Origin of the sequence: Lysobacter helvus (genome assembly GCF_018406645.1) — a bacterium.
Taxonomy (GTDB): Bacteria; Pseudomonadota; Gammaproteobacteria; order Xanthomonadales; family Xanthomonadaceae; genus Noviluteimonas; species Noviluteimonas caseinilytica.
This window is the reverse complement of the sequence record NZ_AP024546.1, coordinates 2685961-2904907: the sequence shown is the minus strand read 5'-3', so window position 1 is coordinate 2904907 and position 218947 is coordinate 2685961. Positions and strand designations below refer to the sequence as shown.

The window sequence follows — 218947 nt, the reverse complement described above, 5'->3', positions numbered from 1 at the left end:
GCGGCGAGGCGTTCGCCCACCTGCTTCTGCTGCCACCACTGCCAGCCGCCGATGGCGGCAAGGCCGAGGGCGATGCCCATCACCAGGCCGCCGCCGTTGTTGCGCAGCCAGCCGCGGACGCGTTCGCTTTGTTCGTGTTCGTCGAGCAGGTCGTCGATCGCCATGCTGCCTCTGGGCTTTTTCTATGAGTCGTTCAGGGGGATGCGGATTGCGCACGCGCGCACGTCGCACCACCGTGTCGACCTGCCTGCGTGGCCCTGCGTCAGTCGCGGACCGGCGCCAGAGAGCCGTCGGAGGATACCTGAAAGCGTGCGACGTTCGCACGGCGGAAGGGCGTGAGGTCCTGCGCGCGGTCGCCTTGCTGGACCGCCACGGCCGACGCATTGCCCAGGGTCACACGGCCGACTTCACCGGCCACGTAGCTGCGCGTGGAGCCCGCGGGCACCAGGCTTTTCTCGAGCGTGCGGCCATCCGGCGCCTGCACCTGGATCCAGCTGTCGCCCGAAAAACGCAGGATCAATGCGGGCTGCGCGGACGGGCGCGGCGCGAGCGACGGCGTCATCGACGCCACCACCGGCGCTTCGGAGGCGGGGTGCTGCACCGAGGTGGCCTGGCCGAGCGACGGTGCGCCCGCGGCCGGTGCATCGAGCGATTGCACGGTGGCCGGATCGCGCGTGCTGTTCAGATGCGGTTTGGTCGCCAGCCACACGGGCACGACGATCGCCGCGGTGATCACGATGTAGACCATCCGCCGCGTGCCCTGCTCGATGAGCCGGTGCATGCGCGGGGTGTAGCTGCGCGGCACGAGCGCCGGCGGTTCGATCGGTGCGACGCCGGAGGCGGCGATGGTGGTCGAGGTGACCAGCCCGAGCAGGCGCGAGTAGCTGCGCAGTTGCCCGCGCACGAACACCGGTGCGCCCAGGCGGGCCCAGTCTTCTTCTTCCAGCGACTGCACGACGCGCGACGGCATGTGCAACTGCGCGGCGACGTCTTCCAGCGACAAGCCGGCGGCCTCGCGCGCCTTCCGCAGGCGCAGGCCCACCCCCGACTCGGAAACGTAGTGATCGGCGTCCATCATGGTGCTTTCGATCCCCCCGCGTTCCCCTGCGCAACGCCGGGGAACTCTTCCCTCAGGCGGCGAACGTAGCGCGCGGATGCGGCACTGTCGCCGAGTTTGTCTTCGATCTGTGACGCAAGTTGGAGCGCTTCGGGCGTGACCGCCGCCGCGGCGAGCCTGCGCTCGGAAAACGCGCGCGCTTCCATGTAACGCCCGGCGCGGAACGCGATGCTGGCCATCGTGCCCAGGGCCACCGGATCGTTGGGGTCCATCTGCAACGTGGCGCGCAGCATCTGCTCGGCGTCGAGCGGGCGGCCGGCATCCAGCGTGCACTTGCCCGCGTTGGCCATCGCGCTGGTGCGCGAGCGGTACGAGGGATCCTGCAGGGCCTTGTCGAACCACGGCAGCGATTCCGCCGCGCGGCCGTTGGTGCACAGCCAGGTGCCGTAGTTGTTGAGCGTGGCGCCGGAAGGGTCGAGTTCCGCGGCGCGCATGTACTGCGTGCCCGCCAGCGCGCTGTTGCCGCGGCGGTCGGCGATGACGGCGAGCAGCGTGTAGGCGTCGGCGAGCTTCGGGTCCGCCTTCAGCGCCTTGTTGGCCTGCGCTTCGGCGGCGTCGAGGTCGCCTTCGAGGAGTTTCTGCTGCGAGCGGTCGGCGGCCAGGCGTGCGGTGTCGCGCTCGCGGCTGGCGGCGGTGTCGTGCACTTCGACGGGTTCGGCGACGCGATCGAAGTCCTTGCGGGACGGATCGGTCTTGAACAGGGCAACGCGCGAACAGCCGGCCCCGGCAAGGGCCAAGAGCAGGAGCAGTGCGAGGGCCTTACGCGGCCGCATCGCCGATCCCCTGTTCTGCCAGGTGCTTGCGGAATTCCGCCTGTCGCCGGGTCCGATCAAGTACCTGCCCCTTCAGCTGGCCGCATGCGGCATCGATGTCGTCGCCACGCGTCCTGCGGACCGTGGCCAGCACGCGCGCTTCCTGCAAGGTTTTCTGGAAGGCGCGGATGTCTTCGTCGGCCGAGCGCTCGAAGCGCGTGCCGGGGAAGGGATTGAACGGAATCAGGTTGACCTTCGCCGCGTCCTTCATCTGCACGGCGTTGTCGAACTTGTGCATCAGGCGCGCGAGTTGCTTCGCATGCTGCGGCTGGTCGTTGACGCCCTTCATCAGCGTGTATTCGAAGGTGATCGAACTGCCGCGCTTGCGCGCAACGTAACGCTCGCACGAGGCCATGAGCTCGGCGATCGGGTACTTCTTGTTGAGCGGCACCAGCTCGCTGCGCAGCTCGTCGTTCGGCGCATGCAGCGACACGGCGAGCGACACGTCGCTCACCTCGCCCAGCTTGTCGATCATCGGCACCATGCCGGCGGTGGACAGCGTGACGCGCTTGTTGGCCAGGCCGAAGCCCAGGTCGTCGCGCATCACGCTCATCGCGCGCACGACGTTGTCGAAATTCATCAGCGGCTCGCCCATGCCCATCATCACCACGTTGGTGAGCTTGCGCTGGCGATGCGGCACGTTGCCCAGGTGCTTCGCGGCCACCCACACCTGGCCGATGATCTCGGCGGTGGAGAGGTTGCGGTTGAAGCCCTGCGTGGCGGTGGAACAGAACTGGCAGTTGAGCGCACAGCCCACCTGCGACGACACGCACAGCGTGCCGCGGCCCTTGTCGGGGATGAAGACGGTTTCGATGGCGTTGCCGCCATCCATGCCGAGCAGCCACTTGTGCGTGCCGTCCAGCGAAGGCTTTTCGAACTGCACCTTCGGCACGAGCACGTGCGCGCTGTCCTCGAGCTTGGCGCGCAGCGCCTTGCCGAGGTCGGTCATTTCATTGAAGTCGGTGACGTGGCGATGGTGGATCCACTTCATCACCTGGTGGGCGCGGAAACGCTTCTCGCCGAGCGTGTCGGCGAAGAAGCGCTCCAGTCCCTCGCGATCGAGGTCGAGCAGGTTCTGCTTGGCGGCGATCGCGGTCATGTCGCTCAACGCGTGTAGACGTCCGTGGCCGGGAAGAAGTACGCGATTTCGATCGCGGCATTTTCCAGCGAGTCGGAACCGTGCACGGCATTGGCGTCGATCGAATCGGCGAAGTCGGCGCGGATCGTGCCCGGCGCGGCATCCTTCGGATTGGTGGCGCCCATCAGGTCGCGGTTCTTCAGCACGGCGCCTTCGCCTTCCAGTGCCTGGATCATCACCGGACCGGAGCTCATGAAGTTGACCAGCGCGCTGAAGAACGGGCGCTCGCGGTGCACGGCGTAGAAACCTTCCGCTTCCTGCTTCGACAGGTGCTTCATCTTGGCGGCCACGACCTTCAGGCCGGCCTTCTCGAAACGGGAATAGATTTCGCCGACGACGTTCTTGGCAACGGCATCGGGCTTGATGATCGAAAGGGTGCGCTCCAGCGCCATGGGGAAACTCTCCGGGCTAATGTCGGACCCGTCTTTGCGCGGGGCCGAAGATAACAGAAAAACCCGCGGCGGGACGCGGGTTTAGCCGATATGGCTGGCGGCGATTCTAACCACTGAACACGTTCGATGCACGCGTGGAACCCTGTCGCGTTCACCGGGGCGTGGGGTGCGCGGCGTTGACGATACGTCGGCGTACGGACTAGCATCAAACAAGCGTTTGATTCGAACGGCCGCTTGCCGGCCCCGCAGCGAGACCCCGCCATGACCGCCACCGCCCATTTCTCCACCAAGGACCGGATCCTCGGTGCCGCCGAAGAACTGTTCGCCCAGTACGGGTTTTCCGGCACGTCGCTGCGCCAGGTGACCAGCCGTGCCGACGTCAACATCGCCGCGGTCAACTACCACTTCGGCAGCAAGGAAAACCTGGTCAACGAGGTCTTCCGCCGCCGCATGGACGACATGAGCGCCGCGCGCCTGGCCGCGTTGAAAGTTGCCCAGAAGGACCACCCGGGCGACCTCGAACCCATCCTCGCCGCCTTCGTCGAACCGGCGCTGGCGATGGCGCAGGACCGCCACGGCGGCGGCGCCTTCATCCGCGTGATCGCCCGCGCCTACGCGGAAAAGAACGACGGCCTGCGCAAGTTCCTCTCCGACCAGTACGGCCACGTGCTGCGCGATTTCGCGAAGGCGATCGCCGGCTGCATGCCGGGGCTGACGAAGGAAGCGCTGTACTGGCGGCTGGATTTCCTGTCCGGCGCACTCACCTATGCCATGGCGGATTTCGGCCTGATCAAGCGGCCGTCCGGCGTCTCCGAATCCGCACATCGCGAGCACGCGGCGAAGGAGTTGATCCGCTTCGCGGCGGCCGGCTTCAAGAGTTGAAGTGGTTTCTCAAGAACACGATCTTTCACATTTCGTTTCAAGGACTTAAGAAACATGTCTAAGAACTTGCTTGTGCGCCGCGCCGCGGTGCTCGGGGCTGGTGTCATGGGGGCGCAGATCGCCGCGCACCTCACCAATGCGGGCGTCGACACGGTGTTGTTCGACCTCCCGGCGAAGGAAGGCGATCCGAACGGGATCGCTGCGAAGGCGATCGCGAACCTCGCGAAGCTCTCGCCTGCCCCGCTCGCCACCGCATCGCTCGCCGAACGCATCGTGCCGGCCAACTACGACACGGGCCTGGAACTGCTGCGCGGCTGCGACCTGGTGATCGAAGCGATCGCCGAACGCATGGACTGGAAGCAGGACCTGTACAAGCGCATCGCGCCGTTCGTGCCGGACCACGCGGTGCTCGCCAGCAACACCTCGGGCCTCGGTATCGATGCGCTCGCCGGCGTACTGCCCGAAGCCCTGCGCCACCGCTTCTGCGGCGTGCACTTCTTCAACCCGCCGCGCTACATGCACCTGGCGGAACTCATCCCGGCGAAGACCACCGAGCCCGCCATCCTCGCCGCGCTCGAGTCCTTCCTCGTCACCACGCTCGGCAAGGGCGTGGTGATCGCCAAGGACACGCCGAACTTCATCGGCAACCGCATCGGCGTGTTCTCGATGCTGGCCGCGATGCACCACACCGAACAGGGCAAGCTCGGCTTCGACACCGTCGATGCGCTGACGGGCCCGGCGATCGGCCGCCCGAAGTCGGCGACGTATCGCACGGCCGACGTCGTCGGCCTCGACACGATGGCGCACGTCATCAAGACGATGGCCGACACGCTGCCGGATGATCCGTGGCACGCGTACTTCCAGGCGCCGGCTTGGCTGCAGGCCCTCGTGTCGAAGGGCGCGCTCGGGCAGAAGGCCGGTGCGGGCTTCTACACCAAGCGCGGCAAGGACATCCTCGTCCTCGACCTCGCGGCGCAGGACTACCGCGCGTCGAACAGCGACATCGATCCGGACGTCGCCGCGCTGCTCAAGGAACGCGACCCCGCGAAGAAGTTCGCCGCCCTGCGCGCGAGTACGCATCCGCAGGCGCAGTTCCTGTGGAACTGCTTCCGCGACACCTTCCACTACAGCGCCTACCACCTGGCCGACATCGCCGACACCGCGCGCGACGTCGACCTCGCGCTGCGCTGGGGCTACGGCTGGTCGCTCGGTCCGTTCGAAACCTGGCAGGCCGCGGGCTGGAAGCAGGTCGCCGACTGGATCGCCGAAGACATCGTGGGCGGCAAGGCGATGAGCACGGCGCCGCTGCCGGACTGGGTGTTCGATGGCCGCGATGGCGTGCATGCGCCGACGGGCAGCTTCAGCCCCGCGCGCAACGCGATGGTGCCGCGCTCCGACAACCCGGTGTACGCGCGCCAGCGCTTCCCCGATCCGCTGCTGGGCGAGAAGGCCTCGCAGGGCCGCACCGTGTTCGAGAACGACGGCGTGCGCATGTGGGTGGACGAAGGCGACGACATCGCCGTCGTCGGCTTCAAGACCAAGCTGCACACGGTGAACGACCAGGTGCTGTCCGGCCTGCAGGAAGCCGTGGCGATCGCCGAACGCGACTTCCGCGGCCTGGTGATCTGGCAACCGAAGGAACCCTTCTCCGCCGGCGCGGACCTCGCCGGTGCGCTGGGCCTGTTGCAGGCCGGCGACGTCAAGGGGTTCGAAGCGATGGTCGCGCAGTTCCAGGCGACCAGCCAGCGCATCAAGTACGCGCTGGTGCCCGTCGTCGCCGCGGTGCGCGGGCTCGCGCTCGGCGGCGGCTGCGAATTCCAGATGCACGCGGCGCGCACGGTGTTCGGGCTCGAAAGCTATGTCGGCCTCGTCGAAGCGGGCGTCGGCTTGCTGCCTGCGGGTGGCGGCCTGAAGGAACTCGCGGTGCGTGCGTCCGACGCGGCCGGCCCCGGCGGCGATGTGTTCGCGCAGCTCAAGACCGCGTTCGAAAGCGTCGCGATGGGCAAGGTGTCGACCTCCGCGTTCGAAGCGAAGGCGCTCAAGCTCGCGCGCGACGGCGACCCGGTCGTGTTCAACGCCTACGAGCTGCTGCACGTCGCCCGCGCGCATGCCCGCGCGCTGGCCGAAGGCGGCTATCGCCCGCCCCTGCCCGCGCGCCGCGTGCAAGTCGCCGGCGACGTCGGCATCGCCACGTTCAAGATGATGCTCGTCAACATGCTGGAAGGCCGCTTCATCTCGCCGCACGACTACGAAATCGCTACGCGCATCGCCACCGTGCTGTGCGGCGGCGAGATCGATCGCGGTTCGCTGGTCGACGAAGACTGGCTGCTGCGCCTGGAACGCGAACACTTCGTCGCGCTGGCGCAGATGCCGAAGACCCAGGAACGCATCGCGCACATGCTGAAGACCGGCAAGCCGCTCAGGAACTGAGAACGCACATGACCACCAAGCAAATGCAGGACGCCTACATCGTCGCCGCCACCCGTACGCCGGTCGGCAAGGCGCCGCGCGGCGTGTTCCGCAACACCCGTCCCGACGACATGCTCGCGCACGTGCTGCACAGCGTGGTCGCGCAGGCGCCGGGCATCGACGTTTCGCGCATCGACGACGCCATCATCGGCTGCGCGATGCCCGAGGCCGAGCAAGGCATGAACGTGGCGCGCATCGGCCTGCTGCTCGCCGGTTTGCCGCACACCATCGCGGCGCAGACGATCAACCGCTTCTGTTCGTCGGGCTTGCAGGCCGTCGCGCTGGCCGCCGACCAGATCCGCATGGGCCACGCCGACCTGATGCTCGCCGGCGGCACCGAATCGATGTCGATGGTGCCGATGATGGGCAACAAGGTCGCCTTGAGCCCGCAGGTGTTCGCGAACAACGACAACGTCGCGATCGCCTACGGCATGGGCATCACCGCCGAGAAAGTGGCCGAACAGTGGAAGGTGTCGCGCGAAGACCAGGATGCGTTCGCGCTCGCCTCGCACCAGAAGGCGATCGCGGCGATCCAGGCCGGTGAGTTCACCTCCGAGATCTCGCCGTATGAAGTGATCTCGCACCTGCCCGACGGCAACGTGATCCAGGAAGTCCGCCGCAAGGTCGCCATCGACGAAGGTCCGCGCCTGGACAGCACGCTCGAAGGGCTCGCCAAGCTCAAGCCCGTGTTCCGCAACGGTCAGTTCGGCGGCACGGTCACGGCGGGCAACAGTTCGCAGATGAGCGATGGTGCGGCGGCGGTGCTGCTGGCTTCGGAACAGGCGATCAAGGACTACGGCCTCACGCCGCTCGCGAAGTTCTCGAGCTTCGCGGTCGCAGGCGTCAAACCCGACATCATGGGCATCGGCCCGATCGCCGCGATTCCGAAGGCGTTGCAGCGCGCCGGCCTCACGCTCGACCAGATCGACTGGATCGAACTCAACGAAGCCTTCGCTGCGCAGGCGCTGGCGGTGATCCGCGACAGCAAGCTGGATCCGTCGAAGGTCAATCCGCTGGGCGGCGCGATCGCGCTCGGCCATCCGCTCGGTGCGACCGGCGCGGTGCGCACCGCGACGATCGTGCACGGCCTCCAGCGCCGCCAGCAGAAGTACGGCCTGGTGACGATGTGCATCGGCACCGGCATGGGCGCCGCGGGCATCTTCGAACGCGTGTGACCTAGGTGGCGCGCGCCTTCCAGGCGTCGCGCCACTGCGCGGACCAGTAACTCGCCTGCGCGGCGAGGAAGCCCACCGGCTTGTACGCCGGGTCCAGGCCGTAACGCGAGAGTTCCTTCCAACCTTCGTCGCCGTGCGCAATGCCGGCGGCGACGGTTTCGCCGCCGAACGTCGTCGGCGCCACGCCGTGGCCCCCGAACGCCTGCGCCAGCCACAGACCGTCATCGATGCGCCCGACCTGCGGCATCTCATGCCGCGCGTAACTCATCAGGCCCGACCACGCGAAGTCCACGCCCACGCCATCGAGCTGCGGGAACACGCGGTGCAGGTCGCGCCGCAACACGCGTTCGACCGCGCGCGCGTCGCGGTTGAGGATCGAGATGCGACCGCCCCACAGCAGGCGCGTATCGGGCAGCGGGCGGTAGTAATCGAATGCGAAGCGCGTGTCGTACACCGCGGCGCGCGTGCGCATCGCATCGTGCAGGCGATCGCCGAGCGGTTCGGTGACCATCACGTAGGTGGCGATCGGCAACACGCTGGCGTCCACGTCGCGGCGCAATCCTGCGAGGTAACCGCCGCAGGCCAGCACGACGTGCTCGGCATCGATCTCCGCCGAGGCGGTGCGCACCTTCCAGCCGGCGCCCTGGCGTTCCAGCGCGACGACCGGCGCGTGCTCGTGGATGCGCACGCCCTGCCCTTCGGCCGCCGCCGCGATGCCGCGCGCGTATTTCAGCGGATGGAAGTGGAAGGCCTGCGGTTCGAACAAGGCGTCGGTGTAGCGATCGGTGCGCAGCACGTCGCGGACCTGTTCGCGCGGCATCCATTGCCAGTCGACGCCGAAAGATTCCTGCAGCAGGCGCTGGCGCGCGCGCAGCACGTCCGGATCGCGGAACCAGTTCGCCCAGATCACGCCGGCATCGGTGCGCTCGCAGTCGATCGCGTAACGATCGGTGCGCGCGCGGATCAATTCCACTGCGTCGAGCGTGCCGCGATACAGCGCACGGGCGCGATCGGGTCCGAGGTCGTGCAGCAACGCGCCCTCGCCGCGCGAGAACCCGCCGAACACGAAGCCGCCGTTGCGACCCGACGCGCCGTGGCCCACGGTCTCCGCTTCGAGCAACACGACGTCGCGCACGCCGCGTTCGGCCAGGCCGAGCGCCGTGTTCAATCCCGCGAAGCCGCCCCCCACGATGCAGACGCGCGTCGCACTTCTGCCCGACGGCGCGGGCCTCGGGGCCGACGCGGGGACGGTTGCGCGGTAATAGCTGACGGGCGGGCTGGACATCGTGGCGGCGAGCACGTGTGATGGCGCCATGGACATCCATCGCGCCGACAAAGCCTACCGCAACCGCAGCCTCGCCCTGCTCGCGCTCGTCGCGGCGCTGTGCGGCGTGTTGCTGTGGCAACTCAACACGTGGCTCGCGCACATGGGCGCCGTGCTGCATTCCAGCGATCCCGGCAGCACGTACACGTGGTTGCGCCGCCTCTTCGCCGCGCTCGGCCTGGGCCTGGCCTTGCCCGCCGGCGCACTGGGCATTGCGATGCGTCGCTTCGCCCTGGCCAGTCGCCTCGAAGGCCGCTTCCCGCCGCGCGACTGGAAAACCTGGCGCGACGTGCGCGTGCTGCGCGACCGCGACGCGTTCGCCTGGGCGCGCCGCGTCGAAGTGTTCGGCACCGCCCTGCTCGCCCTCGCCGCGATCCTGCTGGCGTGGACGGCGTATGCGTGGTGGCGTTACGGCTGACGCGCGACGCGTTACTTCAGTTCGACCACGCCCAGTTCGTCCAGCGCCGTCTGCATCGTCTTCGCAGCGGCCTCGCTCAGCGTCTCGTGGTCCAGCGCGTAGCGGATCGTCGCTTCGATCAGGCCGATGTGCGTGCCGCAGTCGAAGCGCGTGCCCTTGAAGCGATAGGCATCGACGGGCGCTTCCTTCAACAGCGCGGCGATCGCATCGGTCAGCTGGATCTCGCCGCCGGCGCCGGGCTTCACCTGTTCCAGCAGGTCGAAGATGCGCGGGCTGAGCACGTAGCGGCCGACGACGGCGAGCGTGCTCGGCGCGTCCTTCGGATCGGGCTTCTCGACGATCGCGTTGATGCGGCCCTGGCGGCCGGTGAATTCGTCGGTGTCGACGATGCCGTAGCTGCCGGTCTTGTCGGCGGGCACGTTCTGCACCGCGAGCACGCTGGCGCCCGTGGCCTGCGCGTGGTCGGACATCTGTTTCAGTGCGCCGGGGCCGCGGTTCCAGATCAGGTCGTCGGGCAGCAGCACGGCGAAGGGTTCGTCCCCCACGACAGGCTTGGCGCACAACACGGCGTGTCCCAGGCCCAGGGCTTCGGCCTGCGTCACGAACACCGCGCGCACGTGCGGCGGCAGCACGTTGCGCACCAGTTCCAGCTGCTCGTGCTTGCCGGCGCGTTCGAGTTTCTGTTCGAGCTCGTAGGCCTTGTCGAAGTAATCGGCGACCGCGTGCTTGTAGCGGTTGGTCACGAAGACGAGCGTTTCGCAGCCGGCTTCGATGGCTTCGTCCACCGCGTACTGGATCAGCGGCTTGTCGATGATCGGCAGCATTTCCTTCGGCACCGTCTTGGTGGCCGGCAGGAAGCGCGTGCCGAGCCCGGCGACGGGGAAGACGGCGGTGCGGATGCGTTTGTTGGTGGGGGTCATCAGGTTTTGCGTGCGTTGCGTGCGGGGAAGGCCACCACGGTGGCTGGCGCGACGTGCACAACAGGTGCAGGCGAGAATTCCGGCACGGCGGACCGCAGTTGCTTGAACAGGGCGTCGACGTCGTAGCGCGCGGTGGCTTCGCGCAGGACGCGCAGCGCTTCGAACGTGGCTTCGCCCGGCACGGCCCGCGCTTCGGCCTGCAGGATCTTCGGGTGCGACGTGGGGCGATAGCGCTCGTCGGCGTGGAAGAGCGTCTCGTGCAGCTTCTCGCCGGGGCGCAGGCCCGAGTACACGATCGCGATGTCGCGGCCCGGTTGCTTGCCCGCCAGGCGGATCATCTGCTCGGCGAGCAGGCGGATCGCGACGGGTTCGCCCATGTCGAGCGTGTACACCGCTTCGTGCGAACCGATCGCCGAGGCCTGCAGGATCAGCTGGCAGGCTTCCGGGATCGTCATGAAGAAGCGCGTGACTTCCGGATCGGTGACCGTCACCGGCCCGCCCTTGCGGATCTGTTCGCGGAACAGCGGCACCACGCTGCCGGCCGAATCGAGCACGTTGCCGAACCGCACGGTGACGAAGCGCGTGGAGCGCCGGTCCGCCATCGCCTGGCACGCCATTTCCGCCAGGCGCTTGGTGGCGCCGAGCACGTTGACCGGATCGACCGCCTTGTCGGTGGAGATCAGCACGAAGGTGCCGACGCCCGCTTCGCGGCATGCGACGGCCACGGTTTCGGTGGCGAGCACGTTGTTGCGCACGGCTTCGCGCAGTTGCGCTTCGAGCAACGGCACCTGCTTGTAGGCGGCGGCATGGAAGACGGCGTCCGGTTCGGCGAGGCGCAAGGCATGCGCGACGACGGCGGGATCGCCGCAGTCGCCGAGGACCGGCACGCAGTCCAGGTCCGGGAAATCGCGGTGCAGGTCGGTGACGATCGTGGTCAGCGCGAGTTCGTCGATCTCGACGACCGCCACGCGGCGCGCACCGTGCTTTGCGCACTGGCGGCACAGCTCCGCGCCGATCGAACCACCGCCGCCGGTGACCAGCACCGAGCGCCCGCCGAGCCAGCCGCGGATCGACTTCCAGTCCGGCATCACCGGGCTGCGGCCGAGCAAGTCTTCGATCGCGACTTCCTTCAGTTCGCCCGGCAACGAACGCCCTTCGAGCATGTCGTCCAGGCGCGGCACCATGCGGAACGGCAGGCCCGTGCGTTCGCATGCGGCGACCACGCGCTGCAGCAGCGAGGCGTGCACGGACGGCATCGCGATGACCAGCAGGCGCGCCGCGGTTTCGCGTGCGATCTCTTCGATCGAAGCGATCTGCCCGAGCACGGGCACGCCCTGCACCTTGCTGCCGCGCAACTGCGCCGCGTCGTCGAGGAAGCCGACGGGTTCGTAGGCACCGGTGCGGCGCAGGTCGCGCACGAGCGCTTCGCCCGCGCGGCCGGCGCCGAGGATCAGCACGCGCACCGCGGCGGTGCGGTTGCGCGCGAGGGTGTGTTCCTTCCACGCGCGGTACACCAAGCGCGGCGCGCCCAGCAGGCCGACCAGCGCGAAGGGATACAGCAGCAGCACCGTGCGCGGGACTTCGTCGAGCCGGTTGTAGAGGAACAGGCCCAGGCCGATCGCGATCGTGCCGAAGATCGCGGCCTTGGCCAGGTTGAACAGGTCGGGCACGCTGGCAAAGCGCCACAGGCCGCGGTACAGGCCCACGCGCCACAGCACCAGGCCCTGCGCGAGCAGGACGATCGCGTCCTCGGTGGACCACAGCGGTTGCCGGGTGGCGATTTCGGCCAGCGAATAGCGCAACAGGCGCAATCCATGCCAGCACAGCCACACCATGGCCAGGTCGTGCAGCACGACGGCCGATCGCGGCAGTGCAGAGGCCCATTGCATGCGCCAGGTCTTCATTGTCCGGTGGTCTCCTTCACCGCGGGGGGTTCCGTTCCTTGCCTCGTCGGTCCTTGCAGCCACCGCCAGAGCCCGGCGCCGGCGGTATACCACGCGAGGCAGGACAAGAACACGACAACGGGGGTCGCGCAGGACAGCGCGTGCATGAGTGCGATCGCCACCAGGGTCCATCCGGCATAGGCCAGCGTGACGGGCATGTGAGTCCCGCGCCTGCGGGCCCACGCCTGGTAGGCGTGCTGGGCGTGCGGTTCCCACCAGCGTTCGCCGCGCAGCACGCGGCGCGCCAGGGTCAGCGTCGCGTCGATCACGAAGGCGGAAATGGGCAGGCACCAAGCCAGGGCAGCGACCGGCGATGCGTTGCCGATGCGCCCGACGATGAGCGCGGCGATGGCGAACCCGAGCGCCCCGCTGCCGACGTCGCCGAGGAAGATGCGCGCCTTCGGCACGTTGAAGGGCAGGAAGCCGAGCGTCGCGGCGGCGAGCACGAGCGCCCACGTCGTCCACGTGTCGCGGCCCGCGATGGCGACCGCGCCGGCGACGAGGACCGCCTGCGTCGCAGCGATGCCGTCGATGCCATCCATGAAGTTCCAGATGTTCGTCAGCACGAGCGCCAGCCCGAAGGCGACGACGGCATGCCAGCCACTTCCGGTGGCCCACCACGTGGCCCATGCGAGCAACGCGGCGGCGACGCCATGCACCAGCAGGCGCAACCACGGGGACATCGACGCGTGGTCATCCAGCAGGCCGACGAGTGCGACGAGCGCGAGGCCCGGCAGTGTGCCTTGCAGGAGGCGGACGTCGACCGAGCCGGCACGCACGGCCAGCAGCAGCACGCCCGCGAGCAGCAGGGCCACGACGATCCCGATGCCACCGCCGCGCGGCGTGGGCACCGTATGCGCGCGACGTTCGCCGGGCGAATCGAGCAACGCATGGCGCAACGCATAACGCCGCGCGAGCCAGGTTCCGCCTGCCCCGATCGCGAAGCACGCCAGCAGCAGCGCAGACAGGGTCATCAAACGACCGCGTAGTTCAGCAGCGGCTTCACCGAACCCCATTCCTTGCAGCTGGGGCATTGCCAATGGTGCGCGCGTGCGCCGAAGCCGCAGCGGTTGCAGCGGTAGCTCGGGTTGCGCACCAGCAACTGGTCCGTGATGTGCTTGAGGTCGTGCAGCGTCGCGGTGGGATCGGCGCCGTCGGCGAGCGTGAGGTCGATGAGTGCCGCTTCGCCGCGCACGGACGGACGATCCTTCAACTGCAGCGCGAGCCATTCGCGCGCGGCGGGCACGCCCTGCTCCGCTTCCACCATCTGCGTCAGCGCCAGCACGGGGGCGACGCCGCGGTAGTGTTCGATCATCTCGCCGAGGAAGTTGCGCGCGCCCGGCGCATCGCCGACGCGGTCGTAGCACGGCAAGAGTTGCGGGAGGATTTCCGGCAAGTAGTCCGGATCGATGCGCGCCACGCGTTCGAACGCGCGGATGGCGGCGCCGTCGTTGCCGGCTTCCAGTTCGATGCGGCCTTCGAGGATGCCGGCGCGCACGGAGTTGGCGTCGGCTTCGTACGCGCGTGCGACGGCGGCGCGTGCGGCTTCGTTCTCGCCCGCGGCGCGATGGCGGTCGGCGAGTTCGCATTCGAACTGCGCGACCAGCTTGCCCATCGGCTCGCCGGTGGCTTCCTCGAAGCGCGTGGCGTTCTCGATCGCCTTGCCCCAGTCGCGCTCGGCCTGGTAGATGCCGATCAAATGCTTGAGCGCCTGCGGGGCGCGCATGTCCAGGCGCACGAGATCGGTGAACACCGTTTCGGCGCGATCGAGCAGGCCCGATCGCATGTAGTCCTCGCCCAGTGCGAGCAGTGCCTGGACCTTCTGCTGGTCCGACAGGTCGGGGCGTTGCACGAGCGCCTGGTGCAGCCGGATCGCGCGGTCCACTTCGCCGCGACGCCGGAACAGATGCCCCAGCGCCACCTGCGTCTCGAACGTGTCCTTGTCGAGCTCGGCGATGCGCAGGAAGACTTCGATCGCCTTGTCGGGCTGTTCGTTGAGCAGGTAGTTCAGGCCGCGGAAGTACGTGGTGGACAGGCGGCTGACCTGCGTGTCGCTATGGCGTTCGCCGCCGCGCCGGCCGATCAGCCAGCCGCTCGCCGCCGCGATGGGCAGCAGCAGGAAGAACCAGAACCACTCGTTGATGAAGGCCACCGATCAGGATCCTTGCGGGAACGTGGGCGGCGGCGGCGCCGCGGACTGCGCGCGACGCAGGCGCTGGCGCATGGGCCACACGACACTCGCCGCGAGCGCGAGGCCGCCGGCGAGGAAACCGACCAGCACGGCGATCAGCACCACCACGCCCAGCGAAGCGGACGCGTTGGCGAACCCGAGATCGAGCACGGCAGGTTGGGGATTGAGGACGCCGACGACGAGGCCCGCCACGAGGCAGGCAACGGCGAACAGGAAGCGGAACACTCGGATCATCGTTGCCGCGGCTCCATCGCGTGGTCCGGTTGCGAGGGCCACCAGCTTAGCCGAGGCCTCGAGGGATCAGGCATCGGGCTCGACGGGCAACACGTCGCTGACGCGTTCGCGCAGCTCCTTGCCCGGCTTGAAATGCGGAACATGCTTGCCCGGGAGGGCGACGGAATCGCCGGTCTTCGGGTTGCGCCCCAGGCGCGGCGGACGGTAGTGCAGCGAGAAGCTGCCGAATCCGCGGATTTCGATGCGCTCGCCGCCGGACAGCGACGCGCCCATCATTTCGAGCAGCGACTTCACCGCGAGATCGACGTCGTCCGCCTTCAGGTGGCCCTGGCGCGCGGAGAGGATCTCGATCAGTTCGGACTTGGTCATGCAGTGCGGCTCGTCGGTCGCAGGAATGGGCAGCTTTACGAAGAGCGGGGTGTACGAACGGCGGCCCGAATGACCGGGCCGCCGTCGTGCTTTGTTGCCTTACTCGGACTTGTTGCTGTTGAGCTGCTCGCGCAACAGGGCACCCAACTTGGTGGTCCCGCTGGCGGCGTCCGACACCTTGTTGTACTCGGCCATGGCTTCGGCGGTATCCGCTTCGTCCTTGGCCTTGATCGACAGCTGCAGCGTGCGGCCCTTGCGGTCCATGCCGATGAACTTCGCTTCGACCTGGTCGCCCACCTTGAGGTGCTGGCTGGCATCGTCCACGCGGTCGTACGAGATGTCGCGCGCCGAGACGTAGCCTTCCACGCCGTCGCCGAGGTCGATCGTCGCACCCTTGGCGTCGACTTCCTTGACGGTGCCCTTGACCTTCGTGCCCTTCGGATTGGTCGCCATGTACTGGCCGAACGGATCCTGCTCGAGCTGCTTGACGCCGAGCGAGATGCGCTCGCGTTCCGGGTCGACGGCCAGGACCACGGCTTCCAGCGTGTCGCCCTTCTTGTAGTTGCGCGCCACGTCTTCGCCGGTGGAGTTCCAGCTGATGTCCGACAGGTGGATCAGGCCATCGATACCGCCGTCCAGGCCGATGAAGATGCCGAAGTCGGTGATCGACTTGATCTGGCCCGACACCTTGTCGTTCTTCTTGTGGATGGCCGCGAAGGTCTCCCACGGATTGCTGGTGACCTGCTTCATGCCGAGCGAGATGCGGCGACGCTCTTCATCGACGTCGAGCACCATGACCTGCACTTCGTCACCGACCTGCACGACCTTGGACGGGTTGACGTTCTTGTTGGTCCAGTCCATTTCGGACACGTGGACCAGGCCTTCCACGCCCGGCTCGATCTCGACGAACGCGCCGTAATCGGTGACGTTGCTGACCTTGCCGAACACGCGGGTGTTGGCCGGGTAGCGACGCGCGATGTTGTCCCACGGATCCTCGCCCAGCTGCTTCAGGCCGAGGCTGACGCGGTTGCGCTCGCGGTCGTACTTGAGCACGCGGACGTCCAGCTCCTGGCCGACTTCCACGACTTCGGACGGATGGCGCACGCGCTTCCAGGCCATGTCGGTGATGTGCAGCAGGCCGTCGATGCCACCGAGGTCCACGAACGCGCCGTAGTCGGTGAGGTTCTTGACGACGCCCTTGAGCACGGCGCCTTCGACCAGCTTCTCGAGCAGCTGCTCGCGCTCTTCCGAATGTTCGCTCTCGACCACCGCACGGCGGGAGACGACGACATTGTTGCGCTTGCGGTCGAGCTTGATGAGCTTGAACTCGAGTTCCTTGCCTTCCAGGTACACCGGGTCGCGCACGGGGCGCACATCGACCAGCGAGCCCGGCAGGAACGCGCGGACGTCCTTGATGTCGACGGTGAAACCGCCCTTGACCTTGCCGCTGATGCGGCCGGTGATCGTTTCGTTCTTCTCGAGCGCCTGCTCGAGTTCGTCCCACACCATCGCGCGCTTGGCCTTCTCGCGGGACAGCACGGTTTCGCCGAAGCCGTTCTCGAGCGAGTCGAGCGCGACCTTCACTTCGTCGCCCACGCCCACGTCGATCTCGCCGGCGTCGTTGCGGAACTGTTCGATGGGCACGATGCCTTCGGACTTGAGGCCGGCGTTGATCACGACGACGTCGGTACGCACCTCGACCACGATGCCGGTGACGATGGAACCCGGCTTGAGCTTGGCGAGTCCGGCCTGGCTCTCTTCAAACAGTTCGGCAAAAGATTCGGTCATTGCAGCTGACATTAGGGAATTCTCAGGTGGCGCTTCGGGATGAAGGGCCAGGGGGTTGGAGGAATGGAACCCGCCGCGCGGGATGCGCGGAGAGCGGTTGCCTGCAGTGCGGGGCTTCGGCGAAGCGTGGCGTCAGCGCGCCGGCAGCAAGGCCAGCACGCGTTCGACGACGGCGTCGATCGAAAGCCCGGTGGTGTCGATGCGGACGGCGTCATCGGCCGGCCGCAAGGGCGCCACCGCCCGGTTCGCATCGCGTGCGTCACGGGCGAGGATCTCGCGCAGCAGGCCGGGCAATGTAACGGAAACTCCTTTTTCCTTCAACTGCTTATAGCGCCTTTCGGCCCTTTCGTCGGCGCTGGCGGTGAGGAACACCTTGATGCCGGCGTCGGGGAAGATCACGGTCCCCATGTCGCGGCCGTCGGCCACCAGGCCCGGGGCGCGGCGGAAGGCGCGCTGGCGATCCTTGAGGGCGGCCCGCACTTCGGGGATGGCGGCGATGGCCGAGGCCGCGGCACCGGCCGTTTCCGTCCGAAGCTCATCGGTGGCGTCCAGGCCGTTGACGATCACGCGGGGCTCGTCGCCCACTTCGTCCCCGAACTCGATCTCGGTATCGAAGGTGCAGCGGACCAGGGCCGAGGCGTCGGACAGGTCGATGTCGGCCCAGCTGGCCGCGATGCCCACCGCCCGGTACAGCGCGCCGGAGTCCAGGTAATGCCAGCCCAGGGCGCGGGCCACGTGGCGGCTGATGGTCCCCTTGCCGGAGCCGGAGGGGCCGTCGATGGTGAGGACGGGGGCGCGGGACGGGTCGATCGGGGCGTCGGTCATGGGGCGGGATTGTAACTGCGTGCCGCAACCACTTGAGCGGGCGAAGAAAAGCCGGCAGAATGCGCGGCTTCGCGTTACCGCCCTGCCCGTCGCACCCTGCGGCGCGCATTCCATCCATCCGATTCGTTGCCGAGGTTCGTCATGAAGGTCCTGTCCTCCCTGAAGTCCGCGAAGGCCCGTCACCGCGACTGCAAGGTGGTCCGCCGTCGTGGCAAGGTCTTCGTGATCTGCAAGTCCAACCCGCGTTTCAAGGCGCGCCAGCGCTGATACGCAGTTCCTTGCGATCAAACGAAAGCCGCCGCAAGGCGGCTTTCTCGTTTCCGCGGCCAGTGATGCCCGGAACCGTGACGGGGGCGTAATCCCGTCCCCTGCATCCTTGTGCTTACAATCCGCCCCATTCACAAGGGGAGTGCTCGCGATGAACATGCGTACCGTGGTGCCGATGTTGTTCGCCCTCGCCTTCGCCGGCGCCGCCTTCGCGCAGGAAGCGACCCCGCAGGCCGTCGTGACCGAGGGCGACACGCTCCTCGTCGAGCGCGTGCAGCAGGAAAACAGCGCGGCCATGCCGGCGCGCGGCATGACGATGCAGCAGGTCGAAGCGAAGTACGGCAAGCCGGCCGACCAGCTCGACCCGCGCGGCGGCCAGAAGCGCCAGTGGCCGACCATCAACCGCTGGACCTACCCCACCTTCACCGTCTACTTCGAAAAGAGCCGCGTCATCGATGCGGTGGCCAACAAGGCCGACGCCAACGAAGTAGGCCCGAAACCCGCGATCCGCTGATGCCCGAAGCCCTCCTCCGCTCCGACCAGGAGCGGTTCCCCGCGGAATGGGAACCCCAGTCCGCGGTCCTCATCGCCTGGCCGCACGCCGACACCGACTGGGCCGCGCGCCTGGGCGACGTCGAAGAAACCTACATCGCGCTCGTCGCCGCGCTCGTGCCCCGCACGAACGTGGTGGTCTGCGTGGCCGACGCCGACCTGCAGACGTATGCCGAAGCGCGCCTGCGTTCCTCGCGCGTCGACCTGTCGCGCGTGCGTTTCGTCGAAGTCGACTACGACGACACGTGGCTGCGCGATTCCGGCCCGATCACCCTGCGCACGCCGAACGGCTTCAAGCTGCTCGATTTCCGATTCACCGGCTGGGGCGGCAAATTCGAAGCGAGTCGCGACGACCAACTGATCGAACACCTCGTCGACGCCGGCGTGTTCACCGATGCCACGCGCGAATCGATCGACTTCGCGCTGGAAGGCGGCGCGATCGAAACCGACGGCGCCGGCACGCTGCTCACCACGTGGACGTGCCTGCACGAACGCCATCCGGACCTGTCGCGCACGCAGCTCGACAAGCGACTGCGCGACTGGCTCGTGCAGGATCGCGTGCTGTGGCTCGACCACGGGTATCTCGAAGGCGACGACACCGACGCTCATATCGACACGCTGGCGCGCTTCGCGCCGGACGACGCGATCGTGTTCCAGGCCTGCGACGACGAATCCGATTCACACTTCATCGAGCTCCGCGCGATGGCCGAAGACATCGCCGCATTGCGCACGCGCGACGAAGAACCGTATCGCCTGTATCCGCTGCCGTGGGCCAAGCCCATCGTCGACGAAGGCCGTCGCCTCGCCGCCTCGTATGCGAACTTCCTGATCGTGGATGGCGCGGTGCTCATGCCGGCGTACGGCGATACCGCCGACGATGCCGCGGCCGCCGTCATGGCGCAGGCCTTCCCGGGCCGCGAGATCGTGCAGGTGCCGTGCCGTTCGCTGATCTGGCAGAACGGCAGCCTGCACTGCATCACCATGCAATTGCCGCAAGGATTGATCCGATGACCGCGAAGAAGACCCTGCCCGTCGCGCTGATCCAGGAACGCAACCACGGCGGCGCGGAAGAGAACCTCGCGGTCATCGAAGCGCGCGTCGCGGAAGCCGCCAGGCGCGGCGCGAAGCTCGTGCTGTTGCAGGAACTGCACAACGGCCCGTACTTCTGCCAGCACGAAGACGTCAGCGAATTCGACCTCGCCGAAAAAATCCCGGGCCCCAGCACCGAACGCCTGGCCGCGCTCGCGAAACAACACCGCGTCGTGCTGGTGAGCTCGCTGTTCGAAAAGCGCGCGGCGGGCCTGTACCACAACACCGCGGTCGTCTTCGACGCCGACGGCAGCACCGCCGGCAAGTACCGCAAGATGCACATCCCGGACGATCCGGGCTTCTACGAAAAGTTCTACTTCACGCCCGGCGACCTCGGCTTCGAACCGATCGACACGTCGGTCGGCCGCCTCGGCCTGATGGTGTGCTGGGACCAGTGGTATCCCGAAGGCGCGCGCCTGATGGCGCTCGCCGGCGCGGAACTGCTGCTGTATCCCACCGCGATCGGCTGGGATCCGGACGACGACCAGGCCGAGAAGGATCGCCAGCGCAACGCGTGGATCCTCAGCCACCGCGGCCACGCCGTCGCCAACGGGCTGCCGGTGCTGAGCTGCAATCGCGTCGGTCATGAAGCCTCGCCGCTCGGCACGTCGGGCATCCAGTTCTGGGGCTCGAGCCACGTGCTGGGGCCGCAGGGTGAATTCCTGGCCGAGGCCAAGGGCGAGCCCGAAATCCTGATGGCCGAAGTCGACATGGCCCGCAGCGAACACGTCCGCCGCATCTGGCCGTTCCTGCGGGATCGCCGGATCGACGCTTACGGCGACCTGCTGAAGCGGTATCGCGACTAGTTTTTTCGGCGGGGCCGACAAACGGTCTTCCAGATACGAACGGTCGTGCTATTGTCCGCCGCCATGACCACCCTGACCGCCACGTCGAAAGGCGCCGCCACCCGCGAATCCATCGTGGCCCGCGCCTACGACATCGCCCGCGCCTCCGGCGTGGAAGGCCTGTCGATCGGCCCGCTGGCCACCGCGGTCGGCATGTCGAAGAGCGGCGTGTTCGCGCACTTCGGTTCGCGCGAAGACCTGCAGCTCGCCGTCCTGGAAGAAGCCGCGCTGCGCTTCGGCAACGCCGTGCTCATCCCCGCGCTGGCGCAACCGCGTGGCCTGCCGCGCGTGCGCGCCATCATGCGCAACTGGTTCGAATGGGTGCGCGGCACGCAGCGCGGTGGCTGCGTGCTGGTCGGCTCCGTCATGGAATACGACGACCGGCCCGGCGTGTTGCGCGACCAGGTGCTGCACAACGAAACGCGCTGGCGCGCCGAACTTCATCGCGCCGTGCAGCAGGCGATCGATTGCGGCCACCTCGCCGCCGACGACGTCGAACAATGCGTCTTCGAGCTCTACGCCATTCCCCTCGCCGCCCACCACGAAGCCGGCCTGTTCGGCTACGACGTGGCGCGACACCACGGCGACCGCGCGATCGAGCGCTGGATCGCCCACCACGCCCCACGCTGATCCTTCGCGGAGTTCCCCCATGACCATCGCCGCCTCCAGAATTAGCACGACCGTTCGATCCGCCCTTCCCCTGCTGTGGATGCGCGCCGTCATGCGTGTCGGGAGCGCGTTCGATCCGGCCGCGACGTTGCGCCGCGCTGGCGCGTTGTTCTCCACGCCGTTCGAAAGCAGCCGCGCGCGGGCGTTGCAGGCGCCGGTGGGCGATGCGACCTGCGACAGCTTCGACCTCGATGGCCACCGCATCGCGACGTATGCGTGGGGCGATCCGGCATCGCAGCCCTACGTGTTGTTCGCGCACGGCTGGTCGAGCCATGGCACGCGTTTCCTGGCGTGGGTGCCGGCGTTGCGCGCGGCGGGTTACGCCGTCGTCGCGTTCGACCAGCCCGCGCACGGGCGCAGCACCGGCGAACGCACCACGCTGCCGGATTTCGCCAGCACGCTGCTCGCCGTCGCACGCCGCTTCGGGCCGGCGGCGGCGTTGGTCGCGCATTCGCTCGGGGGGGCCGCCGCCAGCGTTGCGCTCGCGCAGGGCCTGCAGGCCGAACGCATCGTGCTGATCGCCCCCGCCGCCGATCCCGAAGACGCCGCTTACCGCTTCGCGCGTCTGGTGCGCCTGCCGCAGCGGCTGTGGCGTGGACTCATCGCCGGTTTCGAAGCGAGCGTGGGCGTCACCTTCGACAGCCTGCAGGCGCACCACACGGTGCCGCGCATCGGCCGCCCCGCGCTGATCGTCCACGACGTGGAAGACCAGGAAGTGCCGTGGGCCGAAGGCGAGCGTTACGCGCGCTACTGGGCGGACTCGCGCCTGCTCAGCACGCAGGGCCTGGGCCACAACCGCATCGCGGGCGACGCCGGCGTCATCGCCGCGGCGCTGCGCTTCCTGCGCGGCGAAGCGGTGGGCGAACGCGTGGTGTCTTCGCCGAATCTGCCCTTCGGCCTCGCTTGAACGGGTGCGCCCGGCGCGGGCGAACGTCTATGCTGCGCGGCCGCCGGTGCCCCGGCGGTCGCCTTCCCCAGACGCAGTCCCGATGACCGACCCGATCGTTTCGCCCGCTGATCCTTCCCTCGCCGACCAGCCGCACGCCATCGTCGAACGCGACGGCGTCCGCTACGCCCTCCTCGGCACCGCGCATGTCTCGAAGGCGAGCGTCGACGCCGTGCACGCGGCGATCGCCGGCGGCACGTACGACACGATCGCGGTGGAACTGGATCCGCAGCGCCTCGCCGCGTTGTCCGATCCCGAAGCGCTCGCGAAGCTCGACCTGGTGAAGGTGCTGCGCGAAGGCAAGACCGCGCTGTTCGCCGCCAACCTCGGCCTCGCTGCGTACCAGCGGCGCCTCGCCGAACAACTCGGCATCGAACCGGGCGCCGAACTCAAGGCCGCGGTGAACGATGCGAAGGCGCGCGACCTCACCGTGCACCTCATCGACCGCGACGTCGGCCTGACCTTCAAGCGCGCCTCGCAGCGCCTGGGCTGGTGGGGCCGCGCGAAGATCTTCGGTGGCCTGATCACCTCGCTGTTCGGCGACGAGGAAGTCGGCCACGACGAGATCGAAAAGCTCAAGCAAGGCGACATGCTCGAATCGAGCTTCGGTGAATTCGCGAAGGACAGCCCCGCGCTGTACGACACCGTGATCGCCGAACGCGACCGCTACATGGCCGCGCGCCTGCGCGAAAGCGCGACCGCCGCCTCCGGCGCGCGCAACGTGCTGGCGGTGGTCGGCGCCGGACACCTGCAAGGCCTGGCGCGCCACCTGCGCGACGACCAGGTGGCACCGCAATCGATCCGCCACGAACTGGAATCGGTGAAGGAGAAGTCCAGCTTCCCGTGGTTCACCGTGTTCCTGTCGGTGTTCGTGCTCGGCGGGTTCGCGTGGGGCTTCTACCGCGGCGGCTTCGAAGTCGGCGCGGAACTGATGCTCTATTGGGTGCTGATGACCGGCACGCTCGGTGCGATCGGTTGTGCGGCGGCCGGCGGCCATCCGCTCAGCATCCTCGCCGCGTTCATCGCCTCGCCGGTGACGCCGCTGCATCCCGCCTTGGCGTCCGGCACGATCAGCGCGATCGTCGAGGCGTGGGTGCGCAAGCCCACCTACGCCGACTTCATGGCGCTGCGCGACGACGTCGGCAGCGTGCGCGGGTGGTATCGCAACCGCGTGGCACGCGTGCTGCTCAACTTCTTCCTCACCAGCCTGGGCACCGCCATCGGTGTGTGGATGGGCGGTGCCAAGCTGCTGGCGAAACTGCTCGCCTGATCAGTCGACGTGGATGGCGGTGACCGATGCCGCCGGCACCCCGCCCTTGTCGCCACGTGCGCGCTGGATCATGCGCACGGTGCCGTGCCGCAGGTCGTCGAGCATCGCGTAGATGGTGGGCAGGAACATCAGGCTGACCACCGTGGAGAACGCGAGGCCACCGGCGATCGCGCGCGCCATCGGGTAGTACGCCGGGCCATCGCCCGCCATCTGCGTGTTGCCCACCGCGATCGGCACCATCGCCAGGATCGCCGTGCCCATCGTCATCAGGATCGGGCGCAGGCGTTCCTTGCTGCCTTCCACCAATGCGTCCGTGCGTGAGAGCCCTCGCCTGCGCAGGTTGTTGATGTGCTCGACCATCACGATGCCGTTGTTCACCACCACGCCCATCAGTACCAGGATGCCGATGAAGGCCATGATGTTGAACTGGGTGCCGGTGAGCCAGAACAGCCAGAACACGCCGAAGATCGAGAACAGCACGCCGCTCATGATCGCCGAGGGGAACAGCAGCGACTCGAACACCGCGGCCATCACGATGTAGATCATCACCAGCGCGATGCCGAGGTTGAACATCATCTGCTTCACCGCGGCGTCGTCGCTCATGAACTCCGGGCGGTCGAACGAGAAGTTGTAGCCGGCCGGGAAGTTCACCGTCTTCAGCGTGGTCTCGATCGCCTTGCGCGCATCCGGCTGCGTCACCTTGTCGGGCAGGCCCGCGGTGATCGTGAGCGTGGTCTGGCGGTTGGTGCGCTCGATGGTGGACGCGGCCGCGCGCACCTGCACGTTCACCATCGACAGCAGCGGGACGCTGCGGCCGTCGGCGGTGCGCACGGTGAAGCTGGCGAGGTCCTCGGTGCCGTAGTTGTCGGCGCCGGCGAAGCGCACCCACACCGGCACTTCGGTGTCGCCGCGACGGAACTCGCGCAGCGGCGCGCCACGCAAGGCCAGGCCCACGAAGGTCGCCACGTCGTTCGCGCTGAAGCCGAACGCCGCCGCGCGATCGCGGTCCACCGTTACGGTGAGCTCGCTGTTGCGGTCGCCGTTGTCCACGCGCACGTCGCGCAACTGCTTGTTGCGCGCGAGCAGCGGCACGACTTCCTCGGCGATGTCGTTCAGGGTCTGCGTGGAATCGCCGACCAGCATCACCTGGATTTCCTTGCCCTGCTTGTCGCCGCCCGGGCCGCCCTGGTCGCCGATGCCGAGGTTGGCGCGCGCCGACTTCGGCAGGTCCTTGCGCAGCGCTTCGGTGACGCGCGTGATTTCCTTCGCGTCCTTGGTGGACAGCTTGATGTTGGTGCCCGCCCAGCCCTGTTCGCGATAGCGCGAGAACACCTGTTCGATGTGGTAATCCTGGCGATGCGCGTCGAGGAACTTCTCGACCTTCAGGATCTCGTCCGACATCTGCTCCTTCGTGTAGGCGCCCTTCCACTGGTAGTAGATGTCGATCTCGCCGATGTCGTCGCCGCCGAACATGTTCGTCTTGGTCCAGACCATCGGGCCGAGGCTCATCACCACGATCAGCAGGATGCCCAGCACGCTCCAGCCGCGATGCTCGAGCGTCCAGCGCAGCATGCGGGCATAGCGGCGCTGCAGGCGCGAGATCAGGCCCTTCTCGTTGCGCACGGCCGGCGGCGTCTTCATGCGCGCCGACAGCATCGGGATCAGGCTCACGGCCACCAGCCACGAGGCCAGCAGCGAGACGCAGATCGTGATCGCGATCTGGCCCATGTAGATGCTGATCATGTTCTTTTCGCCGAACAGGTTCGGCACGAACACGATGCAGTGGCACAAGGTGCCGGCCGACAGCGCGATGGCGACGTGGCGCGTGCCGATGATCGAGGCGAGCTTGGGATCGCCGCCCAGGCGTTCGCGTTCCTGGTAGATGCTTTCCACCACCACGACCGCGTTGTCCACCAGCATGCCGATCGCCAGCAGCAGGCCCATCATCGTCAGCACGTTGAGCGTGATGCCGACGAAGTACATGAAGCCCAGCGTCATGATGAAGCAGATCGGGATCGCCAGCGTCACCATCATCGTCGACGGCCAGTGGCGCAGGAAGAAGTACAGCACCGCGATCGACAGCAGCAGGCCGATCGCGCCAGCTTCGGCCAGGCTCAACAACGAACCGACGACGCTTTCGCCCGCATCCCACTGGACCAGCAGGTCGACGTCGGGCACGCCGCCGTCCTTCGCGATCTCCGCCAGTTCCGCCTTGACCCCGCGCGAGACGTCGACGAGGTTCGCGTCGCGCTCCTTGTAGACGTCGATGCCCACCGCCGGGCGCCCGTCGAGGCGACGGCCGTACGGCATCTTCTCGGGCTTCAGGCGCACGTCGGCCACGTCGGACAGGCGCACGCCCTTCGCCAGCACGAGGTCGCGCAACTGTTGCAGGTCGGTGAGTTCGCCGATCGGCTGCACGCGCAGGCGCTGCGTGCCGTTGTCGATCTGGCCCGCCGAGACGGAGAAGTTGACCGCGCGCAGGCGCGTGTCGAGGTCGTTAAGCGCCAGGCCGTGCGCGTTGAGGCGGTCCTGGTCGATCGCGATCTCGACTTCGTTCTGCGGCGCGCCTTCCAGTTCCACCTTCGCCACGCCGGGAATGCGTTCGAGCCGGCGCTTGTACACGCGGTCGATGCGGTCGTATTCCTTCGTGAGGTCGAGCGACTTGCTGGTCAGGCGCAGTTCGATCGCCGGCTCGTCGCTCGTCGACCACTTCCACACGAAGTAGCGCTGCAGGTCGTCGGGGAGGTCGGCGCGGATCGCATCGATGCGTTCGCGGGCTTCGGCCGCGGCGATCTCGATGTCGCGATCCCAGTCGGAGAACATCAGGAACACGCTGCCCTGCTCGGACGTCGCGTTGCCCTGCATGCTCTTGACGTCGGTCATCGTCGAAAGCGTTTCTTCCACGGGGCGCAGGATCGTGCGCTCCACTTCCTCCGGCGTGGAGCCCGCGTACGGCAGCTGCACGAACAGGAACGGCGCCGAGACATCGGGCATCGCTTCCAGCGGCAGCCGCACGGCCGCGATCAGGCCCACCACCACCATCGACACGAACAGCATGATCGTGGTGACGGGCCGCTTGATGCTGAGCTCGGCGATGCTCACGTGCCGGCCTCCGGGGTCATCCCGTTCCCGTTGAGCGGATCCTGGTCGTGCTCGATCAGCGTCTTGGCCGCCTTCGCATCGGCGGCCTGGCGGCGCAGCTTCTCGGCGTAGTACTCGTCCGAGCGACGATCCAGCAGGTCGTACACGACCGGGATCACCACCAGCGTCAGCAGCGTCGACACCAGCAGGCCGCCGATCACGGTGATCGCCATCGGCGAGCGCACTTCCGAACCTTCACCGAAGGCGAGCGCCAGCGGCAGGAAGCCGAACAGCGTGCACAGCGTGGTCATCGCGATCGGGCGCAGGCGCGAACGCGCACCGGCCACCAGGGCCTCGCGCTTCGGCACGCCCTCTTCGCGCAACTGGTTGACCTTGTCGATCAGGATGATCGCGTTCTTCACCACCAGGCCCACCAGCAGGATCAGGCCGATGAACACCACCACCGACACCGCCGAACGCGTGACCAGCAGCGCGAGCACCGCACCCACCAGCGCGAGCGGGATGGTGAACAGGATGACGAAGGGATGCAGCAGCGATTCGAACTGCGAGGCCATCACGAGGTAGACGAGGAACACCGCCAGGCCGAAGGCGAACAGCAGCGACTTCACGGAGCTTGCGAGTTCTTCGCCCTGCCCGCCGATGTGCATGCCCACGTCCGCGCCGAGCGGGTGGTCGCGCACCAGCTGGCGCACTTCCTGCACCGCGGCGCCGAGGTCGATGTCGCGCAGGTTGGCCGAGACGATCGCCACGCGCACCTGGTCGGCGCGGTGGATTTCGCTGGGGCCCACGCCCGCCACGACATCGGCGACCGACGACAGGCGCACGGGCGTGGCGCTGTTCGGGTTGACGATGAGGTTGCGGATGTCTTCCACCGAAGCACGGTCCGATGCACGCGCGCGCACCAGCACGTCGATCTTGCGATCGCGGAACGAATAGCGCGTGGCGACTTCGCCGCGCACCTTCTTCACCACGATGTCGGCGATCTGGCGCGTGGTCAGGCCGAGCGCCGCGGCGCGGTCCTGGTCGAAGTGGATCTGGATCTCGGGGAAGCCCTGCTCCACCGTCGACTTCACGTCGGCGTAGTGGTCGTTGGCGCGCAGCATCGCGGCGAGCTTGCGGCCGGCGGCTTCGATCTGCGGCAGGTCGGCGCCCTGCAGTTCGATTTCCAGCGGCGTGGACAGGCTGAAGAGTTCCGGGCGGCTGAAGTCGAGCTGCGCATCCGTGCGGCCCTGCATGCTGCCGCGCAGTTTTTCGGTGAGCTGCGCTTCGAGCTTCTCGCTGCCGCCGTCCTTCATCACCGCGGTGAGCTTGGCGATGTTCTCGCCGCTCTCGGTGGGGCTGGCATCCAGGCGCGTGCCGGTGCCGCTCACGCCGTACAGCGCGGTGAGACCATCGTCCTTGCCGCGTTCGCGCTGGATTTCCTGCACCACCTGGTCGGTGTCGCGCAGCGGCGTTCCGGGCGGCAGCTTCACGGTCATTTCGAAACGATCCTGCGCCAGCTGCGGGATCAGGTCGAAGCCGAGCAGCGGAACGACCGCGGCGGTGGCCAGGAACGCGAGCACCGCGACCGCGAGCACCTTGCGCGGATGCAGCAGCGCTTCGGGCAGCGTGCGCAGGTAGAGCGCTTCGAGGCGATCGTAGATCCCCATCGCGACGCGGCTGAAGGCGCGCATCACCGGACCGACGATGGCCACCAGCAAGCGCCAGCCGCGCACGAAGATCCAGAAGAACGCGAACGACAGCAGGCGGAACAGCAGGCCGAACAGATGGCCGACGAACGCGATGGGACGCTGCCACTTCGACGTGGGCTCCCAGCGCGGATGCGGCGCTTCTTCCTTGAACGCCAGCGGCGCGCGGCCCTTGAGCGAGGACAGCATCGGGATCAGCGTCATCGACACGACGAGCGAGATCGCGATCGCCAGCGCCACGGTCAACGCCTGGTCGCGGAACAGCTGCCCCGCGATGCCTTCGACGAACACCAGCGGCAGGAACACCGCGATCGTCGTCAGCGTGGACGCCACGACCGCCATGCTCACTTCGCGCGTGCCGGCGATGGCCGCCTCGACGATGCCGAGGCCCCGTTCGCGCGCCTTGGCGATGGATTCGAGCACCACGATGGAGTCGTCGACCACCAGGCCCGTCGCCAATGCGAGGCCGCCGAGCGACATCACGTTGAGGCTCAGGTTGAACTGGTCCATGAAGAAGAACGTGGTGACGATCGACACCGGCAGCGACAGGCCGACGACGAACGTGCTCCAGCCATCGCGCAGGAACAGGAAGATGATCAGGATCGCGAGCAGGCCGCCGATGATGGCGTCCTTCTTCACTTCGTGGATCGATTTGCGGATGAACTGCGACTGGTCGTCGACCACCGTCAGTTCGATGTCCGCCGGCATCGTCTTCCTGATGTTCTCGATCTGCGTGGCGATGGCATCGGCGGTGGAGACGGTGTTGGCGTCGCCTTCCTTGTAGATCGCAAGCTCCACGGCTTCATGGCCGCCGAGGCGGATGATCGCTTCGCGCTCCTTGTAGCCCTGGCGCACGTCGGCGATGTCCTTCAGGCGGATCGGACGACCGCCGGCCACCGCGGACCCACCGGACGATGCGCTCTGCACGCCCGACGCCGCGGCCATCGCGGCCGCGTTGCCCGTTGCCGCTGCGACGCGCGCCATTTCCTCGGCCGCGCTCTGCGCGCTGCCGCCGCCGGCGGATTGCGTGGTGACGAGCATTTCGCGGATTTCGTCGACGGTCGCGAACTGGTTGACCGTGCGGACGAGGAACCGCTGCGAGCCTTCTTCCAGGCGACCGCCGGAGATGTTGATGTTCTCCTGCTGCAGGCGCTGGATGACGGTGTCGATCGGCAGGTTCAGCTGCGCGAGCTTCTGCTGGTCGATGTCCACCTGCACTTCGTCTTCCAGGCCGCCGCCCACTTTCACCGCGGCCACGCCTTCGACGGGCTCGAGTTTCTTCTTCAGGTCATCGTCGGCGTAACGGCGCAACGCCGTCAGCGCGGCCTGCGAATCCTGGCCCTTGTTGGCCAGCACCAGGCGCATGATCGGCGCGGTCGAGGGATTGAAGCGCAACAGCACCGGCGGCTTGGCTTCCAGCGGCAGCGCGAGCGACTCCATCTTGTCGCGCACTTCCAGCGAGGCCTTGTCCATGTCGGTGCCCCACGCGAACTCGAGCACGACATCGCTCTGCCCGGTGCGCGAGACGGACTTCAGCTTCCGCACGCCCTTCACCACGCCGACGGCTTCTTCGACCGGCTCGGAGATCAGCGTTTCGATTTCGGTCGGCGCCGCACCGGTGTATTCGGTGCGCACGGTGAGCGTGGGATAGCTGAGGTCGGGGAGCAGGTTGACCTTCAGGTGCATCAGCGCGATGACGCCGAAGATCAGGAACGTCAGCGTCGCCATCATCACCGTGACGCGGCGACGCGTGGAGAATTCGACGACGTTGAGGGAACCGCCTTCAGCGGAATGGCTTGCGGCGGATTTGTCGTTTGCGTGCGTCACGCGCGTCTCCGGTGGCGGCGCGGTTGTCGGGGGAAACTCGTCGGTGCGTCAGCGCGGATCAGCGCGCGGTGGAAGCGGCGGCACTGCCGCCCTCGCCCGCCGCGAGCTTCTTCTGCGGCTGGCCCGCGCCACCGATGATCTGCACGGCGCTGCCTTCGCGCAGCGCGACCTTGCCCGCGGTGACGACCTGGTCGCCCACCTTCAGGCCCTGGCGCACTTCGGCCCACTGGCCGTCGAGGTAACCCAGCTTCACCGGCACGCGCACCGCCTTGCCGGCCTTGACCGCGTACACCGCCGGATCGCCTTCGTCGTCGAGCAGCGCCACGCGCGGCACGACGAGGGCGTCGGTGCGCTGGTCGTAATCGATGCGGATGCGGCCGAACATGCCCGGCTGCAGCGTGCCGCCGCCGGCGAAGGTGCAGATCACGCGGAACGTGCCGCTGCCCGAATCAACAACGGGCGCGATGCGGTCGATCGTGCCTTCGAACTTGTGGCCCGGCAGCGCGTCGACGGCGAGGTCCACCTTCAGGCCGCTGGTCAGCGTGGCGACTTCGCGCTCGGGCACGTTGAGCGTGGCTTCCAGGCGCGAGGTGTCGACGATGCGGAAGATCGGCGTGTTGATCTGCACGAAGTTGCCGTCCTTGATCTTGCGCTCGGCGATCACGCCGGAGATCGGCGCGACGACGTTGGCGTAGGACAGCTCGAGGTTGGCCAGGCGGTTCGCGGCGCGCGCGTTTTCCAGGTCGAAGCGGATCGTGTCGATGTCGTTGGCGCTGATGAGCTTCTGCTGCGCCAGCGTGACCGAACGGGCGTAGTTGGCTTCCAGCTTGCGCATCTGCGCGGCGGTCTGCGCGGCCTGCAACGCGGCGCGCGAGGAATCCAGGCGCACGAGCACCTGGCCGGCATGCACCTGCTGGCCTTCCTCGACCAGCACCTGCAGGGCCACGCCCGAGGTCTTGGCGATCACCTGCGACTCGCCGCGGGCTTCCAGCGGCGCCGTGCCGGTGTAGCTGGCGGCGATCGGGCGCTTGGCGGCGGCCATCACTTCGACCGGAATGGCCTCCGGCCCCTTGTCCTCCTTGCCCTTGGCCATGGCGTCCCCGTCGCCCTTCTTGCAGGCGGCGAGCGCGAGGGCGCAGGCGATCAGGAGGGCACCGGCGCGCAACGGGCGGCCGTGGACGAAGGTATTGACAGGCATGTGGGCAGACCCCTTGGGTGTTGTAGGCAAGTAAATCACTTGGCCGCCGGGTCCACCATGCGCCATAGGTCATGGTGACTTCACGGCGCTTTGCTGATCCACGTCGGACTCATCCGTGGATCGGCGCGAATCGCGAACGGGACGCGCAAGGGATGCAGCGTCCACGCGACCGGTTGCACGCGGGTGACCGCCGGCGACGGCCATGGCATTGTCGCCTGCATTCACGTGCAAGCTATACTTCGCCGCTCGCTCGGTGTGTCGCATCGCGTCCGCCGCGCGCGAAAAAACAATTCCGCTTCGGACAACTTCCAGATGATGCGACCGCTGACGATCGCTGCCAGCCTGTGGCTGGTGCCCATGCTCCTCGCCGCCGCGCAGACCCCTGCCGCGTCGCAGACCACCGCCGCCGCGCCGGCCGCTGCTTCGACGACCGCCGCGCCCGCGGCTGCATCGACCGCCGCCGCCGCACCCGCCGCCGCTGCCGCGCCCACCGGCGACGCCGCGAAGGGTCGCCTGCTCACGTACACGTGCCAGGGCTGCCACGGCGTCACCGGCTACAAGAACGCATACCCGAACTACCACGTGCCGCGCATCGGCGGACAGACCGCGCAGTACCTGTCCAACGCGCTGCACGAATACCGCCAGGGCAAGCGCAAGCACCCGACGATGCAGGCCCAGGCCGAGAGCTTCTCGGAACAGGACATCGCCGACATCGCCGCCTACCTGTCCAGCGTGAAGTGAGCCCCGCCATGACGACCCTCCGCACCACCGCCGCCATCGCGCTGCTCGCCGTTTCGCTCGCCGCGTGCTCCAAGTCCGAAGCGCCCGAAGGCGGCCACGAAGCCGCCGAAGCGAACGAAACCCCGCATTCGTCCTCCGCCGGCCTGCCCGCCGGCCACATCGACGCCGGCAAGACGCTCGCCGCGACGAAGAACAAGGAAACGGGCCAGGCGTGCGTGGATTGCCACGGCGCCGAAGGCAATGCGCCGATCGATCCCACCTACCCGAAGCTCGGCGGCCAGTACGCCGATTACCTCACGCACGCGCTGCTCGCCTATCGCAAGGGCGATCGCGAACACGCGTTGATGAGCAGCCAGGCGAAGGGGCTCACGGACCAGCAGATCGCCGACCTGGGCGCGTACTTCCAGTCCGCCCCGAGCCACCTGAAGGATCTGCACGGCCTGGAGTAATCCGCGCCCACGCATCGCGAAACACGAACGGCCCGCGCAAGCGGGCCGTTTTCGTTGGCGACGATGCGCTTCAGCCCGCAGCGGGCGGACGCACCGTCGTCGCCGGCGGCGCGGGCGCCGGACGCACGCTGCCGTTGTTTTCCTGCAACTGCGGCTTGAACGGAATGTCCGGCGGCGGACGCGCGGTGGCAGGTTGCTCGTTGTGGTTGGGATCGGTGAGCCCGCACGCGCCGCCCACCGCGAGCAACGACACGACGCAGCTGATGCGCTTGCCCGTGCCGGGAATCGGGATCTCGAGCTTCTTGATGCCCTTGCGCACCCATTCCTGCAGCAGCGTTTCGCTCGGGCGCCAGTACTTGTCGAACGCGGTCGGCGTGTAGTCGTACGGCGGGCGCTTGAGCCAGCGGCCGGCCTTGTCGAGATCGATCGCCTGCGCTTCCGGCGTGCCCGGCGCATTGCGTTGCGGCGATGGCGCTTCGCCAAGGTTCGGCGTGCCGTCGGCCTTGAACAGGCCCGGCTTGCCGCCTGCTTGCGCGCCGGGCGTGCCGGGCGCGGCGCCCGGTCGATTGCGCGTGCCGACGCCGAAATCGTCGCCGCGTTGCGGCGTGGGCCATGCGCCAGGTTTCGCGGAAGGCGTGGTGCCGGTGCCCGTTTGCGCCGCAGGACGCGTGCCGCTGCCGGGCGACGGCGGACCGCCACCGGGCGTCGCCGCCGTCGACGTCCCCGTCGGCGAAGCGCTCGCCGCAGGCGCCGTGCCCGATTGCGCGGACGGTTGCGTGCCGCGCGACGGCATCGGCAACGCCTGCACCTGAGCGCGCACGGTGGGCACCTGCAATTCGGGCGTGGTCGTCGGCGCGTTCAAGGCGCGTGCCTGCGACAGGCGCGCTTCTTCTTCCGCGCGCAACGTCGGCGCAACGCGCACCGGTGTCGGTGCGACTTGCTCCACCTGCAACACCTGCTGCTGCGGCACCGCCACGCGCGCGACGCCGGGTGCGGGTTGTTTCAATTCGGGCACGACGATCTGCGGTTCCGGCAACTGCACGTCGCGCGGACGCGTCGGTGCGAGGACGAACGTGGTGTCGGGCACCGTGACTTCGGTGACCTGCAACGGTTGTGCTGCAGGTTGCGGCTCGACCGGCGTGGGTTCCACTTCCGGTTGCGCGGCGACCGGGGCCGGTTCCGTCGGCGGTTCCGTCGTGGGTTGCGCTTCGCTCGGCGGCGGCGTTTGCGTGGTTTCGGCGGGCTTTTCCGCCGCGCTCTGCGCCGCGGGCGCAGCGGGTGCGGGCGACGGTTCGGGCGCGGGGCCTTCCGGTGCACCGCCGCCCGTTTCCTCCGGCGTGCCCTTGCCGATGAATTCGACCTGCACCACCGTCTCGCCCGCGCTGCCTGCCGGCGGCGGCGGAATACGCACCCACGCCAGGATCATCAGCAACACGAGGAACACCGCGTGCAACGCGCCGCTGACGAATGCCGCGAAGAGGCGCTGCCCGCGTTCCTCGCGATGCGGCGGATTCCATTGCTGGCGCAGCAACGTGCGGAATGCCTGCCAGCGCGTGAGCGTCGGCATGCGTTTCGGCGGCGACGCCAGCGGGCGTTGCGCGAATTCCGCGATCACGTCCTGCGGCGGCGCGCCCTTGATCGCGCGCGGGCTCGTCGACATGCCGTCGAGCCACGTCTGCCAGCCCGGCGGCAAGGTGCCCGGCGCCTCCGGGCGGATGGATTTCAGCCGGCGTCGTTGCGCCAGCGCTTCGATGACATCCGCGGCGTTGAACACGCGGGTCGCGACCTGCTTACGCCGCGTCGCGCGGGATGTAGGGCGCGTCGCCGGTCGCGTGGTCGGTGGCGTCGCGCACCGCGGTCACGCCCGGCACCTTCGTCAGGAGCGTCGTTTCGATCCCCTGCTTCAGCGTGACATCGGCCATGCCGCACCCGTGGCAGCCGCCGCCGAAGCGCAGCAGCACGACGCCGTCGCTCGAGACTTCCTGCACCGACACGTGCCCGCGATGCTGCGCGAGCTGCGGATTGATTTCCTGCTCGACGACCCAGCGCACGCGTTCCACCAGCGAGGCATCCTCGGCCGGCACCTCGCCCTTGATCCTCGGCGCGCGGATCTGCAGCTGGCCGCCCGTGGCCTGCTGCGCGTAGTCGATCTCTGCAGCATCGAGGAACGGTGCGCTCGCCGGATCGATCCACAAGGTGAAGCCTTCGCAATCGATGGCCCACTCGTCGCCGGTGAGGTCCGCCGGCTCGGCGAACTCCAGGCGCACGTCGGCGCGGGGCGTGCCGGCATGCACGGCGGAGAGTCGGACGCCCAGGCCCGGCAGGGCTTCGCGTTCGATGAGGCGGCGGAAGTGCGCCTGCGCGGATTCGGAGAGTTGGATCATGCGGGCTATTCTAGACGCGTCCGGACGACCCGCCTTGCCCGCGGGTCCACTCCATGCCCACGCCCGATATGTTCTGGTTCATGCGCTTGCGCATGGGAGCCCTGCCATGACCGACCTGATCGCCCTCGCCGACGCCCATTGCATCGCCCGCAAGGGCAGCGAGCACAAGCTCACCGAAGCGCGGGTGCGCGAACTGCTGCCGCAGGTCCCGGGCTGGGAACTGGCCGAGGACGGCCATGCGCTGGTCAAGACATTCAAGTTCAAGGACTACTACCGCACGATGGCGTTCGTGAACGCGCTGGCCTTCATCGCCAACCGCGAAGACCACCATCCCGACCTCGGCGTGCATTACGACCGCTGCGTCGTGCGCTTCTCCACCCACGACGTGGGCGGCCTGAGCGAGAACGACTTCATCCTGGCCGCCAAGACCGAACGCCTCTCCGGCTGAGCGCGCCTCAGGCCAGCTTGTCGAGCACGTCGATGAGTTCCGGCGCCAGCGGCGCGTTGAGCAGGTAAGGCGCCTTGCCGCCGTCGAGCACGAATTCCAGCGTCGAGGCATGCAGGAACATCCGCTTCAGCCCCACCTGTTCGCGCAGTCGCTTGTTCACCGCTTCGTCGCCGTACTTGTCGTCGCCCGCCACCGGATGGCCGATGTGCTGCGCATGCACGCGGATCTGGTGCGTGCGCCCTGTTTCGATGCGCACCTCGCAGTACGAATGCCCGCCGCGGCGTTCCAGCGCCTTGAAGTGGCTCAGCGAGGCCTTGCCCGCAGGATTGACCTGCACGTGGCGTTCGCCGCCCTGGCGCAGGCCGATGTGCAGCGGCGCATCGACGCTCATCGTTCCGTTGGGCAAGCGGCCGACCAGCAACGCGAGGTAGCGCTTGGCGATGCCGCCTTCCTCGCGCATCAGCGCCTGCAGTTCGGTGAGGGCCGAGCGCTTCTTCGCGATGACCAGCAGGCCGGAGGTGTCGCGGTCGAGGCGATGGACGAGTTCGAGCGACTGGTTGGGCCGCAGGGCGCGCAGGGTTTCGATCGCGCCGAAGCTGATCCCGCTGCCGCCATGGCTGGCCACGCCCGAGGGCTTGTTGATGGCCAGCAGGCGCGCGTCCTCGAACACGATGCTGCCCTCCATCGCCTCGAGCAGGCCCTTGGCGGGCGTGCCCTTCTCGGCCGGTTCGTCCAGGCGCACCGGCGGGATGCGGACCTCGTCGCCGCCTTCGAGGCGCCGGTCGGCCTTCACGCGCCCGCCGTTCACGCGCACCTGGCCCGATCTCACGAGCTTGTAGACCAGCGAACGCGGCGCGCCCTTGAGATAGCCGAGCAGGAAGTTGTCCAGCCGCTGGCCGTCCCGGTCCTCTGCAATCCGGACGGTCCTGGCCTGGGCCGGGGCTCGCCCGGGGGGTTGATCGATGGGGTCCATGCTCGCCTTGATCTGCTACACTCGCCGCGCGAAGTAAGGGTTTGATTTCGCTGGGAGATTGCGCCAATGGATGCCACAACCGGCATCCGCAACGCGCAGGGCCGAAAGCCCGCCTCCCGCGATCCCCGTTCGAAGTGCGCGACCACCGCCCCCGGGGCGGCCATGTTAGCGGCTCGTCGGCAGGCCCGCGCATCGCCCGATGCGTCAGACGTCGGCGCTGAACAACGACCCGTGCGACGCGAAGGCATTCCTGCCGAGCGGCCGCCGGCCCCGCAAATTTTCGGACAGCAACAAGCGCTCCCGCGGCCTGCCGTGGTGTTGAAGCGCTGGAATACGAGAAGCGACACCATGCGCCACACGGGCGCGGGTGGCGCCGCGGTATCCAGAGGCGAACGCCCCGGCGTTCCGCGTGCGACAGCGCGCGAGGAACGCACAATGAAGCGAATGCTCATCAACGCGACGCAGGCGGAAGAACTGCGCGTCGCCACCGTCGACGGCCAGACCCTGTACGACATCGACATCGAACAACCGTCGAAGGAACAGAAGAAATCCAACATCTACAAGGGCCGCATCACGCGCCTTGAGCCCTCCCTGGAAGCCGCCTTCGTCGAATACGGCGGCGAGCGCCACGGGTTCCTGCCCCTGAAGGAAATCTCCCGCGACTATTTCGCGGCCGGCGTCGACCCCAACAAGGCGTCGCTGAAGGAACTCCTGCGCGAAGGCCAGGAGATCGTCGTCCAGGTCGACAAGGAAGAACGCGGCAACAAGGGCGCGGCCCTCACCACGTTCATCTCGCTGGCGGGCCGCTACATGGTCCTGATGCCCAACTCGCCGACCGCCGGCGGCGTCTCGCGCCGCATCGAAGGCGACGACCGCGCCGCCCTCAAGGAGGCGATGGACAAGCTGCAGATCCCCGACGACATGGGCGTGATCATCCGCACCGCCGGCGTGGGCCGCGACGCGGAAGAACTGCAGTGGGACCTGGATTACCTGCTGCAGGTGTGGAAGGCCATCGCCGAAGCCGCCCTCAGCAAGCCCTCGCCGTTCCTGATCTACCAGGAATCGCGCCTGATCATCCGCGCCCTGCGCGACTACATGCGCGCCGACATCGGCGAGATCCTCGTCGATACCGACGAGATGTACGCCGAGGCCCGCGAGTTCGTGCAGCAGGTCATGCCGCACAACCTGCGCAAGCTCAAGCATTACACGGACGACACCCCGCTCTTCAACCGCTTCCAGATCGAATCGCAGATCGAGAACGCGTACGAGCGCACCGTGCGCCTGCCCTCCGGCGGCGCCCTGGTGATCGACCAGACCGAAGCCCTGACCGCGGTGGACGTCAACTCCGCCCGCGCCACCAAGGGCGGCGACATCGAAGAAACCGCGTTCCACACCAACCTGGAAGCCGCGGAAGAAGTCGCGCGCCAGCTGCGCCTGCGCGACCTCGGCGGCCTGGTGGTGATCGACTTCATCGACATGTCGTCGAACAAGCACCAGCGCGAAGTCGAGAACAAGCTGCAGAACGCGCTCAAGTACGACCGCGCCCGCGTGCAGCTGGGCCGCATCTCGCGCTTCGGCCTGCTGGAGATGTCGCGCCAGCGCCTGCGTCCGAGCCTGGGCGAATCCAGCCAGCTGGTGTGCCCGCGTTGCGACGGCCACGGCCGCATGCGCAGCGTCGAATCGCTGTCGCTGTCCATCCTGCGCGTGGCCGAAGAGCACGCGATGAAGGAAAACACCGGGCAGGTCCTGGTGCAGGCGCCGACCGAGATCGCCAACTACCTGCTCAACGAAAAGCGCCGTGCGCTCGGTGAAATCGAGCAGCGCCACGATTCGCCGATCGTCATCGTCGCCGACGACCAGCTAGAAACCCCGCATTACGAAGTCACGCGCATCCGCGAGAACGAGCTCGGCGAAGAAACCAGCAAGCCGAGCTACCAGCGCGGCACGCCGCGCAAGCTCGCCACGCACGCGCTGACCAAGGCCCACCTCAACATCCCGAACCTGCCCGCGGTCACCGCGGTGAAGCCGGCGCAGCCGGCACCGGTGCGCGACGAAGTCCGCGACGAACCCAAGCCCGCCCCGATGCCGGTGGCGGTGGCCGCCCCCGTCGCCGCGCCCGCGGTCGGTGGCGTGGTCGGGTTCTTCAAGCGCCTGTTCGGTGCGCCCGCGCCGGTCGCCACGCCGGCGCCCGCGCCGCGTGCGACGGAAGAACAGCGTCGTCGCGAACGCGATGGTCGCCGCGACGGTCGTGGTCGTCCGCAGCAGGGCCGTGACGGCCAGGGCCGTCGCGACGAGCAGCGCCGCGATCGCAAGGACCAGCCGCAGCAGCAGAAGGGCCCGCGCAACGAAGGCCAGCAACAGAAGCAGCAGCAGGGCCAGCAGCAGGGTCAGCAACAAAAACAGGCCCAGCCGCAGCAACAGCATCAGAAGAAGCCGCGCGACCAGCAGCAGCCGCGTGGCGAACAGCAGCCGCGCGAACAGCAGGCCCAGCAGGCGCGCGAGCAGCAGCCTCGCGACCAGCAGCGCCAGGAACAGAAGCAGCGCCAGCCGCGCCAGGAACCGGTCGTCGATCCCGCGCTCGCCAATGCGCAGGTCGTGCAGCCCGGCGTCGTCGCCGCCAACGCGATGACGGATGCCACGCTCGCATCGGCCACGCTCGCCGCCGACCAGGCCGCCGATGCCACGCTCGCGACCTCCGTCGTCACCAACGATGCCGCACCGTCCACGGACGTCGCCGAAGGCGGCGAAGGCGGCGCACGCCGTCGTCGCGGCCGTCGCGGTGGCCGTCGTCGTCGTCGCGGCCAGGGCGGCGCGGAAGGCGAAGCCACGCAGGATGGCATGGCGCACGAGCACGACCAGGACCACGATGACGTCGAAAGCGGCGACGTCGCGGCCAACACGCGCGCGCAGCCGGAATTCGATTTCGACGACGAAGCGCCGGCCGCACCGATCGCATCGGCACCGGTCGCGTCGGCACGGGCCGCAACGCCCGCACCGATCGCCACGCCGGCACCGATCGCCGCCTCCGCGCCGACCGCGCCTCCGGTCGCAACGCCTGCGCCGGTCGCCACGCCTGCCCCGTACGTCGCACCGGCCTCGCCCGCCGACCCCGCCGCGGCGCCCGCACGCGATGCCGTCGCCACGCCGGACGCCTTCGCGTCCGCGCCGATCGAAGTCGAACCCGCGCGCACCGATACGGACACCAGCCGCCACACGCTGGCGACCGAATCGCTCGCGAGCGCGATCGAGAACGCACCGGGCGACTGGAACGACGCGCCCTACGCCGACGTCGCCACGCCCGCGCAGGCCATCGACGAAGTGAATTCGCCGGAGCCGATCGAACCGGCATCGACGTCGCGCGACATCGCCGCCACGCAGCCGCCGGCGTTCCAGGAGCCCGCATTCGAAGAACCGGCCGCCACGCCGTCGAATGCCGCCGCGTATGCACCGTCGTTCTCGCAGGCAGACCCGCAGCCCGCGCAGGCCGAAGACGTCGCGTCGTTGTTCGGCGCCGCGTCGCCGTCGCAGCCCTCGCCCGGCCTGTTCGATGCCATGCCGAGCGAAGACCCCGCCCAGGCCGCGGCGGATGCGATCGCCGACGAACCCGCGGTCGACGACACGCACGCGCGCGTCGCCGAGGCCTTCGAACCCGAAGCCACGCCGCCGCACCCGCAGCCGCCGCACGAAGACGCGCCGCGCAACGTGTGATGCAGGTGTAACGTCCCACCCTCCCGCGCCCGCCTACCAGGCGTGCGCGGGATCGGTCATGCCATACCGGCTCGCCATCCGCGCGAGCGCAATCGAATCGCTGATCCCCAGCTTGTCGAACAAGCGCGTCTTGTGCGTGTTGATCGTCTTCGCACTCAGGTGCAGGCGCCGCGCGATGTCTTCCTGCCGCATCCCGCGCACCAGCAGCAACGCCACTTCCAGTTCGCGCGGCGACAACGCGTCGAATGGCGACGCATTGCCGTCGATCCCCGACAACGCGATCTGCTGCGCGATCCCGTTGGCCAGGTAACGCTTGCCGCGCGCCGTCTCGCGGATGGCGCGCATCAACTCCTCGGCGTCGTGCCCCTTGCCGACATACGCCGACGCACCCGCCGCAATCGCACGCCGTGGAATCGGACCATCCTGCAACGCCGACAGCACGATCACGCGTGTGCCGAATTCGCCGCGCACCACGCGCTCGGTGACTTCCAGCCCGCTGATGCCGGGCAGGTGCACGTCGCACACCAGCACGTCCGGACGCAGCCGCCGCAGCACGGGCAATGCGTCCTCGCCCGAGTCGGCCTGCCCCACCACGGCGAAGCCACCCTGCGCTGCCAGCAAACTGCACAGCGCGTCGCGCACCAGCACGTGGTCGTCGACCACGAACACGCGGATCGTCATTCCCTGACCTCCTTGCCGGCGCCCAGCCTACGTTCGCCGCGCCGCGAGCCGCTGCGAAGCGCGTCAGGTTTTGCCCTGCGGATGTTTCGCTTCGTGAAGCGGCTGTTGCCCGCTGCGCGCACGCGGCCTTGATCGTCGATGCGTTATTCGTGCGCTCCCACGCATCGATCCGGAGCCACCCGCATGCACCACGAACACGATCCGAGCGAACTCGCCGCGAAGTTCTGGAAGGCCCTCAAGTCCGACCGCACGCTGATGCTCGGCCTGGATGGCGTCGAAGACGGGCATTCGCGCCCGATGACCGCGCAGATCGAAGGCGACGCGGGCGGCCCGATCTGGTTCTTCACCGGCAAGCCCAACGCCGTGGCCGATCACCTCGAAGGCAACGGCAGCCGCAAGAATGGGCGCGCCATCGCCGCATTCACCTCGAAGGGCCACGACCTGTTCGCCAGCGTGCAGGGCACGTTGACGATCGACAACGACCGCGCCGTCATCGATCGCCTGTGGAATCCCTTCATCGCCGCGTGGTTCGAAGGCAAGGACGATCCGAAACTCGTGCTGCTGCGCTTCGATCCCGACCACGCCGAAATCTGGCTCAACGAATCCAACCTGCTCGCGGGCGTCAAGATGCTGCTCGGCATCGACCCGAAGGTGGACTACAAGGACAACAGCGCCGAGGTCGACCTGCGCAACCAGCGCGTGCAGTAACCGAACCCCGCCGCGCCGGCGACCTGCCGGCGCGACGGCGGCGAATCACGGCGCCGAGGCCGCCGTCGCCGGCGCCGTGTTGCGCGCGAAGAACGCCAGCAGCTTCGTGTAGAAATCCGCTTCGTCCGCGTCGATGTTCAAGCCGTGGCCTTCGTTGGGATATTCGATCGACTCCACCGCCAGGCCGGCCTTCTTCATCGCCTTGACCATCGCGCGCGAATGCGCCACGTCGACGCGGCCGTCCAGCCGCCCGTGCCCGATCAACACCGGCACCTTGATGGACGCGACCTGCTTCGCCGGCGAACGCGCCGCCAGGTCCGTTTCATCCTTGCCCAGCACGCGCGCCAGGTATTCCATGCCGTAGTCCGAGCGACGGATGCCGCCCCACTTGTACATCTTCGCCAGGTCCAGCGGCCCGGCGTAGCTCGCCGCGCAGCGATACAACGCCGGCTCGCGCACCGCGCCCATCAGCGCGGAATACCCGCCGTAGCTCGCGCCGTACACGCACACGCGGCCCGCATCCGCGATGCCCTGCGCGATCGCCCACTTCGTCGCATCGGTCACGTCGTCCTGCATCGCGCGGCCCCACTGCTTGTAGCCGGCGGTTTCGAACGACTTTCCGTAACCGCCCGAACCACGGAAGTTCACGCGCAGCACCGCGTAGCCCTGGCTCGCGATCAACGCGCTTTCCTGGTCGAAGGTGGCATCGTCGAACGGACCATGCGGCCCGCCGTGCACGAGCACGATCATCGGCAGGTTGCGTTCCTTGCCCGGCGGCAACGTCAGCACGCCGTGCAGCGGCATGCCGTCGCGCGCCACCAGCGACACGTCGCGGCTCGGCGGCAGCGTGTTTTCCGGCAGCCACGCACGGCTGCGCGCGATCAGCGTCGCCTTCTTCGCCGCGCGGTCGAAGAGGTAATACGTCCCGGGATCGCGGTCGCCGAAGGTTTTCACGATCGCCTTGTTGCGATCGCGCGTGGCGCTGGTGATCGCCACCACGCGGCCGGGGAACGCCGCCAGGATCTGCTTGATCGCCGCCGCATCCGGATGCGTCGAATCCCAGACCACCGCCACCGGATGCGTCGGGCGGAAATACGCGCCGATCGGCGTCACCCCGTCGAACGCGTAGATGGTGCGCGTCGCGTCGGATTCCGGATCCTGGTGCACCTGCGTGCGCGCGCCGGTCGCGAAATCGTAGCGCTCGATCGCCGAGGCGCCCGTGGCACGCTCGGCTTCCAGGTAGGCGTGCTCGCCGTCGGCAGTGATGCCCAGCGGATACACGTGCAGGCCGCTCTTTTCGCTGTCGTTGATGAGCGTCCAGCCCTCCTGGCCCGGGGTGTGCACCTGCAGGCGCGTCATCGCCTTGTCGTCTTCGGAAATCGAGAAGCGCACGTTGCCATGGCGATCGGCGAACAACTCCGATTCGCGGTCGGGCGCCACGATCACTTTCTCGCCGGTGCGCGCCAGGTGGCCGATCTCGGCCTTGCGCACTTCGTCGAAGCACTTGCCGTCCTTCCAGTCCGAGCATTCGTGGACGAGCAGGTGGTTGGGATCGCCTTCGATGGTCGCCAGGAAATTCGAGGGCAACAGGTACTTGTCCCGGCCGTCGCGCGAGACGATCCACATCGCCGGCCGCACGAACGCCACCTTGTACTTGCTGTCGGTGCGGTTGGCCGACAGCAGCACGCGGTCGTCGTCGATCCAGCGCAACTTGCCCACTTCGCCCTGCGTGCCCGGATCGAAGCGCACTTCCGCCGCCATCGTCGCCAGGTTGCGGATCGTGATCTGCGTGCTTTCGCCGATGCGCTCGGCCACGGCCACGCGCGTGCCGTCGGGCGAGACCTGGATCTGCTCGATCGATGCGCGCTTGAGGAACACCTTCCAGTCCGGCGCCTGCGCCCCCGCCTGCCCCGCCCACGCACACGCCAGCACCAGCGCGGCCATGCGTGCCCGCGCGCCCCATTCATGCATTGCCATTGGAATCCCCTGTCGAACCGATCCTTTCCCCGCGTCAGTGCACCCGAAAACCCCGGGCGGTTCAAGCAGGGGTGAGCGAAAGCGCACACCGGCACGGGCGCTTCACCCGTCGCGCCGGAGGATCGGCGGATGCCCGCCCAAGGAAGAAAGAAGGTGGTCGTCGCCGCCCTGCTCGGCAACGGCGCCATCGCGGCCACGAAGTTCGTCGCGGCGTTCATCACCGGCAGCTCGGCGATGCTCAGCGAAGGCGTGCATTCGCTGGTGGACACCTGCAACGAACTCTTGCTGCTGCACGGGATGCGGCGCGCCGCACGCCCCGCCGATCCCGCGCATCCCTTCGGCCACGGCCGCGAGATCTACTTCTGGAGTTTCATCGTCGCGCTGCTGGTGTTCGCGCTCGGCGCGGTGGCGTCCGCGGCGCAGGGCATCATGCACCTGCGTCATCCCGAGCCCATCGAACGCCCGCTCGTGAACTACCTGGTGCTCGGCGCATCGCTCGCGTTCGAAGGCGCATCGTGGTGGGTGGCGATGCGCGCGTTCCACAAGGCGAAGGGTGACGACGTCGGCTGGTTCGACGCATTCCGCGCCAGCAAGGACGCCAGCACGTTCACCGTGCTGTTCGAAGACACCGCAGCGATCCTCGGTCTGCTGATCGCCTTCGCCGGCGTGGGCGCCTCGCACCTCACCGGCGATCCGCGCTTCGATGCGATGGCCTCGCTCGGCATCGCGGTGGTGCTGGCGGCGGCCTCGTTCCTGCTCGCGCGCGAAACCAAGGCGTTGCTGCTCGGCGAGACCGCACCGCAATTGCTGAGCGATGCGTTGCTGCGCATCGCCGCCGACGATCCCGCGGTGCGGTGCGCCAACGGCGTGCTCGCGATCCAGATCGGGCCGGACTCGGTGGTGGCGGCCTTGAGCGCGGAATTCGAGGACACGCTGACCACGGACGACATCGAAGCCTGCGTGCGCCGCATCGAACGCGCGGTGCAGCGGGAACATCGCGATGTCGTCGCGCTGTTCATCAAGCCGCAGACGGCCGCGACGTGGGCCGAACGCGCGAAGCGACTGGCCGACCACGACGACGCACCGCCGCTGCTGCCCTGATGAATGCGCGTGCGCGCTGCGCGCTTCGCACGCCCTGCACTCCGCCGGCGCCAACCTCCAGCGCTTGAATCCGGGAGATCTTCGCTTGTCGCGCGACACCCCCGTCAACCTGTTCTGGACCGGCGGCTGGGATTCCACGTTCCGCCTGCTGCAGCTGCTGCTCGAACACCGCCTGCCGGTCGCGCCGGTGTACCTGATCGACGACACGCGCGCATCCACGCAGTTCGAGTTCGACACCATGGACGCGATCCGCGACGCGTTGTTCGATGCGTATCCGCGCGCGCATGCGCTGCTGCGACCGACGCAGGTCTCGCGCGTCTCCGACATCGCACCCGACGCCGAACTGGACGCCGGCTACGCGCGCCTGGCGGCCAGGTACGGCATGGGCAACCAGTACGCGTGGCTCTCGCGTTACTGCCGGCAACAGCGGTTGCGCGGCATCGAACTGAGTTGCGAATGCGCCTTGCACGGCGCGGGCGTGATGCTGCAGGCGAACATCGCGCCGATGGAAACGCCGCAGGGCTACGCCTCGTTCCACATTCCGCCCGGCGCGCCCGATCCGGATGCCTCCCTGCTCTTCGGCGCCTTCGGCCTGCCCTTGGTGCGCACCACGCGACAACAGATGGTCGCGCAGGCGCAACGCGAAGGCTGGATGCGCCTGATGGGGATGACCTGGTTCTGCCACCACCCCACGCGCGCCGGCACGCCGTGCGGCTTGTGCAACCCGTGCCTGGCCTCGATCAAGCAAGGCTTCGGCTGGCGCGTGTCGCGCCCGCGGCGCGCGCTGGGCACCGTCTATCGCATGACGCTGCTGCCGTTGCGCAACGCCGCGCGGCGCATCGTGCTGAAACACCGGGAGGCGCGGGCTTCACGCCCGATGGCGCGAACAGTGTCCTAATCCGTCCATGGCGTTCATGGCGGACCCGCGTCCGATCCTGGTGTTCCTGGCGGAGGCGCTGGGACTGGCGCTGATCGTGCTCGGATTGTTCCGCCTGCGATGGCGGTTCGGGCTCACGCCGCTGTACGTCGTGCTGGGCGTGTTCCAGCCGATCCAGGCAGTGCTGGCGTCCACCGTGTACGTCGCGCTCTGGCACGGCATGGTAGTCAGCCCGTCCACGCTGCCCTTCGGCGCCAGCCTGCTCGCGTTGTTCCTGGTGTACGTGCGCGAGGATGCGCTGGAAGCGCGCAAGCTGATCTACGGCGTGCTGTTCGCCAACCTGACGATGACTATCCTGCTCTGGGTCGTGAGCCGGCATTTGCACAGCGCGGGCACGTTGAACCTGTTGTCCGTCGACGGGGCACTCTTCAGCCAGGGCGCGCGCGTCACCGCGGTCGGCACCGTGGCGCTCGTGCTGGATGTGTTGCTGCTGGTCGTGCTGTACACCGCGGCCGGGCGCCTGCTGCCGCGCATGCCGGTGCTGCGCACCTGGATCGCGCTGACCGGCGCCCTGGTGTTCGACGCCTTCGCCTTCGTCACCGGCGCGTTCTTCGAGCGCCCCGACTACGCGGACCTGCTGGCGGCCAGCGTCACCGGCAAGGCGATCGTGGGCACGTTGTATTCGCTGCTGGCGGTGGGCTACCTGCGCTACGTCGAACACACCGCCGCGCCGACGACGCTGATGGACTATCCGTTGCGCGACGTCTTCTACTCGCTCACGTACCGCGACAAGTTCGAAGCCGAGCGCGCGCACCGCGAGTCCGAACTGCGCCAGGTCTTCGAACGCATCACCGATGCGTACATCGCCATCGATCCGGCGGGCACGGTCACGTACGCGAATGCGAAGGCGGCCGACATCATCGGCGTGCCGGCGGCCGCGCTGGTCGGGCGCACCGTGGAGCAACTGGTGCCACGCGAAGGGATCCCGCTGCGCATGGCGATCCGGAAAGCCATGGACACGCAGCGGGCGGTGGAAATCGAGGAACACTATTCGTCGCTCGGGCGCTGGTTCGAAAGCCGCGTGTTTCCGTCGGCCAACGGCGTCACGGTGTATTTCCAGGATGTCACCGATCGCGTCGCGCAACGCCAGGGCCTCGAGCGCCTCGCCACCATCGACGAACTCACCGGCCTCCCCAACCGCGCCGCCATGCGCGGCCGCATCGACCGCATGCTCGCCGAGCGCGGCGACGGTACGGGCGGCATCGCGCTGCTCAACCTGGATCGCCTGCACCAGGTCAACGACACGCTCGGCTACGGCGCGGGCGATGCGGTGCTCACGCAGGCGGCGGCGCGCTTGTCCGGCATCGCCGAGGCGCACCATTGCGTCGTGGGCCGCGTGGGCGGCGACGATTTCGCGCTCGTGTGCCCCGGCTGCAACCTCGAGGAGGTGCATCGCCTCGCTACGCTGGCCACGCAGGCGCTCGGCGAACCCTTCCAGTTCGACGGCGAACCGATCTACATGACGTGCAGCGCCGGCCTCACGCTCGCCACGCAGGACAGCGACGCGCTGCGCCTGCTGGGCGAAAGCGATCTCGCGCTCAACCTCGCCAAGCAGCAGGGCCGCAATCGCGTGGCGGCCTATTCGACCGAACAGGCGCGCGCGATCGCACACCGCGTCGCGATCACCGCGCGCATGCGCGATGCGCTCGACCACGGGCACTTCCATTTCCACCTGCAGCCGCTCGTCGCGGCCGCCACCGGCCACATCACCGGGGCCGAAGCGTTGCTGCGCTGGACGAGCCCGGACATGGGCGTGGTGTCGCCCGCCGATTTCATTTCCGTCGCCGAGGAAACCGGCTTCATCGTGCCGCTGGGCGACTGGGTGCTGCATGCGGTGCTCGCGTTGCAGGCGCAATGGATGCGCGAATTCGGTGGCGCGCGCCCGATTTCGGTGAACGTTTCGGCCGTGCAATTGCGACGCCCCACGTTCGAAGACGACATCCGCAAGGCCTTGCGCCTCGCCGGCGTCCCCGCCGAGCAACTGAAGCTGGAGATCACCGAGAGCGCGATCATGGAAGACACGCCGAACCTCGTCGCGATGCTGCGGCGCGTGCGCGATTCGGGCGTGCGCATTTCGCTCGACGACTTCGGCACCGGCTATTCGAGCCTGGCCCTGCTGCGCCACCTGCCGATCGACGAGATCAAGATCGATCGCGTGTTCGTCGCCGGCGCGATGGAGGATGCGTACGCCGCCACCTTGTGCCGCGCGATCATCACCATGAGCCGCGAATTGCGCTTCGCGGTGGTGGCCGAAGGCGTGGAGACCGCCGAACAGGCCGCGTTCCTGCGCGATGCCGGCTGCGACACGCTGCAAGGCTTCTTCTACAGCCGCGCGGTGGCCCCGCCGGACTTCCGCCAGTTCCTGCTCGCAGGCGCGCCGCTGCGATGAATGGCCGCAATCCATTGTCCGATTGCGTTGCACGAAAAGGGATTCCCGCGAACGAGACGGTGCGCCGATGATCCACCTGGCCGAAGCCACCGCGCTCGCGGTCCTGCTGTTGTTCCTGGGGATGCTGGTGTGTTCGGAAATCGGGCGCCGCATCGCGCGCGTGCGCCTGGCGCGCGATCCCGATGGTGCGAAGTCCGGGGCCGGCGCGGTGGACACTGCGGTGTTCGGCCTGCTCGGGCTGATGATCGCCTTCACCTTCTCCGGCGCAGCCTCGCGATTCGAAGCGCGCCGGCACCTCGTCTCCGACGAAGCCAACACGATCGGCACCGCGTACCTGCGCCTCGACCTGCTGCCGTCCGATGCGCAGCCCGCGTTGCGCGCGCTGTTCCGCCGTTACGTGGATGCGCGCGTGGCCACGTACCGCGATGTCGACGACATCGACCACGCGCGGGCGCGCCTGGACGCCGGCGTCGCCTTGCAGTCGGCGATCTGGACGCAATCGGTTGCCGCCTGCAGCCGCACCGGCGTGGAATCCCGCGCGTGCCTGCTGCTGTTGCCCGCGTTGAACGACATGATCGACATCACCACCACGCGCGCGACGGCCACGCAGAACCACCCGCCGGTCGTCATCTTCGTGCTGCTCGGCGCCCTGTGCCTGCTCGGCGCACTGCTGGTGGGGTACGGCACCGCCATCGGCCGCGAGCGCAGCTGGCTCCACACCACCACCTTCGCCGCCACGCTGGCGCTGAGCGTGTTCGTGATCGTGGACCTGGAATTCCCGCGCCTGGGTCTGATCCGCATCGACCAGGCCGACCAGGTGCTCATCGAACTCGGGAAGACCATGCGGTGAATTCAGCCACCTGAAAGCAGGGACCGGCGCACAGGCGTAGTCTCGTCACGCACCTTCCACGAACGTGACCGATCCCATGCGGCTCAACGTCTTCTCCTGTCGGGATGGCTTCGTCCTTTCGGCCGATTGCATGCTCGCCCCGCGCGCCGCGGAGATGGATTGCGGGCCGGTCTCGGCGCTGCTCGGGACCATCAATTGCACCGAGCTCCCCGAAGACGTCTGCGCCGACATCAACAATCAGGTCGATGCGCGCCAGTACGCCTTCGTGACCATGGAGGTCGCGGTCTCCAGCAACTTGCGTGCCCTCATCGAAGACAGCGCCCGCATCGCCTGATCCACACGTTGTCACATGGCCGTCCGTGCAACGCGGCGCGTTGTACCCGGTATGGACATCGTGCGCGCGGAGGCGTCGATGGGCTTCGAGGTGTACCAGCACCACGACCTGGCCGAATGGCGATGGCGCCTGTTCGCCGTCGACGGCCTGCTCGCGACGGGCGGTCCCTACCCCTCGCTGGACGACTGCCTGGAAGCGATCCGCCTCGTGCAGGGCACCAACACCTCCACGCCCGTGTTCGACGCGAAGACCGGATCGCTGGTCCCGCAGGGCTGATGCGTCACGCGTGATCGGCCGGTGCCTCGCGCCCCGGCCCGGTCACGCCTTGCGCGCGGGTATCGCCAGCACCAGCACGCCCATCGCCACCAGCGCGATGCCCGTCCATTCGCGCAGCGTCGGTCGCTCGCCGAGGAAGGCGTACGCGAACACCGCGACCAGCACGAGGCTGAACTTGTCGACGGGCGCGACCTGCGAAGCGTGCCCGAGTTGCAGCGCGCGGAAATAGCAAACCCACGACGCACCGGTCGCCAGCGCCGACAGCGCGAGGAACAGCAGCGTGCGCGGCGGCAGCAAGCGCGGATCGCTCCACTTGCCCGCCACGCCGACGAACGCGGCGAGCACGAACACAATCACCACCGTGCGGATGAGCGTGGCGAAATCCGAATCGACGCCCTGGATGCCGATCTTCGCGAAGATCGCGGTGAGCGCGGCGAAGCAGGCCGACAGGGCGGCCCAGAAGAACCAGGTGTAAGGCTGCGTCATGGCCGTCAGCGTCGCAGCCAGCGCGCGAGGCGCTGGTAAACGGCCTCGCTGCCGAGCAGGCCGAGATGGTGCGTGTCCGTCGACAGCCAGCGGCGCGAAGCCGGGATGCGCAGGTTGCGTGCCGGATCGTCGTGTTCGCCGAAAGCGCTGGCCACCGGGACGAGCCCGTCGGTGCGCGCGGCGATCGCGTACAGGCGCACATGCTTCGGCACCTTCGGCGCATCGCCCGGCGTGCCGTGCCGCAAATCGGTGATGCCTGCGCTGCGCACCTTCCCGAGTTTCACGAACGGCGCGCTGTACGGGCTGATCGCGATCAACTGGTCGGCCCACGCACCCGCGCGTTCGAGCGGCGCGCCGTGGTGCGGCGTGCCGAGGAACACGATGCGGACCGGACGTTGCGTCCACGCAAGCTGTTCGCGCAGCCCGGCCTCGAGCGCACGGCGCGCGACCAGGCCGCCCATGCTGTGGCAGAGCAGCACGATCTCTTCGACCGGCACGGGCCATGCATGCACGAGTTGATCCAGCAACGTCGCGAACGCGAGCCCGTTCGCCGCGACGGGGCGCCCGGTGTTGTAGTGCAGGTCGACGCGGGTGTAATCGTGTTCACGGGCAAGCGCTTCGCCATGATCGTGTCCGGCGTAACGCCACTGCAGGTCGTTCATGCACAGGCCGTGCAGCGTGACGAGCAATTTGCCGCGGGTGTTCGCGGGCAGCGCGTCGCGTTCGAGCGGCGCGCCCGCGACGCGGAACTGCATCCGGATCGCCAGCGGATTGCCGCTGGTCTCCAGGTGATCGCCGAGCACCCCGTTGATCGCCGCCACCAACGCCTCGCGTTGCGGCGACACGCCACCGCCGCCGAGCACCGGCGCGAGCGCGGCCAGCGAGCGATCCACGCCCGCACCGACGAGGCGCGTCACGCCCCGCACGCTGCGATACACGAATCCCGTCAATCCCGTCGTGGTGGCAGGCGCCGGGCGCCCGAGGATCGCGGGCAGGTGCCCGATCGCCGCATGCATCGCTTCAACGATGTCGGTCGCGCCGGTGACGCCGTCGATCGCGAGGCGGCCCACGCCGCGCAGGTCGGCTGCGAGGCGGGAGGTCGGGTCGATCGCGTGTTCGTCGGAAGGCGGCACCCGGCGAGTCTAGTGCATGGGATGTCGCCGACCGCGCAACGCTTCAGCCCACCATGTCCCGGGGCTGGCCGTAGAAGAACTGTGTCGGCGTGAGCCGGGCACAGGGATGTTCGGTCAGCTGCAACGCGATCTTCGTGCAGATCTCGGCACCCAGGCTCGTGCCTGCCACGACGCCCAGGTACAGCCCCGCGTCGCTGCCGGAATACTTCTTCGGATGTGGGACCAGGATGTAGTCCCCTCCTCGCCCGCGATAGACGTTCATCAGCCACATGGCACTTCCCCCTGCTTGCCGGATCTCCGATCGATCCGCCCTGTCATTGAAGCCAACGCCGTCGGTGGCCGTGGGCGGTCACTCGCACCACCGATACACGACCGGGCGCATGCTTCCCGCGATGGCAAGGCACCTCCTGATCGGCGTAGCGTTGGCCTGCACGAGCGGTGGCGCGCTCGCGGCGAACTTCTGTTCGGTCACGCCCACCACGATGGACTGCCGCTACACCACGCTCGCGGCCTGCGAACGCACGCTGCTCGAAACCCGCGGCCAGTGCCTCGCGAACCCGGAAGTGCTGCCCACGCCGCCGCCGCGCGACACCGACGTCACCCCGCCAGCAAAAGTCACCACCCTGCCCCCGCCGCCGGCGCCGTTCGGCACGCCGCTGGATCCGGATTCATGGCGCAAGGGCGTGGACGTCGGCAAGACGATCCTGGAAGAACAAAGCAAGCGCCCCGGGGAGCCGGGTTACCTCGTGCTCTACCAATGCCCGATGCCCGGCGGCGGCGTCGTGTTTTCCGCCGCGATGCAATCGGCGGGCTGCACGATCATCCACCTGCAGCAGTACTAGCGTTCGTCGAACAACGCCCGCACGTCGGCCGGCCAGTCCGCCGACCGCTGCGTCGCCTTGTCGACGTAGGCCACCACCATGCGGCACTTCGACGCGATCGCCCCGCGCGCATCCGTCATCGTGCAATCGATCAGCGCATCGGCGCCGACGAACGCGCGGACGAACGACGCGATGGTGACGACCTGGTCGCCGACGACGGGACGGATGAAATCGACCTCGATGCGCTTCACGAACGTCATGAAGGGCAGCCCTTCGAGCGTGCGCAGGTCCCACCCTGCCTGTTCGCGCAGCGCCTCCATGCGGTGGTCGACGTAGTACGCCGGATACATCGCGGTGCGCATGTGCCTGTACGGGTCCAGGTCGGAGAACCGGATGCGGTGCGTGGTGGTGTGGGTCGCCGGCGTCGCCATGCCGTTTTCCACGGGGGAACCGTGAAAACCCGGACGCCGGCGCGGTGCTAGATTCGGCGCCTGTGCGGCGCTGCGAGCATCGGCCATGAGCATGGATTCGATCCCCATCTGGGGGTTCTTCTTCGGCACGATCCTGGTCGTGATGGCCTCGGCTGAAGCCGGCGTGCGCCTGGGCCTGTGGTCATTGCAACGCGCCGACCACGAGAAGGAATCCTCGGCCTCCGGCGTGTCGGGCGCGATCCTCGGGCTCACCGCCTTCATGCTGGCCTTCACCTTCGGGATCGTTGCGCAGCGCTTCGATGCCCGCAAGGAACTCGTGCGCGACGACGCGAGCGCGATCCGCGGCGCCTACCTGCGCGCCGATTTCCTGCCGGAGCCCGAACGCACCGAAGCGCGCCGCCTCACCGCCCGCTACCTCGATGTGCGCCTGTCGTTCGTGCAGGGCGCCAGCATGGACCCGGCACACCTGCGCGATGCGCGCGCGGAAACCCAACGAATCCAGCGCCGCCTGTGGGAACTCGCCCGCGCCAACGCCGCGCGCGACATGAACTCCGACATCGGCGCGTTGTACGTCGAAGCCCTCAACACGCTGTACGACGTCGACGCGCAGCGCATGGCGATCGGCCTGCAGGCGCGCGTGCCGTTCGGCGTGTGGGCCCTGCTGCTCGCGCTGATGGTGCTCGGCATGGTGAGCATCGGCTACTTCACCGGCATCGCGGGATCGCGACGCTCCAAGGCCATGCCGATCCTGGCGATCGCGTTCGCCGCGGTGGTGCTGGTGATCGCGAAACTGGATCGACCGAGCGAAGCCACGGTGACGCAGCAGCCGTTGATCGACCTGCAGACGTTCATCCGCGGGAGTGCGCGCTGAGCGCGCGGCTCACCCCATCGGCGCCGCCACCGGGAATTTCCAGCTGCCGTCCAGGATCTCGCGCATGGCGCGTCAGATCCGCGTGCTGCACAACATCGGGAGCCAGGCGTACAGCGACGGCATCGCGTGCTCCATCCACGGCGCGGCGCACGTGAGGATCGCCGCCAGCAGGAGCATGGCACCGGCGATGTAACGCGCGTGCGGGAGTGCGGCGAACCGCGCGAGCCGATGCGCACCGAACGCGGCGATCAACATCGCCGGCACGGTGCCGAGGCCGAACACCAGCATCGTCGCGGCGCCACTCGCGGCGTCCTGCTGCACCGTGGCGAGCAGCAGGACGGTGTAGACGAGGCCGCACGGCATCCAGCCCCACACCATGCCGAAGGCGATGGCGCGCGGGAGCGAGCTGACCGGCAACAGTTTCCGGCCAACGGGCGCGAGATGGCGCCAGACATTCCCGCCGATCACGCGGCCCGGTTCGCGCAAGCCCCCGAAGGCGACCAACGCCGTCAGCAACAACACGAGCGCCGTGAGCACGCGGAGCGTGCGGCGCACGGCTTCGATGTCGAGCAGGCCCACCAGCGCTCCCAATGCGCTGGCGACCAGCACGCCGGCCAGCATGTAGGAACTGATGCGGCCCACCTGGTACCCCACGAGCAGCACCGGGCGCGTGCGACCGCGTGCGTCCTTCGCCGTCGCCATGCCCAGCGCCGCCGTGATGCCGCCGCACATCGCCAGGCAATGCCCGCTCGCAGCCAGCCCTAGCAGCAACGCCGCGCTCAACGTCAGCAGGCCGGTCACGGCGGCCGCTCCTCTCCCGGCGGATCGTCGAGCGGCAGCAGCGCCGGCGTGTCCATGTCGTCGAACTGATCGTGGTCGACGGCCCAGAAGAACACCGCCACCGCCGCGCCCACGAACAACAGCGACAACGGGATCATCAGCAGCAGGATGATCATGCCCACCGCCTCCGCAACGCCGCGCGTGCGTCATGGGCAGGCGGGTTGATCGCATCGATGCGCCACGTGTTCAGCACCACGCCGAACGAACTCAACGCCATGCCGAACGCCGCCAGCCACGGCGGCACGAAGCCGAGCGCCGCCAACGGCATCGCGGCGAAGTTGTAGAACAGCGCCCATCGCTGGTTCTGGCGGACGATCGCGAGGGTCTGTCGCGCCATGTCGCGCGCCGGTGCGATCACATCCAGGCGTCCGCGCGCGAGCACGATGTCGCTGCTGGCCTGTGCCAGCTCGGCGCCTTCGGCGAGCGCGATGCCGACGTCCGCGCCTGCCAGCACCGGCGCATCGTTGACGCCGTCGCCGACCGCCACCACACGCGCACCCGTGGCACGCAACGCCGCCATCCAGGCCACCTTGTCGGCCGGCGATTGGCGCGCGCGCCATTCGGACACCCCGAGGCGCTGCGCGATCTCCGCGACGCGCTCCGGGGCATCGCCGCTCGCGATCGAGACCGTCATGCCCTGCTGCTGCAAGGCCGCGATCGCGGCACGTGCATCGGCGCGCACGGATTCCGACAACCGGAAGGCCGCGATCGCACCCGCGTCGTCGGCGAGCACCACTGCATCGTCGCAAGCCATGGGCACGGGCAGCCCACCGAGCGCGAAGTCACTGCGCCCGAGCCGCACAGTCCGGCCATCCAACGTGGCGCTGATGCCCAGGCCCGCGTGCGACACCACATCGCCGAGGGCATCGTCGACCTGATCGGCATGCGCCGCCGCGATGGCCCGCGCAATCGGATGACGGCTGCGACGCGCGAGCGCTGCGGCCATGCGCAGCGCGTCATCGCGCGCGATGCCGTTCAACGGCACGACATCGGAGAGCGACAACGTCGTGTCCGTCAGCGTGCCCGTCTTGTCGAACAACACATGCGTGCACCCTGCCAGGTCCTGGATCGCGTCCGGTTTCACCACCAGCACGCCGTGCTGCGCCAACGCCGCGACCGCGCGCGTGATGGCCACCGGCACCGCCAGCGCGAAGGCGCACGGACACGAAATCACCAGCACGGCGACCGATGCCGTCAACGCACGCGAAGGATCGACGACGCTCCACGCGATGGCGACCACCGTCGTCAACGCGAGCACGCAGGCGACGAAGCGCCCCGCCGCACGTTCGCCGACACGCGCCAGTCGTGGCCGTTCCGCTTGCGCGCGGCCCACCAACGCGGTGACGCAGGCGAGTGCCGTGTCGGCGCCCACGCGCGCCACGCGCATGCGCACCGGTCCGCGTTCGAGGATGGACCCGGCGATGAGCACGTCGCCGCGCTGCTTGCGCACCGGCGCGGATTCGCCGCTGAGCAAGGCCTCGTTGGCGCTGCACTGCGCATCGAGCAGCGTCCCGTCGGCGGGCACGATGCCGCCTTCCGCCACGTGCACGCAGTCGCCGATCCGCAGCGTGTGCACCGCGACGCGACGCAATGTCCCGTCCGCCTCCTGCCGCTCGGCGAACGGCGGCGCCAGGCGCGCCAACGCATCGGTGAGATCACCGGCGCGGTGCCGCGCACGCATCTCGAGATAGCGGCCTGCCAGCAGGAAGAACACGAACATCGAAATCGAATCGAAGTACACCTCGCCGCTGCCGCGGAGCGCTTCGAGCAGGCTGGCCGCGTACACGGTGATGATTGCGAACGCGACCGGCACGTCCATGCCCAACTGCCCTGCCCTGAGCGAACGCAAGGCACCCGCAAGGAACGGCTTGGCCGAATAGAACACGACGGGCGTGGCGACCAGGAAGCCGAACCAGCGCAGCAGGTCGCGCGTGGGCGCATCGGCGGCGGCGCCGAGGTAAAGCGTCGGCGCATACATCATCGCCTGCATCGCGCCGAAGGCCGCGACCAGCAAGCGCTTGAGCGCGGTGCGCGATTCGTCGCGGCGCGCATCGTCGAGCCCCTTCGCATCCAGCGGACGCGCACGGAATCCGATCCGGGGCAACGCTGCCACGATCCGCGCGAGCGTCGTCTCCGGTTCGCGCCACACCACGCGCGCGCGGCGCGAAGCGGCGTTGACCTGGATGGCCACGATGCCCGGCATGGCGCCGAGCGCGCGCTCGATCAGCCAGACGCACGCCGTGCAATGGATCCCTTCGACAAGCAGCAGGCTTTCGCGCAGGCCGGCGCCGAGGTCGCGCACGACATGGCGCGCGTTCTCGCCTTCGAGCCACGCCGTGTCGACGGCGTCGGTGGCGGCATCGGACAACGCGATGCCGGGCGCCGTGCGCAACGTGTAGTACTTCTCCAGCCCGAGGTGTTCGATCCATTCCGCGGCGGCCCGGCACCCCATGCAGCACATCGCGCGCATCTGCCCCGCGATCCGCACCTGGAGGTCGATCCCCGGTGGCAACGCTTCGCCGCAATGCCAGCAGCGTCGCTCTGGCAGGTTCATGGCGGCGGCGGCGTTTCCCGCGCGACCGGTACGCGCAGCACGGTGTCTTCGGCGACAGGCCCCGGGTCGGCGGGAAGCCGGGAGGCGAACACGATCAATCCGATGCAGCCGGTGACCGAGGCCAGCAGGATCGACAACGCGAGCCAGAGCACGGGCTGCTGGTACCAGCGCTCGCCCGGGGCGGCCATGCCTACTTTCCTGCCGGGCGTCCGTGCGCCGCTTGCGCCACCACCCAGGCCGCGACGAGGCGCGATTGATCCACGCCCAGTCGCGTGCGCCAGGCCGGCATGACGCCGGTGCGACCGTCACGGATGCTCGTCGTGATGTCCGACCAATCGTTGCCGTACAACCAGGTCTGGTCCGCGAGGCTCGGCGCGATCGTCGCGCGGCCCACGCCGCCCGGCCCGTGGCACGACACGCAGAACATGTCGTAACGCTCGTGCCCGGCCTTGACCTGCCAGTCGCGACTCGCGTTGCCGCTCAGGCTCTGCAGGTACGACGCCACTTCTTCGACACCGTCCTTCTGCAGCGCCTGGCCCCACGGCGGCATCACCGCGCTGCGGCCATCGAGGATGCTTGCCAGGATCGCGTCCTCGCTGCCGCCGAATTGCCACACGGCGTCGGTGAGATCGGGTGCGCCCACGTGCGGATTCCCGCGCGCGCCCTTGCCATGGCAGGCCGCGCAGTTGTCCTGGAACAGGCGCCCGCCGACGTCGATCGCGTTGCGATCCTTCGCCAGCTGCGCGATGGTCATCGCGCGCCACGGGTTGTTCTGCGAGGCGCGCTTCGCCGTATTGGCCGCGGTGTCCCGCTGGTGTTGTTCGGGCGAACTCCACCCCAGCACGCCCGCGAAGTTGCCGAGCCCGGGATACAGCACGAGGTAGCCGATCGCCCACGCGAAGGCCCCGATCGACACCGCCACCCACCACCACGGCAGCTTGTGCAGGCCTTCGCGGATGCCATCCCAGTTGTGCCCGGTGGTGCCGTCGTCCTGCACGGGGATGTGCACGCGCAGCCCCCACGCGAACAGGAACAGGCTCACGCCGATCGTCACCACGGCCAGCACGACCACCCAACCCGACCAGAATCCGCTCATCGGTCGTCCTCGTCCGTGTCGTGCATCGGCAGCCGCGCCATCGCGTCGAATTTGCGCTTGTGGCGCGGGCGCCACGCCCAGTACCAGATGGCCACGAACACCACCGTCATCAGCACGATGCCGGCGCCGATCAAATTGCCCCAGATCGGATTCATGGCGCTTTCGCCGCGATGCCGCTGCCGGACGCCGGATGCACGCCCAGGCCCTGCAGGTACGCCACGACGGCGTCCAGTTCGGTCTTGTGCAGGACCATGTCCGGCGCACCCGCGATCTGCGCGTCGGTGTAGGGATCCCCGAGCGTGCGCAGTACGCGCATCCTGGCCTGCACCTCCTCGCCGTTGATGTACGTGTGCGAGAGCCACGGGTAGTCCGGCATGTTCGATTGCGGCACGACGCTGCGCGGCGCTTCCAGGTGCACGCGATGCCACGCATCCGAATACTTGCCGCCGATGCGTGCGAGGTCCGGCCCAGTGCGCTTGGAGCCCCACTGGAACGGGCGGTCGTACACCGAGTCGCCGAGCGTCGAATACTCGCCGTAGCGTTGCGTCTCGAAGCGCAACGTCCGGATCATCTGCGAATGGCAGGTGTAGCAGCCTTCGCGCACGTAGATGTCGCGCCCGACCAGGCGCAATGCATCGTAGGGCTTGACGCCCGGTGACGGCTTGATCGAATTGGCCTTGATGAAGAGCGGCGTGATTTCCGCCAGGCCGCCGAACGACACCATGATCGCGATCAGCACGCCCAGCAGGCCCGCGTGCTTCTCGACCGTTTCGATGTGGCGGTATTTCAGGCCCATGGTCGGTCACCCCTTCGCCGGCAACGGTGGGGGCACCTGCAACGGCGTGGGCTCGTGGATGTCCTGCGGGATCGGCACCAGCACGGCCTTGATGGTGCGTTTGCGCGCCTGCGCGGCGGTGCACCACAGGTTCCACACCATGATCACCATGCCGCTGAGCACCAGCACGCCGCCGAACAACCGCGCGATGTAGAACGGGCGGATCGCGACGAGGCTGTCGAGGAAGCTGTGGACGAGCTGGCCGTCGGCGTTGGTTTCGCGCCACATCAGGCCCGCGGTGAGCCCGGAGGACCACATCGACACGATGTAGATGAGCAGCCCGACGGTGTGCAGCCAGAAGTGCACGTTCATCGCGCGGACCGAATGCATCTGGGGCCGGCCCAGGGCCTTCGGCGCCATCGCGTACAGCGAGCCGATCGCGATCATCGCCACCCACCCGATCGCGCCGAAATGCACGTGCGCCACCGTCCAGTCCGTGTCGTGCGTGAGCGAGTTGACCGACTTGATGGCCATCATCGAGCCTTCGAACGTCGTGCCCGCGTAGCAGACCAGCGCCAGCACCATGAACTTGGCCGCGGGGTCCACGCGCACCTGGTGCCACGACCCGTTGAACGTCATCAGGCCGTTGGCGGCCGAGCCCAGGCTGGGCATCAGCAGCAGCAGCGAGAACGCCATGCCGACCGACTGCACCCAGTCCGGCAGCGAGGTGTACAGCAGGTGGTGGGAACCGGCCCACATGTACACCGAGATCAGCGCCCAGAAATTGATGATCGAGAAGCGGTAGCTCCACAGCGGCTGCTGGGCCTGGCGCGGCACGAAGTAATACATCATCGCCAGGAACCCGGCGGTCAGGAAGAACGCCACGGCGTTGTGGCCGTACCACCACTGCACCATCGCGTCGACGCCGCCCGAATAGATCGGATACGACTTGCCGATCGACACCGGGATCACCAGGTTGTTGACGATGTGCAGCAACGCCACGGCGATGATGAACGCGCCGTAGTACCAGTTGGCCACGTAGATGTGGCGGATGCGCCGCTTCGCCAGCGTCGCGAAGAACACCACCGCGAAGCTCACCCACACCACGGCGATGAGCAGGTCGATGGTCCATTCGGGTTCGGCATATTCCTTGCTCTGCGTGTACCCGAGCGGGATGGTCACCAGCGCCAGCACCATCGCGGTTTGCCAACCCCAGAACACGAACGTCGCCAGCCGACCGAGCGCGAGGCGCACGTGCCCGGTGCGCTGCACGACGTAGAAGCACGTGCCCATCAGCGCCGAACCGCCGAAGGCGAAGATGATGGCGAAGGTGTGGTCGGGGCGCAGCCGCCCGAACGACAGCCACGGCGTGTCGAAATTCAGCGCCGGCCAGACGAGCTCCGAAGCGACGTACACCCCGAGCGACATGCCCACGACGCCCCACAGTGCCGCGGCGAGCAGGAACAGCCGGATGACCTGGTCATCGTAGGTTTCAGCGTTCGGCACGGCATCGGTCCACCGGCGCGCGGGAATGCACGGGGGGACACTAGGTCCGCGGGAGGCGGGGGTTCAATTGGGCATTGGCCCAACGAGGCGGACCGAAACGTGTGGGAGATGGCGGAGGGAGTGGGATTCGAACCCACGGTTGTCTCTCGACAACGCCGGTTTTCAAGACCGGTGCCTTAAACCACTCGGCCATCCCTCCGGATCGCGCGCACTTTACGGGCTCCCCTGCCCAGCGACAAATCCGGAGGGACGCGCAGCCTCAGTGGATCAACGGCACGCCGAAGCCCGCGCGGAACTCGGCTTCGTCCAGGTTGCCGTCCTTGTTGGTGTCCAGCCACTGGAAGCGGGTCTCGCCGCCGCGGCGCAGTTCTTCGTCGCTCAGCACGCCGTCGCCGTTGCGATCGGCGTTGCGGATGCGGTCGGCGGCGGACGGCTGGCCATCCTGCTGCGGGCCGAGGATCGCCTGCACTTCGGCGGCGGAGATGCTGTTGTCGTGGTTGGTGTCGATGGCATCGAACGTCTTCTCGTTGCCGTACTCGTCTTCGCTCACCTTGCCATCGCGATTGGTGTCGAAGGCGGCGAAGCGGCTCTTGGCGTCGTGGCTGGCGGCCGGATGCGCCACCTGCGCCACGCCGGCACCCGCCAGCAGCAGCCCCACGGTGAGCGATACGGCAGAGACGGTGCGCGAAACGGTCATGGCGGACTCCTTGGGTGGCGTCGAATCGAAACGCTAGCAGCGGGCGCGAACGGCCGTCGTCACGCGCCGATCACGTGCATTTTTCGCGGATGCGCGCAGCATTCCCGGCACGTGCACGCGCACTGCACGTTATTGAATGCGCGATCGAAAAACACACGGGAATTCGTGCGTTTTTTGTCCGCGCGACACTCACGCGCACGTTGCAATGATCGAGGAGAGAAAGCTTCGTCGGCAGCGAAGCTACAGGGTGGCTCGGCAATGAACGCACGTCTCATGCTGTTGTTCGCAGGTGGCCTGGCCGCCGGCGGGGTGATTGCCGCCGCAGGCGAAGTCATCACCACGCCCGCCGAGTCGACGACCGTTCCCGCCGATTTCCGCTTCCGTCCCGAAGTGCCCTTCCAGTCGTTGAAGGAAGTGCCGACGTGGAGCGAACTCGAACGCATGCTCGACAACCCTTACGCGACGACGACGTGCCCCAACGATGCGTCGGGCCAGGCCGCGCTCGGCAACGCACAGGGATTCGCGGCGCGCTGCACCACGATCGTGCGCCGGCGCGCGTACCTGCCACCGGGCTGCACCTACGATCCGTCGACCGGCCTGCCGCCGTGCAACGACGCGCTGCTGCCGCGCTTCACCGTGCAGCCGTTGAACTACAACGCGCTCACCGGCGAACAGTTCCGCCTGCTCAATCCCGCGTTCGCGGGCGTCGCGAATTTCGCAGGGCGCGGTGCGATCTCCGCCGGCAGCACGCGCATCCGCCCGGGCGATGCACCCGCGATCGACTACAACAGCCCGCTCGTGTCCGACGGCAGCGATCCGGGCGAGCCCGCCAACTACTCCGGCGCAGCGGTGTGCGGCAACGACACCTTGAGCGGCTGGGTGGAAACGCGACCGCAATGCGTCGGCAACACCGGGCGCCTGTTCGATCCGACGCCGCTCGCCAACGCGCAGCCGCGCGGCATCGTGCTGGCGCTACGCAAGCCGAGCATCGGCCAGAACTACCTGGTGAATTCCGACGCCGCCCTCGCCGGCCGCGCGCAGGCGCTGCGCCCGTCGAACCCGAATGACTACATCCAGGACCGCGACATGGCCACGGCGCTGGGCAAGGCGCTGTTCTGGGACATGCAGCTGGGCAGCGATGGCGTGCAGTCGTGCGGCTCGTGCCATTTCTCCGCCGGCGCCGACACACGCATCCGCAACCAGCTCAACCCGAACGTGCTCGGCGGCGACACCGACCTCGAACTGTTCCGCAACCGCCACCTCACCACGCCGGAGAACGCAACCGACCAGGACGTCAACCGCGACATCGCCGCGAGCGACTTCCCCACGCATCGCCTCGCCAACGAAGGCATCCCCGGCGAACCGCTGCTCAATCCCACCAACGTCACGCGCGACACCAACGACGTGCTCGCCTCGATGGGCGTGCGCCTGCGCCGCTTCGACAACATCCGTACGCCCGGTACGGCCGCGTTCGGCACCGCCGACAACGGCGTGCGACCGCTCCTGCCCGACCTCGGCACGGTGATCACCGATCCGATCGCGCTGTACGCGGGCAAGCGCCGCGTCGAACCGCGCAACACACCGACGATGATCAACGCGGCGTTCTACTACGACAATTTCTGGGACGGCCGCGGCCGCCACGATTTCAACGGCGGCAGCGTGTTCGGTGCGTCCGATCCGCAGGGCCACGTGTACGTCAACAACGGCGGCACGCTGGTGCGCACGCGGCAGTTGATCCGCTTCTCGAGCATCGCCTCGCAGATCGTCGGGCCCGCGCTGTCGAATTTCGAAATGTCGTTCCAGGGCCGCAGCTGGCCCAAGATCGGCAAGAAGCTGCTGCAGGGCACCGGCACCGCGACCAATCCGAACGTCACGCCGCTCGCCGGGCAACTGGTCGCGACGACCGACAGCGTGCTCGGCCCGTTCTCCAACCAGGGCGGCTCGCGTTGCATCGCGCTCGGGCGGCCCACGGCGGCCAATCGTCCGGGCCTGTGCCTGACGTACAAGGAAATGATCCAGCAAGCGTTCTTCCCGACGCTGTGGCAGAACACCACCAACCATCTCGACGGCGTCGCCGCGGTGTGCACCAGCGCGACCAACGGCGTGGTGACGCCCGCCGGCTGCGATCCGTTCGATGGATTCGTGCTGAACATCGGCGCGGGCCCGCCGACGACGAGCCGCTCCAGCTTCAACCAGATGGAAGCGAACCTGTCGTTGTTCGCGGGCCTGGGCATGCAGGCGTACGTGGAGATCCTGATCTCCGACGACACGCCGTTCGACCGCTTCCTCGACCGCAATCCGCAAGCGATGCGCGGCTTCAACGGCACGCTGCCGTTGTGCACGGCGACCACGCCGGTCAATCGCCAGCCCTGCCTCACCGAAACGCAGGGCTTCACGCGCGCGATCGTCGCCGGGCAACCGGATCGGCTGTTCGGCATGGATCTGTTCTATGGCACCAACCTCACGGGTCGCAATCCGAACTTCCGTGCCGCACGTTGCGGCAGTTGCCACGCCGGTGGGCTGATGTCCGCCAATGCGGTGGATCTCGTCGGGCGCCTGACGCAAGAGGACTTCAACCGCGAGTTCAGCACGCCGGGCACCAAGCTCCCGGTCAAGCCGATCGGCAAGCCGCGCCTGGCGTCGGGCTTCGCGCTCGAAGCGCTGGTCAACGACAACTCGGTGGGCGCGATCCGGCGCGACCTGTTCGATGCGGCGCGCGCGGATGCGCAGGGCAACTCGCGGCCGGAAGGCGCGTCGTTCTTCGACGCGGGCATGTACAACATCGGCGTGCGTCCGATCGCGGAGGATTCGATCCGCGGCGGCAACGACGGATGGGGCTGGCCGCTCGCGCTGGCGAGCCTGATGCTGAAGAACGTCGGCGGCACCGCGATGATCCCGGGCGGCACGCTGGCCGCGTTCGATCCCGATGGCGATCCGTCGTGCGCACCCAATTGCACCACCGGCAACCTGTTCCCGCGCACCGCCCAGGATCCGCGCATCAACCCGGGCTTCCGCGCCGTGCCGATCACGCCGCGCCTGCCGCCGACGCTGGCGCCGTGGGCGAGCAACGTCAACGTGGGCACCACGCACCCACAGGTCGGCGAAATCGCCGGCGGCTTGAACACGCGCACCAGCGTGCCGATCCAGGACGGCTATCTCGATGTGCTCGGTCCGTTCAATCCTAGCGCCCGCCTCAACCAGCAATTCAACAACGGCGATGGGCCGCTGATGGGCACCGCGCCGCAGATCAACCGCGTCGCGCGCACGGGCGGTGCGAAGGTACCGGGCCTGCGCAACGTCGAACTCACCGGGCCCTACTTCCACAACGGCGGCAAGCTCACGCTGCGCCAGGTCGTGAACTTCTATGCGCACGGCGGCGACTTCCCCGTCACCAACGCCGCGCACAAGGACTTCAACGTGGTGGACCTGGACCACGACAACCAGCTCGTCATGACGTCCGCGGATCGCATCGCGGTGACGGCGTTCCTGCTCACGCTCACCGACGAACGCGTCGCGCGCGAACAGGCGCCGTTCGATCGCCCCGAGCTGATCATCCCGGTCGACGGGCGCGCGCCGGACAACACGGTCGGCCGGCAGAACATGCTCTCGCAGACCACGGCCGTCAGCGCGTGCGGCACTGCGATCTGCTTCCGTCGGCTCACCGCGGTGGGTGCGGCGGGCCATGCGACGCGATTGCCGGCGTTCCTCAACGTCGCCAACGTCGTCACCGCGGGCGACAACAACGATCACTTCGACCAGTGAACACCCGCACGACGGCGCTGCTGGTCGGCATCGCGGTGATTGCAGCGCTCGGATTGACGACGGTGCAGCGCGAGCGCGCGCATGCAGCGACGGCGAGTGCGCGGGCGGTGATGGCGGGGACGGCTGCCGCGGGCAGCGACGCCGACGTCCAGACTGAAGCGCAACGCACGACGCCAGGCGTGATCGCCGGCGTGCCGAAGTCGCGCATGGTCGTGGCCTATCGCCTGGACCCGAGCGTCACCAGCGGGCTGTTCATGGGCGATCGCTGGGTGACACCCGAGCGTTATGCGTTCGCGCAGGAAGGGACCAAGTTCGTCGTGCAGGCGAAGATGCAGGCGATCGACGATGAAGGCAGTGATCCGCTGGACCTCAGCGGCAACTGGGCGTCGCGCGATCCGGAGATGGTGGCGCTGACGCGCGAGGCCGATGGGGTGGTGACGATCGAGGTCCGCAAGCCGGGGCGCACGGAACTGGTGGCGAGCGCGGGCGGACAGACGCGGACGCTGCAGGTGACGGCGAAGCAGACGCCGGATTCGATGCAGGTAGCGATCGTGCAGCCGGCGCGCTAAGTTTCGCGCGATTCCCCTACGAGTCTTCCGTCATGATCGTTCGCATGTGGCATGGGCGTGTGCTTGCTTCGCAGGCGGATGCGTACCTGGCGTTCCTGGAGGCGCGGGCGATTGCCGACTATCGCAGCGTGCCGGGCAACGTTGGGGTGCAGTTGTTGCGGCGCGAGGATGGGGATGTGACGCACTTCATTACGTTGACGCATTGGGCGTCGATGGAGGCGATCGCGGCGTTTGCGGGGGAGGATGTGGAGCGGGCGAAGTATTACGAGGAGGATGCGGCGTTCTTGCTCGAGTACGAGACGAAGGTCGTGCATTACGAGGTGGCTGCGTCGGGTTGACGCTCGTCATTCCCGCGAAGGCGGGGATCCGGCTCTTCGCTCAGCATCACTGCAAAAGCCCGCTAGAGGTGAAGTCCGCGTCGCCCGAACCCGCGGCGTGGTAAGAATTTCTCGCCGACGTGGCGGCGAAAATTCTCACCCCACCACGGGCTGGGGCATCACCATTCGAGCCTTTTCGATCAAGGGGCCGACCTTGATTCGAGGTCGCTGGCGTGCGTGTGACGCACGCGCAACCCAATCATTGCTTTCGCGGCAAGCAAGAGCAGCGCGTCGTTAGCGTGCGGGGGCGACGATGGGGGGCGCGGGTTTGCGGCGTTCTTTTCCGTTGCCGTTGGCCTTGTCTGCGGGGGCGCAGTTGCGGCAGTGGAGGCTGGATTCTTCGATCAACGCGGGCATGCGTTCGGCGAGGTAGTCGATCATGGCGCGCACGGCGGGGAGCAGGCCGCGGCGCGAGGCGAAGACGAGGTGGGCGATGCCTTGCGGGAGGCGCCATGCGGGGAGGACGACTTCGAGTTCGCCGGCGCGGATGGCTTCGGCGCACAGGGTTTCCGGCAGCATGGTGATGCCCATGCCCTGGCGTGCGAGGGCCATGAGCATCGGGAAGTCGAAGCCGGAGAGGCGCGGCTTCAACTCGATGCGGCGCGATTCGCCGCTGGCGTCCTGCAGTTCCCAGCGCTGACGCGCCTCGTCTTCGTTCATGCTGAGCGTGACGTGGTCTTTCAGTTCTTCGGGGGCGGTCGGGCGGCCGGCGCGATCGAGGTACGCGGGGCTGGCGACCAGCAGTTCCTGGATCTGGCCGAAGGTGCGCAGCACCAGGCTGCCGTCGTCGTCGAGTTTGTTGCGCACGCGGATGGCGAGGTCGAAGCCTTCGTTGATCACGTCCACGCGGCGGTTGCTCACGTGCAGTTGCACGCGCACCTGCGGGTACTTGGCCAGGAACTCGGGCATCAGCTGCGGCACCATTTGCTGCGCGATGCTCACGGGCAGGCTCAGGCGGATCACGCCGCGCGGTTCGGAGCTCAGGCGATCCACGACTTCGCGCGCGGCCTTCGCTTCTTCCAGCATCGATTGCGCATGCCGGTGCACGGCGTTGCCGACGTCGGTGACGGCGAAGCGGCGCGTCGAACGCTGCAGCAGGCGCACGCCGAGTTCGTTCTCCAGCGCGCTGATGCGGCGCGAGAGGCGCGACTTCGGGATGCCGAGCGCGCGTTCGGCCGCGGCGAAACCGCCGTTGTCGACGACGGCGGAGAAGTAATAGAGATCGTTGAGGTCCTGCATGGCGCTCCCTTTAACCGTGAAAGGCGGTCCGTATGGCTGAGCTTGGACAGCCATCATCCTACAATTGCAACAATACGTGATGCTAGGCCGCCTTTATTCCATGGATGCAACGGCCTACCTTACGTCCCAACGCAGCAACCCCGCTGCCTTGCATCGAGGCACCGCCATGAAGCTCCTCCATCTCGACTCCAGCGCCCTGGGCGCGAACTCCGTCACCCGCGAGCTGAGCGCGGCGATTGTCGCGCGTTGGCAGGATGCTGTCCCGGGTCTGACGGTCGATTATCGCGATCTCGACAACAATCCCCTCCCCCACCTCACCGGCGAGGTCCTCACCGGCGCCGACGTGGCCGCCAAGGCCGACGGCGACGCGACGATGGACCAGTTCCTCGCCAGCGACGTCATCGTGATCGGGGCGCCCATGTACAACTTCGGTATCCCGTCGACGCTGAAGGCCTGGATCGACCGCGTGGCGGTGGCCGGCAAGACGTTCCGCTACACCGAGAACGGGCCCGAAGGCCTGGCCGGTGGCAAGACGCTGGTGATCGCCAGCGGTCGCGGCGGCATGTACGGCGACACGAGCCCGGCGGATTTCCAGGAAGCCTACCTGCGTCAGGTGTTCGGATTCCTGGGCGTCACCGACATCACCTTCGTGCGTGCCGAAGGCGTGGCGTATTCGCCGCAGCATCGCGAGGATGCGTTGAAGGCAGCACATGCGGCCATTCCGGTGCCGTTGCGCGAAGCTGCGTAAAGGCCGGGACCGGGGACCAGGGACGAGGGACCAGGAACGTCAAACGCAAAAAGCCGCGCAGCGATGCGCGGCTTTCTGTTTTTCCCCGGTCCCTGGTCCCTGGTCCCCGGTCCCTGGTCCCCGGTCCCCGGTCCCGATTCACGAAATCTGTTCAACCCCCCCCATGTACGGCCGCAACACGTCCGGCACCGTGATGCTGCCGTCCGCGTTCTGGTTGTTCTCCATCACCGCGATCAACGCGCGGCCCACGGCGACGCCCGAACCATTCAACGTATGCACCGGCTCCGGCTTGCCGGTCGACGGATTGCGCCAGCGGGCCTGCATGCGGCGGGCCTGGAAGGCTTCGCAGTTGGAGCAGCTGGAGATCTCGCGATACGTGTCCTGCGACGGCAGCCAGACTTCGAGGTCGTAGGTCTTCGTGGCGCCGAAGCCCATGTCGCCGGTGCACAGCAGCACGCGGCGGTACGGCAGGCCGAGTTTTTCGAGCACGACTTCAGCGCAGCGCGTCATGCGGTCGTGTTCGGCGTACGACTCGTCGGGGCGCGCGATCGACACCAGTTCCACCTTCTCGAACTGGTGCTGGCGGATCATGCCGCGCGTGTCGCGGCCATGGCTGCCGGCTTCGGCGCGGAAGCACATCGAATGCGCGGTCATGCGCATCGGCAGCTGGTTGTCGTCCACGATCACGTCGCGGACGATGTTGGTCAGCGGCACTTCGGACGTCGGGATGAGGTAACGCCGGCCGCCTTCGTCGCCGTGCACTTGCGTCGCGAACAGATCGTCTTCGAACTTCGGCAGCTGGCCGGTGCCGCGCATGCTTTCGGCATTGACCATCAGCGGCACGTTGGTTTCTTCGTAGCCGTGGTCGTTGGTGTGCAGGTCGAGCATGAACTGCGCGAGCGCGCGATGCAGGCGCGCCAGGCCGCCGCGCAGGATCGTGAAACGCGCGCCGCTGAGCTTGGCGGCGGTATCGCCGTCCAGCCAGCCATGGCGCGCGCCGAGCTCCACGTGATCCTTCACCGCGAAATCGAACACGCGCGGCTTGCCCCAGCGGTGGATCTCGACGTTGTGCGCTTCGTCGGCGCCCAGCGGGACGTCGGCGTGCGGCAGGTTGGGGATACCGAGCGCGAGGATTTCGAGCTCGCCGCGGAGGCGTTCGAGTTCGATCTCCGAGGCCTTGAGCTCGTCGCCGAAGCTGGCGACTTCGGCCATCAGCGGCGCGACGTCCTCGCCCTTCGCCTTCGCCATGCCGATCGCCTTGCTGCGCGTGTTGCGCAGGTTCTGCAATTCCTGGGTGCGGACCTGCAGGCGCTTGCGCTCGGCCTCCAGCTGTTCGATGTGCGCGACCGGCAGGTCGAAGCCGCGGGTGGCCTTGAGGCGGTCGGCGACGTCGGCGGGATGGCTGCGCAGGAGGGCGGGGTCGAGCATGGGGAGGTCGGGGGCGTTTCGGTATGGGGGCTGAATTATGGCCTGTGGATCGCGCGCGCGCTGACGGGACGCCAATCCCGTGCGTGACAGAATCCAGCGGTCCCGCGACATCCCCCGGCGAGGTCCCCATGTCCCCTGCTGTAAAATCCGTGCTTCCTTCGATGCGCGGCACGCTCCTGATCCTCGGCGCGCTGGCCCTGGGCCTGGTGGTGTTCCTCGTCGTGTGGATGAACGCGCGCGGCGAACACGTGGCCACCGCGCCCGTGGCGCCGACGAGCCAGGAGCCGGGATTCGCACCGTTGCCCGCGCCGATGCAGGGCGATGCGGCGGGCGCGAGCGGGATGGAAGAACCGGATGAAAACGCGTCGGCAGACCGGCCGCGCGTGATCGAAGCGCCACGCCCGGTCGCCCCGGTGGCGCCGCGGCCCGTGCCGCCGCCGACGATGGCCTCCGCTGCACCGGCGACGATGCCGGTGCCGGTGTCCTCGCCCTCGCCGCGCTATCCGCAGCGCGCGATGCGGCGGAATGAAACGGGCACGGTGCGGCTCGCGGTGGACGTCGGGCCGGATGGCGTGCCGTCGGATGTGCGCGTGGAGAGCAGCAGCCTGTCGCGCGACCTGGACAAGGCCGCGGTGGATGCGGTGCGCCGGTGGCGGTTCAAGCCGGCGATGCGGGGTGGGCAGGCGGTGGCGGAGACGATTGTCGTGCCGGTGGAGTTCAAGCTTTAAGGATCGACGCGATCTGGGCGTCCCCTCCCGGCCTCCCCGCGGAGCGGGGAGGAGACAAGCGGTTATGCGGCGCGGAGGTTGAAACCGGACTTGCGCGCCAGCGAATCGAACGCCGGGAACGACGTCGCCACATTCGCCACATCCGCGATCCGCACTTCGTCCTCCGCCAACTGGCCCGCGATCGCGAACGCCATGGCCACGCGATGATCGCCCTGCGAGGCCAGGCTGCCGCCGCGCAGCGTGCCGCCATGGATCGTCGCGCCATCGGCGGCTTCTTCGATTTCGATGCCCAGTGCGCGCAAGCCTGCGGCCATCGTGGCGATGCGATCGGATTCCTTGACGCGCAACTCGGCGGCGCCACGCACCACCGTCGCGCCTTTCGCGCATGCGGCCGCGACGAACAACGCGGGGAACTCGTCGATCATGTCCGGCACTGCGTCGCGCGGAATTTCGATGCCATGCAACGGGGCGTGGCGCACGCGCAGGTCGGCGAGCGCTTCACCGCCCTCCTCGCCTGCATCGGTTTCCTCGATCTGCGCGCCCATCTCGCGCAACACGCGCAGCAACCCGGTGCGCCGCGGGTTCATGCCGACGCGACGCAAGGTGACGTCCGATTCCGGGATCAGGCTCGCAGCCACGAGGAAGAACGCCGCCGACGAGAAATCCGCCGGCACCGACACATGCGCCGCCGTCAACCGATGCCCTCCCGGCAGGCGCACCAGGCCCGGCGAGAATTCCACCGGCCAGCCGAACGCCTGCAGCATCCGCTCGGTGTAGTCGCGCGTGGGATGCGGCTCCTGCACGCGCGTTTCGCCCTTCGCGTACAGGCCCGCCAGCAGCACCGCAGACTTCACCTGCGCGCTCGCGATCTCCGAGCTGTATACGATGCCCTGCAGTTCCTGGCCGCCGGTGATGCGCAGCGGCGGGAAACCATCGTGCGCGGCGATCTTCGCGCCCATGCGCGACAGCGGATCCAGCACGCGCCGCATCGGCCGCCGCGTCAGCGACGAATCGCCGATCAGCACGCTGTCGAACGCCTGCGCGGCGAACAAGCCCGCCAGCAAGCGCATGCCCGTCCCCGCGTTGCCGCAATCCAGCGGCGAATGCGGTGCGCTCAAACCATCCAGGCCCACGCCATGCACGATGCGCGTGCGCGAGGCCGGCACTTCGATCTTCACGCCGAGCCGTTCGAAGATCGCCGCGGTCGCGCGCGTGTCTTCGCCTTCGAGGAACCCATCGATCTGCGACGTGCCATCGGCCAGCGCCGCCAGCATGATCGCGCGGTGCGAGACGGACTTGTCGCCCGGCACGTCCAGCACGCCGTGCAACGGCGTCCCGCGTGCGGCGATCCAGTCCTGTTGCAGCGGGTCCTTCGCGTTCATCGCATCTCATCCAGGGCGGCGAGGAGCCGCCGGTTTTCGTCGCGATCGCCCACCGTGATGCGCAGGCACTGCGGCAGACCATACCCGCCCATGGGGCGCAGCACGAGGCCACGTTCGAGCAGGCCGGCTTCGAACATCGGCGTGTCGGCGCCGAATTCGACCAGCAGGAAATTGGTCATCGACGGATGCACGAACCACCCGCGCGACGACAACGCCTCGCTGAGCTTCGCACGCTCCTCGGCGTTGCGCGCGAGTGCCCAGCGCATGTGCGCGTCGTCGGCCAGCGCGGCTTCCGCCGCCGCCAGGCCCACCAGGTTCACGTTGAAGCTTTCACGCACGCGCTCCATCACCGCGACCCAGCCGGGATGCGCGACCGCATACCCCACGCGCAAGCCCGCCAGCGCATGCGCCTTGCTGAAGGTGCGCGTGACCACGAGGTTGGGATGCGAAGGAAGCAGCGACAACGCGGTCGCGCCATCGTCGACGAATTCCGCGTACGCCTCGTCGACCACGACGATCACCGTGTCGGGCACGCGCGCCAGGAACGCGGCGAGCGCGTCGATGGCGAACCATGTGCCCGTCGGATTGTTGGGATTGGCGAGATACACCACGCGCGTGCGCGGCGTGATCGCGTCGGCCAATGCGTCGAGGTCATGTCCGCGCGGCATCGCATGCGATCGCGGCAATGCCGGCGCGCGCACGAGCGTCGCACCCGCGGCTTGCGCCGCCAACGCATACACCGCGAAGCCGAACTCCGACGCCACGATCTCATCGCCCGCACCCGCGAACACCTGCCCCACCTGCATCAGCAATTCATGCGAGCCGTTGCCAAGCAGGAGTTGCGGGACTTCGACGCCGAGTTTCGCGGCCAGGGCGCGTTTCAAGTCGCCGCCCAGCGGATCGGGATACCGATGCAGCGAGTGCAAACAATCCAGCACCGCATCGCGGGCGGCCGCCGATGGGCCCCAGGGATTTTCATTCGACCCGAGTTCGATCAACCCCGGCCCCACGCGCCGCCGCCACGCCACGAGATCGTGGCCGGGATCGTAGGCGCGCAATCCACGAATGCCGGGCTGCGCCAGCGCTTCGAAACCCACACCGTCTGAAGTCATGGCACGGCCACCGGATACGACCCCAGCACGGTGACGTTCTCGGCAAAGTCTTCCAGGTCCGCCAGCGCATCGCGCAACGGCGACTCTTCCACGTGCCCGCCCGCATCGATGAAGAACGCGTACTGCCACAGCCCGGTATGCGCGGGCCGCGACTCGATGCGGTTCATGCTGATGCCGCGACGCGCCAGCGGTTCCAGCACCTTGAACAGCGCGCCCGGCTGGTCGCGCACGAACACCATGATCGACGTGCGGTCATGTCCGGACGGCGGGAACAGCGCCCGCCCGATCACCAGGAACCGCGTCGTGTTGTCCGGGCGATCCTCGATCGGCCCCGCCACCACTTTCAATCCGTACACGTGCCCCGCGTTCTCGCCGGCGATCGCCGCCGAGTCATCCGCGTTGCGCGCACGCCGCGCCGCTTCCGCATTGCTGGCCACCGCATGCTTCTCCGCCTGCGGCAGGTGCTGCCGCAACCACCCGCGGCACTGCGCGAGCGACAACCCGTGCGAATACACGCGTTCGATGTCTTCGATATGCCCCGTGCGCGACAGCAAGTATTGATGGACGCGCAATTCCACTTCGCCGCAAATCTTCAGCGGCGAGGTGATGAACATGTCGAGCGTCGACTGGATGGTGCCCTGCCCCGAGTTCTCCACCGGCACCACGCCGAAATCGGCGTGCCCCGCGGCGACCTCGTCGAACACTTCCTCCACGCTCGCCAGCGGCAGCCCTTTCGCCGAATGGCCGAAGTGCTTGTGCACCGCCTGCTGCGAGAACGTGCCTTCCGGCCCGAGGTAACCGACTTTCAGCGGTTCCTGCTGCGCCAGGCACGCGGACATGATTTCGCGGAACAGCCGCACCAGCACGTCGTCGGCCAGCGGGCCTTCGTTGCGGTCCACCACGCGGCGCAGTACCTGCGCTTCGCGTTCGGGCCGGTAGTAATCCACCGCGGCGGCGAGCTTGCCCTTCGCCTTGCCGACCTGCCGCGCCCACAGGGCGCGTTCGGCGATCAGGGATTGGATCTCGCGATCGATGCCATCGATCTGCGCGCGCACCGCCGCAAGATCCGGTTGCGCGCCCAGCGACTCCGGCACCGCCGCAGCCACGCGTTTGGTGCGCGGCGCGGGTTTCGCCTTCGACGGCGGTTTCGCCTTAGCCATGGCGCCGCATGAAGTCCCGCATGAAATCGGCCAGCGCCTGCACGCCCGCCTCGGGCATCGCGTTGTAGATCGACGCGCGCATGCCGCCGATCACGCGGTGGCCCTTGAGCGCGATCAAGCCGGCGTCCTTGGCTTCGGACAGGAAGGGTTTGTCGAGCGCTTCATCCTTGAGGAAGAACGGCACGTTCATGCGCGACCGGACGGCCGGGTCGACTTCGTTGCGATAGAAGCCGCCGCTCTCGTCGATCGCCGAATACAGCAGCGCCGACTTGCGCGCGTTGCGCTGCGCGAACTCGGCCACGCCGCCTTCGTCCAGCATCCACTGCACGGTGAGGCCGAGCATGTACCAGTTCCAGGTGGGCGGCGTGTTGAGCATCGACTCGCCCTTGAGCTGCGAGCGGTAGTCGAAGATGTCGGCGCGCGGCTGGCCGGCGCGTTCCAGCAGGTCGCGGCGGACGATGGTGACGCTGATGCCGACCGGCCCCAGGTTCTTCTGCGCGCCGGCGTAGATCACGCCGAACTTGCCGATGTCCAACGGTTCGCTGGCGATCGAGGAGCTGAAGTCCGCGACCAGCGGCACGTCGCCGACGTCCGGGATCTCGCGGAACTCGACGCCGTGGATGGTTTCGTTGGCGGTGATGTGCACGTACGCCGCATCGGCGGCGAACTGCCAGGTGCTGCGCGCGGGAATGTTGCGATAGCCGTCGGCCTCGCTGCTGGCCGCGACATGCGTGGCCACGTACGGCCCGGCCTGCTTCAGCGCCGTCTTGCCCCAGTGCCCGGTCACGACGTAATCGGCCGGCTGGCCCGGCTGCGCGAAGTTGAGCGGGATCAGCGCCTGCTGCGTGGTGGCGCCGCCCTGGGTGAACAGGACCGCGTAGTCGTCGGGGATGGAGAGCAGCGCGCGCAACGCGCGCTCGGCGCTGGTGGCGACTTCGAGGAACTCCGGCCCGCGATGGCTGATCTCGACGATCGACGCACCCGCGTCGCGCCACTCCAGCATTTCCGACTGCGCCTGGCGCAACACCGGTTCGGGAAGGGTCGCCGGACCGGCGCTGAAGTTGTAGGCGCGGGACATGTCGGCGAAAGCTCCTGAATGGTGGCGGGCCAGTATGCAACAGGAGAATTGGAGTGGAAGCACTCTTCGCATCCGCTGGATGCTTTCGCACGTAACCTTCCGGTGCCCTCGGGCGAATTGCTCTACCAAAGGAGCCCGACATGAGCCTGCGCGACGCCCTCAACATCCCCGCTTCGCAGATCACCGACGAGGCGGTCTACGCCGATCGCCGACGGCTGCTGGCTGCCTTCGCCGCGATGCCCACCCTGGCGCTGTCGGGCTGCAGCGATGCCGCGCCCCCGCCGCCGCCGTCGAAGACCATCGTGACCCCGGCACAGGCGAGTTCCGGCTTCCGCACCACGGAAGAGCTGACGCGTTTCGAAGACGCCACCAGCTACAACAACTTCTACGAGTTCGGCAGCGGCAAGGCCGACCCGTCGCAGGCGAAGAAAACCCTGCGCACCAAACCCTGGACCGTCCTGGTCGGCGGCGAATGCGCCAAGCCCGGCCGCCTGTCGCTCGACGACCTGCTGAAGGGCTTCAAGCCCGAGGAACGCATCTACCGGCTGCGCTGCGTGGAAGGCTGGTCGATGGTGATCCCGTGGCTCGGCGTGCCGCTGGGCCCGGTGCTCAAGCGATTCGAGCCCACCTCGAAGGCGAAGTACGTGGCCTTCGTGACGCTGGGCGATCCGGTGCAGATGCCGGGCATCCGCTATCCGATCCTCGACTGGCCGTACCGCGAAGGCCTGCGCATCGACGAGGCCATGCATCCGCTCGCGTTCCTGGCCACCGGGCTCTACGGCAAGGCGTTGCCGCAGCAGAACGGTGCGCCGCTGCGACTGCTCGTGCCGTGGAAGTACGGGTTCAAGGGGATCAAGTCGATCGTGCGCATCGAGTTCGTCGAGAAGATGCCGGAGACCGCGTGGCACGCCTCGCAGCCGAGCGAGTACGGCTTCTTCTCCAACGTCAATCCGAACGTCGACCATCCGCGCTGGAGCCAGAAGACCGAGCGCCGCATCGCCGGCACCGCGAGCAAGCTGTTTGCAGAACGCATCCCGACGAAGCTGTTCAACGGCTACCCGCAGGTCGCATCGCTGTACGCGGGCATGGACCTGAGGAAGTGGTTCTGAGCGCGAAGCGCCGCACGCCGGCGGGGATCATCGCGGCGAAGACCGTCGTGCATGCGCTCGCGCTGACGCCGGCCGCGTGGCTGGGCTGGCAGGTGTGGACGGTTTCGCAGACCGGCAGCGACGCACTGGGCGCCGATCCCGTCGCCGAAATCGAACATCGCCTCGGCCTGTGGGCGCTGCGCTTCCTGATGCTCGCGCTCGCGGTCACGCCGTTGCGGCAACTCACGGGCCAGGCCGTGCTGGTGCGCTTCCGCCGCATGCTCGGCCTGTACGCATTCTTCTACGCGACCCTGCATTTCAGCGCGTACCTCGGCCTGGACCTGCGCGGTTACTGGACGCAGATCTTCGCGGAGATCGTGAAGCGGCCCTACATCACCGTCGGCTTCACCGCGTGGTTGTTGCTGCTGCCGCTCGCGATCACCTCCACCACCGGGTGGATCAAGCGCCTCGGCCGCAACTGGGCGCGCCTGCACAAGCTCGTCTACGCGATCGGCGTGCTCGCGGTGCTGCATTTCTGGTGGCTGGTGAAATCGGACATCCGCGAGCCCGCGTTGTATGCGGGGATCCTGGCGGTGTTGCTGGGGTGGCGGGTGTGGAAGAAGTGGGGGGCGGCGCGGGTTGGGCGGGTGACGACGCCGTCGGTTTCGCGGGCGGGGGTGATGCCCTTGAAGAGCGGGAACGGGGAATAGGGAACAGGGAAAGGGCCGGAATCGGGTGGGTGGACCACCTTCAGGCGCGGAGGTGGCTTGCCTTTCGGTACGCCGCCACTGACCAGTACGACACGCCTGACAACATCATTGCCCCGGCTAACAGGTAGCGCCACCAAGGCCAGGACGTGTTCTGCTGAGTGACGAGCAAGAAGATCGGAAAGGACACCAGGTACACGGCAAACAAGCGCAAGAACCAAGGCGGCAGCAATCCGCCGTAGCTGCGACGGTTGAAAACAAGTCGCACGCCCAACGTGACCACCCACAGGCTCGTCGCGCCAAGGATCAGACCGCCGATCAAGCCGCGGCCGTTGTCACGATCAAAGAGCACCTTCAGCAGCGACACCGCGAAGCAAAAGAGCGCGACGAAGGCCACGAACAACCCCGCACACACACGCAGAAGCGCCGCGCCAGCGCGCAACGGCCCAGGCAGCCTACGACGCGGAAGGGTATCGAGCTTGTCTGGTTCGCCGGGCGGCGGAAGTTCGGTCATCCCGCTCTTGCCTCACCCCGGCGACCCGAACCACAGAATCGCACTGATCGCCCCCGCCAGCAGCAACGCCGCCAGCAACAACCACGGCAAGCGCCGCGCGGTATTCCGGTTGCGCGTCGCACTCGTCTGCGCGAAGTCGATGTCGTCCGGTAACTCCGGCGCCATCGCGTCGTGCGGAATGTTGGGCCGGCCCGGTGCTTCGACGACGAACCGCTGGTGCGCATCGAACACGATCTGGTCGCCGGTGCGCAGCACGGCGTCGCGCACCGATTCGCCGTTGACGACGCTCGGCTCCGCGCCCGGCAGGCTGCGCAGCAGCACGTTGCCGCCCTGCACTTCGATGCGGGCGTGGCGTTCGGCGAAGGCGGGGTCGTCGATGCGGATGTCGGCTTCGACGCCGCGGCCGATGATGCGCGGGCGTTCGAGGGTGAAGCTGCGGCCGTGGTACTGGCCGCCCACGCCGCGCAACAGGATGCGCGGATCGCCTGCGTCACCGACGCCGTTGGCGGCCGGCGGCAGCGCGCGATCGCCCTTCGGGCCGAGCAGCAGCAATTCGTTGCCGTCGACGTAGATCGCATCGCCGACGCGCAGCATCGCCATGCGCCGCACCGGGCGGCCATTGACGTGCACGGTGCGCGCGCCCTCGCCCAGCGTCAGCCAGACGCCGCGGCGATCGATGCACAACTGCGCCATCGCTGCGCCCTTGTCGGGCACGGGCGCGAGCGTGCCGTCCGCGGCGCGCCCGATGCCATGCAGGCCCGGGCCGACCGCGAGGTCGGGCTGGTTCGAGTTCGTGAAGCGCAATCGCAAGGTATCCACCGCGCGGGAATCTAGCATGCGTGCACAATGCGTCCACTCTAGTTGCCAACAATTTCCCCGGAGCCCGCCATGTCCCAGATCGATATCCGCCATCCCCACGCACTGCCGACGGCCCAGGCACGCAAGGCCGTGCAGGAAGTCGCGGACAAGCTGGACGCGCGGTTCGGGATGGAAAGCCGCTGGGAAGGCGACACGCTGCATTTCTCGCGCTCGGGCGTGGATGGCCACATCGCACTGATGCCGAAGGAATTGCACGTCACCGCGAAGCTGGGGTTCCTGCTGTCGGCGATGAAGGGCCCGATCGAACAGGAAATCCGCCGCGTGCTGGGCGAACGCTTCGCCTGAGTCAGACCGCGAACGGGTCGGCCACGCCCTCGAATAGACGGGCCGCCAGCGCCCGTTCGCGCAGCGCGATGTCGTCCAGGAACGCATCGGCGTCCCCGAGTTCGCGGAACGCCGCCACGCCCCGTTCGAGGAACGCCTGCAGCTCGCCGAAGCCGGCCGCATGCGCCGGCCCGCGCGAGATCCGCAACAGCATCCCCACGCCCGGCAAGCGCAGCGCCGCGGCCAGGCCGTGGCCGACCTGTTCGATCAGGGCGATCTGCTTGTCGCGCAGGCGCGGCAATCCGACGCGCCGATACGCCTGCGCGTAGCGCTTGTCGTCCAGGCGGCGCCCGTCGGGGAACAGCGAATGCAGCGCTTCGGCCATGCGCAGGTCGAAGGCATGCGTCAGCGCCCCGAGCGCGATGCCGTCGCTCACCGTCGCCAGCAGGGAGGCCGGCAGCACGCGCTGCATGGTCGGGATGACGCGGGCGATGTCGGCGTCGCGGCGGCTGAAGTCGTGGTCGCCGTAGACATCGGTGAGGAAGAAGTGCGCGGCCGGGGCGACTTCGGGATCGGCCAGGTAACCGGCGAAGCTGCGTTCGAGCCGCGCGGCCTGCCAGCGGCGCAGTTCCGGCAGCCAGCGCAGGCGGTTGCGGGGTTCGCGGGCCGGGTCGTGCAGGGCCTGGTGGCAGGCCAGCCGGCGCAGCAGCGGGGTTTGCGGGGCGGACATGGGGCGTGATTCTGCGGGACCGGTGAGCGCAGCGGTGACATTCGACGCCGTATAGTCCGCCGACTCCACCGCAACGCCCTTCACTCGATGCTTTCCCTGCACCCTGCCCGTTCAAGGCCGACCCCCGCTTCCACGACGCCGAAGATCGGCCTGGCCGTCGCCGGCGGCGGCCCCATCGGCGGCATGTACGAACTCGGCGCGCTGCGCGCGATGGACGAAGCCATCGAAGGCCTCGACCTCACTCGCCTGGATTGCTACGTGGGCGTGAGCTCCGGCGCGTTCCTCGCCGCGGGCCTGGCCAACCGCATGGGCACGGCGGAGATGTGCCGCATCTTCATCACCGGCGACAGCGACGACGTGCAGTTCCGGCCGGAGACGTTCCTGCGCCCGGCGTTCTTCGAATACATGCGCCGCGCGTCCAACGCGCCGCGCCTGGCGATGGAATGGTGGCGCGACATGCTGTTCCGCCGCGGCGATTCGCGCTGGTCCGACGCGATCGCGCGCTTCGGCGGGCTGGTGCCGACGGGCTTGTTCGACAGCACGGAAATCGAACGCTTCCTGCGCGAAGTGTTCACCCGCCGCGGGCGCAGCAACGATTTCCGCGAACTGGCCGCGCCGCTGTACGTGATTGCGGTGGAGCTGGACAGCGGCAAGGCCGTGCGCTTCGGCGACGAAGGCTGGGACGACGTGCCGATCTCGCGCGCGGTGCAGGCCAGTGCGGCGTTGCCGGGTCTCTATGCGCCAGTGGAAGTACGCGGCAAGCATTTCGTCGATGGCGCGTTGCGCCGCACGATGCATGCGTCGTTGCTGCTCGAGCGCGGCGTGGATTTGCTGATCGGCATCAATCCGCTGGTGCCGTTCGATTCCGGCAACGCGGTGCGCACGCCGGGCGGCATCGACCAGCGTTTGTCGGAAGGCGGCCTGCCGGTGGTGCTGTCGCAGACGTTCCGCACGCTGTTGCAATCGCGCATGCAGGTGGGCCTGGCGCGTTACGCGCAGACGTACCCGGACATCGACCAGCTGGTGTTCGAGCCCAACAGCGACGACGGCGAGTTGTTCTTCACGAATGTCTTCAGCTTCGCGGCGCGCCGGCGCGTGTGCGAGCTGGCGTACCGCAACACGATGGACGACCTGCGCAAGCGTGCGGCGGAACTGAAGCCGGTGCTGGCGGCGCACGGGTTGGCGTTGCGCGAGGAGATCATCAACGACGAAACGCGGTCGATCCTCGATGGTTTGCCGAAGCCGCCGAGGGCGACGGAAACCACCGCGCGGTTGCGCCGGGCGCTGGATGATGTCGAGCACTTGATCGGGCAGCGTTGAGGTCAAAAGCGGGTTCAACCGCCTCCGGCCCGGCGCTCCGCCGCGATGAGGGCCTATAGGTCCTCCCCCGTCGTTTTGCGATGCGTCCAGCCGCAAGACGCCGGCCGTGCGCCATCCATGGCGCACTGTACGGACCTATAGGCCCTCATCACGTCGAAGCGCTTCGCGACCGGGTCGTTGCGACGCTGCGTAGGGGTAGACCCTGGCACCGCATCTCTGGGTCGCTGGCGAACAGCTGCACTCGGACCGACGGCGCACTGCACGCCCAGCCAATCCCGCTCCGCTGCCTCGCCATCCCTGGCTGCGAGCATCGGCGCCGTCCATCCATGGACGGCTGCGCGGGATTGGCTCGGCGTGCGGTGCGCCTCACCGAAACTTTGCTTGCTGCAATTCCTTCTTTCGAAAGCAGCAGCAAAAGCGCGGTGTCTCGGCCCTCCTTCCTAATGTGTGCGAGGCACAGACTTGGACTGGCGCATCGCCTGCCAGAGAGCAGTGAGGCATTTCAGATGCGAGGGCTCGAGGTGGGCGAGCGCCTCCCTCCGGAGAAGGTGTGTTCGCCAGCGGCCATCCGACGCGGTGCGAGGCACTACTACGACGTGTTGGCGAAAACAAAACCGCGACGAGGTCCGACGCGTCACGTCGCGTGTCTCTTTTCTGCTGTGACAGCGGAAAAGAGACATGCGGCGGGACGTGGCGGAACGCCCTCACTGGGTGTCCCCGCCTTCGCGGGGACAACGTACTCACCCGGGCGCGAGTACACAGGGTCGTGTGATTGCTCTAGACGTCGCGCCGATTCTCCATCCCCTACTCCACCGATCCCCGCCCGCGGAGGGCACATGGCCAAGCTCAAGAAGACCGCACGCAAGACGTCGTCGCGCACGAAGGCCAGTGACGCCAGCGCCCAGGCGCAGGCCGAGCGCCTGTCCAAGTCCCTCAGCGAATCGGCCCAGCAGATCTGGCTCGCGGGCGTGGGCGCCTTCGGTCGCGCGCAGGCGGAGGGCACCAAGCTCTTCGAAGGCCTGGTCAAGGAAGGCCTCAACCTGGAACAGACCGCGCGCAAGCTCGCCGGCAACCGCGCCGACGTCGTGCGCGACGCCGTCGAGAGCCGCGTGGGCCAGGCGCGCGAACGCGCCGTGGATACGTGGGATCGCCTCGAGAAGGTGTTCGAGGATCGCGTGCAGCGCGCCCTCGTGAAGCTGGGCGTGCCCGGCCGCGACGACCTGGCCTCGCTCGCCGATCGCGTCGATAGGCTGACGGCTGAGCTGCGTCGCGTCGGTGGTTCGCCGGCGCCGAAGGCCCGTCGCAGCACCGCGTCCGCCGCGCCGGCGAAGAAGCCCGCCGCCAGGCGCGCCACGAAGAAAGCGACGAAGAAGCCGCCCGTCGCGTAACGCTCCAGGCCCGCCGGTCCACTCCGACCGTAGTTCCCCTCCCCTTATGGTTCCGGGCCGGCGGGCCCCTTACGTTTCCTAGCAGCAGCGCACGCAGGCGTGCGCGGGCCGTGGCGTATGATTCGCGCCTCCCGCCCCATGCCTGAGCCGAATGTTCGAAGCGCCCACGCTCCTGCTCGCCCTGGTCGTCGCCATCGCGCTGGGCACCCTCGGCACCCTCTATTTCTGGACCATCCGCCGTCGCCAGGACGAAGCGGAGACCGGCGTGCGCGCGTTGTCGGCGATGCGCTGGCGCGAGTTCTCGCACTTCGTGCTCGACGCGATGCGCCACCGCGGCTACGACGTGCTCACCTTCGAAGATGAAGCCGACCGCGGCCAGCAGACCGAATTCCTGCTGATGCGCGACAACGAACGCACGCTGCTCAGCGCCAAGCACGGCTCGGCGTATCGCCTCACGCAGCAGACGGTGGCGGAGTTCGTAGCCGCCATGAAATTCCAGGGCGCGCGCCACGGCCTGCTGGTCACCGGCGGCAACGTCGACCCGGACGCGCGCAAGCCTGCGCAGCAGAACTCCATCGAACTGATCGACGGCGGCAAGCTGTGGCCGGAAATCCGCCCGCTGCTGCCCGCCTCGCTGACCGACGAAGTGCGTGGCGAAGCCGCGCATCGCGCGCGCCGGCAGGTCACGCTGGCGTGGATGGGCGCGCTGGTCGCGGGTTTGGCGGTCGCCGTGTTCTACGGCAACTCGCGCACGCATGAATCCGTGGCGGAAGCGACGCCGCTCGCCGCAACGCCCGCGTCGGTGATGGAAGCCCCAGCAGTGTCCGCGGCAGCCGTCGCCACGGCCTCCCCGATCGGCGTGACGCTGCCGGAAGACAACGTCGCATCCACGCCCGCGGAAGAAGAGCGCCAGCGCGTGGAAGTCGCGCGCATCGTCTCGACGCTGCCCGGCATCGAGCGCGCGGAATGGACGACCAAGTCCACGCTGATGGTGCACGTGGACGAGACGAGCACGGAGCGCTTCGACGAGGTGTGCACGGTGCTGACGCGGTTCGCGAATTTGCGGACGTCGCGCGTGCATTTGCAGCCGCCGGAAGGTAGTACGCAGCAGGTCAGGTTCAAGCAATGCGCGACGTTCTGACGCGCATCGCCGTCATTCCCGCGTAGGCGGGAATCCAGCTTTTGCCGTCGCTCTGGATTCCCGCCTTCGCGGGAATGACGAGCGGGTCGGCTACCAATGCACCCCCCGCATCAACGAAGCAAACGCAATCTGCTCGTTGCTCGGCGCCGTCTCCCCCCGTAGCGCCTTCTTGTCCCCCTTGGCCGCCGCCGAATCCGGGAACAACTCGAACGCGGTGTTCATCACCACTTCGTAGGCCTTCGGGGCCAGCGCGTTGATCACCGAGGCGAAGATGCCCAGGCGCGTGGCGATGCGGCTCGGGCGTTCGATGATCGCCTTCACCAGCAAGTCCGCGGCTTCTTCCGGCGTCAGCGTGGGCACGCTGTCGTACATCTTGGTCGGCGCGATCATCGGCGTCTTGACCAGCGGCATGTTGATCGTGGTGAACGCGATGCCGCGGCCCGACAACTCACCCTGCGCGCACCGCGACCACGCATCCAGCGCCGCCTTCGACGCAACGTAGGCGGAGAAGCGCGGCGAATTGGCCAGCACGCCGATCGAGCTGATGTTGATGATGTGGCCCTTGCGACGATGCGTCATCGTCGGCAGGAAGCCCATGATCAGGCGCAGGCTGCCGAAGTAGTTCAGCTGCATCGTGCGCTCGAAATCATGGAAGCGGTCGTAGCTGAGTTCGATCGACCGGCGGATCGACCGCCCGGCGTTGTTGATCAGCACATCGACGTGCCCATGCTCCTCCAGCACCGTCTTGACCAGGCGGTCGCAGTCGGCCATGTCGGCCAGGTCCGCCGTGTAGGCGAACACCTTGCCGCCGCGGGACTTCATGTCGTCGCGCGCCTTGTGCAGTTCGGTTTCGCCGCGCGCCACGATGATGGTGATCGCGCCGGCTTCGGCCACGCGTTGCGCCGTCGACAAACCGATGCCCGACGACCCGCCGGTGATCAGCACGACCTTGCCGCGCACCTTGCCCTTCAGCGAGCGATCGATGAAGAGATCGGGATCCAGGTGCCGTTCCCAGTAATCCCACAGGCGCCACGCGTACGTGTCGAGCGCCGGCACCGAGATGCCGCTGCCCTTCAACGCGCGCTCGGTCTCGCGGTTGTCGAAGCGCGTGGGATAGGTGATGAACTTGAGCGTGGACTTCGGGATCTTGAAGTCGCGCAGCAGCATGCCGATGAAGCGCCGCACCGGCGGCAGGTTGCCCACGGCGCTGCGGATGCCGCTGGGCACGAAGGCGAACATGCGCGCGTCGATGCGCAGCGTCATTTCCGGCGCGTGGCCGGCGCGCGCGAAGGTGTTGAGCACCTCGCCGACGCGCATCGGTTCCGGATCCGTCAAATGGAACGTATGGCCGTCGAGCTTCGGCTTGTGCGCGATGTGGTCCATCGCATCCACCACGAAGTCCACGGGCACGATGTTGATGCGCCCGCCTTCGATGCCGAGCGTGGGCATCCACTGCGGCAGCATCTCGCGCAGCTTCTTGATGAAGGAGAAGAAGTAGTACGGGCCGTCGATCTTGTCCATCTCGCCGGTCTTCGAATGACCGACCACCATGCCCGGGCGATAGATGCGCCACTTGATGCGCTTCTCTTCGCGCACCAGGCCTTCCGAGTCGTGCTTGGTGCGCAGGTACGGATCGTCCAGGCCTTCGGCCTCGGCGAACATGTCTTCGCGGAACACGCCCGGGTACATGCCGGCCGCCGCGATCGACGAGGTGTGGTGGAAGATGCCCGCGCCGATGGCGGCCGCGAAGTCCAACGCATGTTGCGTGCCATCCACGTTGGCGGCGCGCTGCGACGCGGCGTCGGCCGTGAGGTCGTAGATGGCGGCCAGGTGGAAGAAGTGTTTGATCTTGCCGTTGAGCGCTTTCACCTGCGCGGCCGACACGCCGCACCTGGGCGCGGTCATGTCGCCTTCGACGACGAAGATGCGCTTCATGTCCCAGCCCATCTTGGTGGCGATGGCATCGAGCTTCTTGCGCGAATCCTTGCGCACCAGCACGTGGATGGGGCCCTTGCGCTTGAGCAGCGCACTGACCAGGTAGCGACCGAGGAAGCCGGTGGCGCCGGTGACGAAGTAGCTCATTGCATGCTCCCCGGGCGACGGTGCCGCCGTGTTCACGCGCTACGTTGCCAGACACCCGCCGCCTCGACAATTCCCCTGCGTATTGACCGGCTTCCGGACGCGTGCTGTGATGCCGCCTCGCCGCGCACACGGAGCGCGGCCCCCGACCGACGGTGGCCCCATGTCCGATCTGAAAGCCCGCTTCGACCAGGCCGCGAAAGACATCCAGTCCCTGGCCGAGCGCCCGGACAACGACACCCTGCTGCGCCTGTACGCGCTCTACAAGCAGGGCTCGGAAGGCGACGTCAGCGGCCCCAAGCCCGGCTTCTTCGACTTCGTGGGCACGGCCAAGTACGAGGCCTGGGCCAAGTTGAGCGGCACCTCGCAGGACGACGCGATGCAGAAGTACGTCGACCTGGTGAAGAATCTCACCGCCTGACCCAAGGCGAGACCCCATGGCGCGGCAGACCCGACAGCGCATCCTCGATGCGTCGCTCGCGATGTTCAACGCGCAGGGCGAACCCAACGTCACCACCAACCACATCGCCGACGAGCTGGAGATCAGCCCCGGCAATTTGTATTACCACTTCCGTAACAAGGACGACATCATCGAGCACCTCTTCGGCCGTTACGAAGAGCGCATCGATGCCGCCCTGAGCGCCCCCGAAGGCCGCCTGCCCGGCCTGGAAGACATCTGGCTGCAGCTGCACCTGGTGTTCGAGTGCATCTGGGATTACCGGTTCCTGTACCGCGACCTCGCGAACATCCTGAGCCGCAACCGCCGCTTGCGGATCCGCTTCGCACGGATCCTGCGCCGCGCGGACGAACAGGCGCATGCAGTGATGCGGGGGTTGTCGCAGGCCGGCGTGATGCGCGCCTCGGCGGACGAACTGGATGCGGCCGCGACGAACGTGCTGGTGATCGCCACGTTCTGGCTCAACTACGCGTCCGCGCGCGGCGACAAGGACGAACAGCAGTCCATCCGCGCCGGCATCGTGCAAGTGATGATGCTGCTGGCCCCGTTCCTGCGAGACGCAGAGCGCGTGCACCTCAACGGCCTGATCCAGGCCTACCGCGACTAAGCTTTTGCCTGTCTCCTCCCCGCTCGCGGGGAGGCCGGGAGGGGACGCCCCGACGCTGCGCTAATCACCGCCCACGCCCAGCAATCCTTCGCTGCGACTCCGTCTCACCCGCCTTCCGCGACCCCGAAGAAGCCACCTTCCGCACCGCCCGTTTAGCCACCTTCTGCGTAGTCACGAATTCCGCAGGCGGTTCCTTCGTCGGGTTCGCCGAAATCGACTCAATCTTGCGCCGCACCCGCGCCATGAGCCCAAGGCCCGCAAGCCAGAGATGACGCAGGTTGGTTTCGCGATGTGACATGGGGGAAGGCTCCTGATCCGGCGCGTAGCGTGCAAGCGCACCAATAGAGTAGTCACACCATGTAGAACCACGTGAAAAATGCATGGGCCTGCCGCGGCCTCTTGCCTCGGGCCGCACGCAGCGCAATGCTGCCGCTTCTTTCGACGGATCGAGGCATGCATGGCCAAGTCCAAGTGGGCGCCCTTCCCGCACGATGCCAAGGCGTTCGCCTACGCCGGCGACGCATTGAAGAAAGCCTGGCCGCAGCTGCACGCCGGCGACGCCGAACCCTTCCCCGACAGCAAGCGCGCCGCCGCGTTGCTGAAAGCGGCCGGCAAGGCTGCCCCGAAGCTGGACGCCGACGCATTGGCGGACGCGCTGCAGGACGCCTGGCGCGCCTTCCATCGCGGCGACTTCCAGGCCGCGTTCGAGGCCGGCGACGCCCTCGGCCCGGTCGGCGCCTCGGTGGCCACCAAGGCCCTCGGCATCCATGCCACGTACTTGGTGGACGACGACGACGAAAAGCTGAAGCGCTTCGAGCAGGCCGCCAAGCTGGCCGAGGCCGCCATCAAGGCCCTGCCCGACGACGCCAACAGCCACTACCGCCACGCCTTCGCGCTGGGCCGCTACAGCCAGGGCCTGTCGATCGCCAAGGCGCTCAAGCAGGGCATCGCCGGCAAGGTGCGCGCCTCGCTCGACAACGCCCTGGAACGGGCGCCCAAGCACGCCGAAGCCCACACCGCCCTGGCCCTGTACCACGCCGAGATCATCGGCAAGATCGGCGCCATGATCGGCGGCCTCACGTATGGCGCGAAGGCCAGCGAGGCCGAGACGCACATCAAGACGGCGCTGAAACTGACGCCCGACTCCCCCATCGCGCACATCGAGCACGGCAACGTGCTGCTGTTGCTGCATGGGGAGAAGAAGGAGGATGCCGCCGCCGGCGCATTCGAGAAGGCCGCGAAGACCAAGCCGAAGGACGCGATGGAAGCGCTGGACGCCGCCTGGGCGCGGGACCAGATCGAGTAGGCGCAAAAAAGGCGTTGCCCGATCCGGAGCGCTTCCGTAGAATGCCGCGCCTGCATCGGGCGGTTAGCTCAGCGGTAGAGCATTGCCTTCACACGGCAAGGGTCGCAGGTTCGAACCCTGCACCGCCCACCAGGTTTAGACGCTACGGCCACCCTGAGGGTGGCCGTTTTCGTTTGTTGCGGTCCACGCGCTTGATCTTGACGCGACATCAGCCCCTACGAGGATCCCGCTCCGCTACCACCTCATTCTGGATGCCAATCTTTGTAGGTTGATGAGGTAAAGCTTCAGCTTGCGCCTGCTGCCGGAAGCGAAACCCGAAGACACAAGTTCTAATTCGCGCGGCTCCGATTCAAACTCGCGAATGAGCTTTAGACAGTTCTGACTGTGCCATCCAGAGCGGCCGACAGGCATCCACGCCAAGTGTTCCTGGCCTTTTACCGCCTCCTCCAAACTCTCCTCACTATTCCGCTCAAAGTGCGCGAGCGACGCTAGGCTTTCGAACCGTTCGTAGAGGAGTTCAAAATCGGGCACCGTGCCCACAAAACTTGACTTCCACGAGTTCATTACCTGTAGGAGGTGATCGCTCAAGGGAGTCTTGTGATTCTCTAGACCTTCAAGCTTTTGCCACAAGACCTTGTCTTGACCCAAATCCCACGCCCACAAGAAGAGCTCTGACACGATGCTTTTCGCGTCGTCTCGATCCGACGCCAGCGTCGTCGTCATGAACGTGTGCAACGCACGCCAGCGCTCGGCCCTTGTTAGTCCGATACCGTAGGCCGTCATAAGCAGAACTGCCGGATACGCGCGAAGCTGTGCCCATACGACCACTCCATTCCTTTGTTGGTACGCGCTGTGGTGCAAAGCTCGAACAGCCTCTTGCATCATCGGAAGTTCACTTCCATCTCCCCACCTGCCCAAGACTCCAGCCACCCGAGCGAAGGGCTCGACCAGCCCTTCATAGCGTCCAACGGTTAAGCGAAACGACGCCTCGTCCCAAGGTCGCTCAAGTGCAAACTCAGGCGCGTCCGATGATGAAAGCAGACTTTCTGTCTCACCTGTAACCAGGTCATCAAGTGAAATGCGAAACTCAGGTTTCGCAAGGTACTTCTTTGCGCTTGCGACTAGGAGCTCCAGACTTTCCGGGCGTTTGCGTCTAGTTTGCTCAAGCGTGTCTACTGACCTTTGCAAGCTGACAAAGAACTCATCTGCGCCGATGATCTGAAACGTCCTCGCCCTACGTTGTTCCACCAATTGCGTAGCGCTCTCGCTGATGGACCCCCTGGTTGCCCAGAAAACACTGTACCGCCTACTCGGCGCACGAAGCATCGCGGAACGAAGTGCGTGGTCCCAATCGCCAGACCAGCCACAGACAATGAGCCCATGCTCGTCAAAGACGCGGTCCAAGAGCAAGTCATATTCCCTTGGGTAGGCCTCAAGCTCCTGATCAGTATTGAGTATGCGTGAGTCCTTGTAGTCTCCGTGCAGCTTCACTAGATAGCACTGACTGTGCGTGAGCGGCTCTGCGCCGCTCATCGAGTCCACCGACGAAACAATCGTTGGTTCTACGCCTGCCTCGCGAAGCGCGTTCTCCATCAACCGATCGAAATTTGTGGTGAGAATGACTCGCACGTAGCCGGCCGCGACCAGCTTTGCGATTGCCTGATGCGCTACCGTCGGCAACTTCCTGCCCTGCTCTCGATCGTCGGCAGTTGGCTCGATGTAACTGTGAAGGATTGACCGCCGCTCCTCTGGTGACGTGGCGAGCGCTTCAAGCAGCCTCGAATAGTTCGGCTCTTCGCCCACTTCGTCGCGATACCACTGAGCCCAATCCGGCTGCGGCGGAACATCCCGGGCAGCAGCCACGCGGCGTATCAAATCAATGGTGATCTCCCAACCCGTTGGAATGTCAGCCGAACGGGACATCCCGGACCCTAAAAGCACGGCATAGACGCCCTTGTTCTCAAAGACCGAAAAGGCAATCTGGGTCAGCGCATCATCTTTTAGGAAAGTCATCCGCCCCTCTCAGGTTTGAATCTGTCTCAAGTTCCCCGGCGATCCACTTCGCACAGGGTGCCAAGGCTCGAATACGGGCGGCTCTTATGACAAAGCTCAACTGTCCATTGGGCGAACCGGAGGGCCCGGTGCTCGTCCTGCAACTCGACGCTGCGCCCATCGATTCCAAATGAAATGTAGTCCCGATCCCAGTCTCTGCGAGCATCAGCCCCCATCAAGATCGGCCCGCTTTCCGACAGTGTTAGCGTAACTGTGCGGTCCGCGTCCAAGGCCGGCTTCGCATCTCGCAAAACCATTGGGAACCAAGAGAATGGGGCGATGATGCCCAGCGCGGGCGCCATGCTCGCGCGCACCTCAACCACCCAACCGGCCCGTTCGCCTTCCAGGATCAGAGCTCCTTCAAAGCCGGAGCCACCAGAGACGCGCAACGACCAGCAGTCGCGAGTCTTGAACAAGCTGCCTGCCGGCATCTCACTCGGATGCAATTGCCCAAATGCCTGCGCTGGAAACTTCATATTCATCTCCCTCGTGATTACCAGCCGCGATCCATGTCTTTCCAGCGGCGTCGCAGCAACACCACCAAGTCTTCAACGATCCGCACTGCGTCCATCGACAGCGCAGCGCGCACGCGATGCTGCGGCGAAAGCATGACGGGGGCTTCCCGTTCTCGCTCGCGCCCGAATGCACCGAACGATCCAGAATTCGGACTGGCGGCATGCTCATCACGCGTTCGCCAGCCCATCGCGCCCTCACCCACCAGCGCCGCTGCAAGCGTTACATGCGTGATCCGGTCAGTTGGATCGATATGGCCGAGCAACCATGCGGCGTAGCCGATTGCATTAGCAAGTTTCGATGCAACTTCCTCTTCGATTACGAAGGAGAACCCAGAGCTGCTGCCCTCTCCCCTCGCCGGCAGAATGAGGCGGATATCTCCCGTGCCCCACACGCGCACTTCTGCGAGCGACTCATGGCTCCGTTGCTGGTAAATCGACAGCGCCGTCGACTGAACTCGACTATCCGTTCCGATACGGCGATCGAACACCGCTGCGCTGCCGAACAGCGCTCGTTCCTGCATTGCTTCCGCTAGTGCCGCCGATTCAAGTTCAGCGGGTCTAAGGATCGTTGTCTCCGGCCCCGCGGCAATGCTCAACTGCAGTGCAACTCCAGACTGTCGCCCATGTTCGCTGCCAGGTAGCAACTCTTGCGCGCGACGCGCCATTGCGTTTGGATCGAGTGGCCCCGTTGCGTGCGAGAGCGTGTATTCGTGGAGCGCGCGCGTGACGAGGTCACGAAGTTGTTCGGGGGATGAGAAGGATTCTCGAAACAATCCGCTCTCCCACGACCCCGCCTCGGAGATAAGCGCCACTTGATCGGGCTCTGCCTCGCCTTGCTTGATGAAGGTGAGAATCGGCTTCCGACCACGAGCCTCGCGATACTCCTCATGAGTAGCCGACAGGCCAGAGCCCTGCTTGGCGCCGTATCGCGTGTCGAGAATGAGCACAACCAAATCGGCTTGGCGCAACCCCGTCAGGCAAGCAATCTGTGGTGATTTTGCCTGGGAACCGAAATTCTCAGCCATAACCGCTTCGTGGCGAAGCAACTCAACGGCTTGTTTGACTGCGGCGCGCTCGGCTTCCAAACCGGTAATCAGGGAACTGATAAAAACCTTCATATCACCACCTGTATTTTATTTCCGGAGTCTACGGCTGCCACTACCCACCCCGTGCTGGTATGGATTCTCGACAGATTTCTGAGCCCAATTCGTTACCCCGTTGCCGAGGATCCGTGTCCAACTTGCCAGACTGTGGCGGCATAGTCTGGTTGACCTTCGGTAACTTTGGCGCCAGACGTGCCCCGACGGTAGCCGATGGCACATGTGCACTGCACCAATTGGCCTACCTCAGTCGAACACCACGTAGGCCTCTTTTACACATGCATTGAGGCGGGGACGATGACCGACAGGGACAGTTCAATCCAGATTGGCAATGCGCATAAGTTGCTGCGGGATGCAGATCCTGCATGGGTGACATCTCAGTTGCAGGGGCAAGGCACAGGCGCGTGCATCATCATCAAGATAGAGACGGACGCTGCCTCTCTCACCTTGGCGACTGCCGGATGTGGACTTTCCGGGCGCAAGGGCCAACCTCGCGAGTACAAGCCGGCGGAGAGGGAGCTTATCGACTTATGGACCAAGAAGGGCCTCGCTTCCAACGACGTCAAAGTCGGTGACGTTGTGTCGTTCGTCAATGCCGCGAAGAAGGATTTGTAATGAAGGAGTGCCTCAGCCGAAGGAGACCCCAATGAGGGAAGTAGATGGTTTCCAAGTGTCCGCCACCGCGGTGGCTATTGGGGATGGCGTGTATCGACCTGGCATTGAAATTTTCAGTCCGAAAGGAGTCAAGACTGCGATATTTGAAGTCGGGTACGCCGGTGATCTTCCAATGGGAGAGGCCGACGCGCTCGACGCTGCGCGTGCGGTACTGGATGACGTCATACGCGTATCCGATGCAGGTCACGCGGTATTTCTGGCTGATGGAACGATTCGCGTCCGTTTGATCTTTAAAGCCAAAGACTAACGGCACGTGGTCCACCCGGCACAAAGTTCATCAACGTTCGCAGGCGACTTGGCGCCCGCTCTTATACGAACCAATAGGCGTGCATTGCCGACAAAAACGCAGCATCGATCGGATAGCCGGAAGCGGACCCGATGACGGAATCAATGCCGCACCTTGGGCAGAGCGCACTGTTGCCAGTGCTCAACTCGAAGTCATCGGGCGTCCCGTCCGGCCACCCAACCCAGAACTCGATCTCGCGCGGATCGAATACCGACTCGCAGTAGAAGCAACCACACAACGCACTCGCTTCCACCTCGCTCCGGTGGTTGGCGGAATGCTTGTGGGCGGCGATGACGTCGGGCGAGGCAGCGGGCATCGGGGAATCTTACCGGGCGCCCCAGTAAACGGGGCGCCGGTCGATACGTATCGGCGCGCGGGCGCCGTCATCCCACGCACGCCTCCTTGGACCACCGCACCGCCTCCGCCACTTCCTCCAGCTCATCGACCAGGCAGGACATGCAGGCGGCCAGAACCTCCTGCCGAATCGTGATCTCTTCCAGCGGCTCGCCGATCGCGTCGACAAGACTCGACACGAATCGCACGTTGTCGCGCATCCGCACGACCAGTTCGTGCGCGGCAACCAGGTTGATGTAGACACTCGGCGGCACGTCGTGTGCTTCGCAGGCTTCATTGAACATCGTGGGCCCTCCCCTCTCATTGCGTGAGGTGCTCGCGTCGTTGCGACGCGAGATGTCGGGAGGCTAGAAGCCGCACACAGCCGGCGGGCGTATTCCCCTTTCGGGTCTTGTATTAGCCGCCCTCCCGACGCAGAGGCCTTGCGTCGGCGCGTTCAAGGAACGCGTTTGCCACCGATGACGGGGTGGCGACCACTGTGTGCGAGCTTCTAGGCTCCGCACACGTAATGTCCATTTCGACGCATCACCGGGTCAACGCACAACCCATTCGATTCGTCTCGCACCTTCAATGCACATCTTCTTCCGCGCCCGCGCGCACATTCTTCCCGTCGATCAACAGCCACGCCATGTACGCAAACGGCGCAACACACACCACGAGCACGAACACCCTCGGCCAAGGAAGCAACAACGCAACCGCTATGCTCCAGAACCGGAGACGTCGCACCAGCGCCAGCACCGACACCGCGTACGTGATCATTCCCGGGATAGCTGCGAACAAGAAGGCCACCTTGGCCCATGCATTCGCGCTCAAGCCCTTCCAGGCCAACGCGCCAACCACCATGAGCGCCAATGCGCTCCCGATGCCGAACCACAAGAACCCCACCCGCCCATGCCTTGGCTCCCCAGCCGGAACGTGGTGCCCTCGCCTCACATATTGCCCTCTGGCGCAAATGCCCCACGGAACAATTTTTTCTGGCCATCCCGCGGAGGGAAATTTCGCTCCCCTACCACCGCAAGAGCGACACCGAAATGGCACAGAACCTCATCCAGACCATCATCACCGACGAGCAGATCGCCGAAGCCTCCGCCGCGCTGGACGTGCTCGAACGCATCTTCCCGGACTTCATCGTGCTGGACGTCAACGACCGGCGCAGCATCCGGCGCATGGGGACGCGGTCGGAGCAGTTCACCCGGCAGACCCTCATCGTGGGTCAGGAAAATCCGAAGCTGGTGCCCGAGACCGTCGGCCTGCGCGACGCCATCGCCGACATGGCCGCGTACGACCGGCTCTTCCCGCTGTTCTCCCGCCTCACGCGCATCCACCAGTGCTGGGAAGATTCGCTCCTGGCCATGGGCAGCGACGCCTACGACGCCGCCCTGGGCATCTACCTGCTGCTGAAGGCCTTCGGCAAGAGCATGGGCCTGGACGAACTCCGCAAGGGCGTGGGCTCGCTGTTCGCCAAGTCGCGCCGCAAGGCGAAGGCGCTGCTGCAGGGCGAATGAGGCGGCGCACGGCGCGATAGCGATTGGAAGTTGGACGTTTGCAGGTCGCGGGTCATACAGAGCGGCTTGGACCTGCTGACGAGGGGTCGGCAATGGGTGCCGAGCAGGTTCGGATTCCTACAGAGCAGCGATTGGCTGGTGTGGAGGGGTTCGGACCTGCAATGGAGGGGGTGGCGACGCATGTATTCGAGGTCGCAGCTCCAATGCAGCAGGTCGAAGGTGCTATGCATCAGGTGGGCGCTGGTGTGGAGCGGCTCGGAGGTGGTGTGGAGCAGGTCCAAGCTGCTATCGCACGATCAGCGTGGCGAATTGGTTGAACCGCTATCGGCCAGAGGCGGCATGCTCGCGCACCGGCACCGAGGTTGAACCGGTCGGCATTTGATGGACGACGGACAGAGTTCGGCTTGGCGCGTCGCGCACGCTATTTCCGCCCCACGCACTGCATGAAATCGTCCAGATAGAAATACGTCCCCGGATCGGACAGCGGAAACGAATCAATCGTCCTCCTGGTAGCGATATCCCGCGCCGTCGAACTTACCGATACCAGCTTCATGTGGGGGCAGCCCAAAGCCACTGATTGCGGATAGTTCGCTCTGATCGCAATCCTTCGATGCAAGGGAGAGGACACGCCTTCAAGCACAAACGTGCGCATGCTTTCGACAGGCACGAATGTCGCATCACTCGGACAAGCATTGCTCTTGTTGGCTTTCTCGATCACGAAAAGCACCGGAGAACCAACCGCAAACCTCTCCCCTGTACATATCCGAAGGTTGCTCCCCTGACGGGACGCGATGCGGTACACGAAAACTGCCGGAAGCCCAGCGCGTGACACTTCATCCGCCTCGACAACCCTTCCGACACCAGCACGAGATGCACTGACATAGGAGCTCTTGACGCTCGGAACGCCGGCGCTAGCCGAGGTCGCCAGCAAGAGTCCCGCGAACAGAAATCGAACGTTCATTACTTGCCGCTCCCTGGGATAGACCCACCCTACCGTATGTCCGCTTTGGGTCGAAAGCAGTCACTAGGTGACCGGCTGTCACCGGGCGGCGGAGTTGGTTTTCTTGAATGTCCGCTTTCGGCCAAAAGCGGACACTTGGTGTTACTCACCAGGCCGCGGCTGTCCTAGGCACCTCAATGGTGACCGTTGGTTCCGCGTCTGCAACATCGAGAAGAACCACCGTCGACTGGCCAATGAAGTAATACCGGTCGATTCGCTTGTAGAGCATTTGGCCGTACTCCCCGTATTGGTCGCGTACGGCGCTGGAGCGTTCCACCCACGCCGAGCAGGGATCGGAATGCGACGGATCGAACGATTCATGCGGCAACCTACCGGGTGGGAAGTCTATCGGGCTTTCATCCCACAGCATCAGGCTCGCCAAGCATTGCTCAAATGCGATTCGCATTCTGAAAATGCATTGCCCGTTCCGCCCTTCCTCCCAAACGATTGTCACGCTTCGATCCTCGACGCGCACGTCGAGGCCGGGATTGTTCCCTAAGGATTCTTCCAGCGGCTTCCAAGGCTTGAACATGGTGTGTGACGCCCGACGAATAGGTTGATCCCGGCGATTATCACCGGGCCCGCAAGTCAACACGAACGGGAGCGCCGAATGTCCGCTTTGGGTCGAAAGCGGCCACCCATGGCCCTGCAATCACGGAGGCGCGCTTCACGGAATGCTTGGCCGATTTGCGTCGCCTGCGCCGTCCCCTCGGCTAAGACAGTCGCCGACAACCTTCAAACCATGAAACGCGAACACACACGCTCCAGCGCAGTCCCCGCAAAGGCGGTCGGTGCGCAGTCCACGGGCGCCCTGGCGCTGGGCGGGATGACGCTGGGCGCGATCGCCGTTGGCGCGGCGGCCATCGGTGCCCTGGTCATCGGTCGCCTGGTCATCGGACGGGCACGCATCAAGCGACTGGAAATCGACCATCTCGTCGTCCGTCAGCTCCAGGTCACGGAGCTGCTCACGACGCCCTCCAGCACAGCGCCTGAGGTGGCAAGCGCTGCGTCGGATGTCCTGTCGGCCGGAAGCGGTCAGTCCTCGGCGCGATAGTCCAGCGACGTGCACAGCACCCAACCCGTTTGTCCGCCCGGCGTCCGCACGCGGCAAGCCCAATAGTCCTTTCCATACGTGTCGTCGAGGACACCGACGGTTTCGCCCTGGTCCAGCGCAGCAATCGGGCGCGGCTCGGGCCGGTTGATCGCACCCGCGTACGCGGCCTCCTCCTCCGTCTCGTAAACCCATGTCGCGCTCGTGACCTTCGACTCCGTCGCTGCCGTGCAAGCAGCAAGCGCGGCCATCGTGATCAGGGCAATGCAGCGATAACTCATTTCAGGCTTCTTGGTGGGCGTCGTCGACCGGTCCCGGGAGATTTGGCTTTGAGGAATTTCCACATCGGTCTCGGTGATCCTGTCGCGTGAACCACGTACGCACCCAGGTGTCCGCTATCGGCCAGGAGCGGACGTTGGCGTTGGGTCCGACTCGATCTTACAGCCGACCTGTTTCGAACGATTGTTCCCAGCCCACGGCGCTAACCACGCGAACGTGGCCCGTTTCGAACGTGAACTTCACGCGGGACACGTGCTTGCCTTGGCTGTCGATGAACTCGACCTCGACTTCGACCTCGGGCTTTGAGCAGGCACCTGGCGACCTGTCCATGTAGTCCCAACCCAGGAAGCGGTACGTGTCGGCCTTCATGGTTCGCGCAAGCTCGCGAGCGCCATCGATGCCCGTGCCCAACGGGCGGCCCACGTCACCAGCGCCGAGGTTGAACGTTGCCGTTGGGGAGACCAGCGTCGCGAGCCCGCCATCCGGATTTGCTGCCCGCTTGACGACTTCAACGGCGCGAAGGCTCAGGTACTGATGCAATTCACGTGAGCTCGTGAATTCGTGCAGATCGCATCGGGTCGGGCCTGCGAATGCAGGGCCGGCGGCCAGGAGCGAACCGACGCAAAAGATCAATCGATGCAGTTTCATCGGCTCAGTATCCCCAACGTCAGGCGGCGGCGGAACGTGAGCTGCGTCGGGCGCGACGCTGGGAGGCGTCCCCTGCCCGCCGCAGCCAGCCAGCGTGGCCAGCATCAATGCAAGGGCAATCCGCGCAGCCCCTACTTTCCACTCGACCGCTTATCCGGCTGGTCGAGCACCTTCAGCTCGACGACATGGCGCCCCGTCGCAACCCACCGATTCCCGCGCCACGCCCAGGTGTCATGCGCAACAAACGTCTCCCGCACGGAATTGCCGTTCGAGAGCGTCGCGTTCCAGTCCGAAACCACGGTTGCCACGACGGTGTCGGGACCGATCAGGCGCAAGGCGGTCATGCTCGGGTTGTAGCCATGCATCTTCATTGTCATGAAGTTGCGCATCCAACTCGCCAGGTCGACGCGCTTGCTGCTGTTCTCGAAGGTCAGTCGATACTCCGGCGCCATCACCTGGGCAAGCATGGCCGGATCCTGCCTGCGGATCCCGTCGGCCCAGAATGCGTTTGCAGTCGTGATCCCGGCGGCGATCTGCGCTGCGGTCGCGGATTCATTGGCCTGCCCGCTCGTCTCCACCAGGTGCTGCCGGAAGAACGCGATGCGCGCCTCGTCGGCTTGCGGTTCTTCCCACATCGCGTGGGTCGCGCCGTCCAATGCCACGAACGTATGCGGCTTGCCGGCGCGTTCGAGTGCGGAGACCAGTTGCCTGGATTCTTCGATCAGCACGTCGTCGTCGGCGGTGCCGTGGAGGATCAGGAGCGGTGCCTGCAGTCGCTCCACCAACGCCAGGTTCGATCCGGCGGCATACGCGTCCGCGCAATCGTCCGGCGCGCAGCCCATGTACGGTTCGGCGGCGACGCGCATCGTCGACAGTTCGAACGCACCGGCAGCGAACACGCCCGCCTTGTACTGCTCCGGTGCCAGCAGCATGGTGCGCAATCCGAAGTAGCCGCCCCAACTTCCGCCCATGACGCCAACGCGCGACAGATCCATGTACGGGCGGTCCCTGGCCAGGTTGCGCAGGCCAGCCACCTGGTCCGCCGGCTCGACTTGCCCAAAACGCCCATATCCGAAATTCTGGAATGCGCGCCCGCGCCCGGGCGTGCCGCGGCCATCCAGCATCACCACCACGAAGCCCTGCTGTGCGATCCGGCGCATCTGGGCGAGGTTCTGGTTGGTCGGGCTGGGCGGCACGACGCTGGCGTTCGGGCCGCCGTAGATGTCCTGGATGACCGGGTAGCGTTTGCCGGGTTCGAGCGGATGCGGGGCCACCACGATGGCGCGAAGCAGCGTCTTGCCGTCCGCCGCGGGCACCAGCGCGGTTTCGGGGGCCGCGTATCCATTCGCGACGGCCTCCCGCCAGTCGGCTTCCCACACCGTCCTGACCGCGGTGCCCGTGCTGGTGATCTCCTCGATGCGACGCGTTTGCGGAAATCCCGCCCGGATCAGCCAGAGCCTGCTCTTGTCCGCTGAAAACTTGATGGCCGGGATGTGGTCGGCTTCGGCGATCGTGGTGATCTTGCCGGTGTCGAGCTCGATGCGGACCAGTCGATCGAAATAGGGATTGCGGGCGTGGCCATTGGCCTTCGCGTAGACGATCCGGTTCGGCACGTCCACTTCGATGACGCGGTCGACCCAACCTGCCATGTGTTGTTCGGTCAATGCACGGCGCAGCGTGCCATCTGCGTTGTAGTGATACAGATGCCGGAACCCCGTGCGGTCGCTGGTCCAGACGAACGAGTCGTCGGGCAGAAAAGTGACGATCTTCTGCGCGAGCAATTGTTGGGTGTAGCCATCGAGCATGTTCAAACCGAGCAGCGAGATCGGCTTGGGTTCCGCCAGCAGCACGCGAATTTGTCCGTTGCGGGGATCGGCGACCAGCAAGTCCAGGTGGGTCTGGTAACGATCCGCGCGCAACAGCCGCAACTGGCGCGAATCGTGGCGCCACTCCAGCAATTGGACATAAGGTTGGGCAGGATCGTGCAGGATGGGCGTCGCCCGGCCCGTACTTGCGTCGACGACGTACAGTTGCGTCTTCGGCAACGGCTGGCCCACGCGCGAATAGCGCACCTTCCGCATTTTCGTCGGGCCGAATTGTTCGCCCGTCAGCGTGGTCAGCGGCACCTGGGCGTCGTCGATCTTCTTGACGGCCAGCGATGCGCCATCGGGCGACCAGAGCGCACCTTCGATGTCCCAGTGCCCGGCGTCGTCGGCCGTTGCCAACACGCGAACGGAATCGCTCGTTGCCGGACGGACGTAGAGGTTGCCGTCCTGCGTGCCCGCCACTTGCCGGTGATCGGGTGACGCGACTTCCGTGACGGGCGGCATGTAGGAAAACTGACCGGGGCGCACGACCTTCAGTGGCGTCGATGGAGGCACCGACCCGCTCGGCAACGCGTCCCAGACTGCGCGGGATTGCGCCACGATCGGCGTGGTCGGGTTTTCGCTCTGCAAGTACGTTGGCCTGGCCTGGGGCTCGGCGGCGCGCGAAATCATTGACACGGCTAGCCACATTGCCACCAGGGCGACAGTTCCAGCTCTCATTAGCGAGTCTCCCGCTGTCGACCTTCTGGATGTGCAAGTGACGCGAACGGTTGCGGCCGGCATCCGTAGGTTCTACGTCAAGCGCAGGCGATGGCGGTCATCGTTGGTCTCGTGATCGCCGGCCGGAAGGCGGCCGAACCGATCGAATGTCTGCAATGGGTCGAAGCCGGGTGGGCGAATGTCCGCTTTCGGCCAGAAGCGGACATTCGCCAACAATCAAGCCGAGCCGCGAGTCGTCTTGGGGCGAATTGCCTGCCACGCGCCAAATGCAGCCAGCACGTTGGCAGCCATGACAATCCAGAACCCTCCTTTCACGCCTTGCCAGAGACCGACGCTGGCCAAGTAGAGGCACGCGCTCGCCAACAGGGATGACAAGAAGCCAGCCAGGGGAGCGCGGTACAGGAGGATGGCGGTTGCCGCTCCCAGAATGACAAAGGCGATCCACAGGCACTTAACCAGCGGTCCAACTGCCCACAAGGCTTGAGCCTCCGGTGTATCCGGAATGAAGTGCAGCACTAGATCAAAGGCCACCAGCGAGTGGATGACTGCAGCAAGAACCATCAGCATCGCTGCGTAACGGCTGGACACCGGCGACTTGAACTTCATGGCAACCCTCTCAATAGGTCCAATGAGCTTATGCAAGCTGGGGCGGACCAACAAGCTCATGACTGGGCCAAGGGCGACGGAGTTATGACACTTCGAATGTCCGCTTTGGGTCGGAAGCGGACGCTCAGGTTGGATGCCCGCTATCGGCCAGGAGCGGACATCACTGGGGCGGTGGTTTCGCGGTCCCGTCGGGCTCCCGGAGCCCCGCAACGATTTCTTCGGCGACCTTCGCGGCTGACTGTGGCCAACCGTCTTCCATGGGGTCCAACGCAACCCCAGCAGTCGCCGCCGCAATCAGTGGAAAGCGGGTCGTCGTCGTTGTTGAGTCGACGGGCACAGATCTTGCGTCGCGAGTTCACTTCAATCCTCCGGAAAACGAATGTCCGCTATCGGCCAGAAGCGGACATCCGCAAGAGTCTTAGGTGCTACTGCTGTGCGACTGCTAAAAGCAGAGCAAGCGCTCCACGCGCTTGGCGTCGGCCTCCGACTGCACCGAGAGAACGAGGTACCCGTCTTCCTCGCCGAGCGCCTGCACGCGCTCTTTGCTCGGAAAAACGATCAAAGTTGTAGGGCCGCGCTTTGCAGCCTTGAAGACCGCATCGGCTTCGGGGTCCTTGGCAGGTGTGAACGACACGATGAGCTCCAGCCCGCCCTTGCCATGCCGTAATTCCGGCGTCTGTCTTGGTGCGCCCTCGGAAACGAACGTGTTGCAGGCATTGCGAATTTCCACAGGCTCCTGGGTGCCGCCTGCGCATCCGGCTAATGGCAGCGCCAAAAGCACGATCAAGAAAGGCCCAAGTTTCATTTCCTGTTTGTCCCCCGTTCCTTGCCTGCGGCGACACTGTAGCGTTGATCCGGAACTAATCCGAATGTCCGCTTTGGGTCGAAAGCGGACATCTAAAAGCCACTGACGAGGAGAGGAACCAAGGGCAGCATCTAGTCGTCTTCCCCAGTCTCGATTGCATGAATCTTCATGGCAAAGAAACTGAGGGCAACCAACGCGGGGAGAACAATCAGCATGATGCCGCGGCCGGAGACTGATCCATCTGGCAACCGAAATATCCAGTGAGAAGAAATCCCAGCAATTGCCGCGCCTCCAAGACAGCCCAGGAATGTCTTTCGTGAGCGCCATTCGCTGAGCATGTCCCAGGTGATCAGCCCGGTCACTGCCGAACATGCCAGCCAGGGGTACCACCCGATTGCTGTAAATCCCAGAACGCCACCGACTGTGGGCATTAGCATCCAAACAGCCGCAGCTCCAGCCTTGTTCTCGTCATTCATCGCCATACTCTTCGCGCTTTCCTTGACGAATTTAGACACCGACGCTAGCTGCTGAAAGGATTGGCTTCAATGTCCGCTTGGTGGCGCGGCCTGAGTTTTCGAAACGCATGGATCGACATCGTGCCGGTCCACTATTGGCGAGAAGCGGACATCAGTTGCACCACTGCCGTTCGCATGGAACGCCATCGTTGTTGCCGTCCATCCTGGTGTTGGGACAGTGCTGGACAAAGTACGTCGCTTCAGCGCATGACGTCATTTGGGAGCACATGGTGCGCCCGTCGCACTTGAACAATGAGGCGACGGCTTCATCGTCGCGAGCCGGCGGAATCGAGGCGGACGAAACGCTTGCGAGGCGCTGCCCAGCGGAGCCGCTGGCAGGTTTCGGGCTGTACTTTGCGTACCCGAGCCAGGCGATGCCGGCGACGAGGAGAAGGATCAGGACGTTTTTCACCAGCTTGACCCCCTGTTGCCAGAGAACCAGATAGCGTGTTCCTGGTGCGCCCGCCGTAGGAATATTTCTTGGGTCGAATGACGTAACCAGGGCCAGGCTACCAGGGTCGGCTTGCCCCGGCGGACCCTGCGACTGTCGGCGTTTTTCCCTGTCTTGTTCGTTCGTCCGATTGTCGGGTTGGCAATTGGATACGGCGCGTGCCGCTGGTTTGAGCGCGGGCGCCGCAGCTAGAGCGTGGTGTCACGCTTCGGGTCGAAAGCAGACGTCTACGGCAAATGACCGCTATCGGCCAGAAGCGGGCACTCGCCCCTGTCAATGAACTTGTGAGTTGATCAGCAGCTTGATCGGCTTTCCGCGCTCATCAGTAACGAGGCGGCCTTCAAAGACGCCGTAGATCGAAGCGTAAGGGTTCCCGGCATTCGCCCGGCCGAGATCTTCCAAGAGCTCCGACGCGCCACCCGAAACTTCTGCGCTTAGCACATCGGTTCCGTCGGGCGTGTCGACCAGATATTCGCCATGTCGCGTCGAAATCAGGTACGCCGTCATTCGAATTTCCCGCCTGACACACCCCTCGGGATGCGCCTTGACAGAGCTCACGGACGCGCAGGTTTTTGCCGGCGGTTGAGCAGCACTGCAGCCCAGCGACAGGAGGGCCGTGGCCAACAAGATTCCAAGTTTCATTTGCAGTCCCCTGGGGCTTTTCTCGTACTGGGACTCAGGCTACCCGGACCGAGTGGCCCGGCACGATTAGAGGACCCAGTGTCCGCTTTGGGTCGAAAGCGGCCACTCGGCCGAGGGGCCCGACCAGTGTCCGCTATCGGCCAGGAGCGGACATTCCCGAACGCCTGAATTAGGCCGGGCCGCGAACGGGCTCAATGCCCTGTTAGACGTGCGGCGGCACAACAGCAGCCGGCACGCCTAGGCGACAAACCCAATTTGCGGTGTTTCAACAACGCCTCCCCAGCGCAGTGCCAGTGAGTATCTGGAACCTCGTGACAAGCGATAGGTGGCTCGCGGAAAGATGAGCGCAAGAACTTCCGGCAGCATCTCTTCAAGCTTGCCCTTTAGCTCAAATTGCACAGATTCGCCTGGGGAAAGCAGGTGGTTAGGCGCAGCATGCGCGGGGTTCACGAGCTTGTACTCTATTGGCTGAAGTCGGGCGTCATCTTTGTCGCGCAACTCCAGAGCCGTAAGCTCCGCGTCAGCGATGAGGCGCTCTATAGGCAATGACTGCACGCTTTCCTCGTCGTTGGCCAATGTGACGTGAAGAGAAAAGGTCCCTGCCTTGAGGTCTTTTTCGGACAAGCTAATAGTTGTTTTCATCGCTCATGCTTTGGGTCGGAAGCGGTCGTCCCGAACTGCGCGACCGAGTGGGATGCTGGGCGTCCGCTATCGGCCAGAAGCGGACATTCGTCAAGGTGCCAGAGGGCAACTTCAACGAACGCCCGCTTACTTGCATGCGTTGCTAACCAACGCGCCTGGCTTGCCCCTGCGGAATTGGATTTCGCAAGAGGAAACGACGTCGAGTTTCTTCGCGAGCGAGAATCCCGTCTTCGATCGGGGATCGGTATAGACGCACGTCACCCAGTCGCCCTTGCGGACGCTGACAACTTCGACCGAGGCCCCCTTGTGATCGATCACCCTGTCTGGTGCCAGCACCATCATGTCCCGGGGATGCCCGCGGGAAAACGAGAGTCCCGTGAGGGACAGCACACTGGCCTTGTCGGGTGGAGAGACGACCTCCCAGCCAGAACCTTCGACGGGTTGAATCCTGCCGTGAAACTCGCGCGGGCAAACCTCCCCCGCCAAGACCGGCGACGCGATTCCAGCCAAGAAACCAAGCAGAACGATGCGACGCAACATGACGCCTCCATGGCAGCGCCGCATTGGCGAGCGGCAACCAAGGCTACCAATGTCCGCTATCGGCCAGAAGCGGTCATTCGCGGATACCGGACGGCCAGACTGCCCAGACGAAACTGATAAGAGCTGGCACCAGTAGCAAGGTGAGAACTCCTCCGAACCAGAAGAGGAACCAATACAGCACCTCAGGAAGCGCTTCTCGCGGCAGCCAAGCGCAGGCCCAAAGCACGATCACTGCGCTGGATGCAATTTGGACAATCCGACGAATCATTCTGTGCACCGACTAACGGCTAGACGCTCGCAATTCTGCCCGAAATGAAGTGTCAGCTTTTGGTCGGAAGCGGACACCCGGCGACCCATGGCGGCTATTGGACAGGAGCGGACACTCGCCACGTCGGACGAGGGCCAAGCTTCTTCTAATCGCCAGCAACAAAGTAGGTCATTCGCCAGCCACTCTTGCCCTTCTCAAAGCCGGCGCGGGGATCCATGCCGGCGTCGGGAGGGCACTGAACGATGCCGGGGTCGACGTAGGAGCAGGCGAGCGAAGTGACTCGCGCGAGTTCCTTCAGTTGGGCTGGTGACTCTTGCCATGCTTGGATGGCCTGGTCCGCGCTGCCGTACCCGCCGAAGCTCCAGACAAAGTCCGTTTTCATCAACTTTCGCAGAGCGCGAACGTCCTTGCTTTCTGCCGCAGCATGGACAGCAGCGATAGTTCGCTTGGCATCCTTCGGCAAGGGCAGACCGGAGGCATGTGCCTGCCCGATTGGGAGCACCAGCCATGCGGTCAAAAACAATAGACGGGTCATCATTGCTATTGCCATCGTCTGGTGGGACAGGGGCCTAGTGTCCGCTTTCGGCCAGAAGCGGACATCAGCGAAAGCGACTCCGTTAGTAGTCGGAAGTCATGCCGGCACGATCGATTGCATCCTGGAAAGCAATGCTCGTTGCGACCGTGTAGCACATGGGGCTTGAATCGACAGCGTGATGCGCCCCTTCGACGACACGGACGCGGGTCTGATCGCATGTGAGACCGGAACGCTCAAGCAACCCATTGATACCCGCAAGGGCGGCATCTGCATAGGCTGGCGGAACAAGATCGGGCGCGACTTCCCAACAAAACTCAAACCCGGACAAAATGGGTTCGACGTCGAGGCTGATGATCGCAAAGCGACCTGCGCCCATTTGACGAATGAACCGGCCTTCCGCGCGGACTCGTTCCCGAAACCGCAAGATGGGCATGTCTTTACCCCGACCATCCATGAGTCAAAGCCTATGCAAGCAGACTCGGCCTAAAAAGTCGACGACGGGGACTAGTCCGTTGAAATCGGCGCCTATCCTCGTTGGTGACATGAGTTCCGCTCCCCTCGTGAGGCTCTCGCAGTGCCTGCTATCGGCCAGAAGCCGACATTTTCTCAGTCGGCAGCGAAAACACTTTTGCTTGAAACGCTACCCGCTTTGAATTCAAGGATGCAGGCATAGCGCCACATGGGCGCTCTGTGACTGAACACCCAAACGGATTTCTCGTCGGTGTCGACCGGGTTGACGAAAAGGCCGCGCGCGTTGGCCCGCGCAACAATCGTGTTTCGCGTTTCGGTCGAAGTAACGGATCCGCAGAACGACTCGGCCTTATGGCGGTTGTAGAGGCCTGGGGCGCATAGCGCCACGACCAGGATGCTCGCCGCGGCCATCCCCTTCCCGAGAGTGCTCATTCTTGACCTGCATGCCTTCGACCAAGTCGCAACTCTGCCAGACCAGTAGGCGCAATGTCCGCTTCGGGTCGAAAGCGGTCACTCGATATGTCCGCTGTCGGCCAGGCGCGGACATTACCTCGAGCAGTTATTTGCCCACGTACGCGGGAGCGATCGCGATCTTGATCGGAACGCCCATGGGCGAAGGACCGTTCCGGATCCTCGCGACGACCTCGTATCGACCAGGGGTCAATTCCAGTCGCGTCAACTCCGCCTCAAGTTCGTGCTCGCTCCACGACGTCAGCCGCGGGCATTTGAACGTGGCGTCCACGGCCGTGCCGCCCACCGGCGTCTTCAACGTGACCGCGACATCGAAGGACGCGCCGCCGCGGAGACTGCTTGCGACTTCCCAGGCCGCCTGGCGCGCTTCCGGCGTGGCGAACTCATAGCGAAGGGAGATCGCATACAAGCCTTGCTCGGGAACGTCGGCGAGCCCCTCGATGCTCCCGGCCGGGTGCAAGGCAAACGCTGCGATTGCGTTCGAATCCGCCTCGTGCCTCGCGCATCCGAATAGAGGCAACAACGCAACCAGCATGACCGCCGACTTCATTGCCTTCCCTTCAGATCGTTGATCAACCCGCCTCCAAGGCTTGCGATCGCTCCAGCCGCGATTGCGCCACAGCCCAGGAGGACACCCAGCACGGCAAATGGCTTGGCTTGCGGGTATCCCGCAAAAAGCAGTGCGGTGGAAATCGCGGCCATCATCCATCCGGTGATGGCCGCCTTGAACATCAAGGAAGCTCGCAGGTAGATGCCCGAGGGAGCGTTGGCCACTTCTTCATACGCACCACCCGTTGCCTCGCCATTCGCGAGGCTGACCCGGAATGGATGCCAGGTGTCGTCGTAGTGCCTGGCCTCGCCGAGGACGTCGTCGCCCGTGACTTGCAGGACGCGGACGCCATCCCACGCAAGCCGACGGCTCCGCCAGACCAGGCCCGAACCGTTCACCAGCTCGATGTCCGTCAAGTCCGAAAGCACGAAGCCACGGGCGTCCGGCGTGGGCGTGCAGGATTCGACCTGCCCTCCCAGCGACGCGATGATGGATTTCGTCGCAGGGTGCACGAGGTAGGCCGAGCCACCCGCGATGACGAGCACATGCTGCCCGTCGGGAAACGCGACCACCTGGTCGAAGGAACACAAGCCGCGCTGGAAGTTGCCGACCCACGCTTCGCGCGTGCCCGCCAGGAAGCGGATCACGTAGCCCTCCCGGTAAACGGTCGAGCCCGTGTCGCTGATCAGCGTGGGCAGGTCTCCGTAAGGGGGAAGGCCTGGCAGCACTTCAAACACGCGCAGGTGCTCCTTCCTTCCCGCGCCACGCACGCCACGGCAGCAACCCAAGCCCGAGCACAAACGCGCAAGCACTCGCCATCCGCGTCAAACCGGACAGCAGGACCGCCGTCGTCGGATCCCCTGCCCGTTCCAGGGACAGCATGGCGCCGCCCCGTGGCGCGACGGCATTCCCGAGCCCCGTCAGCCGGATGACGTAGTCCCCTCGCGGCAATGTCACGACCGGTCGCGCCACATACGAGTCCACCTTGCCGAAGACGTACCGACCCATGTGTCCCATCTCCACGATGGGCATGTCGACCTTGGTGATCTCGCCTTGCTCGATGACAAGCCGCAAGTTCGTAGGGATCGGGGGCGGCGATGGCGGCGTGCCCACCTCGCGGTCCGCAACCATCACCGGGACGCTGGCCCGCAATTCGAACTTGCCGCCCGTCGCGAGGTGGAACGGTTCCGCCACCGAGTAACCAGGCCCCGGGAGGGGTAGATCGGCGGGCGCCTGGTTCCAGTCACTGAAGACATAGGTCGTCAGCGCAAAGCCGACCGCGGACAGGGCAAAGCACACGATCGAAAGCCAACGTGTCATGGAAGGATTCACTCCTGGACGAATTCGCCGGGCGCCAGCGCCATGCCGAAGAGATGCATGTTGCTTGGCTCGTCGGATGACTGCACGTAGATCTCGATGTCTCCGACGCCGCCAGCACCCGCGTAGTCGCTCGAGAGGTGGAAATGTTGATCCGGGTCGTCGCGGAGTTCGGTGAGCAGTGCAATGAGTCGTTCGATGTCATGGACGGACAGGCCGAGGCCGATACCGAACCAACCGTTCTTCCAGTCTTCGATTTCAGCGCGCATCCATCCTTTCCTCGTGCTTGGCCAGATGACTTCCGGTGTCCGCTTTCGGCCAAAAGCGGACATGGCTAGCTGCCGTCGCCGGAAAGCACCGTGCGACGAAAGTGGCTCAAATACTTCTCGCCGAAGATGGGCTCCCATTGGTCGAGCGCATCGAGAGCCGCATGCACATCAATCCTCTCGCCGGAAAGAACCGCCAAGGCCTGGTTGTGAAATGTGTATGCAAATCGAGCGGCGGCGCCAGCTGGCGTGTCGTCTTCCCCGAGATGTCCAGAAAGCTGGACGCGCAACTCGTAGAGGGCCGCAGCAAGCAGCCGCTTTTCCAAATCCTGTTCTGCCTCTGGCATTGGGCGAATCTCGAAAGCGTCTGCCCCATACGATAAACGAGAGACCGCGAATGTCCGCTTTGGGTCGATAGCGGACGCCCAGGCTTGATGTCCGCTTCCGGCCAGAAGCGGACATTCGATATTCGCGAACCGTTAGTCCTCAACCCCGTCGCTATCCTCGTATGGCTCGCACTGCCAACTCTTGTCCATTGAAGCCCTGTAAGCCATCCAGCCGATTGGCATGGCAGCAAGACCTGCAAGGGCAGCATCCCGCTCAAATGCGCAACCGAGGCAAATGATCTTGCACTCCTCGCGATCCTCGCCAGTCAGGAACTGCCATTCCCCGTCGTGATCATGGAACACGAGCAGTATCGGGCGGCCGTTGAGGACCTGACTGGATGCATAGGCGAGCGTATTGATCGGATCCGCGAAGGGCCAGGACTCCGACGAAAACGAATGCGGATGTACCTCGACTGTTTCCATAACGAGTCTCTGCGGCGCGCACGCCTACCCGCCCGTTTTACCGGATCGTGCGATTGCAGGCGAATGTCCGCTTTGGGTCGAAAGCGGTCACTCGGCCAATGTCCGCCCGGACTAGCGTTGCGATGCTGCGTGCTAACCTTCCCTACGGGATGTGATCACATGGGGAATTATGATTCGAATTACTTCGACGGTCGCGCTCGCGATAGTGCTGACCGGCTGTGGTGTGCCTGACTACACGGTCAAAGAGGGACTACCGAAAGCATCGGTATTCCTCCAGGACGGTCCGAGTCTTAAGTCCTGGATGTACATTTCGAGGGACAGCGCGAAGTGCACTAATCTTGTATCGCTCGAGACTCAAATCACGCAGCGGGCGCCTTACTCGCTAGTGGGGCCGTATTCAATCGAATCAAATGTCCCTCTAGCGAGCCACATTCGCGGCATTCACTCGCAGGGGCTCACGGAAACGACCACCTGCGATGTCATTTTTACGAATACCTTTGAGTCCAGCCATTACTACCTGATTAAGTTGGTGGAGAGCAGTCGCACGTGCGGCGTTCTCGTGTACGAAGCGAACGATTCGGGGCTGCCGCTTTCGACTCAACCCATGAACGTCAACTACCGGAAGTACACTCAACCTATGTTCATGGGTTCAACGGCGTGCACGGACTAGTGTCCGCTTAGGTCGAAAGCGGACGCCCTGCTTGAGCTATCGGCTAGAAGTGGACATTGGACTAGTCGTTATGCGGACGCCGCCCACACCTTGGCGTGGCGAATCTTGCCGAGCAAGTCAGGGAACTGCGGAGAGTTCTGTGCCAGGGTTTCGATGAGCGCGATGGATTCCTGCTCTACGCGGCTGCCCGGGCGCAAAAAGGCAGCATCTCTGTCGGGTTCGGTCGCGGAGCCAAAGCAAAGGCGTCCCAAAAAACGATCAAAGAAGAATGGAAAGCGGTTGCCTTCGCTATCTACCAAATCCGCGTAGTACGTACCGCCTTGCGGTCCACCGTCTCGATACCAGCCGCAGTCTGCAATCTGTATCGGCCGGACCGGCTCATGCGGCCAGTCGGTCAGCTCTGGATAGTACGGGAGGGAGGTATCGAGGCTCATGGTTGGCAACTGTAGCGAATCAGCGATTTCCACTATCGGCCAGAAGCGGACATCGGCGGCTAGGCGCGGCGGCTGGTCGTCATCGCTAACGCGAGAAATTCGCCGATGATTTCGTCGAGTCGCTCGTCACTCAAACCCACTGCCGCATTCTCTGGTTTCGTTCCCCGGTTCCAGCTCATCACGGCCGGCATGACCGATTCAGAAAGATCGTCGAATTCGGTGTAAAGCAGGTGCACCAGCTCCGCTGCGGATCGAACATGCCCTTGGTCGAAAAGCATGCGGAACGCCTCGCTGGGAGCGCATCCGGATGGCAGCAGTGTTTTGATATTCATCGGGGAGCCGGTTCGAGTAATCGTGTTTGGGCGCTGATCCGATTATGTCGCTCCAATGTCCGCTTTGGGTCGAAACGGTCACTCACGGGCGCCACGAGGAATAGTGTTTCCGCATGAAGTTTTGCAAAAATACCTCCGTCTCCTGCTTATTTCCGGAGCAGTACGCGGAATAGAGAGCCAAGTATTCCTGCATTTTTATGGGGTCATCCCGCAGGTCATACACCATGCTCACTTGACCTGTCCGAGACACGGCTGTGGCGAAATCGCCGGGACGAGCAGCAAAGAATATCCAGCAGTGCTCTGCCTCCAGGTACTCGCCGCATAATGAGTCGCAGCTTGCAAGCGCAAGGCGCCGCGCCGCCTCAAAGGTAATCCCTGAGCCGTCCGAAACGTCAGTCACAGCACCCCCAGCTTCGCTAACGCCAATTGTGCCCGCGCAATGTCCGCTTTGGGTCGAAAGCGGTCACTCAGGCCCGATGTCCGCTTTCGGCCAGAAGCGGACATTCTCTCGGTCGCCTAATTCCGCTCGTTTGCGAACACGTTTCGACCGTTATTGCGGCGCCTGAAGCCTCTTGAGCGCCTCCGAAGATCGCTTCTTCACAAACGCCATCTCGTTCGAATCCCCTACGGCCTTTGCGTACTCATAGCGAAGCTTGATGCTCTGGAGCGCCTCCCGCGCGGCCATGTCCTCGCGGCTTTCGTATGCTTCAAACAAAATCTCAAGTGACTCGGTACCCGTCGCATACGCCAGCGCTCGAAGGGCGGACGTCCGATAGGCCCCGCCTTCTTTGCGAACATGGGCAACAATGAAGCGGTAGTAGTCTTCACGCCGATCCAGGTCGTGCCTCATCATTTCGGACGCGATGAACATTCGGTCGTCGGAAATGTCCTCCGGCTGGTACGCGCTCCACACCTCACGATACTTCTGCACAGCAGCCCCGGGATCGGCACTGAAGTCTTGGTACACACGCATGTCTGCGCCTCCGCCCAAACATCCTGCCAACGCCAGGGACGCCAGCAGGATCAGCCTTTGAGATCTATGCATTTGCCTGTCCCCGGGGGCAGATGGCCACAATCATCGCCGAAACAACTGGCCCGCGCGCAGGCGTCCGATTGTCCGTTTTGGGTCGTTAGCGGTCACCCGGTGACCAATGTCCGCTATCGGCCAGAAGCGGACATTTCCGCCGGGCTTACCGACTACTGAAAGTCCGTTGCTTGGCAGGAACCCCGTGGGCCTGCTCGCGGATGTCTTCCAGCATCACAAGGCGCTTAAAGAACGCCTTGCGGCCCTGCGACGATCCGCCTGTCTGGTAGCCGAGGAGGCAGCGTGAGATTTCCGCGTTGAGTCGTTCAAGCGGAAGTTCTGCCAGCACGTCGCGGTCGGTTTCCTGATAGTCGCGAGTTGCCATTTCATCAGCGTCCTTGTCTGAATTGTCCGGTTGTCTCCGGCGTCCGCTTTCGGCCAGAAGCGGACATTCCCCAAACTTCAATCAGGCCGGCTCGCGAAGTCTAGTAGGCACCGCCGGCATGGATATTCCCGTCGGCATCGGGCACCTTCCCCTGAGCGAGTCGATGATCGTAGTCGGTCGGAAATGGCCAGACATCGATCGCATCTCCTGGCCTTGCGCGTTCGCACAGATACCCATGAAACGTGTCGAAATCGCTGAACGCGAGAGGCGTGGGGTGGCTGGCACCACCCAAATGCCAATGGAGTACCGAGATGAAGCCGACCGAATCCAAGTGCCGCCGGACAGCTTCGAGGCTGTCAGTGGAGAGGATCGAGCTTGTGCCAGCCGATGAAGTCATGTGTGCGGCGAATCGTATGCAACCTGCGGCAGGCTAACAAGCTGGCTGATAGCACGGAACAAGCGGTCCGGCGGAGCGTCCGCGTTAGGTCGTAAGCGGTCACCGCGGCCCGCATGTCGGCTTTCGACCAGAAGCAGACAAACGCTAAAGCTCGGCGTCAGTCCGCTGACGCCGCCCAGGGTTTATGTGGAGAAGCCATAGCCGCCACCCAACGATGGCGAATGCGATGACGCAGCACAGGCTGAAGACAAAGATCAGAGGCGTCAGCAAGGTGGAAAAGCCAATCGCAAGTGAGCGACCGTCGAGTTCAATGTCGATCTCGGGCGCGATATAGAAAGCAAATAGCCCGGCGGCCACTCCAGCGCACACCTGGAGCAGAAGAGTTCACAGCCCCGTGAAATGCCAACGACGAGTGTGAGTTGTCTTGCATGTTGCCTATCGCCTAACTACGCCTAGCCGACACATTACCGAACTGAGCGGCTCCGAACGAGCGGCCCGAATGTCTGCTTTGGGTCGAAAGCGGTCACTCTGCCAAGGGGCCGATCAAATATCTGCTTTCGGCCAGAATCGGAAATTCGTATCACGCAGCGTCGCTGATCTGCTCCAAGGTGATGTGCGTGTCATTTCCCCGAGCCGTTACTACCAGCTCCACGAGGATGGCCTTGCCGTTATTGGTCGGCGCCATCGCCTGGACGACGGCAAGCAGTCCGGCCTCGTTTGGGTTGCAGTAGCGGACCGTGGGGATGTGTGCAGCGCCTCCCTGCCCTAGTGACGTTGCTCCCACGGAGGCAAGCGAGGACGTCAGGTCCGCTTGAATGGCAATCGCCGGGTCGGCGCCATACGCCAGCGCGTAGCCAAAGCGCTGTGCCAAGGCGTCAACGTTGCCGCTGCCCAGAAGCGCAAGCGCTTCGGCTCCCAGGGCAGCCAGAGAGGCCACATCCAATTGACTGTCAGTGATCTGCATGTGCGCCTTCCAGTCTGGTGTCGCTATCGGCCATTAGCGTTTCGTTCGCCAAACCCGAATCGAGGCAGCGCCGAGGAGCAATGCTACGACGATGCACCCTGCCCCGATTGCAAGCGCGTGCGAGCTCTCTTGCGGGACGATCTGGTAATAGCGATCAGCGGATGTCCACAAGCGAATGGGATGCACACCGAAAATGGCGACGTTGAAGGACAAAGCTCCCGTCAGCGCAAGGTAGATGCCGATCGCCAGGAGCAAACCCGACCAGAACTTTCGAGGCATCATAATTCCATGTCCACGCGACGAGCGTGGAATTTAGCCGATGTCCGCTTTGGGTCGAAAGCGGTCACTCCGCCGATGGGCCGACCAAATGTCCGCTTTCGGCCAGAAGACCTTTGGCAGTCCTGCTAGCCAGGCAACCTCACCGTGATGCAGAAGTGCAAAGCATCGGTGCCGCCACCATGTTTTTCTTGCCAGTCCAATGCGCCAGCTTGGATCGTCTTGCGCGCGTCGGTGGCAGCCTCAGCCACCGAGAGATGCTCGGTGAATGTACTCAGGTAGCCAGCGCTGCCATGCCCAACGCGACCATCAGCCGCCTTTACCCAGCCCTCCCAGCCCAGGATAAGGGCCGATCGGGACTCCAAGTAGTCGATTGCTTCCAGTGCGTCGGCGAGCGGAAGCACGATTTCCCTCGGGGAAATTGATCGCATCCGAAGGTGTGGCGGAATGTTGTCGAGTTGGCTCACGGCGTGAGCTTATGCAGGCGGAGTCCGACTCACAAGCCGGCCAGACGCTCAGCGTGAGGGCTCGTCGAACGTCCGCTTTGGGTCGAAAGCGGTCACTCAGCCAAGGGGCCGATCAAATGCCTGCTTTCGGCGATAAGCGGACATTCGTATTGCGTGCTTGTCGGCATGGTGCCGTCATCGCCCCCGGGCACTGCGAAACCTTTGGAACACGAGAGCGGCGAGCACCCCGGCGAGGGCCCACTGGATGAAGAAGGCACACAGATACATCCAGGTCGGCGGTGCGTGGATGTTTCCACCCATGGCGCCCGCGGCAAGGAAAGGCAGCAGGTTGATCGTCGCCCAGGCATTCGGCAGCGCGACGTGATAAAGGAGATAGCCGCGGGCCGGCGATGACTCCGCCGTGATGCACCACTGCACGACGCTCGCGACGAGCATGGCCGTGCCGGCGAACGCGAGCCCGCGCGGAATCTTGATCATCGTCTGCCCACCCCTGGTGCCCGACCCCGAGCATAGTCAACGCGGGCGCGGTCGCCAACATCGCGTTGCACGCTGATTGCCCGCACGATAACTGGGCTCGATGTCCGCTATCGGCCAGAAGCGGACATGCTGGCGCCGACGTCTTCAGTTCCGTCACGTCGACGAAGGGGTTGCAGTCTGAGAGTGCTCGGCGAGTGCAGCAAGAACGTCGCGGCTGATTTCCTGCACGGAACCAAAGGTGCCGTGGACAGCCAGCTCCAACTCATCGTCGAGCAGCATCAGTTGAATTCCAAGCGGACATCACTGGGGCGGTGGTTTCGCCCTCCCGTCCGGCTCCCGGAGCCCCGCAGCGATTTCTTCGGCGACCTTCGCGGCTGACTGTGGCCAACCGTCTTCCATGGGTCCAACGCAACCCCAACAATCCCCAATCAGTGGAAAGCGGATCGTCGGCGTTGTTGAGTCGACGGCTACAGATGTAGCATCGCGAGTTCACTTCAATCCTCCGTAGAACGAATGTCCGCTGTCGGCCAGCAGCGGAAATGCACAAAGCCGCAATAGAGCCGAACTAGGAAATCTTTAGGCCGTCGGCCAACTTGGACGCGATGAGATACGCCTCCTTGAGCACACGCGACAACTCTTCATCCGATTCTTCAAGCTCCCGCACCGCATAGTGCCCGATGGTGAAAGTACGAAGCTTGGGGCGGTCAACCGGAATACTTCCATCCAAGGTGGACAGCAGGTACTCCAACTGAGCCACGCAGGATTCGTATATCGGGTACTGCGGCGACTCGCCTAGGCGGCTGCGCGCCAGACTTAGCGCATTCTGCACAACGTCTCTCGCCTTCATTTTCGCCCCTGCGGTCCTGGCATCGAAGTGTAATTCGGCGCTGGCGAGCGTGGCGCTTGGGGCGCACCGAATGTCCGCTTTGGGTCGAAAGCGGTCACTCGGCGGGCATGTCCGCTTTCGGCCAGAAGCGGACATTTGTCTGCACGTAGGCCTACCAGCCGGATATTGGCGGTTCTCCCTTCGTAATCGTCGTAAACGGAACGGACCTTGGGACGGGACTATCTATCGGTGTCCGAGTCAAGCTGTAGCCCCATCGGGCAAGCAAGTCGTATTGGCCGTTGAAGTCAGTATCAACCCGCGCCCAATTTCGATCGCAGCACACGAAATCGTGGAACTCGAAATCAATAGCGCCATCCTGATTCCGGTCGTAGTAAGTCACTACGCCCTCGTCATCTACGCGAGCAGACGAGGAGTGTGTCGACACTGGTGTCTGTGTCGCGCATCCAATGAGAGTCGTCGCAACGGTAAGAGTGATCAGCTTGCGCAAAGGGGGTACCGCCTAATCGACTGACCCAAGGTCCAGTGGTGCCTTATAACCGCCCCAAGGTGGGAAGGCACGCGCTGGCCGAATGTCCGCTTTGGATCGAAAGCAGACACTGTTGTCGCGTGGTGGGCAGGTACCGACGGGTGTCTGCTATCGGCCATGAGCGCACATTCCGCTAGATTTCGGTATCCGGGAGTGCGTCTGTGTAGTGCCCGACGAGCGATGCGATCGCCTCGATGTTGTGGCCGTGGAACTCGTCCTCCAGGGCGCCGAGATAACAACTGAACAGCGGTGCGGATGGGTCAAGGGCGCTGACGCACGCTCGCGCTATGCAGACGGGGCCTGAGAAGAACTCGACGACGGCTGCGCCAACCGTGGAGAAATCGGGCCGGCCTTCTATGTGCGGCCATGCGGCCGCGACTTTGGCGGCCAACGCCTGGAGCAATGGCACCTCGATGTCGGGCTCCCAAGGCTCCCCCCAATTTGGTACGGACCAATCCGTCATTTGCCTCTCCTCCACAAGGACACGCACGCCATCTTGGCCGCTTGGATCACGTCGAGCCGCGCAGCGACTTCGGTTTCGCCGCCCAAAGGAAATGCGCCGCACACAGGGGCGGCCCCAGGAGGAGCCACGACCGGACGAGCGCTGCCGTGGGCGAGCCACGCATGCCCGATGCCAAGTCTGCGAGGTCCCCGTATCCAACGCTCACCGAGAAAGGGAGCATTGCGGCAAGCCCGGCACTCAGCAGGATTGCGATGCACCAGTAGGTGGCCCTGCGGACCGGGAACACATCCATCGATGCAAGGAGCAATCCGCAAGCACCCGCAAGCGCGCCGAGGAGCAGTGGCCCGCGCATCGCCGAAGCCACCAGGGCGCCGCAACATGCCGGAACCAACCCAGCGACCAGGTAAATCACGCGGCGTACGAGTTGTGTCATGCGCACCTGCTGCGTCCGAAGATTCCAACGCTTTCGCGAACACGTTTCGACGTTATTGCGGCGCATGCAGCCTCTTGATCGCCTCGGAAGATCGCTTCTTCACAAACGCCATCTCGTTCGAATCCCCTACGGCCTTTGCGTACTCATAGCGAAGCTTGATGCTCTGGAGCGCCTCCCGCGCGGCCATGTCCTCGCGGCTTTCGTATGCTTCAAACAAAATCTCAAGTGACTCGGTACCCGTCGCATACGCCAGCGCTCGAAGCGCGGACGTCCGATAGGCCCCGCCTTCTTTGCGAACATGGGCAACAATGAAGCGGTAGTAGTCTTCACGCCGATCCAGGTCGTGCCTCATCATTTCGGACGCGATGAACATTCGGTCGTCGGAAATGTCCTCCGGCTGGTACGCGCTCCACACTTCACGATACTTCTGCACAGCAGCCCCGGAATCGGCACTGAAGTCCTGGTGCACACGCATGTCTGCGCCTTCGCCCAAACATCCTGCCAACGCCAGGGACGCCAGCAGGATCAGCCTTTGAGATCTACGCATTTGCCTGTCCCCGGGGGCAGATGGCCACAATCATCGCCGAAACAACTGGCCCGCGCAGGCGTCCGATTGTCCGTTTTGGGTCGTTAGCGGTCACCCGGTGACCAATGTCCGCTATCGGCCAGAAGCGGACACTCACCAAGCCAACTAGAGAGATGCGGAAGCAGGTCCTCGGCTGTGGCAAATGCCCTCCAGAGATCTACCTCCTCCAAGGACTTTCGATCAGCGCCACCGATGATGAACTGACCTCGGTCACGGGTGAGCGTGAACTCGTGTCGTGGGCTACGAAAAGTGATCAGGAAACTGCCAAAGGCCTTCTCGGAGTACACCCACGTGACGGGCGAAACGCGCGCCGTAGCCAGCGCTGGCGTCAGCGGAGCAAGTGCGTTCTGAATTTCTGTCGGCAGATCGGACAGGACCATGACGGCTTAACCCATGCGCTAGAAGGATGGTCCGCTTTCGGCCAAAAGCGGGCATTCAACAACTGAGCAATTTGGTCGTGACAGCGTCAGCGCGTGGACTGCCTAACGCTTAGGGGCGAAGTGCGTCGGCCGCTCTGGCCACGCGCACGACTCGCTGAACTCAAACTCAAGATCAGGCGGCGCGTGGCGTGGTGTAAGCGCGTTGCGGAATCCTAGCCACATCAACGCAGTGTCGAGCGGCTGCTCGGTCTCGAACTCTGCGCGCACGAAACATTGGCGGTTGGGGTTGCCCGCAGGCACGATGCGCAACTGCGTGGGACATCCCGGCGCAGCCGCCGCGGGCATCTGGCGATCGATCTGCGATTGCATGTCGTCGAGCATTTCGCCGAGGCGGAGCAAGTACCAACCCTTGGTGTCGATCCGGACGCGATGCACCGTTGCGAATTGGCACTGCAGCGCAGCGCGCAAAGCAGGATCGGTCTGTGCTTGGACCTTGTTCCACATCGCCTCGATGATGACGACCGAACACCCTTCGGGATCATCGGTGCCACAAGACTTGCGCAGGGCGTCGTTGTCGCCCCATAAGCCGAACTCGTTGCGGACGCCCGTGCCGTATCCCATGTAGAGGTGGCCGACGACATCTTCTTTGGGGTTTCGCCGCATCCAATCCACGTCGTCTGCAGGCATGTCACCCAGTAGTCGGTCGACAGCTTCGTCAACCGTACTTGGCCAGGCTTTGTTTGGCATCGGGTCGGTCGCGACTGAGGCGCGCGCGACGAAGGCCAGCGACATTAGCGCGATCGTCAATGTCAGAGCCTTGCGCATCCGTTACACCCCCTGCGTGCCCACGGGATGTTCAAGCGCTTGAGGCGCAGCGTCAAGTCAGGTCCGGATGTCCGCTGTGGGTCGAAAGCGGTCACTCAGGGTCGAGGAACCTATTGGAGGACCGAATGTCCGCTTTCGGCCAGAAGCGGACATTCGATACTCGCGAACCGTTAGTCCTCAACCCCGTCGCTATCCTCGTATGGCTCGCACTGCCAACTCTTGTCTATTGAAGCCCTGTAAGCCATCCAGCCGATTGGCATGGCAGCAAGACCTGCAAGGGCAGCATCCCGCTCAAATGCGCAACCGAGGCAAATGATCTTGCACTCCTCGCGATCCTCGCCAGTCAGGAACTGCCATTCCCCGTCGTGATCATGGAACACGAGCAGTATCGGGCTCCCGTTGAGGACCTGACCGGAGGCATAGGCGAGCGTATTGATCGGATCCGCGAAGGGCCAGGACTCCGACGAAAACGAAAGCGGATGTACCTCGACTGTTTCCATAACGACTCTCTGCGGCGCGCACGCCTACCCGACCGTTTTACCGGATCGTGCAATTGCAGGCGAATGTCCGCTTTGGGTCGAAAGCAGACATGGCGACCCGATGCATCACGGCTGCCCCGCACCAACATGAACTATTCAGGCGTGCGTGACTTTCGGACGACAGGAGAATCCTGGTCAACGCTGACCTGCGTGGCGGAGGGAGCGCGTTGGCGAGGATTACCCCCAACGCTGGAGCATGCGAGATGCGAAATCCCACTGCTTTCCTCTTCAGTGCGCTGCTGGCCGGTGGCGCGCTGGTCCATGCGCCGCAGGCGCGCGCGGCCAACATCCCCGTCACCAACTGCAACAACACCGGCGCAGGCAGCCTGCGCAACGCGGCGACCATCGCGATCAGCGGCGACACGATCGACCTGCGCGCGCTCGGCTGCAATCCCATCAATGTCACCTCCGGCCAGATCGTGCTGCCCCAGTCGTCGATCACCCTCCTGGGCCGCGACCGCCTCCAGAACACGATCCGCGGCAATTCGACCGCGCGCGTGCTCAACCACACGGGCGGCGGGACGCTGCGGCTGACGCGCGTATCCCTCTCCTACGGCCGCTTCACCTCGGGCGGTGCGCTCGGTGGATGCGTGTCGTCGCAGGGCAACGTGGAACTGCGCCAGTCGCGCGTGCATCACTGCGATGCGGTGCCCCAGGGCGGGCTGGAGCCGTCCGGCATGGGCGGCGGCGTCTTCGCCGTCGGGAACGTCCTGCTGTCGGAGTCGAGCGTGTTCGCCAATCGCCTGCTGGGCGAAGGCGCAGGCGGCGGCATCGGCGCGTTCGGAAGCGTGACACTGGATCGCAGCCAGGTGTACGACAACATGTCCGCGGATGCCGGTGGCGGCCTGGATGGCGAGGATGTCTCGCTGTCGTATTCGATGGTGTTGCGCAATACCTCCACGCACGACGGCGGCGGCGTGACGGCACACGGCAACGTGGTGGTGAACAAGTCGACGATGGCCGGCAACGACGCCGGATGGAACTGTGGTGCGTTGTGCGCGTATGGCGACGGCACCAGGTCCATCCACGACAGCACGATCTCCGGCAACACGGCGACGAGCGACAGTGGCGCGTCCGTCTCGGGCGACATGGACGTGCGCAACAGCACGATCGCGTTCAACCGCGAAACCGGCTCGCAATGCTGGGGCGCGGTGAGTGCGCTCAACCTGCGGCTGGAGAGCACGATCGTCTCGCGCAACACGTGCGACGGCGGGCCGGACGTCGACGTCGGCGGGTTCGACTTCCCCGGCTGGACGCTCACGGGGTCGCACAACCTGATCGGCACGTCGGTGCTGCCCGTGCCGCCGGATACGATCGGCGGCGATCCGTTGTTGGCGCCGTTGGCGAACAATGGCGGCCCGACGCGCACGCATGCGATCGGCGCGGCCAGCCCCGCGATCAACGGGGGCAACAACACGCTCGGACGGGCCTTCGACCAACGCGGCGCGGGATTCCCGCGCGTGGTGGGCGGTGCCCCCGACATTGGCGCCTACGAGCGCTGAGGCGTCCTGGTGCAACGCCGTGGGTGGCGTTGCACCAACGATCAGGGGGATCGAGCCTTCGCCACCGGCCGGCATGCCTGCCATCGCCCAGAAGCGGACGTTGAGGTCGGTCTACGCGCCAACGTGGAGATCGGAACGAAGTACCTGGACGACAACCCCATCCGCGACAAGCCGTGACCCTTCGCGCAAGGTGAAGGTAAAACCTTCGCGCAGTCGCCCGGCCTGCAATTCCGGTGTCAGCAACCACAATTCTGCACGGCCAGTTCCACCCGGCTGCACGCTTCCATCGGCGAACTCGATGTGGGCGTCACAGTCGTGCAGCAACCCGAAGTCGTTGTTCGGCCGCCATCCACTCCGCCGACCACGTTCAAGCGTCGGATCGAGGGTGATGTCGGCGACTAGATCCGGGGAACGGGGTGGGCGCATTACGGCAGCATAAGCCGAATGCGGCAGAGATCGGATGTCCGCTATGGGTCGAAAGCGGACCTGTGAGACCGCACTAATAGCCCATGCAACTCAGATGGGTCTGCTTGTCAAACAGCGCTCTGGAAGCGAACTGGGCGTTGTAGCGACTTGCGGGCGGGAGCGGCACGCGACTGTATTGCCAGGCTCTCCGGGCCTTGCCGGAAATCATGGGCTTTTCATTGGTCCAGCACCAGTCAAGCAGCGTCTTGCTGCTACGGATCATCAAATCGGTGCCGGTCCTCGGGATCAGCAGATCCACGTACTGATCCGACATGCCGAAGCAGGTCATGCTGCATCCGGCGATCTCGCCCTTGGGAATACGGAGCGGCCTCATGAAGGGCATGTCGAATTCCAGGTCGATGGCGTCAGCGGTGGGACGAATGGTGACGAGGTCTCGATAGGACGAGGCGCCTCGTCGCGTCTGGCTGGTGATCGTGATGGACCTTGTCACCAGCGGTGGGGCTGAAGCGGTCTTGTCTACTGCGAAAGCGGACTCGAGGTCTTTGTAGGCGTCGGAACACGCGGGTAGAGCGACGGCCAGAAGCAAGACGACGACAAGCTTCATGTGCGATCCCCCTGCTGATTGGCCGGTCATCCTCGAATGTCCGCTGTCGCCAGAAGCGGTCACTCGCTAACGCGAGAATCCGCTTCCATCATGGACATTCGACGCATGCTGTCCTCACTGTGAAGCTTGAAGATCAGCCAAATCGCGATTGGCGGTGCTACGGCAGGCAAGGCATACAGCCATTGGCGCTTGCCCTGGGCCGCGGCTGCTTTGCCAATGAACCACGCGGTGAAAAGGTTGCACAGCCAGACTGCAATGATTGCAAGGTCGCTGGCGTAGCCGAGCCCGACTAGGATCAAGCCGAGGGCAACGCCACCGACAATCTCCAGCGCCATCAGCCACCCGGCTCGGCCAAGGTTGCGTTCGTGAAACTCGAAGGGATTGAACATGATGCCCCGGAGGCCGGAAACCAGGGCTCAGAGTACCAATTCCCAATGTCCGCTTTCGGCCAGGAGCGGACATTGCGCAGCTAGCGTTTGAGGCCGCGTCCCGCGGCAACGAGGGCGAAGCCTGCAAGAGAAGCGATCACGCCGATGAGCAACGGAATTACTGGCTCAAACACGCTCCCGAGCGGCGGCGGATTCGACAACGCCCAAGTCACGCGACCCACTTGCCAGAGTCCGAGCGCGGCCATGCCTGCTCCGACAACCAGTGCGGACCACATCGCAAGCTTGCGCAACGTTTCCATGCGTATGAGCGTAGAGAACCTGATCCTGCCCAGCAAGCGCACCTGCCGGCGAGCTAGTCGAATGTCCGCTTTGGGTCGAAAGCGGTCACCTAGGGGCGGAGCCTGCCGGCCGGGGTTCAAGTGTCCGCTTTCGGCGAGAAGCGGACATCGCCTTAACGGGTAGGCAGACCGGCTCGCGCAGGTGCCAATCTCACCGCGCTTACTCTCTCTCCTGTTCGAACACGTAGAAGGTCACACCAAGAGCTACCGCGCCGATCAAAAGAAGTCCTAGAAATGCCCCCGGTGTCATTCCCGTTCCTTCGTACGAACGCTTTCTGACGGCGTATCCGCAACTCAATGAAATGATGGCGGAAACAGCCAGCGCCTTTCGACTTGTTGGCTTTTTCAGCAGGACAAGCGTTGCGACACATACACCAAGAGGCACCAACGCCAAGCTGGAATATCCGACCACGATGAGTGGGTAAATCGCACAAATTACGTAGCCGCACAGCAGCGTTTTTCCGATGTGCTTCCGGGCCGTAAGTTCATGACGCATCGCCTTCAACCTTCTGACTGACCGGGACGCGGAGTCTACCCGGGCGCCAATGTCCGCTTTGGGTCGAAAGCGGTCACTCAGGGGCCAAGAATCTACCGGGGGACCGAGTGTCCGCTATCGGCCAGAAGCGGACACTCGCCATGGTCAACACTTTACCGAGCGTCAGGCTCGACGCGCGGGCGGCCGTACCTTGCGAATCAACGCGCGGACGCTCAAGACCATCGCCACTGCCATGGCGGGATACATCCAACCGTGCAGGATGGCGGATGCGAGGGCGTTGTTGTCGAAGCGCATCTCGGGATCGACACCCGCGTCAATCCCCGCTGCGATGCCCGCGGGGTTATACGCATACTCCGTGAAATACACGGCGACGACCCAGCCGGCGAAGATTGCGCTCATGACCCTGAGCGGTAAGCGCTTGGGCCTGGAAAGGAGCGCAGTGGCCCCAGCGACAATGCACGGCAGTGCAATCACGCCGACAGCGGCGAGGTGGAACAGGTTTTGAGGGTTCATCGGCAATAAGCTAGCGCGAATGCGGAATGTCCACTTTGGATCGAAACCGGACATCAACAATGGACACCCCCGGTCGTCAACCGTGCCTTGCGAAAACCCGCTGTTACAGTTTCTCAGCCGGCAATGGCGTCGATGTGCGATGGTCGTCGTCTCGCAGGGTAAGTCTTGTGCGCGCGGGCACTGCTTCGACGCCCTCGGTGGCCGGCGTGAGCTCGAGTTCCAGCCACTCCGCCGATTCGGGCAACGTGTCGCCGAGGATGTCCACGTACAACGACGCCGCCCTCGGGTCTGTGTAATACGACGACGCTATGGCCTCCGCAGGGATGACCAGCGTCCCCGATGCGGCCACGAAGTCCCTGCCCTCGGTCGCCGTGCCCGAACGCGTGCGCCAGTCGAGCGTGATCGACTCGATCGGCGCGAGGATGGTCGTCAGCACCTTCAGGTCGAAGCGCACTCGGCGCACGCCGGCGTCGCCTTCGCGCACGGATTTCGGCGCCGAGACCAGGACCTTTGTCGTCGGCGTGTAGGCGAACGTGGCATCGATGTTCTGCCGCACGTCGTCGAAGAAGCCCGCGACGGTGCCTTGCTGGTTCCGGTCGTAGAACGTGACCCGCGCGCCGCCCGGCACCATCCGATCGATGTAGCCCCCGCCGGAATACTCAACCGGCGGCCCCTGCCCGATATCGATGAACTGCTTACCCGAATCGATGCCGCGCAGGAGCACGTGATACGCCGCGCGGAAGGTGACGTCACGCGTGAGATCGCCGCGCACATCGGTCAGCCACACGGGCACCGCGTAACGCGCGCTGCAGCAAGTGTTGTCGAAGGTGAGATAGGGCGAGGTGCCGCGCACCACCGGGAAGGCGAACGCATAGTCAGGCGAGGCGACCTGCACCACCATGCCGCCGTCGTCGAAGTGATTGCCGTTTCCCGCGCGGGCCTGGAGATTGAACGGGCCGCTCGGCTTCGACACGCCGTCGAAGCGCACCGCGCCGCGGATCACGGGACGTGGATCATCGTCGAGGATCGTAATCGTCGCAGTGTCCTTGTCGATCGGCCAGCCATTCCGCGATGTAATGCGCAGCAGGATTGTTTCGTCGGGTTCGACGATCTCGTCCGGGAGGACCTCGACGAAGACCTGCGCGGCGTTGCCGCCGCCGTTGACGAACGCGGAAGAGAGCTTGTAATCCACGCCCTGTGTCGCCGTGCCGCCGACGACCGCGACGTCGAAGCCAGCGAAACCCTGCGGGAACATCGGGGCGTTGTAGTTCGCCCACGCGACGATCCAGCGGCTGTTCTCGCCGGCCAGTGGCTCGAAACCCGCGGCGTTTCCAAAGGTGACCGTGTCGGGCGCGCCGGCGAAGTCGGCGATTTCCGCGGCGATCGAATTCATCGACCGCACTTCGTCGGCTTCGTCTGCGATGCCGCACGGCGCACCGCACGCGGACGAGAACGGTGACGAAAAGACGTTGAGGGTGGGCAGGCCCGAGGGATCGGCCATGACCGTGGCGAACGCGGGCGACCCGAACTGACGATAGCCCGATGCATACGGCAGCACGCCGTGCCGGACGACATCCTGGTTGTCGTAGCCCTCGGTGTCGCGATCGTGCGCGTTGCCCAGCAGGTGGCCGAGTTCGTGGCTCAACGCATACGGGCTGCACGGCGCGACATTGGCGACGGCGAAGGCGAAGGCGCGCTTGAGCGTGTTGCGGCCCGTCGACTCGGCGATGCGGAACGAAGCACCGCAGGTCGCATCGACCGCCCCGCGTGGTCGCGCGAGAAAGACCAGGTCGGCCGATGCGATCCAGCGTCCGGCTTCGACCGGGAATGGCATGCCTACGTTGTGGCTCGTGTTCTGGATGCCGTACAACGCCGTCGTGTTGGCGTCGTAGGGATTGCTGATCGCGAGCGTGCCCGCCAACGCCAGCCGAATCCGTGAGCCACTGTCGACGTGCGCCTGGTTGGCGACTGCGAGCATGTGCGCGACTTCGGTGCGCGCACTCTCTTCGTCGCCGAGTTGCGCGATCAAGTCCGGGCCATACAGGCCGAGCACATTGATCGTGACCTCGCCGGTCGCCTCCGCCGCGAGCGCCTGCAGCCCGTCGGTGCGCAACGTGGGCAATTGCACCCGCGTGCTGGCGTCCGTCGTTGCGATATCGTGCACCTTGGTCGCGGGGATCTCGCGGACGTCGAAAGCATCGTTGTTCGCCGCAAGTCCCTGCATGCCTTCCGGCACCAGCCCGCCGGCTTCGGCTATCGTCGTCGCGCCGTGATCCGTGGTCACTTCCAACGTGCGGCCATCAGGCAAGGGCAGCACGGCAAATACCGCACGTTTGCCGAACGTCGCCACCATTGCCTGCGGGCCCAGGCGCGTTTGCACGCGCCCGATCACCTGCCAGTTGCCGAAACCGTCGTGCGTGTCGCGTTCGATCGCGACGTCGAAGCCGCGTTGGTCGGCGATGGCGATGCGCAGTACGCCTTCGCGTACCGCGGCTTCGGCCACGCTGCGTGTCAATGCGAACGGGATGCCGCGTTGCGCGTTCGTCGCGGGCAGTGCATCCACGGCGATGGTCGGCGGTCCGACGCGCGTCCCTTGGGCGTCGCGCGCGGCAACGCGTGTGGCCTGCGCATTTCGCGCCGCGTACGGCGTGGACGAAGCGAACCAGAGTCCGAGCGCACAAGCGCCTGCTGCGAGCGCCACGCCCGCGGCTTTCCGAGCCTGCATTTCCTGCCCCCGACGATGTCCCCACATTGATGATAGCGGGCGTGGATGAGCAGCCTCAACCTCGGTCGGATGTCGACTTCGGCCAATAGCGGATGTTCGTCATGGATTGGATCATTGTCTTCTGCACGAGCCCCGACCCGGCGAGCAAGACTTTTTCTTATTCCGCTCATGCCAAGAGGGCGGATTACCGCGTCGCGAATATCGCAATAGCTCACTCGCTTCCATGCCTGGCGACCTCAAGGTTGGTCAGCCCCGACACGCGAACTGACGGGCAAGGATCGACCAGCAACGCGCAAAACCGCTCTCGACGTCAGCCAGGTGACAACTACGACAACAGCGGGAAGAACCCAGCCAAAGACGTCCGCGAACGCGAGCGCTGCGCCGTTGACTTGGGCTGGGCCGTTGACTTGGGCTGGGCCGTTAGCGGTGATGCATTGCGCTGCCACCGCATAAGCGAGCATGAAAGCCCATCCAATTCCGATTGCGATGAGCGCGACTGTTGCTGTCGCCAGTAACGATTTGAAACGGTCCGCCGCGAGGAAGATCAACGCGGGGAGCAGCAAGCTCGTAATCCACAGAACCATGACTGCGAAATCTTCCATGGAACTTGCCCCGGGGTAGTCCGAATTCAGGAGATGCTCCCATATGTCCGCTTTGGGTCGAACGCGGCCACCCATGGCCCTGCAATTACGGAGGCGCGCTTCACGGAATGCTGGCCGATTTGCGTCGCCTGCGCCGTCCCCTCGACCAGGACACTCGCCGACAACCTTCAAACCCATGAAACGCGAACACACGCGCGCCAGCGCCGTCCCCGCAAAGGCGGTCGGCGCGCAATCCACGGGCGCCCTGGCGCTGGGCGGGATGACGCTGGGCGCAATGGCCCTTGGCGCGGCGGCGTCGGCGCTTTGGTCATCGGCCGCCTGGTCATCGGCCGGGCACGCATCAAGCGACTCGAGATCGACCACCTTGTCGTCCGTCGGCTTGAGGTCACGGAACAGCTCGCCACGCCGTCCGCGACCTCGCCTGATGGGCGGTCACAACCACTCGCATCGCAAGTCCTCCGGAGCCCCTGATCGCGCTTCCCGACGAGTGGCCGCTATCGGCCAGACGCGGACTTTCGCAACGCCCGCATCAATCCGACTCGCGAAGCGAGTTGCCAGGCCGCTCGCCGGCAGCCTCCGACAGCAGCTTTGCCAGTTGCAGGGCCTGCGCGTTCGACAGGGTGACAGGCATCACCCGGATATGCCCCAGCGCCTTTGCAACGAACTCCAGGCCAACGCCGCGATACGGGACGGCGCTCTCCAGCGAATGAACCCGCACCCGGACGGGCATGTGGAAGGAATCCGCGGCTGCAACCTCGCCGAGTGCAACCGTCGCGGCGCCGAAGCGCGCGCCAGCAAGGCTGCGATAACGCACCAGGCGATACAACACGACACAGACGATGACGCCCAAGAAGGCAAGAAACGCGTAATTCACGATGTTGCCCACGGGGTGCAAGTTCCTGGTTCAGCCGCTGTATCCAGAAGATACCGGGGTGTCTGATTTCGGCCAATAGCCGGCACCACCGCCCTTACCGTCCCGGACATTCGTCCATGGCGTTCGGACGATCCTTCCACTGGTGACGCACGTTGTAGCCGAAACACACGTGATCACAACCGCCACCAACCTCGGTGCCATCTGGACTGGCCAAACAGGTGAGGACGCAATCGGCGGCCGGCGTGCACGCTGCCGCCTTCAACCTGTCGACCAAGCACGTTTCGTACGGCGACAGCGCGCGCGTCGGTAGGCTCTTGCAACCGTTGTAGTGCGCAATATCCCCAACGTCAGGCGGCGGCGGAACGTGGGCTGCGTCGGGCGCGTCGCTGGGAGGTGTCCCCTGCCCGCCGCAGCCAGCCAGCGTGGCCAGCATCAATGCAAGGGCAATCCGCGCGAATCGGAGCATGGCTGTACGCCCACAGCGGTTCGGGTCACGCAATTTATCAGGAGCGGACGTTCGACTACGACTTTGTTCGCTTCCGCAGCCAGGCAGAACTTGCGAGCTTCTGGGAAAAACACACTTTTTCTCCTGCCAACGTCAATTGCCAGGAGACAAGAACATCCTTGCTCTCGAGCGTCTTCTCCAACGCTGGAAAGCTGGCGGAAAGTTGATACGTTCTTTCGATCTTTGCGAAGGGCGCAACAATGAGCGGGCGTGGGCCTGGGCTCAGGAGAGGCACGATGAGCGCCAACCCGTTCGACTCTCCCGACGGAACGGCGCGAAGGTCCAGCATGTTTTCGAAAAAGTAGTAATCCACGAGCGCCAGAGGTTCGGCACCCGGGTTTTCCACGGTCAATACAAGTTCGTAGCTTTTCCCCGACGGTCGCACTGCCGCCATGGTCCTGGGCGTGGCGCACGCGGCTGCGCTGTTTGTCGCCGCCTCTGATGGAAGCGGGACAGGCGGTACGGATGCGGCTCGGGAAGGAGCGAGCGCAAGCATCAAGACTGCGGTGGCAACGAAGGCTCGGGTCATCGGGAGTGCGTGCCGGGGTCTGGGGGTTGTCAGGGAAGTTCGCCGAGGAGGCTACCGCTTCATGTGCGCTTTGGGTCGAAAGCGGTCATGCGATGACCGATGGCAACTAATGCTCCCCGACCTTCGGGAAGCACGGATTCGTTGTCTTCCACCCTTGCGCATCGACCGCTTTCCTTGCCTCCGCATCGGGAAGCAACAAGTCCAGCGGTACCTCGATCTGGTCGTGCGAGAAGCGCAAGGCCACGTTCCAGTGCGGGCCGGCTTCGTTGAAACCGCGGTACGTTTCTTCGACTTCGAAATACGTCGGCGCGAAGCCCACGTCCCGCACGAGCCCCTTGCGTTGCCCTGGCGTGAGCTGGAACACGTAAGGCGTGTACGGGTTCATTGTCTTGAATCGCGCAAGGTGGCACGTCCTGAAGTGCGCGATCTCGTGCTTCTGATCGTCCGTCAAATCGAACACGAGCACCTTGCCGACATAGCGCCCCGCCTTTGGCAAGCCGTCCGCGTGCACCACGCCGGCAAGGAGGAAGAGGCAACAGGCGATCGTCAACGTCTTCATGGCGCTCGATGCCTTACTTGGTCAAGGCAAACGTCGGAGACACGTAAGCGGCGCCAGAAGCATCCTTGACCTCCACGCGATACTTGGTCTGGCCAGCGACGTCCAGCGCCGTAGTGACATCGACGTAATTCACCCACGTCGCGCCCTCGCGAAGCAACACGCTTGCATCGGGCGCCTCGAATGTCCCCAGGATCGGGGCGAATGCAGTCCATTGCCCGTTCTTCCACACCTGCAGTTGCAGATCGCGCCCGTAAACAAGAACACCTGCCTCGTCCGACGAGGCGTTGAAGGTGCTGCCGCCATCGCCAGCGTGTAAAACGATTCTTGCGCACCGCGAAGCACTGTCCCATGGACACGCAGCATCGAGATCACGCGCTTCGACGATCAGCGCCTGCGCCTGCGCTTGGGCTGCAAGCAACAGCGTCGTGGCCGCGCAAAAATAGTGTGCAGCGCGCAATGCGCCACGTCGATTTGCATTTCGCTTGGCTTCCATGTTTCCCATGACGAATTGCCTCTCTTGCAACCGCCTGCTACGGCTGGAAACAGTCATAGTTGCGCTGCACGCGGATCTTGCCGTGCTCGAGTTCGAAGAACATCGCGAAGTGGGCTTTCATTTCCGCACCGGGCGCCAGGCTGCCGAGCGGCACCGCCAGCACGCCCGTCCACAATGCTTCCACGGCGACGCGATCGCCCTGCGCCATCTCGGACGTGACCTGGTAGGACTGTTGCCGGAGCACGCGCTGGCCCTGTTCGGCGCGCGACAACAGGGTGGCGAGATCGCTTCGACCGCCGTTGGGGTTGAGGCGATTGGGATACTCGATCTGCACGACGTCGGCGGTGAAATACGCGGCCAGTCGCTCGCCCGTCGTGCCGGCGGCGAGATCGGCGAGATAGGCGCGGATGCAGTCCAGGTTTTCGTTGTTCATTGCAGGCTCGCTTGCGGCGTTGAACGGTGTGCTTCGAATGCGCATGACTAAAGCCCCATGCCCGCGACCGCAAGGATGCAAACGAAAGCAACCCCGAAGTTCACCCAAAGCATGAAGGCGGACAGGCCTGCCAGCGGGAGGCGGTCGTGCCTGGCAAACACCGGCACGAGCAGCATGCACGCCATGTAGCCCCACCAGAGCCACGCGAGGATCGTGGCGGGCCATCCAGCGGCCGGACGCTTCCTGCATCGCGAACGCGCTGTGCGGATGCTCTGGCCAGAACGCCGCCGCATAGACGGGAAAGGCGATGAACACGAGCGCCGAAAGCGCCGATGTCAGGACGACCTTGCGCGACGCCCATCGTCGGGTCTTGCGCAACGACCAGATGGACCAGCTCGCGGCGGCGACCAGGGCAAGACTCACCGGCCACAGGGATAACGGCACGTCGAGCGACATGCCCAGGACGATCCAGATCCGGTCCAGGAAACTCCCCATCGCTCCACTCTAGCGGCGGGCGGTTGGACGATGGTGACTTCCGGCAGGTGCCCCAAGGTGGTGTAGTTAGATAAAACACCAGCACGCGAAACCCGCGCCCTCCCCCGACAGGACCCCGTGATGCTGACTCCGTTGCTGTCCGCCGTGCTGCTCACCGCCGCCGCCGATGTGCCCGCGCCCCAGGTTGTTCCCATGCCCACGCCCAAACCCATCGAACTCGGCGATTTCGGCGGCCGGCTCCGGTCGGTGCGGCTGAAGGTCAACGGCCACGAAGGCGTGTTCACCCTCGACACCGGCGGGGGCGTCAGCCTGCTGTCGCCGGCGTTCGCGAAGAAGATCGGGTGCACGCCCTGGGCGGCGCTCACCGGCTTCCGCCTGGATGGCCAGCGCCTGGACTTGCCGCGGTGCGAGAACGTGCGCTTCACCCTGCCCGACGGCACGGCGTTGAAGCCGGTGGCGGCCGGCGTGATCGACCTCCAGCCCCTGTTGTTCAAGGGCGCACCGCAGGCCGATGGATCGCTGGCACTGGATGCCTTCGACGGCATGCAGTTCTCGCTCGACCTGGGCAACGGCACGCTCGTCATCGAATCGCCCGACACGCTGGCCGCGGAAACGAAAAACGCCAAGCCGACGCCCATGCGACGTGCGCGCCAGGCCGGCGGTGCGGCCCTCGGGGTCATGGTGCCGATACAGACGACGCAGGGCGAACTGTGGATGGCCCTGGACAGCGGTGGCGGACCACCGGTGCTCGTTCGCGATCGCGTGGCCAAAGCCGCCGGCGCGGAGCCGGCCAACCAGGAACTCCAGCCGTTCCGGTTGATGGTGGCCAATACCCCCGCGCTCGACACGCGCGCCTTCGTCAAGGACATGATCCTCGACGGCGTCATCGGCATGCCGGTGCTCGTGCGTTGGAAGCTCAGTTTCGATCTTGCGGACGATCGCCTGTGGATTCGGCCGACGCGGTGAGTGGCGGTTCGTTATCGGCCTGAGGCAGCGATCGGGGGAATGGGGAATGTCCGCTTCCGGCCAGGAGCGGACATCGCGCGCGGCGTCTATTCGGCTGCCAGGGCGACTAAAGGCCCAGCGCGAGATCAAAGAGGTCCCTTAGCCACCGGAGGAACGACTTTGCCGCGGGTTCCTTGTTTCGAAGTCGAACCGCGAACAACCATGTGACGTAGGCGACCAGGACCAAGAACGTGATCAGGATTGCGATGCCAACGATTACGGAAAGCGCGTTCCCCATGTCATTGCTCGTGGTTTGATTCGCGCCGAGCGCGCAGGCTAACGCAGCTGGTCATTCGGCGCGACCGGCAGACCGAATGTCCGCTTTGGGTCGAAAGCAGTCACTCGATCCCGCGAACCCGATCCGCTCTGCTTTCTGTGCAGCGCGTCATTGAACCCCCTCGCGGAATCGGCCATAAGGCACCCGGGGATGGACGTGTTCTTTGCAGGGGGCGGAGTGCTTTACGTTGGCTGCCGCGTACGGATCCTGTTCGTGCGCAATCAAGTGTTCCAGGACCTCGTGGACAGCACGGGGACGATCGTGGGCCGCGCCATGCCGGCCGATCCATTCGGCCCCGAGGACCAGGGGGATTGGCTGGTGTCCTGCGACGTGTACGGCGGCACCCGGTGCCCGCGGTACACCTACGCGTGGGATGCCGCGAACTGGCAGGTGCGGAAGGTCTATCCGCACTTCTGCCCGAAGAGCGACCAGTTGAAGGCCATCATAGACTTCGACCCGGCTTCCGAGGCGTTGCCGGAACCGGAGGCGCTGGTGCACGCGTGACGTGCGGTGCGGCCGCGTGTCCGCGAATCGAGCGCGCTACTTCCGCCCGAACAACTTGCGACTACAGGTCGTGCACCAACCGCCGAAAGGCCAGAGCATCATGAAAGGCCCCAGGCCAATGTAGCCGACCCGTCCGCCGCATCGCGGACAGGGCCAGAAGGCGACGCCCATGGAGAGGACGGCCAGGACCACCAGCGCGATGAGCGCCTTGTCGTCGCTGCCGAACACGACGAACGCCACGGCTGCGGAAAATGCAGCCCAATAGAACAGGCGCATTTGCCGGTATTGCCGCCACTCGATTGGATCTGCGGGGTCCATTCGCAAGAATCTCGCAATGCCGGTGTCAGCTCTGACGCTCAGGATCGAGCAAAGGCAACCGCGTCGCCCAGATGGTCGAAGTGCATCTCGCCGACGATGAAGTATTCCCCGTTGTACGTCACGCCGAGCTGGTCCATCAACGCACGGTCCGCGTCGGACAAAGTGGGCGTTGGCCGGATCCACCACCGCGCGTACTTGACCAGGCCAGGCCTGCGTGACCCAAGGAAGGCAGCGGGCCACACCCCCACGGCGAAGGCGATGGGCACGGCCAGCACGCCCCATTCCGCGCCTTGGATTGTCCTGGCCAGTGCAACGCCGAGGAAGGTGAAGAACAAGAGCGTCGCAACGGCAAGCCCGATGGATCCACGGTTGATGTTGTTTCGACCGCCGCACTTCGGGCAATGGATGTCCACTGGGGGCTTGCTGGGCAGGTAGCGCCAGAAGCCCACCGCAATCGGCGTCCCGCAAAAGGCACAGGGGGTGACGACGTTTTCCATTGCGGCGGCTGACGGTCTAGATGTGGATGCGCCGTCAGACTACCAATTCGCGACGGCAGGATCGTGGTCGTGATGCATGTCCGACTGTCGTGATGCTTGCGCTAGACGCCAGCACTCATCAAAACAAACAAGGGCAAAACCGTCGAAAGAAGGTGCGCGCCGATCAGCGCCAAACCGGCCGCCTGGGGCCATGACCGCAAGTGCGGATAGCGGACGAACGCAAAAAGACAGGCAGGAAAAACGATCAGCTCAGCGAACATTGACATTGCGCAGAGGGCGCCGAGCAGCGGCGCAAGAACGGTGCTGCTGGACACGACCGCGCCATACAACGTGAGCAAGGACAGCGGCGGCAAGGCGTAGAGGACGATCGATGGAAGCCCCGCCGCGCGTTCTGTCGTCATCTTGCCCAACCATGCAGTGGACCGGTTGGCCAAGCCTAGCAGCGCATGCGAACGTCCGCTGCGGGTCGAAAGCAGCCACCGATGACCACTGCCAGCGATCGGCCGAAGCGCTCACTTGTCATCGGAGTCGACCTCGAAATACCGGGTGCGCTCGAGCGGTGCGTCGGTTTCCATCGCCGAATAGACCGCACGTTCCGCCACGCGCGATTGGCCGAAGCGAACCTTGGCGATGTACGCCTCCGACGCGTCGCCGCCCTCCAGGACGAGGACGAACTGGTTGCCGGCGGTCGCCAGCGTCGCCTTGTCGACGTCTCCCAGGTCGACGAACGCCGACCTGGGAACGACCACGTCCCTTCCGTCGACCTTGAGCGCGACTTCGTCCAGGACACTGCAGGGAAACCTGCTGTACGTGCAGCTCACGGACCTCGGCAACCGCTTGGTCGCGTTGACGCCGACGTCGACACGATGCACCTGGATGACCACCTCGACGCGATGGCCGTTCAACCGTTCCGCCAGCACCGTGCGCCCTGTGGGAGCAACTTGCACTTGGCCTGCATGCGCCGCGCCCATGGCCAGGCACAGGGTCCAGGACGCGAGCGCGTGTTTGCGTTTCATGCGTGTTCCCGGGAAGACCTTCATTCGGATCCACCATCGGCGAACATCGAAACCAACGCGCCAATGAGCATGACGGCCGCAACCAACAGCCACCACTTCATGTGTTCCCAGGACGCGACGGAGAAGATCGGGTAACCACTCCGATGGGCAGAGATCCAGGCTTGCCGGAAGATCACGACCAACAGCAGCCCCGCGACCGCCATCACCCAGCCGGCCACCGACCAGTCCTTCCGCATCATTGCCCCCTTCCCTGCCGCCATGGAATGCCGGATCGATCGCGACGCCGGCACAGCATAGGCGCCGCCCGAGCAGTGCGGTGCACCGTCATCCAACCGATCGAGCCACCTCATCCCCGGATTCCAAAGCCGAGGCGTCCTCGCCCATCGACTCGGCTTGCCACTGCACCAACCACCCCTCCACCGCATCGATGGCGTCGAGCTCCGACGCACACCGGATCCGCGCCACGTCCGCCCCCGGTTGCAGCCCGACGATCGCGAGGTAGTCCGCCCCGCTCCCTTTGCAGACCAGGCCAAACAGTTCGCCGCGCGCACCGCCCCGGCGCAGGTGCAGGTCACTGCACCCGGACTCGGGCCCCACGGCGTGCCACCTGAAATCGGACAGATCCACGGACCGGAAGCGTGGCGCGCGGCACATCGACCCGAAGTGATGGAACGCGCCCGCAGACCCGCAATACAGACCAAAGCAGGTAGGACCCCGCGCGGCCCCCTACGGGAGCCCGAACATCCCTGCCTCGATCCCGAGGCGAATCGCATCCGCGGTCGTCCGCACCCCCAGGCGCTTCAACAGCGCGGCGCGATGCATCTTGACGGTCTTTTCGTCGATGCCGAGGTCCGCGCCGATCTGCTTGTTGAGCTTGCCTGCCAGCATGCCCAGCAGCACGTCGCGCTGGCGGCGCGTCAGGGCGCGCACCTTCCGCGTCGCGTCATCCGCGGTCTGCGCGGGAACACGCGCGCTACCCACGTCCATCTGCGACCCGAGGAAATACCCGACGTCGCCATTGGGAAGCAGCACGGGCGCGATCATCACCGCGTTGCGGAACGGCGTGCCGTCCTTTTTGACATTGCGCACTTCCACGAGCACCGGGCGCGCTTCCGCCACGGCCTGTCGCAACGCCATGCGGCCGGGCGATTCCCCGGCATCGCCCGCCAGGAACCGGCAGTTGCGGCCGATGACCTCGTGCGCTTCGTAGCCGGTCAACGCGCAGAACGCGCGGTTCACCGCAATGATCGCGTTGTCGGGCAGCCGCGGGTCGGTGAGGATCGTCGCGATCGGCGAGAGGTGGATCGACGCGATCAACGCGCGCTCGAAGGCGAGGCCCTGCTCGTCCGCGATGGAAGGAGTCGTCGCCATGGTCGCTCGCCGCGCTTCCGGCGGATTTTCTGCCACGGGACGGGCGGGTTCAACAGGCCGGTGCCTGGGCAGGCCTCGCCGCACGGGTGAGGGCTTCGCACCATTCCTCGAACACCTTGCCGTCGTACGGCAGCATGTCGCCTGTCTGCGGGTGCCACATGTTGCGCGGCGCGCTCACCATGTCGCCGCCGCAGACGTGGATGCCGCGCATTTCGATCGGCAACGGATTGAAGATGGCATGGATGGCATCGGCGTCCATTGCGATGGCGGTGCCGGCGGGGACGGTGATGTCTTCAACGACGTCCAGTCCGCCATCGCGCCCGCGCACGTAGAAGCGATCGAGCTCGCAACCGCTGGACACACCGACCACGGCCCACATGCCGTGGTCGTGCACCGGCGTCGCCCCGTGCGGCGGGAGCGTGACGTTGACGATCAGCAGCGCCGCGGACCGATACAGGAATTCGTCGCGCCCTTGCCACGCAGGATCGTCGCGCTGCGACACCAGGGCGGCGCGGACCAGCGCTGCGATGTCCGCAGGTCCGCCGCCCGATGCGATGCAGTCGCGGCACTCCGCGATGAACGTCTCCGGCGTCATGCGTTGCACTCCTTGCGGATTCGGTCAACGGTGCGCCGGATTATTGGGTGGGATCCAGAGGTCTGCAAATGCGCTCATGGCGCGCGCCGAAGCCAATCCAGCGCCAGGTCGTAGTCGGAGAACACCCGGCACGTCAGCCCTTTCGTCGCGCACGCCCCGAGCACCGGGTTGAGGAAGTCGGCGGACAGCGTGCCGGTGATCGCGAGCAGGCCATCGTCGACGTCGGGCGCGGCAATGACCCGGCTCATGAAGTCGATGCCGGCGTCCGCGTTTTCCACGGCGGGCGTCGCGTAGGAGTAGTCGACCAGCAACTTCTTCGGACTCGCGTCGGGGTGGAAGGCACGCCCTGCGCGCACCAGGGTCTGGCAACGTTCCTTGATCGTGAGCCGACCGAAGTAGCGCACGACCACGATGTCCGGCCCCAGTGCGGTGACGTCATGCTGCATGGGGCTCGCTCCGGATCGTCACCGCTCCACGGCCCCGATGTCCGCCGCCGCGCCTTTCACCCGGACGAAGTTGCGCCGGCGTTGGTCGGTCGCGAATCCCGGGCTGTTGTTGCCCTTGTCGATGACCGGGCTGTCGGCCAGGGGCAGGTGCGTTTCCGTCACGCCGCCGTTGAACGCCAGCGCACCGAGCCGCGGGCTGTTGGTGCGCACGGTGCCGTTGCCGGTGAACACGAGGTTGATCGCGCCGAGCAGGTTGTTGTTGCCCAGCGCGCCGGTCGCGCCGGGATCGTCCACGCTCGCCAGGTCGTCCGGCATCCCGGCGCAGGTATTGGCCGAGACGATCGAACTGTTCAGGCGCAAGCGCATGCGCACCGACGCGCCGCTGCCCAGGCATCCGGCCGCGCCGGGCGCGAGCGCGCGGTTGGCGGTGATCGTGCTGTTGATGACTTCCTGGGTCATGTAACCCGCGTCGAACACCACGCCGCCCTGGCTTTCGTCGGCGACGTTGCCCGAGACGGTGCTCTCGATGAGGCGCGTGGAATTGGCGGCGGAGAAGTACGCGCCCGCCGCCGTGTGCGCGCGATTGCGCGCGATGGTCGAGAACATGATCGTGATGAGCCGGTCCGTCTGGCCCGTGCCGTCCACCCACATGCCGCCGCCGACGCCGCCGGCGACGTTGCTGGTGACGTTGCTCAGCTCCACGTGCGCGCCTTCGAGCGCGACGAAGCCACCGCCGTTACCCGAGGCCTGGTTGTTCGAGACGCGACTGTTGTTGACGCTGATGGGGCCGCCGGAATACACGCCACCGCCGTCGCCACCGTCGGCGCGATTGGTATGCACGATCGAATGGGTGAGCACGACGCCGGCGCCGCCGTACACCGCGCCGCCGTAGCCGGCATCGCCGCCACTGCGGCTATCGCGCGCGAGGCAGTGGTGGACCTGCATGTCCTGCAGGGACACGCCGCCGGTGGTGGAAATGCAGCCGCCGAACGCCTCGCCGTCGAGCGCGCGGCCCCACGACACGGTGAAGCGGCGCAACGCGAGCGAAGTGAATGCGGCATCGGCCGGCGGCGCGTGGACGAAGACCTGGCTGCGGCCATCGCCGCTCACCGTGAGCTTGTCGAGGCCGGGGCCCTGGATCTGCAGGACCGGCTGTCGCAAGCGGATCGGTCCGGTGCGAAGCACGATGCGATTGCATGGCAACGCATCCATCGCGACCACCGCGCCATCGGGTGCCGACTCCGCCACGGCCCGCAGGCTGCCCGCCCCGGTGTCGTTGCAGTTGGTGACGGTGAACGTCTGCGCATGGGCGCCCGACGCGGCGAACAACAACCCGGCGGCGGCGGCGAACTGGATGAGCTTGGTCTGCATCGCGCCACCTCTTGCGGCACGGGGATGCGGACTGTCCTCCCGGGCGTGTCAATGGCGTGTTGTCGTGATCGGCCTCGGGGTGTCACTCGGGTTGCACGCACGGCCTGAAAGCCGCAGTGGTCCAGGAATGCTCGTCCTGGTCCTCGACGCGGAGACGGAAACGCCGCGCGTACTCGGCCTCGCCGATGTCGTACAGCGTGGCGGAGAGCACCGTGCGATTGCCGGGCGCCATCGTCAACGTGGGTTGCGGCAACGGACCATGCGCACCCGCGCCATGTTGCGCTGCGGCGTTGCCGGCGCTGTCCAGCACGGCGTATGACAACCAACTCAGCGCATCGGGTGCGCCGGCGACGTGCCTGATCCAGAACCGCAGGGTGCCGCGGCTGTCGTTGCGCACGTGGACCTTGACCGCAATGTCGCGATGGCCCGCATCGCATGGCACGTCCGGCGCTTCGACCTCGACACCGACTTGCCCCGGCGCGACGCGATGGCTCGACGCCATGCACCCGGAGACCAATGCCGCCATGATCAACGACGCGCACCACCCGCCCTTTCCTTCAAACACGTGCGCTCCCCATCAGTCCCAGACCACGACGTTGCCGCCGCCCTGGCCCACGGCCAGGGTGCCCGTCGGCGATTCCACTTGCCAGGCCTCGTAGCCACTCGACTCCGCGATCGCCTGCAGCGTATAGCCATCGAACCGCAGCGCGAGGTCTGCGGTTCCCGCAGTGACCTGCACATCCGTCAACGTGCAGCCGCGCAACTTGCTGGCGAGTTCGCACGCGGCGTTGACCGGCGCAGTACGGCCGAAGTGCTGCCCGTCATCGCGATTGGTGAGCACGAGCGTCCCGGACGAGAGCAGGCGCCATAGCGATTCGATGCGCACGCGATATCCGTTGGAGAGCGTTACGACCCATGAGCGGTCTTCCCATTGCTCGACGGCGTCGACACGCCCACCAACGAGAACCGACGCCCAGGATTCCATCGACTGCCTCATGAAGTCTCGACCGCGGTATGCAACCGGAAGCCAACGAAAAAGTCGAGCGGCCTCCAACATTTCACTTCCTGCCGCGGCAATCGAGCAACGCCTCGACCGCGTTCCACGCACGCACGAACGCTTGCTCATCCGCGTTGAGGTTCGTCTTCGCAGGTGCGTCCCACCAGGACATCCGCAGGTCCGCACCCTGTCGGACCGACAAGGTCTTGTACGGGCCGTCGAATTGGAGCGGACCACTGGTTCTGACCCGCGTTGGCACCGGATCCAGCCACTGTCGCGCCGAGGCCACGACACGATCCGCCTCGACCGGGCTGAGCCTGCAGCGAATGCGCTCCCGCCGCCGCGACAAGTCGCCACGATGCTCGACGACGTCGCCGTCGGGCTCCAGTCGCAGCGACCACGTCTTTGTCGCCGGACCAGCGATCTCATGGAACATTTCCACCAAGGCGTCGTCGTCCCGAGCGAAAACATCGGACGCGACGGCGAGCATGGCCGTCATCAGCAGGAACGCTTGGGTCGGGCGCTTCATGGTGGCTTCCGATGCCGCGTCAGTGGAGGCGGCGTATCGCTGAGTTTGCACGATGCAGGAGCCACGATCCCATTCACCCGAATTGCACACCGCCTCCACGGCACCGGTTCCATCGTCGCGCTCCCCATGCGCGGAGTTGTGCCATGTCGCGTTCGATCCCCGTGACCACGATCGGAGCGTGCCTGCTGCTCGGAACGTTGGGCGCACTCGGCATCGCACCGGAAGCCCGGGCCGCGACGCTCACGCCGACGAACTGCAACGACAGTGGCGCCGGCAGCCTCCGGGCGGCGGTCACCTCGGCCACCAGCGGCGACACCATCGACCTGCGTCCCCTCGCCTGCCACCGCATCGTGCTGACCACCGGCGCGATCATGATCCCGCAGGCCAGCCTGACCGTGCGCGGCCCTGGCTACGCGCGGTTCGCAGTGAGCGGCAACTACAGCAGCTCGGTGTTCCGGCACGACGGCACCGGCACGCTGCACTTGCGCGGGCTGACGATCGAACAAGGCCAGCACCGCGCCGAGATGGCGAACGGGGGCTGCATCTTCACGGCCGGCAACTTCGACGGCAACGACATCCACGTGCGGCACTGCGGCGCATACGCACGCCTGGACGCGCTGGGCGGCGGCATCTACGCCGCGGGCAACATCACCCTGTTCTACAGCGCGGTGTACGACAACGGCGCCAAGGGCCGGTCCTCGGGCGGCGGCGGCTTGACGCTCGGCACCATCGTGCCCGGCACCGCCGACCTCGTGGGCGGCGACCTGCGCATGCACCGCTCGCGCGTGTTCCGGAACGTGGCGGCGTCCGGCGGCGGGCTCCGCGCCCTCGGCAGCGTCGACATCACCTACTCGAGCATCTCCGACAATCACGCGCGGGTCTCGTCCGGCGCGATGGATGTCTTCAACCACGGCACAGGCACGCCGTCGCGCATCGCCTACTCGACGATTTCCGGCAACACCGCGGTCAACTCGATCGGCGGGTTCAACCTCTCGCCCAACACGTCCATCGAGAACTCGACGATCTCGGGCAACGCCGCACCGTTCATCGGCCTGGGCCAGATCATCGGCCCCGGGACCATCGTCAACAGCACGATCACCGCCAACGTCACCACGACCGGATTCGACACCAACTGTTTCCCGGGCGTGCTCACCCTGTACGGCGAATTCCACGTGGAGAGTTCGATCCTCGCGGGCAATACGTGCCTGGGCGGCATCAGCCGGGACGTCACCGGGCAGGACACGAATTCCGGTCCGTTCCCGCGGCCGCCGCCGACGGTGATCCTCGGCAGCGACAACCTGGTCCAGAATTCGATCTTCGTCACCTTGCCCGCCGACACGATCCGCAACACCGACGCGATGCTCGGCCCGCTCGCCGACAACGGCGGGCGCACGCTGACGCATCGGCCGCTGTCCGGCAGCCCCGCGATCAACCGCGGCAACAACGTGGCGGGCTTCGACGTCGACCAGCGTGGCGAAGGCTTCCCGCGCGTGGTGGGCGGGCGCGCGGATATCGGTGCGGTGGAGCGATAGGGCTCCGCGGCTCAGGTCTCCCCCGGCGCCATCGGCTCCACGACCTGCAGCGGGTGCTCGAGCTTCAGTCGCCGTCCCAGCGTGAGTGGCGGCGACGCTTCCGGATCGTGCAGCTTCTTGCCACCCAGCTTCAGCAACGCCGTCACCTTGCACCTGCCCGCGCCGATCTCGGTGATTGCGCCGTTGCGCAACGTGAGCTCGGCGGTTTCGAAGACGGCCGACAAGTCCAGGTCCAGCGGGATGCGCGTTTTCCCGAACGGATCGACGATGACTTCGATGGTCGGCTGCAATGTCGCCGTGGCGGTGTGCTCGCCCAGGCGCAGGTACACCGGTTCGCCCGGCGTCGCCAGGCTCGCCTCGGCATGCTGCCTGATCTCGTTCGCCTTCGCCCACGCGCGCGCGAACACGCCGAACACGTTGAAATCGAGCGTGTCGTGCACGGCCGCCAGCGCCTTGTCGCCGACCGTGCGCCACACGAAATCGCCGAAGCCACGATCCCGGAAATCGGGCTCCTCCTCGAGCCGCTTGCGCACCGCACCCTCGAAGTCGTCGTACGCCGCAGGAAGCAGATCGCGCACGCGCTGATGGTCGTTGTCGGCTGCCATGGTCATGGCTCCTTCTTCGAGACGGGGAGATTGCCGTGCACGCGGGCATCGCCGAACGCGACGACGACGTGGATGCGCAGCGGTGGTGCGGTGAGCGGGATGCCGGAGGTCGGGGCGGCGTCGACGATGTGTGCGTCGATGGGAGTGACGCGGACCGTCGGCGCGGTCGGCGGCGCTGGCTTCGGTGTTGGTCCGACGCCAGGGGGGGCCGGTGGGTTCGGCGGCCACGGGACGACTTTGGCGATCCACGCCAACGTCAGCACGCCCCCCACGCAGATCGGGATCCAGACCCATGGTGGCCATCCCGGTCGGCCGACCATGCCTGCGAGCTGCGCTGCCCTGCTGTGCGTCTCGCGGCCGACGCGCCAGGTCACGAGGAAGGTGGCACGCGCTTCGCCTTCAAAGGGCGTCGTGAACTCGCCCGTCAACATTTCCGTCTGGCCGGCCTGCAACACAGGGATCGTGCATCGATCGTCCGTGCAACGCGCGTCGGACCACGCATGGCCGCCCAGGTTGTGGCGCGCTCCAAGCCGTAGCACGACGTTGCGAATTGCACGCGTGCCGCGATTCCAGAGGTTGACCTGGAAATGCAGGTTCTTGCGGAGCACCCACCGATCATCGAGCGAGTCGACGGTGACCACGATGTCGGAGACGTCTTCGACAATCGGACGCGGGCCGATCGACGCGTTGTCTATTGGCGGACCCGTCGTCGTAGCGGCTGCGGGACCGCTTGCTGGCCCAGTCGTCGTGGCGGCCACCGGGCCGTTTGTTGGAGTTGTCGTCGTCGCGGCGACCGGTCCCTCGGTCGATTGTTCGGGCGTGCGACGTGGCGCCGCATCGGACGCGTTGTTGTCCGGATTCGAGTCGGACACGTTTTCGACGCGGAGCGATGCGGACACGCGATAGTCGCCCTCGCCTTCGGGCGTTCCCACGATCCCGAACACCGTCTTCCTGCCGTTGTCGAGCGTGACGCGGCAGGTGGTGGAATGGTCGTTGCCGGGGCACGCATTCCTGCTCGCAGCATCGAACAGGAAATTCGTCCCGCGGAACACGATCGTCACGACGGCGCGGGACGGTCCCGAATTCGCGACCACGAATTCGAACGTGTCCGGCGTGCCGACGGCGACGCCATTGCCGCCGGCCTGCGCGACGACGGACACGTCGGTGCCTTCCGGCGGTGGCGGTGGCGGTGGCGGTGGCGGAGGTGGCGGCGGCGGTGGCCCCGTCGAAACACTGAGCGCAACGCCCATCCCCGGCGTCACTTGCGTGCCGGCGACCGGCGACTGGTCGTAGACAACGCCCACCGCAAGCGCAGAGTTCCCATCCACGCGCGACGCCTCGCCCTGCATGCGGGACACGAACCGCTGCCCTTCTTCCCACGTGCACCCACGCAGGTCGGGCATCGCGCCCTTTTCGATGGCGTTGTTGATGTCCAGGTAGCGAGGTGCGCATTGCGCCAACGCCGCGACCGGCACGCACGCCAGCACGGCCGCCAGGACCACGGCGCCCCAGCGGAGCGTTCGCTTCGATGCCGTTCGCGCGCGCACGTGCGACGCTCCTGGATGCGCCGATGCCGCCCTAGACTACGCACGCCCCATTCGGCGTCGGCCAGGAATCCGACGGTCGGTCGGCGCCCATGAGAACGCCGCTCTCTCGGTGAACGAAAACGAACATCGGCGCGTGGCGAAGGCGTCCCGCGGCTTCAACGCCTGCCGAACGCCAGCCACAAACCGATGACCACGCAGCAGAGGTCCAGGAGGATCGCGAACGCGACGAAGGATCGAAACAGCAGCTTGTGTGGCGTGATCGGTTGCTTCCAGCTGATGCCCACGACGCGGTAGTGCAGGAAGTCGCCATGCGACAGCGTCCTGGGCGAACCGAAGTGTTCGTGGAGGCCCGCCGCCTTGAGCACGTTGATCACGCGCGCACGGAGTGCGACCGACAACACGGCACACACCAGCGCGAGCACCGCGACCACGCGAGCGAATGCCATGCGCCGCTACGCCCCTGCCCGCGGGTCAGGATCCATCGGAACGCGCGACACCTGCGGTGCGCTTGCCGCCAGCACATGCGTGACGACGTTTTCGGCATGGACCACGTAGTGCTGCACGCCGCCGCTCGGAATGTCGCTTGCCAGTGCCATCGCATGCTGCATTTCGGCCGCGTAGGCGCTGTCCGGTTCGTGGAAAAGGAATACATCCACCTTGTTCGCGGTCTCCGACACCTCACTGAACAATTCCGGCACGGTCTTGAACGCCCCGACGACCGGGAAATGCACGCGGTAACGGGCGGAGTCCGGCGTGACTTCGAGGGGATGTCCGATGGCGCCGTCGGGTTCGCCGCGCACGAGTTGCGCAACCTGGACGACGAGCGCGTGTCCGTCGAAGTCGAACTTCTCGAGCCAATGGAATGTCTGCATGGGGCGTTGCACCGCGGGCATCGCGCTCAGGCGATGCCGATCAGAAGGTTTCGAAGGCGCGCCGGGCCGAACAGCGCCACGACGAGGAGCAGGACCGACAACGCCGCGAGCAGCCAGAACGTGGCATCGGGATGGGGCGTGTACGCCGCTACCGCGGTGTAGGCGACGCCCGCGGCGGAAACCAGCAACAGGCCCCTTCCGAGCCAATGGACACGACGAGGCAGGTCCTTTGCGCGCATGGGCGGAGTGTATCCAATCACCCTGCACGCTTGATCGTTACCGCAGACACAAGCAACGCATTGAGATAAGCAAATCCTGCAACGAGGATTCCGCCGATGCCGACCGCGGACCAATGGTGGACGAAGCGTGCGAAGCCTTCGAAGGACGTGGCGACGGCCACGACGATGCAGGCGACCAGCGCCAGGCCCGCGGTTGCCACCGCCCTTGGACGAGACGGACGCGCACCCACCGCATTGGCCCACGCGACAAAGCAGATCGGCGCAAGGGCAAAACATCCGAAGCCGCCAGCGACCCAGCCGTGCCCTGCCCCCGCCAACGCGACGCCCGCGAACACCATGAAACCCGCGACGATCGCGGCGATGCCATATCGAATCAGCGCGGGCACGCGCGCTACGGCGTAGATGGATCGCGTCATCGTGCTGCCCGCGCCTGCCGCCGCCACACGAGGCAACGGTTGTTCGCCGGCATCGCCACGTTGTCGACGGCATGCAAGCCAACCTGCGCCGCAAGCTCCTGCACCGCTTCGAGATCGCGGATGCCGGAACGCGGATCGCGCGCTTTCAGCCACGCATCGAAATCGCGGTTGCTTTCGCTGGTGTACGTGCCGCCTTCGTTGAAGGGCCCGTACACGACGAGCATGCCGTCCGCTTCGAGCACGCGCCCGACGCCGGCGAAGAACGCCTCCACCCCGGGCCAGCCGACGATGTGCAGGATGTTCGCGCTGAACACTGCGTCATAAGGCCCGGCCGGCCATCGCCCGCTGACGTCGAGCGCGAGCGGCGGCGGTGTGTTGGGAAGATCGGCTTCGTCCAGCCATTGCCGGATGCCGGGGAGTTGGGATGGCAGGTCGGCGCACTGCCAGCGCAGCCACGGCATCGCGGCCGCGAAGTACACCGCGTGCTGCCCGGTGCCGCTGCCCACTTCGAGCACGTTGCGGCGATCGGCAAACTGCGTGCGCAGCACCGCGAGGATCGGATCACGGTTGCGCTCGCAGGCGGGCGCGAAGGGTTTGGCGTCCATGGCGACAGCATGCCGCATGCGGGGGTGGATTGCGTTCCGCCCAACCTCAGCGTCCGGTCCGTTCGTCCCGCCATCCGTCACCCGCATGTTCCGGCAATCCCGGGCGGTCGGCATACGTCACCCACCCGTCGTGGTGGATCTCCACCACCCACGTCGCCCCCTGCGCATACACCCACGTGTCGGACGCGCACGCCATCAACGCGATCGCATGCGCGCACGCATCGGCCGCGGACAGCGCGACGCGCGGGCGCCGCGAGACGCACCAGTCCACGATCACCGTCGTCGTGGGCGCCACGTCCAGGGCGCGCAAGGCTTCCTCGAGCAGTTCCTTGAGGCGCGCCGGACTCTCGCCCTGTTGGCGGACGGCATGCGGCACGAAATCCCAGCGGATGCTGGCGAATCCGATCGGATACGTCGTGAGCGGCCCGCGCGCGGCCTCGGTGTTCCAGTGCAACGCATGCCGCACGCCCGCCGCTTCCAGCGCGGCGCCGTGATAACGGTGGAATTCCGCCGCTTCTTCCGCATGCCGCTGCTGCGCCGCGCGCTCGGCTTGCTGCGCGAACAAGGCGTCGCGCTTGGCTGCCAGGTCGAGGCGGCGTGCGGCGGGATCGTCCGGTGCGTCGCTCATGTTGATTGCTTCAACGGCGAACGATCCCCCACGAACCACAGGTGCCCGAACGGATCGACGAAACTGCCCTGGCGATGCGGGCCCCACGGCATGTCGTGCAAGCGCGTCGGATATGTGCGGCCGACGGCGCCGGCGGCGACCGCACGGGACAGGAACGCATCCGGATCGTCGCAGAAGACTTCGATGCGCACCGAGGGCATCCCGAGTCGCGCAGGAAAGTCCCAACCATTGTTGGCGGGCTCGCCGAGGAACACCGGTGCGCCCGCGATCACCAGGCCCACGACCGAACCGAGATTCCACAGTTCTTCCGCACCCAATGCGCTGCGATACCACGCGGTGGCGGCTGCCGCGTCCGGCACGGCGAGCATGACCGAGAGGACGGCATCGGCGGGTTGCGGCATGGCGTCGCGGGACTCAGATGCCGCGCGGATACTGGATGGGCCCATACACGACGGCGCCCTGCCGATCCTGTCGCAGCAGGTACATGCGCTTGTGGTCTGCGTCGACGAGCAGCACGTAGGGCTGATCCTCGATCGCGCCCCGGCTGCCGAGCTTGTGCCGCGCAAGTCCCTCGGGCAAGGACGCCGCCACCGGCCACCCGTGCGCGGCCACCTGCTGCGCCGAAGGCGTTCCGTACGCACGGAGGAATGCGAATGCCTGCGGGCTGCGCGGATCGGTCGTGCGATGGAGCGCGTCGAAGGGGGCCGTGTCCGGGCTTTGCACGCGCGTGGGCTCGGACACGCGCGGTTGCTGCGCATGGCACAGCAGTGGCAGGCCCGCGAGGAGTACGGAAATGACAATGCGCTGCATGGCTGCCTCCGTGGGTTCGGGACCAGTGACGCGACGGAGGCCGTTCCTGAAATCCCGCATCAGGGCGCTCGCTTGAAAAGCAGCGCGCGGAAGGGATCGCACGGCGCGTGCAGGACACGCTGGCGCCAGTCGGCAGTGGTCGGGAAGCACGCCACCATCGCGGCCTCCAGCAGATCGAATCCGGGCTGCAGTTCGCTGACCGCAAGGGTCTGGTCGTCGAATGCGAACTCGAGGGACACCGCGTCCGCGGTCGTGCGATCCACCATGCAGGCCGCGATCGCGGAAACCCGCTGCCAGGCCACGAAGATGGACCCGACGGTAAACCCGAAAGGCGTGACGGCCACGGGCATGCGCCCGGGGGTTGCGCGCTGGGCGAGGCGTTCCATCAAGCTCAAGATCGTCCCCATGTGGGCCTGGCTCGATCGTTGGACGGTGCGAGTTTATGGAACCCCGGGCCTGGCCACCAGTCGTGTCGGCTCCGGCCGCTGCACGGGCGGCTTCGGCGGCAGGCCATGGAAAGGCACCGACCTGACGCAAAGGCGCGGGTTGTAAGTGCGCAACAACAATCTGAATTCACGGGCATCCAGGCGTGCCGTTTCGGCCGTCATCAGGATCGCCTTGAATTGCTGCTTTCCTCCGGGCGGCAAGACGCGCATCGCCGGCCCCGTCCGATAGCTGCCAGGCAGGTCGATCAACCGCCGCCATTGGCCGGACAAGTCGAGGGACTCGATGGAGAAGTCGGGCCTGAAGGCAAACTCGCCGCCCGACTCGCTGACCAGCCCGACCGAAATCGAACTCGTCTTGCTGGCGTTTTCGATTTCAAACGTTCCGACGAATGCACCGGCGTTCAACCGGGCCTCTTTCAATTCAAGCGCGGCTTCCGCGGCCATGCCGGCTGCGCTGTCGCAAGGATCTGCATTCGCGGCGCGGGCATCGTCGGGATGCATGGCAATCCCGAGGGCGGCCAACATGATCCATCGGATCTTCATCCCGGTCCTCCATGCGCCTGCCGGCTATGGGCAGGTTGCACGATCCGCCATGTCGATGTCCGCCACGAACGCTCGACGCTGTGATGCCTGCGATGGCAAACGGTACGCCAACCAACCCTCCAACCGGCGTCGATGCTGCCTGGTGACGACGACAGTGCCTTCGACCGCTGCCGTGCAGTCCATGGCGTCGTTGCATATTCGCAGGCTTGCCGACCCACGTCGTCCGCTGGCGTTGATCGGATACTCGCCATCCAGCCCATCGGGGGACTGGCCATGGACGTTGAAGATCCACGTCACGCCGGCACCGTTGGCTTGCAGGTGGGCGAGCGTGGCCGGGCCATCATCGATGTCGCAGGCAAAGCCGGCCGAGCCCGTCAGCGCCGTGCCATCCGGGCGAACAGACGTGCAACCGCCCATCGCGACACACGCGAGCGCCAGGCACAGGAACTTCCGTCCGATGCCCGTGCCCACCAGCAGGGCGCAGACCAGCACGAGCCATTCCAGGAGCACGAGGATCGTAGGCCCGTGTGTGCCGAGCCAGTGCATGCGAACGCTGCCCGACAACTCGGGCGTGAAAAAGCCCACGATGAGTCCGATCACGCACTGCACGACGAACAACACGACGGCGTACTTTGCGATCCTGCCCCAGTTCAACACGATCTCATTCCTTCGGGTTCAACGTCTGATCTGCAGCGTCGAGGAAATCGCCGATGGCGACTGGATCCGTCACTCCGCCGCCGATGCATTCCCCTGCATAGGCGTACAGGAAGTCGGAGACCAAGGTGTCGCCGCGCGCCAGGTAAGCGCTCGCGAATCGCTCCATGATCCGATAGGCGTCCCGCAAGGTGATCGCACGATCGAACGCGGGGTCTTCAAGCGTTGGGTATGACATGGCGTGACCGGAAGTGAGTGGGGTGCGGCGATCGCTACCACGGCAATTCCGTCCAGCGCTTGCCGCTCAGGTCGCTGTAACGTCCTGAGATCTGGCCTGCAAAGTAGCGGATGCACGAGACGGCGGCGACTACCCCGCAAGCCACGACGATACAGAAGCCGATCTGCCCCGCAGCATGCACCCCGGCGAAGTAAAGCCCGAGGCACAAGCCACCCCAGCAGGAGTGCAGTCGCGCAGGAACCGGCGAATAGCCACCAGCTACGCGGCTTGCCGATAGTCCTGATCATCGATCCAATTCCTCCAGGTTCTGCCGCCACGCAACCAGGTCGTCCAATGCAATGCGAAGCGTGTCCATGAATTCCTCGAACGGGAAAATCATCGCTACGTCCCCCCCGACGTAAAGGTCCTGGACGAATTCGAGCTCCGGCGCGCCCGCGGGCGAAAAACGCACGATGCAGAGCCGTTGATGATCGAACTGGATCTCGGCAGCAGGATGGATGGCGTCGCCTTCGGTGATGAACAGGATTTGGAATGCCATGCGCCCCTACTCCGGCAGTTTCGAACGAATCAACGCCACGGTCTCCGCCAGCTGGCTTGCCGATGCCCGCACACGTTCCCGCCGCTGCGCATCCCCGCCCGCATCATGCACCGTCCCGCGTAGCCGCCCCGCCCCATCGAAGGTCGCCAGCTGCGGCGGCCCGATCCCCCAATCGCTCCCCGCCTGCCGCGGCACGACATGGAAATGGAAGTGCGGCGTTTCCTGTCCGCTGTACACCCCGTTGTTCTGGAACGTCAGGATCCCGAGCGGGTGGTAAGCCCTGACCAACGCCTGCGCCACGCGCTGCGCCTGGACCAGGATGGCCGCGCATTCCTCGGGCGAAAGATCGACAACGCGACATGCCGCCGCGTGATGACGCAGCACTGTCCGACTTCGAACTGCCACGGATTGATCAGGGTGAGCGTGTGTTCGCTTTCCTCGATGATCGCCCAGCGATCTTCGCGGCTTGCCGTTTCACACAGGTCGCACGGGTCCCTGACGGGAAGCTCGATCATTGCGCTGCGCCGATCCGTTGGAACGGCCGAGTTTCGCACGGGTGACTTCCGGCAGGCTCCCGCGCCGGGGATCAGGTCTAGCGTGGCGACGCCGCGATCCGCGCGCCGTGCTGCAGAGGCCCGAATGCCGACCATGGATCGCCGCCAGTTCCTGAAACTCTCCGCCGCGTTGGGCGCCACCCTCGCCTGGGGCTGCGCGTCCGTGCAGCCGTCGTCGAGTGGCTGGCGCGAACGGCGCGACCTGTATCCGCAAGGCGTGGCCTCCGGCGACCCCGACTTCAACAGCGCCCTGCTCTGGACGCGACGCCCGTATACGGACGGGCGCGACGGCGCCACGCTGCTCGTCGAAGTGGCGGAGGATCCCGCGTTCACGCGCGTGGTCGCGACGGCGTCGGCGCGCGTGCAGGCCGCGTCCGACTGGACCAGCCGCGTGCTGGTCGCCGACCTGCAACCGGCCCGCGAATACTGGTACCGCTTCGTGGACGAGGAGGGCAACGGCAGCCGCATCGGTCGCACGCTCACGTCGCCGGCGCACGACGATGCGCGGCCCGCGCGCTTCGCCTTCGTCAGTTGCCAGAACATCTGCGAAGGCGCGCAGAACGCCTATCGCAAGATGATCTTCGAAGACGAACGCGCGGCACCCGGCGAGCGCATCGGCTTCGTGCTGCACCTGGGCGACTTCATCTACGAGGTCGTGCAGGTCCCGTCGCAGGTGAAGAACGGCCATCGCTACGATCGCGTCATCACGTTCCCGATCACGTTCGAACACGGCAAGGCGGTGGCGAAGAACCGCTTCACGGTGCCCGGCTCGCTCGACGACTACCGCGCGCTCTACCACGCGTACTTGCAGGATCCCGACATCCAGGATGCACGTGCGCGGTTTCCGTTCGTGGCGATGTGGGACAACCACGAATTCTCGTGGCAGGGCTGGCAGTCGATCCAGGAATTCGGCGCGGGCCTGGAGCCTGCGCAGACGCTGAAGGTGGCCGCCAACCAGGCGTGGTTCGAATACCAGCCGGCGCGCGTGTCGCCGCCGGGCGCGTCGCTGGATACGTTCGCTGCGCCGCACGTGGTCGATGCCCCGGTCACCACCTTCGACGACGACGGCCTGGGGCAGGAACCCAACAACCTCGCCGCGATCGACAGCCTCATCGCGTATCGCGCCTTGCGCTGGGGGCGGCACATCGACTTGCTGCTCACCGACCAACGCAGCTTCCGTTCGCGCGATCCGGGTTCGCGCGACGAGATCAATCCGCTGTTCGAAGGCGACACGCTGGGCTTCGTCCCCGAGACGCTGGCACGGCAACTCGACGGCGGCCGCGACTATGCCGACGGCCACCCGCCGGCCACGCTGTCGTTCGGCGACAAGCACATCCCGAATTACCGCGCGAAGGAAGCCGCGCAGACGATGCTGGGCGCGAAGCAGAAGACCTGGTTCCTCGAACGCCTGCGCAGTGCGCAAGGCACGTGGAAGATCTGGGGCAATTCGCTGGGCACGCCCGACTGGCGCGTGGACCCGCAGCACCTGCCGCCCACGCTGGCGAAGTGGCCCAACGAGGATTTCGCGGTCATGGCCACCGGCGACTGGGGCGCCACGTACCACGAGCGCGCCGAAATCTTCGACACCGTGCGCGACGCCGGCATCACCGGGTTCGCCATCGTGTCCGGCGATCGCCACAGTTTCTGGGCCGGCTATGCCGCGAAGGCGTTGCCGCCTGCGGCGTTCGAACCGGTGGGCGTCACGTTCGTCACCGGTTCGATCTCCGCGCCGGGCACGGTGGAGGCCAACGAACACAACGTGAAGCAAGACGATCCCTTGCGGCCGTTGTACCTCGCCAGCCCGGGCGGCGGCCCGTCGCAGGCGACGATCAACCTGCTGCTGCGGCATGGTGTGCGTTCCGCGCTGGAATACGCGAAGCGCGGCGATCGGACGAAGGCTTACGCGGTGCGCAATCCCGACATGGCGCCGCATCTGGCCTTCGTCGACATGGGCGGGCACGGTTACTCGACGGTGCGCGTCGACGCCACCACGATGGTCACCGAATTCGTCTGCATCCCGCGGCCCATCGCGCGCAGCCCCGGCACGGATGGCGGGCCGCTGCGGTATCGCGTGCGCCATGAAATCGCACTCTGGCAGGCGGGTGAACGGCCGCAGATGCGGCAGAGCGTCGTGGAGGGCGACGCGGGCCTGTCGGTGTGAATGTCCGGGTGCGCCGCCACCCGTGCGTTGCTTGAAGGATGGAACCCCTGCCCGACACCCCCGACGCCGCCATCGCGCTGGCCCTGGCCGGCAACCGCCGTTTCGTCGAAGGCCTGGCGTCGGTCTCCCGCGATGAACTGGACGTGCTGCACGCGCAGACGGCGTACGACCAGCGCCCGTTCGTCGCGATCCTCGCCTGCGCCGATTCGCGCGTGCCCGTGGGGCTGGTGCTGGACGAACACATCGGCCGCGTGTTCGTCACGCGCATCGCGGGCAACACCGCGTCGACCGAAGTCATCGCCAGCCTCGAATACGCCGTCGCCGTGCTGGGCGTGAAAGCGATCATCGTCATGGGCCACACGAACTGCGGCGCGATCAAGGCGGCCATCCGCAACGACGAAGTGCCGGGCCAGATCAGCGCGTTGTTCGCCGGGATCCTGCCGGCGATCGACGATTGCGGCGGCCCGGGCGCCGAAGTGGACGACGTTACGCGGAGACACGTCCTCAACCAGGTGAGCACGCTGACGCATGCGTCCACGGTGGTGAGTTCGCGGGTGAAGAATGGTTCGTTGAAAGTGGTGCCTGCGATGTATGACGTGGCGACCGGGGTGGTGGGGTTGCTGGGGTAGCTGCGATCGACTGATCCGGGAGCCTCAACGAAGCGCGCATGTCACCGGCGTTGCGAAGCTTCGACATGCATTGCGCCATCGCGACTCGGCCAATAGTCCAGCGCCACCGCGGTGAAGCAGGCGATCAGCAACGCGCTGAATTCCCATCCGCCCTCGCCCGGTCCGATGATGAAGAAGCCGAGCTGCCAATGGATCAGCGCGATCCCGGTGGCGAAGATGACGATGAGCACGGCGCACAGCGTGCGGACGAAAACCCCCAACGCGATCAGCGCGACGCCCGCGGTTTCGGCCAGGTTGACGAGCTGCGCCTGCGCCTGCGGAAACGGGAAGCCGAACGATGCGAGCGCGTCGCCGAGGGGCGCGATCTCGCCGTAGAGATACCGGTGGATGCCGTGGGTGAAGATGATCGCGCAGACGACCAGCTTTACGAGGTCGATGGCGACGTGGCCACGGCGGACAAGCTGGATGTTCGGCTTCATCGTTTCCCCCGGGGCTGCAGTCAATGCGCTCACTTGCTCACTTCGCCGTCAGGCCGCGGATCCCGGCCGCCAGCAGGAACGCGCCTGCCAGGCAATACAGGCTGTAGTACAGCGCTGCGTCCGGCCCGGCAAGGTCCAGGGGGACCAGGCGCGAAGGATGATGATGGACACGACCCGTTGCGAAGTAGCGATAAAGGTTGGCGGCGCCGGTCGACGCCATGACGCTCCCCAGCAGGAACTTGCACCAGCTTCCCCAGTTGTCCCGCTCGCTCGTGGACATGGCCTTCCGGGAGTCCCCACTGCCGTCAAGGGTTCGATTATGCAGGGGAGTAACCTCCTTTGCGCGCGGCCTCCGCGGCCCTGCGATTCCCGTCGATGCAAAGGAGCGACACCCCATGACCGACGAACTTGCCGCCGCCAACGTCAACCGGTCGTACCAGCTCGCGGCGTCCAGCATCGCGATCTTCACGTTCCTGCTGTTCTTCCTGTATCCGAAGTTCGCGAGCGGACAGATCGACGCGTGGTCGTACCAGATCAGCCTGATCGTGATGGGCGTGGCGACGTTCTCGTTCGCGTTCTCGTCCTTCTACTACTACGCCGCCTCGCTGGGCGGCCGCATCGAGGATGCGGAACGCGCCCGGTACGCGCGCCGCGGCGATCGCGCCTGGCTGCTCGGCTGCATCCTGTTGTTCCTGACGCCGAGCCTGATCCTCTTCACGATCCGATTGCTGGTGGTCGCGGCGGCGTGGTTCGCGTTGTGGCTGGTGTACCTGTCGTTCGTGCTGCGCTTTTTTCCGCGCGTGCAGGCGGGCGGGAAGCGCTGAGCCCGCATCGCACCATCAATTGTTTCGCCGGCGACGGGAGTTGGCTGGCGTCGGCGACTGGATACAACCGCAGGAACATCGTGTTGAACAGTTTCTCCTGCGTCCCTTCCTGTGAGAACAGGAAGATGGTGCCGGTCAGCAGTCCCGGCGTTCCGTCGGACAACTTGAAGCCGCCGAAGAAAACAGTGGCGCGGTGGAACTGCGATCCCGTCAGGTTTGCCGACATGACGCCATTTGTTTCGGCAGCGTGCCGGAAGCAAAATCCCGACCCACGGGACCGGTCGTAGAACGCCGCCGCACCACGGCCGTCGGCGCCGTAGTACAGGAAGTGCCACGAATCCGAGGTCTCGCTTTTTGAAAGCCACGCGCCTTCGGATTCCGATTTGACAAGGGATCCTTCAGCGCGGCACGCGCCGAAGGCCAACAGCAAGCACGTTGCTGCGAAGAGACGACCCGTCATCATTCCCGCGCTCCATGGCCCCCATGCAGCGGCACCGTAATCGAGCGCCGTTGGGAATGCGTGAAGGCTGGCCAGATGCCCGCAATAGACGGGAGCGGTTTCCGTCCAGATCGCAGACGCCGCTGACTATCTTCGTCCCGCACGGGAACACGACGCTACCTCCATTCAACCTGGAGATGGCGCATGGCGCTCGCCCGCTGGAGTTTGGCCGCCGCAGTCCTGCTGGCGCCCGGTATCGCGCACGCGCTCAAGTCGGGCACGGAGTGCAAGACCGACAAGGATGGGCAGCAGGTGTGCGTGCAGGTCACCCCGCCGCCGCCCCCTACGCCGGTCATCGATCGCGTCACCGTCGTCGGCATCCCGCCCACCCCGCTCTACCCGGACGGCTTCAATCGTTACTTGTGGGAGCTGCTCAACCGGCAGACCTCGACGCTCGCGCCCGACGCGGCCGACATCGGCGGCCACGGCACGGAAGGCAATGGCGGTGCGCCTGCCGATTCCTGCGGCGAAGCGAAAGGCAATCCGATCTTCCCGTCCACGGGCAACAAGATCGAGGCCGAAACCGACTTCACCAGCGCGGGCGAGATGCCGCTGCACCTCACCCGCACCTGGAACCAGCACGCCTCCGCCGGCTTCATCTTCGGTAGCCGGTGGCTCACCAATTTCGACCTGCGGCTCGAAGTGCATGCCGACGGACAGTCCATCGTTGCGCATCGCCCCAGCGGTGCGCAGTTGCGCTACGTGTACCGGACGACGCCCTCGGTGGCGTGGTGGGAAGACCGGCCTGACGGTCGCAGCCGCATCGTCGCAGACGGCGCAGGCGGCCACGTCCTGTACGCGCCGGACAACACCGTCGAGACCTATGGCGCGCACCGACGCATCACCAGCCAGAAGAACCCGCGCGGCGTCGGCCTGGCATTCCAGTACCGCACGCACGCCATGCATTGGACACCGTTGCTGGAGCGCGTGACGCACACGTCCGGTCGCGCGATCCAGTTCACCTGGACCGACACGCCCATCGGGCCGCAGATGACGCGCGTGGTGGATCCGGGCGGCAATGCGTTCACCTACGCGTACGACGCATATGAGCGCTTGCAGTCCGTGGTGCAGCCGGGCACCCCCGGCACCACGATCACGTACCACTATCCGCTGCGCGACGCGATGCTGCTGGGCAAGAGTCTCAATGGCGTGCGCTATTCCACGTTCGCGTACGACGCCAATGGTCGCGCAACGTTGACCGAACACGCGGGCGGCGCCGACCGGCACACGTTCGCATACACGGACCAGGCCGATGGCACGTTGCGCGTGGAGCACACCAATCCGCTCGGCAAGCGCACCACGTCGATCTACAAGACCGGCAAGCTGCAGTCCGCGACGGGGCATGCGTCGGCCTCGTGTCCGGCGGCCTATCGCGAAGTGACGTATGACGAAAACGGACACGAGGACCTGGTGGCGGATTTCGCGGGCAACCTCATCGACTTCGACCACGCGCCTTCCGGGCTGTTGTTGCGCAAGGTCGAAGCCGCGGGCACACCCGACGCACGCGAGACGACGTATGCGTGGGATGCCAACGGCCGCACCACGCGACAGTCGGTCACCGGCGTCGTGCAGCTGGATTACAGCTATCGCAACGATGGCCTGCTCGATCGCATCGCAACGACGAACCTGAGCCCGCACGGCGTGACGGGCCAGATGCGCGCCACGGAGTACCGCTACACGTTCCATCCCGACGGCATGGTGGCCTCGGTGACGGTGGATGGCCCGCTCCCGGGGACGGGCGATGCCGTGGTGACCAAGGCGGATGCGTTCGGCAACGTGGTGAGCATCGCCAACGAGCTGGGCCACGCGACCACCTACGCCAACCACAACGTCCTCGGACAGCCCGGCCGCGAAACCAACCCCAACGGCGGCATCATCGATCGCACCTACGATGCGCGCGGTCGCCTGCTGACCCTGACGCGCTGGGTCAACGGCATCGCCGCCACCACCACGCAGGCGTGGGACAACCGCGGCAACCTCGCCTCGCTCACCACGCCGGATGGCGTGCGCACGGTATACGCGTACGACGGTGTCAGCCGCCTCGTCGAAGTGACGCGCGAAAAGGCGGCGCCCGCGCCGATGGCCGTGGGCGTGTTTTCGCTGGGAGACGGCGCGTCGTTCCTCGAAGAAGGCGATCCCGGCGAAGGCTACTTCCACGAGCCGCCCCCGTTCCGCGCGTACGCCTGCCACAAGTGCGACTACGAAGACCGGCCCGGCGTGGCCGCGGTCCAGGGCACCATCGACGGCGTGTGGATGACGGGCGCCAACGCCGAACTGCACGGATGGGCGTGCACGCCCGGCATCAATGCGTCGATGGACGTGCACCTGTACATCGGCGGGCCGGCGGGCATCGGCCAGTTCGTGGTCGCGGTGAAGGCCAATCTCTACAGCGAAGCCGCTGTCTCGCAATCCTGTGGCACCAGCGGCACGTGGCATCGCTATGCCATCCCGCTGTTCGAGGACTTCCGCCAGGCGCATGGCGGGAAGGCCATCTTTGTCCACGGCATCGCCCTCAACGGGGCGCCCAATGCCTTGCTTGCGAACTCCGGCCACTTCGGCGTGCCGCACGTGATCCTGGACGCGGTAGTCGTCTCGCAGCAGGTGCCGGCCACGATGATCGCGGGCACGACCACCAACGTCACCGTGCAGGTCAGGAACACGGGCAATGCCGCGTGGGCGCCAGCAAAGAACGATCGGCTCGGATCGCAGAACCCCGGCGACAACATGACGTGGGGGTTGCATCGTGTCGCCGTCCCGGGATCGGTCTCGCCCGGCAGCACCGTGCATTTCGTGTACCCGATCACCGCGCCATCGACGCCCGGCACGTATGCGTTCCAATGGCGCATGGTGCGCGACGGGGTCGCGTGGTTCGGGGCGCAGACGCCGACTGCGTCCATTGTCGTCCAGCCCGCCCCGCCGCCCGACATCGATTTCCAGCGCTTCACGTACAACGCCAACAGCCAGGTGGTCCTCGCGCAGAGCGGGCGGCGCATCGCGGGCGTCGACGCCATCACGCGCAGCGCCGCCACCGAGTACGACGAACTCGGCCGCGTGCGTGTCGCGCATGGCAACGCCGGCCAGCGCGTCGTCACGACGTATGACGACGTCGGCCAACCGACCACCGTCACCGACGCCGCGGGCCGCACCACGACGAATCGCTACGACGCCCTGGGCCGAGTCGTCGAGCATATCGACGCCGCCGGCGCCCGCACGCTGTTCACGCATGACGCCGGCGACCGCCTCACGCGCGTGATCGATCCGCGCGGCAATGCCACCGCGTACGTGTACGACGGCTTCGGGCAACTGTGGGCGCAATACAGCCCGGACAGCGGCACCACGACGATGCAGTACAACGACGCGGGTTTGCGCACGCAACTGACACGCGCCGACGGCACCGTCCTGCTCCATGTCTACGACGGGGCGGGCCGGCCGACATGGACCGGGAACGCCCAGCGCGGGCGCACGTACTCCTATGACTGGTGCGACGGCGGCAAGGGACGCCTGTGCGGGACGGATGTTGCAGCCAGGCAAGGCGACGCGTGGATCAGCACCAACTCGGCGCACTACGCCTACACGCCCTTGGGCGACCCATTGTCCAAACGCGAGTCCGTGTACGGCGCGCTGGACCAGACCGGGTACGCCGTCGACGGCATGGGCCGCGTCACCGGCATCGAGTATCCGAGTGGGATGAAGGTCCGCCATGTCTACGCGAATGGCGCACTGACCGGGGTTTACGCGAGCTTCGGCGCCGGCGAAGTTCCGGTCGCCACGGGCATCCAGTACCAACCCTTTGGCGCCGCCACCGGCTGGACCTATGGCAATGGCATCACGCGCAGCTACACGTACGACCTCGACGGCCGCGTCACCGCGATCAGCGCGAAGGACGCGGCCAGCGTCAAGCAGAGCCTGACGTACCAGCACAACGCGATCGACCAAATCACGCGCATCACCAACGGCCTGGACGCCAACCTGACACAGGACTACGGCTACGACGCGCTGGATCGGCTGACAGCGATCAGCGGCTCCGGCTACGCGTCCGGCTACGCGTACGACACCGTGGGCAATCGCATTGGCCATCACGACAGCGGCACGCCGACCACGTACGACGTCGATCCCGCCAGCAACCGCCTGCGCGCGCGCAGCGGACATTTCAACGACACCTGGATGACCAACGCCGTCGGCAACACCACCGCGTATTCCGGCAGCGATGGCGTCATGCACGCGCTCGCCTACGACACGTTCAACCGGATTGCGGCGCATACCCGCGCCGGCGTCGAAACCCGATACGAGATCAATGCCCTCGACCAACGTGTCGGGAAGTGGTCGGCTGCGACTGGCGGGCGACGGTTCGTCAGCGAGGGGCATCGATTGCTTGCGGAGGTCGGTGAGGATGGCAAATGGACGAATTACATCTGGCTAGGCAACGAACTGATCGGCCTGGTGCGCAACAACCAGTTGCATGCGGTGCATAACGACCATCTGGGACGGCCGGAGGTCGTGACGAATGCGGCGAAGGCCACGGTGTGGCGCGCGAGCAACTATGCGTTCAAGCGGTTCGTGCAGTTCGACACCTTTGGCGGATTGAACATTGGATTCCCGGGGCAATACTGGGATGCGGAATCGGGGCTGTTTCATAACGTCAATCGCGACTATGAGCAGCGGAGTGGTCGGTATTTGCAAATAGATCCTATCGGCTTGGCAGGAGGAATAAATACGTTTGGCTATGCGAACGCCAACCCGGCTTCATACATCGACCCATTGGGACTGGAGGGAGTGGGATCCTTCAACAACGGAGGATCTCGCACTCTGTGGGAAGGCGGAATCAGGAGACTGCCGGACTATTTCACACTCCAGATCAACCTCGGCGTCACTGTTCTGCACTACACCGTGACGAAGAATGGGACGCTCTTCTCTGGTGGTGGAGGGTTGGTCAACTCGCACAACCCTGCACGTTGGTTCAAGGGCGGCGGCGCTTCTCTCACCGCAGGCTTCCTCGACGGCTGTCCAGACGGCGACGATGTTGACAAGTTCATCATGGGCAGAGTCACAACCGTCGGCACCGCATTCGGGATCGAAGTGAGTCGATCGTGGAACGACGCTGGATCGGCGACCAATGTTGGATTCGGCACGCCGGGCATCATGACCGAACACTCGTACTCCGGGAGCGCCGGAAAGATCTTTGGTGGATGGTGGTGATGAAGCGCCAGCACCTGAATTTCGCTTTTGGAACTCTTGCCCTCTTTGCAACTGCAGTAGCGTTGTCGACCTTCGCCCAGTGGGCAATCAATCGTGCAAACCAAGACGCCCTGGAAAACGCTCGGCGAGTGCAACGCGATCTGATCGTGCCACCAGAAATGCGTCCTGTCGGGACCAGCACCCAGGTCAATCACGGCGGCCCAGTCGGCATCAGGCAGAAGTTCGTGTCGTCACAACGCGCGGAGCGATTGACGGCGGATTTCCTGATTACGGCGAAGCAGCAAGGCTGGCTTCTTACCGATCGGCGCAAGCTCAGATGGGGGGTCTACGAAGCAAACTACTGCCGCAATGGATGGCAACTCACATTTCATGCCGAGGACCGCGGCAGTGGGCAAACGACGATCTCTCTCGGCGTCTATTTGCGGGATGATTCACCGACTGCGCAGTGCAAGTCGGAAATTGATTCGGGAAGCGCCAAGACATGAAACATCAACGGGCCATCGCCAGCATCTTGTTGTTGCACGGCGGCCTCGGAACGGCGTGGGCTTGCTGGATTGCGTCCGCCTATGACCTGTCCCTAGGCTTCCTCGTGCCAAATTTGTCGCTTGCTTTGCTCGGGATTGTTGCCGGCGTTGGCCTACTGAGATCGCAGCGCTGGGCAATCACACTGGGCTGCGTGTTCTATACGGTGCAAATCCTCCAGGTCACATCGCCCGCATTCCAATGGTCCTTCACGCTCGGCTTCCATCTCTCAGTTGCCGCGGGCGGGAGCGCCGTGATTGGTGTCAATCTCTACGCCTTGGCGATGTTCTTCTGGTTGGCGTCGAAGCGCCGCAACCTCGTACGGCCCGATTTGGTTACGTCGGACGAGGCGCCTTGACCCGAAGACCAAGGCGCCCCGCCCCTTCGTTTCCTAAAGCGTGTGCTCCAACGCCCCGTGCAACATCCGCAGTTCCGACTCGATCGGCATCACCGACTTCCCCCTCGCATCCACGGCGCCGAGGCGGAGCATCCCCTCCTCTGGCGGATGCCAGTCCGGCGCGCGATACGCGGTCCGGTACTCCTTGCGCCACTGGCCCGGCGTGGCGTCGATGGTCTTGTTCACGCCGGCGAAATGCAGCGGCACCATCGCCGTCCATTCGCTCGTGCGGTCCTGCGGCGCCAACACCCATTGCTTGACGGCATTGACGCCATGCGTCTCCAGGATCCGGCACGCGCGCGCCTTGTCGCGCCCGATGCCGCCGCTCGCGTGCACGCTGCACTGCATGGCTTCGGCCGCCAGGACACGACCGTCCGGCGCCACGCGCATGGCGACGTTCACCACGCCATCGACGGGGAAGCCGGGCATCTTCGGCCGCACGAGGGTCTCGACTTCCGCCGGGGTGCGCGGCGCGGCACGGCTCGCATCCGCGACGACGTCGCGGAACACGACGTCTTCGACCTTGACGACATGCTGGGCCGCGTCCGGCGTGGCCGACAGCGTGACCCGCATCTTGCTGCGCGTCGGGGCCGGCGCCGACGACGGTTCGAACTTCCAGCTCGCCACCGCCTTGTTGATGACCGCGTGCATCTCGTCCGGCAAGGGTGTGTGGATTGCATGGGAGTCCACGGTGCCGGCATTGGACACGACCACTTCGCCGTCGACATCCAGTGTCTTGATATCGCGCGCGGCCGCGTGGCCATGCAGGATCAGCCCGGCGATGCAGGCGGACAGAAGTTTGGTGTGCATTGGATCTCCATTTCCGACGAAGGGGTCGCGATGGTGGCAACCCGCGCGGGGCAATGGATATCGGCGGCGAACGTCAAGGCAGGCGGAACAATCTCGCGTGTTGGCACGAAGGCGATTGGACACCGCTTACGGCTCATCCCCGCAATCCCCGAACATCAACCGCTGGCTCGCCAACGTCGCATCCGCCAGCGTGCCCGCGGCGTCGTACTCCAGCCGCAGCATCCAGCCGAAGGTGTCATCCGGCCACTGCTTCGGCAGCAGCGAATCCGGCGCGCCCAGTGCCTTCGCCAGGCCGAGGATCTTCTTGTGCGTCCAGCAGACCAGCGTCGTGGCGCCGTCGTAACGCGCATCCTCGAGCAATCGCCTGGCCAGCGTCGGGTAATCGCCGTCGGCGACGCGCGCGTCGATCTCGATGCCGAGCGCGACTGCCAGCGGTTCGAGCGTGCTGTGCGCGCGATGGCTGTCGGGCGCGATGGCGGCGGCGATGAGGAACGCAGGGGGCGGCAGCCGCGACGTTCCGGACATCATGCGCTGGAAGAAGACGGCATAAGCCTGCGCCCGCGCTTCGCCCGCGGGCGTCAACCCGGTGTCGTCGGGATCGCCGGATTTCTCCGCGTGGCGGATGAGCAACAGGGTGGCGGACTTGGGCATGTCGCTGCGGGCGTTGCGCGGGAGCGCAGTATTTCCGACAAGGTGTCGGGACGCCGTCAGGGCCGGCCGGGTTTTCGGCCAGGCGCGGAGGCTCGATTACCATCGGATTCCTGGCAACCCAACAAGGAAGGCGCATGACCCGGGGAAAGGTCGCAGGGACGTTGCTGGTCGTTGCCATCGGGGTCGGGGCGTGGATGTTCTGGCCCGCGCGCACTTCATCGCCGACAGCGACTGCTCCGCACGGGGAGGCGCCCATCGCAGCGCAGGCTGGAGCGCAGGAGAAACCCTCCGAGGCAGGCTCCTCGAATACGGCTGCATCCGGGTCGCCCAGCGCGTCGGCGGAGGCGCCGCACGCCCCACTCCCCACCGCACAGGCCGGCCTCAAACCGCTGACGTCGGAAGACGAGCGCCGCCTGCAAGCCTTCGTCGATTCCGGCGCACAGCACAACGCAGACCAGCGCGATTACGAACTCCTCGTCGTCAAGGAAGCCCCGGATGCCGAATGGTCGGAGGCCACCGAACGCCGGCTCGAAGACGCCCTTCGCCGACACGGCGCGCGGTTCACCGCGCTGCACGCCTCCGCGCCGCATTGCACGCGCACGCTGTGCCGGATGCTCGCGACGGGCGGATTCAACAGCGACGCCCCCGACGCGGACTGGCAACGCCTGGTGTACGAAGTGCAGCGCGATCCGTCGGTTCGCGACGCCTTCGTCGACCAGCACACGGCGGTCGGCGGCGACGACAAAGGCGTGATGTTCGTGACGTACCTGGTGCGGCGCGATGGCCAGGCGCAGGAGCGCCCCTACTTGACCCGGTAGATCGCCAGGAGCGTCAAGTCCTGCCTGTCCAGGAAGTAGCAATACATGGCCGCCGCCATTTCCGGATTCCTGTGCGTGTAACAGGCCTGCCAGTACCGCTTCCCTTTCAAGCGTTGCGCGACTGCGAGTTCGTACGGAAACCTGGGGACGCCATAGACCCAGAGGTCCGAATTGCCGTTGCCGAATTCGTGCACCGATTTGAGCTGATAGGTGCGCAGGTCCACCTTGTCCCGCACGGCGTATTGCACCGACGCTTCGGCCGCCTCGACCAACGCCTGCGCTTCGTGCGCGCCACCACCGGAACAGGACACCGCCAGGAGCGTGCACAGCGACAACGACAACGACAACGGGATGCCGGTGCGCATCAGAGTCCGTCCAGTTGCACCGCGTAGCCGAAGGCCGCAAACGCGAGATGCACGATCACCGCACACCCGACGACGGACGCGAGCGCCGCAAGGAAGGCGTTCGTCAGCGTCCATCGACGCGTGAGCACGGCATGCCCGATCGCGACGGCCAGCCAGAGGGCAACGCACGCGAGTACCGCCGTGCCCTCCGGAAACAGGCGCGCAAAACCGGACTCGACCGGGCGCACGACCAACGCGAAGCCGAACAGGTACTGCGGCACGAAGAACAGGAAAACCCCGACCGCACCCGGCAGCGGCGCGACGAGTCCCAACACGGCCAACGGGATGGACGCAGCGAGCCAGAACAGCACGGCACCGACCCCGAGGAGGAGGCGGACGGGGTCGTGCACCCATGGCTGCGACGTCGCAGCAGGGGTCGAGCGCGTCACCGCGTCCGCTCCGGATTGATGACCCGGAACGTTCCGTAGAACGCCATCGCGGACACCGCACCCAGCAACCCGAACTGCAGCGTGCCCTGCCACCACTCTGCCCACGCGTTCGGCGACGCGTCGTCGACAATCGAAGGGAATGTCCCCACCCCAATCGGCCCAGCGCCCACCAGGAAGCCGACGGCGAACATAGGCAACGCGCGAAGCCATCCATTGGCGCGCAGCGCCAACGCGATCGGCACGCCCACGAGCGCTACGTAACCCCCTGCGAAGACGAAGGCCATCGCGAGGATGATCCGCCAGTCCTGTGCGGGGAAATCCGGCGCGCGATACGCCACGGCCGCGATGACGCACGCGACCGGCGCGAGCGCCGCGGCAAGCCAACCGAACCCGACGCCCGCGAGGAGGCGGAACGTCAGGCTGCGGAAGAACGGTTCACAAACAGACGGCAGCATCGTGCGAGCACTCCCCTCAAGCGCGCCACGGTTCACCAGACCAGATCGTCGGGCACCTGAAACTGTGCGTAATACGCGTCATCGCCGTCCGCGGCAATCGACACCGCATCCGCCGCCTGCCCGTGATCCACCACGATCATGCTGGCATCGCGCTCGCGCACCTTGTCGCCCGCCACGCGCGGCAACAATTCGTAACGCTCCCCGAGCCGCGCGATCACCAGCACCCCGCTCGACAACTTCTGCCGCAAGTCGTCGTTGACCAGCAGCGTGCGAATCGCACCATCGGCGGTGAACCGGTATTCGCTTTCCCCCGCCCGCGGCACCTTCTTGTCTTCGATGATCTGCCGCGCCTGCGCGCGCAGTTCCGCGGTGCGGGCCCGGGCCTTGCGCTCGGCGGCCAGCGCGCGGTCGCGCTCGACCTTTTCGGCCCGCGCCCGCTCTGCGTCCCGCTGGATCTCGCCGGGCGCGCTGCTCGCCTTGGCGTGCTTGGCCACGTGCTGCTCGCGCGCCACCTCAGCCACCTTGGACTTCTTGACCAGGCCCGCCTTGAGCAGCTGTTCCTGGAGCGGATTGCCCTTCGCCATGTCGATGCTTCGTATCCGGGGGTTCTGGCGCCATCATAGCGACCGACCCCCTGCCCGGCTTCGTCCTACCCGCGGATGCAACCCTTGAAGTACCTCGTCGGTTACCCGCCCCACCTGCAGGCGCAGGTGCAGGAGCTCATCGCGCAGGGCCGCCTCGGCAAGCGCCTGGCCGAGCGGTATCCCGAGCCCCACGACGTGCGCAACGACCGCCAGTTGTACGACTACGTCCAGGCACTCAAGGACCGGCACTTGCGCAAGGCCGTGCCGCTGGGGAAAGTGGTCTACGACAGCAAGCTGCAGGTGATGAAGCACGCGCTCGGCACGCACACCACGATTTCCCGCGTGCAGGGTGCGAAGCTCAAGTCCAGCCGCGAACTGCGCATCGCCACGGTGTTCCGCGACGCGCCCGCCGAGTTCCTGAAGATGATCGTGGTGCACGAACTCGCGCACCTGAAGGAAGCCGAGCACGACAAGGCCTTCTACCAGCTGTGCACGCACATGGCGCCGGACTACCACCAGCTCGAGTTCGACCTGCGGTTGTGGTTGACGCACCTGGAACTGGAGGACGCGGAAGCACGCGCACTGCGCCAGGATGCGCACCGGGAGAACGAGGCATGACGGATGTCGCGGACCGCAGCGATGCACGCAAGCAGGTTCGTCCGCTCGGGCGATGGATCGTGGCGTTCCTGGCGCTCGCAATCCTGGTGACCGGTGTCGTCGATTACGAAATCGCCCGCGCCATCAATGGGTACTACTTCCAGACCCATGCCGTGTCGCCGACGGTGACGGATCTTGCCCTTGGCGTGCTCGCGCTTTATTTGTTCGCCGTTGCGATCACCGGACGGTGGTGGCCCGCGCGACGCAACTACTCGTGAGCGCGTCAGGAATCGATTGGACAGCGGGATAGCGACACCTCCCGTCTGAAACTCCACCGCGCGCCCGCACGCCGGGCCGAACAAGCCCATAGTGCACACCCGCTCGCACCGATCCCTCGAGGCAGCACGTCATGCAGCCGCAACATGTGCCTGGTGCGTTGGAAACGGAGATCCAGTCCTTCGCTGCAACGCTCGAGCAGTGCTTTCGCGGCGTGGCCTGGGACGTCGTCAACGACTACGCCGCCATCGCGTGGGATGCCTCGGACGACCGGGCCGGCGCACGGTGGCCGGAGGTCACATCGCGCGTCCGTGCCGCATGGCAAACGTGCATCGACGCCCGATCGCCCGAAGCACATCACGTCCTGGCAGGCGGGGTTGCGGGTCGATGAACGGGATGGGCAGATAGCAAGCGTGCTCCTTGTAATGGGCTGACGGAGCGCGCACCGTGGCGTTGACAGGTTGTCGACCTGCACCCATCCGGCGCGTTCTTCCGATGTGCCAAAGCGCGCAAAGGTCCGCCGCGACCCTCCTATGTACGGTTCCGTACATACGTCCTGCTGCTTGCAACCGACAATCTCCCGTTTTGCGGGGGACGCGTTCGAGCATGAGCACTTCAGTGCCAAGGAAAGCCCACAACGGCCTGCTGGACAAGCTGCCAGCCGGGGTTTGCGCACGCCTGGCACCCCACCTGCAACTGCAGGAACTCCCCGTGGGCAAGGTGCTGTACGAGGCCGGCGCGGCGCAGAACCACATGTACTTTCCGCGCACCGGCGTCATTTCGCTGCTGTATTCGCTCGAAAGTGGCGATACCACCGAAGTCGGCATGGTCGGCAACGAAGGCGTCGTGGGCGCGGCGCTGGTCGTCGACAGCCACAGCACGCCGGCGCACGCGGTCGTGCAGATGGGTGGGCAGGCGCTCTGCCTCAAGGCGGATGTCGTCATCCGCGAGTTCAATCGCGGCGAGGAATTCCAGATCCTCATCCTGCGCTACACGCAGGTGCTGCTGGCGCAGATGGCGCAGAACGCCGTGTGCAACCGCTACCACAACGTCGAGAAGCAGTTGTGCCGCTGGCTGTTGCTGTACATGGATCGCATGCAGTCCGACCACCTGGCCGTGACGCAGGAAACCATCGCGGCGCGGCTGGGCGTCCGGCGCGAAGGCGTCACCGAAGCCGCGGGACGCCTGCAGCAGGCCGGCGTGATCCAGTACGCGCGGGGCCGCATCCGCATCCTCGATCGCCAGGCCCTGGAGCTGCGCAGTTGCGAATGCTATCGGGCGGTGAAACAGGAATACGAGCGCCTGCTTTCGAACATGCCGTGGTCCACGCTCGCCGATTAGCGTCGCCAGTCCTGCACCTGGGCCATTCAGACGCGTGTGCGCCCCGCGTCACCGAATAGGTGCTAGCTTGTGTGCGTTACCGCACATAGCGGACCGCGAGCACTGCCATGGCGGTTTCCGCCTGCGACGACAAAACCTGCATGACCGCCCTGGAGTCCGTTGAACGCGGGTTTGCGCTCGCCGTGGCGGAACTGGACGCGCTTCGGCTTGTCGGGTTGGTCGTGGTCCAGGCCGACGGGATCGCCTTCCTCACGCCACACGGGATGTTGCGCCTGCGCAACCTGCGATCCGTGCTGATGACCCAGGCGCGCTGAGCGCCCTCAGGCGTCGATGGCGGAGCCCGGCGCCAGGGGCTCGTTCCCCGCGATGCGGCGGAACACGAAATGGAACACCACGCCACTCGCGGCGCCGAGTGCCCCGTAGAACGCCACGCCGGGCATCAGGGCCCATACGGGGACCGACACCTCGCTTCCGTCCGGCATGCGTTGCGTAACGCCGATCACGAAGCACGCGGCCGCCGCGGCGAGCGGAACGAAGCCCACGACGCCCATGATCACGGCGCGAAACAGCAGCAGTCGCCGCAGCAGGACCGCGATGGGCAGGAGGTACGCGAACGCGAGCACCAACGCGACGATGCCCACGACGATCACTCCGCTGGCGGCCGCCGTGCCGTTCCGCGCGGGAAGACTGAGGAGCCCTACCCCGAGGACTGGCGGCAGGGCCGCGGCGATGGCCGCCGCCAGATAGGCCCATGGGTGTTGCCTGCGCATGCCCCGTTCCCCTTCCGTGTGCCGCGCACTATCGCATGGCGAAAAGTGTTGCTGGGCCGATGCGGGCGGGCGAACGTCCGGGCCATTGCTAAGCTCAGGCCAACTGACGGGCCGGACCCACCATGTACCCATCGCTCCTGCTGGTGCTGACGTTGTTGGCCGCTGAAGTCCTCTCGATTCCCGCATTGCTTCGCCAGCGACGCGTCGGACGATTGGCGCCTGCCGATGTGCTGCTGCCGGTCGCGCCTGCGGTCCTGCTGGTCATCGGCCTGCTGTGCTTCAACCGGCCTGCGCAGGTCGGATTTGCGTCGATCCTCTACCCGCCGCTCGCGGCCTGTCTTTCCGTGCTGCTGCTCTACGCGAAGGTGTTCATGCCGGGCCCGTCGAATGCATCCAATGCGCGCGCGTCCCTGTGGATCCTGATCGTGGCTTGCGCGACGGCAACGGTGTTCGGCGCAACGGTCGCGCCCTGGTACGAATGAGCGGGACGCTCGACGCTAGGGATCCACCGCCAGCAACCACGCCTCCGCGTCATCGCGGTTGTCGAAGCGCCGCGTTTCGAATGCAGGCACGGGCCCGCCCGGCAACCCATGGACATCGAGCGAATTGACGAACGCAACCCGCGCGCCCACCAGCGCCGGCGCCGACAGGATCTTCTCCATCAGTTCTTCGCGGGTGCCATCCGGTGCGCCGGGCCGCGCGCCGGAGAAGTCCAGCAACAAGCGCCGCAAGCGGTGCTTGAGCATCGGCGGGAAAATGTACTGCATGGTTTCGATGCGCTCGCGATAGGTCACCTCGCCGAAGAACGAGACTTCGACGAGCTTCCGATGGCGATCCACTTCGACGAAGCGACCCATGGATTTCCTCTGATTCCATCCAGCGCACGTGGGAACTCCTGCGCGCATGGTAGGCAATCCTCGGCGCAGGCAACAGCGAATGCCTGCTGATTGCCGGGATGCAGAGCGCTTTGCTGCCGCCTTGTCCCCCGCATGCAGCTTCCGTAATGTGGGCCGCAACCGGCAATCTCCGGCCCAACGGCAGGACGTCCATGCAGATCGTGCAGCAGCCGAAACGCACTCGCGCCTGGATCGACACGGCGGCGGCGATCGTCTTCACCTGCATGGGCGCATTGCTGCTGAATGCTTCCCGCGTCGCTGCGGCCGATGCAGTCCGCCGATACGGTCGCAACGTGGACTCGGGCGCGCTCGAATCCATGGCCGCGCTCGTTTACTTCGCCCCGGGCACGATCCTGTTCGCGCTCGCGGCCGTCGCGCTCTTTCGTCGCTGGCGCGGCGCCCGGTGGCTTCACCTGCTTGCGTGGGGCTGGGCCGCGCTCCCGCTTTTATCAATCGCGGCGCAATGGATCCGTTCGATTGTCGTGCGTTGACTGCAGCAGCATGCGGCTCGAATAGCGGCGTTCTTCCCCGCTGATCGGATCCACGAACACCAGTCGCTTGGCCAGGAGTTGCAACGGCGCGGTGTAATCGCCCGCCGCACGACGCACCACCGACGGGTAAATGCTGTCTTTTTCGATCGGCGCCCCCATCGCCGCCATGTGCACGCGCAATTGATGCTTGCGGCCGGTGATCGGCGTGAGCGCATAACGCCAGCGTCCGGCGCCGCGCGAAATCACTTCGATGCGGGTTTCGCTGTTCGCCGCGCCTGCGACTTCCTGCATGCGATGGAACGGTTCGCCGGCGACGATCCGGCTGGCACGGAGGCAGGGGAATTCGACATCCGGCAACGCGGGCGCAATCGCTTCGTACGCCTTCGTGACCCGTCGTTCGCGGAACAGCGCCTGGTAATGCGCCCGCGTGTCCGGATTGGTCGAGAACAACACCAGGCCGGCGGTCTCGCGATCGATGCGGTGCAGCGGCACCAACGCGTCGTTCCCCGTGCGCCGAACCAGTCGCCCGAGCAAGGTTTCATGCACGTGCGCGCCCGTCGGCGCGACCGGCAGGAAATGCGGTTTGTCCGCCACCAGCAAGTCGGCGTCGACATGCAGCACGACTTCCTCGAACGGGATGGGCGCTTCGTCCGGGACCTCGCGGTAGTAATGGACCTCGAGCCCGACGCGATACGGCGTCTCCGGCGTCACCCGATGGCCGGCGTTGTCCACGACCCGCCCGCGCGCCATGCGTTCGATCCATTGCGCGCGCGGGATCGCCGGGAATCGTTCGCACAGGCAATCCAGCACGCACGTCCACGCGCCCGGCGGCAACTGCAGCGTGCTGGCAGCCAGCCCATCGATGCTGGGGGGGCGCGTGCGCATGGCAGCGCAGTCTACTTGCCGCGAACCAGCCGGACGATCAGCGCCAACAACCCGATCCCGGTCGCGAAGAAGAAAAACGTGCCGAGGAACGTCATCAGGAAATCGCTGGGCGGATCGAAACCCAGCGCGTTTGCCGCCGCGGCCAGGCTGCACAGCGAAGCGAGCACCAGCGTCGCCAGCACGTAGCGGGTGGCCACCTGCACGATGAGGCACAGGATGAGCAGCGCGAGCACGAACAATCCGAACAGGGACCACACGCCGCCGAGCCACTCAACGCCCATCCACGTTCCCCTGCCCCATGCATCGCGCACCCGACTCTGGCATCGAAGCCAGCCGTCCGCAATGTCGGCGATCGACGTGCCGCAGTCGCGCATCAGCGCGATCCTCGCGGGCGAACGGGCAATCACGGCGGATACGGCCTGCGCCTGTCGAAGTTCTTCGGCATGACCGATGGCTTCTGGATCGGCTTGCAGATCGATTCCGACATGGCCATGGCGCGCGATGCGCTGGGCAAGACGCTCGACAGGATCGAGCCCTATCACGCTGAAGCAGCTTGAAGAAACCCCGCCATCCGGCGGGGTTTTTCCATCGTCACCGCATCACGGACACTCGGGCCCGTTGTACGACAGCGCCGAGGGATTCGCCGGCGACGACACGCCGTTGGTCACGTCCGTCAACGTGATGTTCGTGAAGACGACGGACGCGATCACCACGTGCTGGTAGTGCGGGCAGACCAGCGTGCTCCGTGGCGCGGGAATGACCAGGGTGTCGCTGATCTTCCCGTTCTTGTCGACGCTGAAGGTGCCGCTGACGTGGACGTCCTGCAGCACTTCTTCCTTCGCCCCCGGTTTCGGGCAGACGTGGCCGGTCTTGACGCACTGGAACTTCGCGCCGGCCGTCGCGCTGGCGATGTAGGTCACGCCGCTGCCGGTATTGCCGAGCCCCACTTCCGCCCAGTTCACGATGACCTTCGGCGAGCCGAGCTGCGCACTCGGGGCGCGCAGGTAATGCGGGTGCGCGGCCAGCGCGGCGGTGGCGACGGCCACCAGGCCGAGCAGCCACCAGTGCTTGCGTTTGATCTGCATGGCGTCCTCTCCGTGGGTGACAAACACAGAGAACGCCGGATTCGGGGGAGGCGACTCCCCCGAATGGGTGGGGTTAACCCGACCCGGATGGGCGAAGGGCGATCAGGGGCACTCCGGCCCGCTGTAGGTCAACGCCGAGGGATTGGTCGGCGACGACACGCCATTGGTCAGGTCCGTCAGCCGGATGTTGGTGAATGCGACCGAGACGATGCCCACCACCTGGTTGCCCGGGCACTGCAGCGTGCTGGGCGGCGCAGGAATCACCAGCGATCCGATGATCTTCCCGTTCTTGTCGACGGCGAAGGTGCCGCCCACGTTGATGTCGGCCAGCACGTCTTCCTTGTTCGAGGCCGCCGGGCAGTTGTTGCCGCGGTTGACGCACTGGAAGCGGGCCCCGGCCGTGGCGCTGGCCGTGTAGTTGACGCTGTCGGTACTGCCGAGTCCGATCTCGGTCCATTTCACGATGACCTTGGGCGACCCGAGTTGCGCGCTGGGCGCGCGCAGGAACTGCGGATGGGCGGCAAGGGCCGCCGTGGCGACGAAGGCCAGCCCGAGCAGGCATGGCGTGCGCTTGATGTGCATGGTGTTCTCCGTTGCTTATCAACTGGGAGAACGCAGGAATCCCGCGGGGCGACTCCCCCGGATGGGTGGCGTAACCCGTCCCGTCAGGTCCCCGGCCTGGGCACGTCGATCCGGATCGTCGCCAATTGCTCCGGCGCGTACCCGATCTTGCGCAGGAACGGCAGCCAGCGCGGGTCGTCGCGCAGCGAGTCGGTCAGCACGTCGAACGCCACCGAGGTGGCGGCCGGATCGCGGCTCTGCGCGGCGATGTCCAGCCAGTGGAACGCGGCATCGCGGTCCACGCGATAGCTGTAGGCCAGCGCGACCAGCGTGGGTTGCTGGTCGCCGTACGTGCGGATGAGTCCCTGCAGCGCCGCGTTGGATTCGCGCGTGCGCCCCAGTGCATGGAACGCCAGCGCCCGCACCTGCAGGCGCGAGGCTTCATCGGGTTCGCCGGCGATCTCGCGCAGCGCGCCGGCCGCATCGCCCTTCCCCACCAGCAGCGAGACGGCGATGCCGTTGCGCGCGCCGACGAACGCCGGACTCAGCCGCAACGCGGTACGGAAATCGTCGATCGCCGCATCCCATTGCCGCGCGTAGTACCGGGTGATGCCGCGGTTGTTGTACGCCGTCGGGTTGGCCGGATCGTGGGCGACGCGGTAGTCGTACAGCGGCAGCGCGTCTTCGAAGCGCCCCACGTTGCTGAGCAGGATGCCGAGCGTGTTGATGGCGACCAGGTTGTTCGGTTCGATCTGCAACGCGCGCTTGTTGTAGTCGGCGGCCGCCTGCGCATCGAAGTCGAAATCCGCGGCCAGGCGCGCCAGGCCCGTGATCGCGATGACGTTGCGCGGATCGATCTTCAGCGCCTTGTCCAGCGCTTCGCGCGCCAGCTTCGCCGCGTCGGCCTGCGGCAGCTCGCTGTAGATGGACTGGTTGATGTACACGCGCCCGAGGCCGGCCCACGCGCGCGCTTCGTTCGGCGCGATCGCCAGCGCCTGCTTGAACACCAGCAACGCCTGCGCACGTCCTTCCTTGCTCTGCTGGTCCAGCAGCGCCTGCGCCTGCAGCACCAGGGCGTACACGCGCGGATCCACGGGCGTGACGGTGGGCGCCTTCAGCAACTTGATCTTCAGTTGCTCGACGACGGACGCGGCGATCTCGTCCTGCACCTGGAAGATGTCGTCGAGCGTGCGGTCGTAGTTTTCCGCCCACAGTTGCGCGCCGTCGGTGGCGCGCACCAGTTGCACCGCGATGCGCACGCGGTTGCCCGCCTTGCGCACGCTGCCCTGCAGGATCGAGGCGACGTGCAGGCGGCGCGCGATCTCCGGCACCGGCAAATCCTGGCCCTTGAACGCGAAGCTCGACGTGCGCGCGATCACGCGCATCTCCGGCACCTTGTTCAGCACGTTGAGCAGTTCTTCGGAGATACCGTCGGAGAAGTACTGCTGCTCCTTGTCGGCGCTCAGGTTCTCCAGCGGCAGCACGGCGATCGACGGATCCTTTTCGATCGTGGGGATGCCGCTGTCCGCGCCCGCGGTGGCGACGCCGGTCGCCTGGTCGGACGTGGAGCGCACCGTCTGCCACAACCACGCACCGCCCACCAGCACGACGAGCGCGATGAGTGCGACTTCCAGCCGCGTGACCTTCTGTTGCCCGCGCTCGCCCTGGAACCACGCGATGACCAGCGTGAGGAAGAAGCCGAGCACCGCCAGCGCCACGCCCACGCGCATCGGTACGGCCGACCACCCGTAGGTGCCGGCCAGCAGGCCCACGGCCTGCAGCAAGGCCCATGCGACCGCCGTGTACCCCAGCACCCATTGCGCGACCTTGCGTTTGCGCAGCTGGCGGAGGGTCAGCATGGGGGGATCCGACGGGGGTCAAGGAGGGGAACGCAACCCGCGGCGCAAACGGGCCGCCGCCGCGGGCCGGAAGCACCCGCAGGCCGGTCCCGCGCCGCGCGGCGGTTCAGAACTCCGTCATTTCGAGGATCAGCGGAATGATGAACCACCAGACGTTGTCGAGCAGGCCGCGCAGCAGGAAGCGCGGCACGACGGTGATTTCGTCGGGCTGGTTGAAGTTCGAGAACCGGGGGAGGAAGCGCGGCACGCGCGCGACGTAATCGGTGAAGGCCTGGCCGAACTTCTCCTGCAGGAAGGCTTCTTCGCGCTTCACGAGGAAGTGGTAGACGAAACAGAACCCGACCGGCACCAGCACCATTACCCACAGATTGTTGGAGAAGATCGCAAACCCGGTGAACCCCAGCCAGGAAAACACGTACAGCGGATTGCGCACCACGGAGAACGGGCCGTAGGTGACGAGGGTTTCGTTCTTCAACCCGCCGAGGAACGCGGTGGTGTACAGCCGCCCCATGCCGCAGAACACGATGAGCACGTAGCCCAGCGTGTCGAAGGTTTCGTGCAGCGCGCTGTCGTTGGGCCAGTGCGAGCGGGTGAACAGCATCAACGCGATGGCGGTGATCATCAGGATGCGCGAGAACAGCATCCGGTTCTTATTGAGCGCGCGAGCCATGGGAAATGGGGGCTTCCATTCAAGGGTGGAGGAGGTTTCGAGCGGCGACTACGGAATGAGCAAGACCTTTCCCGCACTGCCCCGCCCTTCGAGGATCGCATGCGCCTGCGCACCATCGCGCAGCGGCACGCGTGCGGCGACGGCCACGCGCAGGTGCCCGGCGCGCACCGCGGCGAACAGGCGATCGGCGCGTTGCTGGCGGACCTGCGCGGTGGTCAGCACGTTCCACAAGTCGCCGCCCACGAGCGTCAGCGAGCGGTCCATGAGCACGCGCGGGTCCACCGGATCCGGATCGCCCGCCGCCATGCCGTAGAACACCACCGTGCCGCCGATGCGCGCCAGGGCCAGGCTGTCGCCGAGCGTGCGACCGATCGAGTCGTACACGACGTCGACGCCCTCGGGTGCCACCGCACGCACGCGCGCGACCCAGCCGTCGCCGGAGGCCAGCGCATCTCGTGCACCTGCCGCGAGCGCCGAACGCCGCTTGTCTTCCGACGAGGCGAGCGCGATCACCTGCGCACCCTTCGCGGTCGCCAGCTGCACCAGCAACTGCCCGACGCCACCACCGCCCGCATGCACCAGCAAGGTCTCGCCCGCCTGCACGGCATGGCTGTCCTCGAGCAGGAACTGCGCGGTGAGGCCTTGCAGCAACAACGCGGCCGCGGTGTCGGCGTCGATGTCATCGGGGAGCACGATCAGGCGATCCAGCGGCACCGCCACTTGTTCCGCGTTGGCGAACGCACTGTCGGCGAACGCGACGCGCTGGCCCACGGCGAAGGCGCCACCCGCGTCCCGCGGATCGAGCGCCACGATCTCCCCCGCGGCCTCGTACCCGGCGATCCACGGCGGCGACCCGGCCAGGTGGTAGCGGCCCTGGCGGCGGTAGATATCGGCGAAGTTGAGCCCGATCGCCTGCGTGCGCACCACGGCCACGCCGGGGGCGGGCCGGGGATCCGGCAGGTCGGTCCATTCCAGGACGTCGGGCCCGCCGAAGCGTGAAAAGGTCAGTGCATGCATGGGTGAGGATGTTATCGGGTTCGCGCCGCCTAAAATGCCCGCCACGCTTCCGCGCCATCGAATGTCCCCCATGCTGCGACTCACCGACCTCAAGCTGCCGCTGGACCACCCCGAGGCGGCGCTGCGCGAGGCGATCCTGGCCCGGCTGGGCATCGCCGCCGACGAACTCACCGGCTTCACCGTCGCCAAGCGCAGCTACGACGCGCGCCGGCGCGGCGCGATCGTGCTGATCTATTCGGTCGACGTGGACACGCCGCGCGAAGCCGACATCCTGCAGCGCCTGCAACTGGACGACGAGGACGACGGCTACGCGTACAGCCACGACGGCGGCAAGGTGATGCGCACGCCGGACACGGTCTACAAGTTCGTGGCGCGCGCGCCGACGTCCCTGCCCTTGCGCCCGCTCGTGATCGGCATGGGCCCGTGCGGGTTGTTCGCCGCGCTGGTGCTCGCGCAGATGGGCTTCCGGCCCATCGTGCTCGAACGCGGCAAGGCCGTGCGCGAACGCACGAAGGACACCTGGGGCCTGTGGCGCCAGAAAGTGCTCAATCCCGAATCGAACGTGCAGTTCGGCGAAGGCGGCGCGGGCACGTTCTCCGACGGCAAGCTGTGGAGCCAGATCAGCGACCCGAAGCATTACGGGCGCAAGGTGATCGACGAATTCGTCAAGGCCGGTGCACCGGAGGAAATCGCGTACGTCAGCAAGCCGCACATCGGCACGTTCCGCCTGGTGTCGATGGTGGAGCAGATGCGCGCGACGATCGAATCGCTGGGCGGCGAGATCCGCTTCAGCCAGCGTGTCGACGACCTGCTGGTCGACACCGATCGCGAAGGCACGCGCCACGTGCGCGGCGTGACGCTGGAGAGCGGCGAACAACTGCGCGCCGACCACGTGGTGCTTGCGCTCGGCCACAGTGCGCGCGACACGTTCGCGATGCTGCATGCGCGCGGCGTGTTCGTCGAAGCCAAGCCGTTCTCGATCGGGTTCCGCATCGAACATCCCCAATCGCTGATCGACAACGCGCGCTTCGGCCCGCAGGCCGGGCATCCGCTGCTCGGCGCGGCCGATTACAAGCTCGTGCACCACTGCCGCAACGGGCGCTCGGTGTACAGCTTCTGCATGTGCCCCGGCGGCACCGTGGTCGCCGCGGCCAGCGAGCCCGGGCGCGTGGTCACCAACGGCATGAGCCAGTACTCGCGCAACGAGCGCAACGCGAACGCGGCGATCGTGTGCGGCATCACGCCGGAGGACTTCGCGCCGTACGGCGTTGGCCCGCTGGCCGGCATCGAATTGCAGCGGCATTGGGAAGCGCGTGCGTTCGAACTGGGCGGCGGCGAGTACGAAGCGCCGGGGCAACTGGTGGGCGACTTCCTGAAAGGCCGGGCGTCGCGTGAATTCGGAGGCGTGCTGCCTTCGTACAAGCCCGGCGTGCGGTTGGGGGATCTTGCGCCCTCGCTGCCCGAGTACGCGATCGCGGCGATCCGCGAAGCGCTGCCGGCGTTCGACAGGCAGATCCGCGGGTTCGCGATGCAGGATGCAGTGCTGACCGGCGTCGAGACCCGCACGTCGTCCCCGGTGCGCGTGACGCGCGGCGAGGACGGGCACAGCTTGAATACGCGCGGGTTGTTCCCGGCGGGCGAAGGCGCGGGTTACGCGGGCGGCATCCTGTCGGCCGGCGTGGATGGCATTCGCACGGCGGAGGCGGTGGCGCTGGATATCGTGTCCCGAGCCGCGCCTGCTGCGTAGAGGGCGTGACCTATCATCCGGCTTTCCCTGGACGGGATCGAACGATGCGGAAGGAATGGGGCTGGGTGCTTTTCGGCGTGTTCGTTTTCTACTGCGCGGCGCTGTTCGCCTGCATGGTGAGGAACCCGCGCTACACCGGGTTGCCCACGTGGTCAGCCGCCAATTTCCTCGACGCGCAGCCCTTTTCCATCGGGGCCGCGGTGTTTGCCCTGGTCGTGGCCCTGCGCAAGGAGAAATGACCGGACCGTGTCGATTCCGGCCTTCGTCATTCGTCGTCATGGATGGAACCCCCAGGAGCGCGCCACGATGACCATCACCATCACCGCCTTCGAACGCTCGCCCGACGGCGGCAAGGGCCTCGCGCGCGACACGCGCGTGCGCTGGGCGCTCGAAGAAACCGGTCAGCCCTACGACGTGCGGCTGGTGTCGTTCCAGGCGATGAAGGAACCCGCGCACCTGCGCGTGCATCCCTTCGGCCAGATTCCCACGTTCGAGGACGGCGACCTTGCGCTGTTCGAAACGGGTTCGATCGTTTTTCATCTCGCCGAACAGCACGCGGGCCTGTTGCCGGCCGACGCCAACGCGCGGGCGCGCGCCATCACCTGGATGTTCGCCGCGGTCAACACGATCGAACCGCCGATCCTCGAGCTGTCGATCGCAAAGTTCCAGGAAGGCGACAAGCCGTGGGCGAAGGACCGGCTGCCGCTGGTGCAGGATCGGATCCGCGAACGCTTGCGCCGGTTGTCGGCGCGCCTCGGCGAATCCGAGTGGCTCGACGGTGCGTTCAGCGCCGGCGACCTGATGATGGTGTCGGTGCTGCTGCGCGTGCGGCCGTCCGGGTTGCTGGACGAATTCCCGACCCTGGCGGCGTATGTCGCGCGCGGGGAAGCGCGGCCGGCGTACCAGCGGGCGTTTGCGGCGCAGTTGGCGATCAATGCGGCCTAGGCAGAGTCGAAGGGGGCGCACGACGTCCCCACCACACCGCAACGGGAAGCGCCAGCGCGACGGCGAGGAACGCGAAGGGCGCCCACAAGAACGGGGCGTCGCGAGCGCGGAGGTAGTACCCCAGCGAACCTAGCTCCACGACGACCATCCCGAAGGCGAAGAGCGCCGACAGCGCCAGCAACAGGAACCACGCAAGGACCTCGCGCCCCAGCGCCCGGCGACCACCGCGACGCAGGGCCCAAACAAGGAAGAACGAGCCAACGAGCATCGGCGGCCCCAGCAGCCAGGCGAGCAACAGCACGAACTCTTCTTTCGTCACAGTGCCCCTGCGCTCCATGCGTTGACGAGGCAGACCACGAGAAGGGCCATTGCCGCAACCTGTTTCTGGGCGGGTCGCATCGCTTGCGTCCTTGCGTTGACTGGCCGACACATTACCGCGCCGATCGCCCGGTCGCTCGGGCGACCTACTTCGGCAAGTAATCGTTCGCCTCGACCAGCTCGACGCCCGGCGTTTCCACGATGCACTGGCGCAACAGATACGCGTGCCCTTCGCCGAAGAACACCACCGCGCGCCCGCCTTCCGGCAGCGCCTGCAGCAGCCGCGCGCAGATCGCGAGGTTGCGCGCATACCACGCACCGACCAGGCGGGCGCCGGGCTGCGTGTCGCCGTCGCCGTAGCGCAGCATGTCCATGTAGAAGCCATGGTTCTTGAGCGCGCGCGGGGGCGCGTTCATGTAGCGCAGCACCGAGCCGATGCTGCCCTCGCGCACGCGCTGGCTGAGCACCTGCACTTCCTTGCCGGCGCCGGCCAATGCGGCGTCCAGGCGCGGCGACATGGCGTGGGTCTTCGCGTAGTCCTTGACCGGATCGAACGGGAATTCGCCCGGCGCATCGATGCCATGCACGCGCGGCAGCTTGCGCAGCGCCGCCAGGCGGAAGCCCAGTTGCACGACCTCGTTGCGCGAAGGCGGCAGCTTGTCGGCGCGGAAGCTTGCGTACTGCTCGTCGGTCGTGGCCGACGGCCACTCCACCATGACTTCGGTCGGCGCGAACTTCGCGAGTGACGCGGCGACGTCGGCCAGTTCCGCCTGGCGCTTCTTTGCCAGCACGTCGTCGACCTGCACGTTGAAGACATCGCGCCCCGGATTGTCCAGGTGGAACGTGCCGACGATCATGACTTTCGTCGGCGCGGGTTTCGGGGCCGTTTGTGCCGTGGCACTGCCGACGGCGATCAGGGCGACAAGCAGGACAACCAATCTTGCGGACATGGGGAGGATTCCTGCAGGTCGGACAGGCGGCGAGATCTTACCGCCGCCGACGCGCCGAAGCGCGCGCCATGCTCATCAGTGGAAGCGACTACGCCTCAAGCCTGCAGCCCGTAATACGTCGCGTATTGCCCCGCGATCCCGAGCACGCCGTAGCCGATCATCGCCACCAGAAAAACCGCACTGGCGACGAAGCCGCCCTTGGCGCCGCGCGAACGGAAGAAATAGATGGGCAACGCGACGATCGCCAGGAGCACGACGCCGACGTCGAGGAACGGCGTGCGCCCAATCCCGCGCTGGTTCGCATCGAGGCGATACCAGGCGAACATCAGCACCACGCCGACCAGCGTGGCCGCCAGCGTCGAAGGCGGCATGAATTGGCCCGGATAGAAATACTGATCCACCGCGCCCGACGCGAATCCAACGACCGCCAGCGCGATCAGCACCCAGCTCTTGTAGCCCACGGACCTCTCCCCTGGCGGCACGCGCCGACGCGACAGCCTAACGCAACGGACTTCCCGAACGCCCCGCACCCGACACCGCGACCTTGCGCGTCGCTAGCTGACACCCCGCGTCAACCGGACGCCTACCCGATTGCGTCCACCTGTGCATTGCATCGCAACTTGCGCATCGCGCGGCTTTCCTTGTCGTGCCGATCTGGAGAGAATCCCCCCCGCTGGCGGCCTGCATCCGCGCCAGACCATCGACGGCGTGCGTGTCTGCCGTGGGGCCGATGGTGTCGAGCAAACGAATCGCCCTTGGCGCAAGCCACGGATCGGGGCGAGTCGCACGACATCCATTGCCTACGGGGAGCGTCACGTGAACGCGTCTATCGCAAAATCGCTGGCCGCCGTGCTGGCCAGCGCTGCATTGCTGGCGGCCTGCAACGCCAAACCGGCGCAGCGCGCGCAACCGAAAACACCCACGCCCGCGACGGCCAGCGCCGTGGCCACCGCCGCCAAGCCCTCGCGCACGATGCGCACCGGCCGCAACCAGGCGCCCGTCCCGGTCGTGCCCACCGGCTTCACCGGCCAGGATTTCCCGGGCCTGCGCGAGTCGCGCACGCTCGCGAACTGCGATCCCGCCGATCCCGACAACGCCAACTTCAACACCACCGTCATCGACGTCGGGCCTGGCGCTGCGATCACCAGCCTGGCCAACGTGCCGTGGGAATCGCTGTCGCCGCACACGATGGTGCGCGTGCTGCCAAAGTCGACGCCGTACAACGAGCGCATCTTCATCGTCACCAGCGACATCAAGGTGTGCGGCGTGCGCGACGCCAACGGCGCGCGCCCGAAGATCAACGGCATCGGCGCGCGCGTGCGCAACAGCAGCGCGCTGCAAAGCCTGATCGGCACGCCGGCCGAGGAGTATTCGACGGTCAACCGCGGCATCGTGGCCATCGCGCGCGACAGCGGGATCCGGAACATCGCGGTCGAAGGCCTCAACCTGACCGGCGCGATGCTGCCGCCCTACTCCGGCGCCAGCCACGCGGCCGGCTACATCGGCATGGACAACCTGTCGCACCTGTACAACACGCACACCGGGTGCCTGTACGTGTCGCGCGCGCAGAACGTCACCCTGCGCGACAACGAGTTCGCGTTCTGCCCGGTGGGCGTCTACGTGATCAGCCGCGGCCTGGACTACGGCGGCGACCATTACCTCACGCGCAACTTCCTGCTGGAGGCCAACTGGTTCCACGACAACGGGCTGGTCGACGACTACAACGTGCACCAGGCCTACATCCAGGGCGTCAACTTCGTCGTCCAGTACAACTACTTCGGCAACCCGATCCGCTACGACATCGACGGCAGCGGCACCATCGACAACGACGAGGCCTCCAACGGCAACGACCTGAAGATGCGCACCGTCGGCGAACTGGTGCGCTACAACTACTTCGAGAACGGTGCGCACACGATCGACCTGATCGACATCGAGGACTTCCGGCCGTCGGTGTTCCCGTGGTTCTTCAACCTGCTGGCCGACCAGAGCCCGGGGTCAGTGACGCCGGCGCTGCGCGCGCAGATGGAACGCGACTGGGAGAAGTACGACGCCGGCAGCTACATGTACGGCAACATCTTCCGCCGCGATTCGAAGGTGCACGTGCAGACGATGGGCGCCTCGATGGTGCACTTCGGCTCGGACAACAGCCCGATCGACGGACGCCGCGGCAAGTTGTGGTTCTACTTCAACACCGTGCTGACCGAGTTGAACAAGAACACCAGCGCGGGCGCCGCGACGTTGTTCTCCTGCTGCCTGGACAACGCCAACTCGTGGGACTTCTACGACGGCCACCTGGTGCTGGACGCCAACAACGTCGACTTCCACATGATCGCCAACGGCAAGGACTACGGCGTGATCCGACGGCGCACGCCCGAGGCATTCTGGGGGCGCTACGTCGCCGTCAACAACGCCGTGCAGGTCACCAGCGCCACCGGCACGCTGACGAACGCACAGCCCTTCCACTGGAACACCTACAAGGGCGAGCAGATCGAGTTGCGCCGCAACTTCGTCACGAACAACTGGAACCAACCGTTGTGGGGCGGCTATCCGACCCCCGGGTATGGCGACAACGAAGTCGAGCTCGACGAGTTCACGTATCCCGGCGCCAACGTCGCGCACCACGTGACCGGTGCCGCCAACCTGCTCACGGGCGGCAGCCTGGCGCTGAGCGCGACGACGGCCACGCCGCTCGTGGGCAGTGCGTTGTGCAACCAGGCGGTTGCATGGACGGACGACATCCCGGCCGCGGTGCGCCCGAATTACCAGGTGCGCCTGCAGGACAACGGCGCTGGAGGATGGACGCCCGGTGTCCTGGTGGTCACGGCACGGACCGCGCACACGACGCTGGGAGCGAACCAATGCAACTGATGCCGACCTTGCGCGGCGTGTCGTGCACGCTCGCGATCGCCACCCTCGCCGCCTGCCCCAGCCGTGAGACACCGCGGCCGACGCCTGCGCCCGTCGCCGCACCACGCATCGCGGGCGCGGCACCGGCGACCGCTGCGCTCAAACCGCCGCGCACGATGCGCACGGGCGGCCGGCAGGCGGCGATCGCGGTGCCCGCCGCGCAAGTCGTCGGCGCCGGGATCGGCGGCAACGGGTATCTCGATTACGGCTGCATCAACGATGCGACGCGGCCGTCGGGCTGGAGCATCCTGTTCGTCCGCGCGGGCGCCACCGGCACAGGCACGAAGGCGAACCCGTACGGCACGATCGGCCAGGCCATCACCGCGGCGGGCAGCACGCGCACGGTCGTGTGCGTCGCCAACGGCAGCTATCGCGAGAACGTCAACCTCGGCATGCAGCGCCGGCACATCCTGGTGGGCGGCTTCAACAGCGTGTTCACCGCGCGCGATCCGCTCGCCTGGCCCGCCACGGTCACGCCCGCCAACGCCGACGATCACGTGATCCACGCCGAGGCGCCGATCGACCTGACGATCGACGGCTTCGTGGTCACCGGCAGCAACGATCGCGGCATCGATGTCACGACCTGGGACGCCAACGAACGCATCACGCTGCGCAACAACCACGTCCACCACAACGGTTGCACCACGCCGACGGCGCGCACCGACTGCGGCGGCATCGAGGCGGGCGGCGGCCGGACGGTCGCGCTGGAAATCGCGAACAACCTGGTCGAGGAAAACGGCGGCGGCCACCACGGCGGCGGCATCAACATCGGCGGCGCGACGGAGACGCTGGGCTCGATCGACCAGGCCACCGGCGCCAACGATGGCTTCGGCACGGTGCTCACGATGACGGGCCTGGTCGCGAACGTGCACCACAACATCATTCGCAACAACCGCCTGTACGAACCGTCGTTGCCGCACGGCGCGGGGTTGGCCATCGGCATGAACGGCGACGTGCACCACAACGTGTTCTTCGGCAACGACACGGTGTCCGACGGCGACCACTACGGCGTGGGCGCGGGCCTGATCGGGCAGCACGATCGCGGCGGCGCGGCGTCGGTGGCGCTGCTGGTCGTGCGCAGCAACTGGTTCGAAGCCAACCGCACGACGAAGGCCGGTTCGGCGATCTTCCTCGACCAGTACAACGTCGGCTACGTCTACAACAACGTGGTGGTGCGCAACTTCGGCACGGGCGCGATCCTGGTGGACGGCAACTGCGGCGACACGTGCACGGGGCCGAACGGCAACAACGGCCGCAACTTCGTGACGATCCTCAACAACACGGTGGCGGACAACGAAGGCGCGGGCCTCGCGGTGCAGGACAGCACGGCGCACGTGTACTTCAACATTTTCTGGCACAACCACGACGCGGACGTGGGGGCGACATCGCCTCGATGGGCGGTTCGCCGGGCGCGGACAACCGGATCCGCGGCGCGCACAACATCATCAGCATCGATGCGGCGGCCTTCCCGATGCTGACGGATTCGGCCAGCGGCGAAGGGTTGCCGACGTTGTTGCGCGCGGATTACCACCTGGCCGATCCGGGCAACGCGCTGCATCCGTTCCAACCGGACCAGCAGTTCGTCCCGGCGATCGTGCTGCCGACGGCGCTGGTGGCGCCGGCGGATGATTTCGACGGACTGGCGCGGCCGGACGGCAGCGGGCGTTACCTGTACGGGGCGTTCGGCCGCTGAGCGGCGCGATGGCGGCACGGGACGCAACCCTGTGCCGCCTTTGCGAATCCATGGGGTACGCTTTCGTCCAGCCCTCCAGGCGCCCCCGGCCTCCATGCAGTTGCGCGTCCTCGTGTTCGCCGCCGTGCTCCTCGCCCTCGCGCCCCTGGCGCGGGCGGCCGACATTGCGAGCACGAAACGCAAGGACGGCACGACGATCGTGCTCACCGACGACATGCCCGGCGCATGCAACCGGCTCAATTTCCACGGCGGTGCGCGCATGGTCCGCGGCAAGACCGTGCAACGCGCGTGCTGGACCTTCGACTGGAAGCAGCGCGTGTTCACCGTGATGCCGCTCACCGCGCGCAAGACCAGCAAGACCCTGCTCACCGGCATCGCGCAGGCGCTGGGCGTGGAGAAGGAAGCGGCGTGGATCGAACAGCACATGCAGGGCGACGACGCCAACAAGGTGTCGCTGCCGGCGCAGGCGTTCACCTGGTACGACAAGAAGGCGAAGCCGACGGCGTCGCGGCGCACCACGGCGCCGCGTCGGGCCTGATCATCGGTCTGGCGCCAGCATGAGGACCGGCTTGCCCTTCTCGACGACGTAGGTCGCCAGCTCCGTCGCTTCCACCTTCCCGACGTTCTTCGCCGAATGGATGGTGCCGGCCGGGATGAACAAGGCTTCGCCGGCCTTCAGCGTGCGCGGTTCCTCGCCATCGAACTGGTACTGCAGCGTGCCCGTCAACACGTAGGCCACCTCCGCGCCCGGATGCGAGTGGCGCCCGAACGCAGCGCCCGGCGCGAACGCGACGCGTACCTGGATGAGTTCGCGGCCGGGAATTTCCAGGTCGTTTCGGCCGACGTCGATGCGCGTGATGCCGGCTTGTTGCGCGAACGTTGCGGGCGCGAGGAGCGCAGCGGCGAGAAGCACGATCCGGATGTGTTTCATGGAAAACCTCGACGCATGGACATCGAGGGCAAACGCACCAATGCCCTTGCACTGGCCATGGGCATGGGGTCGGCGTTCAGTGCATCATCGCCGGCAGGGATCCGGGGAACGCCGATGCACATCCAGGAAAGGCTGCTCGCATCGCCACGGCGGCGGTTCTACGTGGCATGCCTCGGCGCCGTGGCGCTCGGCTATGTCACCACGATCGCCACGCCGAACATCGCGCGCTTCCTCGTGCCCGCAGGCCTGGTCGTCGCATTGGCGTGGGTGCTGCGGGCGCACGTGCAGCAGCATGGGGGCGGATCGGGACGCCTCGTGATGGCCTGGGCCGGGACGTTGCTCGCGCTGCTGTGCTGCACGCTGATCGGCCTGGGCATCGCCATCGCGCAGCAGACCGGGTTCCGCGACTGAGCGGTGCCGCCGCCAATCCGCTGCACCTGATCGTGCTGCCCGGCCTGGACGGCACCGGGGCGCTGCATGGCGATTTCCTGGTTGCGCTGGACGGTGCGTTCTCGTCGACGCGGGTGATCGCGTATCCGACGGATCGCTTCCTCGACCACGCTGCACTCGAAGCGTTCGTCCGCGATGCGCTGCCAGCCGAAGACCCCTTCGTGCTGCTGGGCGAATCGTTCTCCGGGCCGATCGCGCTCGCAATTGCAGCAAGCCAGCCCGCGAACCTCGCGGGCCTTGTGTTGTCGACGACGTTCGCTCGGTTTCCGACGCGCGTCCTGAGCGCCTTGTCGCCGCTCCTGCCGATCGCGCCGGTGCACCACGCGCCGCGGGCGTTGTTGCGCTGGTGGTTGCTGGGCGATGACGCAACGCCCGCACAGATCCATGCGTTGTCGACCACGTTGCAGCGTGTCGCACCGACGGTGTTGCGTCGCCGCAGCCACGCCGCCTTGCGCGTGGATGCCTCGGCGCACCTGGATCGAATCCGCGTCCCGACGCTCTACCTGCGTGGCCGCCGCGACCGTCTCGTTTCGCGCGCAGCCGGCGAATCGCTGCGTACGTCGCTCCCCGACTGCACGTTGGTTGACATCGCCGGCCCGCACCTGTTGTTGCAAGCCGCCCCCCAGGCCTGCGCGCGCGCAGTCATCGACTTCGCGCGACGCCTGCCCGCCTCGCGCAGGATTGCCTGATCAAGGATCGAAAGAAGCGGCCGTGCCGCCGCGTCAAAGCCTTCATCACGCATGCGCCCCCCACACTGTCTGGGCCCCCCGGAGGACGCATGCCCCCGAACCAGCCGTGCCCCAACTGCAGCGCGCAGTCCATTTCGCGCCGACGCATCCTGTTCTCGCGCGGGTTCGCCGACCAGTGCGACCGCTGCGGCGCGGTCGTACGCCTGCGCCCGTCGTGGACGCGCTGGCTCGCCGCGCTCGCGCTCGGTGCGCTGGTGTTGTGGCTCGCGGTCGCGCAATGGCACTGGTCGCACTGGGCCGGTGTGCTCGTCGCGCTGTTCGCCTCGGTGGTCGCTGCGTGGACGTGGCTTGCGGTGGCCGACGTGCCACTCGACGTGCGCCACTGACCGCGCGCCTCAGGCCGTCTCCGAATCCGTCGCCGGCGAGGCCGCCACGCGTGCTCGTCGCACGTCGAGCACGCCCCGCCCGACCCAGAACAGGCCGAGCGCGTCGAACACGACGCTGAGCACGCTGAAATCCCCGAGGAACACGGAGCGCCCGTTGAACAGGCCGATCGCGATGATCAGCGCGCCCCAGAAAAAGTTGTGCATGGATCCCCCAAGCGGCCCCCCGCCGCAGGGCCAGCTTACGGTCATGCCGCGATGCAGCAGGGCCTGCCTCGGCCGCGGGCTCAGGCCTTGCGCAGGAACTGCGTTTTCAGGACCAGGCCCTTGATCTTGTCGGAGTTTCCTTCGATGTGGTCCGGGTCGTCCGCCACCAGGCGGATGCCCTTGATCACCGTGCCCTGCTTGAGCGGGATCGACGATCCCTTGACCTTCAGGTCCTTGATGACGACCACCGTGTCGCCGTCGGCGAGCACGTTGCCGTTGCTGTCGCGCACGACGGCGGACGCGCCCGCCTCCGCGTCCTGCGCATCGGCCGCCCACTCGAATCCGCAGTCGGCGCAGACGTAAAGCGCGCCGTCTGCGTAGGTGTTGTCGAGCGAGCATTGCGGACAGGCGGGAACGGCGGGCATGCGTTGGACTCCGGGGGACGCGCGGATTATCCGCCTACTTCGTCGCCGCTTCGAACGCCGCGCACGACGGGGCGAGCGCCTGTCCGAACGGACCGGCGGTGTAGCCGAGTTCGATGCGCGGCTTCGCGCCGATCAGGTACTCCGCCTGCGACCCCGTCGGCCCCGCCTGCAGCACGATCGCGTGGCGCTTGCCCAGCGGCGTGTCGATGTCGCGTTCGCCGGTGACCTTGATGTCGAACGTGCCTTCGCCCTTGTCGTACTGGAAGAACGGGATCGCGTATTCGTCCCCCGCGCGCAGCGGGAGCGCGGCGAACATCAGGCCGAACAGGTTGCCTTCCCACACGGGCTTGGCGAGCGGTTTGTTCGACGTCGTTTCCTTGCCCGCGTCATCCCAGCGCATTTCGGTGACGCCGGTGCCGGCGTACACATCGCGCACGTGCGGCTTGCCGAAGCGCGTGTTGGTGACTTCGAACGGGCGCAGCGTCTTCGCATCGAGGACGAACACATCGCGCATGTCGAACTTCGCGCCCATGCGCTGGTGGACCACGATCTCGATCGCGGGCTTGCCGGCGTGCGTCGTCCGCTCGAGCGACTGGAAGGTATGGCCGACCACCTGGGACGCGCCGTCCTTCGTGGCGGTGAGCGCGTAGCACCAGGTGCCTTCGGGGAGGCGCGTGGCGTCGGGGGTGGCGGTGGACAGGGCGGCGGCGAGCGCGATGGCGAGCATGGGGGAGGCCTGTGCAGGGGGCGGCTGGGGCTTTTACTATGCCGGCATGAAATCCGGCACGCGGTATTACCACAACCCCCGGTGTTCCAAGTCGCGCGGCGGCCTGGTGCTGCTGGCCGATCGCGGGATCACGCCGCAGACCATCGAGTACCTCCAGCAGCCGCCCTCCGTGAAGGAACTCCGCGAGTTGCTGGTCATGCTCGCCCTGCCCGCGCGCGGCCTGATGCGCACCGGGGAGACGGTCTACAAGGAGCTCGGCCTCGCCGATCCCGCGTTGTCGGAAGACGAGCTGCTCGAAGCGATGCACGCCAACCCCATCCTCATCGAACGTCCGATCTTCGTGCACGAAGGCCGCGCGGTGATCGGGCGGCCGGCCGAAAACGTCCTGCAGTTGCTGGACTGACCCGCCCACGGAGGGCGCCCGCGCATGCTGACGACCCTCGCCATCGCCCTGTCCTTCATCGTGCTGGCGTTCCTCGCGGCGGCGTTGCCGTCGGCGTTCATGCGGCGGCGTTACGGGCACGAACAACCGGCGGAAACGCGCGAGCTCGGACGCGAAGTCACCGCGCGCATCGGCGTGCTGCACGGGTTGATCCTCGGGCTGGTGTTCGGGCAAGTGGTGGCGCAGGACAACGACCTGCGCAACGGCATCCAGGCCGAAGCCGCCGCGGTCGAACAGGTCTGGTACGACGCTGCGCGCTACGGCGGTGCGCCGCAGTTGCAACGCGCCGCCGAGGCCTACATGCACGCGGTGGTCGAGCGCGACTGGCCGCGGCAGCAAGCGCAGGCGCAAGTCAGCGATGAAGGCTGGCGCGCATGGCGCACGATGCTCGACGCCTCCCTCGCGCTGGAACCCGGCAATCGCCGGCAATCCCTGCTCGCGAGCTCCATCCACGCAGAAGTGCTGCAGATCCAGCGCCTGCGCCAGGTGCGCGGCTACCATTCGGCCGCGTTGCCGTTCGAGTTCTGGTTCGCGGCGATCGTGGGGCTGGTGCTGATCGGTGCGGTGATGTTCGTGCACCAGGCCGATCGCAAGCACCTCGCGCTGGTGGGTGCGTATTCCACGTACGCGGGGCTGGTGCTTTTCATGATCTGGGACTTGTCGCAACCGTACAAAGGCATGATCGGCATCGGTCCGGAGGCGTTCGTGCAGGCGCTGGAATCGATTCGTTCGGGTATCTAGGACTCCACGGGGGAAGGCGATGGAACGGCAGGGGATCGCGCGGCGCGCAGGCGTCGTGCTGCTGGTGGCGTTACTGGCGGCGACGGGGGCGATGGCGGCGGAAGACAAGGCGCAGGACGCGAAGGACGTCCCGTTCCTCGGCGGCATGCTGCGCGAATCGCACATCGTCTATCCGCTGAAGGTGGGCGACTGGGGCTTCGTCGGCGAGCATCGCTACGACGACCAGGCCGCGGGCGTGTCGGTGCGCTTTGCGCGCCAGGGCGACAACGCGGGCTGGATCGACGTGTACTTCTATCCCGTGGGCGTGGTGTCGGACGACGACCTGCCGAAGTTCGCCGAGATGGAACGCCGCACGCTGGAAGACACGTGGCTCAGCAAGACCGGCACCGGCGACATCAAGCCGTTGGCGACGTCGGTCGTGAAGCGCAAGGTCAACAAGGACACGAACGTCCCGATCACCACGTTCGCCACCGATTTCGAATACACGTACGAAGGCCAGCATCGCAACTCCGCGATGGTGGTGGCGGTGGATCGCCTGTACGCGATCAAGTTCCGCTACAGCGCGCTGGCCGACCACGCCTCGCGCAACGAGGTGCGCCGCGACATCGAAGCCTTCGCCCACACCCTGCTCCCGACGCTGGACATCGGCAGCAGCGGTGCGTGCTGGGATCCGCCGCCGATCGAAGTGCTGGCGGCGGATGCACCGGATCCGGAGGACGGCGTGCTGGCCACCACGAAGGTCGACGATGTCGTCACCACGTTCGCGATGCGCGACCGCGTGCTGACGCGGCGCAGCCAGGACGATCCGTCGGCCACGCTGATGCAGATGATGGTGATGAGCATGACGGGCCGCCTCTACGACGGCTGCACGGGCAAGGACTCGCAGTTGCCCGAAGTGCCCGAAGGCATGCGCGAAGTGCGCTTCGAATATCGCGCGCCGGATGCTGCGCCGTTGCAGGCCGAACCGATGCGCGCCCGTCGCGCGGGCGTTGGCTGACGCGGATCAGGCCGACGCGGTCACGCGCGCCGGCTTCTGCGGCAGCAGCAGGATCATCGCGACGATCGCCACCAGCAACACGGCCGACGCGGTGTAGCGACTCAGGTCCAGCCCGCCCTTGGCGACGGGCTTGTCGAGGAAGTCCCCCACCACCGCGCCGAGCGGCCGCGTGAGGATGAAGGCCGCCCAGAACAACGCGGTCTTCGACACCTGCGTGCGCAGGTGCAGGAACAGCACGACCAGCAACGCCGCGCCGAACACCACCGCCGCGCCGAGATATCCGAACCCCGCGGTATCGGCGAGCCAGTCGCCGAGCGCGGTGCCCAGCGTCTGCGAGAACATGATCGTCATCCAGTAGAACAATTCCGACGGCGTGTCGCCGACGCTTTCCACCGACACCGAGCCCAGCGTGCGCCGCCACGACCACAACGATGCCAGCAACAGCGCGAGCAGCAGCGCGGTCCCGCCCGCGTAGCCGATGCCGAGCGAGCGGTCCGCGAAATCGGCGAGCGTGGTGCCCACCGTCGTGCTGGCGACCACCGTGGTCCAGTACAGGAAGGGATGGAATTCGCGCGCGCGGATCTGCCAACCCACCGCGACGGCGAAGATGGTGGCGAAGATCGCCGTGCCGACCAGGTACCCCAGGCCCATCGACATCGTGACGGCATCGCCGCCCGTTTCGCCGAGCGTGGTGGCGAGGATCTTGATCAGCCAGAACCCCGCGGTGACGGCGGGGACCTTGGCGACGGCATTGCGCATCGTGTCGTTCAAGCGGTTTCGTCCTCGGGGGCGCCGATCAAGGTGTCGGCGTGGGCGGCGCGTGCACGCGGCGGCGGCGTGAGGCCGGCTGCGCGCCACGCCGCGGACAATGCGAATTCAACGCCGATCGCGACGAGCAATCCGGCGCACGCCGCGGCGAACACATCGGTCGGCCAATGCACGCCGAGGACGAGGCGCGATGCGCCGACCAACGCGACCCAGGCCACCGCGAGCCACAGCGCGAGCGTGCGGTGCGCCGGCCACGCGCGGCCGATGACGAGGCACGCCGCGGTGGCGATCGCCGCGGTTTCGAGCGTGTGGCCGCTGGGGAAACTCGAGCCCCAGTACCACTGCGTGTCCCACAGCGTGGGACGCGCACGGTTGAACGCGCCCTTCGCGAGATAGACCACCAGCGCCGCGGCGAGCGCCGTGGCTGCGACCTGCATGGCATCGAAGCGACGCCCGCCCAACGCCAGCACGACCGTCACGAACGTCACGACGGGCAGCAGGAACGTCGCCGAGCCGGTCAGCGTGATCGCACCGAAGGCCTGGACCATCCACGCCGGCACGACGCGATGCACGCCCAGCAACACCGCCGAATCGAAGGCCTTGCTGCCGCCGCCGATCGCTTCTTCGCTGATCTGCGCCAGCACGACGCCGGCGAGCAGCAGCAATATCCAGAACAGGCGCCGCGCCGTGAACGCCTTCGACCACGTCGGCCGCAAGCGGCTCGCCAGGCCCAGCGCCACGTACAGGCCCAGCACGATGCAGAGCAGTTCAGCGGTTTCGTCGAGCCATCCGGGCATCGTGGTCATTCGCCTATTGCGCCGTGCGCATCAGGCCGTTCTTGTACCGGTAGGCCGCCGTCTCGTAGAAGCTGATCGCTTCCAGCGTCGCGCGCGGATCCTCCGTTTCCACCGGCTGGCCCTGGTCGAGCACGAACGACGGCCTCACCGTGTCCACCTTGCGATGCGGCCCGAGTTGCACGAGGCGATCCCCGTGCAGGTAGCCGAGCAACTGGTAGGTGCCGACGAACGCGCGTGCCTGCGAGGGATGGCGCTGGAACACGTCCAGGCCGTAGAACTGGCTGTCGTAATCCATGCCCAGCAAGCCGAGCAGCGTCGGGCCGATGTCGATCTGCGACATGCGCTCGGTGAAGTGCGCGGGCGCGATGTGCTTCGGCGCGTAGACCCACATCGGGATGTGGTAGCGGAACACCGGCAGCGCGGCCTTGCCCGCGCTGGAGGCGCAATGGTCGGCCGTGATGACGAAGATCGTGTCGTTGAACCACGGCCTGGTGCGCGCACGGCGCAGGAAGTCGCCGATGGCCCAGTCCGTGTAGGCCACCGCGCTGTCGCGCTTGCCCTGCGGCCACGGGCCGCGGCCGGTGGGGAACGTGTACGGACGATGGTTGGACGTCGTCATGATGTGCGCGAAGTACGGCTTGTGCGCCGCGTACGCGCGATCGAAGCGGTCGAGCGTGAGCGTGTACAGGTCTTCGTCGGCGACGCCCCAGATGTTGGCGGCGTGGACCTTGTCCTTCGGGATGTCCTGGCGGTCGTGCACGTCGTAGCCGTTGGCGCCGAAGAACGCGTTCATGTTGTCGAAGGCGCCGTAGCCGCCGTAGAGGAACTCCGACGTGTAGCCCTTCGCGTTGAACACGTGCGCGAGCGAGAACAGGCCTTCGTTGTTCTCTCGCTTGACGATGGATTCGCCCGGCGTCGGCGGCACCGACAGCGCCAGCGCTTCCAGCCCGCGCACGGTGCGCGTGCCGGAGGCGTAGAGATCGTCGAAGACCAGGCTGTCCTTCGCGATCGCATCCAGCTGCGGCGTGAGCGACGGCACGCGGCCGTAGGTGCCGGAGAATTCGGCCGACAGGCTTTCGACGCTGATCAGCACGACGTTGAGGCGGCGTTCGGGCGCTTCGTTGTGGATGCGGCGGGCGATGCCGGTTTTCTCGTCGAACACCGCGTCGGGCGTCGACAACGCATCGCGCACGACGGCGAACGCTTCGGGCAGCGGCACGGTGCGGTAATAGCGGTCGTAATCGAGCGACGCGCTGCGGTACGCGGCGAAGAACTGGTAGATGCCGTTGCCGGCCAGTTCGTTGACGTAGGTGTTGGCGGTGCGGTCCTTGAGGTCGCCCGTGACCACCCACGTGCCAAGCACCGTGAGCACCAGCCACACCGCGACCACGCGGGTGCGTTCGCCGAAATGGGCGGTGTCGTGGCGCACCATGCGCCAGCGCCGCGTGGCATGGAACAGCACGCCGCCCAGCAGGGCCAGGCCCGCCAGGATCCAGCCGACGGGATAGGACTCGCGGATGTTGCCGATCACTTCGTTGGTGTAGACGAGGTAATCGACCGCGATGAAGTTGAAGCGCGACTGGAATTCCTGCCAGAACGTGCCTTCGGCGATCGCGACGAACAGGATCCCGAACAGCATCGCCAGGCACAGCGTCCCGACGAGGATCGTGCCGGACCGGTGCGCCAGCCAGCGCCGCGGCAGCAGCCACAGCACCAGCACCAGCGGCCAGGCCAGGTAGACGAAGGCGAGCATGTCGTAGCCCAGCCCCACCCCGAACGCATACAGCCACAGGCGCGGATCGGCGGGCACGCCGGCGCCGGTGTAGACCAGCAGCCCCAGGCGCGTCAGGGCGCAGAGGGCGAGATACCCGATGCCGAACCAGGCCAGCGGGCGGAATCGTTCGTACAGGGGATGGGCGTGGTGGGCGTGCGTCTGCATGCCGCCATGCTCCGGCCGGGGCCGTAATCGATCCTCAGCGCTGTCTCAGGATTCCGTTAACCTGTGCGCGGCGTCCGCCATTAGGCTTCGCGCATGCACGTCCTGCTCATCGAAGACCAGCACGACATCGCCGCCAATCTCTGGGATTTCCTGGAACGGCGCGGGCACGTCGTGGACCATTGCGCCGACGGCGCGAGCGGCCTGGCGCGCGCGCTGGCCGGCGGATTCGACGCGATCGTGCTCGACCTGGGCTTGCCGAAGCTCGACGGGCTCGACCTGTGCCGCCAGCTCCGCGCGGCGGGCCACGGCGTGCCGGTGCTGATGCTGACGGCGCGGGATACGCTCGATGACATCGTGCGCGGCTTCAACGAAGGCGCGGACGATTACATGGTCAAGCCGTTCGCGCTACGCGAACTCGAGGCGCGGCTCAACGTGTTGCACAAGCGCGCCACGCCGTCCGCGGGCGTGCCACCGAACGTCGGCGGCCTGGCCTACGACCAGGGCGCGATGGCCGCCGTGCGCGAAGGCCGCCGCATTCCCTTGTCGCGTTCGCAGGGCGCGCTGCTTGCGACGCTGCTGCGCAACGCGCCCAACGTGAGCACGCATGCGCAATTGATGCGCGCGGCCTGGGGCAACGAAGACGCCGGCGACCTTGCGGCCCTGCATACCCACATCCATGCGTTGCGTGCGCTGGTCGACCGGCCCTTCGGGACCGCGTTGATCAAGTCGGTGCGTGGCGTCGGTTATCGCCTGGAGGCCGGATGAGCGACGCACCCCCCCGCGTGCCGATGTCGTTGCGACGACGCGTGACGCTGGCGACCACCGCCGTTGGCTTCGCGCTGTCGCTGCTGTTCTCGCTGGCCGTGGACACGGTGACCGAGGATTACGAGCACATCATCGCGGGCGAAATCCTGCAGGGCCAGGCCGACGACTACGGGCTGCGCCTGGCGAACCATTTGCCGGCCACGCTGCCGCAGACGCATCGGTTGAGCGGCTATCACGTGGATTCGCCGGACATGCCGCCGGCGCTGCTGTCGAAGGGCCCCGGCGTGCACGAACTGGAAGATGGCGTCCATGTCGGCGTGTTCGATACGCGTGCCGGGCGGCTGGCGTTCGTCATCGACCTGCGCGACATCGAGCAACTCGAACGCCACCTGCGCATGTTCCTCGCCGCGATGATCGTGGTCGGCACGGGGCTCGCGGGCTGGCTGGGGTGGATGTTGTCGGGCTCCGCGCTGCAGCCGCTCGCGCGGCTGGCGGCCGGCGTGCATGCCCTGCCCGTCCGGCCGGTGCGTTCGCACCTGGCCGAAGGCGTGAGCGACGACGAGCTCGGGGAAATCGCGCACGCGGTCGATGCGTACCAGGGCCGCCTGGTCGAAGCCGACGAACGCGAGCAGGCCTTCCTCGCCGATGCGAGCCATGAATTGCGCACGCCGATCACCGTGGCGCAGGGCGTGGCCGAAGTGATGCTGGATGCACCGACGCACGCGAACGGCGACCTTGCCCGCTTGCAGCGCCTGCAACGGGCGTTGCAGGACATGAGCGGGTTGCTGGAATCCTTGCTGGGCATCGCGCGGCGCACGCCGTTGACGATGGAGTCGCTGGACCTGCGCGTGCTGATGCACGAGGCGGCGGACGCGGCATTCGCCGGGCGGCCGGCGGCACCGGAAGTGGTCATCGATGCCGAAGGCGTGTTGCGGGCGCCGCGCCGCGAGGCCTTGCTGCTGATGCGCGGGTTGATGCGCAAGGCCGCGACCGCCGGCGGCGTGTTGCGCGTGCATGCCGACGCGACGGGCTTCCGGATCGACGGCGCCGGCAGCAGCACGACCGATGCGTCCGCGCGCAGCGACCGCGGCGGTGCCGGCGCGTTGCTCGATCGCCTCGCGCAGCGCCTGGGCTGGACGGTGCATGACGAAGCCGCCGGTGCGGTGCGCCTGGACTGGTCGTCGCCTGCGACGGAGTGAACGATGGCCGACGACCTCGACCAACCGATTTTTTCGGCGCTGCATTCGATCCATCGCGACCTTGCGCTGCGCGCTCCCGGTGCGATGCGGTATCCGCCGGAGGTTGCGCCGTTCTTCGCCGTCGATGACGCCGGCACCGATGCGAGCGAAGCGATTGCGACGTTGCTGGCGCCGGCGGAAACCGTGTTGCTGCTCGGCATCGCACCGCGGCGGCATGACGGGGCGTACCTGCACGCGTTCGCGCAGCTCGCGCAGATGGTGTGCGAGGCGCCGCTGGAGGCCGTCGATGGGCCGGAGATCCTGCCGCTCGGCCAAGCGCATCGCCAGGACGTGCTGGACCTCACCGCGCTCGTGTATCCGCATTACTTCCGCCCGCGCACGATGGACATGGGGCGGTATTTCGGGATCTATCGCGACGGGCGCCTGGCCGCGATCGCAGGCGAGCGCATGGGCTCGGGCACGTCGCGCGAAATCAGCGCCGTGTGCACGCACCCGGATTTCCTCGGGCACGGCTACGCACGGCGCCTGATGGCGATGCTGACCAACGACCTGCTGGCGAAAGGCCTGCGCCCGTTCCTGCACGTGAGCCACGAGAACACGCGTGCGAAATCGATGTACGAACGCATCGGCTTCCGCACGCGGCGGGACATCGGGTTCTGGTCGTTGCGGCGGGATGGCTGAGGCGCGTTATTCGATCATTCGACGGACCATGAACAGGCCCTGCCCCGTCGCGCGCAGCGAGGCCTCCGAGCCCAGGCCGCACCACTGGTTGTCCGACGGCGCGTTCTGCCAGCGATACACCGAAGGCACGCGGTCGTACCCGTTGTTGGAGAAGATCAGGCACGCCGTCGGGTTGAGGAAGGGCTTGAGCGGCGAGTCGGTGACCGTCCAGCTGCCGGTGACCAACCAGATCGACGAATTGCTGCCGTGGATCGGATCGCAGCCCCGCGCCGTGAAATAGACATCCCCGGTCGCGCGGTCGTAGTGCAGGCATTCCCCCGATCGCTGGTTGACGATCACGTACGCGCGTTCGCCCTGCTGCCCGAAGAAGCCCGCGTCGTTGAGGCGATACACGGCCTGGCCGTTGTCGAGCAGTTGCTGGCGCGTCTGGAACTGGCACCACCCGATGTCGCCCTGTGGCATGTTCCACAGGAAGCGTTCGGGACCGCCGTTGCCGTTGTTGCCGTGGATGAGGCAGTAGCCCGCGGCGGGCTTGGCGCCGATATGCGTCCAGTCAACCTGGATCGTGTAAAGGCCCGGATCGAGCTTGCCGTATTGCGCCCATGCGAGGGCGGGCGCGGCGAGGAGGCCACCGGCAGCGATGGCGAGCAGAAGCATGCGGGGATCGCGGGTCATCGGACCTCTCCTTGGTGGGATGCCCGATGGATTGAATGCGAGTGGGTGCGCGCGTCGCTAGGCGATCGGTCTCGACATCAGGACGACACGACGCGCGACGGACGCACCTTGGCTTTGGTCGTCGCGCGCAACCTGGCGCGTTCGTCCACCACCGCCGTGAGCAATGCGCCGCCGAACACGATCAGCGCGGCGTAGTACATCCACACCAGCGCGAGCACCAGCGTGCCCATCGACCCGTACGCCGAACCGGGATCGGCCTGCGCGAGGTACCAGCCGATCGCCGCGCGCCCGAGCACGAACAGCAACGCCGTCGCCGCCCCGCCCTGCACCGCCCGCTTCCAGCCGACGGGCCGATCCGGCAGGTAGTGATACGTGAGCGCGAAGCCGATGGCGTAGATCAGCCACGCCGCGACGCTGGCCATCAGCGGCAGCATCCATTCCACGCGCGCGAAGGCGATCTGCAACACCGTGCTGACCGTCATCGACACCAGCAGCAGGAACCCCAGCGCGAACACCAGCCCCAGCGAGAACACGCGCTTGCGCAGCCACGCCATCAGGCCCGGCAGGTGCGTGGCGTCGGTGCGGAAGATGCGGTTGAGCACGTCCTGCAATTGCGCGAACACGGCGGTCGCGCCGATGAAGAGCAGCAGCACGCTCCACCAGCCCGCGATCGAACCGGTGTCGGGGCGTTGCGCGGCGTTGTCGACGATGGTGCGCGCCACCTTCTCGGCATCGGTGCCCACCAGCAACGCGATCTGCTGCATCAGCGCGTCCTGCGCGCCCGGCAGCAGCGCGCTCGTCAGCCACACGAGGATCAGCAGCAGCGGCGCGAGCGACAGCAAGGCGTACAGCGCGAGCGCGGCGGATTGCGACAGCAGGTCGGCGTCGATGAAGCGGCGCAGCAGCGCACCGGCCAGGCTGCCTTGCGCGCGGCGGATCAGGGCTTCGATCGCCGGCGCACGGACGCTCTTGCCGCTTTCGGCGCGGGGCGCGGTTTTCTTCTTCGTGGGATCGAGCTTGGTGGCGAGCTTCGGTTTGGCCATGGCGCGAGCATGGCCCGCGCGTGCGTGAATGCAGCGGCTAGACGGACTTGCCGATCCGCAGCGCGCTCACCTTCGCCGGCGCGGCGAAGCTGTCGCTGCGCGCTTCGGCCCAGAACTGCTGGAACACCGCATGGTCGGGGATGTGCGCCAGGAGTTCGCCGGGCTTGAGGAAGCGATACAGCGCAGCCAGCGAACGGACTTCGACCGGCGAGACGCGGCGCAGGATGTGTTCCGGGCCGAGTTCGCCGGGGTGTTCCAGGCCGGCGGCGCACAGCAGGTCGCGCAGCGCGTGCAAGGTGTTCTGGTGGAAGTTGTGCACGCGCGTGGCCTTGTCGGTCACGTCCAGGTGCTTCCAGCGGCGCGGGTCCTGCGTCGCCACGCCCGTCGGACAGCGGTCGGTGTGGCACGACAACGACTGGATGCAGCCCAGCGCGAACATGAAACCGCGCCCCGCGTTGCACCAGTCCGCACCCATCGCCATCGTGCGCGCGATGTCGAAGGCGCTGACGATGCGGCCGGCGGCGCCGATGCGGATCCTGTCGCGCAGGTCCAGCCCCACCAGCGTGTTGTGCACCAGCATCAGTGCTTCGTGCATCGGCACGCCGACGTGGTCGATGAATTCCGCCGGCGCGGCACCCGTACCACCTTCGGCGCCGTCGACGACGATGAAGTCCGGGAGGATCTGCGATTCGTGCATCGCCTTCGCGATGCCGAACCATTCCCACGCATGGCCGATGGCGAGCTTGAAGCCGGTGGGCTTGCCGCCGGAAAGGTTGCGCAGCCGATCGACGAACTGCAGCAGTTCCATGGGCGTGGTGAACGCGGTGTGGCGCGCGGGCGAAATGCAATCCACGCCTTCCTGCACGCCGCGCACCGCGGCGATCTCCGCGCTCACCTTCGCGGCCGGCAGCACGCCGCCGTGGCCGGGCTTTGCGCCTTGCGAGAGTTTCACTTCGATCATGCGCACTTGTTCGTGCGCGGCGCCGACCTTGAATTTTTCCTCGACGAACCTGCCCTCGGCATTGCGGCAGCCGAAGTAGCCCGAACCGATTTCCCACACGATGTCGCCGCCGTTCTCCAGGTGATAGGGCGACAGCGAGCCCTCGCCGGTGTCGTGGTAGAAGTGCCCGCGCCGCGCGCCTTCGTTCAATGCGCGGATCGCGGCGGCGGACAGCGCCCCCCAGCTCATCGCGGAGATGTTGAACACGCTGGCGGAGTACGGCTTCGGGCGGTCGGCGCCGATGTCGATGCGGAAGTCGTCGCTCGGGATGGCAGACGGGCGCATCGAATGGTTGATCCATTCGTAGTCCACGCCGTACACGTCCTGCAGCGTGCCGAAGGGGCGCGTGTCGTTGACGGACTTGGCGCGCTGGTAGACGAGCGCGCGTTCGAGGCGGGAGAACGGGGTTTCGACCGTGTCGGATTCGACGAAGTACTGGCGGATCTCCGGGCCGATGGATTCCAGGCCGAAGCGGAAATGCGCGAGCAGCGGGTAGTTGCGGCGCAGCGTGCTCTTCTTCTGCGCCAGGTCGATGGTGCCGAGGATCGACAGGCCCAGGAACACCGCGAACGCCCAGAGCCATTGCAGGTTGTGCCGCGCGTAGAGGCCGGTGACGACCATCGCGATGAGGCTGATGAGATACGCGGAGAAGCGGCTGAGCGACATCAGGACCTCATGGAGTTCGTTTACAACCGCGCGTCGACGGCATCCTTCGGGAACAGGCTCTTGATGTCGTAGTACACCGCGTTCGCGTGGCCCAGCCGGCGCAGGCCGTCGATGCCCAGCGCCTTGAACTCATCATGCGCCACGCAGATCACGACGGCGTCATAGGCGCCGGCCTCGGGCGTATCGACGAGGCGGATGCCGTACTCCTGCAAGGCTTCGTGGGCGCTGGCCCACGGGTCGTGGATGTCGACGGTGGCGCGGTAGTCCTCGAGCTCGCCGGCCAGTTCGACCACGCGCGTGTTGCGCAGGTCGGGGCAGTTTTCCTTGAACGTCAGGCCCAGCAGCAGGATGCGCGCGCCGGCGATCGTGAGGCCGCGCTGCACCATCAGCTTGATCACTTCGGCGGCAACCTGCTGCCCCATCGCATCGTTGATGCGGCGGCAGGCGAGCAGGATGTCGGGGTAGTAACCCGCGGCCTGTGCGCGCTGGATCAGGTAATACGGATCCACGCCGATGCAATGCCCGCCGACCAGGCCCGGGCGGAACGGCAGGAAGTTCCACTTCGTGCGCGCGGCTTCCAGCACTTCCGTCGTGTCGATGCCGAGGCGATGGAAGATCAGCGCGAATTCGTTCATCAGCGCGATGTTGACGTCGCGCTGCGTGTTCTCGACCACCTTCGACGCTTCGGCCACCTGGATGCTGGAGGCCTTGTGCGTGCCGGCGGTGATGATCGTCTGGTACAGCGCGTCGACGAACGTCGCGGTGTCCGGCGTGGAGCCGGCGGTGACTTTCGGGATGTTGGCCAGGCGGCGTTCGCGATCGCCCGGGTTGATGCGTTCCGGGCTGTAGCCGACGTGGAAGTCGTGGTTGAAGCGCAGGCCGGAGGTGCGTTCGAGTTCCGGCACGCAGATTTCTTCCGTCGCGCCCGGGTAAACGGTGGATTCGTAGATCACCACGTCGCCGCGCTTGAGCACGGTGCCGATCGAGCGCGAGGCGGAGATCAGCGGGCTGAAGTCCGGGCGCTTGTGTTCGTCGATGGGCGTGGGGACGGTGACGATGAAGACGTCGCGGTCGCGCAGCGCGGTGAGGTCGGAGGTGAAGCGGAGCTGCGTGGCCGCGGCGAGTTCGTCAGGCGTGACTTCCCGGTTGCTGTCCCCTGCCCCTTGCGTCAACGCCGCGATCCGGGATGGATCGATGTCGAACCCCAGCGTGTCGCTGCGGCGGCCGAAGGCCACGGCCAGCGGCAAGCCGACGTAACCCAGGCCGATGACGGCGATGCGTGCGGTGGTGGTGTCGCGCATGGAGGCCCCATTCCGGGAGGCGGAATGGGGCGGAGTCTCTCACGCGCAAGGTCCCTGCTCCAGCGTGGCAATGGACATCGGGCGGGCTGGAAGCGCGTGACCTCTTTTTCAGAACGGATAGAAGTCGAGCTGGAAGCCGGTCACCTGTATTTCGGCATTCATGTTCCCAGGGTTGACCCTGACTCGCCAGGTGCCGCCCGTCGCTTCGTTGACGTTGAATGTATAGGTCGCTCCTCCCACGACATCGATGAGGTGGTCGTGGCTGTAAACCGTGCCGTCCGGAGCGATGAGCTGGACGGCGGAGTAGTAGCCGTGCACGAAGTACCCTTCATTCCAGACCTGGACGGTGACGCGCCTGGCCACGGGGATCCTGGGGATATTGACGTTCATGGACGGGCCTGCGTCGCCGAATGTGTTGGCGGTAATTCTCCTCGCCGTCCAGGACGTCCATTGCGAATGCGGCACGTACACCTTGGAGCTCGCGCGCGCCAGGCCCTCGGCTGGCGTGCCCGTCGCGGAGCGCGGTGTGACCACCACTTCGACCTCGTACGTCATGGCCGCAGCTTGCACCGCGTACGTCGCGAATGCGTTGCCGCGACCCATCTTGAGGGTTGCATCGGTTTCCGGGATCCGCCACCTGTAGTTGGTGCCGCTCGTTGAGGTGTCCTGCCCATCGCCATCCACGTCCTGGTAGCCAGGGTTTGCAGTCAGCGTCTGCAAATAAATAGGCCTGCCGGTGATGGTTGGATTCGCGGTTGGCGCAGAGCCGGGACTGGTGACCGTGGCGGTCGGAGTACTCCAGACCTGGTCGCCCGTTCGCGTACCCGTTGCGCCGGTTGCGGAATTCGGAGTGACAACGAACAACAACTGGTGGCCGACATCCTCTGGTCGCACGACGTAGGTCGCGCCCGAGCCCACGGGGCAGAAGGTGTTGTGCTGGCACCACTGGATGGTCGTTCCGCTTTCCAGGTCGTTCTCGTCGTCGCGGTACTTGTGGATCGCACGCAGCGTCTGGCCGACCATCGGACTGCCTTCAATCCTCAGGTCGTACGCGACCGGCTTGGACGCAGGCACTGCGATCGTGGTGACCACGCTCCTGGCATTCGCCGGATCCGTGTTCGGCGTGCCCGACGCGCTCACCGGCGTGACTTCGAACACCAGCCACTTGCCTTGGTCGTCTGCAACGGGCGTGTACGTGCTCGCGGTGGCGCCACCGATCTGCACCTTGTTGAGCGTGCCGGCGGCGTTGTCGACGCGGTACCACCTGTAGGTGTGGGTGCCCGGTGGGTCGCTTTGTGCGTCCTGGTAGCCCTGCGGGTTGCCGGTGAGCACCGAGCCCACCTTCACCGTGCCGGTGATGGTCGGGTTGGTCATCGTCGGCGCGGTGCCGGCCACCACGGCGGTCTCCGCACTCCAGACCACGTTGCCCGTGCGCGTGGCCGTGGTGCCCGTCGCGGACTTCGGCGTGACGTTGAAGACCAGCTTGTGGCCAACGTCGGAGGCCTTCACCACGTACTCGGCGCCGGTGTTGTCGCCAATGCTGCAGCCCACGTTGCTGTGACACCACTGGAACGTCGTTCCGCTTTCCAGGTCGTTCTCGTCGTCGCGGTACTTGTAGAGCGCACGCAGCGTCTGGCCGACGATCGGACTGCCTTCGATGCTCAGGTCGTACGCGACCGGCTTGGACGCAGGCACTGCAACCGTGGTGACCACGCTCCTGGCATTCGCCGGATCCGTGTTCGGCGTGCCCGATGCGCTCACCGGCGTGACTTCGAACACCAGCCACTTGCCCTGGTCGTCTGCAACGGGTGTGTACGTGCTCGCGGTGGCGCTGCCGATCTGCGTCTTGTTGAGCGTGCCGGCGGCGTTGTCGGCGCGATACCACCTGTAGGTGTGGGTGCCCGGCGGGTCGCTTTGTGCGTCCTGGTAGCCCTGCGGGTTGCCGGTGAGGATCGAGCCCACCTTCACCGTGCCGGTGATCGTCGGGTCGGTCATGGTCGGCGCCGTGCCGGTCACAACGGCGGTCTCCGCACTCCAGACCACGTTGCCCGTGCGCGTGGCCGTGGTGCCGGTGGCCGACTTCGGCGTGACGTTGAAGACCAGCTTGTGGCCAACGTCGCTCGCCTTCACGACGTACTCGATGCCGGTGTTGTCGCCGATGCTGCACGTGACGCTGCTGCGGCACCACTGGAACGTCGTTCCGCTTTCCAGGTCGTTCTCGTCGTCGCGGTACTTGTAGAGCGCGCGCAGCGTCTGGCCGACGACGGCGTTGCCTTCGATGCTCAGGTCGTACGCGACCGGCTTGGACGCCGGCACTGCGATCGTGGTGACCTTGAAGGCCTCGAGACCCACGTTCGGCGTGCCCGTCGTCGCCTTCGGCACTACCCCGAACACCAGGAACTTGCCCTGGTCGTCGGCGGTGACGACATACGTCAGTGCGGTGGCGCTGGCGATGGCGACGCGGTTGGTGGTGCCGGCGGCGTTGTCGGCGCGGTACCACTGGTAGGTGTGCGTACCTTCCGGATCGTTTTCCGCGTCCAGGTAGCCCACTGCACCCGTCAGCGTCTGCTGCGACATCGGCACGCCGAACTTGTAGTTGAAGTTCAGCATCAGCTTCGTGTCGCTGGGGCCACCGATGGCCTTGTCGTGCTCCACGCTCACGCCGATCAACGGCACGGGCGACCACGCGATCTTCGCGCTCCACACGTTGGGGTTCTCGAGCGTGTTGCCGGTGCCGAACACATCGACGCGTTCGCCCTGCCACCACGTGCCCTTCAATGTGAGATCGAGGCCCGGCAACTTCGACGGACTGTAGGTGATGCCGAGGTCGTAACCACTCGCGGCGCGTTCCTGGATGTCGTCGTTGTCCTTGACGTCGTACCAGCTATCGGACAACGGCGCGTACGTGTTGGCGAACCACCGCGTGCTTTGCGTCGCGGCTTCCACGCCCACGCCCACGCGGTTGGCGCCCGCCTGGAAGTCGTGGTCGTAGAACACGTTCGCGCCGAACAACGCCTTCTTGTCCGGCGTGACGTAGCGATACACCAGGCCGACGTTGCCGGTCGGTCGATCCAGTTCGTTGTGGGCGCCCACCTGCAGCAGCCAGTTGTTGCCGATGCCCTCTCCGGACAGCACGCCGATGGTCTGCAGGTTGAAGTCCAGGCCGCCGTCCTCGCTCCACGACGCAGAACCGGTGAGGTTGCCGAGGAACGGATTGCCGCTGCTCTTCGCCGCCTGCACGCCCGCGGACAGGCCGGTGTTCACGACTTCCTGCACCACCTGGTTCTTGAGGTCCGGGGTGAGTGCGGTGCTGTTGTTCTGCGACGAGGCGACGAAGTTCTTCGCGACCGTCGTGGCCTTGGCCGCGGCGCTTTCGGCGAGCCTGCGGTTCGCTTCGGCTTCGGCCTTGCTCGTGTTGCCGCCGCCGATGTCCGGCAGCTTCGACTTGATCTTGTCGGTTTGCGCGCGCGATTTCGCTTCCAGCAACGCTTCGCGCTTCTTGCGCTCGTCTTCGGTGAGGACTTCGGATGAGGAGGTTTCGGCCTCGCCCGCCTTCGCCGTGGCGGCGCCGAGCGAAATGACCAAGGACACCGCAATCGCCTTCGCGATCCTCGTGGGAGTAATTCGATTGTTGCTATGTGACATTGGATGGCGCCCCCGCGCAGAAAGTGGGGCGCATTCTTCCGGCCGATTGCCTATCGAAGTAGTCGTCGCATTCCTGTGTCGGAGTACGAAACTTCCTCGCTAGACAGAAGAATCATGCGTGCATGTTCTCGGCTAGCGCGATGTGCGGCGGATTCGCAACACGCAGGTTCCCTGCGCATCCGTTGATAGCCGGATACGACGTTTCCTGCGGTTGCTGCGAATCCGTGTCGCACGTCGCGTGGTACTTCCCGCGCCCCGCGGGAGACCGCGCTGATCCCCGTTCGGTGAGCAGCGGCGCCAGCAAAACACCGGGCCCGGGGATGCGCTATGGCCCCTTGGGGCATTGGCCCGGAGGCATTCGTGCAAATTCAGTGCGGAGACGCGAATCGTCTACGGAAAGAGGCCATCCGCCGCGCACGGCATGGGAGCGATCAACTGTTCGCCCTGGTTTCGGACATTGCCGACGGCAGGGTCGACTTCGTGGAAGACGAGCGAAGGCTCCGGTGCGGCATGCGCGATTTGCATCGCCCGGTCTGCATCGCCGTGCAACCAGTCGTGCAACAACTCGGGCGGCAGGATCAGCGGCATCCGGTCGTGCACCGGGCGGATCACCGGATCGGCTGCACGCGTGACAACGCTATAGGTCAGCAACTGTCCGCCCGCGCCGTTGCTGCGCGACTCCCACACGCCGGCGAACAACATCACCGGCGAACCAGCCAGCGTGATGTAGTGCGGACGCTTGCGCCCATCGATCACCGGCCACTCGTAATACCCGGTGGCGGGCACCAGCGCACGGCGTCGCTTGAAGGGTTCGCGGAACGCAGGTTTCTCCGCGATCGATTCCAGGCGCGCGTTGATCGTGCTGTAGGCGAGCCGCGTGTCCTTCGACCACGCCGGCAGCAACCCCCAACGCATGGTTTCGACGCGACCACCGCCGCCTTCGCTGGCGACGATCACGGGACCCGGATCGGTGGGCGCGATGTTGTATGCCGCCGGAGGCGCGTCCTCCTCCGGCGTGATCAGGTCCAGCATCCGCGAGAAGTCGCGGACCTGCTGCCAGGTGAAGTTACGGGTGAATCGTCCGCACATGGCGGCGATCCTATCGCAGGCGCATCAAGCCGAATTCAGTGCTTGCGATCGCCCTTGTCCCCTTCCCCACGCGGCGCCTCGTGGGCGGCCTGGTGTTGCTGGTCCCGGCCCAGGGACTTGCCCAGGTCGTCGGACTCGGCGAAACGCCCCTTGTTGTCCCGGCGCTGGAGGCGTTTGTCGCCGGGGGTGGGTTCGACCAGTTCGCGCTTTGTCATCACGACCTCCTGCTGGCGGTTTGGTAGCGTCCGTTGATACCTCTGCCGGTGGTGGAGAGCCCGTGATGGAACCGTCATGAGCCTGACCGAGTACCGCCGCAAGCGACAGTTCGACAAGACGCGCGAGCCCGCCCCGGGCAAGCCGTTGCCGAAGGGCGAGCGCCCCATTTTCGTGGTGCAGCTGCATCACGCGTCGCGCCGGCATTACGACTTCCGGCTGCAGGTCGGCGATGCGCTCAAGAGCTGGGCGGTGCCGAAGGGGCCGAGCTACGACCCCAAGGTGAAGCGCATGGCCGTGGAAGTCGAAGACCACCCGGTGTCCTACGCATCGTTCGAAGGCGACATCCCGCACGGCGAATACGGCGGCGGGCACGTGGCCTTGTTCGACCACGGCGTGTGGTCCACGCCCTACGACCCGGAAGCGCAACTCGCGAAGGGACATCTGCGTTTCGAGTTGTTCGGCGAGAAGTTGAAGGGCGAGTGGCATCTCGTGCGCTCGGGCAAGGCCGCGCGACAGCCGACGTGGCTGTTGTTCAAGGAGAAGGACGCGTATGCCGGCCCCGTGGAAGCCGACGAACTGCTGGACGATGTGACGCCCCCGCCCGGTGCTCCGAAAAAAGCGGCAAAAAAGACCGCGAAGAAAATCGCAAAAGTTGCCCCCAAGCGACGCCGCAAAGTCGACTGGGCCGCGAAGGCTTCGAAGCTCCCCGGCGCGAAGAAGGCCACGCTCCGCAACGAAGCCTTCGAACCCCAACTCGCGAAACTCGGCGACACCGCGCCCAGCGGCGCGCAATGGATCCACGAAGTGAAGTGGGACGGTTACCGCCTCGTGGCGACGATGGTCGGCGGCAAGGTGCGCATCTGGTCGCGCAACGCCATCGAATGGACGGCGAAGGTGCCGGAGTTGCGCGCGGCGCTCGAAGCCCTGGGCGTGCAAAGTGCGGCCTTCGACGGCGAACTCATCGCGGGCCGCGGCACGCAGGCGGATTTCAACCTGCTGCAGGCCACGCTGTCGGGCGAACAACAAGGCGCGTTGTCGTACGTGCTGTTCGACCTGCTGCACCTGGAAGGCGTGGATCTGCGAAAGGCACCGCTGGTCGAACGCAAGGCGTTGCTCGAAGACCTGCTGTCCACGCCGACCCCCCACCTCGCCTACAGCTCGCACGTCCCCGGCGACGAAGGCGACGCCGCATTCGCGCTCGCGTCGGAGCAGCAATTCGAAGGGATCATCTCCAAGCGCGCGCAAGGCGCGTACCACGCGGGGCGCGGCGACGACTGGCGCAAGACGAAGCGCCTGGACTCCGACGAGTTTGCCGTCGTCGGCACCACGCCGGGGCAAGGCGCGCGCACGGGCTTCGGTGCGTTGCTGCTCGCGCGGCCCGATCCGGAGCACGGCTGGTCGTACGCCGGCCGCGTCGGCACGGGCTTCACCGGCGAATTGATCCGCGAGATCGTCGAACACATCGGCAAGCGCAAGACCTCCACCACGCCCACGGTGTACGTGCCGCCGAATGCGATCACGCCGGCGGACGGCAAGCGCGCGACCTGGTTCAAGCCTGCGTTCGTCGTCGAGGTGTTCATCCGCGGCATCGGCAACTCGGGCGTGTTGCGGCAGCCGTCGTTGAAAACGCTGCGGCTGGACAAGGACGTGGACGACCTGCTGGATTCCGATCGCGCGCCCGCGAAAAAGGCGGCGAAGAAGACAGCCACGAAACGCGCCGGCGCCACCGCGCGCGAACGCGCCCCCGCCCCCGAAACCCGCCTCAGCAGCCCGACGAAAATCATCTTCCCCGACCGCGGCATCACCAAGCTGCAGGTCGCCGAGTACTACCGCGCCGTCGCACCGCACTTGCTCGCCGGCATCGCAGGCCGCCCGCTTTCGATCATCCGCTGCCCGAGCGGTGCGGGGAAACCGTGCTTCTTCCAGAAACACCACACCGCAGGCCTCGACGTCGTGCGCTTCGTGCGCCTGAAGGAAGAAGCCGGCATCAATGCGAACTACCTCGTCGTCGACGATCTCGCCGGCCTGATGGAACTCGTGCAGTTCAACGCGCTCGAGTTCCACCCGTGGGGCTCGCACGCCGACACGCCCGACATCGCCGACCGCATCGTGTTCGACCTGGACCCCGGCCCCAACGTGCCGTTCGCGGAAGTGAAACGATCCGCGCAGCAAGTCCATGACCTGTTGCAACAACTCGGCCTGCAATCCTTCCTCCGCACGACCGGCGGCAAGGGCCTGCACGTCGTCGTGCCGTTGAACCCCGGCAATCGCTGGCCGTTGGTGAAGCAATTCGCGAAAGGGTTCGCCGAAGCGCTCGCGGGCTCGGAGCCCGATCGCTACCTCGCCACCGCCACGCTGAAACTGCGCCCGGGGAAAATCTTCGTCGACTACCTGCGCAACGGGCGCGGCGCGACCGCGGTGGCGTCGTATTCGCTGCGCGCACGCGACGGCGCACCGGTGGCGGTGCCGCTGGCGTGGCGCGAACTGGCCGCATTGAAGCGCGGCGACGCCTTCGACCTCGATGCCACCGTCGCGCGGCTGAAGAAGCAACGCAAGGATCCGTGGGCAGGCATCGACACGATCCGGCAAGACCTGGCGTCCCTGGGCTGACCCGCCGGTTCCGCACGCGACAACTGTGACGCGCGATTCAACTCCGGCGCGCGCCGGTTGACCCTGCCCCGCCCCGCAACGACCCTCTCGCACGCCCCACGCAAGGAGCGTCGCGATGATCGGCCCAAGGATGCGCTGGACCCTGTCGTTGTTCGCAGCGCTCGCGGGCGCACCCGCCGCCCACGCGCAGCAATGCCCCGCCACCGTCCCGTCGCAGGGCGCGCCCATCGCCGCCCCGCTGCCCGTGTTCCCCGCCGACAACTGGTGGAACACCGACATCAGTGCCGCGCCGGTCGACGGCAACTCCGCCAGCTTCATCGCTTTCCTCAACAACGGCGGCACGCGCAAGTTGCATCCGGACTTCGGTGGCGAGGAATCGCCCGGCAGCACCACGATCTACGGATTCCCGTATGCCGTCGTCGATGGCAGCCAACCGCTGCAACCGGTCACGTTCGACTACTGGGACGAAAGCGATGGCGTGAACCCGCAGACCGGCGCAGGCGTGCCGTTCTATCCGATCCCCGCGCAGGCGATCTCGCAGGCGCACTGGGTGGAAGGCGGATCGCCGGCGAGCGTGGACGAACGCAACGACAACGATCGCCACCTGCTGGTCATCGACTGCACGCACCGCACGCTCTACGAGCTCTACAACGTCTGGTATTCGACCGCGCAGCAGCGCTGGTACGGCGGGTCCGGTGCGTTCTTCGACATGACGCGCAACGATCGCCGCCCGGACACCTGGACCTCGGCAGATGCGGCGGGCCTGGCGATCTTCCCGGGCCTGGTGCGTTACGACGAAGCCGCCTCCGGCGCGGAGATCAACCACGCCTTCCGCGTCACCGTGCGCACCAGCAACGGCCACGTGTATCCGGCCTCGCACACCGCGGGCAGCACGGCGGGCGCGTTGCCGATGGGGGCGCGCCTGCGCCTGAAGACCAGCGTCAACGGCGTCGATCCCGCGCTGCGCACCACCGACCCGATGGCGCGCGGCATCTTCCGCGCGATGCAGAAGTACGGATTGATCGTCGCGGACAACGGTTCGGACATGTACATCTCCGGCACCTTCGACGTGCGCTGGAACAACGGCACGCTCAACCCCGCGTTCTCGACGCTGAGCGCCAGCGACTTCGAGGTGGTGCAGCGCGGGTGGAAGCGGGCGCCCGGCCTGCCGTCGCTGTCGATCGACGACGTGTCGGTGAGCGAAGGCCAGTCGGGCACCCGCACGGCGAGTTTCGCGGTGCGCCTCTCCGCGGCGTCGACCTCCACGGTGACGGTGTCGCTGGCCACGTCCAACGGCACGGCGCAGGCGGGCAGCGATTACGTGAGCGCGAGCGGTTCGCTGAGCTTCGCGCCCGGGCAGACGGCGCGTTCGTTCGACGTGGTCATCAACGGCGACCTCGCGCGCGAACCCGACGAGACCTTCCTGGTCACGCTGTCCAACCCGGTCAACGCCACCTTGCTCGACGCCCAGGCCACGGGCCGCATCCTCACCGACGACGCGCGACGCACGGGGGGCGCGCAACGCCCGGTAGCCAGCTCGACCACGGTGGCAGGTGCGAGCGCCGTCCCCACCACGACGACGCCGGTGGCGTCGCCACGACCCGCGGCTTCCTCGCCCCCGGCCTGCAGCCGATGGCACCAGACCGGCCTCGAAGGCCTGTTCCTCTGCGTCGATTCGCTGGGCGACCGTCTGTCCCGCGAAATCGACCGCTGGTTCCGCTAACGGGGGTGACCGATGCTCACCCCCGCATTCATCAAGTAGGGTAGCGGCGCGCCCAGAAGTCACCCCCGGGGGCTATCTAAGGTCACGGGGTTACCGCTATCGGACATGCCCAAAAGGACCTGACGCGCAATGTCACCTGCCCAGGACGCTCCGCGGCACAGGAATCTGAGCGATTCACGGCGCTGAATAGGCCGCTTTTGTGATGTGCGTCACATTTTTGTGATGGAAATGTGATCGCCCCGTGATTTTTGTTGCGGCGTATACCTGAGGTCACTAGCTTTCGCCCCGCTGACGCCGTCCGCGTCGAGCACATTTCACGTGCACTAGGGGAATACTCAATGCGTACCGCTCTTCTCGCCGCCGCAACCGTGGGCGTGCTCTTCGCTGCCAGCAACGCCACCGCCGCCACGGCCACCGGCTCGTTCCAGGTCACCGCCACCGTCAACGCCAGCTGCGTCGTCACCGCGTCCCAGGCCGTCGCGTTCCCGGTCTATGACCCGGCCAACACCCACTTCGCCGCCAACGACGACGCGACCGGTTCGATCGACGTGCGCTGCACCAAGGGCACCGCGCCGGTCATCACGCTCGACGAAGGCCTGCCGGCCAACAAGGCGGGCACGTCCAGCTGCACGACCCCGCTCCGCCAGATGGCCAGCGGCACCGACCGCCTGCCGTACTTCCTGTACCAGAACACCGGCCGCACCACGGTGTGGGGCTGCACCTCGGGCACCAATTCGCTGACGATGGTCGCCGCGCCGTCCAACGCCGCCCGCACGGTGACGGTCTACGGTCGCATCCCGATGAACCAGGACGTCCCCACCGGCTCCTACGCCGATACGGTCACGGCCACCCTGACCTTCTGATCCACCGGGCCCGGCGGCGACGCCGGGCCCTTTCGGTACCTTCGCAATGCGCATTTCCCGGCTTCGTCGACATGCGGCGCTCAGCGCGCTCGCCCTCGTGACCTCGATCGCCGGCATCGCTTCGGCGGCGCAGATCAGCCTCAACAACACGCGCGTCCATCTCGATGGCACGCATCCGGTCGAAACGCTCGTCCTGACGAACCAGGAAAGCGAGCCGCTCGACATGGAAGTGAAGGTGCAGCGCTGGCAGCAGGGCGCCGACGGCAAGTGGCAACTCCAGCCCGACGCCGGCGGCCTGGTCGTGCATCCGCTCATCCTGACGATGCAGCCCAACGGCGAAGCGCGTCTGCGCGTGGGCACCATCTCGCCCAACGTCACCTCCGAAATCGCCTATCGCATCGAAGTGCAGGAACTGCCCGGCCGCAAGCAAGTGCAGGCCGGCGCGGTGCGCATGCTCACGAAGCTGAGCATCCCGGTCTTCGTGCAGCCGCCGAAGGCGAAGGCCGCGTTGTCGTTCACCGTCGACAGCGTCGACGGCAAGGGCACGCTGCTCGATATCCGCAACACCGGCACCGGGTTTTCCGGTCCGTCCGACGCCAACGTGCGCGTGCTCGATGCCAACAACCGCGTCCTGCAGGAAGGCCACGTCACCGTCGGCTACTTGCTGGCCGGCGCCCGCCTGCCGACGCGCGTCGCGCTGAAGGACTCGGTCTGCGCGCATGCCGCGCACATCGAAGTGAAACTCACCGATTCGGCGCCGATGACCGCCGATGTCGCGCCCGGAGCGCGCCGATGCGCGCCCTGACGGACGGCCCCGGCCTGCCGCCACCGCCCGTTCGCCCGTCTTCCCGAAACGCCCGTTCGCGGCGGTTGCGTCGTCGCCTGCTCGCGCTCTGCACGGGCCTGGCGCTCGCAGGCTCCGTGCACGCGCTGCCCGGCGACGAAACGCTGCTGCTCGACCTGTGCATCAACGATCGCTGCGTCGGCGTCGCGCCCGTCATCGCGCGCGGCGACGACGTGCTCGTGGATCGCGAAGCGCTCGCCGCCGCCAGCATCGATACCTCCGCCGTCACGCCCGAACACCTCGGCGAACGCGATTTCATTTCGCTGCACCAGCTCAACCACGGCAGCACGTTCGCGATCGATCGCTCGCTGCTGCGCCTGGACCTGCACCTGCGCCCGGAGCGCCTGCCGCACCAGGACGCGTCGCTGTATTCCCGGCCGGCCGTCGCGGAACAAGGCACGCAGTCGTGGACCGCGTTCCTCAACTACGCCGCCACCGTGGGCAACCACGACCAGCGCAACGTCTTCTTCGATGCCGCCGTGGGTCGCGGCAACGCCGCGCTGCGCAGCACCGGCGGCTGGGACGATCTGCTCGGCTGGCAGCGCGGCCTGACGCGTTTCGAATACGACCAGGTCGACGGCCTGCGTCGCTGGACGGTCGGCGACCAGTACGCCATCGCGCGCGATCCGCTCGCCGGCGGCCAGCTGCTTGGCGGCATCGGCGTCGAACGCGCGTTCGACCTCGATCCGTACCTCATCACGTTCCCGCAGCCTTATTACTCCGGCGTGCTCGAAGCCCCCGGCACCGTCGAGGTCTATTCGAACGGCACGCTCATCGGCCGCAGCGACCTGGCGGCCGGTCCGTTCACGCTCGAGCGCCTCGGCATCACGCCGGGCCGCAACGACGTGCGCGTGATCGTGCGCGACCCGCTCGGCAACCGCAGCGAACTGGCCACGCAGTCGTATTACGGCGGCAGCCCGCGCCTGCTCGCGAAAGGCCTGAGCGAATACGCCGTGCGCCTGGGCGCGCCGCGCACCGACAGCGGCTTCGGCGACGGCGGTTACGCGAGTTCGCTGGCGATGCAGGCCTGGTATCGCCGCGGCCTGTCGCAGGACTTCACGCTCGGCGGACGCATCGAAGGCAACGACACGCTGCGCAACGTCGGCATGGACACCGCGTTCAACACGGCGATCGGCGAATTCGCGATCGCGGTCGCCGCGAGTGATCGCGACGGCCTCGGCACCGGCCACGCCTCGTCGTTCAACTACAGCTACAGCACGCGCCTGTGGGCGCTCGGGCTCGGCACGCTGCACGCGAGCGACGACTATCGCCGCCTGTCGGACGTGTCGTCCTTCGCCACGCTGTTCGCGCCGACGCGCGAGAACGACTACGCCTCTTTCTCGTTCACGCCAGCCAGCGGGCTTGCGCTGCAACTCAACGCCGGCCGGCACAAGCGCGTGGGCACGCCGGTCGAACGCAGCGCCGGGATGTCCGCAAGCTGGCAGCTCGGGGGCCGCGCGCAAATGTATTTCGTCGTGCAACGCCTGGAGTCGACGGCGTACCGCGACACCACCGCGCAGCTCAACTTCAACATCGCCTTCGACCGCGACAGCTTCTCCGCGAGTGCCGTCCGCCAGGACCGCAACGGCGACACGAACACGGGCTACGGGTTCGATGCGCGCCGTTCGCGCCCGGCCGACACGGGCTTCGGCTACTCGGTGAGCCTGCACGACAACGGCGACAACGACAGCCAGTACGCGCTGGGCGAATACGAAGGCCGCTTCGGTCGCTATTCGCTCGAAGCCGAACGTTACGGCAGCGACACCGGCATCCGCGGCGTGGCCAGCGGCGCGCTCGTCGCCGTCGGTGGCCGCATGTTCGCCACGCCGCCGGTCGAAAGCGGGTTCGCGCTGGTGCGCGTGCCGGGCCTGGCCAACGTGCCGATCATGCGCGAGAACGTGACCGTCGGTCGCACCGATGCGCACGGCGACCTGCTCGTGCGCGACCTCATGCCGTTCCAGTCCAGCCGCGTCGCCGTGGATACGGGCGCGGTCTCCGCCGACGTCGCGATGGACAAGCCGGAACACAAGGTGCAGGTGGCGCGCAACACGGGTTCGGTGGTCACGCTCGAAGCGCGCACCGTGCACGCGGTGACGGGGCACTTCAAATATGCCGGCGCGGGCGCGGGCGACCTCGCGCACATCGCGGACGCCGGGATCGACATGCCCATCGGCTCGGAAGGCATGTTCTATTTCGAAGGCCTGAAGGCCGGCCGCAACGTGGCGACCATCGAACACGACGCGGGCAACGTGCGGTGCGTGATCGATGTGCCGGCGCAGGCCGCGGGCGGCGTGACCGACCTCGGCGACATCACCTGCGAAGCACCGCAGTGAAACGCCCGCTGGCCACATGGCTGCTCTTCGCGATCGCGCTCGCTTGGTTCGGCTTCGCGCCGTCCGCGCAGGCGCAGACCTGCACGATCACCACGACGGCGGTCGCGTTCGGTGTCTACGATCCGCAGGCCACGGGCGCGCTGGACGGCACGGGCTCGGTGCGCCTGGATTGCAGCAACTACGGCACGGTCAACGTCGCGCTCGACGACGGCGGCGCGACGAGCTACCCCGCGCGCCGCATGACGACCCCCAGCGGCCCCGACCTGCTGGGGTACCAGCTCTACACCGACAACGCGCGCTCGATCGTGTGGGGCGACGGCGCCACGGCCGCGACAGACACGGTCAACTGCTTCATCGGCATCAGTTCCGACGGCTGCGTGAGCACCCTGTTCTCGCTGCGCGCCACGCGCACGATCTACGGACGCATCCCGGCCCTGCAGAACGTCGGGATCGGGAATTATTCCGATACCGTCCGCCTCACGATCACGTTCTGATCCGGGTTCGCCCCTATGATCGCGCCCATGCAGATGCGCTCGAACCGGTGACTTCCTGGAACCACATCCGCGCAGGGGCGTTGTTGGTCGGGCTCGCTTGGCTCGGCCTGGCGCTCGATGCGCGCGCGGCAGAAAACTGCACGGTCAACACGACCGACTTTTCGTTCGGCGTGTATGACACCTCGTCGACCACGCCGCTGGACGGCACGGGCCAGGTGGCCATCGACTGCCAGGGCAATCCGCTGACGGTCGACATCGCGCTCGGTCCCGGGGGCGGCGGCACCTATGCCAACCGCCGCATGCTGTCGGGCGCACAGCAGATGACCTACGGCCTCTACACGGATCTCGCGCGCGCGACACCGTGGGGCGACGGCAATGCCGGCACGTCGATCGTGACGTGCACGACGGGCGTCACCGCCAACGGCTGCGTCGGCACCAATCCCGCCGGCGGCAATCGCCGTGCCACGCGCGCCATCTACGGTCGCGTCCCTGCCCTGCAGAACGTCGATGTCGGCACGTATGCCGACACCGTCCAGGTCACCGTGACGTTCTGACTCAGGGCTCGAACCACCCGCCCGTTTCCGCGTAACCCGCCGGCAGGTTCACCAGCGCGCGCGTGTCCGCATCGATGATGCGCAGGCCGAAGCGCGGGATCGTCAGCGACACGTCGTCGAAGGTGCGACGGTTCACCAGCAGATGCACGTTGTCCTTCGACCATTGCGCCGCGGTGTAGGCGTGGTTGTCCACGCGCGAGTCGGTGATGCGGCGCACGCGCGTGCCGTCGGCGTTGATCACGTATAGCGGTTCGTAGTAACGGAATTCGCCCGTGCCGACTTCGTACACCTCGCCGGTGTACGCGATGCGGCGACCGTCGGGCGACCATTTCGGGGCGTGGCCGCGCGGGAGCGCCTTCGCTTCGCCCGTGCGGAAATCCACCAGCGTCATGTCGTTGGCGACGCTGTCGCTGTACACGCCGCGCGTGCCATCGGGCGAGAATTCCAGGTCCAGCTGTTCTTCCATCACGATGTCGCTCAGCAGCGTGGCGCCGCCGGTCGCGACGTCGATGCTGTAGGCGAGCGCGTGCCACACCGGCTCCAGGCGCCCTTCCGGATAGCCGGCGGCGACGAACAGGTGCGTGCCATCGGCCGACCACGTGGGCCGCATCAGCTGGATCGGCGCGGCAGGGCAATACAACGTGCGGCGGATGCGGCCCGTGCCATCCACGAGCGACACGCACTGCGCAGCGCGCACGCTGTCCTGGCGGATGAACGCGATGCGGTTGTTCGGGCCCCAGGCCGGCTTCGAGAAATCGCCCACGCCGCTCAGCAACAACTTCGGTCGCGTGGCGTCGGGGGTCATCGTTTCGAGCACGTGCCGGGAATCCATCCGCGCCCGCGTCGTGCCGCGATCGAACACCAGCGATTGCCCGTCGGGCGACCACGTGGCCGCCATGTCGAACGTGCGGTCGGCCGGCGTGGTGAGTTGCCGCACCTGTCCGTTGCCGAGGTCGAGGATCCACAGCGAGCGGCTGCTGGCGGTGGCATCGGCGGCGAGCGCCGTCCGGGTGAACACCACTTTGCCCGCCGGCGTCGCGGCGTGCGCAGCGAACGTGGCAACCAGCGGTGCGGTGAGGACGAGGGCGGCCGCGGCCGCGCGGAGGACGGGTGTGGTCATTGCGATTTCCCCTGGCAAGCTGCGCTGGCTTGCGTTTCGAATGGTCCCGGCCAGACTGCGAGCGTGAAAATCAATTGCAGGTGAAGGGCACCCGCGTTCAGGCAAAGCCGCACGCACGCGCGGCTTTCGAAGCTGAAGGGGTTACCTGCGTGCACCGGGTGACCCGGCCGCTTGCGCAGGATCAATGCGTGCGATCGCGGAATTGATCGATCTCGCCCTGCATCAATTCGCGCTGCTCGGACAGGTTCAACAACTCGAGCACCACTTCGGCGCCGGTCGCGCGCGCCTTCAGCAACTCGGCGCGCGCGCGGGCGATCTCCTCGGCGACGGCGTGCTCGTCCATGTGGTCCATCGACGCGAGCAGCACCGTGAGCATGTCCATCGCTTCGGCGATGTGTTCCATGACATCCAGTGCAGCGGGGGAAGGACGGGCCATGCGGTGCTCCTTGCGTTCGGGCCCCAACCTCCCCCATTGCCAATCAATGTCCGGTCAAAGCGGGCATGGGCGGTGGGGGGCGGTTCACTTCGTCGGTCCGCTGCCGCCGGTGGTCGCACGGACGAACCGTGCCGCCCGTCCGACGACGGCCGCTTCGAACCATGGTAGTTAAGGTGCCCGGAAGTCGAACGTTGGGAGTGGAGCGATGCGCACGAAGCGGGCCCCCGGCATCACCGCGAACACCGCCCTGAAATGGCTGCTGGCCATCGTGGTCGTGCTGGCGCTGGTGAAGTTCGTGCCGTGGTCCAGCCTGCGCGGCGAGCTGCACGCGCAACTGCCGGGCAGTGCGCCCCACCTCACCATCCTCAACGTGGAGTGCTTCCCCGATCCAGGCATGCCGCGCGCCGAAGTCACGGTGCGCAACACGGGCCACAAGCCCGTGCAGTCGCCGCGGGGCCACATGCGTTTCAGCTATGGCGTGGAAGAAGGTCGCTTCGTCCCCGAAGTCATCGCGCCGGGCGTGCAGGCAACGATGACGGTCTATGCCACCTCGACCAACCTGGGCCAGTGCGAGCTGGTGGACGTGCAGGATCGCGCCGGCCGCCAGGCGGTGCTGTTGAACACCGCGCGGTTCCGCAATCCGCGGGACCTCATGCAGTAGCGATCGCTGCCTTCTTCTGCTGCAGGAAGAAGCGCACCATCGCCGCCGATGCATCCGGGCCTTCCGGATCGGTGTACGTCCCTTCCCCGCTGCCGCCGCTCCAGGCATGGCCCGCGCCGTGCACGCGCCAGTGTTCGACGCGCGTGCGGCCGTCGGGGTCGGTGAACACATCGCGCACGTAGCTGCGTCCGCCCGGCACCGTGTCGCCTTGTGTCGTGGCGTGCAGGAGCGAGCCGCCGATCGCGTCGTCGACGATGCCGTCGCCGTTGCTCGCGGCCACCGTGTGGTCCGCATCGCCGTGGAAGACGATCGTGGGCAGCGAATGCGTGGCGCGATCGGACACGCGGCGCTGGCCGCCCTTCATCGCGGCGAATGCACTGCCGACGTCGTGCGCCACCGCGAACGGCAGGCCCGAATGCGCGCCCACGGCCGCGAAGACGTCTGGATAGGTTTCGCCGAGGATCACCGCCATCGCCGCGCCCGCGGAAAGGCCGGCGACGTAGATGCGCTCCGGATCGATGCGATGGTCCTGCGCGACCTGCTGCGCGATGCCCGCGATCAGCGAAGGCTCGCCGGCGCCATGGCGCTGGTCGGCGCCGCGGAACCAGTTCCAGCATTTCGATCCGTTGGCGCGCGCGGCCTGCGCCGGATACGCCACGAGGAAACCGTGCGCGTCGGCCAAGGCGTTCATCCGCGTGCCCGCGGCGAAATCGTCCGGCGATTGCGTGCAACCGTGCAGCATCACCAGGAGCGGCACGGGCTGCGTGGTCACCGCGTGGCCAGCCGGGATGTACACCTTGTAGGCCAGCGTGCCCGCGGCGTTGGTGAACGTGCGGGTCGTGAACTCGCCGTCCTGTCCCGGCACCGCGTCGTCGGCAGGCGAAGGCACAGGCGTGCGATTCGGCGACAGGCCGGCCGAGGCCAGCGCGTCATCGATCGTGGTGCGGATGCCCTGGTCGATCCCCGCCGAGGCGAGCGCGCGATCGATCGTGTCCTGGATGTCGCCGGCCTTCGGGGCCATCCCGCCGTGCGGGACGCGCGCGGCGCGGCGCGCGAGTTTTTCGAAAAGGCTCAAAAGGCATCCTGGTCAATGGCGGCAAGCGCACGCAGTCCAGGATCGACGACCCAGGCGCACACGGGAAGCCAGCATGGCAGAGCCCGGGGCGCAGGAGCGTGAGGCGCGGCTCGAAAAATCGACGTTGCCATGAACGGTTCGGTCATGCCACGGCGCGCAGCGTGGTGCCCGGAGTGGGGATCGAACCCACATGACCTTGCGGTCGAGGGATTTTAAGTCGGGTTACTGGGCTGCTGGTGGTAGCTGGTACCTTTTGGGATCAATGGGTTGGCCATTGGGTGGTGTCGTCAGGTGACGCCGGATATTGTCGGCACTGGCCCAAATTTGTCCCGCGAGCAGTCTATGGCGTTTTGGAAGCTGATCCCCGACGTGTCAACGCTCCTCGCCTTGGAACCAGAGGAGTTGGGGGCATACGTACTCAGGTACCTATCAACTGCCCCTGAGACTGAGCTCAATAGCTATAACTTTACGTTGGCTGGAAATGTTGCGGGGTATCCAGCGGAGCGCGCAAGCGAAGCGCAACGGGCGCTCATGGAGGCGTGGGTATGGTTAGAGCGTGAGGGCTTGCTGGCGCCAAGACCAGGTAATTCCGGAAATTGGTCTTTCATCACCCGACGCGGACAGCGATTGGCAGGCGACGATGTGCAATTTGCCGTTTTTCGTATGGCCAACCTGCTTCCAAAAGAGCGCCTACATCCCACGATTGCGTCGAAAGTTTGGTCCGCGTTTCTTCGTGGGGAATACGACACCTCTGTATTTCAAAGCTTCAAGGAACTGGAGGTCAGCACTCGCAACTCGTGTGCCTTTGCGGAGACCGATATAGGCGTGGATATGATGCGTCGGGCATTTAAGCCCAGCATTGGTCCGTTGGCTGACAAAACCGCCCCGTTCGCAGAGCAGGAGGCGTTAATGCATTTGATGGCGGGCGCAATTGGTTCTTACAAGAACCCCCACAGCCATCGCTCCGTCTCTATCGATGCCTCGGAGGCCGCAGACCTGATTGTTCTCGCGAGTCATCTGCTAGGAATCGTGGATCGGCGCGCGGCCTCTACGCACGTTAATTGTGACGTACCCACCGCGCCCAAGCCGGCAGACTGACCGCCCTCCTAGTCCCGCTGCCAGGCAGCCCTCCGCGCTTTTCCATCCATCGATCGATCCAACGCATGCCCTGCTCTATCGAGCCGCAGCGCGCGATGTGCCGCACCTGTTGCCATTGAATGACGGACTGACAGCAGCCGGCCCGTTGATCGGTGTAAACCATCGCAATGCAGCCAGCGTTCCAGAGCAGGTGCGCGCTGTCGGGCTGTAGCAGCCAACGACAGGCAGGGGGAAGTGGGCGCGAGGGCGCGACGTAGCGATGCACGCGGACATCCTACGCAGGGCCGTCGCGCGGGCTGCGACCACTTGGGCGAGACTGCGGCGCCAACTAGTATTGCCAAACACCGAAACGAGGACGATTCGCCGATGAACTCTTCCGCCGACATTCGTGGATCCCTGCTTGGCCTCCAGATCGTGCTGGGCGCCATGATCGAATCGCATCCCGACCTGAAGGCGTTCGCGTCTGCCCTGGAACGACATTCTCAAATAATGTTGAAGACAGCCGGAGCAGTTCCCGGTGACATGCTGCATCCGGCCGAGCGCATTATCGAGGAATGCGCAACGCTCGCGGGACGGCTGATTCGTGCTCAGGGTGAAGGCTGAACCCCTGCTGCGGATTACTGCGCTGTCTCATCCCCGCCGTGGAAGTGGTGTTCCACTGCATCGGCGGCTTTACTCAAGTCATCGGCTAGTTTGCGCATCTGATCCACTGGAACGAACACCGAATAGAGCGGCTCGTAACCTTCGCTAAGGATCTTACCCTCAGTATGCGCCAATTCGATGCGAGCAACGGAATGGATTTTCTGATTGGATGGGATATTCAGCACACGTCGTTTATGCCGAGCCCAAACGCTTTCGTGACATTTCGCGCCGTAAAAATCGATATATCAACTCCCTTTGCTATCGGCCGGTCGGGGTGATTAGGTAAGTGCCGATGTCGTTGTGGATGTTAGTAATATCGGTGTTGGTCAGGCCACCGTTAGTCAGATAGAACGCGCCATAGGTTCCCTTGGTGTACGTGTACGCGCCTACGTGGTCAACGCAGCCCGCCACGAGAATTTCTGCCGTTACATTTCCAAGGGACTTGTTTGTCGTGCTGCTCGCGATTACGGTCCCGTTGCGCGCAAGTTTGCGATCAGTCGCAGATGCGGCCTGGCCGTAATAATGAGCCGCCGTTGCCGCCGTAGCAGTCGATGGCACAGCCGTGGACACGTCAGACCATCGGAACGCTTCCAGCCCACTTCGCAGATCGATGACCCAACGTTGTGCAGCCGCATCGTATGTGCCGCAAGGCT

At 66.3% G+C, this 218947-nt stretch carries 250 protein-coding genes and 2 tRNA genes (2 of these 252 running past the window's edge); 87 read left to right on the top strand and 165 right to left on the bottom strand.

What is annotated here, in order from left to right:
- The 5 genes from LYSHEL_RS14215 to ndk all read right to left on the bottom strand — a co-directional run.
- Window positions 1–164, bottom strand: the start of a protein-coding gene (locus LYSHEL_RS14215) for a YfgM family protein (protein ID WP_213434705.1). Its footprint begins 478 nt before the window's first position; 164 of the gene's 642 nt are visible here — the first part of the coding sequence; its start codon is at window positions 162–164; its stop codon lies off the left edge, out of view.
- Window positions 165–262: 98 nt separating this feature from the next.
- Window positions 263–1078: a RodZ domain-containing protein gene (locus LYSHEL_RS14210; protein ID WP_213434704.1), complete on the bottom strand. Its 816-nt coding sequence runs from the start codon at window positions 1076–1078 to the stop codon at window positions 263–265.
- Window positions 1075–1854 (bottom strand): tetratricopeptide repeat protein, encoded by a 780-nt coding sequence (locus LYSHEL_RS14205; RefSeq protein ID WP_244858558.1) that lies wholly within the window; start codon window positions 1852–1854, stop codon window positions 1075–1077. The genes LYSHEL_RS14210 and LYSHEL_RS14205 overlap by 4 nt, the downstream gene beginning before the upstream one ends.
- Before the next feature lie 22 nt (window positions 1855–1876).
- The gene (gene rlmN, locus LYSHEL_RS14200) at window positions 1877–3028 is read right to left on the bottom strand and encodes a dual-specificity RNA methyltransferase RlmN (protein ID WP_213434702.1); all 1152 of its coding nucleotides are present in this window, start codon (window positions 3026–3028) and stop codon (window positions 1877–1879) included.
- A gap of 5 nt (window positions 3029–3033) precedes the next feature.
- Complete coding sequence (ndk, locus tag LYSHEL_RS14195; RefSeq protein ID WP_213434701.1) at window positions 3034–3459, bottom strand: nucleoside-diphosphate kinase; 426 nt, start codon at window positions 3457–3459, stop codon at window positions 3034–3036.
- A gap of 261 nt (window positions 3460–3720) precedes the next feature.
- On the opposite strand from ndk, the gene LYSHEL_RS14190 reads away from it, so the two are divergent.
- The 3 genes from LYSHEL_RS14190 to LYSHEL_RS14180 are packed head-to-tail and all read left to right on the top strand — an operon-like array spanning window position 3721 to window position 7985.
- The gene (locus LYSHEL_RS14190) at window positions 3721–4341 is read left to right on the top strand and encodes a TetR/AcrR family transcriptional regulator (RefSeq protein ID WP_213434700.1); all 621 of its coding nucleotides are present in this window, start codon (window positions 3721–3723) and stop codon (window positions 4339–4341) included.
- 54 nt (window positions 4342–4395) lie between these two features.
- Complete coding sequence (locus LYSHEL_RS14185; RefSeq protein ID WP_213434699.1) at window positions 4396–6771, top strand: 3-hydroxyacyl-CoA dehydrogenase/enoyl-CoA hydratase family protein; 2376 nt, start codon at window positions 4396–4398, stop codon at window positions 6769–6771.
- A gap of 8 nt (window positions 6772–6779) precedes the next feature.
- On the top strand, window positions 6780–7985 hold the full coding sequence (locus LYSHEL_RS14180; RefSeq protein ID WP_213434698.1) for an acetyl-CoA C-acyltransferase: 1206 nt from the start codon (window positions 6780–6782) through the stop codon (window positions 7983–7985).
- 1 nt (window position 7986) lies between these two features.
- On the opposite strand, the gene LYSHEL_RS14175 is transcribed toward LYSHEL_RS14180, so the two are convergent.
- Window positions 7987–9300 carry an NAD(P)/FAD-dependent oxidoreductase gene (locus tag LYSHEL_RS14175; RefSeq protein ID WP_244858556.1) on the bottom strand — a complete coding sequence of 438 codons (1314 nt, stop codon included), beginning with the start codon at window positions 9298–9300 and terminating at the stop codon, window positions 7987–7989.
- Between LYSHEL_RS14175 and LYSHEL_RS14170 the strand changes: the two genes are divergently transcribed.
- Window positions 9299–9727, top strand: a complete 429-nt coding sequence (locus LYSHEL_RS14170) for a hypothetical protein (protein ID WP_213434697.1) — start codon at window positions 9299–9301, stop codon at window positions 9725–9727. The two genes, LYSHEL_RS14175 and LYSHEL_RS14170, sit on opposite strands and share 2 nt — an antisense overlap.
- 11 nt (window positions 9728–9738) lie before the next feature.
- Here LYSHEL_RS14170 and galU read toward each other — a convergent pair whose 3' ends face one another.
- From galU to cmk, 8 genes are all read right to left on the bottom strand, one after another.
- The gene (gene galU / locus LYSHEL_RS14165) at window positions 9739–10647 is read right to left on the bottom strand and encodes a UTP--glucose-1-phosphate uridylyltransferase GalU (protein ID WP_213434696.1); all 909 of its coding nucleotides are present in this window, start codon (window positions 10645–10647) and stop codon (window positions 9739–9741) included.
- Entirely contained in the window at window positions 10647–12551 is a 1905-nt protein-coding gene (locus LYSHEL_RS14160) for a polysaccharide biosynthesis protein (RefSeq protein ID WP_213434695.1), read from the bottom strand. The genes galU and LYSHEL_RS14160 overlap by 1 nt, the downstream gene beginning before the upstream one ends.
- A complete protein-coding gene (locus tag LYSHEL_RS14155) occupies window positions 12548–13564 on the bottom strand; it encodes an MraY family glycosyltransferase (RefSeq protein WP_213434694.1) in 1017 nt (338 codons plus the stop codon). The genes LYSHEL_RS14160 and LYSHEL_RS14155 overlap by 4 nt, the downstream gene beginning before the upstream one ends.
- A complete protein-coding gene (gene lapB, locus LYSHEL_RS14150; RefSeq protein ID WP_213434693.1) occupies window positions 13564–14742 on the bottom strand; it encodes a lipopolysaccharide assembly protein LapB in 1179 nt (392 codons plus the stop codon). The genes LYSHEL_RS14155 and lapB overlap by 1 nt, the downstream gene beginning before the upstream one ends.
- 3 nt (window positions 14743–14745) lie before the next feature.
- Window positions 14746–15015, bottom strand: a complete 270-nt coding sequence (locus LYSHEL_RS14145) for a LapA family protein (RefSeq protein WP_213434692.1) — start codon at window positions 15013–15015, stop codon at window positions 14746–14748.
- A gap of 66 nt (window positions 15016–15081) precedes the next feature.
- Window positions 15082–15384 (bottom strand): integration host factor subunit beta, encoded by a 303-nt coding sequence (locus LYSHEL_RS14140; protein WP_213434691.1) that lies wholly within the window; start codon window positions 15382–15384, stop codon window positions 15082–15084.
- Between the two features lie 99 nt (window positions 15385–15483).
- The gene (gene rpsA, locus LYSHEL_RS14135; RefSeq protein ID WP_213434690.1) at window positions 15484–17172 is read right to left on the bottom strand and encodes a 30S ribosomal protein S1; all 1689 of its coding nucleotides are present in this window, start codon (window positions 17170–17172) and stop codon (window positions 15484–15486) included.
- A 132-nt stretch (window positions 17173–17304) separates the two neighbouring features.
- Window positions 17305–17997: a (d)CMP kinase gene (gene cmk, locus LYSHEL_RS14130; RefSeq protein WP_213434689.1), complete on the bottom strand. Its 693-nt coding sequence runs from the start codon at window positions 17995–17997 to the stop codon at window positions 17305–17307.
- 141 nt (window positions 17998–18138) lie between these two features.
- Between cmk and ykgO the strand changes: the two genes are divergently transcribed.
- The 7 genes from ykgO (at window position 18139) to LYSHEL_RS14095 (ending at window position 23635) form a co-directional block, all read left to right on the top strand.
- Window positions 18139–18264, top strand: a complete 126-nt coding sequence (gene ykgO, locus LYSHEL_RS14125) for a type B 50S ribosomal protein L36 (RefSeq protein ID WP_010342887.1) — start codon at window positions 18139–18141, stop codon at window positions 18262–18264.
- Between the two features lie 151 nt (window positions 18265–18415).
- Entirely contained in the window at window positions 18416–18778 is a 363-nt protein-coding gene (locus tag LYSHEL_RS14120; protein WP_213434688.1) for a hypothetical protein, read from the top strand.
- Complete coding sequence (locus LYSHEL_RS14115; protein WP_213434687.1) at window positions 18778–19827, top strand: agmatine deiminase family protein; 1050 nt, start codon at window positions 18778–18780, stop codon at window positions 19825–19827. Before LYSHEL_RS14120 ends, LYSHEL_RS14115 begins: the two co-directional genes overlap by 1 nt.
- Window positions 19824–20711: a carbon-nitrogen hydrolase gene (locus LYSHEL_RS14110; protein ID WP_213434686.1), complete on the top strand. Its 888-nt coding sequence runs from the start codon at window positions 19824–19826 to the stop codon at window positions 20709–20711. The genes LYSHEL_RS14115 and LYSHEL_RS14110 overlap by 4 nt, the downstream gene beginning before the upstream one ends.
- A 63-nt stretch (window positions 20712–20774) precedes the next feature.
- Window positions 20775–21380: a TetR/AcrR family transcriptional regulator gene (locus LYSHEL_RS14105; RefSeq protein ID WP_213434685.1), complete on the top strand. Its 606-nt coding sequence runs from the start codon at window positions 20775–20777 to the stop codon at window positions 21378–21380.
- 91 nt (window positions 21381–21471) lie between these two features.
- Window positions 21472–22326, top strand: coding sequence for an alpha/beta hydrolase (locus LYSHEL_RS14100; RefSeq protein WP_244858554.1), 855 nt, complete (start codon window positions 21472–21474; stop codon window positions 22324–22326).
- Window positions 22327–22408: 82 nt separating this feature from the next.
- Window positions 22409–23635: a TraB/GumN family protein gene (locus LYSHEL_RS14095; RefSeq protein ID WP_213434683.1), complete on the top strand. Its 1227-nt coding sequence runs from the start codon at window positions 22409–22411 to the stop codon at window positions 23633–23635.
- Here the strand turns inward: LYSHEL_RS14095 and LYSHEL_RS14090 are convergent, their stop codons facing one another.
- From LYSHEL_RS14090 to LYSHEL_RS14080, 3 genes are read right to left on the bottom strand one after another with little or no spacing between them, the layout of a single operon-like run.
- Window positions 23636–26737: an efflux RND transporter permease subunit gene (locus tag LYSHEL_RS14090; protein ID WP_213434682.1), complete on the bottom strand. Its 3102-nt coding sequence runs from the start codon at window positions 26735–26737 to the stop codon at window positions 23636–23638. It abuts the gene before it with no gap.
- A complete protein-coding gene (locus tag LYSHEL_RS14085) occupies window positions 26734–30252 on the bottom strand; it encodes an efflux RND transporter permease subunit (RefSeq protein WP_244858552.1) in 3519 nt (1172 codons plus the stop codon). The genes LYSHEL_RS14090 and LYSHEL_RS14085 overlap by 4 nt, the downstream gene beginning before the upstream one ends.
- 58 nt (window positions 30253–30310) lie before the next feature.
- Window positions 30311–31450, bottom strand: a complete 1140-nt coding sequence (locus LYSHEL_RS14080; protein WP_213434681.1) for an efflux RND transporter periplasmic adaptor subunit — start codon at window positions 31448–31450, stop codon at window positions 30311–30313.
- A gap of 315 nt (window positions 31451–31765) precedes the next feature.
- Here LYSHEL_RS14080 and LYSHEL_RS14075 point away from each other — a divergent pair, with 315 nt between their 5' ends.
- Both LYSHEL_RS14075 and LYSHEL_RS14070 read left to right on the top strand, forming a co-directional pair.
- On the top strand, window positions 31766–32191 hold the full coding sequence (locus LYSHEL_RS14075; protein ID WP_213437840.1) for a c-type cytochrome: 426 nt from the start codon (window positions 31766–31768) through the stop codon (window positions 32189–32191).
- 8 nt (window positions 32192–32199) lie between these two features.
- On the top strand, window positions 32200–32640 hold the full coding sequence (locus LYSHEL_RS14070) for a c-type cytochrome (RefSeq protein ID WP_213434680.1): 441 nt from the start codon (window positions 32200–32202) through the stop codon (window positions 32638–32640).
- 70 nt (window positions 32641–32710) lie between these two features.
- Here the strand turns inward: LYSHEL_RS14070 and LYSHEL_RS14065 are convergent, their stop codons facing one another.
- Together LYSHEL_RS14065 and LYSHEL_RS14060 are read right to left on the bottom strand one after the other, a co-directional pair.
- Window positions 32711–34414, bottom strand: coding sequence for a hypothetical protein (locus LYSHEL_RS14065; RefSeq protein WP_213434679.1), 1704 nt, complete (start codon window positions 34412–34414; stop codon window positions 32711–32713).
- 16 nt (window positions 34415–34430) lie between these two features.
- Window positions 34431–35024, bottom strand: coding sequence for a NifU family protein (locus LYSHEL_RS14060; protein ID WP_213434678.1), 594 nt, complete (start codon window positions 35022–35024; stop codon window positions 34431–34433).
- 106 nt (window positions 35025–35130) lie between these two features.
- Between LYSHEL_RS14060 and LYSHEL_RS14055 the strand changes: the two genes are divergently transcribed.
- A complete protein-coding gene (locus LYSHEL_RS14055) occupies window positions 35131–35472 on the top strand; it encodes a 4a-hydroxytetrahydrobiopterin dehydratase (RefSeq protein WP_213434677.1) in 342 nt (113 codons plus the stop codon).
- Between the two features lie 7 nt (window positions 35473–35479).
- On the opposite strand, the gene LYSHEL_RS14050 is transcribed toward LYSHEL_RS14055, so the two are convergent.
- A complete protein-coding gene (locus LYSHEL_RS14050) occupies window positions 35480–36445 on the bottom strand; it encodes an RluA family pseudouridine synthase (protein ID WP_213434676.1) in 966 nt (321 codons plus the stop codon).
- A gap of 435 nt (window positions 36446–36880) precedes the next feature.
- Here LYSHEL_RS14050 and rne point away from each other — a divergent pair, with 435 nt between their 5' ends.
- Complete coding sequence (gene rne / locus LYSHEL_RS14045; RefSeq protein WP_213434675.1) at window positions 36881–40153, top strand: ribonuclease E; 3273 nt, start codon at window positions 36881–36883, stop codon at window positions 40151–40153.
- A gap of 33 nt (window positions 40154–40186) precedes the next feature.
- Here rne and LYSHEL_RS14040 read toward each other — a convergent pair whose 3' ends face one another.
- A complete protein-coding gene (locus LYSHEL_RS14040; RefSeq protein WP_213434674.1) occupies window positions 40187–40834 on the bottom strand; it encodes a response regulator in 648 nt (215 codons plus the stop codon).
- Between the two features lie 183 nt (window positions 40835–41017).
- Between LYSHEL_RS14040 and LYSHEL_RS14035 the strand changes: the two genes are divergently transcribed.
- On the top strand, window positions 41018–41542 hold the full coding sequence (locus LYSHEL_RS14035) for a pyridoxamine 5'-phosphate oxidase family protein (protein WP_213434673.1): 525 nt from the start codon (window positions 41018–41020) through the stop codon (window positions 41540–41542).
- Between the two features lie 45 nt (window positions 41543–41587).
- On the opposite strand, the gene LYSHEL_RS14030 is transcribed toward LYSHEL_RS14035, so the two are convergent.
- Entirely contained in the window at window positions 41588–43519 is a 1932-nt protein-coding gene (locus tag LYSHEL_RS14030) for an alpha/beta hydrolase family protein (RefSeq protein WP_213434672.1), read from the bottom strand.
- A gap of 129 nt (window positions 43520–43648) precedes the next feature.
- On the opposite strand from LYSHEL_RS14030, the gene LYSHEL_RS14025 reads away from it, so the two are divergent.
- From LYSHEL_RS14025 to LYSHEL_RS14000, 6 genes are all read left to right on the top strand, one after another.
- Complete coding sequence (locus LYSHEL_RS14025) at window positions 43649–44620, top strand: cation diffusion facilitator family transporter (RefSeq protein WP_213434671.1); 972 nt, start codon at window positions 43649–43651, stop codon at window positions 44618–44620.
- Between the two features lie 85 nt (window positions 44621–44705).
- Entirely contained in the window at window positions 44706–45518 is an 813-nt protein-coding gene (locus LYSHEL_RS14020) for a hypothetical protein (RefSeq protein ID WP_213434670.1), read from the top strand.
- Between the two features lie 7 nt (window positions 45519–45525).
- Window positions 45526–47946 carry a putative bifunctional diguanylate cyclase/phosphodiesterase gene (locus tag LYSHEL_RS14015; protein WP_213434669.1) on the top strand — a complete coding sequence of 807 codons (2421 nt, stop codon included), beginning with the start codon at window positions 45526–45528 and terminating at the stop codon, window positions 47944–47946.
- Window positions 47947–48013: 67 nt separating this feature from the next.
- Window positions 48014–48796, top strand: coding sequence for a bestrophin-like domain (locus LYSHEL_RS14010; protein WP_213434668.1), 783 nt, complete (start codon window positions 48014–48016; stop codon window positions 48794–48796).
- Between the two features lie 64 nt (window positions 48797–48860).
- Window positions 48861–49130, top strand: a complete 270-nt coding sequence (locus tag LYSHEL_RS14005; RefSeq protein WP_213498456.1) for a hypothetical protein — start codon at window positions 48861–48863, stop codon at window positions 49128–49130.
- Between the two features lie 15 nt (window positions 49131–49145).
- Window positions 49146–49406 carry a YegP family protein gene (locus LYSHEL_RS14000; RefSeq protein ID WP_213434666.1) on the top strand — a complete coding sequence of 87 codons (261 nt, stop codon included), beginning with the start codon at window positions 49146–49148 and terminating at the stop codon, window positions 49404–49406.
- A gap of 42 nt (window positions 49407–49448) precedes the next feature.
- On the opposite strand, the gene LYSHEL_RS13995 is transcribed toward LYSHEL_RS14000, so the two are convergent.
- From LYSHEL_RS13995 to LYSHEL_RS13985, 3 genes are read right to left on the bottom strand one after another with little or no spacing between them, the layout of a single operon-like run.
- Window positions 49449–49892 carry an EamA family transporter gene (locus tag LYSHEL_RS13995; protein ID WP_213434665.1) on the bottom strand — a complete coding sequence of 148 codons (444 nt, stop codon included), beginning with the start codon at window positions 49890–49892 and terminating at the stop codon, window positions 49449–49451.
- Between the two features lie 5 nt (window positions 49893–49897).
- A complete protein-coding gene (locus tag LYSHEL_RS13990) occupies window positions 49898–51025 on the bottom strand; it encodes an alpha/beta hydrolase (protein WP_213434664.1) in 1128 nt (375 codons plus the stop codon).
- Window positions 51026–51068: 43 nt separating this feature from the next.
- A complete protein-coding gene (locus tag LYSHEL_RS13985) occupies window positions 51069–51296 on the bottom strand; it encodes a hypothetical protein (protein ID WP_213434663.1) in 228 nt (75 codons plus the stop codon).
- A 121-nt stretch (window positions 51297–51417) separates the two neighbouring features.
- Between LYSHEL_RS13985 and LYSHEL_RS13980 the strand changes: the two genes are divergently transcribed.
- Window positions 51418–51867, top strand: a complete 450-nt coding sequence (locus LYSHEL_RS13980) for a hypothetical protein (RefSeq protein WP_213434662.1) — start codon at window positions 51418–51420, stop codon at window positions 51865–51867.
- Here LYSHEL_RS13980 and LYSHEL_RS13975 read toward each other — a convergent pair.
- Window positions 51864–52277 carry an acyl-CoA thioesterase gene (locus LYSHEL_RS13975; RefSeq protein ID WP_213434661.1) on the bottom strand — a complete coding sequence of 138 codons (414 nt, stop codon included), beginning with the start codon at window positions 52275–52277 and terminating at the stop codon, window positions 51864–51866. The genes LYSHEL_RS13980 and LYSHEL_RS13975 overlap by 4 nt on opposite strands.
- A gap of 85 nt (window positions 52278–52362) precedes the next feature.
- Here LYSHEL_RS13975 and LYSHEL_RS13970 point away from each other — a divergent pair, with 85 nt between their 5' ends.
- Window positions 52363–53148: a bestrophin-like domain gene (locus LYSHEL_RS13970; RefSeq protein ID WP_213434660.1), complete on the top strand. Its 786-nt coding sequence runs from the start codon at window positions 52363–52365 to the stop codon at window positions 53146–53148.
- 72 nt (window positions 53149–53220) lie between these two features.
- On the opposite strand, the gene LYSHEL_RS13965 is transcribed toward LYSHEL_RS13970, so the two are convergent.
- The 10 genes from LYSHEL_RS13965 to LYSHEL_RS13920 form a co-directional block, all read right to left on the bottom strand.
- Window positions 53221–53949, bottom strand: a complete 729-nt coding sequence (locus tag LYSHEL_RS13965) for a sulfite exporter TauE/SafE family protein (RefSeq protein ID WP_213434659.1) — start codon at window positions 53947–53949, stop codon at window positions 53221–53223.
- Window positions 53946–54104 (bottom strand): cbb3-type cytochrome oxidase assembly protein CcoS, encoded by a 159-nt coding sequence (gene ccoS / locus LYSHEL_RS13960; RefSeq protein ID WP_213434658.1) that lies wholly within the window; start codon window positions 54102–54104, stop codon window positions 53946–53948. Before ccoS ends, LYSHEL_RS13965 begins: the two co-directional genes overlap by 4 nt.
- Window positions 54101–56542, bottom strand: coding sequence for a heavy metal translocating P-type ATPase (locus tag LYSHEL_RS13955; RefSeq protein WP_213434657.1), 2442 nt, complete (start codon window positions 56540–56542; stop codon window positions 54101–54103). The genes ccoS and LYSHEL_RS13955 overlap by 4 nt, the downstream gene beginning before the upstream one ends.
- Window positions 56539–56730: a hypothetical protein gene (locus LYSHEL_RS13950; protein WP_213434656.1), complete on the bottom strand. Its 192-nt coding sequence runs from the start codon at window positions 56728–56730 to the stop codon at window positions 56539–56541. Before LYSHEL_RS13950 ends, LYSHEL_RS13955 begins: the two co-directional genes overlap by 4 nt.
- Before the next feature lie 2 nt (window positions 56731–56732).
- The gene (gene ccoP, locus LYSHEL_RS13945) at window positions 56733–57638 is read right to left on the bottom strand and encodes a cytochrome-c oxidase, cbb3-type subunit III (RefSeq protein WP_213434655.1); all 906 of its coding nucleotides are present in this window, start codon (window positions 57636–57638) and stop codon (window positions 56733–56735) included.
- On the bottom strand, window positions 57635–57793 hold the full coding sequence (locus LYSHEL_RS13940) for a cbb3-type cytochrome oxidase subunit 3 (RefSeq protein ID WP_213434654.1): 159 nt from the start codon (window positions 57791–57793) through the stop codon (window positions 57635–57637). Before LYSHEL_RS13940 ends, ccoP begins: the two co-directional genes overlap by 4 nt.
- Window positions 57790–58428 carry a cytochrome-c oxidase, cbb3-type subunit II gene (gene ccoO, locus LYSHEL_RS13935; protein ID WP_213437838.1) on the bottom strand — a complete coding sequence of 213 codons (639 nt, stop codon included), beginning with the start codon at window positions 58426–58428 and terminating at the stop codon, window positions 57790–57792. The genes LYSHEL_RS13940 and ccoO overlap by 4 nt, the downstream gene beginning before the upstream one ends.
- 12 nt (window positions 58429–58440) lie before the next feature.
- Window positions 58441–59919, bottom strand: coding sequence for a cytochrome-c oxidase, cbb3-type subunit I (ccoN, locus tag LYSHEL_RS13930; protein ID WP_213434653.1), 1479 nt, complete (start codon window positions 59917–59919; stop codon window positions 58441–58443).
- Window positions 59920–60028: 109 nt separating this feature from the next.
- Window positions 60029–60118, bottom strand: a tRNA-Ser gene (locus LYSHEL_RS13925).
- A gap of 60 nt (window positions 60119–60178) precedes the next feature.
- Window positions 60179–60616, bottom strand: a complete 438-nt coding sequence (locus LYSHEL_RS13920; RefSeq protein WP_213434652.1) for an EF-hand domain-containing protein — start codon at window positions 60614–60616, stop codon at window positions 60179–60181.
- Window positions 60617–60874: 258 nt separating this feature from the next.
- Between LYSHEL_RS13920 and LYSHEL_RS13915 the strand changes: the two genes are divergently transcribed.
- From LYSHEL_RS13915 to LYSHEL_RS13905, 3 genes are read left to right on the top strand one after another with little or no spacing between them, the layout of a single operon-like run.
- Window positions 60875–64378, top strand: coding sequence for a cytochrome c peroxidase (locus tag LYSHEL_RS13915; RefSeq protein WP_213434651.1), 3504 nt, complete (start codon window positions 60875–60877; stop codon window positions 64376–64378).
- A complete protein-coding gene (locus tag LYSHEL_RS13910; protein ID WP_213434650.1) occupies window positions 64375–64947 on the top strand; it encodes a hypothetical protein in 573 nt (190 codons plus the stop codon). Before LYSHEL_RS13915 ends, LYSHEL_RS13910 begins: the two co-directional genes overlap by 4 nt.
- Before the next feature lie 32 nt (window positions 64948–64979).
- Window positions 64980–65285, top strand: coding sequence for an antibiotic biosynthesis monooxygenase family protein (locus LYSHEL_RS13905; RefSeq protein WP_213434649.1), 306 nt, complete (start codon window positions 64980–64982; stop codon window positions 65283–65285).
- A 273-nt stretch (window positions 65286–65558) separates the two neighbouring features.
- On the opposite strand, the gene LYSHEL_RS13900 is transcribed toward LYSHEL_RS13905, so the two are convergent.
- Window positions 65559–66563 carry a LysR family transcriptional regulator gene (locus LYSHEL_RS13900; RefSeq protein ID WP_213434648.1) on the bottom strand — a complete coding sequence of 335 codons (1005 nt, stop codon included), beginning with the start codon at window positions 66561–66563 and terminating at the stop codon, window positions 65559–65561.
- Between the two features lie 166 nt (window positions 66564–66729).
- Here LYSHEL_RS13900 and LYSHEL_RS13895 point away from each other — a divergent pair, with 166 nt between their 5' ends.
- Window positions 66730–67311 (top strand): FMN-dependent NADH-azoreductase, encoded by a 582-nt coding sequence (locus LYSHEL_RS13895; protein WP_213434647.1) that lies wholly within the window; start codon window positions 66730–66732, stop codon window positions 67309–67311.
- A gap of 138 nt (window positions 67312–67449) precedes the next feature.
- Here LYSHEL_RS13895 and serS read toward each other — a convergent pair whose 3' ends face one another.
- A complete protein-coding gene (gene serS, locus LYSHEL_RS13890) occupies window positions 67450–68739 on the bottom strand; it encodes a serine--tRNA ligase (RefSeq protein WP_213434646.1) in 1290 nt (429 codons plus the stop codon).
- A 161-nt stretch (window positions 68740–68900) separates the two neighbouring features.
- Between serS and LYSHEL_RS13885 the strand changes: the two genes are divergently transcribed.
- Window positions 68901–69467 (top strand): energy transducer TonB, encoded by a 567-nt coding sequence (locus LYSHEL_RS13885; RefSeq protein ID WP_213434645.1) that lies wholly within the window; start codon window positions 68901–68903, stop codon window positions 69465–69467.
- Window positions 69468–69529: 62 nt separating this feature from the next.
- On the opposite strand, the gene aroA is transcribed toward LYSHEL_RS13885, so the two are convergent.
- From aroA to serC, 4 genes are read right to left on the bottom strand one after another with little or no spacing between them, the layout of a single operon-like run.
- Window positions 69530–70849 (bottom strand): 3-phosphoshikimate 1-carboxyvinyltransferase, encoded by a 1320-nt coding sequence (gene aroA / locus LYSHEL_RS13880; protein ID WP_213434644.1) that lies wholly within the window; start codon window positions 70847–70849, stop codon window positions 69530–69532.
- On the bottom strand, window positions 70846–71961 hold the full coding sequence (gene hisC, locus LYSHEL_RS13875; protein WP_213434643.1) for a histidinol-phosphate transaminase: 1116 nt from the start codon (window positions 71959–71961) through the stop codon (window positions 70846–70848). The genes aroA and hisC overlap by 4 nt, the downstream gene beginning before the upstream one ends.
- Window positions 71958–73121 carry a prephenate dehydratase gene (gene pheA / locus LYSHEL_RS13870; RefSeq protein ID WP_213434642.1) on the bottom strand — a complete coding sequence of 388 codons (1164 nt, stop codon included), beginning with the start codon at window positions 73119–73121 and terminating at the stop codon, window positions 71958–71960. The genes hisC and pheA overlap by 4 nt, the downstream gene beginning before the upstream one ends.
- On the bottom strand, window positions 73114–74199 hold the full coding sequence (gene serC, locus LYSHEL_RS13865) for a 3-phosphoserine/phosphohydroxythreonine transaminase (protein WP_213434641.1): 1086 nt from the start codon (window positions 74197–74199) through the stop codon (window positions 73114–73116). Before serC ends, pheA begins: the two co-directional genes overlap by 8 nt.
- A gap of 140 nt (window positions 74200–74339) precedes the next feature.
- On the opposite strand from serC, the gene msrP reads away from it, so the two are divergent.
- Together msrP and msrQ are read left to right on the top strand one after the other, a co-directional pair.
- Window positions 74340–75308, top strand: a complete 969-nt coding sequence (gene msrP, locus LYSHEL_RS13860) for a protein-methionine-sulfoxide reductase catalytic subunit MsrP (RefSeq protein WP_213434640.1) — start codon at window positions 74340–74342, stop codon at window positions 75306–75308.
- 26 nt (window positions 75309–75334) lie between these two features.
- Complete coding sequence (gene msrQ, locus LYSHEL_RS13855) at window positions 75335–75997, top strand: protein-methionine-sulfoxide reductase heme-binding subunit MsrQ (protein ID WP_244858759.1); 663 nt, start codon at window positions 75335–75337, stop codon at window positions 75995–75997.
- A gap of 40 nt (window positions 75998–76037) precedes the next feature.
- On the opposite strand, the gene LYSHEL_RS13850 is transcribed toward msrQ, so the two are convergent.
- Window positions 76038–76508: a hypothetical protein gene (locus tag LYSHEL_RS13850; RefSeq protein WP_213434639.1), complete on the bottom strand. Its 471-nt coding sequence runs from the start codon at window positions 76506–76508 to the stop codon at window positions 76038–76040.
- Between the two features lie 12 nt (window positions 76509–76520).
- Window positions 76521–77345 (bottom strand): FHA domain-containing protein, encoded by an 825-nt coding sequence (locus tag LYSHEL_RS13845; protein ID WP_213434638.1) that lies wholly within the window; start codon window positions 77343–77345, stop codon window positions 76521–76523.
- 51 nt (window positions 77346–77396) lie between these two features.
- Between LYSHEL_RS13845 and LYSHEL_RS13840 the strand changes: the two genes are divergently transcribed.
- Window positions 77397–77672, top strand: coding sequence for a polyhydroxyalkanoic acid system family protein (locus LYSHEL_RS13840; RefSeq protein WP_213434637.1), 276 nt, complete (start codon window positions 77397–77399; stop codon window positions 77670–77672).
- A gap of 1 nt (window position 77673) precedes the next feature.
- Here the strand turns inward: LYSHEL_RS13840 and LYSHEL_RS13835 are convergent, their stop codons facing one another.
- The gene (locus LYSHEL_RS13835) at window positions 77674–78381 is read right to left on the bottom strand and encodes a DUF8198 family protein (protein ID WP_213434636.1); all 708 of its coding nucleotides are present in this window, start codon (window positions 78379–78381) and stop codon (window positions 77674–77676) included.
- An 87-nt stretch (window positions 78382–78468) separates the two neighbouring features.
- On the opposite strand from LYSHEL_RS13835, the gene LYSHEL_RS13830 reads away from it, so the two are divergent.
- The 3 genes from LYSHEL_RS13830 to LYSHEL_RS13820 all read left to right on the top strand — a co-directional run bounded on the left by LYSHEL_RS13830 (window position 78469) and on the right by LYSHEL_RS13820 (window position 82230).
- Window positions 78469–79701, top strand: a complete 1233-nt coding sequence (locus tag LYSHEL_RS13830; RefSeq protein WP_213434635.1) for a patatin-like phospholipase family protein — start codon at window positions 78469–78471, stop codon at window positions 79699–79701.
- A gap of 836 nt (window positions 79702–80537) precedes the next feature.
- Window positions 80538–81089 carry a phasin family protein gene (locus LYSHEL_RS13825; RefSeq protein ID WP_244858549.1) on the top strand — a complete coding sequence of 184 codons (552 nt, stop codon included), beginning with the start codon at window positions 80538–80540 and terminating at the stop codon, window positions 81087–81089.
- Window positions 81090–81240: 151 nt separating this feature from the next.
- Window positions 81241–82230 carry a restriction endonuclease gene (locus LYSHEL_RS13820; protein WP_213434634.1) on the top strand — a complete coding sequence of 330 codons (990 nt, stop codon included), beginning with the start codon at window positions 81241–81243 and terminating at the stop codon, window positions 82228–82230.
- 90 nt (window positions 82231–82320) lie between these two features.
- Here the strand turns inward: LYSHEL_RS13820 and LYSHEL_RS13815 are convergent, their stop codons facing one another.
- Window positions 82321–84312 carry an SDR family oxidoreductase gene (locus LYSHEL_RS13815; RefSeq protein WP_213434633.1) on the bottom strand — a complete coding sequence of 664 codons (1992 nt, stop codon included), beginning with the start codon at window positions 84310–84312 and terminating at the stop codon, window positions 82321–82323.
- Between the two features lie 160 nt (window positions 84313–84472).
- On the opposite strand from LYSHEL_RS13815, the gene LYSHEL_RS13810 reads away from it, so the two are divergent.
- The 4 genes from LYSHEL_RS13810 (at window position 84473) to LYSHEL_RS13795 (ending at window position 86811) form a co-directional block, all read left to right on the top strand.
- Window positions 84473–84730 carry an acyl-CoA-binding protein gene (locus LYSHEL_RS13810; RefSeq protein ID WP_213434632.1) on the top strand — a complete coding sequence of 86 codons (258 nt, stop codon included), beginning with the start codon at window positions 84473–84475 and terminating at the stop codon, window positions 84728–84730.
- Window positions 84731–84746: 16 nt separating this feature from the next.
- Window positions 84747–85373, top strand: coding sequence for a TetR/AcrR family transcriptional regulator (locus LYSHEL_RS13805; protein ID WP_213434631.1), 627 nt, complete (start codon window positions 84747–84749; stop codon window positions 85371–85373).
- Window positions 85374–85830: 457 nt separating this feature from the next.
- A complete protein-coding gene (locus LYSHEL_RS13800; protein ID WP_213434630.1) occupies window positions 85831–86679 on the top strand; it encodes a hypothetical protein in 849 nt (282 codons plus the stop codon).
- Window positions 86680–86736: 57 nt separating this feature from the next.
- Window positions 86737–86811: transfer RNA gene (locus LYSHEL_RS13795), tRNA-Val, on the top strand.
- A 102-nt stretch (window positions 86812–86913) separates the two neighbouring features.
- Here LYSHEL_RS13795 and LYSHEL_RS13790 read toward each other — a convergent pair.
- From LYSHEL_RS13790 to LYSHEL_RS13780, 3 genes are read right to left on the bottom strand one after another with little or no spacing between them, the layout of a single operon-like run.
- Window positions 86914–88692: an SIR2 family protein gene (locus tag LYSHEL_RS13790; protein ID WP_213434629.1), complete on the bottom strand. Its 1779-nt coding sequence runs from the start codon at window positions 88690–88692 to the stop codon at window positions 86914–86916.
- Window positions 88693–88718: 26 nt separating this feature from the next.
- Window positions 88719–89213, bottom strand: a complete 495-nt coding sequence (locus LYSHEL_RS13785; RefSeq protein ID WP_213434628.1) for a hypothetical protein — start codon at window positions 89211–89213, stop codon at window positions 88719–88721.
- 11 nt (window positions 89214–89224) lie between these two features.
- Window positions 89225–90364 carry a DUF4062 domain-containing protein gene (locus LYSHEL_RS13780; RefSeq protein ID WP_213434627.1) on the bottom strand — a complete coding sequence of 380 codons (1140 nt, stop codon included), beginning with the start codon at window positions 90362–90364 and terminating at the stop codon, window positions 89225–89227.
- Between the two features lie 279 nt (window positions 90365–90643).
- Here LYSHEL_RS13780 and LYSHEL_RS13775 point away from each other — a divergent pair, with 279 nt between their 5' ends.
- Window positions 90644–90961: a hypothetical protein gene (locus LYSHEL_RS13775; RefSeq protein WP_213434626.1), complete on the top strand. Its 318-nt coding sequence runs from the start codon at window positions 90644–90646 to the stop codon at window positions 90959–90961.
- A gap of 31 nt (window positions 90962–90992) precedes the next feature.
- Window positions 90993–91268, top strand: a complete 276-nt coding sequence (locus tag LYSHEL_RS13770) for a hypothetical protein (RefSeq protein WP_213434625.1) — start codon at window positions 90993–90995, stop codon at window positions 91266–91268.
- 61 nt (window positions 91269–91329) lie between these two features.
- Here the strand turns inward: LYSHEL_RS13770 and LYSHEL_RS13765 are convergent, their stop codons facing one another.
- The 3 genes from LYSHEL_RS13765 to LYSHEL_RS13755 all read right to left on the bottom strand — a co-directional run bounded on the left by LYSHEL_RS13765 (window position 91330) and on the right by LYSHEL_RS13755 (window position 92537).
- Window positions 91330–91623 (bottom strand): cytoplasmic protein, encoded by a 294-nt coding sequence (locus LYSHEL_RS13765; RefSeq protein ID WP_213434624.1) that lies wholly within the window; start codon window positions 91621–91623, stop codon window positions 91330–91332.
- A 67-nt stretch (window positions 91624–91690) separates the two neighbouring features.
- Window positions 91691–91945: an XAC0095 family protein gene (locus LYSHEL_RS13760; RefSeq protein WP_213434623.1), complete on the bottom strand. Its 255-nt coding sequence runs from the start codon at window positions 91943–91945 to the stop codon at window positions 91691–91693.
- Between the two features lie 283 nt (window positions 91946–92228).
- Window positions 92229–92537, bottom strand: coding sequence for a hypothetical protein (locus LYSHEL_RS13755; RefSeq protein WP_213434622.1), 309 nt, complete (start codon window positions 92535–92537; stop codon window positions 92229–92231).
- A 155-nt stretch (window positions 92538–92692) separates the two neighbouring features.
- Here LYSHEL_RS13755 and LYSHEL_RS13750 point away from each other — a divergent pair, with 155 nt between their 5' ends.
- Window positions 92693–93166, top strand: a complete 474-nt coding sequence (locus tag LYSHEL_RS13750; protein ID WP_213434621.1) for a hypothetical protein — start codon at window positions 92693–92695, stop codon at window positions 93164–93166.
- A 421-nt stretch (window positions 93167–93587) separates the two neighbouring features.
- On the opposite strand, the gene LYSHEL_RS13745 is transcribed toward LYSHEL_RS13750, so the two are convergent.
- Together LYSHEL_RS13745 and LYSHEL_RS13740 are read right to left on the bottom strand one after the other, a co-directional pair.
- Window positions 93588–94127 carry a hypothetical protein gene (locus LYSHEL_RS13745; RefSeq protein WP_213434620.1) on the bottom strand — a complete coding sequence of 180 codons (540 nt, stop codon included), beginning with the start codon at window positions 94125–94127 and terminating at the stop codon, window positions 93588–93590.
- A gap of 145 nt (window positions 94128–94272) precedes the next feature.
- A complete protein-coding gene (locus LYSHEL_RS13740) occupies window positions 94273–94698 on the bottom strand; it encodes a hypothetical protein (RefSeq protein ID WP_213434619.1) in 426 nt (141 codons plus the stop codon).
- Window positions 94699–94908: 210 nt separating this feature from the next.
- On the opposite strand from LYSHEL_RS13740, the gene LYSHEL_RS13735 reads away from it, so the two are divergent.
- The gene (locus LYSHEL_RS13735) at window positions 94909–95220 is read left to right on the top strand and encodes a hypothetical protein (RefSeq protein ID WP_213434618.1); all 312 of its coding nucleotides are present in this window, start codon (window positions 94909–94911) and stop codon (window positions 95218–95220) included.
- On the opposite strand, the gene LYSHEL_RS13730 is transcribed toward LYSHEL_RS13735, so the two are convergent.
- From LYSHEL_RS13730 to LYSHEL_RS13580, 32 genes are all read right to left on the bottom strand, one after another.
- Window positions 95202–95498 (bottom strand): SH3 domain-containing protein, encoded by a 297-nt coding sequence (locus tag LYSHEL_RS13730; RefSeq protein WP_213434617.1) that lies wholly within the window; start codon window positions 95496–95498, stop codon window positions 95202–95204. The genes LYSHEL_RS13735 and LYSHEL_RS13730 overlap by 19 nt on opposite strands.
- 157 nt (window positions 95499–95655) lie before the next feature.
- Complete coding sequence (locus tag LYSHEL_RS13725) at window positions 95656–96144, bottom strand: hypothetical protein (protein ID WP_213434616.1); 489 nt, start codon at window positions 96142–96144, stop codon at window positions 95656–95658.
- Window positions 96145–96275: 131 nt separating this feature from the next.
- Window positions 96276–98642: a prolyl oligopeptidase family serine peptidase gene (locus tag LYSHEL_RS13720; RefSeq protein WP_213434615.1), complete on the bottom strand. Its 2367-nt coding sequence runs from the start codon at window positions 98640–98642 to the stop codon at window positions 96276–96278.
- Window positions 98643–98906: 264 nt separating this feature from the next.
- Window positions 98907–99296 (bottom strand): hypothetical protein, encoded by a 390-nt coding sequence (locus LYSHEL_RS13715; protein WP_213434613.1) that lies wholly within the window; start codon window positions 99294–99296, stop codon window positions 98907–98909.
- Window positions 99297–99738: 442 nt separating this feature from the next.
- Window positions 99739–100101, bottom strand: a complete 363-nt coding sequence (locus LYSHEL_RS13710) for a hypothetical protein (RefSeq protein ID WP_213434612.1) — start codon at window positions 100099–100101, stop codon at window positions 99739–99741.
- 131 nt (window positions 100102–100232) lie between these two features.
- The gene (locus tag LYSHEL_RS13705; protein ID WP_213434610.1) at window positions 100233–100616 is read right to left on the bottom strand and encodes a hypothetical protein; all 384 of its coding nucleotides are present in this window, start codon (window positions 100614–100616) and stop codon (window positions 100233–100235) included.
- A gap of 112 nt (window positions 100617–100728) precedes the next feature.
- Entirely contained in the window at window positions 100729–100833 is a 105-nt protein-coding gene (locus tag LYSHEL_RS13700; protein ID WP_244858758.1) for an excalibur calcium-binding domain-containing protein, read from the bottom strand.
- Window positions 100834–101340: 507 nt separating this feature from the next.
- Complete coding sequence (locus LYSHEL_RS13695) at window positions 101341–101709, bottom strand: hypothetical protein (protein WP_213434608.1); 369 nt, start codon at window positions 101707–101709, stop codon at window positions 101341–101343.
- 237 nt (window positions 101710–101946) lie between these two features.
- Window positions 101947–102333 carry a hypothetical protein gene (locus LYSHEL_RS13690; RefSeq protein ID WP_213498453.1) on the bottom strand — a complete coding sequence of 129 codons (387 nt, stop codon included), beginning with the start codon at window positions 102331–102333 and terminating at the stop codon, window positions 101947–101949.
- 144 nt (window positions 102334–102477) lie between these two features.
- Window positions 102478–102891 carry an STY0301 family protein gene (locus LYSHEL_RS13685; RefSeq protein WP_213434604.1) on the bottom strand — a complete coding sequence of 138 codons (414 nt, stop codon included), beginning with the start codon at window positions 102889–102891 and terminating at the stop codon, window positions 102478–102480.
- A gap of 413 nt (window positions 102892–103304) precedes the next feature.
- Window positions 103305–103697: a hypothetical protein gene (locus LYSHEL_RS13680; RefSeq protein WP_213434602.1), complete on the bottom strand. Its 393-nt coding sequence runs from the start codon at window positions 103695–103697 to the stop codon at window positions 103305–103307.
- 79 nt (window positions 103698–103776) lie between these two features.
- On the bottom strand, window positions 103777–104070 hold the full coding sequence (locus tag LYSHEL_RS16185; RefSeq protein WP_407075189.1) for a hypothetical protein: 294 nt from the start codon (window positions 104068–104070) through the stop codon (window positions 103777–103779).
- A 230-nt stretch (window positions 104071–104300) separates the two neighbouring features.
- Window positions 104301–104597, bottom strand: a complete 297-nt coding sequence (locus LYSHEL_RS13670; protein WP_213434599.1) for a hypothetical protein — start codon at window positions 104595–104597, stop codon at window positions 104301–104303.
- Window positions 104598–104724: 127 nt separating this feature from the next.
- Window positions 104725–105186 carry a hypothetical protein gene (locus LYSHEL_RS13665; protein ID WP_213434597.1) on the bottom strand — a complete coding sequence of 154 codons (462 nt, stop codon included), beginning with the start codon at window positions 105184–105186 and terminating at the stop codon, window positions 104725–104727.
- Window positions 105183–105923 (bottom strand): hypothetical protein, encoded by a 741-nt coding sequence (locus LYSHEL_RS13660; protein ID WP_213434596.1) that lies wholly within the window; start codon window positions 105921–105923, stop codon window positions 105183–105185. Before LYSHEL_RS13660 ends, LYSHEL_RS13665 begins: the two co-directional genes overlap by 4 nt.
- Complete coding sequence (locus LYSHEL_RS13655) at window positions 105916–106506, bottom strand: hypothetical protein (protein WP_213434594.1); 591 nt, start codon at window positions 106504–106506, stop codon at window positions 105916–105918. Before LYSHEL_RS13655 ends, LYSHEL_RS13660 begins: the two co-directional genes overlap by 8 nt.
- Before the next feature lie 8 nt (window positions 106507–106514).
- The gene (locus LYSHEL_RS13650; protein ID WP_213434593.1) at window positions 106515–106772 is read right to left on the bottom strand and encodes a hypothetical protein; all 258 of its coding nucleotides are present in this window, start codon (window positions 106770–106772) and stop codon (window positions 106515–106517) included.
- Between the two features lie 65 nt (window positions 106773–106837).
- A complete protein-coding gene (locus LYSHEL_RS13645) occupies window positions 106838–107116 on the bottom strand; it encodes a hypothetical protein (protein WP_213434591.1) in 279 nt (92 codons plus the stop codon).
- A gap of 132 nt (window positions 107117–107248) precedes the next feature.
- Window positions 107249–107578, bottom strand: a complete 330-nt coding sequence (locus LYSHEL_RS13640) for a hypothetical protein (protein ID WP_213434590.1) — start codon at window positions 107576–107578, stop codon at window positions 107249–107251.
- Window positions 107579–108316: 738 nt separating this feature from the next.
- Window positions 108317–108682 carry a hypothetical protein gene (locus tag LYSHEL_RS13635; RefSeq protein WP_213434589.1) on the bottom strand — a complete coding sequence of 122 codons (366 nt, stop codon included), beginning with the start codon at window positions 108680–108682 and terminating at the stop codon, window positions 108317–108319.
- A gap of 59 nt (window positions 108683–108741) precedes the next feature.
- Window positions 108742–109014, bottom strand: a complete 273-nt coding sequence (locus tag LYSHEL_RS13630; RefSeq protein ID WP_213434588.1) for a hypothetical protein — start codon at window positions 109012–109014, stop codon at window positions 108742–108744.
- 550 nt (window positions 109015–109564) lie between these two features.
- Window positions 109565–109987 carry a hypothetical protein gene (locus LYSHEL_RS13625; protein ID WP_213434587.1) on the bottom strand — a complete coding sequence of 141 codons (423 nt, stop codon included), beginning with the start codon at window positions 109985–109987 and terminating at the stop codon, window positions 109565–109567.
- Between the two features lie 217 nt (window positions 109988–110204).
- On the bottom strand, window positions 110205–110423 hold the full coding sequence (locus LYSHEL_RS13620) for a hypothetical protein (protein ID WP_213434586.1): 219 nt from the start codon (window positions 110421–110423) through the stop codon (window positions 110205–110207).
- Window positions 110424–111400: 977 nt separating this feature from the next.
- A complete protein-coding gene (locus tag LYSHEL_RS13615; protein WP_213434584.1) occupies window positions 111401–111784 on the bottom strand; it encodes a hypothetical protein in 384 nt (127 codons plus the stop codon).
- A gap of 404 nt (window positions 111785–112188) precedes the next feature.
- Complete coding sequence (locus LYSHEL_RS13610) at window positions 112189–112527, bottom strand: hypothetical protein (RefSeq protein WP_213434583.1); 339 nt, start codon at window positions 112525–112527, stop codon at window positions 112189–112191.
- Between the two features lie 174 nt (window positions 112528–112701).
- The gene (locus LYSHEL_RS13605) at window positions 112702–113004 is read right to left on the bottom strand and encodes a hypothetical protein (RefSeq protein WP_213434582.1); all 303 of its coding nucleotides are present in this window, start codon (window positions 113002–113004) and stop codon (window positions 112702–112704) included.
- Between the two features lie 153 nt (window positions 113005–113157).
- Window positions 113158–113283, bottom strand: a complete 126-nt coding sequence (locus LYSHEL_RS16075) for a hypothetical protein (RefSeq protein ID WP_279640223.1) — start codon at window positions 113281–113283, stop codon at window positions 113158–113160.
- A 286-nt stretch (window positions 113284–113569) separates the two neighbouring features.
- Entirely contained in the window at window positions 113570–113851 is a 282-nt protein-coding gene (locus tag LYSHEL_RS13600) for an immunity protein Tsi6 family protein (RefSeq protein WP_213434581.1), read from the bottom strand.
- Window positions 113852–114510: 659 nt separating this feature from the next.
- Window positions 114511–114840 (bottom strand): hypothetical protein, encoded by a 330-nt coding sequence (locus tag LYSHEL_RS13595; RefSeq protein ID WP_213434580.1) that lies wholly within the window; start codon window positions 114838–114840, stop codon window positions 114511–114513.
- 485 nt (window positions 114841–115325) lie between these two features.
- On the bottom strand, window positions 115326–115748 hold the full coding sequence (locus LYSHEL_RS13590) for a hypothetical protein (RefSeq protein WP_213434579.1): 423 nt from the start codon (window positions 115746–115748) through the stop codon (window positions 115326–115328).
- Window positions 115749–116341: 593 nt separating this feature from the next.
- Complete coding sequence (locus LYSHEL_RS13585; RefSeq protein WP_213434577.1) at window positions 116342–117064, bottom strand: DUF6794 domain-containing protein; 723 nt, start codon at window positions 117062–117064, stop codon at window positions 116342–116344.
- Between the two features lie 170 nt (window positions 117065–117234).
- The gene (locus LYSHEL_RS13580) at window positions 117235–117564 is read right to left on the bottom strand and encodes a hypothetical protein (RefSeq protein ID WP_213434576.1); all 330 of its coding nucleotides are present in this window, start codon (window positions 117562–117564) and stop codon (window positions 117235–117237) included.
- A gap of 242 nt (window positions 117565–117806) precedes the next feature.
- Here LYSHEL_RS13580 and LYSHEL_RS13575 point away from each other — a divergent pair, with 242 nt between their 5' ends.
- Window positions 117807–119105 (top strand): choice-of-anchor Q domain-containing protein, encoded by a 1299-nt coding sequence (locus LYSHEL_RS13575; protein WP_213434575.1) that lies wholly within the window; start codon window positions 117807–117809, stop codon window positions 119103–119105.
- A gap of 499 nt (window positions 119106–119604) precedes the next feature.
- On the opposite strand, the gene LYSHEL_RS13570 is transcribed toward LYSHEL_RS13575, so the two are convergent.
- From LYSHEL_RS13570 to LYSHEL_RS13515, 12 genes are all read right to left on the bottom strand, one after another.
- Window positions 119605–120135 carry a hypothetical protein gene (locus tag LYSHEL_RS13570; RefSeq protein WP_213434573.1) on the bottom strand — a complete coding sequence of 177 codons (531 nt, stop codon included), beginning with the start codon at window positions 120133–120135 and terminating at the stop codon, window positions 119605–119607.
- Between the two features lie 59 nt (window positions 120136–120194).
- Window positions 120195–120524 carry a hypothetical protein gene (locus LYSHEL_RS13565; RefSeq protein WP_213434571.1) on the bottom strand — a complete coding sequence of 110 codons (330 nt, stop codon included), beginning with the start codon at window positions 120522–120524 and terminating at the stop codon, window positions 120195–120197.
- An 80-nt stretch (window positions 120525–120604) separates the two neighbouring features.
- The gene (locus tag LYSHEL_RS13560; protein ID WP_213434570.1) at window positions 120605–120823 is read right to left on the bottom strand and encodes a hypothetical protein; all 219 of its coding nucleotides are present in this window, start codon (window positions 120821–120823) and stop codon (window positions 120605–120607) included.
- Between the two features lie 199 nt (window positions 120824–121022).
- Window positions 121023–121358, bottom strand: a complete 336-nt coding sequence (locus tag LYSHEL_RS13555) for a hypothetical protein (RefSeq protein WP_213434569.1) — start codon at window positions 121356–121358, stop codon at window positions 121023–121025.
- 162 nt (window positions 121359–121520) lie between these two features.
- Complete coding sequence (locus tag LYSHEL_RS13550) at window positions 121521–121925, bottom strand: hypothetical protein (RefSeq protein WP_213498451.1); 405 nt, start codon at window positions 121923–121925, stop codon at window positions 121521–121523.
- Window positions 121926–121974: 49 nt separating this feature from the next.
- Window positions 121975–124434, bottom strand: coding sequence for a Calx-beta domain-containing protein (locus tag LYSHEL_RS13545; RefSeq protein WP_213434567.1), 2460 nt, complete (start codon window positions 124432–124434; stop codon window positions 121975–121977).
- A 398-nt stretch (window positions 124435–124832) separates the two neighbouring features.
- Window positions 124833–125198: a hypothetical protein gene (locus tag LYSHEL_RS13540; protein ID WP_213434566.1), complete on the bottom strand. Its 366-nt coding sequence runs from the start codon at window positions 125196–125198 to the stop codon at window positions 124833–124835.
- A 529-nt stretch (window positions 125199–125727) separates the two neighbouring features.
- Window positions 125728–126084 carry a hypothetical protein gene (locus LYSHEL_RS13535; RefSeq protein WP_213434565.1) on the bottom strand — a complete coding sequence of 119 codons (357 nt, stop codon included), beginning with the start codon at window positions 126082–126084 and terminating at the stop codon, window positions 125728–125730.
- A gap of 509 nt (window positions 126085–126593) precedes the next feature.
- Window positions 126594–126929, bottom strand: a complete 336-nt coding sequence (locus LYSHEL_RS13530; RefSeq protein WP_213434564.1) for a hypothetical protein — start codon at window positions 126927–126929, stop codon at window positions 126594–126596.
- 283 nt (window positions 126930–127212) lie between these two features.
- Complete coding sequence (locus tag LYSHEL_RS13525; protein ID WP_213434563.1) at window positions 127213–127665, bottom strand: hypothetical protein; 453 nt, start codon at window positions 127663–127665, stop codon at window positions 127213–127215.
- A gap of 13 nt (window positions 127666–127678) precedes the next feature.
- On the bottom strand, window positions 127679–128158 hold the full coding sequence (locus LYSHEL_RS13520) for a hypothetical protein (protein WP_213434562.1): 480 nt from the start codon (window positions 128156–128158) through the stop codon (window positions 127679–127681).
- Between the two features lie 37 nt (window positions 128159–128195).
- Entirely contained in the window at window positions 128196–129047 is an 852-nt protein-coding gene (locus LYSHEL_RS13515; protein ID WP_213434561.1) for a nuclear transport factor 2 family protein, read from the bottom strand.
- A 159-nt stretch (window positions 129048–129206) separates the two neighbouring features.
- Here LYSHEL_RS13515 and LYSHEL_RS13510 point away from each other — a divergent pair, with 159 nt between their 5' ends.
- Both LYSHEL_RS13510 and LYSHEL_RS13505 read left to right on the top strand, forming a co-directional pair.
- Window positions 129207–130052 carry an aspartyl protease family protein gene (locus LYSHEL_RS13510; protein ID WP_213434560.1) on the top strand — a complete coding sequence of 282 codons (846 nt, stop codon included), beginning with the start codon at window positions 129207–129209 and terminating at the stop codon, window positions 130050–130052.
- Window positions 130053–130581: 529 nt separating this feature from the next.
- On the top strand, window positions 130582–130872 hold the full coding sequence (locus LYSHEL_RS13505; RefSeq protein WP_213434559.1) for a hypothetical protein: 291 nt from the start codon (window positions 130582–130584) through the stop codon (window positions 130870–130872).
- A 36-nt stretch (window positions 130873–130908) separates the two neighbouring features.
- Here LYSHEL_RS13505 and LYSHEL_RS13500 read toward each other — a convergent pair whose 3' ends face one another.
- From LYSHEL_RS13500 to LYSHEL_RS13440, 13 genes are all read right to left on the bottom strand, one after another.
- Complete coding sequence (locus LYSHEL_RS13500) at window positions 130909–131148, bottom strand: hypothetical protein (protein ID WP_213434558.1); 240 nt, start codon at window positions 131146–131148, stop codon at window positions 130909–130911.
- Window positions 131149–131228: 80 nt separating this feature from the next.
- Window positions 131229–131687, bottom strand: coding sequence for a hypothetical protein (locus LYSHEL_RS13495; protein ID WP_213434557.1), 459 nt, complete (start codon window positions 131685–131687; stop codon window positions 131229–131231).
- Between the two features lie 101 nt (window positions 131688–131788).
- Window positions 131789–132088 carry a hypothetical protein gene (locus LYSHEL_RS13490; RefSeq protein ID WP_213434556.1) on the bottom strand — a complete coding sequence of 100 codons (300 nt, stop codon included), beginning with the start codon at window positions 132086–132088 and terminating at the stop codon, window positions 131789–131791.
- A 111-nt stretch (window positions 132089–132199) separates the two neighbouring features.
- Entirely contained in the window at window positions 132200–132727 is a 528-nt protein-coding gene (locus LYSHEL_RS13485; protein ID WP_213434554.1) for a hypothetical protein, read from the bottom strand.
- Window positions 132724–133053, bottom strand: a complete 330-nt coding sequence (locus LYSHEL_RS13480) for a hypothetical protein (RefSeq protein WP_213498449.1) — start codon at window positions 133051–133053, stop codon at window positions 132724–132726. Before LYSHEL_RS13480 ends, LYSHEL_RS13485 begins: the two co-directional genes overlap by 4 nt.
- Window positions 133028–133330: a hypothetical protein gene (locus tag LYSHEL_RS13475; RefSeq protein ID WP_213434552.1), complete on the bottom strand. Its 303-nt coding sequence runs from the start codon at window positions 133328–133330 to the stop codon at window positions 133028–133030. Before LYSHEL_RS13475 ends, LYSHEL_RS13480 begins: the two co-directional genes overlap by 26 nt.
- A gap of 99 nt (window positions 133331–133429) precedes the next feature.
- Window positions 133430–134074, bottom strand: coding sequence for a LuxR C-terminal-related transcriptional regulator (locus LYSHEL_RS13470; protein WP_213434551.1), 645 nt, complete (start codon window positions 134072–134074; stop codon window positions 133430–133432).
- Window positions 134075–134123: 49 nt separating this feature from the next.
- A complete protein-coding gene (locus tag LYSHEL_RS13465; protein ID WP_213434550.1) occupies window positions 134124–134669 on the bottom strand; it encodes a hypothetical protein in 546 nt (181 codons plus the stop codon).
- A 74-nt stretch (window positions 134670–134743) separates the two neighbouring features.
- Window positions 134744–135115, bottom strand: a complete 372-nt coding sequence (locus LYSHEL_RS13460; RefSeq protein WP_213434549.1) for a hypothetical protein — start codon at window positions 135113–135115, stop codon at window positions 134744–134746.
- 18 nt (window positions 135116–135133) lie between these two features.
- Window positions 135134–136486: a choice-of-anchor Q domain-containing protein gene (locus LYSHEL_RS13455; protein ID WP_213434548.1), complete on the bottom strand. Its 1353-nt coding sequence runs from the start codon at window positions 136484–136486 to the stop codon at window positions 135134–135136.
- An 82-nt stretch (window positions 136487–136568) separates the two neighbouring features.
- Entirely contained in the window at window positions 136569–137051 is a 483-nt protein-coding gene (locus LYSHEL_RS13450) for a hypothetical protein (RefSeq protein ID WP_213434547.1), read from the bottom strand.
- A gap of 12 nt (window positions 137052–137063) precedes the next feature.
- Window positions 137064–137471, bottom strand: coding sequence for a DUF6188 family protein (locus LYSHEL_RS13445; protein WP_213434546.1), 408 nt, complete (start codon window positions 137469–137471; stop codon window positions 137064–137066).
- 73 nt (window positions 137472–137544) lie between these two features.
- A complete protein-coding gene (locus tag LYSHEL_RS13440; protein ID WP_213434545.1) occupies window positions 137545–138012 on the bottom strand; it encodes a hypothetical protein in 468 nt (155 codons plus the stop codon).
- A gap of 143 nt (window positions 138013–138155) precedes the next feature.
- Between LYSHEL_RS13440 and LYSHEL_RS13435 the strand changes: the two genes are divergently transcribed.
- On the top strand, window positions 138156–139544 hold the full coding sequence (locus LYSHEL_RS13435; RefSeq protein WP_213434544.1) for a choice-of-anchor Q domain-containing protein: 1389 nt from the start codon (window positions 138156–138158) through the stop codon (window positions 139542–139544).
- 11 nt (window positions 139545–139555) lie between these two features.
- Here the strand turns inward: LYSHEL_RS13435 and LYSHEL_RS13430 are convergent, their stop codons facing one another.
- The 16 genes from LYSHEL_RS13430 to LYSHEL_RS13355 all read right to left on the bottom strand — a co-directional run bounded on the left by LYSHEL_RS13430 (window position 139556) and on the right by LYSHEL_RS13355 (window position 148069).
- The gene (locus LYSHEL_RS13430) at window positions 139556–140155 is read right to left on the bottom strand and encodes a hypothetical protein (protein WP_213434542.1); all 600 of its coding nucleotides are present in this window, start codon (window positions 140153–140155) and stop codon (window positions 139556–139558) included.
- Window positions 140152–141696, bottom strand: coding sequence for a PASTA domain-containing protein (locus LYSHEL_RS13425; RefSeq protein WP_213434541.1), 1545 nt, complete (start codon window positions 141694–141696; stop codon window positions 140152–140154). Before LYSHEL_RS13425 ends, LYSHEL_RS13430 begins: the two co-directional genes overlap by 4 nt.
- A gap of 155 nt (window positions 141697–141851) precedes the next feature.
- On the bottom strand, window positions 141852–142142 hold the full coding sequence (locus LYSHEL_RS13420) for a hypothetical protein (RefSeq protein WP_213434540.1): 291 nt from the start codon (window positions 142140–142142) through the stop codon (window positions 141852–141854).
- A 6-nt stretch (window positions 142143–142148) separates the two neighbouring features.
- Window positions 142149–142568: a hypothetical protein gene (locus LYSHEL_RS13415; protein ID WP_213434539.1), complete on the bottom strand. Its 420-nt coding sequence runs from the start codon at window positions 142566–142568 to the stop codon at window positions 142149–142151.
- A 26-nt stretch (window positions 142569–142594) separates the two neighbouring features.
- The gene (locus LYSHEL_RS13410) at window positions 142595–142756 is read right to left on the bottom strand and encodes a hypothetical protein (protein ID WP_213434538.1); all 162 of its coding nucleotides are present in this window, start codon (window positions 142754–142756) and stop codon (window positions 142595–142597) included.
- Between the two features lie 68 nt (window positions 142757–142824).
- On the bottom strand, window positions 142825–143193 hold the full coding sequence (locus LYSHEL_RS13405; protein WP_213498447.1) for a hypothetical protein: 369 nt from the start codon (window positions 143191–143193) through the stop codon (window positions 142825–142827).
- Between the two features lie 26 nt (window positions 143194–143219).
- Window positions 143220–143828 (bottom strand): DUF938 domain-containing protein, encoded by a 609-nt coding sequence (locus LYSHEL_RS13400; RefSeq protein ID WP_213434535.1) that lies wholly within the window; start codon window positions 143826–143828, stop codon window positions 143220–143222.
- Window positions 143829–143874: 46 nt separating this feature from the next.
- A complete protein-coding gene (locus LYSHEL_RS13395; protein WP_213434534.1) occupies window positions 143875–144456 on the bottom strand; it encodes a hypothetical protein in 582 nt (193 codons plus the stop codon).
- Entirely contained in the window at window positions 144453–144857 is a 405-nt protein-coding gene (locus tag LYSHEL_RS13390; RefSeq protein ID WP_213434532.1) for a VOC family protein, read from the bottom strand. The genes LYSHEL_RS13395 and LYSHEL_RS13390 overlap by 4 nt, the downstream gene beginning before the upstream one ends.
- Window positions 144858–144870: 13 nt before the next feature.
- Window positions 144871–145266, bottom strand: a complete 396-nt coding sequence (locus tag LYSHEL_RS13385) for a hypothetical protein (protein ID WP_213434531.1) — start codon at window positions 145264–145266, stop codon at window positions 144871–144873.
- Window positions 145267–145325: 59 nt separating this feature from the next.
- Complete coding sequence (locus LYSHEL_RS13380; RefSeq protein ID WP_213434529.1) at window positions 145326–145652, bottom strand: hypothetical protein; 327 nt, start codon at window positions 145650–145652, stop codon at window positions 145326–145328.
- Between the two features lie 54 nt (window positions 145653–145706).
- Window positions 145707–146255, bottom strand: a complete 549-nt coding sequence (locus LYSHEL_RS13375; RefSeq protein WP_213434528.1) for a hypothetical protein — start codon at window positions 146253–146255, stop codon at window positions 145707–145709.
- Window positions 146256–146279: 24 nt separating this feature from the next.
- On the bottom strand, window positions 146280–146912 hold the full coding sequence (locus tag LYSHEL_RS13370; protein ID WP_213434527.1) for a hypothetical protein: 633 nt from the start codon (window positions 146910–146912) through the stop codon (window positions 146280–146282).
- Window positions 146913–146916: 4 nt separating this feature from the next.
- On the bottom strand, window positions 146917–147078 hold the full coding sequence (locus LYSHEL_RS13365; RefSeq protein WP_213434526.1) for a hypothetical protein: 162 nt from the start codon (window positions 147076–147078) through the stop codon (window positions 146917–146919).
- A gap of 352 nt (window positions 147079–147430) precedes the next feature.
- A complete protein-coding gene (locus LYSHEL_RS13360; RefSeq protein WP_213434525.1) occupies window positions 147431–147685 on the bottom strand; it encodes a hypothetical protein in 255 nt (84 codons plus the stop codon).
- 6 nt (window positions 147686–147691) lie between these two features.
- Window positions 147692–148069 carry an HIT family protein gene (locus LYSHEL_RS13355; protein ID WP_213434524.1) on the bottom strand — a complete coding sequence of 126 codons (378 nt, stop codon included), beginning with the start codon at window positions 148067–148069 and terminating at the stop codon, window positions 147692–147694.
- Window positions 148070–148333: 264 nt separating this feature from the next.
- Between LYSHEL_RS13355 and LYSHEL_RS13350 the strand changes: the two genes are divergently transcribed.
- Entirely contained in the window at window positions 148334–150400 is a 2067-nt protein-coding gene (locus LYSHEL_RS13350) for an alkaline phosphatase D family protein (protein ID WP_244858545.1), read from the top strand.
- Between the two features lie 38 nt (window positions 150401–150438).
- Entirely contained in the window at window positions 150439–151029 is a 591-nt protein-coding gene (locus LYSHEL_RS13345) for a carbonic anhydrase (RefSeq protein ID WP_213434521.1), read from the top strand.
- 41 nt (window positions 151030–151070) lie between these two features.
- Here LYSHEL_RS13345 and LYSHEL_RS13340 read toward each other — a convergent pair whose 3' ends face one another.
- Together LYSHEL_RS13340 and LYSHEL_RS13335 are read right to left on the bottom strand one after the other, a co-directional pair.
- Window positions 151071–151508, bottom strand: coding sequence for a DoxX family protein (locus tag LYSHEL_RS13340; protein WP_213434520.1), 438 nt, complete (start codon window positions 151506–151508; stop codon window positions 151071–151073).
- A 37-nt stretch (window positions 151509–151545) separates the two neighbouring features.
- Window positions 151546–151788, bottom strand: a complete 243-nt coding sequence (locus LYSHEL_RS13335; RefSeq protein ID WP_213434519.1) for a hypothetical protein — start codon at window positions 151786–151788, stop codon at window positions 151546–151548.
- Window positions 151789–151903: 115 nt separating this feature from the next.
- Between LYSHEL_RS13335 and LYSHEL_RS13330 the strand changes: the two genes are divergently transcribed.
- The 4 genes from LYSHEL_RS13330 (at window position 151904) to LYSHEL_RS13315 (ending at window position 158907) form a co-directional block, all read left to right on the top strand.
- Window positions 151904–152332 carry a hypothetical protein gene (locus LYSHEL_RS13330; RefSeq protein WP_213434518.1) on the top strand — a complete coding sequence of 143 codons (429 nt, stop codon included), beginning with the start codon at window positions 151904–151906 and terminating at the stop codon, window positions 152330–152332.
- A 643-nt stretch (window positions 152333–152975) separates the two neighbouring features.
- The gene (locus LYSHEL_RS13325; RefSeq protein ID WP_213434517.1) at window positions 152976–158027 is read left to right on the top strand and encodes an RHS repeat-associated core domain-containing protein; all 5052 of its coding nucleotides are present in this window, start codon (window positions 152976–152978) and stop codon (window positions 158025–158027) included.
- The gene (locus LYSHEL_RS13320) at window positions 158027–158512 is read left to right on the top strand and encodes a hypothetical protein (protein ID WP_213434515.1); all 486 of its coding nucleotides are present in this window, start codon (window positions 158027–158029) and stop codon (window positions 158510–158512) included. Before LYSHEL_RS13325 ends, LYSHEL_RS13320 begins: the two co-directional genes overlap by 1 nt.
- Window positions 158509–158907, top strand: coding sequence for a hypothetical protein (locus LYSHEL_RS13315; RefSeq protein WP_213434514.1), 399 nt, complete (start codon window positions 158509–158511; stop codon window positions 158905–158907). The genes LYSHEL_RS13320 and LYSHEL_RS13315 overlap by 4 nt, the downstream gene beginning before the upstream one ends.
- Window positions 158908–158940: 33 nt before the next feature.
- Here LYSHEL_RS13315 and LYSHEL_RS13310 read toward each other — a convergent pair whose 3' ends face one another.
- Both LYSHEL_RS13310 and LYSHEL_RS13305 read right to left on the bottom strand, forming a co-directional pair.
- Complete coding sequence (locus LYSHEL_RS13310) at window positions 158941–159756, bottom strand: hypothetical protein (protein WP_213434513.1); 816 nt, start codon at window positions 159754–159756, stop codon at window positions 158941–158943.
- Window positions 159757–159882: 126 nt separating this feature from the next.
- The gene (locus LYSHEL_RS13305; protein ID WP_213434511.1) at window positions 159883–160407 is read right to left on the bottom strand and encodes a histidine phosphatase family protein; all 525 of its coding nucleotides are present in this window, start codon (window positions 160405–160407) and stop codon (window positions 159883–159885) included.
- Between the two features lie 161 nt (window positions 160408–160568).
- Here LYSHEL_RS13305 and LYSHEL_RS13300 point away from each other — a divergent pair, with 161 nt between their 5' ends.
- Window positions 160569–161225, top strand: coding sequence for a hypothetical protein (locus LYSHEL_RS13300; protein WP_213434510.1), 657 nt, complete (start codon window positions 160569–160571; stop codon window positions 161223–161225).
- On the opposite strand, the gene LYSHEL_RS13295 is transcribed toward LYSHEL_RS13300, so the two are convergent.
- Genes LYSHEL_RS13295 through LYSHEL_RS13280 form a run of 4 tightly spaced genes read right to left on the bottom strand, consistent with a single transcriptional unit; the run spans window position 161210 to window position 163057 of the window.
- On the bottom strand, window positions 161210–161590 hold the full coding sequence (locus LYSHEL_RS13295; RefSeq protein WP_213434509.1) for a hypothetical protein: 381 nt from the start codon (window positions 161588–161590) through the stop codon (window positions 161210–161212). The genes LYSHEL_RS13300 and LYSHEL_RS13295 overlap by 16 nt on opposite strands.
- Window positions 161590–162018, bottom strand: coding sequence for a hypothetical protein (locus LYSHEL_RS13290; RefSeq protein WP_213434508.1), 429 nt, complete (start codon window positions 162016–162018; stop codon window positions 161590–161592). Before LYSHEL_RS13290 ends, LYSHEL_RS13295 begins: the two co-directional genes overlap by 1 nt.
- The gene (locus LYSHEL_RS13285; RefSeq protein WP_213434507.1) at window positions 162015–162473 is read right to left on the bottom strand and encodes a hypothetical protein; all 459 of its coding nucleotides are present in this window, start codon (window positions 162471–162473) and stop codon (window positions 162015–162017) included. The genes LYSHEL_RS13290 and LYSHEL_RS13285 overlap by 4 nt, the downstream gene beginning before the upstream one ends.
- A gap of 32 nt (window positions 162474–162505) precedes the next feature.
- Window positions 162506–163057: a DUF2058 domain-containing protein gene (locus LYSHEL_RS13280; RefSeq protein ID WP_213434506.1), complete on the bottom strand. Its 552-nt coding sequence runs from the start codon at window positions 163055–163057 to the stop codon at window positions 162506–162508.
- A gap of 75 nt (window positions 163058–163132) precedes the next feature.
- On the opposite strand from LYSHEL_RS13280, the gene LYSHEL_RS13275 reads away from it, so the two are divergent.
- The 5 genes from LYSHEL_RS13275 to LYSHEL_RS13255 all read left to right on the top strand — a co-directional run bounded on the left by LYSHEL_RS13275 (window position 163133) and on the right by LYSHEL_RS13255 (window position 165585).
- A complete protein-coding gene (locus LYSHEL_RS13275) occupies window positions 163133–163675 on the top strand; it encodes a M48 metallopeptidase family protein (RefSeq protein ID WP_213434505.1) in 543 nt (180 codons plus the stop codon).
- Window positions 163672–163932: a hypothetical protein gene (locus LYSHEL_RS13270; protein WP_213434504.1), complete on the top strand. Its 261-nt coding sequence runs from the start codon at window positions 163672–163674 to the stop codon at window positions 163930–163932. Before LYSHEL_RS13275 ends, LYSHEL_RS13270 begins: the two co-directional genes overlap by 4 nt.
- 131 nt (window positions 163933–164063) lie before the next feature.
- Window positions 164064–164321, top strand: a complete 258-nt coding sequence (locus LYSHEL_RS13265; protein WP_213434503.1) for a hypothetical protein — start codon at window positions 164064–164066, stop codon at window positions 164319–164321.
- A gap of 227 nt (window positions 164322–164548) precedes the next feature.
- Window positions 164549–165271: a Crp/Fnr family transcriptional regulator gene (locus tag LYSHEL_RS13260; RefSeq protein WP_213434502.1), complete on the top strand. Its 723-nt coding sequence runs from the start codon at window positions 164549–164551 to the stop codon at window positions 165269–165271.
- 107 nt (window positions 165272–165378) lie between these two features.
- Window positions 165379–165585, top strand: a complete 207-nt coding sequence (locus LYSHEL_RS13255) for a hypothetical protein (protein WP_213434500.1) — start codon at window positions 165379–165381, stop codon at window positions 165583–165585.
- Window positions 165586–165591: 6 nt separating this feature from the next.
- On the opposite strand, the gene LYSHEL_RS13250 is transcribed toward LYSHEL_RS13255, so the two are convergent.
- Window positions 165592–166041: a hypothetical protein gene (locus LYSHEL_RS13250; RefSeq protein ID WP_213434499.1), complete on the bottom strand. Its 450-nt coding sequence runs from the start codon at window positions 166039–166041 to the stop codon at window positions 165592–165594.
- Between the two features lie 122 nt (window positions 166042–166163).
- Here LYSHEL_RS13250 and LYSHEL_RS13245 point away from each other — a divergent pair, with 122 nt between their 5' ends.
- Window positions 166164–166523, top strand: coding sequence for a hypothetical protein (locus LYSHEL_RS13245; RefSeq protein ID WP_213434498.1), 360 nt, complete (start codon window positions 166164–166166; stop codon window positions 166521–166523).
- 15 nt (window positions 166524–166538) lie between these two features.
- On the opposite strand, the gene LYSHEL_RS13240 is transcribed toward LYSHEL_RS13245, so the two are convergent.
- On the bottom strand, window positions 166539–166898 hold the full coding sequence (locus tag LYSHEL_RS13240) for a hypothetical protein (RefSeq protein WP_213434496.1): 360 nt from the start codon (window positions 166896–166898) through the stop codon (window positions 166539–166541).
- 191 nt (window positions 166899–167089) lie between these two features.
- On the opposite strand from LYSHEL_RS13240, the gene LYSHEL_RS13235 reads away from it, so the two are divergent.
- Window positions 167090–167428 (top strand): hypothetical protein, encoded by a 339-nt coding sequence (locus tag LYSHEL_RS13235; protein WP_213434495.1) that lies wholly within the window; start codon window positions 167090–167092, stop codon window positions 167426–167428.
- Here the strand turns inward: LYSHEL_RS13235 and LYSHEL_RS13230 are convergent.
- The 7 genes from LYSHEL_RS13230 to LYSHEL_RS13200 form a co-directional block, all read right to left on the bottom strand.
- Window positions 167387–168313, bottom strand: coding sequence for a pseudouridine synthase (locus LYSHEL_RS13230; protein ID WP_213434494.1), 927 nt, complete (start codon window positions 168311–168313; stop codon window positions 167387–167389). The two genes, LYSHEL_RS13235 and LYSHEL_RS13230, sit on opposite strands and share 42 nt — an antisense overlap.
- 11 nt (window positions 168314–168324) lie before the next feature.
- Window positions 168325–168687, bottom strand: coding sequence for a hypothetical protein (locus tag LYSHEL_RS13225; RefSeq protein ID WP_213498445.1), 363 nt, complete (start codon window positions 168685–168687; stop codon window positions 168325–168327).
- 225 nt (window positions 168688–168912) lie between these two features.
- Window positions 168913–169398 carry a hypothetical protein gene (locus LYSHEL_RS13220; protein WP_213434492.1) on the bottom strand — a complete coding sequence of 162 codons (486 nt, stop codon included), beginning with the start codon at window positions 169396–169398 and terminating at the stop codon, window positions 168913–168915.
- 102 nt (window positions 169399–169500) lie between these two features.
- On the bottom strand, window positions 169501–169980 hold the full coding sequence (locus LYSHEL_RS13215) for a hypothetical protein (RefSeq protein ID WP_213434491.1): 480 nt from the start codon (window positions 169978–169980) through the stop codon (window positions 169501–169503).
- Window positions 169981–170063: 83 nt separating this feature from the next.
- Window positions 170064–171818 carry a tetratricopeptide repeat protein gene (locus tag LYSHEL_RS13210; protein WP_213434490.1) on the bottom strand — a complete coding sequence of 585 codons (1755 nt, stop codon included), beginning with the start codon at window positions 171816–171818 and terminating at the stop codon, window positions 170064–170066.
- Window positions 171819–171924: 106 nt separating this feature from the next.
- Complete coding sequence (locus LYSHEL_RS13205) at window positions 171925–172488, bottom strand: methyltransferase family protein (protein ID WP_213434489.1); 564 nt, start codon at window positions 172486–172488, stop codon at window positions 171925–171927.
- A gap of 48 nt (window positions 172489–172536) precedes the next feature.
- Window positions 172537–173505, bottom strand: a complete 969-nt coding sequence (locus LYSHEL_RS13200; RefSeq protein WP_213434488.1) for a zinc-binding dehydrogenase — start codon at window positions 173503–173505, stop codon at window positions 172537–172539.
- 70 nt (window positions 173506–173575) lie between these two features.
- Here LYSHEL_RS13200 and LYSHEL_RS13195 point away from each other — a divergent pair, with 70 nt between their 5' ends.
- The 3 genes from LYSHEL_RS13195 (at window position 173576) to LYSHEL_RS13185 (ending at window position 176197) form a co-directional block, all read left to right on the top strand.
- The gene (locus tag LYSHEL_RS13195) at window positions 173576–175252 is read left to right on the top strand and encodes an NAD(P)/FAD-dependent oxidoreductase (protein WP_213434487.1); all 1677 of its coding nucleotides are present in this window, start codon (window positions 173576–173578) and stop codon (window positions 175250–175252) included.
- Between the two features lie 44 nt (window positions 175253–175296).
- Complete coding sequence (locus tag LYSHEL_RS13190; RefSeq protein WP_213434485.1) at window positions 175297–175491, top strand: hypothetical protein; 195 nt, start codon at window positions 175297–175299, stop codon at window positions 175489–175491.
- A 67-nt stretch (window positions 175492–175558) separates the two neighbouring features.
- The gene (locus LYSHEL_RS13185) at window positions 175559–176197 is read left to right on the top strand and encodes a glutathione S-transferase family protein (RefSeq protein WP_213434484.1); all 639 of its coding nucleotides are present in this window, start codon (window positions 175559–175561) and stop codon (window positions 176195–176197) included.
- Here the strand turns inward: LYSHEL_RS13185 and LYSHEL_RS13180 are convergent.
- From LYSHEL_RS13180 to LYSHEL_RS13170, 3 genes are all read right to left on the bottom strand, one after another.
- The gene (locus tag LYSHEL_RS13180; protein WP_213498443.1) at window positions 176184–176498 is read right to left on the bottom strand and encodes a hypothetical protein; all 315 of its coding nucleotides are present in this window, start codon (window positions 176496–176498) and stop codon (window positions 176184–176186) included. The genes LYSHEL_RS13185 and LYSHEL_RS13180 overlap by 14 nt on opposite strands.
- 163 nt (window positions 176499–176661) lie before the next feature.
- On the bottom strand, window positions 176662–177465 hold the full coding sequence (locus tag LYSHEL_RS13175; protein WP_213434482.1) for a DUF5694 domain-containing protein: 804 nt from the start codon (window positions 177463–177465) through the stop codon (window positions 176662–176664).
- Between the two features lie 95 nt (window positions 177466–177560).
- Window positions 177561–177926: a hypothetical protein gene (locus tag LYSHEL_RS13170; RefSeq protein WP_213434481.1), complete on the bottom strand. Its 366-nt coding sequence runs from the start codon at window positions 177924–177926 to the stop codon at window positions 177561–177563.
- Between the two features lie 355 nt (window positions 177927–178281).
- Between LYSHEL_RS13170 and LYSHEL_RS13165 the strand changes: the two genes are divergently transcribed.
- The 4 genes from LYSHEL_RS13165 (at window position 178282) to LYSHEL_RS13150 (ending at window position 182603) form a co-directional block, all read left to right on the top strand.
- Entirely contained in the window at window positions 178282–180333 is a 2052-nt protein-coding gene (locus LYSHEL_RS13165) for a hypothetical protein (RefSeq protein ID WP_213434480.1), read from the top strand.
- A complete protein-coding gene (locus tag LYSHEL_RS13160; RefSeq protein WP_213434479.1) occupies window positions 180324–181850 on the top strand; it encodes a hypothetical protein in 1527 nt (508 codons plus the stop codon). The genes LYSHEL_RS13165 and LYSHEL_RS13160 overlap by 10 nt, the downstream gene beginning before the upstream one ends.
- A complete protein-coding gene (locus LYSHEL_RS13155) occupies window positions 181844–182065 on the top strand; it encodes a hypothetical protein (RefSeq protein ID WP_213434478.1) in 222 nt (73 codons plus the stop codon). The genes LYSHEL_RS13160 and LYSHEL_RS13155 overlap by 7 nt, the downstream gene beginning before the upstream one ends.
- Window positions 182066–182159: 94 nt before the next feature.
- Window positions 182160–182603 (top strand): hypothetical protein, encoded by a 444-nt coding sequence (locus LYSHEL_RS13150; protein ID WP_213434477.1) that lies wholly within the window; start codon window positions 182160–182162, stop codon window positions 182601–182603.
- Here LYSHEL_RS13150 and LYSHEL_RS13145 read toward each other — a convergent pair whose 3' ends face one another.
- Window positions 182604–182996, bottom strand: a complete 393-nt coding sequence (locus tag LYSHEL_RS13145) for a cupin domain-containing protein (protein WP_213434476.1) — start codon at window positions 182994–182996, stop codon at window positions 182604–182606.
- 114 nt (window positions 182997–183110) lie between these two features.
- Here LYSHEL_RS13145 and LYSHEL_RS13140 point away from each other — a divergent pair, with 114 nt between their 5' ends.
- The 3 genes from LYSHEL_RS13140 (at window position 183111) to LYSHEL_RS13130 (ending at window position 184521) form a co-directional block, all read left to right on the top strand.
- Window positions 183111–183407 (top strand): hypothetical protein, encoded by a 297-nt coding sequence (locus tag LYSHEL_RS13140; protein ID WP_213434475.1) that lies wholly within the window; start codon window positions 183111–183113, stop codon window positions 183405–183407.
- Window positions 183408–183439: 32 nt separating this feature from the next.
- Window positions 183440–184135, top strand: coding sequence for an alpha/beta fold hydrolase (locus LYSHEL_RS13135; RefSeq protein ID WP_213498441.1), 696 nt, complete (start codon window positions 183440–183442; stop codon window positions 184133–184135).
- A gap of 89 nt (window positions 184136–184224) precedes the next feature.
- Window positions 184225–184521 (top strand): hypothetical protein, encoded by a 297-nt coding sequence (locus tag LYSHEL_RS13130; protein WP_213498439.1) that lies wholly within the window; start codon window positions 184225–184227, stop codon window positions 184519–184521.
- A 9-nt stretch (window positions 184522–184530) separates the two neighbouring features.
- Here LYSHEL_RS13130 and LYSHEL_RS13125 read toward each other — a convergent pair whose 3' ends face one another.
- The 3 genes from LYSHEL_RS13125 to LYSHEL_RS13115 form a co-directional block, all read right to left on the bottom strand.
- The gene (locus LYSHEL_RS13125; protein WP_213498438.1) at window positions 184531–184725 is read right to left on the bottom strand and encodes a hypothetical protein; all 195 of its coding nucleotides are present in this window, start codon (window positions 184723–184725) and stop codon (window positions 184531–184533) included.
- An 80-nt stretch (window positions 184726–184805) separates the two neighbouring features.
- Complete coding sequence (locus tag LYSHEL_RS13120) at window positions 184806–185150, bottom strand: zinc ribbon domain-containing protein YjdM (RefSeq protein WP_213434473.1); 345 nt, start codon at window positions 185148–185150, stop codon at window positions 184806–184808.
- 34 nt (window positions 185151–185184) lie between these two features.
- Window positions 185185–185877, bottom strand: coding sequence for a DUF3108 domain-containing protein (locus tag LYSHEL_RS13115; protein ID WP_213434472.1), 693 nt, complete (start codon window positions 185875–185877; stop codon window positions 185185–185187).
- A 46-nt stretch (window positions 185878–185923) separates the two neighbouring features.
- Here LYSHEL_RS13115 and arsC point away from each other — a divergent pair, with 46 nt between their 5' ends.
- Genes arsC through LYSHEL_RS13100 form a run of 3 tightly spaced genes read left to right on the top strand, consistent with a single transcriptional unit; the run spans window position 185924 to window position 188057 of the window.
- On the top strand, window positions 185924–186280 hold the full coding sequence (gene arsC / locus LYSHEL_RS13110; protein WP_213434471.1) for an arsenate reductase (glutaredoxin): 357 nt from the start codon (window positions 185924–185926) through the stop codon (window positions 186278–186280).
- A gap of 24 nt (window positions 186281–186304) precedes the next feature.
- The gene (locus LYSHEL_RS13105) at window positions 186305–187060 is read left to right on the top strand and encodes a bestrophin-like domain (protein ID WP_213434470.1); all 756 of its coding nucleotides are present in this window, start codon (window positions 186305–186307) and stop codon (window positions 187058–187060) included.
- 19 nt (window positions 187061–187079) lie between these two features.
- Window positions 187080–188057: a hypothetical protein gene (locus tag LYSHEL_RS13100; RefSeq protein WP_213434469.1), complete on the top strand. Its 978-nt coding sequence runs from the start codon at window positions 187080–187082 to the stop codon at window positions 188055–188057.
- A gap of 6 nt (window positions 188058–188063) precedes the next feature.
- On the opposite strand, the gene LYSHEL_RS13095 is transcribed toward LYSHEL_RS13100, so the two are convergent.
- From LYSHEL_RS13095 to LYSHEL_RS13085, 3 genes are read right to left on the bottom strand one after another with little or no spacing between them, the layout of a single operon-like run.
- Window positions 188064–188828 (bottom strand): COG4705 family protein, encoded by a 765-nt coding sequence (locus LYSHEL_RS13095; protein ID WP_244858543.1) that lies wholly within the window; start codon window positions 188826–188828, stop codon window positions 188064–188066.
- Complete coding sequence (locus tag LYSHEL_RS13090; protein WP_213434468.1) at window positions 188825–189631, bottom strand: phosphatase PAP2 family protein; 807 nt, start codon at window positions 189629–189631, stop codon at window positions 188825–188827. Before LYSHEL_RS13090 ends, LYSHEL_RS13095 begins: the two co-directional genes overlap by 4 nt.
- 4 nt (window positions 189632–189635) lie before the next feature.
- The gene (locus tag LYSHEL_RS13085) at window positions 189636–191561 is read right to left on the bottom strand and encodes an LTA synthase family protein (RefSeq protein WP_213434467.1); all 1926 of its coding nucleotides are present in this window, start codon (window positions 191559–191561) and stop codon (window positions 189636–189638) included.
- A 93-nt stretch (window positions 191562–191654) separates the two neighbouring features.
- On the opposite strand from LYSHEL_RS13085, the gene LYSHEL_RS13080 reads away from it, so the two are divergent.
- From LYSHEL_RS13080 to LYSHEL_RS13070, 3 genes are read left to right on the top strand one after another with little or no spacing between them, the layout of a single operon-like run.
- Complete coding sequence (locus tag LYSHEL_RS13080) at window positions 191655–192326, top strand: response regulator transcription factor (RefSeq protein WP_213434466.1); 672 nt, start codon at window positions 191655–191657, stop codon at window positions 192324–192326.
- Entirely contained in the window at window positions 192323–193525 is a 1203-nt protein-coding gene (locus LYSHEL_RS13075; RefSeq protein ID WP_213434465.1) for a sensor histidine kinase, read from the top strand. Before LYSHEL_RS13080 ends, LYSHEL_RS13075 begins: the two co-directional genes overlap by 4 nt.
- 3 nt (window positions 193526–193528) lie before the next feature.
- Entirely contained in the window at window positions 193529–194206 is a 678-nt protein-coding gene (locus LYSHEL_RS13070) for a GNAT family N-acetyltransferase (RefSeq protein ID WP_213434464.1), read from the top strand.
- Window positions 194207–194212: 6 nt separating this feature from the next.
- Here the strand turns inward: LYSHEL_RS13070 and LYSHEL_RS13065 are convergent, their stop codons facing one another.
- The 7 genes from LYSHEL_RS13065 to LYSHEL_RS13035 all read right to left on the bottom strand — a co-directional run bounded on the left by LYSHEL_RS13065 (window position 194213) and on the right by LYSHEL_RS13035 (window position 203840).
- The gene (locus LYSHEL_RS13065; protein WP_213434463.1) at window positions 194213–194881 is read right to left on the bottom strand and encodes a hypothetical protein; all 669 of its coding nucleotides are present in this window, start codon (window positions 194879–194881) and stop codon (window positions 194213–194215) included.
- 77 nt (window positions 194882–194958) lie between these two features.
- Complete coding sequence (locus LYSHEL_RS13060; RefSeq protein WP_213434462.1) at window positions 194959–195924, bottom strand: YihY/virulence factor BrkB family protein; 966 nt, start codon at window positions 195922–195924, stop codon at window positions 194959–194961.
- Between the two features lie 37 nt (window positions 195925–195961).
- The gene (locus LYSHEL_RS13055; protein ID WP_213434461.1) at window positions 195962–197590 is read right to left on the bottom strand and encodes an FMN-binding glutamate synthase family protein; all 1629 of its coding nucleotides are present in this window, start codon (window positions 197588–197590) and stop codon (window positions 195962–195964) included.
- 20 nt (window positions 197591–197610) lie between these two features.
- Window positions 197611–198891 carry a nucleotide sugar dehydrogenase gene (locus LYSHEL_RS13050; RefSeq protein WP_213434460.1) on the bottom strand — a complete coding sequence of 427 codons (1281 nt, stop codon included), beginning with the start codon at window positions 198889–198891 and terminating at the stop codon, window positions 197611–197613.
- 108 nt (window positions 198892–198999) lie between these two features.
- On the bottom strand, window positions 199000–202482 hold the full coding sequence (locus LYSHEL_RS13045) for an inverse autotransporter beta domain-containing protein (protein WP_213434459.1): 3483 nt from the start codon (window positions 202480–202482) through the stop codon (window positions 199000–199002).
- 444 nt (window positions 202483–202926) lie between these two features.
- Window positions 202927–203625: an SOS response-associated peptidase gene (locus LYSHEL_RS13040; RefSeq protein ID WP_213434458.1), complete on the bottom strand. Its 699-nt coding sequence runs from the start codon at window positions 203623–203625 to the stop codon at window positions 202927–202929.
- 35 nt (window positions 203626–203660) lie between these two features.
- A complete protein-coding gene (locus LYSHEL_RS13035) occupies window positions 203661–203840 on the bottom strand; it encodes a hypothetical protein (protein WP_213434457.1) in 180 nt (59 codons plus the stop codon).
- A gap of 76 nt (window positions 203841–203916) precedes the next feature.
- Between LYSHEL_RS13035 and ligD the strand changes: the two genes are divergently transcribed.
- From ligD to LYSHEL_RS13000, 7 genes are all read left to right on the top strand, one after another.
- A complete protein-coding gene (gene ligD / locus LYSHEL_RS13030; RefSeq protein WP_213434456.1) occupies window positions 203917–206451 on the top strand; it encodes a DNA ligase D in 2535 nt (844 codons plus the stop codon).
- A gap of 130 nt (window positions 206452–206581) precedes the next feature.
- Complete coding sequence (locus tag LYSHEL_RS16180; RefSeq protein ID WP_407075148.1) at window positions 206582–208174, top strand: Calx-beta domain-containing protein; 1593 nt, start codon at window positions 206582–206584, stop codon at window positions 208172–208174.
- Window positions 208175–208512: 338 nt separating this feature from the next.
- A complete protein-coding gene (locus LYSHEL_RS13020; protein WP_213434454.1) occupies window positions 208513–209037 on the top strand; it encodes a Csu type fimbrial protein in 525 nt (174 codons plus the stop codon).
- 46 nt (window positions 209038–209083) lie between these two features.
- Window positions 209084–209842 (top strand): fimbrial biogenesis chaperone, encoded by a 759-nt coding sequence (locus tag LYSHEL_RS13015; protein ID WP_213434453.1) that lies wholly within the window; start codon window positions 209084–209086, stop codon window positions 209840–209842.
- Window positions 209830–212214, top strand: coding sequence for a fimbria/pilus outer membrane usher protein (locus LYSHEL_RS13010; protein WP_213434452.1), 2385 nt, complete (start codon window positions 209830–209832; stop codon window positions 212212–212214). Before LYSHEL_RS13015 ends, LYSHEL_RS13010 begins: the two co-directional genes overlap by 13 nt.
- On the top strand, window positions 212211–212708 hold the full coding sequence (locus tag LYSHEL_RS13005) for a Csu type fimbrial protein (protein WP_213434451.1): 498 nt from the start codon (window positions 212211–212213) through the stop codon (window positions 212706–212708). The genes LYSHEL_RS13010 and LYSHEL_RS13005 overlap by 4 nt, the downstream gene beginning before the upstream one ends.
- 47 nt (window positions 212709–212755) lie before the next feature.
- Complete coding sequence (locus LYSHEL_RS13000; RefSeq protein ID WP_213434450.1) at window positions 212756–213262, top strand: Csu type fimbrial protein; 507 nt, start codon at window positions 212756–212758, stop codon at window positions 213260–213262.
- Between the two features lies 1 nt (window position 213263).
- Here the strand turns inward: LYSHEL_RS13000 and LYSHEL_RS12995 are convergent, their stop codons facing one another.
- Both LYSHEL_RS12995 and LYSHEL_RS12990 read right to left on the bottom strand, forming a co-directional pair.
- Entirely contained in the window at window positions 213264–214382 is a 1119-nt protein-coding gene (locus LYSHEL_RS12995; protein ID WP_213434449.1) for a TolB family protein, read from the bottom strand.
- A 181-nt stretch (window positions 214383–214563) separates the two neighbouring features.
- Window positions 214564–214818, bottom strand: coding sequence for a hypothetical protein (locus LYSHEL_RS12990; protein WP_213434448.1), 255 nt, complete (start codon window positions 214816–214818; stop codon window positions 214564–214566).
- A 205-nt stretch (window positions 214819–215023) separates the two neighbouring features.
- Here LYSHEL_RS12990 and LYSHEL_RS12985 point away from each other — a divergent pair, with 205 nt between their 5' ends.
- Window positions 215024–215479 (top strand): hypothetical protein, encoded by a 456-nt coding sequence (locus tag LYSHEL_RS12985; protein ID WP_213434447.1) that lies wholly within the window; start codon window positions 215024–215026, stop codon window positions 215477–215479.
- Here the strand turns inward: LYSHEL_RS12985 and LYSHEL_RS12980 are convergent.
- Window positions 215469–216554 (bottom strand): extracellular catalytic domain type 1 short-chain-length polyhydroxyalkanoate depolymerase, encoded by a 1086-nt coding sequence (locus LYSHEL_RS12980; RefSeq protein WP_213434446.1) that lies wholly within the window; start codon window positions 216552–216554, stop codon window positions 215469–215471. The genes LYSHEL_RS12985 and LYSHEL_RS12980 overlap by 11 nt on opposite strands.
- A 267-nt stretch (window positions 216555–216821) precedes the next feature.
- Here LYSHEL_RS12980 and LYSHEL_RS12975 point away from each other — a divergent pair, with 267 nt between their 5' ends.
- Complete coding sequence (locus LYSHEL_RS12975; RefSeq protein WP_213434445.1) at window positions 216822–217652, top strand: TIGR02391 family protein; 831 nt, start codon at window positions 216822–216824, stop codon at window positions 217650–217652.
- A gap of 366 nt (window positions 217653–218018) precedes the next feature.
- Window positions 218019–218255 carry a hypothetical protein gene (locus LYSHEL_RS12970; RefSeq protein WP_213434444.1) on the top strand — a complete coding sequence of 79 codons (237 nt, stop codon included), beginning with the start codon at window positions 218019–218021 and terminating at the stop codon, window positions 218253–218255.
- 297 nt (window positions 218256–218552) lie between these two features.
- Here LYSHEL_RS12970 and LYSHEL_RS12965 read toward each other — a convergent pair whose 3' ends face one another.
- Window positions 218553–218947, bottom strand: the 3' portion of a protein-coding gene (locus tag LYSHEL_RS12965) for a hypothetical protein (RefSeq protein ID WP_213434443.1). The gene runs 439 nt beyond the window's last position; 395 of the gene's 834 nt are visible here — the last part of the coding sequence; the start codon falls outside the window, past its right edge — the gene reads right to left on this strand; its stop codon occupies window positions 218553–218555.

Bases quoted from the DNA above. Each gene is read 5' to 3' on its own strand.
- LYSHEL_RS13205 (WP_213434489.1), bottom strand. From the start codon at position 172,488: ATGGCTCGCGCGCTCAATAAGAACCGGATGCTGTTCTCGCGCATCCTG.
- LYSHEL_RS13825 (WP_244858549.1), top strand. From the start codon at position 80,538: ATGGCCAAGCTCAAGAAGACCGCACGCAAGACGTCGTCGCGCACGAAG.
- LYSHEL_RS13520 (WP_213434562.1), bottom strand. From the start codon at position 128,158: ATGGAAGCCAAGCGAAATGCAAATCGACGTGGCGCATTGCGCGCTGCA.
- LYSHEL_RS12990 (WP_213434448.1), bottom strand. From the start codon at position 214,818: ATGGCCCGTCCTTCCCCCGCTGCACTGGATGTCATGGAACACATCGCC.
- LYSHEL_RS13080 (WP_213434466.1), top strand. From the start codon at position 191,655: ATGCACGTCCTGCTCATCGAAGACCAGCACGACATCGCCGCCAATCTC.
- LYSHEL_RS13760 (WP_213434623.1), bottom strand. From the start codon at position 91,945: ATGTTCAATGAAGCCTGCGAAGCACACGACGTGCCGCCGAGTGTCTAC.
- LYSHEL_RS13670 (WP_213434599.1), bottom strand. From the start codon at position 104,597: ATGAGCACTCTCGGGAAGGGGATGGCCGCGGCGAGCATCCTGGTCGTG.
- LYSHEL_RS14190 (WP_213434700.1), top strand. From the start codon at position 3,721: ATGACCGCCACCGCCCATTTCTCCACCAAGGACCGGATCCTCGGTGCC.
- LYSHEL_RS13550 (WP_213498451.1), bottom strand. From the start codon at position 121,925: ATGTCCGGTTTCGATCCAAAGTGGACATTCCGCATTCGCGCTAGCTTA.
- LYSHEL_RS13485 (WP_213434554.1), bottom strand. From the start codon at position 132,727: ATGAAGGTCTTCCCGGGAACACGCATGAAACGCAAACACGCGCTCGCG.
- LYSHEL_RS13460 (WP_213434549.1), bottom strand. From the start codon at position 135,115: ATGCAGCATGACGTCACCGCACTGGGGCCGGACATCGTGGTCGTGCGC.
- LYSHEL_RS13580 (WP_213434576.1), bottom strand. From the start codon at position 117,564: ATGGAAACAGTCGAGGTACATCCGCTTTCGTTTTCGTCGGAGTCCTGG.
- LYSHEL_RS13465 (WP_213434550.1), bottom strand. From the start codon at position 134,669: ATGACGCCGGAGACGTTCATCGCGGAGTGCCGCGACTGCATCGCATCG.
- LYSHEL_RS14040 (WP_213434674.1), bottom strand. From the start codon at position 40,834: ATGACGATCCGCGTGTTCGTGGTCGACGACCACGTGCTGGTGCGCGAC.
- LYSHEL_RS14105 (WP_213434685.1), top strand. From the start codon at position 20,775: ATGACCACCCTGACCGCCACGTCGAAAGGCGCCGCCACCCGCGAATCC.
- LYSHEL_RS13600 (WP_213434581.1), bottom strand. From the start codon at position 113,851: ATGAAGGCGAGAGACGTTGTGCAGAATGCGCTAAGTCTGGCGCGCAGC.
- LYSHEL_RS13035 (WP_213434457.1), bottom strand. From the start codon at position 203,840: ATGACAAAGCGCGAACTGGTCGAACCCACCCCCGGCGACAAACGCCTC.
- LYSHEL_RS14115 (WP_213434687.1), top strand. From the start codon at position 18,778: ATGCCCGAAGCCCTCCTCCGCTCCGACCAGGAGCGGTTCCCCGCGGAA.
- pheA (WP_213434642.1), bottom strand. From the start codon at position 73,121: ATGGCTAAGGCGAAACCGCCGTCGAAGGCGAAACCCGCGCCGCGCACC.
- LYSHEL_RS13175 (WP_213434482.1), bottom strand. From the start codon at position 177,465: ATGTCCGCAAGATTGGTTGTCCTGCTTGTCGCCCTGATCGCCGTCGGC.
- LYSHEL_RS13515 (WP_213434561.1), bottom strand. From the start codon at position 129,047: ATGTCGCTCGACGTGCCGTTATCCCTGTGGCCGGTGAGTCTTGCCCTG.
- LYSHEL_RS13335 (WP_213434519.1), bottom strand. From the start codon at position 151,788: ATGTCCACGAGCGAGCGGGACAACTGGGGAAGCTGGTGCAAGTTCCTG.
- LYSHEL_RS14095 (WP_213434683.1), top strand. From the start codon at position 22,409: ATGACCGACCCGATCGTTTCGCCCGCTGATCCTTCCCTCGCCGACCAG.
- LYSHEL_RS13725 (WP_213434616.1), bottom strand. From the start codon at position 96,144: ATGAAACTGCATCGATTGATCTTTTGCGTCGGTTCGCTCCTGGCCGCC.
- LYSHEL_RS13190 (WP_213434485.1), top strand. From the start codon at position 175,297: ATGCGGAAGGAATGGGGCTGGGTGCTTTTCGGCGTGTTCGTTTTCTAC.
- LYSHEL_RS13975 (WP_213434661.1), bottom strand. From the start codon at position 52,277: ATGGCGACGCCGGCGACCCACACCACCACGCACCGCATCCGGTTCTCC.
- LYSHEL_RS13625 (WP_213434587.1), bottom strand. From the start codon at position 109,987: ATGCGTGTGTACCAAGACTTCAGTGCCGATCCCGGGGCTGCTGTGCAG.
- LYSHEL_RS13235 (WP_213434495.1), top strand. From the start codon at position 167,090: ATGCAGATCGTGCAGCAGCCGAAACGCACTCGCGCCTGGATCGACACG.
- LYSHEL_RS13730 (WP_213434617.1), bottom strand. From the start codon at position 95,498: ATGAGTTATCGCTGCATTGCCCTGATCACGATGGCCGCGCTTGCTGCT.
- LYSHEL_RS13740 (WP_213434619.1), bottom strand. From the start codon at position 94,698: ATGTTCAAGCCTTGGAAGCCGCTGGAAGAATCCTTAGGGAACAATCCC.
- LYSHEL_RS13780 (WP_213434627.1), bottom strand. From the start codon at position 90,364: ATGAAGGTTTTTATCAGTTCCCTGATTACCGGTTTGGAAGCCGAGCGC.
- LYSHEL_RS13570 (WP_213434573.1), bottom strand. From the start codon at position 120,135: ATGAAGCTTGTCGTCGTCTTGCTTCTGGCCGTCGCTCTACCCGCGTGT.
- LYSHEL_RS13245 (WP_213434498.1), top strand. From the start codon at position 166,164: ATGTACCCATCGCTCCTGCTGGTGCTGACGTTGTTGGCCGCTGAAGTC.
- LYSHEL_RS14100 (WP_244858554.1), top strand. From the start codon at position 21,472: ATGCGTGTCGGGAGCGCGTTCGATCCGGCCGCGACGTTGCGCCGCGCT.
- LYSHEL_RS13050 (WP_213434460.1), bottom strand. From the start codon at position 198,891: ATGCGCGACACCACCACCGCACGCATCGCCGTCATCGGCCTGGGTTAC.
- LYSHEL_RS13920 (WP_213434652.1), bottom strand. From the start codon at position 60,616: ATGACCGTTTCGCGCACCGTCTCTGCCGTATCGCTCACCGTGGGGCTG.
- LYSHEL_RS13295 (WP_213434509.1), bottom strand. From the start codon at position 161,590: ATGCGCACCGGCATCCCGTTGTCGTTGTCGTTGTCGCTGTGCACGCTC.
- LYSHEL_RS13240 (WP_213434496.1), bottom strand. From the start codon at position 166,898: ATGGGTCGCTTCGTCGAAGTGGATCGCCATCGGAAGCTCGTCGAAGTC.
- LYSHEL_RS13250 (WP_213434499.1), bottom strand. From the start codon at position 166,041: ATGCGCAGGCAACACCCATGGGCCTATCTGGCGGCGGCCATCGCCGCG.
- LYSHEL_RS13785 (WP_213434628.1), bottom strand. From the start codon at position 89,213: ATGAATATGAAGTTTCCAGCGCAGGCATTTGGGCAATTGCATCCGAGT.
- LYSHEL_RS13090 (WP_213434468.1), bottom strand. From the start codon at position 189,631: ATGACCACGATGCCCGGATGGCTCGACGAAACCGCTGAACTGCTCTGC.
- LYSHEL_RS13695 (WP_213434608.1), bottom strand. From the start codon at position 101,709: ATGAAACTTGGAATCTTGTTGGCCACGGCCCTCCTGTCGCTGGGCTGC.
- LYSHEL_RS13395 (WP_213434534.1), bottom strand. From the start codon at position 144,456: ATGAGCGACGCACCGGACGATCCCGCCGCACGCCGCCTCGACCTGGCA.
- arsC (WP_213434471.1), top strand. From the start codon at position 185,924: ATGAAATCCGGCACGCGGTATTACCACAACCCCCGGTGTTCCAAGTCG.
- rpsA (WP_213434690.1), bottom strand. From the start codon at position 17,172: ATGACCGAATCTTTTGCCGAACTGTTTGAAGAGAGCCAGGCCGGACTC.
- LYSHEL_RS13375 (WP_213434528.1), bottom strand. From the start codon at position 146,255: ATGAAGATCCGATGGATCATGTTGGCCGCCCTCGGGATTGCCATGCAT.
- LYSHEL_RS13840 (WP_213434637.1), top strand. From the start codon at position 77,397: ATGTCCCAGATCGATATCCGCCATCCCCACGCACTGCCGACGGCCCAG.
- LYSHEL_RS13655 (WP_213434594.1), bottom strand. From the start codon at position 106,506: ATGACACGTTGGCTTTCGATCGTGTGCTTTGCCCTGTCCGCGGTCGGC.
- LYSHEL_RS14210 (WP_213434704.1), bottom strand. From the start codon at position 1,078: ATGATGGACGCCGATCACTACGTTTCCGAGTCGGGGGTGGGCCTGCGC.
- LYSHEL_RS13710 (WP_213434612.1), bottom strand. From the start codon at position 100,101: ATGAAACTTGGGCCTTTCTTGATCGTGCTTTTGGCGCTGCCATTAGCC.
- LYSHEL_RS13510 (WP_213434560.1), top strand. From the start codon at position 129,207: ATGCTGACTCCGTTGCTGTCCGCCGTGCTGCTCACCGCCGCCGCCGAT.
- LYSHEL_RS13185 (WP_213434484.1), top strand. From the start codon at position 175,559: ATGACCATCACCATCACCGCCTTCGAACGCTCGCCCGACGGCGGCAAG.
- LYSHEL_RS13225 (WP_213498445.1), bottom strand. From the start codon at position 168,687: ATGCGCGACTGCGGCACGTCGATCGCCGACATTGCGGACGGCTGGCTT.
- LYSHEL_RS13200 (WP_213434488.1), bottom strand. From the start codon at position 173,505: ATGCATGCACTGACCTTTTCACGCTTCGGCGGGCCCGACGTCCTGGAA.
- LYSHEL_RS13470 (WP_213434551.1), bottom strand. From the start codon at position 134,074: ATGGCGACGACTCCTTCCATCGCGGACGAGCAGGGCCTCGCCTTCGAG.
- LYSHEL_RS13105 (WP_213434470.1), top strand. From the start codon at position 186,305: ATGCTGACGACCCTCGCCATCGCCCTGTCCTTCATCGTGCTGGCGTTC.
- LYSHEL_RS13415 (WP_213434539.1), bottom strand. From the start codon at position 142,568: ATGCAGACATTCCATTGGCTCGAGAAGTTCGACTTCGACGGACACGCG.
- LYSHEL_RS13275 (WP_213434505.1), top strand. From the start codon at position 163,133: ATGCAACCCTTGAAGTACCTCGTCGGTTACCCGCCCCACCTGCAGGCG.
- LYSHEL_RS13325 (WP_213434517.1), top strand. From the start codon at position 152,976: ATGGCGCTCGCCCGCTGGAGTTTGGCCGCCGCAGTCCTGCTGGCGCCC.
- LYSHEL_RS13140 (WP_213434475.1), top strand. From the start codon at position 183,111: ATGCACATCCAGGAAAGGCTGCTCGCATCGCCACGGCGGCGGTTCTAC.
- LYSHEL_RS13490 (WP_213434556.1), bottom strand. From the start codon at position 132,088: ATGACGACAGAACGCGCGGCGGGGCTTCCATCGATCGTCCTCTACGCC.
- LYSHEL_RS13770 (WP_213434625.1), top strand. From the start codon at position 90,993: ATGAGGGAAGTAGATGGTTTCCAAGTGTCCGCCACCGCGGTGGCTATT.
- LYSHEL_RS14060 (WP_213434678.1), bottom strand. From the start codon at position 35,024: ATGATCCAACTCTCCGAATCCGCGCAGGCGCACTTCCGCCGCCTCATC.
- LYSHEL_RS13985 (WP_213434663.1), bottom strand. From the start codon at position 51,296: ATGTGGCTGATGAACGTCTATCGCGGGCGAGGAGGGGACTACATCCTG.
- LYSHEL_RS13900 (WP_213434648.1), bottom strand. From the start codon at position 66,563: ATGCAGGACCTCAACGATCTCTATTACTTCTCCGCCGTCGTCGACAAC.
- LYSHEL_RS14160 (WP_213434695.1), bottom strand. From the start codon at position 12,551: ATGAAGACCTGGCGCATGCAATGGGCCTCTGCACTGCCGCGATCGGCC.
- LYSHEL_RS13845 (WP_213434638.1), bottom strand. From the start codon at position 77,345: ATGCTAGATTCCCGCGCGGTGGATACCTTGCGATTGCGCTTCACGAAC.
- LYSHEL_RS13115 (WP_213434472.1), bottom strand. From the start codon at position 185,877: ATGCTCGCCATCGCGCTCGCCGCCGCCCTGTCCACCGCCACCCCCGAC.
- LYSHEL_RS13420 (WP_213434540.1), bottom strand. From the start codon at position 142,142: ATGGCATTCGCTCGCGTGGTCGCGGTGCTCGCGCTGGTGTGTGCCGTG.
- LYSHEL_RS14000 (WP_213434666.1), top strand. From the start codon at position 49,146: ATGGCCGTCCGTGCAACGCGGCGCGTTGTACCCGGTATGGACATCGTG.
- LYSHEL_RS13665 (WP_213434597.1), bottom strand. From the start codon at position 105,186: ATGAAGTCGGCGGTCATGCTGGTTGCGTTGTTGCCTCTATTCGGATGC.
- hisC (WP_213434643.1), bottom strand. From the start codon at position 71,961: ATGACTTCAGACGGTGTGGGTTTCGAAGCGCTGGCGCAGCCCGGCATT.
- LYSHEL_RS14070 (WP_213434680.1), top strand. From the start codon at position 32,200: ATGACGACCCTCCGCACCACCGCCGCCATCGCGCTGCTCGCCGTTTCG.
- LYSHEL_RS13495 (WP_213434557.1), bottom strand. From the start codon at position 131,687: ATGGAAAACGTCGTCACCCCCTGTGCCTTTTGCGGGACGCCGATTGCG.
- LYSHEL_RS13735 (WP_213434618.1), top strand. From the start codon at position 94,909: ATGAAACGCGAACACACACGCTCCAGCGCAGTCCCCGCAAAGGCGGTC.
- LYSHEL_RS14140 (WP_213434691.1), bottom strand. From the start codon at position 15,384: ATGACCAAGTCCGAACTGATCGAGATCCTCTCCGCGCGCCAGGGCCAC.
- LYSHEL_RS13980 (WP_213434662.1), top strand. From the start codon at position 51,418: ATGGCAAGGCACCTCCTGATCGGCGTAGCGTTGGCCTGCACGAGCGGT.
- LYSHEL_RS12985 (WP_213434447.1), top strand. From the start codon at position 215,024: ATGCGCACGAAGCGGGCCCCCGGCATCACCGCGAACACCGCCCTGAAA.
- ligD (WP_213434456.1), top strand. From the start codon at position 203,917: ATGAGCCTGACCGAGTACCGCCGCAAGCGACAGTTCGACAAGACGCGC.
- LYSHEL_RS13270 (WP_213434504.1), top strand. From the start codon at position 163,672: ATGACGGATGTCGCGGACCGCAGCGATGCACGCAAGCAGGTTCGTCCG.
- LYSHEL_RS13955 (WP_213434657.1), bottom strand. From the start codon at position 56,542: ATGAACCTGCCAGAGCGACGCTGCTGGCATTGCGGCGAAGCGTTGCCA.
- LYSHEL_RS13145 (WP_213434476.1), bottom strand. From the start codon at position 182,996: ATGAAACACATCCGGATCGTGCTTCTCGCCGCTGCGCTCCTCGCGCCC.
- rlmN (WP_213434702.1), bottom strand. From the start codon at position 3,028: ATGACCGCGATCGCCGCCAAGCAGAACCTGCTCGACCTCGATCGCGAG.
- LYSHEL_RS13265 (WP_213434503.1), top strand. From the start codon at position 164,064: ATGCAGCCGCAACATGTGCCTGGTGCGTTGGAAACGGAGATCCAGTCC.
- LYSHEL_RS13345 (WP_213434521.1), top strand. From the start codon at position 150,439: ATGGAACCCCTGCCCGACACCCCCGACGCCGCCATCGCGCTGGCCCTG.
- LYSHEL_RS13365 (WP_213434526.1), bottom strand. From the start codon at position 147,078: ATGGAGCGATTCGCGAGCGCTTACCTGGCGCGCGGCGACACCTTGGTC.
- LYSHEL_RS13905 (WP_213434649.1), top strand. From the start codon at position 64,980: ATGATCGTTCGCATGTGGCATGGGCGTGTGCTTGCTTCGCAGGCGGAT.
- LYSHEL_RS13015 (WP_213434453.1), top strand. From the start codon at position 209,084: ATGCGCATTTCCCGGCTTCGTCGACATGCGGCGCTCAGCGCGCTCGCC.
- LYSHEL_RS13635 (WP_213434589.1), bottom strand. From the start codon at position 108,682: ATGAGCCTCGATACCTCCCTCCCGTACTATCCAGAGCTGACCGACTGG.
- LYSHEL_RS13560 (WP_213434570.1), bottom strand. From the start codon at position 120,823: ATGGAAACGTTGCGCAAGCTTGCGATGTGGTCCGCACTGGTTGTCGGA.
- LYSHEL_RS13320 (WP_213434515.1), top strand. From the start codon at position 158,027: ATGAAGCGCCAGCACCTGAATTTCGCTTTTGGAACTCTTGCCCTCTTT.
- LYSHEL_RS13830 (WP_213434635.1), top strand. From the start codon at position 78,469: ATGCTTTCCCTGCACCCTGCCCGTTCAAGGCCGACCCCCGCTTCCACG.
- LYSHEL_RS13940 (WP_213434654.1), bottom strand. From the start codon at position 57,793: ATGAATCCGATCTGGGGCAATTTGATCGGCGCCGGCATCGTGCTGATG.
- LYSHEL_RS13055 (WP_213434461.1), bottom strand. From the start codon at position 197,590: ATGTCGCTCAGCCGCTTCTCCGCGTATCTCATCAGCCTCATCGCGATG.
- LYSHEL_RS13790 (WP_213434629.1), bottom strand. From the start codon at position 88,692: ATGACTTTCCTAAAAGATGATGCGCTGACCCAGATTGCCTTTTCGGTC.
- LYSHEL_RS16180 (WP_407075148.1), top strand. From the start codon at position 206,582: ATGCGCTGGACCCTGTCGTTGTTCGCAGCGCTCGCGGGCGCACCCGCC.
- galU (WP_213434696.1), bottom strand. From the start codon at position 10,647: ATGACCCCCACCAACAAACGCATCCGCACCGCCGTCTTCCCCGTCGCC.
- LYSHEL_RS13315 (WP_213434514.1), top strand. From the start codon at position 158,509: ATGAAACATCAACGGGCCATCGCCAGCATCTTGTTGTTGCACGGCGGC.
- LYSHEL_RS13585 (WP_213434577.1), bottom strand. From the start codon at position 117,064: ATGCGCAAGGCTCTGACATTGACGATCGCGCTAATGTCGCTGGCCTTC.
- LYSHEL_RS13385 (WP_213434531.1), bottom strand. From the start codon at position 145,266: ATGCAGCGCATTGTCATTTCCGTACTCCTCGCGGGCCTGCCACTGCTG.
- LYSHEL_RS13800 (WP_213434630.1), top strand. From the start codon at position 85,831: ATGGCCAAGTCCAAGTGGGCGCCCTTCCCGCACGATGCCAAGGCGTTC.
- LYSHEL_RS13590 (WP_213434579.1), bottom strand. From the start codon at position 115,748: ATGCGTGTGCACCAGGACTTCAGTGCCGATTCCGGGGCTGCTGTGCAG.
- LYSHEL_RS13555 (WP_213434569.1), bottom strand. From the start codon at position 121,358: ATGCGTCATGAACTTACGGCCCGGAAGCACATCGGAAAAACGCTGCTG.
- LYSHEL_RS13805 (WP_213434631.1), top strand. From the start codon at position 84,747: ATGGCGCGGCAGACCCGACAGCGCATCCTCGATGCGTCGCTCGCGATG.
- LYSHEL_RS13715 (WP_213434613.1), bottom strand. From the start codon at position 99,296: ATGAAGTTCAAGTCGCCGGTGTCCAGCCGTTACGCAGCGATGCTGATG.
- LYSHEL_RS13970 (WP_213434660.1), top strand. From the start codon at position 52,363: ATGAGCATGGATTCGATCCCCATCTGGGGGTTCTTCTTCGGCACGATC.
- msrP (WP_213434640.1), top strand. From the start codon at position 74,340: ATGAGCCTGCGCGACGCCCTCAACATCCCCGCTTCGCAGATCACCGAC.
- LYSHEL_RS13500 (WP_213434558.1), bottom strand. From the start codon at position 131,148: ATGCGCCTGTTCTATTGGGCTGCATTTTCCGCAGCCGTGGCGTTCGTC.
- LYSHEL_RS13125 (WP_213498438.1), bottom strand. From the start codon at position 184,725: ATGCACAACTTTTTCTGGGGCGCGCTGATCATCGCGATCGGCCTGTTC.
- LYSHEL_RS13285 (WP_213434507.1), bottom strand. From the start codon at position 162,473: ATGCTGCCGTCTGTTTGTGAACCGTTCTTCCGCAGCCTGACGTTCCGC.
- LYSHEL_RS14035 (WP_213434673.1), top strand. From the start codon at position 41,018: ATGCACCACGAACACGATCCGAGCGAACTCGCCGCGAAGTTCTGGAAG.
- LYSHEL_RS13155 (WP_213434478.1), top strand. From the start codon at position 181,844: ATGCTGACGGATTCGGCCAGCGGCGAAGGGTTGCCGACGTTGTTGCGC.
- LYSHEL_RS13680 (WP_213434602.1), bottom strand. From the start codon at position 103,697: ATGATGACCCGTCTATTGTTTTTGACCGCATGGCTGGTGCTCCCAATC.
- LYSHEL_RS13310 (WP_213434513.1), bottom strand. From the start codon at position 159,756: ATGCACACCAAACTTCTGTCCGCCTGCATCGCCGGGCTGATCCTGCAT.
- LYSHEL_RS13595 (WP_213434580.1), bottom strand. From the start codon at position 114,840: ATGACGGATTGGTCCGTACCAAATTGGGGGGAGCCTTGGGAGCCCGAC.
- LYSHEL_RS13775 (WP_213434626.1), top strand. From the start codon at position 90,644: ATGACCGACAGGGACAGTTCAATCCAGATTGGCAATGCGCATAAGTTG.
- serS (WP_213434646.1), bottom strand. From the start codon at position 68,739: ATGCTCGACCCCGCCCTCCTGCGCAGCCATCCCGCCGACGTCGCCGAC.
- LYSHEL_RS13700 (WP_244858758.1), bottom strand. From the start codon at position 100,833: ATGACGTCATGCGCTGAAGCGACGTACTTTGTCCAGCACTGTCCCAAC.
- LYSHEL_RS13750 (WP_213434621.1), top strand. From the start codon at position 92,693: ATGGCACAGAACCTCATCCAGACCATCATCACCGACGAGCAGATCGCC.
- LYSHEL_RS13305 (WP_213434511.1), bottom strand. From the start codon at position 160,407: ATGCCCAAGTCCGCCACCCTGTTGCTCATCCGCCACGCGGAGAAATCC.
- LYSHEL_RS13480 (WP_213498449.1), bottom strand. From the start codon at position 133,053: ATGAGGTGGCTCGATCGGTTGGATGACGGTGCACCGCACTGCTCGGGC.
- LYSHEL_RS13720 (WP_213434615.1), bottom strand. From the start codon at position 98,642: ATGATTTCGCGCGCCGCCGAGCCCCAGGCCAGGCCAACGTACTTGCAG.
- LYSHEL_RS13230 (WP_213434494.1), bottom strand. From the start codon at position 168,313: ATGCGCACGCGCCCCCCCAGCATCGATGGGCTGGCTGCCAGCACGCTG.
- LYSHEL_RS13850 (WP_213434639.1), bottom strand. From the start codon at position 76,508: ATGACCGAACTTCCGCCGCCCGGCGAACCAGACAAGCTCGATACCCTT.
- LYSHEL_RS13995 (WP_213434665.1), bottom strand. From the start codon at position 49,892: ATGACGCAGCCTTACACCTGGTTCTTCTGGGCCGCCCTGTCGGCCTGC.
- LYSHEL_RS14180 (WP_213434698.1), top strand. From the start codon at position 6,780: ATGACCACCAAGCAAATGCAGGACGCCTACATCGTCGCCGCCACCCGT.
- LYSHEL_RS13885 (WP_213434645.1), top strand. From the start codon at position 68,901: ATGCGCGGCACGCTCCTGATCCTCGGCGCGCTGGCCCTGGGCCTGGTG.
- LYSHEL_RS13615 (WP_213434584.1), bottom strand. From the start codon at position 111,784: ATGCAGATCACTGACAGTCAATTGGATGTGGCCTCTCTGGCTGCCCTG.
- LYSHEL_RS13950 (WP_213434656.1), bottom strand. From the start codon at position 56,730: ATGGCCGCCCCGGGCGAGCGCTGGTACCAGCAGCCCGTGCTCTGGCTC.
- LYSHEL_RS13815 (WP_213434633.1), bottom strand. From the start codon at position 84,312: ATGAGCTACTTCGTCACCGGCGCCACCGGCTTCCTCGGTCGCTACCTG.
- LYSHEL_RS14145 (WP_213434692.1), bottom strand. From the start codon at position 15,015: ATGATCCGAGTGTTCCGCTTCCTGTTCGCCGTTGCCTGCCTCGTGGCG.
- LYSHEL_RS13380 (WP_213434529.1), bottom strand. From the start codon at position 145,652: ATGGAACGCCTCGCCCAGCGCGCAACCCCCGGGCGCATGCCCGTGGCC.
- LYSHEL_RS13895 (WP_213434647.1), top strand. From the start codon at position 66,730: ATGAAGCTCCTCCATCTCGACTCCAGCGCCCTGGGCGCGAACTCCGTC.
- ccoS (WP_213434658.1), bottom strand. From the start codon at position 54,104: ATGATCATCCTGCTGCTGATGATCCCGTTGTCGCTGTTGTTCGTGGGC.
- LYSHEL_RS13540 (WP_213434566.1), bottom strand. From the start codon at position 125,198: ATGGAAGATTTCGCAGTCATGGTTCTGTGGATTACGAGCTTGCTGCTC.
- LYSHEL_RS13160 (WP_213434479.1), top strand. From the start codon at position 180,324: ATGCAACTGATGCCGACCTTGCGCGGCGTGTCGTGCACGCTCGCGATC.
- LYSHEL_RS13010 (WP_213434452.1), top strand. From the start codon at position 209,830: ATGCGCGCCCTGACGGACGGCCCCGGCCTGCCGCCACCGCCCGTTCGC.
- serC (WP_213434641.1), bottom strand. From the start codon at position 74,199: ATGTCCCGCGCCTACAACTTCAGCGCCGGTCCGGCGACCCTTCCCGAA.
- LYSHEL_RS13575 (WP_213434575.1), top strand. From the start codon at position 117,807: ATGCGAAATCCCACTGCTTTCCTCTTCAGTGCGCTGCTGGCCGGTGGC.
- LYSHEL_RS13130 (WP_213498439.1), top strand. From the start codon at position 184,225: ATGCCCCCGAACCAGCCGTGCCCCAACTGCAGCGCGCAGTCCATTTCG.
- LYSHEL_RS14120 (WP_213434688.1), top strand. From the start codon at position 18,416: ATGAACATGCGTACCGTGGTGCCGATGTTGTTCGCCCTCGCCTTCGCC.
- LYSHEL_RS14025 (WP_213434671.1), top strand. From the start codon at position 43,649: ATGCCCGCCCAAGGAAGAAAGAAGGTGGTCGTCGCCGCCCTGCTCGGC.
- LYSHEL_RS12970 (WP_213434444.1), top strand. From the start codon at position 218,019: ATGAACTCTTCCGCCGACATTCGTGGATCCCTGCTTGGCCTCCAGATC.
- LYSHEL_RS13445 (WP_213434546.1), bottom strand. From the start codon at position 137,471: ATGGAATCCTGGGCGTCGGTTCTCGTTGGTGGGCGTGTCGACGCCGTC.
- LYSHEL_RS13195 (WP_213434487.1), top strand. From the start codon at position 173,576: ATGCTGCGACTCACCGACCTCAAGCTGCCGCTGGACCACCCCGAGGCG.
- LYSHEL_RS14175 (WP_244858556.1), bottom strand. From the start codon at position 9,300: ATGGCGCCATCACACGTGCTCGCCGCCACGATGTCCAGCCCGCCCGTC.
- LYSHEL_RS14050 (WP_213434676.1), bottom strand. From the start codon at position 36,445: ATGGACCCCATCGATCAACCCCCCGGGCGAGCCCCGGCCCAGGCCAGG.
- LYSHEL_RS13120 (WP_213434473.1), bottom strand. From the start codon at position 185,150: ATGCCCGCCGTTCCCGCCTGTCCGCAATGCTCGCTCGACAACACCTAC.
- LYSHEL_RS13075 (WP_213434465.1), top strand. From the start codon at position 192,323: ATGAGCGACGCACCCCCCCGCGTGCCGATGTCGTTGCGACGACGCGTG.
- LYSHEL_RS13280 (WP_213434506.1), bottom strand. From the start codon at position 163,057: ATGGCGAAGGGCAATCCGCTCCAGGAACAGCTGCTCAAGGCGGGCCTG.
- LYSHEL_RS13565 (WP_213434571.1), bottom strand. From the start codon at position 120,524: ATGTTCAATCCCTTCGAGTTTCACGAACGCAACCTTGGCCGAGCCGGG.
- LYSHEL_RS13040 (WP_213434458.1), bottom strand. From the start codon at position 203,625: ATGTGCGGACGATTCACCCGTAACTTCACCTGGCAGCAGGTCCGCGAC.
- LYSHEL_RS13220 (WP_213434492.1), bottom strand. From the start codon at position 169,398: ATGCAGATCAAACGCAAGCACTGGTGGCTGCTCGGCCTGGTGGCCGTC.
- LYSHEL_RS16075 (WP_279640223.1), bottom strand. From the start codon at position 113,283: ATGCTGCTCGACGATGAGTTGGAGCTGGCTGTCCACGGCACCTTTGGT.
- LYSHEL_RS13765 (WP_213434624.1), bottom strand. From the start codon at position 91,623: ATGCCCGCTGCCTCGCCCGACGTCATCGCCGCCCACAAGCATTCCGCC.
- LYSHEL_RS13100 (WP_213434469.1), top strand. From the start codon at position 187,080: ATGGAACGGCAGGGGATCGCGCGGCGCGCAGGCGTCGTGCTGCTGGTG.
- LYSHEL_RS13435 (WP_213434544.1), top strand. From the start codon at position 138,156: ATGTCGCGTTCGATCCCCGTGACCACGATCGGAGCGTGCCTGCTGCTC.
- LYSHEL_RS13255 (WP_213434500.1), top strand. From the start codon at position 165,379: ATGGCGGTTTCCGCCTGCGACGACAAAACCTGCATGACCGCCCTGGAG.
- LYSHEL_RS14030 (WP_213434672.1), bottom strand. From the start codon at position 43,519: ATGGCAATGCATGAATGGGGCGCGCGGGCACGCATGGCCGCGCTGGTG.
- LYSHEL_RS14010 (WP_213434668.1), top strand. From the start codon at position 48,014: ATGATCCACCTGGCCGAAGCCACCGCGCTCGCGGTCCTGCTGTTGTTC.
- LYSHEL_RS13440 (WP_213434545.1), bottom strand. From the start codon at position 138,012: ATGAAGCGCCCGACCCAAGCGTTCCTGCTGATGACGGCCATGCTCGCC.
- LYSHEL_RS13745 (WP_213434620.1), bottom strand. From the start codon at position 94,127: ATGAACGTTCGATTTCTGTTCGCGGGACTCTTGCTGGCGACCTCGGCT.
- LYSHEL_RS13650 (WP_213434593.1), bottom strand. From the start codon at position 106,772: ATGCGCGCTGAAATCGAAGACTGGAAGAACGGTTGGTTCGGTATCGGC.
- LYSHEL_RS13605 (WP_213434582.1), bottom strand. From the start codon at position 113,004: ATGATCAAGATTCCGCGCGGGCTCGCGTTCGCCGGCACGGCCATGCTC.
- LYSHEL_RS13070 (WP_213434464.1), top strand. From the start codon at position 193,529: ATGGCCGACGACCTCGACCAACCGATTTTTTCGGCGCTGCATTCGATC.
- LYSHEL_RS13915 (WP_213434651.1), top strand. From the start codon at position 60,875: ATGAACGCACGTCTCATGCTGTTGTTCGCAGGTGGCCTGGCCGCCGGC.
- LYSHEL_RS12995 (WP_213434449.1), bottom strand. From the start codon at position 214,382: ATGACCACACCCGTCCTCCGCGCGGCCGCGGCCGCCCTCGTCCTCACC.
- LYSHEL_RS13685 (WP_213434604.1), bottom strand. From the start codon at position 102,891: ATGTTGCGTCGCATCGTTCTGCTTGGTTTCTTGGCTGGAATCGCGTCG.
- LYSHEL_RS13455 (WP_213434548.1), bottom strand. From the start codon at position 136,486: ATGCAGACCAAGCTCATCCAGTTCGCCGCCGCCGCCGGGTTGTTGTTC.
- LYSHEL_RS14155 (WP_213434694.1), bottom strand. From the start codon at position 13,564: ATGACCCTGTCTGCGCTGCTGCTGGCGTGCTTCGCGATCGGGGCAGGC.
- LYSHEL_RS13835 (WP_213434636.1), bottom strand. From the start codon at position 78,381: ATGTCCGCCCCGCAAACCCCGCTGCTGCGCCGGCTGGCCTGCCACCAG.
- LYSHEL_RS13360 (WP_213434525.1), bottom strand. From the start codon at position 147,685: ATGGCATTCCAAATCCTGTTCATCACCGAAGGCGACGCCATCCATCCT.
- LYSHEL_RS13350 (WP_244858545.1), top strand. From the start codon at position 148,334: ATGGATCGCCGCCAGTTCCTGAAACTCTCCGCCGCGTTGGGCGCCACC.
- LYSHEL_RS14185 (WP_213434699.1), top strand. From the start codon at position 4,396: ATGTCTAAGAACTTGCTTGTGCGCCGCGCCGCGGTGCTCGGGGCTGGT.
- LYSHEL_RS13620 (WP_213434586.1), bottom strand. From the start codon at position 110,423: ATGGCAACTCGCGACTATCAGGAAACCGACCGCGACGTGCTGGCAGAA.
- LYSHEL_RS13085 (WP_213434467.1), bottom strand. From the start codon at position 191,561: ATGCAGACGCACGCCCACCACGCCCATCCCCTGTACGAACGATTCCGC.
- LYSHEL_RS13525 (WP_213434563.1), bottom strand. From the start codon at position 127,665: ATGAAGACGTTGACGATCGCCTGTTGCCTCTTCCTCCTTGCCGGCGTG.
- LYSHEL_RS13810 (WP_213434632.1), top strand. From the start codon at position 84,473: ATGTCCGATCTGAAAGCCCGCTTCGACCAGGCCGCGAAAGACATCCAG.
- ccoP (WP_213434655.1), bottom strand. From the start codon at position 57,638: ATGAGCGGATTCTGGTCGGGTTGGGTGGTCGTGCTGGCCGTGGTGACG.
- LYSHEL_RS13065 (WP_213434463.1), bottom strand. From the start codon at position 194,881: ATGACCCGCGATCCCCGCATGCTTCTGCTCGCCATCGCTGCCGGTGGC.
- rne (WP_213434675.1), top strand. From the start codon at position 36,881: ATGAAGCGAATGCTCATCAACGCGACGCAGGCGGAAGAACTGCGCGTC.
- LYSHEL_RS13400 (WP_213434535.1), bottom strand. From the start codon at position 143,828: ATGGACGCCAAACCCTTCGCGCCCGCCTGCGAGCGCAACCGTGATCCG.
- LYSHEL_RS13640 (WP_213434590.1), bottom strand. From the start codon at position 107,578: ATGGAAACAGTCGAGGTACATCCGCATTCGTTTTCGTCGGAGTCCTGG.
- LYSHEL_RS14170 (WP_213434697.1), top strand. From the start codon at position 9,299: ATGGACATCCATCGCGCCGACAAAGCCTACCGCAACCGCAGCCTCGCC.
- LYSHEL_RS13820 (WP_213434634.1), top strand. From the start codon at position 81,241: ATGTTCGAAGCGCCCACGCTCCTGCTCGCCCTGGTCGTCGCCATCGCG.
- LYSHEL_RS13150 (WP_213434477.1), top strand. From the start codon at position 182,160: ATGCAGTTGCGCGTCCTCGTGTTCGCCGCCGTGCTCCTCGCCCTCGCG.
- LYSHEL_RS14110 (WP_213434686.1), top strand. From the start codon at position 19,824: ATGACCGCGAAGAAGACCCTGCCCGTCGCGCTGATCCAGGAACGCAAC.
- LYSHEL_RS13630 (WP_213434588.1), bottom strand. From the start codon at position 109,014: ATGAATATCAAAACACTGCTGCCATCCGGATGCGCTCCCAGCGAGGCG.
- LYSHEL_RS13060 (WP_213434462.1), bottom strand. From the start codon at position 195,924: ATGGCCAAACCGAAGCTCGCCACCAAGCTCGATCCCACGAAGAAGAAA.
- cmk (WP_213434689.1), bottom strand. From the start codon at position 17,997: ATGACCGACGCCCCGATCGACCCGTCCCGCGCCCCCGTCCTCACCATC.
- LYSHEL_RS13390 (WP_213434532.1), bottom strand. From the start codon at position 144,857: ATGCCGCAACCCGCCGATGCCGTCCTCTCGGTCATGCTCGCCGTGCCG.
- LYSHEL_RS14015 (WP_213434669.1), top strand. From the start codon at position 45,526: ATGGCGTTCATGGCGGACCCGCGTCCGATCCTGGTGTTCCTGGCGGAG.
- ykgO (WP_010342887.1), top strand. From the start codon at position 18,139: ATGAAGGTCCTGTCCTCCCTGAAGTCCGCGAAGGCCCGTCACCGCGAC.
- LYSHEL_RS13430 (WP_213434542.1), bottom strand. From the start codon at position 140,155: ATGACCATGGCAGCCGACAACGACCATCAGCGCGTGCGCGATCTGCTT.
- LYSHEL_RS16185 (WP_407075189.1), bottom strand. From the start codon at position 104,070: ATGGGCGCAGGTCGCTTTGCGATCATCAGCCTCGACGTCGAACCCATT.
- LYSHEL_RS13330 (WP_213434518.1), top strand. From the start codon at position 151,904: ATGACCGACGAACTTGCCGCCGCCAACGTCAACCGGTCGTACCAGCTC.
- LYSHEL_RS13645 (WP_213434591.1), bottom strand. From the start codon at position 107,116: ATGCCAGAGGCAGAACAGGATTTGGAAAAGCGGCTGCTTGCTGCGGCC.
- ndk (WP_213434701.1), bottom strand. From the start codon at position 3,459: ATGGCGCTGGAGCGCACCCTTTCGATCATCAAGCCCGATGCCGTTGCC.
- aroA (WP_213434644.1), bottom strand. From the start codon at position 70,849: ATGAACGCGAAGGACCCGCTGCAACAGGACTGGATCGCCGCACGCGGG.
- LYSHEL_RS14055 (WP_213434677.1), top strand. From the start codon at position 35,131: ATGACCGACCTGATCGCCCTCGCCGACGCCCATTGCATCGCCCGCAAG.
- LYSHEL_RS13215 (WP_213434491.1), bottom strand. From the start codon at position 169,980: ATGCACATCAAGCGCACGCCATGCCTGCTCGGGCTGGCCTTCGTCGCC.
- LYSHEL_RS13020 (WP_213434454.1), top strand. From the start codon at position 208,513: ATGCGTACCGCTCTTCTCGCCGCCGCAACCGTGGGCGTGCTCTTCGCT.
- LYSHEL_RS14075 (WP_213437840.1), top strand. From the start codon at position 31,766: ATGCGACCGCTGACGATCGCTGCCAGCCTGTGGCTGGTGCCCATGCTC.
- LYSHEL_RS13340 (WP_213434520.1), bottom strand. From the start codon at position 151,508: ATGAAGCCGAACATCCAGCTTGTCCGCCGTGGCCACGTCGCCATCGAC.
- LYSHEL_RS14080 (WP_213434681.1), bottom strand. From the start codon at position 31,450: ATGCCTGTCAATACCTTCGTCCACGGCCGCCCGTTGCGCGCCGGTGCC.
- LYSHEL_RS13210 (WP_213434490.1), bottom strand. From the start codon at position 171,818: ATGCTGACCCTCCGCCAGCTGCGCAAACGCAAGGTCGCGCAATGGGTG.